The sequence below is a fragment of the Amycolatopsis sp. NPDC114484 genome (genome assembly GCF_055633755.1).
Genome location: NZ_JBVKDQ010000009.1, coordinates 56,113 through 250,913, shown reverse-complemented (window position 1 = coordinate 250,913; position 194,801 = coordinate 56,113). Strand labels below are relative to the sequence as shown.

Sequence of the window (194,801 nt, the reverse complement as noted above, 5' to 3'; positions counted from 1 at the left end):
GGGGTGGGAGCGGGGGGTGGGGGTTGTGAGAAGGGGGGAGAAGGGTCTCTAAAAAACCCCCCCCGCGCCGCGTTTTTGGCTTCGTATCGGGGTGCGGGGGCGGTGTGGGTGCACTGGTGAGTTGGGTGCGCTGGTTGCGGTTTAGCGGTGGGCTTGGGTGTTTGGTGGGTTGGTGCGGTTTGGGGTCGGTGCGCGTGGCTGGGTGCGTGGTTGCGTTGTGGTTGCGGGTGCCGGTTGGTCGGGTGGTCTGTGAAGGGTGGCCGCACGGACTGGCGCGGGACAAGGGACGAGGGTCACAGGTGAGTCGCGCGGAGGGCTGAACCCTGTATGTCCAACCAGCATCCCCGGTGCGGCCTGCGTATGGTGACCGCTCGTGAACGGCACCCTTTCCGCCACGCCGCCGGGTTCTGCGTCCACGTCATCTCGTTCGCGGCACATCACCGTGCTCCTTCCGGTGCTCGGGTTGATCGTCGTGGCGTTGTGCGGGCTTTTTCTTTTCGGGCTCGCGACCGCGCGGGTGGGGTGGCTGGCCGTCGCGATTGGCGTTGTCGCCGCGTTGCTGCCGGTCGGCGTGGTGGTCGCCGGGTTGCTCTGGGTTGATCGCTGGGAGCCTGAGCCGGCGAAGTTGCTCTTGATCACTTTTGCTTGGGGCGCTTGCATTGCCACGGTCACCGCGTTGCTGATCAATACCGGGGCGGAGGCGTTCGGCGACCTGCTTCTCGGTGGTGGCAATGGCAGCAAGGTCAGCGCGCTTGTCTCCGCTCCGCTGGTCGAGGAGGCCGCGAAGGGCGTCTTTGTCCTGTTGATCTTCTGGCGGCGGAACGAGGAATTCGACGGGATCGTCGACGGTGTCGTCTACGCGGGCTTCGCGGCCGCTGGGTTTGCCTTCACCGAGAACATCTATTACTTCGGCCGCGCCTTCGCTGACCACGGCTTCGGCAACGGCACCAGTTCCGGGGTGCTGGCCGCTTTCCTCGTGCGCGGCGTGCTTTCGCCGTTCACGCATCCGCTGTTCACCGCTATGACCGGCATCGGGTTCGGCATCGCCGCGCGGTACTCGCAGCGGTGGATCCGGATTCTCGCGCCGCTGGCCGGGTACCTCGCTGGCGTCTTCCTGCACGCGCTCTGGAACGCCGCGGCTACGCTGAACGGCGGAAAGTCCTTCCTCACCCTGTATTTCCTGGTGATTTTGCCGCTGCTGATCGCCGCGATCTACGTGATCGTGGTGCAGCGGCGGAGAGAACAGCGGATCGTGGCCGCCGCGTTGCCGAAGATGGCGGCCGCGCGGTGGATCGCTCCGTCGGAGATCGACTTGCTCGCCAGTCTGTCCGGGCGGCGGGAATGGCGTAAGCAGGCGCGGAAGCAATCCGGGCGGGCGGCGGCGCGGGCCGTCGGGCGGTATCAGGCGAGCGTGACGGAGCTCGCATTCCTTCGGCGGACCCGGTTGCGCACCGAGCAGGACCGGCGGCGGCAGGAAGAGTTGTTGCAGGCACTGCGGGACGCCCGGGCGGATGCCGTGCGATTGGCGAACAATCGCGACAGTCGGTGAACATTCCCCGTCCGGGGTAGCTCGACCGTGGCAAAAGTGGCGTTCCACCGGGGGATTCGAGCTCACGACAACCGTGCGAGGCCGACTGCCAATAAGGTATGGGCGCGATTGGCCGCCCCGGGTGAAGCTGGTCACCCGGGCACCGCGATCCGGCCGGGGCGGGGCTACTCTCGCGCCGTCGTCTGGTACCCGCGACGAAAGAGCGGGACTGGAACGAACATGAGGAGTTTCGAGCCATGAGCGTCCACAGGCGCACGCCATGAACCGCCCGGCCCGCCTTGCCGTGGGCGTCGTTTCCGCCGGCCGGGTGGGCAGTGTCCTCGGTGCGGCATTGGCCAGGGCGGGCCACACCGTCGTCGCCGCGTCGGGGCTGTCCGCCGCTTCGCTGAACCGCGCGGAACGGCTGCTGCCCGATGTCCCGTTGCTGCCGCCCGACGAGGTCGTGCGGAGAGCCGATCTCGTCCTGCTCGCGTTGCCGGACGACGCGCTCGCCGGCACCGTCCGTGGTCTGGTCGCTACGAATTCGGTACGCGCCGGGCAGATCGTGGTGCACACCTCGGGCGCGCACGGCATCGACGTGCTGGCCCCGGCCGCGGAAGCCGGTGCGCTGCCGCTCGCGCTGCACCCGGTGCTCACCTTCACCGGCCGCGAGGAAGACCTCGAACGTCTTGTCGCGGCAAGCATCGGCGTCACCGCGGCACCGGACGACGACGCCGCGTGGAACGTCGGGGAGGCGCTCGCCGTCGAGATGGGCGCCGAGCCGGTGCGGATCCCCGAATCCGCGCGGGCGCTGTACCACGCGGCACTGGCGCACGGTGCGAATCACCTGATGACGCTGGTCGCCGACTGCACCGAAACCCTGCGCGACGCCGGAATCGGGTATCCGGAACGACTCGTCGCACCGCTGCTTTCGGCGGCATTGGACAATGTCCTTCGCCACGGGGACCGCGCCCTCACCGGACCGGTCCCGCGTGGTGATCTCGGCACCGTCCGCAAGCACCTCGACGTGCTCACGGACCGGGCGCCGCAGATCGCCCCGGCCTACCGGGCGCTGGCCCGGCGCACGGCCGAACGGTCCCGCGCCGCCGGCCTGCTCGATCCCGCGGCCGCGGGCGAACTGACCGATCTTCTCGCCGACCCCGCTGAAGGACAGACCCCGTGACGACACCGAAATTCCAGCGCGGAACGCTCAACACGTTCCAGCCGCCCGAGCACATCAGCAAGGTGAGCTGGGGTCTGCGCAGCCTCGGCCGGAAGATCGCGCTCGTGCCCACCATGGGTGCGCTGCACGCGGGCCACCGCGAACTGCTGCGCCGTGCGAAGCGGCTGCCGAACACCGTTGTCGCCGCGTCGATCTTCGTGAACCCGTTGCAGTTCGGCGAGGGCGAGGACTTCGAGGCTTACCCGCGTCCGCTCGAAGCCGACTTGGCGACCTTGGCCGAGGCAGGCGTCGAGCTGGCTTTCACGCCGAAGGCTTCGGACCTGTACGCGGACAACGCGGCGGTCACCCTGAACCCCGGCCCGCTCGGCGACGAGCTTGAGGGGGCCGCCCGGCCCGGGCATTTCGCCGGGGTGCTGACGGTCGTCGCGAAGCTGTTCAACCTGCTGCGCCCGGATTACGCGTTCTTCGGGGAGAAGGACTACCAGCAGCTGGTGCTGATCAAGCGGATGGTGGAGGACCTGAACATCGGCACCCGCGTCATCGGGGTGCCGACGGTCCGGGAGCGGGACGGCCTCGCGCTGTCCTCGCGCAACGTCTACCTGACGCCGGAGCAAAGGGAAGACGCTGTGGTGCTGTCGGCCGCGCTGACGGCCGGCGCGTTCGTCGGGCGGGACGGAGCCGACGCCGTGCTGGACATGGCGCGGAAGACGCTCGCGGCCCGCCCCCAGGTGGAAGTGGATTACCTGGAATTGAGGGGAACCGATCTGGGGCCGGCGCCCGTCGACGGGGAGGCGCGGTTGCTGGTCGCCGCCCGGGTGGGGAGTACCCGGCTGATCGACAACGCGGGAGTGCTGCTCGGAAAAGCCGTGGAACATCCGAGCGGGGATCCGGACGCAGGGGAATAGGGAGAGTCCACGATGTATCGCACGATGCTGAAATCGAAGATCCACCGGGCCACGGTGACCCAGGCCGACCTGCACTACGTGGGTTCGGTCACGGTCGACGAGGACCTGATGGAGGCCGCCGATCTGCTCGAGGGCGAGCAGGTGTCCATTGTGGACGTCACGAACGGCGCGCGGCTGGAGACCTACGTCATCACCGGCGAGCGCGGCAGCGGCGTGCTCGGCATCAACGGAGCCGCCGCGCATCTGGTGCACCCGGGCGACCTGGTGATCCTGATCGCCTACGGGCAGATGGACGACGCCGAGTCGCGCGCCTACCGGCCGCGAGTGATCTTTGTGGACGATTACAACCGGATCGTCGAGCGCGGGGACGACCCGGCGCACGCGCCGGACGGATCGGGTCTGCTGAGCGGCACGGTCACGCTGCCCGAAGAGGACGCGATGACCTTCCCGGTGGCCGAAACCGCGGACGCGCGCCGTCTCGACGCGTTGCTGCACGCCGAAAACTGACCTGTCCGCCGCGGCGAAAGCGAGCCGCAGTAAGGAAGACCTCGTTGCTGCTCACTGTCGACGTCGGCAACACCAACATCGTGCTCGGTCTCTACGACGGTGCCGAGCTGGTCGGTGACTGGCGGATGCGCACCGACGCGCGGATGACCGCGGACGAACTCGCGCTCACCGTGCGCGGCCTGCTCGGCCCGCACGCCGACGCGGTCACCGGGATCAGCGCGCTGTCCACGGTTCCCGCGGTGCTGCGGGAATTGCGGGTGATGCTCGGCCGCTATTACGCGCGGGTGCCGAAGATCGTGGTCGAGCCCGGCGTGCGCACCGGGGTCGCGCTGCTGGTGGACAACCCGAAGGAAGTCGGCGCGGACCGGCTGGTGAACACCCTCGCCGCGCACCATTTGCACGCCACCGCGTGCGTGGTGGTCGATTTCGGCACGTCTACCAATGTCGACGCGATCTCGGCCCGGGGCGAATTCCTCGGCGGGGCGTTCGCCCCGGGCATCGAGATCTCGGTGGACGCGCTCGCCGCCCGCGCGGCGGCGCTGCGGAAGGTGGAACTGGTCCCGCCGCGTTCGGTGATCGGCAAGAACACCGTGGAATGCCTGCAGTCCGGCATTCTGTACGGCTTCGCCGGCCAGGTCGACGGGCTTGTCCGGCGGATCGTGCGGGAATTGCGCCACGACAGCTCGGATCCGGTCACGGTGATCGCCACCGGCGGGCTCGCCCCGTTGGTGCTGGGCGAATCCGAGACGATCAAGGAGCACGTGCCGGACCTGACGCTGCTCGGCCTGCGGCTGGTCTTCGAACGGAATATGCGTTAGCCGAACTGCTCGGCGAGGTAATCCTCGAAAGTGCGGGTGCCGGTGTCCGCGTCGAGGTTGAGGTTGCCGTCCGCGCGATAGACCTTTCCGGCCGCACCGGGAATCCGCATCGGCATTTTCACCCGCCGCCGCCCGCGAACCTGCAAATACTTGTCGACCAGTTCGCCCATGCCGTACACCTTGGGCCCAGCCAGATCCCGCACTCGCCCGGCCGGGTCGCCGAGCGCCAGCCGCGCGATCCGCTCGGCTACTTCCCGGGGGTCGACCGGCTGGAAATTGATCGCGGGCACCGGCACGATCGGCAGTTTCGCCGCCGCCTGCACGGCATTGAGACAGAACCCGTGGAACTGGGCCGCGCGCAGGACGGTCGACGGCACGTCCGCCGCGGCGACGAGTTTTTCGGCCTCGTGCTTGCGACGGAAATAACCAAGCGGCACCGCGTCGGCGGCGATCACCGAAATGAAAACCAGGTGGCCGACTCCGGCGCGTTCGGCGGCGCGGACGAGATTCGCCGTCGCCACGTCGTCGCCCTTCGGACCGCCTGCCAGGTGCACGACCACGTCCGCGCCGTCGACCGCGGGGGCCAGGCCCTCGCCGGTCATCAGGTCGCAGGCGAACCGGTCGGGGCCGTTGGCGTTCCGGCTGAGGACGCGCACCTTCGCGTCGCCGAGCGCGGGAACGACCAGCTTGCCGAGGGTTCCGGTGCCGCCGGTGACCAAGATCGTCGTCATGACAATTCCTTCCGGGTAAAGTGCCGCTGGTCGGGCACTGGGGGTGTCCTACTGGGATGAACCCGGCGAAGACAGGAATGTGACAGCGCGGCCCCGGCCGCTCCGTTGAGGGTGGCGGTGGGGCGGGGTGACAGTTGGACGGAAAGAACCTGCTTGCGGCTCAATTCGAGGAGCAGCGTCCACGGCTCCGTGGGGTCGCTTACCGGATGCTCGGCTCGCTCAGCGAGGCCGACGACGCGGTGCAGGAGGCCTGGCTGCGCGTCGACAGCGCGGACATTTCCGAAGTGCAGAATCTGCCCGCCTGGCTCACCACAGTGGTCGCGCGGGTCTGCCTGAACCTGTTGCGCACGCGCGAACGCCGCCGGGAGGACTCGCTGGACGCGTTCCCGCTCGACCGCGGGGACGACGGCGCGGACCTCGCCGAAGAAGCCCAGCTGGCCGATTCCGTCGGCCTGGCGATGCTGGTAGTGCTCGACGTCCTCGGCCCGGCCGAGCGGATCGCGTTCGTGCTGCACGACATGTTCGCCGTGCCGTTCGAGGACATCGCGCAGATCCTCGACCGCAGCCCGGCGGCGGTCCGGCAACTGGCCAGCCGGGCTCGTCGCCGGGTGCGTGGCGGAGAAGCCGGGCCAGCCGACGCGAGCAAGCGGCGCGGGGCTGTCGAGGCGTATCTGGCCGCTGCTCGCGAGGGAGACTTCGCGGGACTGTTGAAAGTGCTCGACCCAGACGTCGTGCTGCACTCGGACACCGGCGCGGCACCGATGGTGCTGCGCGGTGTCCGAGCGGTCAGCAAGGGCGCGCTGCTCGCTTCGGAAGTCGCGCGCAGCACGCAGGTCGCGTTGGTCGACGGCGGTCCCGGCCTGGTGCTCGCCCCGCGCGGCCGGCTGGCCGTGGTCCTGAAGTTCGTTTTCGACGGCGACCTGATTGCCGGGATCGACGTGATTTCCGCGCCGGAGCGGCTGCGCGGGCTGGAGATCGCGCTCGGGTGAAGATCAGTGGAACAGTTTCAGCCCGACGACCCCGGCGACAATCAGCACGAGGCAGGTGATCCGGCCGACGGTGAGCGGATCGTTCATCGCGACGATCCCGTACCCCGCGGTCCCCACCGCGCCGATGCCGACCCACACCGCGTATCCGGTGCCGAGCGGAATTTCGCGCAATGAATACGCGAGGCCGGACATGCTGAGCAGCAGCGCGCCGCCGAACAGCACGCTCGGCCAGAGCCTGCTGAAGCCTTTCGAGGCGCCGAGCGCCGCGGCCCACACGGTTTCGAGAAATCCGGAAACGACAAGAACGAGCCAGGCCATGATCGAGAACCTTTCGCAGTGACGGATGCGTTCACTGCGCCGTCTTGTCGTCACCGGGTACGACGCGCTCGTCCGGGGCGGGAGCACCGCCACTTCCGAAATTAGCACCAACCGGACGTTCCCCAGTGGTGATTTCGGTCGCCGTTCAGCTCCGGCGAGCCCGGACCACCGTGGTGACCAGCGGATAGTCGAATTCGCCCGTTCCAGCCTCCGGAACAGATTCCAGATACGTCCTGGCTCGCGCGAGCCGCTGGTCGCGGTCCCGCGCGGAGGCGATCAGCAGATGCGAATGCGTGGACACGGTCGCCAGCAGCGAATCGATCGAGCGCCGGTGCGTATGGGCGAACCGGTCCTGTTCGAACGGGTCGAAGCCGTCCGCGCGCAGCGTTTGCTCCTCGTCGGCGAGCCAGCGGCTGATGCCGGTGCGGATGAGCCGGGCGAATTCGAGCACCCACGGCACTGATTCGTCGTCGTGATTCCACAGCGCCACCACGGCCCCTCCCGGCCGCAGCACCCGGCGGATCTGCGCGAACGCCGGGGCCAAATCGAACCAGTGCAGGGCCTGGCCGACGAACACCGCGTCCACCGATTCGTCCGGCAGCGGGATGTCCTCGGCCTTGCCGAGCAGCGCGGGAACGTCCGGCAGCCGCCGGGACAGTTCGGCGAGCATGCCCGGATCGGGTTCCACCGCGGTCACCGCGCGGCCGAGATCGACCAGCCCCTCGGTGAGTTTTCCGGTGCCCGCCGCGAGGTCCAGCACGTCGCGTACCGGTCGGTTTGCTCCGGACATACCCCATTCGAGTGCGGCTCGGGGATAGTCCGGCCGGTGCCGGGCATAGGCGCCCGCCTGGTCGCCGAACGACGAAGCCCGCCGGGCACGCAGTTCCGCATCAGTGCCGGGATCGCTCACGAGTAACCACCCTAATACCGTGAGTGCCCCGGAAGGGGAATCCGGTTGACGCGGTTCACCAGCGGCTTCGTACGCTATGGCCATGACCGAATTCCCCGCGTCCGACGCACTGCCCGATGACGACCTGCCCGAACAGATGCGGGTGCGCCGGGACAAGCGCGACCGGATAATCGCGGAGGGCGCCGATCCTTACCCGGTAGAGGTTCCGCGGACGCACAGTCTCGCGCAGATCCGTGCCGAACATTCCGGTCTCGAAGCCGACACCAGCACCGGTCAGTCGGTCGGCGTCACCGGTCGCGTCATGTTTCTCCGCAATACGGGCAAACTGTGTTTCGCCACTCTTCGTGAGGGCGACGGCACAGAACTGCAGGCGATGCTGAGTCTCGCGCAGGTCGGGCCCGAGTCCCTCGCCTCGTGGAAGTCCGATGTCGATCTCGGTGACCACGTATTCGTGCACGGCGAGGTGATCACCTCGAAGCGCGGAGAGCTTTCCGTGCTGGCCGACAGCTGGCAGATCGCGGCGAAGTCGCTGCGCCCGTTGCCGGTGGCGTTCAAGGAGCTGGCCGAGGAAACGCGAATCCGGCAGCGTTATGTCGATCTGATTATGCGGCCGAAGGCGCGCGACGTGGTGCGCACCCGCTCCGGCGTGATGCGTTCGCTGCGGGAGTCGTTCCACCGCCGGGGATTCACCGAGGTCGAGACGCCGATGCTGCAGACGCTGCACGGCGGGGCCGCGGCCCGGCCGTTCGTCACCCATTCCAATGCCTTCGACCTCGAGCTGTTCCTGCGCATCGCGCCGGAGCTGTACCTCAAGCGGTGTGTGGTCGGCGGGATCGAGAAGGTTTTCGAGATCAACCGGAACTTCCGCAACGAGGGCAGCGACTCCTCGCACTCGCCGGAGTTCGCGATGCTCGAGTACTACGAGGCGTACGCCACTTACGACACGAATGCCGTGATGACCCGCGAACTCATCCAGGAGGCCGCGGAGAACGTGCTCGGCACCCAGGTCGTCACTCTCGCCGACGGAACCGAGTACGACCTTTCCGGCGAATGGACGACACTCGGCATGTACGAGTCGCTCTCGGAAGCGCTCGGCGAGGAAGTGACGCCGGATACTCCCGCCGAAGCACTGCACAAGATCGCCGCGGCGCGCGAGATCGAGGTGGATCCCAAGCTAGCGCACGGCAAACTCGTCGAAGAACTGTGGGAACATCTCGTCGGCGACGGACTGCACGCGCCGACATTTGTCCGGGATTTCCCGCTCGAGACCTCTCCGCTCACGCGCCAGCACCGCAGCCGCGCGGGCGTGGCCGAGAAGTGGGACCTGTACGTGCGCGGTTTCGAACTCGCGACCGGATACTCCGAGCTGGTGGATCCGGTGGTGGAACGGCAGCGGCTCACCGAACAGGCGCGGCTCGGCGCCGCCGGGGATAGCGAGGCGATGCGTCTCGACGAGGATTTCCTCCGTGCGCTCGAGTACGGAATGCCGCCGAGCGGCGGGGTCGGAATGGGGATCGACCGGCTGCTCATGGCACTGACCGGGCTCGGTATCCGGGAGACGATCCTCTTCCCGCTCGTACGGCCTGAATAGGACGCCGTTCGCCGCACCGGTCGAGATTTCCTCAATGCGGATTTGCCTACGGCCGGGCAAGCGGGTATTAATATGGGTGTCAAAGACTTCTGTAGCTCGGGGCTTGCCCCGAAACCAGATCAGGTAGCCAGATCATTCGGGTAAGCCCCGCAGGAGGAATCAGATGGCACAGAAGGTGCTTGTCTCTCTGGTCGACGACCTCGACGGCAGTGAGGCGGAAGAGACCGTTGAGTTCGGTTTGGACGGTGTGAGCTACCAGATCGACCTGTCGGGCGAAAACGCCGAGGAACTGCGGGACGCGCTCGCGCAGTATGTCGAGCACGCGCGCCGCGCGGGCGGCCGCAAGCGCGCGCCGCTGCGTCCGGTCGCGGGCGGCAAGTCCCCGGCCCGCCCGGCCGCGGTCGACCGCGAGCAGAACCAGGCGATTCGCGCGTGGGCCCGCAAGAACGGTTTCCAGGTTTCCGACCGCGGGCGCATCCCGTCGGAGGTCGTCGAGGCTTACCACAAGAAGAACTGACCGGGCATTTCCGGAACTCGCGGATGCGGTCCTCCGGTTAGCGAAGGCGGGAGAACGCACCGCAGCGGAGACGGGGGTCTTCGCACACTGCACGCCAAACGGCCGTCGGGAACATTCCCGGCGGCCGTTTGGCGTTCGGTATTAGTTTCCCGGCTTTGCGCCGTCCGGCGTGCCCGACATGAGCCGGCGGGCGGAACGGGAGTACTCCGCGGGAGGGGCTCCGGTCACTGCGCGGAAATCGCGGATGAAGTGAGGTTGGTCGCTATAGCCCAGCCGAGTCGCCAGATCCGCGTAATCCGGAGCGTCCGGTGCGGCGAGCAACCGGGCGGCTTCGTTGAGGCGGTAAATCCGGATCGCCCACTTCGGCGTTGTTCCGACGTGCTCGGCGAACAACCGCTGTACTGCCCGGATCGACAGCCCGAGTGCCGCCGCCAGTTCCGCGACCCTGGTGATCTCCGGATCCGCGGCGATTGTTTCCACCGCCTCGGCGGCCACCCGGGTCGCCCGGGGAATGGGGCGACGCCGTGCGATCAGCAAGTTGTCGATTGCAGTGATCATTTCCGCGTCGGTCTCCGCATTCCGGACGGATTTTTCAGCGACCGCGGCGGCGCGCCCGAAGATCGTGGTCACGTCCTCCGCGCGATCGGCGAGCGTGCGCACCGGGGCGTCGAGGAACGGTCGAAAACAGCCGGGCCGGATCCGGGCCCCGATCCCGTGCACGCGTCCGCTGAGCCGATGCGTGAAAAGCTGGTGCGCCGGACCGTAAACCCCGCACGCGCCGGGGAAGAACGTCACGTGCACCGACAGATTCGGTAGCACGTGCTGATCGTGGGGCTCGGTCAGGTCCCAGCGCAGTATCCAGTGGTGTTCTACGAAATCGCGCAGTTCCGGGGCGGGCGGATGCCGGGCGAGAGTGAACTTGGTGCGAGCCGTCCGCTCGTTCAGGATGCCGCTCGGGATCCGCCGCATGGCTGAAACGCTAGTGCGTCGCGTAATTTCAAGACGGCCGCCGCGCCAGCGTGGTTGGCTCCGGTGCATGTCGAATCACTCCGGACTGCTCGCCCCGGCCGCCGCGGAACTGCGGCGCGTCGCTGCTGCCGCCCCGTCGCTGAGCGCGCCCACCGCATGCGCGGAATACGACGTTCGCGGTCTTCTCAACCACCTTCTCTACTGGGGCCCGTGGCTCGCCGCCGCCATTCGGCACGAGCCGTACGAACCGCCCGCGCCGAGCGAAGCCGAGGCCTCGCTCGTCGGCGACGACTGGCCGAAGGCGCTCGAAGCATTGACCGACGACGTGGTCGCCGCGCTCACTCCGCCGGAAGCGTGGACCGGAACCGTCACCTTCGGCGGATCCGACCTGCCCGCCTCGGTCGTCGGAGACATGGTGCTCGGCGAATTCGTCGTGCACGCCTGGGATCTCACGCGGGCGAGCGGCACCGAGCTGAACTGTTCGGACGAAGCCGCCGAAGTGGTTCTCGCGTTCGCGGCGGGGATGGGCGAAGAGGCCCGTAAGGGCGGTGTCTTCGGTCCGGAAGTCGCGGTACCGGAAACCGCGCCGGCGCTGCATCGGGCGCTGGGCGCGACGGGTCGCGACCCGTACGCCTGATATTTCACTCGATGGAGGTCATCGGCGGCAGACGCGCGGACAGCTTTCGCACTCCGCTTCGCCGGGCAGGAGATAGGAGAAGCAGCAGCTCTCCCGACGTCGCTCCCAAACCCGGCGCCCGTCGTCGTTGATCGTCATCCGCAAGGTGGACGCCGAGGTCAGCGGGCTGTACTGCGCGTCGAGCACCAGTGCGGCGTCCGCGACGCCAGCACCTTCGGCCTCGGCTGTCCCGCCTTGTTTGCCGACCCGCCACAGCGCGCCGTCCAAGGCGTCTGTGGCGGCTGCCCAGAGCATGCGGCGGCCGAGCCGGGTGCCCGGGGCGTAGGCGCGGACGAAGCGGGCAGCGTGGCCGACGAACTGCGCGCGCAGCACCGCGGCCAGCGCGCGTTCGTCGCGCACGACGGTGGCCTCGGGGCGGACGCTGCCCGGGTCTGTCGGCAGGCAGTAGAAGGCGTCGCTGAGCACGGCCATGCCCTCGGGGTGCGGCCGATCAGGGCCTAGGCCGAATGCGAGCTGCTCCGGCTTCAGCGACGGCACCCGACGCTCGTGGTGCAGCAGCAACGCGCCCACGTACGCGGGGACGTACAGGTACCAAGACATCACGTAGCTGGCCGCTGTCCGCGCCGGTGCCGCGCCGTGCTGGTCAAGGAGCCAGTCGGTCAACCGGGACCGCCACTCGACGAACAGCGCGGGCTGTTCCAGGAGGTCAGCGCAGCGAAGCCAGCCCTCGGGGACGTCGCGGCGCAGGTCGTGCCGGGTGCCGGCGCGCAGCAGGGAGGACGCGAGCCCGTCGCCGATCTCGCGGGCACCGTCGCGCGAGCGCTGCGGATTCACCCGGTCGACCCCCGTCCTGTTCTTGATTAGGCGTGCCTAACCTTATATGCGGAACGGGATTGCGCCAATCGGGTGGCCACTGGGTGAGACCACCCGGACGCGCAGGGGTGTTCGCGCTGAGCGGACAGGGGGCCCGGGGCGGAATCCTGATCCGGTCCCGTACGTTCGAGAGGGAGTAAAGGTGCAGCGCAACCGGATGAACAGCGGTGACCGACCGGGTCGCCGTCCGGGTGCGAACGGGCCGCCGGAAGCCGTAGTGGTACGCAACCGCGACCGCTTGGCTACTAGAGTGGTCTCACGGTGCTGTCCGCCGTGGACGCGATCCACGGAGGTTACGGGCCGCCGACGCAGCAGTCGAGGGAGTGCGCATGTTTGAGAGGTTCACCGACCGCGCGAGGCGGGTGGTCGTCCTGGCCCAAGAAGAGGCCCGGATGCTCAACCACAACTACATCGGCACCGAGCACATCCTCCTGGGTCTGATCCACGAGGGTGAGGGTGTCGCCGCCAAGGCGCTGGAGTCGCTGGGCATCGCCCTCGAGGGCGTGCGCCAGCAGGTCGAGGAGATCATCGGCCAGGGTCAGCAGGCGCCGAGCGGGCACATCCCGTTCACGCCGCGGGCGAAGAAGGTGCTGGAGCTGTCGCTGCGCGAAGCGCTGCAGCTCGGCCACAACTACATCGGCACCGAGCACATCCTGCTCGGCCTGATCCGCGAGGGCGAGGGCGTCGCCGCCCAGGTGCTCGTGAAGCTGGGCGCGGACCTCAACCGGGTCCGCCAGCAGGTGCTGCAGCTCCTGTCGGGCTACCAGACCGGCGAGAAGTCCACCGAGAGCGGCTCCGGCCGCGGCGAGGGCACGCCGTCCTCCTCGCTGGTGCTCGACCAGTTCGGCCGCAACATGACCGTGCTCGCCCGCGAGGGCAAGCTCGACCCGGTCATCGGGCGCGGCAAGGAGATCGAGCGGGTCATGCAGGTGCTGTCCCGCCGGACCAAGAACAACCCGGTGCTCATCGGCGAGCCGGGCGTCGGCAAGACCGCCGTCGTCGAGGGGCTGGCGCAGAGCATCGTCAAGGGCGAGGTGCCCGAGACGCTCAAGGACAAGCAGCTCTACACGCTGGACCTTGGCTCGCTGGTCGCCGGTTCGCGCTACCGCGGTGACTTCGAAGAGCGCCTGAAGAAGGTGCTCAAGGAGATCAAGACCCGCGGCGACATCATCCTGTTCATCGACGAGCTGCACACGCTCGTCGGCGCGGGCGCGGCCGAGGGCGCGATCGACGCGGCGTCGATCCTGAAGCCGATGCTGGCCCGCGGCGAACTGCAGACGATCGGCGCGACCACGCTCGAGGAGTACCGCAAGTACATCGAGAAGGACGCCGCGCTGGAGCGCCGCTTCCAGCCGATCCAGGTGGGCGAGCCGTCGCTCGAGCACACGATCGAGATCCTGAAGGGCCTCCGCGACCGGTACGAGGCGCACCACCGCGTCTCGATCACCGACTCGGCGCTGGTCGCGGCCGCCACGCTGGCCGACCGCTACATCAACGACCGGTTCCTGCCGGACAAGGCGATCGACCTGATCGACGAGGCCGGGGCCCGGATGCGCATCCGCCGGATGACCGCGCCGCCGGACCTGCGCGAGTTCGACGAGAAGATCGCCGACGTCCGCCGGGACAAGGAGTCCGCGATCGACGCGCAGGACTTCGAGCGGGCCGCGCGCCTTCGCGACGAGGAGAAGCAGCTCCTCGGCCAGAAGGGCGAGCGCGAGAAGCAGTGGAAGGACGGCGACCTCGACGTCGTCGCCGAGGTGGACGACGAGCAGATCGCGGAGGTGCTGGCCAACTGGACCGGCATCCCGGTGTTCAAGCTCACCGAGGAGGAGACCACCCGGCTGCTGCGCATGGAGGACGAGCTCCACAAGCGCATCATCGGCCAGGAGGACGCGGTCAAGGCCGTCTCCCAGGCGATCCGCCGTACGCGTGCGGGTCTGAAGGACCCGAAGCGCCCGTCCGGTTCGTTCATCTTCGCCGGCCCGTCCGGTGTCGGTAAGACCGAGCTGTCGAAGGCGCTGGCGGCCTTCCTGTTCGGCGAGGACGACGCGCTCATCCAGATCGACATGGGCGAGTTCCACGACCGCTACACCGCTTCGCGGCTCTTCGGCGCCCCTCCGGGCTACGTCGGCTACGAAGAGGGCGGGCAGCTGACCGAGAAGGTGCGGCGCAAGCCGTTCTCGGTGGTTCTTTTCGACGAGATCGAGAAGGCGCACCAGGAGATCTACAACACCCTCCTGCAGGTGCTCGAAGACGGCCGCCTCACCGACGGCCAGGGCCGTACGGTCGACTTCAAGAACACCGTGCTGATCTTCACCTCGAACCTGGGCACCTCGGACATCTCGAAGTCCGTGAGCCTCGGCTTCTCCTCCGGGTCGGGCGCGACCGACCGCTACGAGAAGATGAAGCAGAAGGTCAACGAGGAAATGAAGAAGCATTTCCGCCCGGAGTTCCTGAACCGGATCGACGACATCATCGTCTTCCACCAGCTCAACCAGGAACAGATCATCCAGATGGTGGACCTGATGATCGGCCGGGTCGAGACGCAGCTCAAGGCCAAGGACATGGAGATCGAGCTGACCGAAAAGGCGAAGGCGCTGCTGGCCAAGCGCGGCTTCGACCCGGTGCTCGGCGCCCGTCCGCTGCGTCGCACGATCCAGCGCGAGATCGAGGACCAGCTGTCGGAGAAGATCCTCTTCGGCGAGGTCGAAGCGGGTCAGATCATCGTGGTCGACGTCGAGGGCTGGAGCGGCAACCCGGAGGACCGCGACGACGAGGCGCACTTCACCTTCCGCGGTGAGAAGCGTCCGTCCTCGGTGCCCGACGCCCCGCCGGTGAGCATCGGCGCCGCGGAAAACGGCGAGTCCGAGAACGAATGAAGTAGCTAGAGAAAAAGGGCGGCTCCCAGTTCGGGAGCCGCCCTTTTCTCTATTGTCGTGGTTATGGGGTCTTCTTCGAGAATCTCGCGGCACGCTGCGGCGAGCACCGCGCTTTCGCTGCTGAGCGACCGCCAGCTCACCGAGCGGCTGGAGTCCGCCGAGGTCTTGTCTCAAGGAATCGGCGGCACCGGCGCCCGGCTGGACGTCGACGGGGTGCCGGTGTTCGCGAAGCGGGTGCCGCTTACTTCGCTGGAGCGGCAGCACCCGCATTCCACCGCCAATCTGTATGGCCTGCCTGTCTTTTGCCATTACGGCCTTGGTTCGCCGGAGGGCTCGGCTTGGCGGGAGCTGGCGCTGCACGTGATGGCGAACGGCTGGGTCCTTAGTGGTCAGTGCGAGAACTTCCCGTTGCTGCACCACTGGCGAGTGCTGCCGGTCTCGTCGGGGCGTGTGCCGGACCGTCCGTTGGAAGAGGATGTCGAGTACTGGGGCGGTTCTGCTGCGGTCCGCCGACGGCTCACGGAGCTTCGGGATTCGTCGTCGAGCGTTGTTTTGTTCTGCGAGTATTTTCCGGCCAATGTGCACCGGTGGCTGCCAGAGAACTTGTCGCAGGCTGGACGCGTTGAGACGCAGGTCGGGGATACGCTCTCGTTCCTTCGCGCGCAGGGTGTCTTGCACTTCGACAACCACTTCGAGAACTTCCTGACCGACGGCGATCGGTTTGTGCTGACCGATTTCGGCCTAGCGTTCGCGCACCGGTTCGATCTGGCTGAGGCGGAGTTGGCGTTCGCCGAGCTGAATGCGGAGCATGACCGGGCTTATGGGTCGATGTATTTGGTGAACTGGCTGGTGACTGAGCTGTGCGGGACTTGGGACCGCGAGAGCCGCCTGGCTGCGGTGCGCCGGGCGGCTGCTGGGGAGTTGGCGTTGCCTTCACCGATCGCTGAGGTGGTGGCTCGGCATGCTTCGGTGGCGGTGGAGATGAATGACTTCTATGGGCGGCTTCAGGAGGACCGGGAGACGCGCTTTCCGGCGGAGGTTTTCGCGGGGTAGGTCGCGGCTACTGGTCGAACGCGATCTCGCGACAGCGCTCGGTGATTCGCTCAGCGAAGGCGGGACAGCCGGATTTAGCCAAGGCTCCAGCGAAGTCCAGATGCATGCGACCATGCCCGGAGAAGTGCTGGATTTGCCTGCGCAGCGTGGCGCGCACGAGCCTCGGCGACGAATCGTCAATGAGGAGGAAGAATTCGTCCGGGGTGTAGATCTCGTAATCGAGCGTGTCCCGTACTGTCGTCGGCAGGTCGGTGAACCCGTGGTCGAGACTGACGACGCAATCCATCGATCCGGCGATCGCGGCTGCGTGGATGTGCCGGTCGAACGGGTCAGTCAGCACGACGGCGTCCTGTCCGGACGGGTAGTCGTCGATGCGGCCGTCCATCGTCCCGACTATCGCGTCGCGGATCTTGGTGATCTCGGTTCCAGTGAGATCGGGATTGCGCCGCCGGATGCTCTGGATGGCCTCGGCAAGAATGTCTTCGGTGTAGAAGATGTGGAACATGCTTGCGTTTCCCGTGTCCTTCAGCAGAAGCAGTCAGTCTCGGAGCGTTCTGGCGTGCAGGACGTTGGCATCGGGAAGCACGCGAGTGGGCATCGCACCACGATACGAGGACGGAAGTTCCCCAGCGTGGCACCTCCTGTTCGATTCTGACTATTCGATGCCGAGCCGGTCTTCGATCGCGAGCAACTCGTTCAACGCGTCTCGTTGCTTGCGCAGTCGTTCCCGGCGGAAGGCGAGGACGTCGTCGCGGCGGAGCTTTGTGTGACTGCCGGTTCGGGTGCTTGGCAGGTCGCCGGCGCGGACGTGTTTCATCAGCGTGGTCCTGGAGATTCCGAGCAGTTCCGCCGCCACCGTGGTGGTGATGATCTCCGGCATCGCGCCGACGGTCACCGTTCCGCCTTCGGCGACGATCGCGAGGATCTGGCGTAATAGTTCGCGGATCTCGCCGCCCAGCTCAACGCCGTCTAGCGTGACCTGGCCGTCTGCTTCGGCGATCAGTTCCGCTGCGGCGTGGGCCTCTTGCTGTGCGCGCGGGGTCGCGAACAGCGACTCTCGCGCGGTGGTGGTCGGCGTCATGATCTCTCCGCTTCACGGCTGTTGACGTACTGAAGTGTGCCTCAGTTTCACTTAACTTGGCAAGTAGGTTTCAGTTATATCTGTCACCCATGCCCGTGAGACGATGCCGTGGGGTTTTGGGGAGGGGAACTGCGTGGACGTCCTGTCGATCGACTTCGGTACTTCCAGCACGGTCGGCGTTCTGGCGGCCTTTGGACGCGGCCCGCGGGCTATCGAGGTCGACGGGTCGGTCACCATGTCTTCCGCGGTTTACGCGGAGGAGGACGGGCGGCTCGTCGTCGGGCAGGACGCGGAGCGGCGGGCTCGGCTGGATCCCAGCCGGTTCGAGCCGAATCCCAAGCGGCGGATCGACGACGGCGAGCTTCTGCTCGGCGATCGGGCGGTGCCGGTGGTCGACGCCTTCGCCGCTGTGTTGCGGCGGATGGGCGAGGAGGCCGAGCGGCAGCTTTCCGGAGTTCCGGACGAGGTGCGGTTGTCACATCCCGCCGGGTGGGGCGCGCGGCGGCAGCAGACTCTTCGTACGGCGGCGGGGAAAGCCGGGTTCGGCCAGGTGCGGTTGGTGCCGGAGCCGGTCGCCGCGGCGGCGCATTACGCGACTCTGCGCGAGCAAGGGGCTCCTGGCGGGCCGATCGCGGTGTACGACCTTGGGGCGGGCACGTTCGACTGCGCGGTCGTCGGGGCGGGCACCGCGGTTTTGGCTGAGGACGGGTTGCCGGATCTCGGCAGCCTGGACATCGACCAAGCTCTCCTAGTCCATATTGGACGGTCGGTGTCGCACGCGGATCCGGCCCAGTGGCAACGGCTTCTCCGGCCGCAGACGACCAGCGATCGACGGTTGCGCCGGGTGCTGCTCCAAGACGTCCGCGACGCCAAGGAAAGTCTTTCCCGGCACGCGCACACCGAGGTGCCGATGCCGGATCCGTTCGGCGACGTCCTGGTCACCCGTGCCGAATTGGAAGCGCTGGTACGGCCGAATCTGTTGCGCAGCGCCGAAATGCTCGCGGCGACGATCGCGCGGGCCGGGCTTTCGCCGGATCGGCTCGGCGGTGTCTATCTGGTCGGCGGGCCCAGCCGGATGCCGTTGCTGGCCTCGCTGGTCGGGTCGACGCTGGGCGTGGTGCCGACTACCGAGGACCAGCCGGAGACGGCGGTCGCGTTCGGGTTGCATCACGTGCCCGTGGACGAGCGTCCAGTGGCAAAGCCAGCGCCGACACCAATGCAGGCACCGGCGTCCTGGCCGCCTGTCCAGCAACAGTCTGGCCCAAACCAGCAGCCCGGCTCAGGCCAACAGTCTGGCCCAGGCCAACAGTCCGGCCCAGCTCAGCAAGTCGGCCCGGTTCCACCGCTCGGCGTGGCCCAGCAAGCCAGCCCAATCCAGCGGCCCGGCCCGAACCAGCGGCCTCCCGCACCCATGCCCGGATGGCAGCAACCGCGGAAGAAGTCCCGCAAACCCCTCGTGATCGGCGCGATCGCCCTGACCGTGCTGGTCGTCGCGGGAATCGTGACCGCCGTCCTCGCCACCAACCGCGACGACAAACCTGCGGCGAATCAATCAGTCAGCCAGCCAAACACCACCACCTGCGCCGGTTCACAACCAGCGCTGCCCGGCGAAAACGGCCTCACCAAGTGCATGCGCCGCCTGACCGGCCCGACCATCCAAACCCGCGCCACCTGCTCAGACGACCCGGAACTGGCGAAAGCCCTGGGCGCACTGCGCACCGCACTGTGCCGCTTCCCGGACAAGACCACTGTGGCGTTCCACGAAGGACTCACCCTCGCCCAGGTCGAGCCGGGTGCGCGCAAGGACATGACCGGTCGCGTCGTGACCGATACCTGGCGCACCCGCACCGGGCTGAGTGGCCGCTACGTCGCGGGTGTCGGACCGAAGCTGGGCCTGCTGATCTACCAGGCCGACGGCATCCCCGTGGTCGGCACCGTGATGGACACCAGCGCGTCGCACACGAGCCGCCGGCCGCAGGATTTGGTGCAGTACTTCGAGCAGACCGTCCAGCCCGGCGAGTAAGGCTCAGTGCAGCGTGCCAGCCGAGGTCGTGACGTCCTCGTGCACGGTCAACGCGGTGTCCACCACGATCTCAAGCGCACGCGCGGTCGATTCCAGCGACAGCAGGGATTCCTCCGGCACGTGCACGAAGCCGCCGCGCAGCCCGGGAAACTCCGTCGCGATCAGGTGCAGCAGGCCGTAGAAGACCTGATTGCACACATACGTCCCGGCGGTGTACGACACGGCCGCGGGCAGTCCCGCCGACTCGATCGCCGCGACCGCCGCTTTCACCGGCAGCGTGGTGAAGTACGCGGAAGGCCCGCCCTCGACCACCGGCACGTCGACAGGTTGTGCGCCGGCGTTGTCCGGGATCCGGGCGTCGATCAGGTTGATCGCCACTCGTTCCGGCGTGACGTGCTCGCGTCCGCCGGCCAGCCCGGCGCACACGACCAGTTCCGGCCGGTGCGCCAAGATCGCGGCCCGCAGCGCCGGCAGCGACGCGTCGAACTCGCACGGCAGCTCTACCGCCACCGTGTCCGTCCGCCGCGCCGCTGCCAGCGAAGCAGCCTGCCAAGAAGGGTTCGTCGCCGCTCCGGCGAAGGGCGCGAACCCTGTCAGCAGAACTGTCACTTGGCGGCCGGTTTCAGGTCGCCCGGGTAAAGGAACTCATCCGACGGCTTGCCATTGCCGTAGATCCACGCGTCGAAGAAGCCCTGCAAGTCCATGCCGGACACCTTCTCACAGTACTTCTGGAACTCCTGCATGCTCGCGTTTCCGTTGTGGTGCACGGAGTTCCAGGTCTTCAGCATCTGGTCGAACGCGGCCTGTCCCATGTACTTGCTGAGCGCGTGCAGCATGACCGGGCCCTTGGAGTACACGTAGGTGAACTCGTGGCCGGGCCCCATGTCGTACAGCTTGCCGTCCCAGAACGCGTCGCTGGCCGACGCGACCTCGTTGAGGTAGGTGGCGTCGAGGTCCTCGCCGTTCTTCTGCGCCCACAGCCAGGTCGCGTAGGACGCGAAGCATTCGTTGAGGCAGACGTCCTTCCAGTGGTCGACGGCAACCGTGTCGCCCCACCACTGGTGCGCGTTCTCGTGCACGATCGTGTTGATGTTGCCCGCGCGACCGGAGTAGATCGGCCGGCTCATCGTCTCGAGCGAGAACCCGATCGGCTCGGTCAGGTAGATGCCGCCCGCGGCGTCCACCGGGTACTTGCCGAACTTCGATTCGAGGAAGTCGATGACCTCCGGCAGCTGGGCGTCGGCCTGCTTCGTGGCGTCCGAAGTGCCCGGCGCGTACGCGCTGACGATCGGGGTGCCGTCCTCGCGCTTGCGCTTGTTGAAGGTCCACTTGTCGATCGCGACCGTGGTCATGTACGACGCGGTCGGGGTGTCCTCCGCCCAGACGTGCGTGGTGCCCGCGCGCGTCCGGTAGGAGCCGACCTCGCGGCCGTTGGCGATCACGCCCCATTCGCTCGGGACGGTGATCGACAGCCGGAACCGGGCCTTGTTGCGCGGGGTGTCGTTGACTGGGTACCAGGTGGTGGCCGATTTCGGCTCGCCCGCCGCGAACGCGCCGCCGGACTTGGTGAACTGCCAGCCGTTCTTGCCGAGGTTCGGGTCGTTGATCGCCACCGGAACGCCGTGATAGGCGACCTCGGCGGTGAACGGCAGGCCTTTCCACAGCGGCGACTTCGGCGTGATCACGAGTTCGTGGTCGCCGGTGCGGGAGAACTTCGCGGGCACGCCGTTGACCCGGACCGAGTCGACGGTGAGGCCCCGCAGGTCCAGGTCGAACGAGCTGAGCGACTGGGTCGCCTTCGCGTGGACCGTCTGGACGCCGGCGAGCTGGTGGGTGTCCGGGGCGTAGTTGACCTTGAGGTCGTAGTCGGAGACCTCGTACCCGCCGTTGCCGTCCTGGGGGTAGTAGCTGTCTCCGGCGCCGTCCGAACCGGGGGTCGGCTGGTCCCAGCCGTCCTGTCCGGCCGACGCGATTCCAGTGCCGAGCGTCAATGCGGTGAGGGTGGCTGCGACGGTCACTGCCGGGCGACGCCAGCGGTGCAGTGCTCTCATGGGCGCTCCTGTGTCTGCGTGTGAATCCTCCGCAACGTAGCGCCGAGGAGCCGGGCAGTAACCGCAAGGTGAGCAGATTGTCCCGAAAGTCCACACTTACGTCGGGCCCCGACACGACCGGGCCGTCGTCTGGAAAGCTGGACCTCATGCGCGTCGCGCTGCTGGGCCCGCTGCGAGCGGAGGGGGAGGACGGCACGCCGATCGACATCGGCGGAGCCCGCCTTCGCATGCTCCTTTCGCGGCTCGCGCTCGACGCCGGGCGCGCGGTTCCCGCCGAGTCCCTGATCGACGGCCTGTGGGGCGCTGAACCCCCGGCCGACGCGCCCAACGCGCTCCAGTCGCTCGTCTCGCGGCTGCGTCGCGCGCTGCGGCCCGCGGAGGTCGAACTGGAGTCGGTCAACGGCGGTTACCGGCTCGCGGTGCCGCCGGAAGCGGTGGATCTCCACCGGTTCGAGCAGTTGTCCGCCGAAGGGCGCCGGGAGCTTGCCGCTGGCCGGGACGGTACCGCCGCCGAATCGCTCGCGGCCGCGCTGGCGTTGTGGCGCGGGGCGGCGCTCGCGGACGTCCTGGACGCGCCTTTCGCCGCCGCGCCCGCGACTCTGCTGGAGGAGCGGCGCACGGAGACCACTGAGGACTGGTTCGAAGCCGAGCTGAGGCTGGGCCGGCACGCGGACGTGCTCGCGGACCTCACCGCGGCCGCGCAGGCGCATCCGTTGCGGGAACGGTTGGCTGGCTTGCGAATCCGTGCGCTTTCCGCTGCCGGACGTCAGGCTGACGCGCTCGCCGCGTACTCCGCGATCCGGACGACGCTGGCCGACGAACTGGGCGTCGACCCGTCGGCGGAACTGCAGGAAGTGCATCTGCGTGCGCTGCGCGGCGAATACACGCCGGTCGCCGCGGTGGTCGACCGGTTGCCGCAGCGGCTGACCAGCTTCATCGGCCGCACCGACGAGTTGAAACTGCTGGCCGAGTTGCTCGAAGGATCCCGGCTGGTCACGCTCGTCGGCCCAGGCGGTGCCGGCAAGACCCGGCTCGCGACGGAAGCGGCTTCGCGGCACCCGGCGCACTCGCGCGGCTTGGTGTGGTTCGTGCCGCTGGCTGGCGTGCGGGACGCCGAAGACGTGTTGTCCGCGCTGCTCAACGCGTTGGAAGTCCGAGATCTCCGTACAACGGAGACCGAGGCGCGGCGTCGGCAGGTCGATCCGTTCGAGCACGCGGTGGAGGCGCTCGGCGGCGCGGAAGCGTTGCTGGTGCTGGACAACTGCGAACACGTCGTGGACACGGCCGCGGAGCTGGCCGAGAACCTGCTGCGCCGGCTGCCCGCGTTGCGCGTGCTCGCGACGAGCCGTGAACCGCTGGCGATCACCGGGGAAGCGCTGTGTCCGCTCGGCCCCCTGCCGGTGCCGGACGAGGCCGCGCCGCCCGCGGACGTCGGCACGCTCGATTCCGTCCGGCTTTTCCTCGACCGCGCGATGGCGGTGCGGCCGGGGTTCCGGCTCGACGAGTCCACAGTGGATGCTGTGCGGCAGATCTGCCGCCGGCTCGACGGAATGCCGCTGGCGCTCGAACTGGCCGCCGCGCGGTTGCGGTCGATGACCGCCGAGCAGATCGCCGAACGCCTCGACGACCGGTTCCGGCTGCTCACCTCCGGCAGCCGGACGGCGTTGCCGCGCCAGCGCACGCTGCGCGCGGTGGTGGAGTGGAGCTGGGATCTGCTGAGCGAAGCTGAGGTCCGGCTCGCGCGCAGGCTCGCGGTGTTCGCGGCGAGTTTCTCCGAGGAGGCAGTGGAAAACGTCTGCGCGGACGACGAACTTCCCGCTGGCGAAATCGTGTACGTACTGGGTTCGCTGGTGGAGAAGTCCATTGTGGACGTAGTGGGCATGCGGTACCGCCTGCTGGAGACCTTGCGCGCCTACGCGACCGAGCGGCTCGCCGAATCCGGCGAGCAGGAACGGATGCGGAGGGCGATGGTCGCCTACTACGCGGAACTGGCCCACCGCAACGAACCGTTGCTGCGCGGACGGGATCAGCTGCAGGCGATCGACGTTTACGAGCACGACAGCGACAACTTCACCTCCGCGCTGCGAGCGGCGATCGAATCGGGTGCCGCGGAATCGGCGGCCCGGCTGTTGTTCGGATTGTTCTGGTACCTCAACATCGTCGGCCTGAACGAGCGAGCCGCGCTGTTCGTCAACGAGGTGCTCGAGCTGGGCGAAAAACTGCCGCCGGACGTCGCGGCGAGCCTGCGGCTGAGCCAGGTGCTGATGCTGGCGATGGCCGGTCCGCATGAGAAGGTGAACGTCCCCGATCTGGTCGACGAATGCGTGAAGACCGGTGCGGCGGAACGGAATCCGTGGCTGTGGGTCGGGTTGCCGATAGTCGCTTACCTCAACGGTGAACGGGACCTGGCCAAGCGCGAGATCCGCCGGGCCGTCGAACGGGACGACGCCTGGAGCCGCGCCGCCGGGCGCTGGGCGGAGAGCTTCGTCCTCGGCGACATGGGAGACCTCGAAGGCGCGGACCGGGCGCGCGAGCTCGCGCACGAAGGCTTCGCCGAGGTCGGGGACCGCTGGGGCCTCGGCATGACGCACGGTTTCCGGGCCGCGGCGCAATCGCAGTCCGGCGACCACGAGGGAGCGATCGCCGGGTACACCGAGGGCCTGCGGCTGGTGATGGAGCTGCGGTCGCGGGACGACATCGTGCAGCAGTGGTGGCGGCTGGCGGTGGAACGTTCGCGCGCCGGCGACCAAGAAGGCGCGTGGCGGGACATGGAAGCCGCGGAACGCTACGCGTCTTCCGGCGGCAACAACGGATTGCACTTGATCGTGTTGCTTGGCCGCGCCGAGTTGCTGATTCGGGAGAACAACGTCGCCGAGGCGCGCGAGGTGTTCCGGGAAATGAAGTCGGCGCGCGCGGATTGGCCGACGCCGGAAGGTTTCGAGGCGGAATGGCTCGGTGCCATCGAAGCCGGTCTGCTGCTCGCCGAAGGCCGTCCAGGCGAAGCCGAACCCGCGGTGTTCGCGGTGATCGACCAGACGGCCGGGCGCTTCGACATGCCGGATCTGGCCGGCGTGGTCGAACTGCTCGCGCGGATCCGGTACGGGCAGGGCCGGCTGGAAGCGTCCGCGCGGATGCTGGCGTTGAGCGCGGTGGTGCGCGGGCGGTTCGACCTGGGGAGCCCGGAGGTCCGGGAGCTGATCGCCAGCCTGACCCGGGATCTGGGCGCGGAACGGTACGAGACGCTCGTGGCCGAGACCTCGCAACTGAACCGGGCCGAGGCGATCGAAGCGGTTCGGGCGGAACGCTCACCCGAGTAGCCCGTTATCGATGATAACTGAAACTTGCTTCCGCTGATGTTTCCAGTGATACGCTGAACTGGGTATCACTGGAAAAGCGGAGGAGTTGTCATGCGCATCGTCGCCCTGGAAGAACACGTGGTCCTGCCCGTCCTGCGCGACGCGTGGGCGAGGGCGGGGGTCCAGCCGCACGTGTACCCCGAGGACCACCCGGTCACGCGACGCTTGCGCGACGTCGGCGGCGGACGCCTCGCCGACATGGACGAGCAGGGCATCGACGTCGCGGTCCTGTCCCTGCCCACCCCTGGCGTGCAGAACCTTCCGGCGGCCGACGCCGTGCCCGTCGCACGCGAGGCCAACGACGCGCTCGCCGAGATCGTCGCCGCGAATCCCACGCGGTTTCAGGCCTTCGCCACGCTCCCGACGTCCTCGCCCGAAGCCGCCGCCGAGGAGCTGGAACGCGCGGTCACCCTCGGCTTCCGCGGCGCGATGCTGTACGGCCGCACCGGCGACAAACTGGCCGACGCGCCGGAATTCGACGACCTCTACCGAACCGCCGAACGGCTACGCGTCCCGCTGCACTTCCACCCGCAGGCCCCGGTGCGGGCGGTGCGGGAGGCGTACTACTCGGGCCTGCCCAACGGCGTCGGAGCGGCTTTGGCGACTGCCGGGCTCGGCTGGTACTACGACCTCGGCGTGCAATACCTGCGGATGATCTTCTCCGGAGTCTTCGACCGGCACCCTGAACTGCAGGTGATCGCCGGGCACTGGGGCGAGGTCGTGCTGTTCTATCTCGACCATGTCGGCTTCCTCGGGGAAATGGCCGGACTGCGGCAGCCGCTGGCCGACTACTTCCGCCGGAACTTCTGGATCGCGGGCAGCGGCACAGTGAGCGAACGGTATCTGCGCTGGGCGGCGGAGGTCGTCGGGACGGAGCGGATGCTCTATTCGACCGACTATCCGTACACGTTCGGCACGCGGCCGGGCGGGTTTCCTTATCTGGACACGAGTGGCGGGGTCGCCCGGTCGTTTCTGGAGAACGCGCCGTTCAGCGAGGAAGAGAAGGCCGCGATCGGATCCGGCAACTGGGAGCGGCTGACCGGTCATCTCGCGGGGACCTCACCCGCGTGATCCCGGCTGCGGATCGCGGGGGTGCTCAAGGGTCCGTTTGATCACCTCGAGAGCGGCCGACATCGTTTTGGTCATCGGCGCGGCCAGTTCGTCGGGGAGCACGTCGCGGATCCACACCAGCCGGCACCGCTGTTCGCCGTCGGCCAGGACCTGCATGGAGGCGTTGTCGTGTTCGGGCCGGACGTCGCCGCCGATGACCGCGTAGACGATCCGGCGGGTTTCGTGGTCAACGCCGACCCGCCGTTCCCGAACGACCGTGCCGTTGGCGAAGCTGACGACTCGGCAGTCTCCCTCGGCCCGGCTGTCCAGCACGAACCCCGGTGCCATCCGCCGGGGACCCGCGGCGAAGTCGCCGATCACCTCCCACACGTCGTCGGCACTGGATTCGAGCACTGCTTCTTCACGGATGGACGCCATGTCTCCTACTTCGTTTTTCGTGCTGTGACAAGGACAACGGGTGTGCTGGTGCCCCAGTCTGCCTGGCCCCGGTCCAAAGGTCTTGAAGATTCTTGCCGGGATTGTCGGACCCTCGCCGTAGCCTCCAGGGGTGCTCTCCTTCGTCGTCCTCGCTGCTCGTCCGGAGTTCGCCGTCGGGGCGGTGGACTGCCGGGACGATCACCGCGGCTGGTCGGCTGAGCAGCCGCGCGACGACGTGCGGCTCGTGCTCGTGCGCCGCGGCGGGTTCCGTCGCCGCGTCCGCGGTGCCTGTGCGGACCTCGACCGCACCGTCGGCTACCTCGGGATGCCCGGTGAGGAGGAGCACTTCTCCCATCCCGCCGGGGGCGACAGGTGCACCTCGATCACCCTGACCCCCGCGCTCTGGCGCACCGTCGCCGGCGACGCACCGCTGCTGGACCGTTCGTCGCTGTACGTGGACGGCACGCTCGACCTCGCCCACCGCCAGCTGCTCGCTGCCACCCGCGCCGCCGACCCCGAGTACGCGGCGGCCGAAGGGCTGATCGGCCTGGTGGCCACGGTGGTCCGACAGGTTGTGGCCACGACCGTCCCGGACAGCGACCAGGCGGGCGACCGGGCACTGACAGCCGAAGCCCGCGCCGCGATCGGCGACGATCACCCCGCGGCGGCTGGCCTGATTCCGCTCGCCGCCCTGCTGGGCGTCTCCCCTTACCGGCTCAGCCGCGCCTTCACCCGCGAACTGGGAGTGTCGCTGACCCGGTACCGCAACCGCGTGCGCGTAGCCCGCGCGCTGGACCGGCTGGAGGCAGGTGAACCCAGCTTGGCCGCCCTCGCCGCCGACCTCGGGTTCGCCGATCAGGCCCACCTGTGCCGAACTGTGCGCGCACACCTCGGACGCACCCCGAGCGCACTGCGCGAGCTGCTCGCCCGGCCATCGGCGCTGGAAAGCCAAGGGATAACAAAAAAGTGAGTGTCTGTGCCCGGCTGTGGAACCCGGACACAGACACTCACCACAGCGCCCACACCCCCGTGAAGGACGCCCTCAGACCCGCTTGCGGTAGGCCCACGTCGCAAGCGGGAAGAACACCACGACCGCGCCGGCCATCCACGCCAGCGAGCCCAGCAGGGAACCGCCGTACGCGCCGCCGTTGAGCAGGCCGCGCATCACGTCGGACAGCAGGCTCACCGGGCTGATGTCCGCCCAGGCCTTGAGCCAGCCCGGCATCGTGGCCGTCGAGACGAACACGTTGCTGCCGAACGTCAGCGGCATGATGAAGACGAACATCAGGCCCTGCGCCGCGCCAGGGGACTTCATCAGCATCCCGACGAACACCGAACCCCAGCAGAAGCACAGTCCGAACGCGATCGCCAGCAGGATCGCGAGGACGAACTCCCCTGGACCGGTCTGCACGCGGAAGCCCATCACGGTCGCCACGATCATCAGCACCACGAGGCACACCACGTACCGCACGAGGTCCGCCAGCACCGCGCCCACCAATGGAGCCGAACGAGCGATCGGCATGGAGCGGAAGCGGTCGAAGACGCCCTTGGTGATGTCGGTGTTGAGCTGGGTTCCGACGGTCAGCGACGCCTGCAGGATGTTCATCACGATCAGGCCCGGCACGAGCGCCTGCAGGTAGTTCTCGATCGAACCGCTCAGCGCGTTGCCGAAGAGGTAGGTGAACATCAGCAGGAAGATGACCGGCATCAGCGTGACGTCGGCCAGCTGTTCCGGGTTCTTGCGGATCTTCAGGATTCCCCGCCAGGCAAGGGATAACGCGTGCTTCGCGCCCTGGGCGGGACTGATGTGCCGGGGCGGGGCCGCGGCGGTGGCGGTCGTCATGACCGGCTCCCTTCGAGTTCGCGGCTCGGCTTCGGCTCGTCCGCCCCGTGCCCGGTCAGCGCCAGGAACACCTCGTCGAGGCTGGGCAGCCGCAGGGCCAGTTCGTCGGACGTGATGCCCGCCGAGTCGAGGCGGCGCACCAGTGTGGACAGCAGCACCGGGTCGGACACCGGCGCGGTCAGCAGTCCGGTCGCGTTGTCGCGGACCGGCCGGACGCCGGTGAGTTCGGCCAGGATGCGGTCGACCTCGTCGAGGTCGCTCAGCGACGTCGGCCGCACCTGCAGCGTCTGCCCGCCGACCCGCCGCTTCAGCTCGTCGGCGCGGCCGTCGGCGACTACGTGGCCGTGGTCGAACACGGTGATCCGGTCGGCCAGCTGGTCGGCCTCCTCCAGGTACTGCGTGGTGAGCAGCACCGTCGCGCCGTCGGCGACGAGGCTGCGGACCACCGCCCACACCTCGTTGCGGGCGTGCGGGTCGAGTCCGGTGGTCGGCTCGTCCAGGTACAGCACGGCGGGACGGCCGACGAGGCTCGCCGCCAGGTCGAGCCTGCGCCGCATGCCGCCGGAATACGTCCGGATCGGCCGCTTGGCCGCGTCGGTCAGCTCGAACCGCTCCAGCAGGTCGGCCGCCCGCGCCCGGGCGTCGGCCCGGGACAGGTTCAGCAGCTTGCCGATCAGCACCAGGTTCTCGGTGCCGCTCAGGTCCTCGTCCACCGACGCGTACTGCCCGGTGAGCCCGATCAGCCCGCGCACCCGGACCGGGTCGCGGACCACGTCGTAACCCCCGACCGTGGCGTGCCCCTTGTCCGGTCTCAGCAGGGTGGCCAGGATGCGGACCGCCGTCGTCTTGCCCGCGCCGTTCGGCCCGAGCACCCCGACCACCTTCCCGAACGGGACCTCCAGGTCGACCCCGTCCAGCGCCTTCGTCTCCCCGAAATGCTTGACCAGGCCCTCGGCCTGGATCGCGTGCGACATGGTCGCCTCCTCCTGTTGCTCCAGCACACAGTGGATCCAGGCGCTGGCAAGCCGCGCACACGGCGCTGACACGGACCTGTCAGCGGGTGCCCGGCATACTCGGGATCATGGTGATGGAGGCGCGGACGCGGACCCGGCTGGTCACGGGTCTGCTCGTGCTGGTCGGGCTGCCGCTGCTGGCGGTGGCCGTGCTGCGCACGATCGGCTGGGACGGCAGCGGCTGGTACCTGACCGCGCTGCTGGCGCTGACCCCGTACGTCGTCATCTACGGCGTCCTGCTCGCCGCGCTCGCGCTGTTGCTGCGGCGGTGGTGGGTCGGCGGTCTCGCGCTGGCGTTGTCTGTGTTGCTGGCGGTGTACGTCGCTCCGCGGGTGGCCTCCGACGACCAGCCCGCGGCGCACGGCAAGACGGTGCGCGTGCTGGCGGCGAACCTCTACCTTGGCCAGGCCGATCCGGCGGCGCTCGTGCGGCTGGTCCGGGAGCAGCGGATCGACGTGCTGAACCTGGTGGAGATGACGCCCGCCGCGATCTCCGGGCTGGAGAAAGCCGGGCTGTTCCAGACGCTGCCGTACCGCGTCCTGCACCCGGCGTCCGGTGTGGACGGTTCCGGAATCGTGTCGCGCTATCCGCTTGCCGAGGAGGATTACACTGGCGATTCAGTCCAGAATCAGCCCGGCGCGGCGGCGGATCTCGGCGGCGGGACGACGTTGGAGATCGTGGCGGCGCATCCGCGTTCGCCGGATTCCGGGTATTACCAGTGGGAGCAGCAGATGCGGGACCTGTCGCGCGCCATCGGCGAGCACGGGTTGCGCGTGGTGGCCGGCGATTTCAACGCGACCCTCGACCACGCCGCGCTGCGGACGGTGCTGTCCCGCGGATATGTCGACGCGGCGGAGGCGCGCGGCGACGGTTTGGTCCCGACGTGGTCGACGTTGGCGGTCCCGCTGGTTCCGCTGGATCACGTGCTGGTGGACCGCCGGGTGGCGATCCGGGATTACCAAGCTTTCGATGTGCCCGGGAGCGATCACCGGGCGGTTTACGCGGAGGTACAACTGCCATGACGGCTTTGCGGCCAAGCCGCGGGGAAGCCGAGTACCCGCGGCTGCTGGAGATCTGGCGCAGCGCCGTCGAGGCGACGCACGACTTTCTGGCGCCGGCGGACGTCGAGTACTACGCCGCGCGCGTCCCGCTCTACTTCCCGGAAGTCGACCTGACCGTGGCGGAGGTCGACGGAATCGCGGCGGGCTTCTCGGGAATCGCCGAGGGAAAGCTGGAAATGCTGTTCGTGCACGACGATTTCCGCGGTCGCGGCGTCGGCACGGCGTTGCTGCGGGCGGCGCTGGAACGCCACCCGGACCTCACGCTGGACGTGAACGAGCAGAACCCGCAGGCAGTCGGTTTCTATCTGCACCACGGATTCGAAGTGGCCGGCAGGCAGGAGACCGATCCGGACGGCCGCCCGTTCCCCTTGCTGGAACTCAAACGAGCTTGACCAACGTCCCCAGCGCACCGGCGGCGATCGAAATCCCGCGTCCGTGCCGGATCCGCGGTTCGCGCGGATTGATCCGGATCAACGCACCCGTCGCCGCGCTGGCGAGTTCGGAATACCGCCGTACCGTCGGAACCGCTTGTCCGGCACCGATTTCGACCACCACCACGTCGCGATGCGTACGACGCCACGCGGCCAGTTCGTCCAGCTGTTCCTGACTCCGGTCGGGAACCCAGTCGAAATCGCCGAACATCAGGATGTTCGGGCGGGCCAAGCCGCCGCAACGCGGACAGGACGGCAACGGCGGCCGGGCGCGCATCGTCGCCTCGTCGAGCTCGACCGCGATGTCCGCGGCCGACCAGATCTCCCGCGAACACCCGGCCAGGCACTGCAGATGATGGATCGACCCGTGCGCCTCGGCGACATGCGGAAATCCCGCCGCCTGAAACTGTCCGTCCACATTGGACGTAAACACCCGCGCGCCGCCCGGTTTCGCCAGCCCCCATTCGAGAAGCAGACCGAACCCGCGGTGCGGCGTCGTTTTCCGGTACAGCTCGAGCCGGTGCCCGTAGAAACCCCAGGCCAGCTCTGGATCCGAGGCGAAGTGCCGAGGGTCGGCCAGCTCCTCGAACCGCAGCCCGAGCCCGGCGTACGGCGGATACGCGCGCCAAAACCCTTCCCCGCCCCGGAAATCGGGCAGGCCGGAGTCGACGCCCATCCCGGCGCCGGCGCACACGAGCAGCGCGCCGGCACCGCGGATCAGCTCGGCGGCGCGGGCGAGTTCGTCACTCACCCGGCTTCGATGCCTGCACGACCTCGAATTCCAGCAGATTCGCGCCGGTCGACACCGGATTCTTGCGCTCGCCCGCGTGCGCCTCGCGCGCCGGACCGCCCGCCCAGGCCTGGTAGTGCTCCTCGGTTTCCCACTTCGTGTACACGAAGTAGCGCGTCTCGCCCGCGATCGGACGGAGCAGCTCGAAGCCGAGGAACCCCTCCTGGTTGTCGACGGAGTGCAGCCGCGCGGCGAAGCGCTTCTCCAGCTCCGGGCCGGCGCCTTCAGGGACTTCGATTGCGTTGATCTTGACCACTGCCATGCCCCCAGCGTACTAACGGCTGGCTCGTTTTCGCGGTTCGTGCCACTCTGCTCACATGGGGGACGAAGAAGTCTTTGGCACCGAATTGGCCCGCAACCTGCAGCGCCTCGTGAAAGCTGCGGCCGAGTCGGCCGGTTCGGGCAACAGGAATGAGCTGATCGACCGCGTCACCGGGCACCTCGGGGTGCCGCTCGCGCAGGCGCTGGTGGTCACGCGCAACTTCGAGGACTGGGAACACGCGACCATCCAGTCCGGGGTCGACGCGTATCTCACCGAGCACGGGATCGGCACCGACTGGTTCGGCATCGCCGGTGGTCTGCGCGGTCACGAGGACCTGGTCGGCATGCTGGTCACGGCCAAACAGCACGGCCACTACGAGCTGGGCGCGGTGGACTACGCGACGGTCGCGATCGGCCCGGACGAGGCGGCGGATGTCGTCCAGCTCGGGCTGGTCGGCACGGTCGCACCGGACGGCTCCCCGGTACTGGTCGGCGTGCGCGGTGCCGCTCCGCAGTACGGACAGGTGAACTGTCGGCTGGAAGTGATCGCTGAGGATCGGCGGGCGGCCACCGAGACCCGCGACCGGATCGAAGCACTGATGACCGAGCACGACGTGCTGCGCGGCCAGGTGATCGCGTTCGGCCTGAGCGAGCACCGGAACAACGAGCTGGTCACCTTCCTGCCGCGGCCGGAACTGGGCAAGGAAGACGTGGTGCTGCCGGACGGTGTTCTGGAAGCGATCGAGCGGCACACCATCGGCATCGCCGAACACGGTGCGCGCCTGGCGGCAGCGGGCCAGCATCTGAAGCGCGGTCTCCTGCTGCACGGCGCGCCGGGCACCGGGAAAACGCACACCGTGCGATACCTGATGGGCCAGCTCCCGGATTGCACTGTCGTGATCCTGACCGGCACTGCGATGCGGTTCATCTCGAAAGCCGCTTCGCTAGCGCGACGGTTGCAGCCGAGCCTCATAGTGCTGGAGGACGTCGACCTGATCGCCGAGGACCGCGACCTCGTGCACGGCCCGACGCCGCTGCTGTTCAGCCTGCTCGACGCGATGGACGGCGTCGGCGGCGACGCGGATGTCACCTTTCTGCTCACCACCAACCGGGCGAGCAGCTTGGAGAAAGCGCTGGCAGACCGTCCTGGCCGAGTCGACCTGGCGGTGGAGGTGCCGTTGCCGGACGCGACAGGCCGGGAAGCGTTGCTGCGCCTGTACTCCCGCGGCTTGGAACTGACGGCTGAGCTGGCCCCGGTGGTCGAGGCGACAGACGGCGTCACGGCGTCGTTCATGAAAGAACTGCTTCGCCGGGCGTCCCTGCTTGCGCTGACGCTGAGGCCTGACGAACCAGTCCGGGTCGGCGACCCCGAACTCGGTGAGGCTCTAACCGAGATGAACGACGCTCGCAGCAGCCTGACCAGGTCGTTGCTCGGCAGTCAGGGCCGCAACCCGCCCGGATAGAGATCGGCGTCCGACGGCACTTTCGTCCCGTGGAACCAGTCGTTGAGGAACCCGCTCAAATCGCGTCCGGCGACCTTCGACACTAGCTTCTCGAAATCCGCCCACGTCGCGTTGCTGTTGCGGTGCTGGCTTACCCATTCGTGCAGCACCTTCTCGAATCCCGGTTCGCCCAGCTCCCGGCGCAGCGCGTGCACGGCCAGAATCCCCTTGTCATACGCGCCCTCGAACAGGTGCTCCGGCCCCATGTCGACGAGCTTCTGTCCCCAGAAATCCGTGCTGCCCTTGGTGATTTCGACTGCCGCGCGGTAACGGTCGTCCAGGTTCTGGCCCTCGCGTTCGCCCCACATCCACTGCGCGTACGACGCGAAGCATTCGTTCAGGCAGATGTCCGCCCACGAGTTGAGCGACACCGAATCGCCGAACCACTGGTGCGCGTTCTCGTGCACCATGGTCAGGATTTCCGCCCATTTCGCATAAGTCGGACGGGTTTGCGTTTCCAGGGAGAAATGGATGTCCTCGTCGAGGTAAATCCCGCCGGCCGCGCTCTGCGGGTATTTGCCGAACTTGCTCTCCAAGAACGCGATCACTTCCGGCAGCCGGTCGCCGGTGGCCTCGCGGGGTTCGGCGCCGGGTGCGTAGCCGGAGACGATCGGCGTGCCGTCCGGCAGCGTGGAGCGCCGCACGGTGAACTTGTCGATCGCGATCGTGGTCAGGTAGCTGGCCACTGGGTTCGGATCGGCCCACGTCGTGGTGGTCTTGCCGTCCTTGGCGCTGGTGCCCTGCTCGCGGCCGTTGGACAGCACCGTCCAGCCGGTGGGCACGTGCGCGGTCAACGTGAAGGTCGCCTTGTCGCGCGGGGTTTCGTTGACCGGGTACCAGAACGACGCCGAATGCGGCTCGCCGACCAGGTACGCGCCGCCGTCGTCGGAGCGGGCCCAGCCGTTCTCCGATCCGCCGTCGTGCGGAGTTTTCGCCGGAACACCCGAATAATGCACGCGCGTCCGGAACGTCGAACCCGACCGCAGCGGCTCGGCCGGAGTCACGACCAGCTTGTTCTTCTCCCGGCTGTACTTCGCCGGTTTCCCGTCGATCTCCACCGCGGCGACGTCCAGCCCGCGCAGGTCGAGGTCGAAGCGGCTGAGGTCCTGGGTGGCTTTCGCGGAGACCGTGGTGTCGCCGTCGAGGCGGCCGCTCGGCGGGTCGTAGCTGACGTCGACGTGGTAGTCGAGGGCGTCGTATCCGCCGTTGCCGTCGTCGGGGAAGTACGGGTCGCCCGCGCTGTTCGCGCCCGGTGCCGGACGCATCGGCGGCGGTGGCGGAGCGGCGGGCTCGGCGGGGCTGCACACGGACAGCGCAAGCACGCCGATGAGGGCGAGGACGGCGGTCGGACGGCTGCGCATTCCTTCACCCTAGAGGCAGGTTTGTGATGAAGTAGCCGGGAAAACCCGGGAGGATTAATGCGACCAGGCCTGATCGACTTCGGCGGCGACGAACGCCCTGGCGTGTCGATCTTGCTGTTGCATGGGCTGATGGGCCGCGCCAGAACGTGGTGGCCGGTCGCACAATGGCTCAAGCGGTACGGCCGGGTGCGCGCCCTCGACGCCCGTGGGCACGGCCGCGCGCCGCACACCGGACCGTGGACCACCGAGCGGTTCGCCGAGGACGTCGCGGAAGTGCTGGCCGACCTCGGTCCGTCCGTGCTGATCGGGCATTCGATGGGCGGATTGCACGCGTGGGCCACCGCGGCGAAGTACCCGGAGCTGGTGCGTGCGGTCGTCAGCGAGGATTTCGCCCCGGACCAGCGCGGGCGCACCGTCGAGACCTGGCGTGGCTACTTCGAGAGCTGGCCGGTGCCGTTCGAATCGCTGGCGCACGTGCGCGAGTTCTTCGGCACCGCGGGCGACTACTTCACCGAATGCGTCGAGGAACGCGAAGACGGCTACCACCTGATCGCCGACCTGGAGAACCTGTACGAGATCGCCGCCGAATGGGGCCGCCGGGACTATTGGTCCATTGTGGACGGTATCCGCTGTCCGCTGCTGCTGGTCGAGGGCGAGCACACCGCGATGCCCGCTGGTCAGCAAGCCGAGGTCGCGGCGCGGGTGCCCGGCGCGAAGCACCTGATCGTGCCCGGTTCGGCGCATCTGCCGCACGCCGAGGCCCCGGAGACGTATCGCGGCGCGGTGGAGGCGTTCTTGTCCGGCCTGTGACGCCTCACGTGCGCCGCCCTCGCTGGCACACGTGAGGCGTCCCCGGTCAGCGGGCCAGCTCGGTGCGCCACGCGGCGGTCGAGCGGTCCGCCGGCACGATCAACGGCCAGACGTCCGAGCCGAGGTAGGCGGATTCGTCGCTGGCCCGGGCCGCGGTGCAGCTGTCGCGGGAAAGCCCGTGCTCGACGGCCAGTGCGGACACCGCGTTCGCGGTCGCCTTGCCGAACACGCCGTCAGTGGGCACGCCGAACCCGGCCGCGCGGAGGAACCGTTGCGCGGTCATCACCCGCGACCCGGTGTCACCCGGTTTGAGCAGCGGCCACTCCGGTGCCTCCAGGCTCGCGACGGACAGGCCGAGCTGCTGGCCGACCGCTTTGCGCAGCTCTGGGAGCCGGTTGTAGAGGACCTGGCCACAGCACTCGGTCGAGTTGAAATCGCGGTGGCCCTTGATGAACTCGGGCGTGATGCCGTATTGGTGCGCGATGTAGGCGATCAGCTGCACGAGTGAATTCCACAGCGCGACCGGCACGTCGACCGTGCTGTAGAGGCCTTCGTTCTCGATGCCGAGGCATTCGCTGTTGTGGTTGGCGACGTTCGCGCCCTGCACGTGCTGTTTCCCGCCGCGCAGGATTTCGAGGCTGCGGTGCCGCCCCTCGGTGACGAAGCCGCCACGGCTGTTCGTGAACTGCTGGCCGGTGTCGATCCAGCCGCGGGTGTCCATGTGGAAGTTCTGGATGTCCCGCGAGATCTGCAGGGCGTGCGCCAGCGAGTAGTCGGTGTTGTTGCCGGGGTCGACCGTGTGGTGCACCACGATGTACGTCGGCTTGTGGTTCTCCACCACGATCGCGCCCGAGGCGGGCCGGGCGTTCCACTCGGCCGTCGAATGGATGACTGGCGTGGTGACGGCGGCCGCGGATCTCGCCGTGGCGAAGCCCAAAGCACCCACGGCAGTGACGGTGAGGCCGCCCTTCAAGACGGCACGACGCGTTGCTTCCCCCATATGGAACTCCTCAGCCTGCAAGTGCGACGGGGGAAAGCTAACCCGGCGCCCCGGAGGGGACAACTTTTTGCCGACTTTCGTCGTAGTGCGTCAGTGTTCCCCGGGAAGCGCGAAGAGCCCGTCGTGGGTTTGCTCCAGCAGACCGTCCACGAGCAGCGAATCCAGGCATCGGTCGCGCTGGCCGGATTCGTGCCACACCAGATCCAGCCGCGCCTTCTCGACCGGCCCCTCGCTGCCGCGCAGGACGTCCAGCAGCAGTCCGCGCACCTGCCGGTCGGTCCCGGCGAACTTCTGCACCGGCTTGGCCGGACCCGCGTATTCGGGACGACCGTTGTGCTGCCACGCGCAATCGGCGTAAATCGGGCAGTCCGCGCACTTCGGCGACCGAGCCGTGCAGATCAGCGCGCCCAGCTCCATCAACGCCGCGGACAGCTTCGCCGCGGGCGCGTCCTCAGCGGGAAGCAACGCCTCGACGTCCGCCATATCGCGGGTATTCGACGCCGGACCAGCGTCCCCCGCGCCATGAACGGCCCGCGCGACCACTCGCCGGACGTTCGTGTCCACGACCGCCGCACGCTTGCCGTACGCGAACGCCGCCACCGCGCGCGCCGTGTACGCGCCGATGCCGGGCAGCGCGAGCAGTGTGTCCACATCGGACGGAACGACGTCGCCGTGCTCCTGAGCGATGACGGTGGCGGCGGCATGCAGCCGAAGCGCGCGACGCGGGTAGCCGAGCTTGCCCCATGCGCGCACGACCTCGCCGGTGGTCTCCGCGGCCAGCGCTGAGGGCACCGGCCAGCGGGCCATCCACTCCAGCCAGATCGGCTGCACGCGCGAGACCGGCGTCTGCTGCAGCATGATTTCGCTGACCAGTACGCCCCACGCCGAGCAGTCCGGTTCCCGCCACGGCAGGTCCCGGCCGACGTCGGCGAACCAATCGATCAGAACATCGGTGTCAACTGCCACCCCGCCATTGAATACGACGGCAGTTACTTGACTTCGGTCAGGCTCCCGGCCTTCACGTCGTAGACGAATCCGCGCACGTTGTCGTTGTGCAGGAGGAAGTCGCTGCGCCGGGCGCGCTCCATCGAGGTGCGCACGCTGTCCTCGACCTTGCGGAACGCCTCGACCGCCCAGGTCGGCCGCAGCCCGGTGGCGGACTCCAGCTCGTCTTTGAAGTCGTCCTCGGTGACCGTGGAGAGACCGCAGTCGGTGTGCTGGACGATCAGCACCTCGCGGGTGCCGAGTTTGCGCTGGCTGAGCGCCAGCGAGCGGATCATGTCGTCGGTGACCACGCCGCCCGCGTTGCGCAGCACGTGCGCCTCGCCCTGGAGCAGACCGAAGATCTCGAACACCCGGATCCGCGCGTCCATGCAGGTCAGGATCGACACCTGCAGCGACGGCTTGGGGGAGGACCGGTCGCCGGGAACGATGTCCCCGATTTCCTGATTACGCTTGAGCAGCACGTCGATGGAGGTCATCGGGCACCTTTCGGCCTGCGCTTCCCCGCGGGACGCGGGCGGTTCTTCCCATGGAACCGGCCCGGGCCCACGCGCACAATGCGGTGGGCCGGAAATCACGGCAAAGGCTGGGGTGAGCCGCTCAGCCGCCGAACCAGGGCTCCTCGACCGTCCGCGGCGGCGCCGACGTCCGCCCGATCCGCAGCTCAGTCGGCAAGGTGATCACCTTCGGCCCGACCCGCTCGGCCGAGCTGAGCAGCAGCCGTCCGGCCACCTTGCCCTTCTCCAGCACCGGCTGATGCACCGTCGTGAGCCCGGAGCGCTCCGCCTCGGCGATGCCGTCGAAACCGGTCACCGTGAGGTCGAGCGGCACCCGCAGCCCGCGTCGAGCGGCCTCGGCCAGCGCGCCGAGCGCGAGGATGTCTGAGGTGCAGACCAGAGCGGTGACCTGCGGATACGCGTCCAGCAGCTGACGCGCGGCAGAGGCGCCGTCGTCCACCGTGTGGTCGAAGCGCTCGACCACCGGGACGGTCGCCCAGTCGACCCCGGCTGAGGAGAACGCCGTCGCCAGGGCTTCCAGCCGGGTGCGCTGCACGTGGAAGTGCGCGCCGCTCTGGCGTTCGGAGGTCACGAAGTCGTCGTTGCGCTCGCGGCCGAGCCGCATGCAGAGAACGCCGATCTGCCGGTGGCCGAGCGCCACCAGATGGTCGGCGAGCTGGGTGACGGCGGCCGCGTCGTCCGGGCCGACGCGGTCCACGCCCTCGATGCGGGGCTGGTCGATGATCACCGTCGGCACGGGCCGTTCCAGGACGGCCGCGAGATGCGGGTCGTCGTCCGGCACGGAGTACACGACGAACCCGTCCACGCCCGCGCGGTGCACCGCGGCGAGGTCCTCGCGACCGGGGCTGGCCGGCACGAGATGCAGGCCGACGCCCGCGTCCTCGCAGGCCAGCGCGAGTCCTTCGAGCACGCCCACGGCGGCTGGGTCACGGAAGGCGTAGGAGAGGTTCTCGGTCAGCAGCAGCCCGACCGCGCCCGCCTTGCGGGTGCGCAGCGAACGAGCGACCGGGTCCGGGCCGGGGTAGCCGAGCCGCCGCGCGGTCTCGAGCACCCTGCGGCGCAGTTCCGGGGAGAGCTGATCCGGGCGGTTGTAGGCGTTGGACACGGTGGTCCTGGACACCCCGAGTTCCGCCGCGAGCGACGCCAATGTCGCCTGCCTCCGGGTGCGAATAGGACGGCCCATCCGCAAACCGTAACGGTTCAGATCGTTTTCCAGAAGCGACACCCCTGTGGTGAGCGTCTCGATCCTCTCGGTGATCAAGAGCCGGTACGGCCACCCGGTGGAGTGAGGCTCGCCGTTCGGATGGGGTAAAGTGAATCTGACAACGGTTTCCATTAGCAGTTCGACCCAGGAGTGCCCGATGACTTCCCGCCGCACCACGAGCGTTCTCGCCGCCGCGTCGGCTCTGGCTGTGTTCGCGCTCGGCGCGTGCTCCAGCACGTCCTCGACCGGTTCCGGGGCGGGAGGGGGAACGGGCGATCAGGTGAAGGTCGTCGCCTCCACCGATGTCTGGGGCAGCGTCGCGTCCGCCGTCGGGGGCGACAAAGTGCAGGTCACGTCGATCATTCACGACCCGTCGGCCGACCCGCACTCGTACGAGTCCACCGCCGACGACGCGCTCGCCGCCAAGAAAGCCCAGCTGACTCTGGCCAACGGCGGCGGCTACGACGAGTTTTTCACCAAGCTGTCCGGGGAGGCGGCTTCGGCGAAGAAACTGGTCGCCTACGACATCGCCAAGCCGGGCGAGGAGAACGAGCACGTCTGGTATGACCTGCCGGGCGTCGAGAAGGTCGCCGACCAGGTCGCGGCCGCGCTCGGCGAGATCCAGCCCGCGTCGAAGCAGAAGTTCGAGGACAACGCCAAGACCTTCAAGGGCCAGCTCGACGGCCTGATCAAGAAGGTGTCCGCGCTGGGCGCCGCGCACCCGGACACGAAGGTCGTCGTCACCGAACCGGTCGCGCACTACCTGCTGAAGACCGCGAAGATCGCCGACGCCACCCCGAAGGCGTTCTCCGACGCGATCGAGAACGAGACCGACGTGCCCGCCGCGGCGGTCTCCGAGTTCACCAAGCTGATCAAGGAAAAGCAGGTGAAGGCGCTGGTCAACAACGTGCAGACGGTCACCCCGCTGACCAAGCAGGCAGTCGCCGACGCGAAGGCGTCCGGGGTCGCGGTGGTCGACGTATCCGAGACGCTCCCGGCGAACGTCACGGGCTACATTGACTGGATGACCAAGGATGTGGACGCGCTGTCGGGGGCTCTGAACAGCTGATGTCCGTCCAGCTTCCGGAAGCCGGCCCCGCGGTCCGCGTGCGCGGGGCCGGGCTCGCCTTCGGCGACCGCACCCTCTGGTCCGGTTTGGACCTGGACGTCGAGCCGGGCGAATTCCTGGCCGTCCTCGGCCCGAACGGTTCCGGCAAAAGCAGCTTCCTCAAGGCGTTGCTGGGCATGCAGTCGCTGTCGGCGGGCACGGTGGAAATCGCCGGCGGCCGTCCCGGCGGCGCGAACCGCAAGGTCGGCTACATCCCGCAGCAGCGAGCGATCGACGATTCGCTCACGCTGCGCGGCGTCGACCTGGTCGGCCTCGGGCTGGACGGTCACCGCTGGGGACCGGGCCTGGCCGGAATGCGCGAACGGAAACGCCGCGTCGCGTCGGCGATCGAATCGGTCGGCGGCACGCGCTACGCGAAACAACCGGTCGGCCGGTTGTCCGGCGGCGAGCAGCAACGGCTCCGGGTGGCGCAGGCGCTGGTCGGCGACCCGACGGTGTTGCTGTGCGACGAACCGCTGCTGTCGCTGGACCTGGCGCACCAGCGCGCGGTCAGCGAACTGATCGACGCGCGACGCCGCGATGCCGGGTCCGCGGTGCTGTTCGTGACGCACGAGATCAACCCGGTGCTGCAGTTCGTCGACCGCGTGCTTTACCTGGTGAACGGCCAGTTCCGGATCGGCAAGCCGGACGAGGTGATGACCTCGGAGACGCTGTCGGAGCTGTACGGAACGAAGATCGAGGTGCTGCGCGTCGGCGGGCAGATCCACATCGCCGGTGCGCAAAGCGCGCTGTGCGAGGACCAACCGCATCACCACGAGCAGGAAGCAGTGGGCTGAGCCTTGGACGGCATGTTCGACTTCGCCAAGACGTGGGAGCTGATCGCGGAACTGGACAGCGTCCGCATCGCGCTGATCGCCGCTGCGGTGCTTGGCTTGCTGGCCGGCGTGCTCGGCCCGCTGATCGTGATGCGCCGCATGTCCTTCGCGGTGCACGGCACGTCCGAACTGGCCTTCACCGGCGCGGCGGCCGCACTGCTGCTTGGCGTCGGCGTGGAATACGGCGCACTGGCCGGTGCGGTGGCCGCCGCGCTGCTGCTGGGAATTCTGGGGATCCGCGACTCCGACCGCGATTCGGTCATCGGCGTGATCCTGTCCTTCGGGCTGGGCATGGGCGTCCTGCTGCTGTCGTTCTACAAAGGACGGTCGGCGAACAAATTCGGCATCCTGACCGGTCAGATCATCACCGTGGACAGCACGAACCTGACCGCCTTGGTGATCTCCGCGGCCGCGGTGCTGGCCGTGCTGTCGCTGATCTACCGGCCGCTGCTGTTCGCCAGCGTCGACCGCGCGGTCGCCGAGGCGCGCGGGGTTCCGGTCAAGACGCTGACGGTGCTGTTTTCCCTGCTGGTCGGTGTTGCGACGGCGCTGAGCGTGCAGGTGGTCGGGTCACTGCTGGTGGTCGCTTTGATGGTGACCCCTGCTGCGGCCGCCGCCCGGGTGACGGCGAGCCCGCTGCGCGCGACGGTGTTGTCGGTGGTGTTCGCGGAGATTTCCGCACTGGGCGGGATCGTGCTGTCGCTGGCCCCGGGGTTGCCGGTGAGCGCGTTCGTGACTTCGATTTCTTTCTTGATCTACTTGGTGTGCCGGGTGATCGCGTGGGTCCGCGACCGTCGGCGCGGGGTGCGGACGAGCCCGGTGGAAGTGGCCCCGGTTCCGGTCGGCTAGCTCGGGCGGCGGCGGGACGACCAGCCGATCCACCGAAGCGGGTTGTTCCCGCCAGGCGACCAGACTCTTCATCCGGGCTTCGGCGAACGGGCGCGAGAAAGCGGGAAAAGCTTCGGCGTCACCGCGTTCACCCACGCCGCGATCTCGCCAGGCAACACAGCCGCGACGCTGTCCGAGTCGGTCAGATCGCCCGCGACGACAGCGACACCAGGAGAGTTCGGGGTGCCGGGCGAGGCCGCGAGCCCGTCCGCCGGCACCGAAAACCACGATCGGACTGTTTCGCTCATCAGGCACCATGCGCGCGACGGTGGCTTCGGAAAACTGGTTACTTCAACGAAACCGGAGGTCACCGGAGATGTCCGCCGGTGCCCAGTTCAGCACCCGGATGGATCCGGTGTGCCCGATGGCCGCCTTCCCCTTCCACATCGGCGGGAAGTGGACCGGAGGCCAATCCGCCCTGCGTCACCTACGAGCTGACCGACCTGCTGGCCCACCGCGACAACGCACCGGCTACCGGATCGGGTGCTGCGCCAACGCCGTCTTCACCGCCGCGATGAACCCCTCGTCAGTGAACGGCACCAACCCGCCCGCGACATTCCGCTCCACCGCCTGCAACACCACCACGTGCGAGTTCACGAACTGGTCCACCGCCTGCGACTGCGGCGTCTTGTCCGTCGAATACGCGAGATACGTGAGATTCGTGAACGCCGCCTCCAGATACCGCGACGACGCGAGACTGAACGAGTCGCCGTAGACCAGGGTCGGCTGGTCGATCGTGCCGACGATCGGCGGGGCCGAGCGGTGCACCGGCTGGTCGATGCTCCCGACGAATTCTCCCGCGCGGTCGGTGACGCCGTCCGGGCGCAGGTTGTACCGCGTGTTCGTCTTGACGCCGGTTTGGCCGAGCAGCAGCGGCAGATCCGCGACCGCGTCGTACTGGCCGTCCGGGGCGCTCAGCCAGCTGTTCGTGGCACCCGGCTTGAGGGTGTCGGCGAGCGCGCGGGTCAGCACGAGGCCGCCTTCGTCGCGCCAGTGCGTGTCGTTGGGGGCGTAGATGGGGTGCCCGACCCGGGCCGCCTCGGCGGCGAGTTGCGGGCGCAGGTCGAGCGAGTGGCCTTCGGTGGTGATCTTGTACCAGTCGTTCGGCGAGGCGGCCTGCGAACATTCCTTGCCCGGGTAACTGGCGGGCAGGAACTGCGGCACCATCGTCGTCTTGTCCGGCGTCACCACGAACACGAACTTCCGGCCGGACGCCTCGACGGCCGAGCGCAGTTCGTCGATCCGCTTCATCGTGGTGTCGATGTCCTGGGTCGGCGTGCACTTCGCCTCGGAGTCGTAGCCGTAGTACAGCCAGCCGTCCGCGCCCTGGACCACCTTGCGGTACCCGGCCTGGCTGGAGCCCGGTCCGCTCGGCACCGCCGGACCCGTGTTCGGTGCGCCCGGCTGCTGCAGCGGCGGTGCCGGGATGGGGCCGTTGCTCGACGCCGAACCCTGGTCGAGCGGCGCGGCCTCGCCGAAGACGCCCTCGCTGATCCCGTTCGCCGCGTTGATCGCGCCCGCTCGGAACGACAGCTGATCCGTCGCCCATTTGGGCAGGTTGGTGAAGAACCCGAACCCTTCGCCGAGGTTGGGGAATCCGGCGAGCTTGTGGTTCTCGATCTCGCTCGGGCGGACCCCGACGACCCACAGCATGGTCGGCGTCACGAAGAACAACAGGGCGCTGACCAGCGCGGTCAGCTGCCGCTTGCCGTGCCGCGGGCGATGCAGCGCGTGCTCGCGGGGCAGATAGGCCTCGTGGACTGCGGGCAGCTGCGGTGGCTCGGACACGCCCTCACGTTAGTCATATCGAGTGAGCCCGGCGCGAACAACCGCCGAAAACTCAGCCGAGCATGAGGAGGACTTGCAGCTCGCCGACGAGGAACCCGATCACGCCGCCGACCGCGATCAGCTTCCACTCGTCCTGCCGGAACGCCGGCCGCAGCAGGCCTTCGAACTCCAGTGGCGTCAGCGCGAGCATCCGCTGCTCGACCATCTTCGCCACGTCCATCGCCTCGGTCAGGTACCCCTCGGCGTAGCGCGCGGTCAGCGGCATCTCGGCCAGCGCCCGCTGCGCCGCGGCGTGCTTCATCTCCTGCAGCCGCTGCGCCCCGACGGCAAGCGCGACCACCGGTTTCGCGGCGCTGACCTGCGCGTCCACCGCGTGGCCGACAGCGCGTTCGACCATCGCCACGAGCCGATCCGACTTCGGGCCGCGCAGCAGGGCGTCGAGCAGATTCGGGACGGTCAGCACTTCGTTGGCGACCAGTTCGCCGTACTGCCGGGCCACTTCGGCCCGCCGCCGCTGGAACTTGCCCTGCAGGATGACCCGGCCCAGCCGCACCGGTTCGCGCGGCAGGAAGATCATCTTGATCGCCAGCCAGTCGGTGAACAGCCCGATCGCGCCGCCGAAGATCGGCAGCACCAGCGGCTGCCGGGTGAACGCCCACACCAGGGCCTGGACCAGGCCGAGCATGAAGCCGAAGACGATCCCGGCGCGCGCGATGAACGTCATCTCCGGCCGGGACGTTTCGCGGATCAGCCGGACCAGCAGCGCGCGGTCTCGGGTGAGCCGTTCGACCGTCATGTGCCGGACGTCGAGTACCTCGTCGAGGTTGTCGCGGACCTCGTCCAGGAACTCCCGCACCAGCTGCGGAGTGCTGGCCTGCACCTGTTTGATCAGCAGTTCCTGCGCGATCGTGGGCATGACCTCCCACAGCCGCGGATGATGCTGTTCGAGCACGTCGCGGGCGATCCCGTCGACCGCGCGCAGCAGCGGTTGTTCGAGTTCGCGGGTGATGATCACCGGGTCGACGCGGGCGAAGACCTCTTCGATGTCGAGCAGGTTCGCGGTGAGCAGATCGGTGGCGATCGCGGCCATCCGGCCGCCGTGCTTCGGCACCACGCCCTGCCAGCCGAGGAACGGCCGGATGCCGATGAATTCGAGGGGGCGGAACATCATCTCGATCGCGACGCGCTTGGTGACGTAACCGATCAGCGCGGCGACGAACGGCATCGAGACGTACACCGGCCAGTGCCGCGCGAAATCGTCCAGCACCGCGTCCACCGGGTCTCCCTCCCCGCTCCGGAAGGAAACCGTATCGTGTGCGCACTCCTCCACGTCCTCCCCACCACCGCCCTCAACGGAGCGGCGAGGCCGCGCGATCATCCCAAAAGAAGCAACGCCTGCAGTTCGCCGACCAGCCCGCCGATCACCGCGCCGACCGCGATCAGCTTCCATTCGTCCTGCCGGAACGCGGGCCGCAGCAGCTGTTCGAACTCGAGCGGGCTGAGCCGGCGCATCCGGTCCACGATCGTGTTGCGGACGTCGAGCGCGTTGATCGCGTACGTCTCCGCGTGCCGGATGGTGTCCGGCACCCGCTCGGCGGCTTTCGCGGCGGCGACCTGCTTCATTTCCTGGAACCGTTTCGTGCCCACCGCGATCGCGACGAACGGTTTCACGACGCTCGCCTGCGCGTCGATCGTCTTCTGCACCTCACGGCTGATCAGCGAGAACAACCGGTCCGCTTTCGGCCCGCGCAGCACGGCTTCGAGCAGATTCGGGACGGTGATGATCTCGCGCGCGATCATGTCACCGTAGTCGGCGGCGACCTCGTCGCGGCGCTTCTGGAACACGCCCTGCCAGCTGTAGAAGCCGAAGAACCGTTTCGGCTCACGCGGCAGGAAGATCATTTTGAGCGCGAGCCAGTCGGTCAGCCAGCCGATCGCGAGGCCGAACAGCGGCAGCACGATCGGCGACTTCGTCAGCGCCCAGACGAGCAGCTGCACGCAGCCGAGAATGAACCCGAACCAGATGCCCGACCGCGCGATGAACCGCATTTCCGGCCGCGAGATGTCGCGGATCAACCGGTTGAGCAAAGCCTTGTCGCGCACCAGATTCGTGACGACCATGTGCTTGAGGTCGAGCACGTCCTCGATGTTCTGGGAAATCTCGCGCATGATCTTTGTGATCGCCCGCGGCGCTTCCGCCTGCACGCGTTTCAGCAGCAGCTGTTGCGCGCCGGACGGCAGCATTTCCCACAGCCGCGGCTGGTAGGTCTCCATCACCTCGCGGGTGACGTCCTCGACCACGCGCAGCAGCGGCTGTTCGATCTCCTTCGCGACCTGCTCCGGGTCGAGCCGGGCGAAGATCTCCCGCGGGTCGACGAGGTTGGTGGTGAGCATTTCGGTCGCGGTCGTCGCCATCCGCTCGGCGTTCGCGGGCAGCACGCCCTGCCAGCCGAGGAAGGGTCGCAGGCCGACGAATTCGAGCGGCTGGAACATCATCTCGATGGCGACGCGCTTGGTGACGTAGCCGATCAGCGCCGCGATGAACGGCATGGAGACGTACACCGGCCAGTGCTCGGCGAAAGTGTGCACGCGCGTCCCCTCCGTGTCGCTCACCGGAACGGTAACCCGCGCGCTCAGTGGAGCAGGAGCAGGACCTGCAGTTCGCCGACCAGCCCGCCGATCACCGCGCCGACCGCGATCAGCTTCCACTCGTCCTGTTTGAACGCCGGCCGGAGAATGCCCTCGAACTCCAAGGGCGTCAGCTGCTGCATCTTGTCGACGATGGTGTTGCGGACGTCGAGCGCGTCGGTCGCGTAACTCTCGACGTGCTTGACGGTCTCCGGCAGATACGCGATCGCCTTCTCCGCGGCGGCCTGCTTCATCTGCTGGTACTCGCGTCCGCCGACAGCCAGCGCGACCAGCGGTTTCGCCAGCCCGGCCTGCGCATCGACGGTCCGCTGCACTTCCCGCGTGACGAGCGCGAACAACTTGTCCGCACGCGGCCCGGTCAGCACGGCCTCCAGCACATTGCCCGCGGTGAGGACTTCTTCCGCGATCAACGCGCCGTAATCCGCGGCGACCTGCGCGCGGCGTTTCTGGAACATTCCCTGCCAGGTGAAGAACAGGAACCGGCGCGGCTGACGCGGGTAGAAGATCATTTTGAGCGCGAGCCAGTCCGTGACGAAGCCTGTGACGAAACCGAAGATCGGCATGATCACCGGTTGTTTCGTGAGTGCCCACGCGATGAGCTGCACGAGCCCGATCACGAATCCGAAGCCGATCCCGCTGCGCGCGATGAACCGGAATTCGGGTGCCGCGACCTCGCGGATCAACCGGCAGGTGAGCGATTTGTCCCGGACCATCGCGTTGATCAGCATGTCGTTGACGTCGAGAACTTCGTCCACATTGGCCGACACTTCCCGCATCAGCCGCTTCACGACGACGGGCGCCTGCGCGCGGACGCGGTCCACCAGGAGTTGCTGGGCGCGAGCGGGCAGCAACTCCCACAGTCGCGGCTGATAGGTCTCGAACACCTCGCGAGTGACCTCGTCGACCGCTTTCAGCAGCGGTTCTTCCAGCTGCGCGACCATTTCCTCCGGATCGAGCCGAGCGAAGACCTCGCGCGGGTCGAGGAGGTTCTTGGTCAACAGGTCGACCGCGGTGGTGGCCATCCGCCGCGAGTTGGCCGGGATGACGCCCTGCCAGCCGAGGAAGGGCCGGATGCCGCGGAACTCGAGCGGCCGGAACATCATCTCGATAGCGACGCGTTTGGTCAGGTAGCCGATGAGCGCCGCGATGAACGGCATGGTCGCGTACACGTGCCAGTGCGCGGCCAGGTCGGCGGCGATGGCTGAAAGGTCCATGCGTCTGCCCCGTTCGCCCGCGCGGTAGGTCGAGGGGACAGGATGCCATGCGTGACGTCGGGTTTCGCGCTTCGTAATACAGCCGTTTGGCGGTACTTGCCGCAGGTGCCCCGCTCACTAAGGTAGCCCGATGGTCGCGCCCGAAAAGCCGCAGCACCCCGCCTTTGCTGTTACCCGCAAGGGTTACGACCCGCACCAGGTCGACGCCCGCATCGCCCAGCTGACCAGCGAACTGAGCACGACCTCCCACGGCCGGGACGAGGCGGTGGCCACGGCGGGCGAGCTCACGAAGGCCCTGACCACGGCCCAGTCGGAGCTTTCCGAGGCCAAGGCCGCGCTAGTCCGGGTCACCTCAAGCCCGGCGGGCGCGGGCGCGATCTCCGAGCGCGTGCGGATGATGGTGCAGCTGGCCGAGGAGGAAATCGCCGACCTCCGCCGCTCAGCGGAAGCGGACGCGACCTCCACCCGCGGCGAAGCGGACCGCTACGCCCACGAAACCCAACGGGCAACGGACAAAGCGGCTAAAGAAGCGGAAGCCGAACGCCAGCGTCTGCTGACTGAGACCCACGCCGAACTGGCTGCGCGGTCGGAGGCTTTGGACGCCCGGGTCGCGGCAGCGGAGAAGGATTTGGCTTCGCGACAGGCGGATCTGGAATCCCGGATCGCTGCTGCGGAAGCGGATATCGCTACTCGCACGGCCGCCGCGGACGAGGAGATCGCGACCCGCCTGGCGGACCTGGAGGCGCGGCTTAAGGCGGGCAACGAAGATATCGCCACCCGCACTGCGGCGGCTGATGAAGATATCGCTACTCGGACCGCTGCGGCCGATTCGGATATCACCACCCGCCTGGCAGCGGCTGAGAAGGACATCGCCACGCGCACCGCTGCCGCCGATTCGGATATCGCTACTCGCACGGCTGCGGCTGATGCGGATATCGCCACGCGCACCGCCGCGGCCAATGAGGACATCGCCTCCCGCACCGCCGTGGCCGACGCGGAGATCGCGTCCCGCACCGAGGCCGCCGACCGCGCCCGCACCGAAGCCGACGAACTCTCCGCCACCGCCCGCGCCGAAGCAGATCGGGCGGCGCTGGCCGCTCGCACCCAGGCCGACGAAGCCGCGGCCGAAGCCCGAGCCAAGGCAGACGCCGAATCCCAACACGCCCGCCTGGCCGCGGACGCCGAAGCCCGCCGCATCCGCGACGAGAAGGACGCCGAAGCCCTCCGCGTCCGCACCGAAGCCGACGAAGCAGCCGCCCAGGCCCGCGCCGAGGCAGACGCCGCAGCCGAAGCCGCCCGCCTCGCAGCCGACGAAGAATCGGCCCGAGTCCGCGCCGAAACCGACGCCGCCGCCGAAGCCAAGGCCGCCAAGGCCCGAGCCGAAGCCGACCGTCGAGCGTCGGAAGAGATCGCCATCAAAAAGGCACAGGCCGAAACCGCCCTCGCCGACGCCCTCGAAAAGCAAACCGAAGCCACCGAATCGCGCACCCTGGCCCTGGACCTGCGCACGAAGGTCGCCGACCGGATCGCTGCCACCAACGAGGCCGTCCAAGAGGCATTGCGCTTTCTCGGTACGCAGGAAGAGGAAGCAACCCCTGCGGAGCCTCCGCAGGCTTCAGCCGACACGCCTTCGCCGACTGACTCGCCCGCGCCTGCCCTACCCCAGCCGACCCCGCGCCCAGCTGCATCCGCGTCTCCAGACGCCCCGGCTGCCGGAGACGGGCAGGCACCCGCCAAACCCGCGGACCCGCCTGCCCCGCGGACCGGCAACGGCAACGGCCGCCGTCCCGGTCGCCCTCGCGCAGGCCGTTCCTGACCTGCTTGCTTTCGCATTCAGTCGCATCGGCGGCTCCGGACGCGGCGCTGCCGCAGACGCGCAGGCAACCGCTAAGCCCGCGGACCCGCCTGCCCCGAGGACTGGCAACGGTCGCCGTCCTGGTCGCCCCTGCGCAGGCCGTTCCTGACCCTGCTCGCTCCCGCATCCAGTCGCATCCGCGGTTCCGGACGCACCGGCTGCCGCACACTCGCAGGCGAGTGGTCGGCCACGGGGTGGACGAACGTCGTGGCTGGCCTGATCTCCGCGATCGTCTCCGCGACGGTGCGGCCGCCGCGCCGCTGACTCCGGGTAACCCGGCTCGATCACCCCGGCGAATTCGTCCTTCGACCGCCGCCCTCCAGCCAAGATCGGCCGACCAAGCACCGAGCCCTAGCCTCGAAACGGGATGGCCCCCAGTCGCATCACCCCGCCGCCACCGTGAAAAGTTCCTCGTCGATCCAGCCCCGGTCCCGCAGTTCCCGGCAAAATCGTTGGTACGAAACCAACATCGCCGCTGCCTCACGAGCATCCGGCTCGACGAGCGACCCTGCCGGCATCTCCCTGCACACCGCGCTCAGCCCGCCCGGCGTGCACCCTGCCGCCGCGAGGAGTGCCGCGCCGTATCCCGTTTCTGCCTGCGATGCCACCTGCAACCCAAGCCCGCTCACGGTAGCCCGGATGTTAGTCCACAAAGGACTCTTGCTGCCGCCGCCCGCCGCGAGGAGCGGTTCGTGGACCGGAACGCCCAGTCGTCGCAGGTGGTCCAAGGCGAGTCGCTCCAGGAAGGCGACTCCTTCCAGCCGAGCACGGTGCAGTTCGACCTCGTCCGCTGGAGTGCCGAGGACGAAACCTTCCGCATCGCCGTGGGTAAAGGGAAACCGTTCTCCCTTGCGACGCAACGGGAACGCCACCACCTCGGCTGGGCCACGGGCAGCAGCAGCCGCATCCAGTACGGCCAGCCGTGGACTGTCCGAAACGGACTCACCGCCGGTGTTCGACGCGCCGCCTGGCAGCCACCAACCGTCTGGATGCCGATGGCTGTACATGACTCCCGTGGGATCCGGCACCAGGGATTCTGTGACGCCCTTCAGGACATACGTGGTCCCAAGAATCCCGACGAACCGCCCCGGTTCGACCGCGCCTGCGGCCAACTGCCCGGCGCATCCGTCCGTCATGCCCGCCACCACGAGACATCCGGCGGGCAATCCGGCCGTCGGCACCGGAATCTCGCCGAGCACACTCGTCGGCGCCACCACCGGCGGCAACATCCCGTCCGGCACGCCCAATCCGGCGAACACCTCGGACGGCCATTCCTCAGCGAGCGGGTCGTAGCCGCTTTTGAGCGCGTGCGACCAATCCGCCGCGACCGGATGTCCGGTCAGTTTCGCCGCGATCATCTCCGGCGTGTGCCGGATGGCCACCGCCTCGGTGCGCTCGGCCAGCCACGCGATCCGGCCGAGCGCTGCGGTCGGCGAGACTCCCGAACCCAGTGCCTGCCATCGGTTGGCACCGAGTTCCACGGCTTTCGCGTTGTAGTCCGCGCCGCGCCGGTCGTCGTACATCAACGCGGGCGTAACCGGTTCGCCTGCGGCATCGACTCCGACGATCGTTCCGGACGTCGCCGCGATCGCCACCGCCGAGACTTCCGCGCCGCGTCCGGGCAGTGCGGAAGTGACCTCGTTCAGCACCGAACCGACCGCGGGCCACCACGCCGACGGATCCTGTTCGCTGCGGCCACCGCCCGCGCGCACCGGCGCCGGCAGCGACGCCGATGCGGTGGCGAGGACCGAGCCGCCGCGCACCGCGAAGGCGCGAACCCCCGCGGTGGCGACGTCGATGCCGACCGAGACCTGCTCGTTCACGCCGTGCTGACCCTTTCTTCGACGTCCTGCAGGCTGCCGTCGCTCGCGAGTGCCTTCTCGGTTTCCTCAGGCAGTTTCAGGAATCGCACCAGCACCGCGGCCACCAGATACAGCGCGGCGAAGATGATGACCACCCCAGCGGCACCGGCAGGCCCGAGGAACAGCGACACAATCGCCGGCCCGACGAACGCCGCCGCGCCCGCGCCGAGGTTCAGCAGAGCCATCGCACCGCCCTTGTGCTCCGGGGCCAGCGACGGCAGCAGCGCGGAGATCGGCACGAACCCGGCGAGTGTCGCGCCGTAGAGCGCGCCGACGATCAGCGCGAGCCAGTAATACTGCGCGCCCATCGCGACCGGCACGAAGTACAGCAGCAGGATCGAGATCGCGCAGCCGATCGCGCCGAACCAGAAAATCGTGGTGCGCCAGCCGATCCGGTCGCTCAGCACGCCGAAGATCAGATTGAAGAAGATGTTCGTCCCGTAGATCACCGACACCAGCAGCAGCCAGCGGCTCTCCCCGAACCCGATCTGGGAGATGAAGATCGTGGGGAAGAACACCAGCATGCCGAATTCGGGCGCGGTGTTGATGACCCGCACGATCATGCCCACGCCGACCCGCGGTTTCTTCCACGCGATCGACACACTGGAAACCAGGCTCTGCACCGGTTTCACGTCCGGTGGCGCGAGCCTGCGATATCCCGTGCGCTGCCGGACTCCGAGCACCGCCACGAGTCCGCCGATCCCGAGCAGCACGACCGCGACCCACAACGTGCCGTAGTGGCCGAACAGCGGGTTGGTGAAGCTCGCGACGAGTGCGCCGAGGGTGGGCAGGCCGCCGGTGAAGGCGAAGTAGAACCAACCGACCGCCGCGCCGAGCCGGGCGACCGGAGCCACCGCGGTGATCCACACCAGGAAGCCGAACGCGAACATCGGATAGCCGAATCCGCGGATGCCGTAGCAGATCAGCATCGCCGCGTAGTTCCCGCTGGCCAGGCCGAGCGTCAGGAACAGCGCGTCGAACACCAGCCAGATGACCAGGCCGATGATCATCACCCGCCGCGGCCCCCACAGTTCGGACAGCGCGCCCGAGAGCCACGACGCCAGCATCACGGCGACGCCGTACACGGTGATCACGTACGACGCTTTGATTTCGGTGCCCGCGCCGTTGTCCGCCATGTACGGCGCGATGAAGCCGGACTCCACTCCGTCGCCGATCATGAACAGGAGCAGTCCGACATACCCGAGGAACAGGGGCGCGGGCAGCCCCCATTTCGTGAGCAAGCGCCCGAAGCCCGACTTGGGCAACTCCGCTGTTGCCGACTCGTTCATACACGCCTCCATGACGTCGAGATCGAACGTATCATGGACTGTGTGAACTTCGCACGCAAGAGTGTTATGAAGTCGATCAGTTGTCGGGATCTTCGGCGACCTGCACCTCGACCCGGCTGCGCAGCTCGTCGACGTAGTGCGGATCGGTGCCCTCGTCCACGATGAGCAGGTCGTAGTCGTCCAGCGGGGCCAGCCGGTGCAGGGCCGTGCGCTTCATCTTGCTGTGGTCCATCAGCAGCACCTTGTGCCGCGCGGCGGCCAGCATGGCCCGTTTGATCATCACGATCTCGGGCTCCTGGTGGAAGCTCATCGACGTGCTCATCGCCGAGGTCGACACGAACGCGATGTCCACCGAGAGCCGCTCGATCGACTCGATGCTCTGCATGCCGAGGAACGAGTCGTGGGTGGGCGAGTAGTCGCCGCCGATGCAGATCAGCCGCAGTTCGTGCACGTTCTTGAGCGCGTCGATCGCCGCGAGGTAGTTCGTGGCCACGGTCAGCGGCGTCACCTCGACCAGGAGCCTGGCCAGCGCGAGAGCGCTCGTGGAATCGTCGAGCAGAACCGACATGCCGGGCTCGACCTGCTCCACCGCGTGCATCGCGATCACCCGTTTGGCGTCGACGTGCGCGTTCATCCGGTATTCGGCATTGCTCTCGAACACCGTCGACGGCATCGCCGAGACCCCGCCGCGGTACTTCCGGACCAGGCCGCGCCGGGACAGTTCGTCGATGTCCCGGTGCACCGTCATCATGCTGACGCCGAGCAGGTCAACGAGCTCGCCGATGGTCGCCGAACCCTGCCGGAAGACGTGCTCGGTCAGCTTCTGCTGACGGTTCTCGCGGGGGTGGGCGGCAGGCTTTTCGCTCGACATGCCGTGATTATCGCGGTTCCACTGGGAGGTTGAAGCGCACCAGGGCTGTTCGGTCACCGCTCACCTCCAGTTCGGTGACGGCCGCGTTGTCCAATTGGGGAAACACGCTGCGGTAGCGGGACAACGGGATGCCGAGCAGCTGGCAGAGCGTGAGCCGCAGCAGCGTGTTGTGTGCGACCACCAGTGCGGTTCCGCTGGTCGCGGCGGCAATCGCCCTGATCGCGCGAGCCCCGCGCTCGGCCGCTTCGGCCGGATCGTCGGCACCGGGGAACGCGCCGGCGATCGGATCGGCGAGGAAGCGTTCGACCACCTCGGGATCGGTCTGGCGCACCTCGTCGCGGGTACGGCCCTCGGCGATGCCGAAATAGGTTTCCCGCAGGTCGGTGACGATTTCCGGGACCAGTTCAAGAGCCTCGGCCGCCGGTTCGATCGTGCGCCGGGCACGTCGTTGCGGCGAACAGAACAGCCCGTCCGGTTTCACCCGGCGGGCGTACGCGGCCAGCGCGCCGGCCTGGCGGATCCCCTCCTCGGTCAGCGCTACCTCGCTGGTGCCCGCGTAGCGGTTCTCCGCGTGCCATTCGGTCTGCCCGTGCCTGGCCAGCAGCAGCCGTGCGCCCACTCGTGCCCTCCTTGTGTGTGAACACCCTTGCGAACTTCTCAATCTCGCTGTTAACTTAACATTGCTCGTGTGAAACGGGCTCGCTATCTGAAGGGATCTGGTGGATGACGCTCGACGCGGTGGTGTTCGACCTCGACGGTGTCCTGGTGGAAAGTGAACACCTCTGGGAGGAGAACTGGGTCGCTTTCGCCGCTCGCCACCAGGTCGAGTGGACGGCGGAGGACACGGCCTCGGTACAAGGCATGAGCGCGCCCGAATGGGCTGGCTATCTCGCACGGCGGTGCGGGGTGCCGGACCAGGCGGACGAGGTGGAACGCGCGGTGGTCGACGGCATGATCGCCTCGATCGACGCGGGCGAAGCGCCACTGCTGCCCGGTGCGGGCGCGATGGTGCGCGAGGTCAGCGAACGGGTCCCGGTCGCGCTCGCGTCGTCGGCCGCCCGCCGGGTGATCGACGCGGTGCTGGAGAAACACCAGCTCACCGGTGAGTTCACCGCGACGGTGTCCAGCGCGGAGGTCGCGCGGGGCAAGCCGAATCCGGATGTGTACCTGGAGGCGGCGGCCCGGCTCGGCAAATCGGGCAGCGAATGCCTCGGGGTCGAGGACTCCAGCAACGGCATCCGGGCGGCGGCAGCGGCCGGGCTCACCGTGATCGCGCTGCCGAACCCGACGTACCCGCCGAAGCCGGACGCGCTGGAGCTGGCCAGCGCGGTGGCGGCGAGCAATGACGACGTCCGACTGAAGCTCCTGGCCTATCTGGCCGGTGAGCCGGTGGCTGCGAAGGACTGAACCATGACCACCTTGGGTTCCCCGGACACGTTCAAGCGGCAGTGGCTGGACGGGTTCGTCACCGCGTACGGCCGCACGGTCCAGAAGGTGCCGGATGCCTACGGCGTCGTTCGCCGCGAGACTCCGGCGCGTTCGAAGGTCGCGGTCGTGATCGGCGGCGGGTGCGGGCACTACCCGGCGTTCGCGGGTCTCGTCGGCCCTGGTCTGGCGGATGGCGCGGTGGTCGGAGATGTGTTCACGAGCCCGAGCGCGGAGCAGGTCTACCGCACGGCGAGGGCGGCGGACAACGGCGCCGGTGTCCTTTTCGGTTTCGGCAACTACCAAGGCGACGTGCTCCACTTCGGACTCGCCGCTCGCAGGCTGGCGGCGGAGGGCATCCCGAGCCGCACCATCCTGGTCACCGACGACATCGCGAGCGGTCCGGCGACCGAACCGGAGCGACGTCGCGGCGTGGCAGGCGATTTCCTGGTCTTCAAGATCGCGGGCGCGGCGGCGGAACGCGGCTACAGCCTCGACGCGGTGCACGAGGTCGCGGTGAAGGCGAACGCTCGCACGCGGACGTTCGGCGTCGCGTTCGGCGGTTGCACGCTGCCCGGTGCGGATGCGCCCCTGTTCACTGTCGCGGACCAGGAAATGGAGCTGGGCCTCGGAATTCACGGTGAACCGGGCGTGCGCACGGTGGGCCGGTTGTCCGCGGCGGAGCTGGCGGACGAACTGGTCGACGGCCTCCTGCCGGAGCTTCCGGCCGGCGACGGCCGGGTGGTCGTGCTGGTGAACGGGCTCGGCCGCACCAAGTACGAGGAAATGTTCGTCACCTACACCCGCGTGCACGAACGGCTCGCCCAGGCCGGGCTCAGCCCCGTGCACTCCGAGGTCGGGGAGTTCGTGACGTCGCTCGACATGGCCGGGGTTTCGCTGTCGATCCTGGTGCTGGACGACGAATTGGCCGAGTTGTACGCCGCGCCGTGCGACACCCCGGGCTATCGCACCAGCGGTGCCGAACTGGCCACGGTCGAGCTTGAGTCCACAGTGGACGAACTGCTGACCGCGGAGGCTCCGGGGACCAGCGTCGTCGACCGGGTGCTCACCGCGGCTTTGCGCGGCATCGAGGAGAACGAGGCCGAACTGGGCAGGCTCGACGCGGTGGCCGCGGACGGAGACCACGGGCTCGGCATGACCCGCGGAATGCGCGCCGCTGTCGCCGCCGCTCGGCGCGAGCCCGACACGGTTTCCGGTGCGTTGCTGGCCGCTGGCACGGCGTTCGCCGATGCGGCTGGTGGCGCCTCGGGCGCGTTGTACGGCGTGCTGCTGGCGGAAACCGGAGCTGGGCTGCGCGGCGTCGCTGCCAAGGACATCACCACCGCGATGCTCGCCGACGCGGTCGACGGCGCGGTTCGGGCGTTCTGCGAGCTGGGCAAGGCCGAACCGGGCGACAAGACGATGCTCGACGCGATCGAGCCGTTCCGGGCCACGCTGCGAGAGCAGGTGGGCTCGGAGGTAGTGCAGGCATGGCGGAAAGCCGCTGGAGCCGCGGTCGTGGCCGCGCAGGAGACCGCGCATTTGCGTCCGGCGAAGGGACGCGCGGCGCGGCTCGCGCAACGGAGCGAGGGGCATTCGGACCCAGGTGCGGTGTCGTTCTCGCTGCTGGTCACGGCAGTCGGCGAGGAGCTGGAAAGGAGCGCGGACTGATGCGCATCGTGGTGGCGGCGGACAACGCCGGGGTCGAACTGAAGAATCAGCTGCGCGACCTGCTGCAGGCCGACGAACGAGTCACCGAGGTGACCGACCTCGGCGTGCCGGACGCGGCGGACGACCGGGCGTACCCATTGCTGGGCTTGGCCGCGGCGGAAGCGATTGCCCGCGGCGAAGCAGACCGCGGCGTCCTGGTCTGCGGGACCGGCATCGGCATGGCGATTTCGGCGAACAAGGTTCCCGGCGTGCGGGCGACGGTCGCACACGATTCGTACTCCGCCGAGCGGTCGATCAAATCGAACGACTGCCAGGTGATCACCTTCGGAGCCCGCGCGATCGGCCCTGAGGTGGCGAAGAAGATCGTGGCCGAATGGGTCGGGTACCGCTTCGACCCGGCGTCGGCCAGTGCGACCAAGGTCGCGCACATCACCGAATACGAGAACACCCACTGACCAAGACGCCCGTCGTGGCGCACAATCGGCACAGAGCGAGTGAGGGAGCAGAGTTGCACATTCTCGCTGCGGGAGACCACTTCGTCAGCCCCGGCCTGCTGGCCGGAGCCGTCCGCGCGGAACTCGGCGGCGACCACGAGGTCGCCGAGCTGACGCTGCCGTGGCCGGTCGAGCCGTTCGGGCCGGTCGGCAACGTGCTGGAGGCCAGCGGTACCGAGGACCAGGTGATCGAGGCACTCGCCGGTGCCGAGGCCGTCGTCACGCAGATGGCACCCTTCACCAAGAAGGTCTTCGCCGCCGCGCCGGCGCTCAAGCTCGTGTCGGTGTGCCGGGGCGGGCCGGTGAACGTCGACCTCGCTGCCGCCACTGAGGCCGGCGTCGCGGTCACCTACGCGCCGGGACGCAACGCGGGCGCGGCGGCCGAGTTCGCGGTCGGCATGATCCTCGCCGCGATGCGGCGGATCTCGACGTCGTCGGCCGAACTGCTCGCCGGCACCTGGCGCGGCGACTACTACGCCTACGACCAGGCCGGGCTCGAGCTGGGCGGCACCACAGTCGGCCTCGTCGGATACGGCGCGATCGGGTCGCGGGTCACCAAGGTGCTGGTCGCCTTCGGGGCGAACGTCCTGGTGGCTGACCCCTATGCCGACGGTGCCGCGGTAGCGGCCGACGGCGCACAGCTTGTCGAACTTGACGACCTGCTCCGGCAGAGCCGCGTCGTGAGCCTGCACGCTCGGCTCACCGAGGAGACGCGGCACCTCATCAACGCGAGCAAACTCGCTCTCCTGCCAGAGGGCGCGGTCCTGGTGAACACCGCCCGCGGCGGCCTGCTCGACTACGCGCCGCTGCCCGAGGCTCTGCGTTCCGGTCGGCTCGGCGCGCTCGCCCTGGACGTCTACGACGTCGAGCCGCCGCCGGCGGACTGGGCGCTGCGCGATGCGCCCAACGTGATCGCGACCCCGCACCTCGCCGGCGCGAGCAGGCAGACCGCCGAGCGGGCGGCCGCGATCGTCGCGGCTGAGGTCGGCCGGTACGCGCGCGGCGAGCAGCTCGCCAACCTCGCGAATCCCGAGGTGCTGGAGCGACGGCCGTGATAGTCGGGGTCGACATCGGGACGTCGCTCACCAAGGCCGTGGTGTTCGACGAGGACGGCAGCTCCATCGCGAGCGCGTGCACGCCGTCCGAGGTGCGCCACCTTCCGGGCGGCCGGGTTGAGCAAGATCTCGACCAGGTCGTCGGCACGGTCGCGACGGTGGTGCGCGAGGTCGCGGCCGCGCTGCCCGAACCGGTGTCCGCGTTGGCGTTGACCGGACAGGGCGACGGGCTGTGGCTCCGCGACGAGGCGGGTGCCGCGGTGCACCCGGCCATCTCGTGGCTCGACGGCCGGGCGAACACGGTGCTCGCGAAATGGCAGGCGGACGGCGTGACCGCGGAAGTCTTCCGCCGCACCGGTTCCGGCATGTTCCCCGGCTGCACCGCGGCCATCATGTCCTATTTGGACACTCATGAGCCCGAGGTGCTGGACCGCGCGGCGGTGGCCGGATACTGCGTGGACGCGGTGTTGCAGCGGCTCACCGGCGAGATCACGGTCGACGTTTCGGATGCCTCCCTGCCGTTCCTGAACCCAGTCACCCGCAGCTACGACGACGGTGCGATCGAGGCCTGCGGTCTGGGACATCGCCGGTCCTTGCTCGCGAAACCCGCTCCAGCGAAATCGGTGTTCCGGCTCGACCGGCGCGGCGCCGCTTTGCTCGGGCTGCCAGTAGGACTGCCGGTCACCGCGGGGCCTTTCGACCTGCCGGCCAGTGCGATCGGTGCTGGCGTGCGGAAACCGGGAGACGGCATCCTCACCGCCGGGACCACCCTCGCCTGCCAGGTGCTCACCTCCGATCCCGCTTTCGACCCCGAAGCGGAACCGGCCGGCATGTTCCTGTGCACGCCCGACGAGCACGAGTACCTGCACGCGATGCCGGCGATGGTCGGTACCGCAGGCATCGATTGGGCCTGCGAGCTGCTGGGCATCAGCGTCGAGGAAATCGACCCGCTGCTGGCGAGCAGCAAACCAGGCGCTCAAGGGGTACGCGCCCTGCCGTTCCTTTCGGTATCCGGTGAACGCGCGCCGTTCGTCGACGCCGGAGCGCGCGCCCAATTCTCTGGGCTGAGCCTGGAAACCGGCCGAGCCGACCTAGTCCGGGCGCTCTGCGAGTCGATCGCTTACGCCGCACGGCATTGCTTTGACGCAGCCGGCCTGTCCGGACAGCTCTACGCCTGCGGCGGAGGAGTCCGTTCGCCCGAATGGCTGCAGATTTTCGCTGATGTGCTCGGCCGTCCGGTCGTGATCCCGAGTGATCCCGGCGTCGGTGCCCGCGGTGCCGTGCTCACCGCCGCGGACGCGCTGGGAAGGCCGTACGATCGGGATCGCTGGGCCGCGAACTCGCGAACGGTCGAGGCCCGGCCCGAAAATGTGGCTGACTACGAGCGCGGTTACGCCGACTACCAGGCTTCCCTGTCTGCCGCGCGCGGACTGTGGAGGCTGTGAATGATCCTGGAGAACGAGCGCGCCGCCGTGTGCGAGTACGCCCGCCGCCTGACCGCGGACGGCTTGGTCGTCGGCACGTCAGGCAACGTGTCGGCGCGGGCAGGCGACCTAGTTGCGGTGACCCCGACCGGCGTCGACTACGCCGCACTGACGCCCGCCGACATCCCCGTGGTTGACCTAGACGGCAACCTCGCCGACGGTGCCCTGAAGCCGACGAGCGAACTCCCGATGCACCTGGCCGTGTACACCCGGGCCAGCGATCCGGAATCCGCCCCGGTGAACGCGGTCGTGCACACGCATTCGGTACACGCGACCGCAGTGTCCACTTTGGTCACCGAGGTCCCGCCGATCCACTACATGCTCGCGGCAATCGGCCCCACCGCCCGAGTGGCCCCGTACGCGACCTACGGCACCACCGAGCTTGCCGACGCCATGCTGCAAGCCCTGGACGCCCGCCGAGGCTGCCTCCTGGCAAACCACGGCACTATCACCTATGGCGACTCGTTGTCGAGTGCGTACAGCCGGGCTCAGCAATTGGAATGGGTTTGCCAGGTGTGGCTGGTGGCTCGTTCCGCCGGTGCGCCGAATCTGTTGCCGCCAGCGGAAATCGAGCAGGTGGTGGAAAAACTGAAGGGATACGGCCAACGCTGATTGATCAACGCGAGGGCGGCGGGCCGCCTTGCTGGCCGCCCTGGCCTGGCGGGTATCCAGGTTGTTGCGGATACCTGGGCTGGGGCGGGTATCCAGGCTGTGGTGGGGCGGTCTGCGCCGGGTAACCGTTCTGCGGCAAGGGATTCCCCTGACCGGGCGGCATCGGGTCCCCAGTCTGGGCAGGAGTTCAGAGCTGACCAGGAACCCAGGGTTGCGGTGAAAATCCGGGCTGCGCAGGAACCCCTGGCTGACCCGGATACGCGGCACCCGGCTGAGGCGCGTACCCGGCTTGCGAGACCTGTCCGTCGTATCCCCGCGGCGTGAACTGCGCTGTCGTCCAAGCCGCTGGACCGTAGCCCGTTCCCACAGGCTGGGCGCCCGGAAGAACCTTGGAGACCGGAGGCAGCAGCATCGCGATCGCCGTCAGCCCGGCGACGATGGCCGTAATCCCCGTCTGAATTTCCACGACGGCAAGTGCGTGGCGCGAGAGCAAACGCGACAGCGAAACAATTGCCACCACCGCTTGCAGAACCGCAGGTACCACGAGAAAACGCGCCGGGCGCAGACCCCGCGTCGCGAGCAATGCCACTCCGGGCAGCACCGCGATACTCAGCACAGCCAACAGCGGATGTACGTAAGCCGCTGTCCCAACCATGGTTGATCATGGTCGCGGTTTCGGCCCGCAGCACGACAATCTCGCTGATACCGAGCGCTCCCGCGAGCACCAGAGCAAGGTTCCGCGCCTGTTTGGTCGGTCCGTGCGTACCGGGATAGCCTCGTCCGTTGTCCTGTCACGGCAGCGGGACGAGCGCTCCCATGCCCGCCCGTGCGAACTGGGTCGCCAACCGTTGCGGCAACGGATTCGGATACAAAATGATCGACGCGAACGGCGACGGAGTGTAACCGGCCCCACCGTTGCTCTGCAGGTGCACGCTGACGTGCACGTTGCGGTCAGCGGGAATCTCGAACGACACCGCACCCCAGGAAACGACGTACTGCCGGCCGTCGATCCCGGCGAACGGTATGTACGCACCGGCGTGGAAAATATGCGTGGAAATATCGATCGTGAGCAACCGTCGAGGCCCGTCATGCGGGTCGACGTACGGGATCACGTTCGGGGTGGAGGCCAAATCCGGTGGCTCGGGTGGGTCGGTCATCGTTCCGGGCCTTCCGTTAGGCAACGGACGAAGCTTACCCTCGGCCCGCTCCGGTAGAGGCTTATCGTCCTCGCAAGCGCCGATGCCACCACGGCCCGGGAGAGCCATGGGGATCCGGGAACGTCCTCCGGCGGAACTCGTCGTCAAGGCGCGCGACAATCTCGCGCAAGGCGCGGCCGCGGTTCGGGGGCAAGGTGCGGAGCACAAGCTCTAGCTCGTCGCGAGCGTCAGTCGGATCGCAGCAGGGGCAATCCGGCAACACGTACAGCCAACGGCCAGGCTGCCGAAGGAAGTCTTGATAGCGCTGCAGTGCTGACCCAGCGTCCCCGACTCCGAGCCGGGCAGCCTTTTTGGCCTGAATGAACTTCGGGGTTTTCGCGAACGTGCCCGAAGCAGTCGAGCGGCGCGTCCGTAATCCAGCGCGCACTGCGCCCGGCGGCTTACGCGACATTTCCTCTTGAGGTCGAAAGCATGTCCGCCATTCTGCCACAAGCATCCCGCGGCGAGGGGGAGATCAGAACTGGTAGTACAGGAACGGGCTGAAAGTCCCCGTAGCCACCAAGATCGCCGCGTAAATCAGGCCCACCGTCATGACCCCGATCCGCAGCGCCGTCGCTCCGCGGCTTCGGGACGATTCCAGCAGCGGACCGGTCACCGGGTGCGCCGGGAGGATGAACACGATCAGTGCCAGCAGCAGGATCACCAGTCGCTGGTTCGTCAGCGCGCTTTCCACGACGTCGCCGAGGCCGCCGAAGTCGGGGATCAGCATGTGGCCGATCATGGACAGTGCGTGGCCGAGGTCGGCGGAGCGGAAGAAAACCCAGCCGAACACCACGAGGATCAGCGTCAGCACTCGGCGGGCGATGCGGGCCGCCGGGCGGGCCGGGGAGTCGCCGAGGTTGAAGCGGCGTTCGATGACCAGGAGCGCGCCGTGGTAGCAGCCCCAGATCAGGAACGTCCATTGCGCGCCGTGCCAGAAACCCGTCAGCACGAAGACGATCGACAGGTTTCGGTACGTCTTTCCGGCACCGGAACGGTTCCCGCCCAGCGGGATGTAGACGTAGTCGCGGAACCAGCGGGACAGCGACATGTGCCAGCGGCGCCAGAACTCCGTGATCGTCACCGATGAGTACGGGCGGGCGAAGTTCTCCGGCAGCCGGAAGCCGAGCATGCGGCCGAGGCCGATCGCCATGTCCGAGTAGCCGGAGAAGTCGAAGAACAACTGCAGGGTGTAGCCGATCGCGCCGAGCCAGGCCGTCGTGAACGTCATCTGGTTCGCCGGGGTCGAGAAGCAGGCCTCGACCATCGGGCTGAGCGAGTCGGCGATGATCGACTTCTTGCACAGGCCCAGCGCGAACCGCGGGAAGCCCGCGGCGATGTCGTCCAGACGGTGCGAACGCCGCTGCGGAAGCTGGTCGGCGATCTCGCGGTAGCGCACGATGGGTCCCGCCACGAGCTGCGGGAACATCGCGATGTACGCGGCGAACGACACCGGGTTGCGCAGCGCGTGCCGCTCGCCGCGGTAGATGTCCACCACGTACGAGATGTGGTGGAAGGTGTAGAAGGAAATGCCGATCGGCACCACGATGTTCGCGACGCCCACATCGCCGCCGAACCAATGCGCGACGGCCGCGATCTGCTGCGTCGCGAAACCGGCGTACTTCCAGATGACCAGCACGAGCACGTCGAGCGTGATGACGCCGATCAGGATCCGCTTCCGGCGCTTGCCGCGGACGTCCCACGGACTGGGTTCCAGCGCTGGGCCGGCCAGGAAGTTCACCGCCATGCAGAGCAGCAGCAGGAACAGGTACGGGCCGGCGCCGATCGTGTAGAACAGCAGGCTCGCGACCGCGACGATGCCGTTGCGCCAGCTGCGCGGGCACACCAGGACCGCGATCAGCACCGCGGGCATGAAGTACCACAAGAACAGCGGCGAAACGAACGACATCGGTGACGGACCCCCTCGGTTCCGGAGGAGACCTTAGCCCGAGCGGGTGGCTTCGCGGAGCGATGCCCGACGGATCACAGCACGAATCACCGAGGGTGACGGATTTGGGGGGATTCCGCCGCTCGCGGTGGGGAAGCGGGCGGCCTGTGAAGGTGCGCCGCGGACGGGCCGAGGGAATCCCGTGGGGCGGGCGGCGACCAGGGGGCAGCGGTTGGGGCGGTTGGGTGGAAGGGCGGTGGGCACGGATATGGCAGTGCGCGGGGCAGCTGCGCGGGAAGGTGATGGGCGCGCGATATGGCAGTGCGCGGGGCGGCGATTGACACAGCGGAGCGGGAAAGTGAGGGGCGTGCGAGGCGTCAGCGCGAGGGGGCAGCGGTTGCGGCGGCTGAGCGAAAGGGTGGTGGCCGTGCAGATACGGCGGCGGTTGGTGCGGGGAGCGGGAAGGTGATGGGCGTCCGAGGCACCAGCGCGAGGCGCAGCGGTTGCGGCGGCTGAGCGATAGCAGCGAGAGTGCCGCCGGGGTGAGCCAGAAGAGACGCTCCGGCGGGCTCAGTCCGTGATCCGGCCCAACCACTCGCCCATCAGCGCCTTCTCCGCCTCGCTCAACCCCGAGACCTGCGGCAACACCGCCCGCAATGCCGTAGCCGCCGCGGCTGGGCCGGGCGTCCGGGACACCGGCCGATCCGTGCTGATCGCCGCGATTACCGCTTCCCGGGCCGCGACCGACACCGCGAGGTCGCGGGAATCCGGCGGCGTCGAGATCAGGCTCAGCGTCGCCCCCGAACCGGCGGCGTGGATCAAAGCCGCCGCGAGAGGCTCCGGCACCCGGAGTCGTCCGGCTGAGGCGATGCGGCTGACTCTCGCCGCGAGGATCTCCAGCGACTTCTCCAAAGCCGGGGAGGGGCCGCCGGGGCGGGTGGTCATCAGCAGGTACAGCGCGGGGTTGGCCAGGCCGAACTCCAGGTGCTGGTCCCAGCCCCGCCGCAGGTCCTCCAACGGGTCCTCGGCGGGGGGCTGGGCCGTTTTCGCCTCCAGGTAATCGGCGTAGCCCTGGACGGTGATGGCGTCGAGCAGCCCGTCCTTGTCGCCGAACAGTCGATAAATCGTCGGCGGCTGGACGCCTGCCGCGGAGCTCACCGCACGGGTCGACACCGCGTCCGGGCCGCCGCTGGCCAGCAGGTCCAGGGCGGCTGTGATGATGCGGGCGCGGGCGTCATCGGGCATGTTATCGACGATAACAGGCCGGTGATTCCAGCGAAATCAGACGCGTCCGGCGATCCGGCGGCGGCGGGCGACCTCGGCCAGCAGCACGCCGGCGGCGACCGAGGCGTTCAGCGATTCCACGCCGGCCGCCATCGGGATCGACACCGTCGCGTCGCAGGTCTCGCGGACCAGCCGGGAAAGGCCGCGGCCTTCCGAGCCGAGCACGATGACCAGCGGGTCCGCCGCCAGGTCGAGGGCGTCGATGTCGACCGTGCCGTCGGCATCGAGGCCGACGATCATCAGGCCCTTCGAAGCCCACGCGCGCAGCTGGCGCGTGAGGTTCGTGGCGACCGCGATCGGCAGCTTCGCCGCGGTGCCGGCGCTCGTGCGCCACGCGACCGCGGTCATTCCGGCGCTGCGGCGTTCCGGCAGCAGGACGCCCTGCGCGCCGAACGCCGCGGCGGACCGGATCACCGCGCCCAGGTTGCGGGGGTCGGTGACGCCGTCGAGCGCGACGAACAGCGGGGTGTTGCCCGAGTCGCGCGCGGCCTGCATCAGGTCGTCCGGGTGCGCGTACTCGAACGGCGGCACCTGCAGGCCGAGGCCCTGGTGCATCGCCCGGTTGGTCTTGCGGTCCAGCTCCTCGCGCGGGATCTCCAGGATCGAGATGCCCTTGTCGCCCGCGAGCCGGACGGCCTCATTGACCCGGTCGTCGATGTCGATGTTGAGCGCGACGTACAGCGCCGTGCCCGGCACGTCCGCGCGCAGCGCCTCGACGACCGGGTTGCGGCCGGCGATCAGTTCCGGCCGGTCGGCCTTCTTCTGCCGGGCCTGGTCGCGCTTGGTGGCGGCGTTGGCAGCGCGGTACGCCTTGTGCCCGGGCCGGTCCTCGGCCTTCGGCGTCGGGCCCTTGCCCTCGAGCGCCTTGCGCCGCTGCCCGCCCGAACCGACGACGGCGCCCTTCTTGGTGCCGGTCTTGCGGATGGCACCTTTGCGCTGTGAGTTGCCTGCCATGAATCCTCAATCTCTGCTGCCGCGAGGAGGTCAGGAGTTCCTGACCGTCCATTGCGGACCGTTCGGGGTGTCTTCCACCGCGATCCCCGCCGCCACGAGACGGTCGCGGGCGGCGTCCGCGCGGGCGAAGTCCTTCGCCGCACGGGCCTCCTGGCGTTCGGCCAGGAGGGCTTCCACGAGCGTGCCCAGCGCTTCGCGGACGGGAGTGTCCGAGCCGCCGTCCGCCCAGTCCGGCGACAGCGGGTCGATGCCGAGCACGCCGGTCATCCCGCGGACCGTGCCGGCCAATTCGAGTGCCTTCGTGGTGTCGCCGCCGTCGAGGGCGGCGTTACCGTCGCGGACCGTGTTGTGCACCACGGCGAACGCGGCCGGGGTCGCCAGGTCGTCGTCCATCGCCGCGGCGAATTCCGGCGCGACCGGGCCGACGTCCACCGCGCCGGCCGACTCCGCCCGGCGCAGGAACGCCTCGATCCGCCGGTAGCCCTGCGCGGCTTCGGAAACCGCGCCTTCGGAGTACTCGACAGTGGACCGATAGTGCGGCTGCACCAGGTAGGAGCGCAGTTCGGGCGCCCGGTAGCGCTCCAGCATCGCCGGGATCGCGACCGTGTTGCCCAGCGATTTCGACATCTTCTCGCCGGACATGGTCACCCACGCGTTGTGCAGCCAGTAGCGGGCGAACCCGTCGCCCGCCGCGTTCGACTGCGCGCGCTCGTTCTCGTGGTGCGGGAACACCAGGTCGACGCCGCCGCCGTGGATGTCGAACTCGGCACCGAGGTAGTTGGTCGCCATCGCCGAGCACTCCAGGTGCCAGCCCGGCCGCCCGTCGCCCCACGGCGTGGGCCACGACGGCTCGCCCGGCTTCGCGCTCTTCCACAGCGTGAAATCGCGCGAATCACGCTTGCCGCGGGTGGGCGTCTCGCCCTGCTGGACCTCGTCGAGCTGCTGCCCGGAGAGCGTGCCGTACTCCGGGAACGACTTCACCGAGAAGTACACGTCGCCGTCCACGGCGTACGCGTGCCCGGCCTCGATCAGCCGCTCCATCAGCCGGACCATCTGCGTGACGTGCCCGGTCGCGCGCGGCGTGACCGACGGCGGGAGGCAGCCGAGATCCTCGTACGCCTTCTCGAACGCCCGCTCGTGCGTCGCCGCCCATTCCCACCACGGCCGTCCGGCGTCGGCGGCCTTGGTGAGGATCTTGTCGTCGATGTCGGTGACGTTGCGGACCAGCAGCACGTCCAGTCCACTGTGGAGCAGCCAGCGGCGGAGCACGTCGTAGTTCAGCATGCCGCGGACGTGCCCGATATGCGGTACTCCCTGCACGGTGGCCCCACACACGTAGATCGACGCCGTTCCGCTGCGGACGGGAGAGAACTCCCGAGGGGCACGGGTCGCGGTGTCGTACAGGTGCAAAGCCACGAGGTAAAGGGTACCGGGAGCACTGTGGGAGACGTCGCAGGACGTCAGAGCACGCCGTGCTCCCGCAACACGCCTAGCAGCGCGTCCGGCCGTTCCGCCGTGGGCAGCGGGTCGACCAGGGCGAACTGGCAGCCCAGCGCGCGGGCGCCGCCGTCGGCCTCTTCGCTGTCGCCGACCATCAGCGTCTCCTCGGCGCGCACGCCGAGCCGCTCGATCGCCGTTTGGAAGATCTCCGGCTCCGGCTTCACGGCCCCGACCTCGAAGGACAGGGTGAACTCGGCGACGTGGGAGTCCCAGCCGCGCTGGCCGAACGCGGGCCGGATGTCGAACGCGATGTTACTCAGCACGCCCGCCTTGCGCCCGCTGCTCGCGACCGCCTTGAGCGCGGCCTCGGTGTCCGGGTACGGCGTCCACTGGTCAGGTGCGATGAGCTGCGCGTACAGCGCCTCGGCCTGGTCGCGCCGGGGCACGCCGGACAGCCGCAGGACCTCCAGGTACACCTTCCGGTGCAGCCGCGGGTCGCGGTCGCGGTTGTGCCAGGCGTGCAGGTGCTCCTCGTCCAGTTCGACGGACTGCTCGACCGGCGCGGTCATCCGCCGCATCAGCTCGGTCTGCGCTTCGACGTCGAGCGCTGAGCCGTCGTCGTCGCGAACGTCGTCGAGCCAGCCGTCCTGCTGCTCAAGCCGGAAAAGAGTGCCGGAGAAGTCGAACAACACCGCGTTGATGGCCACGCGCCAACCCTATCCGGCGTTCCGGGTGCGCCGCCGCCCGTTTGTGGTGCCCGGCTCACGCGGCACCCTTCCTGAATAAGGAGGTCGGCCGATGCGGCAGGTGCCAGCGTGGTCCGATGACTGAGGTGCGGCTGAACAATCTGGCGGGCGCGACCGAGACGGCGGTGATCGTGCCGGTACCGGCCGCGGACGCGGTCGTGGGCCGCTATCGGCAAGTCCGGATCGGATCACCGAGGCGGTGGTCGAAGACTTGCGAGAGGTGCTGACGACGGTCGGCTCCTTCGAGTGCGCGTTCTCGCGGGTCGGCTGGCGGCGCCCATCCCGAACTGATCCCACACCTCACCGTCGGGAGCACCCGCCTGGGCGATCGTTTCGCGCTGAGGCGGGCCGCTGCCGACGTGCGGTCGAAGCTGCCGATCCGGGATGAGATCGGCCGGGTGCGCTTGATCGCTGGCAACGCGGGGGCGGGGTCGTGGCGAACGGCGATCGAGTTCGCGTTGGCGGATGCGTAGGCGCGGGGCGCTTCGAGGTCGACGGTCACGCGGCCGGGACGTACAGCTCCACGAACTCCGGCGTCGCGTCGAGCCGGACCCGCAGGATCGGCACCGCCTTGTTCACCGGGTCGCCGCGGTCGTCGAACGAGATCATGCCGCTCGCTCCCGGGACCGCGGACTGTCCGTGCAGCCGGTTCCGCGCCTGCAGCACGTCCTGCGCGGTGACCTGCTCCGGAGACACCCGCGGGATGCCGCGGATGGCCCAGATCACGGTCAGCACCGCGTCGTGCGCCAGGATCGCGATGCCGTCGTCCAGCCGTTCCCGGGGGAAGACCGCGGTGAAACAGCCGTCGCACGCCGGTTCCTCGAAGCTCGCGACGGCCGCCTTGTTGAACGACTCCGGGTGGTCGCGCCAGGCCTGCGGGTGCGCGAGCCCTGGCGCGAGCACGGTGACGTTCGCCTGGAGACCGCGGCGCATCTCCGGGCCGGGCGGGCCGACTTGGGCGAGGTCGCCGGTCAGCACGGTCAGGTGCTTCTCGAGGCAGGGCCGCTGGGCGAGCTGCGCGACGAACGACTTCAGGTGGTCCTCGCGGCCGGCGAAGTAGACGACGTCCGGGTTGTCGCCGCAGATGTTGGGCATCATCTGCAGGAACGTGTTCTCGATCCCGGGCAGGCTGGAATCGTAGGACTCGGTGCGCCCGACGATCCGGTGCGTGGCGTCGGCGAACGTCTTGGTGAACGCCGTGGCCAGCGTCTTCGGGTACAGATCGCCGGGGTTCTGGTCCTGCACGACGGTGGCGCTGTGCGCGGTCGGTTTCACGTAGCCCGCCATCGAACTGCCGTAGGTCGAGCTGGTCGGGGACACCCGCAGGAACCCGGGGATCTGCGAGAACTCGTCGGCGGCCAGGTGCGAGGCGACGACCGGGACGCGGTGGTCGGACAGCTTCTGGATGGCTCTGCGCGCGGTGTCGAGGCTCAGCCCGATCCCGGTCACGCCCACGATCCGGTCGGCTCCGGTGCGACCGATCAGGTCGTCGACCACCGGCTCCCACTGTTTGAGCTGGCTGCCGGGGTTCGCGAGCAGCAGCCGGATGAGCGGCACGCTGCCCCATGACTGCGTTTTGTTGGCCCGGTGCTGGGCGACATACGCCCCTTCGAGCTGATGCCGCACCCATTCGGGGGAAAGAATGTCGTGGTCGGTGAGCGTCATCGGCAGCAGCACCGCGATGGTCACGTACGGTTTCCCGGAGCCGACGGTTTCGGTATTTTCCTGATGAATTCTGTTTTCCACATCCGTGAGGTCGGGCGAGAATACGAATTCGCCGTCAGTCGTGCCGATGCATTCGGAATTCTCACCGCGCTCCTCGACGCCGGTGCCGCACGTGCGATTCGCCTCGCTGATCGCCGGGACGACGACGAAAGCCGCGACGACGATGACCACGACCAGCAGCGCCGCGCCGCCGCCCCACAGCCACTTCGCCCAGGTCGGCCGCGGCGGCTTGATCCGTTGCGTCATCGGTAGCGCTCCGCTCGCTCGTGCAGCAGCATCGATCCTCGTCCCCGGCCTTGGGCCAGATGGTGGAATCCGCTCTCGATCGTGGCGTTGAGGGTGCCGCCCGGGTCACCGAGCGGATCGCGCGCCAGCCACAGCGAAACGACCAGCCACGCCACGGTGGTCTCCAGTTCGCCTTCCCATTCCCCGACGCGCTGCTGCACCTGCGTGTACGGGTCCGCGTTCTCCACCAGGCGGTTGGGGGCGGCGGTGATCGTGTCCAGTTCGGCGAGCCACGCTTCCGCGGTCGGTACGTCGAACTCGGCGTGCGCCGAGCTGAGCGGCTTGCACAGATGCGTCACCACCGCGTCGACGTTTTCGAGCGCCAGATCGTGGTAGCGGGCGGCGGCGACCCGGCCGTTCTTCTCGTAGAAATCGCGGCAGCGCGTGTGCACCTTCTCCCAGTTCAACGGGTGGTCGTCGGCACGCGTGGCCAGCTTCCGCAGCAGCAACCGGCGCAGCCACGGGTGCAGGATGTAGCGGGACGGATCGTCCGGATCCGCCCGCAGCCACAGCTGGTCGGCGAGCTGCTTGAACAGCGGCCCCTCGCCCATCGGATTGCGCAGATCGAGAATTTCCTTGTGGAACAGCATTTCCACGTCGACCGCGGCGCTCGCGGTGACGAGCTCCTGACGGCTCGCGGTCGAAAAGTCCTGCAGCAGGTAGTCGCACATCTCGGCGAGCAACGTGGTGTCGCTGCCGTCTTCCGCGATTACCTTGGTGTACAAGGCTTCCCGCAGCGTGTTCGGGTTGGCCGGCTCGTATCGCGCGGCGACGGTGTGCAGCACTTCCCGCACCGCGCCGGGATGTCCGTCGGTGAGCCGGGACAGGAACCGCGGCAGCCGCGACGTCGGATGCACGTCGTGCGCGGCGGCGACATCGACGACGTCGCCGCTGGAAAGCGTGCCGAGTTCCAGCAGATACCACGGGGACCAGCGGTTGTCCGGCTGGCCGGGGATCCAATCGGTTTCCACGTGCGCGGGCAGCCGCGGCACCGGCCATTCGAGACCGCTGGTCCGGTGCTCCGGGTTCCGGCGGATCTCCCGGTCGCTGCCGGGATGCGCGGTGACCATCGACCAGCTTTCGCCCCAGTCCGGGTTCCACGTCCGGCTCGTCGCGATCACCACCAGCGGATCGGCCTCGTCCGGCGTGTGCCTGCGCGACTCGGCGAGCGTGCGCAGGAAGTCCTGTCCGCCCTTCGTGTGCGCGTTGTCCAGCAATACCAGGCAATTCATCGTCCGCCGGGTGCCGGAGAGGCCGGAGTACGCGCGGCGCAGGTCGGCGAGGAACGCGTCGCAGATGATCGCGTCGACCGCCGCCCGGTCGTCCTCGTCGCCGTGGGCGTGCTTGGCGATCTCGATCAGGAAGTCCTGGTGATTGCCGTGTCCGGTCGGCATGGCCTTGACCTTGCCCATCAGCCGCCGCCGGTCGTACCAGCTGAGCCCGCGCAGCAGCAGCTCGGTCGCCTCGTTCCAGCCGGGAAGGCTGTTGCCGGACGTGACCCCGCCGACGAGCTTGACGACGTCCACGATCGTGTCGCGATTGCGTTCCAGCGGCTGGTTTTTCGCGATCAGCTCCCGGAGCTTGCGCAGCGCGGCCCTGCGGTCGCCGAGTTCGACCGGGGCGCTGAGCACGAGCATGCATAGCCACAGCCGGGGAAACGCGATACGGCCGAATTGCCGCCATTGCCTTCCGAGATCGAAAGCCAAGTGGCCCAGCAGTTCTCGTGGCTGAATCTGCTCCCAGTCCCGCCGCTCGAAATCCACGAGCGCGTGCGGGATGTCCTCGCATCGAGTGCGCAATTCCTCCAGCAGCGCCGACTTCCCCGAGCCGCGCACGCCGAGCGCGACCGCGATCGGCAGTGGTCTGCTCTGCCCTCCCGGACGGCTCAGCAGTTCTTCGACCAGCCTTCCGGTGATCGAACGTACTCCGGACAAGCGATGCGCATCGACGGGCATCGTCCCCCTTTGGCCCGGGCGGCCCCGCTCCCTGCCGCCGCAAACGTCGCGAAATAACTATAATGAGCCGCGGGTACCCGCGCAGAAGTTAGCGGAGATCTTTGCCGGATCGATGAAGATCGTTTTACCGGGCCATGTTGTTCTCGCTGGTCAAGTATCGGGAAAAATGGAATATCACGATTTCCCGCGCGAGCGAATTTCGCTCAGCCGCGCACCAGCAGCGCGGTCGCGACCGCCGCGACGCCCTCGCCCCGGCCGGTGAGCCCGAGCCCGTCGGACGTCGTTCCCGAGACGCTCACCGGTCCGCCGATCGCGTCGCTCAGCACCTGCTGCGCCTCGTCGCGCCGCTTCCCGATCCGCGGGTGGTTGCCGATGACCTGCACGGTCGCGTTGGCCACCTGCCAGCCTTCGGCCCGCAGCAACGCGCGCACCTCGACGAGCATGTCGGTGCCGTGCGCGCCGTCCATGCGCGGATCGCCAGTGCCGAAAACCGCGCCGAGATCGCCGAGGCCGGAGGCGGACAGCAGGGCGTCGCACAGCGCGTGTGCCGCGACGTCGCCGTCGGAGTGGCCCGCGCAGCCGTCGACTCCGGGCCACAGCAGGCCGGCCATCCAGCATTCCCGGCCTGGCTCGACCGGATGGACGTCGACGCCGTTGCCTACCCGCAGATCGGTCACAGGGGATCCTCTCGGTCCCCGCCTGCGACGAGCGCCTCTGCGAGGGTCAGTTCGAAGGCGCTCGCGACGCGCATCGCGTCCGGATCGCCGGGGACGGTGGCGGCGCCCGCGGTGTCGGCGAGACCGGGGTCCGCGGAATCGACGAGTGCGGAGCGGAATGCGGAAAGGGAAAAACCAACCGGAGTTTGTGCGCTGCGGAGTCCGTCGCGATCCACCGTGGCGGTGACAATTCCGTTCTCGTCAGTGGTTTTCACCGTGTCGGACATCGGCAGCACCGGCACCGCGACGGGTGCGCCCTCGCGGACCGCAGCCAGCACCTGCCGGACCGTCCGTTGTGGAGTGAACGCCCGCAGCGCGTCGTGCACCAGCACGACGGCGTCCGGGGAAAGAAGCGGCTCGACGGCGGCGAATGCCTGCCGGAGCGACGCGCCGGGAACGACCCGGCAGCCGAGGCCGCTCAAGGCCTCGGAAAACGACTTCGCACACCGCTCGGGGGCTGCGGCGACCACCAGATCGATCTCCGGTGTGCCGAGCAGCCCCCGCACGGTGTGCGTGAGTAGTGCTGCACCACCGACCGCCGCGAGCGCTGACTCGGGATCGGCCGGACGGTGCGCGACAGTCACGAACGCGACACTGAGCACCTGTGGGTTCATCAGGTCGTGATCGTAGGGAACCGGTTGCCTCGGCGGCGAACCGGAGGACCCGGGGTCAGACCGTCGCGGTCTCCAGAACCTCGTCGAGGAGCGTTTCCGCCTTGCCCTCGTCGGTGCCCTCCGCGAGCGCGAGCTCGCTGACCAGGATTTGCCGTGCCTTCGCCAGCATGCGTTTCTCGCCGGCTGAAAGTCCGCGGTCCTTTTCTCGCCGCCAGAGGTCGCGCACCACTTCGGCCACCTTGTTCACATCGCCGGAGGCGAGCTTCTCCAGGTTGGCCTTGTACCGACGAGACCAGTTCGTGGGCTCTTCGGTGTGCGGAGCACGCAGAACATCGAAGACCTTGTCCAGTCCTTCTTGCCCGACGACATCGCGCACGCCGACGATCTCGGCGTTGTCCGCGGGCACGCGAACCGTAAGATCCCCTTGCGCGACTTTGAGGACGAGGTACTTCTTTTCCTCGCCCTTGATCACGCGGGTCTCGATGGCTTCGATGAGTGCGGCACCGTGGTGCGGGTAGACGACGGTCTCTCCGACCTTGAAAACCATGTGTCCTCTGCCCCTTTCGCTGATTCCATCCTATCACGGCTGTTCGGCGGCCACCTAGCGACCCGGGATCGTCGTCGCAGGTCAGCGGCCTGAGCGGGGCTTGACAAACCGGTTTTCGCCGTGCTCATGCAGGTGAGCCGACAGCGCCCCGACCGGCACCGTGAGATCCTTTGTGGACAGTCGATCGGCCGGGAACGCACACCGGTTCCGCGCGCGGAGAACCGCCCGGCTAGTCTTCGGGAAGGACGAGGCCGTGAAAGGGAAGGACTCTGACGTGAGGCTGCAGAATCGCCGCGTGCTCGGCGCAGGCGTGTCGGCGCTCGGCGCCGCACTCGTGCTCGCCGGTTGCGGAGCCGGTCAGATCACCCAGACCGACACCCAGCAGCCCGCCGTCAACGGCACCTACGCCCAGGTGAAGACGATCGTGCTGCGCAACGTCGCGGTGCAGTACCCGGCGCAGGGCCCCGGCTACGCCGCCGGTTCGCCCGCCCCGCTCACGCTCACCGTCGTCAACCAGGGCCAGAAGGACGACAAGCTCGTCTCGGTGACCTCCGAGGGCACTTCCGGCCCCGCGCAGATCTCCGGGGACTCGGCGATCGTCGCCGGCCACTCGCTCGTGATCGGCCCGGCCGACGCGGTCGAGCAGGGCGCTCCGGCGCAGCCGGAATCGGCGAACAGCACGCCCGCCTCCGAGACCAACTCGGCGGCCAACGGCGCGCCCAGCTCCGCTCCGAACAGCTCGTCGAGCTCGGCCCCCAACTCGGCGTCGAACGCGCCGCAGGCGGGCGAGAACGGCGGCGCGGCGAGCCAGCTCGGCACCGGCAAGGTCGTGCTGCAGGGGCTCAAGCAGCCGCTGTGGCCGGGCGCGACGATCAAGGTCACCTTCACCTTCCAGAACGCAGGCCCGATCGTGGTCGAGCTGCCGGTCGCCGCGCCGGCGCACCCGCGGTCCTGATCGCCGCCGCGTTTCTGTCGGTGCCCGCCGATAGCCTCGCGGCGTGGTGAAGAAGACCAGCACCGTCCACCGGTGCGCGGAATGCGGGTACGAAACGGCGAAGTGGGTCGGTCGCTGCCCGGAATGCCAGGCGTGGGGCACGCTCGAGGAGCGCGGCTCCGCGAAACCGGCGATCGCGCGGGTTGCCGCCGGAGCGCCGAGTGCGCCCGCGCGGCCGATCGCCGAGGTCGACGTCGAGGCGGCACGGGCGAAGGCCACCGGCGTGCCGGAGCTGGACCGCGTGCTCGGCGGCGGGCTCGTGCCCGGCGCGGTGGTGCTGCTGGCGGGCGAACCCGGGGTCGGCAAATCCACGCTGCTGCTCGAAGTCGCCTATCAATGGGCGGCCACGGCCGGGCGTTCGCTGTATGTCACGGGCGAGGAATCCGCGGGACAGGTCCGGCTGCGCGCCGAGCGCACCGGCAACGTGCACGGTGAGATGTTCCTCGCGGCGGAGAGCGATCTGTCCGCGATCCTCGGGCACGTCGACGTGGTCAAACCCGGCGTGCTGATCGTCGATTCGGTCCAGACCATGGCGTCGCCGCAGGTCGAGGGCTCGCCGGGCGGGGTGACGCAGGTCCGCGCGGTCACCTCCGGGCTCGTCGCGCTCGCCAAGGAACGCGGGCTGCCGGTCCTGCTCGTGGGACATGTCACGAAGGACGGTTCGGTCGCCGGTCCGCGCGTGCTGGAGCACCTGGTGGACGTGGTGCTGCAATTCGAGGGCGACAAGCATTCGACGCTGCGGATGGTGCGCGGCATCAAGAACCGGTTCGGCGCGGCGGACGAGATCGGCTGTTTCGAGCTCACCGAGGAAGGCATCGTCGGGGTGCCGGACCCGTCCGGCCTGTTCCTGAGCCGGACGGCGGAAGCGGTGCCGGGCACCGCGGTCACGGTCGCGGTCGAAGGGAAACGGCCGCTGCTGGGCGAGGTGCAGGCGCTGGTGTCGAGCAGCGGCATGCCGCAGCCGCGGCGCGCGGTGAGCGGCCTCGATTCGGCACGGGTCGCCATGGTGCTCGCCGTGATGGAGAAACGCGGCCGGATGAAGCTGGGCGACAAGGACGTCTACGTCGCGACGGTGGGCGGCATGAAGATCACCGAGCCCGCCATCGACCTGGCGCTGGTGCTCGCGCTGACCTCGTCACTGCACGAGGTGGCGCTGTCGCCGCGGCTGGTGGCGGTGGGCGAGGTCGGGCTGGCCGGCGAGATCCGGCGGGTGCCGAACGTGGGCCGCCGGCTCGCCGAGGCGGCCCGGCTGGGCTTCACGCACGCGCTGGTGCCGCCGGATTCCGGCAAGCTCCCGGACGGCATCCGGGTGCTGGAGGTGCCCGACGTGGCGAGTGCGCTCAACGCGGCGAATCACGCGAAATGATCAGCCGCCCGTCCGGTCAGTGGTCTCGGACGAGAACTGGACGGAGCTGACCAAGCTGCCGGGCGAGAGCCCGACCGAGGGGGCCTTGGCGATCAACTGGATATCGGTCAGCTGAACCTGCGACCGGCTGACCGAGACGAGCACTTTGTACAGGCCGGTGGACGCCGAGTACTGGGAGATCTCCGGGCTGATCTGTACCAGGTGGAAGCCGAGCGCCGGATTTTCCATCACTTTCAGGAAGGCGCTCCGCAGATCTCTCGAGGCGTACCCGGAAACGAGCACGTTCAGGATCATCTCGGTCGCCGCCGGATAGTTGATGCCGCTGGGGAACTGCTTGGCGCCGCTGTAGGTCAGCGGCAGCGGCAGCGGCCCCTCGCCCTTGAGCGGCGATTGCGGAGGGGGCGGCGACTGCGGAGGGTCGAGGTCCGTGAGGAGGAGGGCGGTGAGCTTGCCGGGTGTGGTCGGCAGGCTCGCGACGAATTCCGGGGTCGGGCGATTCCATCCCGGCGGGATAGTGTCGGACCAGCGGTCCGGGTGGGGGAAGTCCTTGCTGAAGTGCCCGCCGGGCGCGGATTCCTCGAACTGCGCCGGTCCGGGCAGCTTCTCGCCGTCTTGTGCCTTTCCGCCCATCAGCTCCGGCGGCGAGGACCGGGTCCAGCGGCCTTTCCAGATCCCGGCCGGGTCGGCCGGGACCCAGAGGTCCAGCTGTTCCCGGATGGTGAACGCACTCCTGCCCTCCACCCACGCGGTGCGGCCGTACTTGGTCACGACGTGGTTGAACGGCGCGCCCGCTTCGCGGCCGTCCGTAGCGGAGCCCGGGCCCGCGGGCGCCAGCGTCGTCGGCGCGCTGGCGAGTTCCCGGACTACGACCACGCCGCCGGTCAGCAGCGCGACCGCGGCGGCCACGGCGATCCATCGCCACGCACCAGAGCGCTTTTTCCGTTGCGGGACAGCGAGTTCGTCCGATTCGCTCGCTGCCGCGGCGGCTCGCAGCATGCTCGCGCGGGCCCGGTCGAGTTCGGCGCGGTCGGTGGTCGCCTCGTGCGGGTGCAGCGCGGCGAGGGCCTCGTCGAGTTCGGCGTCGGACCACAGATGCCGCACGGTGTCGTCGTTCACTGTTCCTTCGCCTCCTCGCGGCTTGATGCGCCCGCGTTGGTGCGCAGCCATCTGCGGATCCGGTGCAGCCTCGAGCGCACGGTGCCCGGCGGGATGCCGAGCGCCTCGGCGACTTCGACCGGTTCCAGCCCGGCCCACGAGACCAGCAGCAGAGTGTCGCGGTCGGCGACGCTCAGCTTCGCCAGCGCGCCGGCCAGCTGTGCCGTGCGGGCCTGGGCGTCCACCTGCTCGGCGACCCGGGTGTCGTGCCCGCCGTGGCCGCGGTCGCTGGAATTCGCGAGCCGAGCGGTGGCTCGCAGCGCCCGGGTTTCGCTGCGGACGTGGTGACGCAGCAGGTTCGTCGCGATCCCGTACAGCCACGAGCGCGCGGTGCCCAGTTCCGGTCGATAAGACTCTCGCCGGCGCAGCGCGACGAGGAAGGTCTCGGCGACGAGATCGTGTGCGGTATCCGGGCCGACGCGGCGCGCGAGATAGCGGTGCATGGTCGCCGCGTGCGCGTCGAACAGCCGCCCGAAGGCCGGGGCGGGATCGGGTCCGCCCAGGTCGGGGCGGTCCTGCGGGCCGGTCGACACCGGCTCGGGACCGTCATGGGTCACCTGCATGCCTGTTCTTGCCCGCACCCGCGGCGAGCGTTCACGGCCGTCACCAGATGGGATGGTCGCTGAACTTCTCCAGCGTGCTCACCGACGGCCGGACGAACCAGAGCCCGGCGCTGTAGCCGATCAGGCCGATGGCGAAATTCGCGAACGTCGCGAGCAGTTCGGTGAAGCCGAGCTTGGCGTGGTTGCCCCAGAGATCCACCAGCGCGGACACCCCGAGCGCGATCAGGCAGCTGACCGAGAGCGCGGTGAAACAGGCGGTCAGCGCCGCGCGCGTGCCGCGAGCCCGGGCGATGACCAGGTAGTCGCCTTGCAGGCAGCGGCGCGCGGACAGCACCACCACCGCGATGGCGAGCACGGACAGCAGCGGCAGCAGCAAGGCGGTGAGACCGAGCAGGCCGCTCGGCAGGCTGTGCCCGTGCAGCGGACGGTTCACGAGCGCGGTGAGCCCGAAAACGAGCAGCGTGCCGATCGCCATCGAAACCCCGGTGACCACGGAGGCGAAGCGCACCCGGGCGGCGAAAAGCGGCGGCAACGGGGCATACTCCGCAGCCTGCTGCCCGTAGTACTGCTTCACCGCATCACCTCCGCGCCGGCAATCCGAACGAATGTGCAAATGCCCGTGAAGGCCACCTTAACGGAATGCGATTCCGGCAAGGCGGCCTTCACGGCACTTGTCACCGAGGCGTGCTAACCGGCTTGCCTGATCAAGCCTTCTCGGCCAGCAGATTCGCGCACCGGATCAGGCCGATGTGCGAGTACGCCTGCGGGTGGTTGCCGAGCGAGCGCTCCGCGACCGGGTCGAACTGCTCCGGCAGCAGCCCGGTCGGGCCCGCCGCGTCGACGATCTGCGCGAACAGCTCCTCCGCCTCGTTGCGCCGCCCGGTGCACAGGTACGCCTCGATCAGCCAGGCCGCGCAGATGTGGAAGCCGCCCTCGCCGCCGGGAAGGCCGTCGTCGCGCCGGTAGCGGTACACCGTGGAACCGCTGCGCAGCTCGGCCTCGATCGCCGTCACGGTCTTCTGGAACCGCTCGTCCGCCGGGTCGATGAGGCCGGTCAGGCCCACGAACAGGGACGCCGCGTCGAGGTCGGTGCCGTCGTAGGCGGTGGTGAACGCCTGCACCTCTTCGTTCCAGCCGTGCTCGAGCACGTCGGCCTTGATCCGGTCGCGCAGCTGGGGCCAGGCTCCCGGGACGTCGCGGCCGTACTCCTCGCCGAGGCGTACCGCGCGGTCGATGGTCACCCAGCACATCACCCGCGAGTACACCCGGTGCCGCGGCACGTGCCGCTCTTCCCAGATGCCGTGGTCCGGCTCGTCCCAGCGCCGCGTGACGGCCTCGGTCATCGCGCGCACCATCTGCCAGTCCTCGTCGCGCAGCTCGCCGCGGACCTTCGCCAGCGTGGCGACCAGCTCCACGACCGGGCCGAAGACGTCGAGCTGCACCTGGTGGTTGGCCAGGTTGCCGACGCGCACCGGCCGCGAACCGGCGTACCCGGGCAGCGATTCGATGACCGCCTCCGCGCCGATGACGCTTCCGGCCAGCGTGTACAGCGGGTGCAGCCGTTCCGGGCCGGCCAGCGTGGCGAGCACGCCGTGCAGCCACCTCAGGTAGCCCTCGGCCTCCTCGTGCGAACCGAGGTGCACCAGCTCGCGCACGGTCATCGCGGCGTCGCGGATCCAGCAATAGCGGTAGTCCCAGTTGCGGACCCCGCCGATCTCCTCCGGCAGCGACGACGTCGCGGCGGCCAGCACGCCGCCGGTGTCGGTGTTGACCAGCCCGCGCAGGGTCAGCGCGGAGCGGCGCACCAGTTCGGTCTGCACGGTCGGCAGCTTGAGCTTGGCCGCCCAGTCGCTCCAGTACCGGCCGGCCCGGTCCCGACGGTCCACTTCGGACAGTTCGTGCGCGGCGAAATCCGTGGTGCCGCAACGAAGTTCGAGCACGACCGGTTCTTCCGGCGTCGGCTGGACGAGCGCGGTCGCGGTGTCCTGCAGGCCGTCGGAGGTGATCGACCATTCGACGCCCGGCGAGCGCAGCACGAACGGCTCCGACGTGCCCAGCACGCGCAGGCCCTCGGCCTCGGCGACCAGCCGCACCGGCACGCCGCCGAATTCCGGCCGCGGTGCGAAGACGACCTGCGCCACCGCTTCGCCGGAGATCACGCGCACGAGGTCGGTGCGGTGCCCGGGGCTCTCCGGTTCGAGATAGTCCGTGACGAGCAGCCGCGACCAGCGCGTTTCGACCGTCATCGTGTTCGGCAGGTACCGCTGGCCGAGCGGGAGCCCGTTGCGGTGCGGTTTGATCGAGAAGTGGCCCGCCCCGGGACCGCCGAGCAGGTCGGCGAACACCGCGGGGGCGTCCGGACCGGGGTGGCACAGCCAGGTCAGCTTCGCGTCCGGCGTCACGAGCGCGACCGAGCGCTCGTTGGCCAGCAGCGACAGCCGCTCGATCGGCGTCGCGGACTCGCCGTAGAGCCAGTTGCGCCGCTCTTCCAGCAGGAACGCGAGCACCATCGCGACGTCGACGGTGTCGGGCACGTGGTACTCGGCGAGCGATTCGCCGTCGCCGACCTTGATGCCGAGGTCCGGCCCGGCCAGCCGGGCGAACGCCTTCTCGTCGGTGACGTCGTCGCCGAGGAACACCGCCGCGGTGGCCCCGACCTGGTGGCGAAGGGTGTCGAGGGCATTGCCCTTGTCGGTCTTCACGACCGCGAGCTCGACGACTTCCTTGCCGTCGGTGGTCGTGACGCCTTCCCACTTCGCCGGGCCTTCGTGCACGTCCGCGAGGACGCGCCGGCCGGCGTTGTGCTCGGCGCGGCGCACGTGCACCGCGATGCTCGCCGGCTTGACCTCGAGCGACACCCCGGGCACGTCGAGCACCAGCTGTTCCAGCTCGTGTTCGAGCCGCCGGTGCAGCGCCTTCGCGTCCTCGTCGAGCGCGTGGATGAATCCGATGTCGAACTCGGATCCGTGGCTGCCGACCAGGTTGACCTCCGACGGCAGCCGCGACAGCGTCGCGAGATCGCGCAGGGCCCGCCCGGAAATCACGGCGGTGGTCGTTTCGTGCAGGCCGGCGAGAGATCTCAACGCGCCCACGGACTCAGGCAGCGGCCGCGCCTCGTCCGGGTTCGCCGTGATGGGGGCCAATGTGCCGTCGTAGTCGCAGGCGACCAGCAGGCGCGGGGTACGGGCGATCTGCACGATCGCGCGCCGTAGCTCCGCGGGCAACGCCTCGGCGGTCAACACTCCTCCTCAGGAGGTCCAGCGCGGTACGGGGGAGGGGGTCAGTCGGCCGGTTCGGCACCCAGCGCCTGGAGGAACGAACGCGCCCACCGGTCGACGTCGTGGGTGAGGACCTGGCGACGCATGGCGCGCATCCTGCGTCGGCCCTCGGCGGGGTCGAGCGTAATGGCAGCCTCCAACGCGTTCTTCACCCCGTCCAGATCGTGCGGGTTGACGAGGAACGCGCTGGTCAGTTCGGCGGCCGCGCCGGCGAACTCGCTGAGCACCAGCGCGCCGCCCAGATCCGGCCGGCACGCGACGTACTCCTTGCAGACGAGATTCATCCCGTCGCGCAGCGGAGTCACCACCATGACGTCGGCCGCGGAGAAGAAGGCGGCCAGCTCGGTGCGGTTCACGGATTGGTGCAAATAGTGCACGACCGGGTGGCCGACGCGGGCGAACTCGCCGTTGATCCGGCCGACCATCTGCTCGATCTCGCCGCGCATCCGCTGGTAGTGCTCGACGCGTTCGCGGCTCGGGGTGGCCAGCTGCACGAACGTGACGTCGCCGGGTTCGAGACGGCCTTCGTGCAGCAGCTCGTGCAGCGCCTGCAGCCGCAGGTCGATGCCCTTGGTGTAGTCGAGCCGGTCGACGCCGAGCAACACCGCTTTGGGGTTGCCGAGGTCGCGCCGGATCTGCTTGGCGCGCTCGCCGACGCCCTTGCTGCGGGCGAGGGTGTCGAGGCCCGCCGCGTCGATGGAGATCGGGAACGCGCCGACGCGCACGGTGCGGTCGCCGACCTGCACCATGCCCGGCCGGGACCGGACGCCGACCGCGCCGCGGGTGGGTTCGAGGCCGACCAGCTGCCGGGCCAGCCACAGGAAGTTCTGCGCGCCGCCGGGCCGGTGGAAGCCGATCAGGTCCGCGCCGATCAGGCCGCGCACGATCTCCGCGCGCCACGGGAGCTGCATGAAGAGCTCGACCGGCGGGAACGGGATGTGCAGGAAGAACCCGATGCGCAGGTCGGGCCGCAGTTCGCGGAGCATCCGCGGCACGAGCTGCAGCTGGTAGTCCTGGATCCACACGGTCGCCCCGTGCGCGGCGACGGCGGCGCTGGCCTCGGCGAAGCGGCGGTTGACCCGCACGTAGCTGTCCCACCACGACCGGTCGAAGACCGGCCGTTCGACGACGTCGTGGTAGAGCGGCCACAGCGTGGCGTTGGAGAAACCCTCGTAGTAGTCGCTCACCTCGGCCGAGGTGAGCGACACCGGGTGCAGGACGAGCCCGTCGTCGTCGAACTCGTCCACCTCGACGTCCGGCACGCCCGGCCAGCCGACCCACGCGCCCTTGCGGGATCGCAGGAACGGTTCGAGCGCGGACACCAGTCCGCCGGGACTGGCCGTCCAGCGCTGCTGTCCGTCCGCGGTCCGTTCGAGGTCGACGGGCAGCCGGTTGGCCACCACGACGAAATCCGCGGACGGTGCGCTGTTCTCCTCGGCGATCGCGTCAGTCACTCCAGCTGCTCCCTCGTCATCGGCGGGTCGCGGCCCCACTGGAAACCCTAGCGCGCGCGGAGTGACCGGCCGGTGACCAACTGGTTACTCCAAACGCCGTTCGGTCGGCTCCATCGGCCCGGCCAGCCGGGGCCCGGAGAGCTTGCGCTCGAGCCTGCCGAGCCCGGTGCGGACCGGCTGGGCGAGGTATTCGCCCAGTACAACGCCCGCCGCGAGAGCGAGCCCGATGGCGACCGCGGTCATCAGGGTGGAGATGTTGCCGCCTGGCGACACCGCTAATTGGTATAGACCACGATAGGTCGAAAGACCGGGGAGCAGCGGAGTGATCCCGGACACGGCCACCACGAGTGGCGTAACTTTCAGCCGCCGCGCCATCACGCCGCCGCAGAACCCGACGAGCGTCGCCGCGATCGCCGACGCGCTCACCGCGTCGAGCGTCGCGAGGATCAGCGCGCCGTACACGAGCGCGCCGATCCCGCCCGCCGCCGCGGCGACGAGCATCGCGCGCAGTTTCGAGTACGAGGCGAGCGCGAAGCAGGCGGCCGCGCCGGTACCGCCGACGACGATGATCGGCAGGTGCTGCGCGGTCGAGACGGGGACGTCGGGCAACGGCGTGCGCGGCAGTTCGAGCATCACCGCGATCCGAAGGGCGAGCACGACCCCGGCGATCAGCCCGGCACTCATCAACGCGGTTTCCATCGTGCGGCCGGACGCGGTGACGTAGTACCCGGTGATCCCGTCCTGCACCGCGGAAACCGTGGACAGCCCGGAAAGCAGCACGGTGACCGCCGCGGCGACCACGAGCGTCGGCCGGTCGGTGGTGAGGATGTTGCTGCTGACTATCACCATCGCCGACAGCGTCGCGAACAACCCGCCGACGACCTGCTGGAAGAAGAACGGCAGGTTGAACTTGTTGAGCAGCCTGCCGATCCGGTCGACCGCGGCGGAGATGACCATCGCGACGAGCGCGATGTCGAGACCCCCGCCGAGCAGCAGCGTGATGAACCCGGCCAGCCCGCCCCAGGCGGCGGTCGCGGTCCAGCGCGCGTACGGGTGCGGCGCGGAGGTGATCCGGTCCAGCTCGGTGACGGCTTCCTCGGCCCCGGTGCGGCCGCGGACGATCTGGCGCACGAGCGCCTCGGTCTCGGTCAGCCGGGTGTAGTCGAGACTGCGCGAACGGACCACTCGCAACGCGGTGACCGGCGCGAGGTCGGTCCCGCGGTGACAGGTGACGGTGATCGACGTGAAGATGACGTCGACCTCGCAGTGCGGCAGCCCGAGCGCTGAGGTGAGCGCGAGAATGGTCGCGGTGACGTCGGACGCGCCGGCGCCGCTGGCCATCTGCACCTCGCCGATCCGCAGAGTGAGATCCAGGACGAAGTTGACGGTCGCGTCGTCGGGCGGCTTCGGCCCGATCGCCTCCTCGGACTCGACCGCGGGCTGTTCCGCCGTCGGGGCCTCGAGAATGTGCCAGGCGCGCCGGCGCAGCAAATTCGGCCGATGCCGCTGGCTGGACCGCGGGTGCGGAGGCTCGAGAATCGGCCACCGTCTGCGCGCGACCCCCTGGCCGGCACGCTCGTTGATCTTCATGATCGATCCCCACCTCCTCGTTCGTTCCCGGGGACCATCGGCCGTACCGCCCCAGCTGTTGCAGTGGCGTCCGCCACACCTGTCATCGATCGTGCCGCATGGGGTTGGATCGCGCCGCTTTTCGCTGCTGACCTGGGGGTTAGGGCGGGTTGTCCGGGTGCTTCGGGAGCGGCCCGATATACTTTGGGCGCGCCCGTCGCCGGGTGCGCGCCGGTATAGCTCAGTTGGTAGAGCATCTGTCTTGTAAACAGAAGGTCAGGGGTTCGAACCCCCTTGCCGGCTCCGTTTGGATCATGGTCCTGTCCGGCCTTAGATAACCGCGTTGGCTGGCACTCGAAACACGTTTCGGTCACCGGTGCCGTCGGCCTCGGGGAACTGGACCTCGACCCAGCCCGGGAACTCGTCGTCCGCCACTCGCGTGGCGATGCCGTTCAGGTAAGCCATCACGCGAGAATGCCGCATCCGGAACGACAAAGCGGGCCCGGCACGAATGCCGGGCCCACTCGTCAGCTGCTTGGCTCAGAACCCGTCGCAGGAGGCGGTCGCGAAGTTGCCCGACGCCTTCGCCGTCTTGGCTTCCTTGCCGTCCACGACGACCTTGCAGGCGACGTCTCCGCCCTCGGCTCCGGTGGTCACCGAGAGGGTGCCGCCCTTGAACAGGCCCTTCGTGGAGATGTCTTTCGACCACGGCAGGGACGTCGGCTTCTCCTGGTTGGTAGAGGCGTTGGCGTCGCCGATCGTGGTGTAGCTGATCGAGAAGTCTTTCGCGGTGCCGGTGACCTCGTAGTGGATCGTCACGACGCGGTTTGCTTCGTTGTTGACCTCGTTGACCACCTTGGCGGCCGTCACGGTCCACACGATGCAGATCGCCAGGCCGATCACCGACAGCACGAGACCGGCGATCGAGAGGCCCTTGTTCGTGGCCTTTCCGGACCGCGTCCGGACGAAGCCGAGTGCCGAGAAAATGATCCCGAGGATCACCAGCGGCCACGCCACGAGCCCGACGACCGGGACGAACGAGAAGATCAGGCCGATCAGTCCGAGTACGAACCCGGCGGTGCCGAGCCCGTTCTTCGGCTGGGCGGGCGGGGCCGGATAGGGCGCGGGCGGCGGAGGATAATCAGGGGCGGACATGTGAGCCTTTCGTGATCGAACGTGCACAACCAGGTCGCACGAATCGCCACGAGTGTTACGCCATGTCCGTAATCAGTTCGGGCGAGGTTCCACGTGCACTCGTTCCCCCTGAAGTCCGAAGAGGATCAGCAGCTCGACCGCGCCACCGTCGGCTGAGCCGAGCCAATGCGGTTCCGTCGTGTCGAATTCCGCCGCCTCGCCGGGCGGGACGGTCAGGTCCTTCGCGCCCACGATCAGGCGGAGACGGCCATTGAGGACGTACAGCCATTCGTAACCGCTGTGCGTTTTCAGCGCGGGTTCCTCGGTGCGGCCGGGGATCAGCATTTTGTACGCGTGCACCCCGCCCGGTCGCCGGGTGAGCGGCACGTAGGTCATCCCGTGCTGGTGGATCGGTCGCAGGTGGACGCGCGGGTCGCCGGCGCGGGGAGCGCCGACCAGGTCGTCGATCGGCACGTCGTAGGCGCGCGACAGCGGCAGGAGCAGTTCCAGGTTTGCCCGGCGCTGGCCGTTTTCCAGGCGGGACAGGGTGCTTTCCGAGATGCCGGTCTCCGCCGACAGGTCGGCCAGGGTGATGCCGCGCCGGGTGCGCAGGGCTCGCAATCGAGGGCCGACCGCGTCCAGGACTTCGTCGATCTCACGCATGAACCCCAGTCTCGCGGAAGTCGCGAGACCGGGGTGCGTTCAGGTCAGCTGACGAGCTCGGGAGCCGGTTTCGCGGCCCGGCGCGCAGGGGCGGTTTCCGGGAGGATCAGCAGGCAGACCAGGCTCAGCACGAGCAGCGCGGCCAGGTAGTAGCCGACCGCGATGGCGTCGCCGGTCGCGGCGACGATCCGGTTGGCGATCATCGGCGACAGACCGCCGCCCAGTACCGCGCCGACGTGGTAGCCCACGCCCAGGCCGGACTGGCGCTGCTCCCTCGGGAACAGCTCGGCGAACCAGGTGTACATCGGTCCAAAAAGGATTCCGGTGGCGGTGAAACCCAAGAGCAGCGCGACGAATACCGAGCTGATGGTGCCCGCCGACGCGATCGGGAACATCACGAGCGCGGCGGCGATCGACAGGATCGAGCCGGTCAGCATCACCGGTTTGCGGCCGATCCGGTCGGACAGCCAGGCGGAGCCGACGTTCGCGACGGCGTGGCACAGCAGGGTGATCGTCGAAATGGTGACGATCGGGGCGCGCGGGAGGCCGAGGCCTTCCGGAGCGGCGGCGGTCGCGTAGGACAGCATGAAGGTGACCAATGCGAAGGTGCAGGCGGTGAGGCCGAGGTTCGCCCCGGCGATCAGCAGCAGCCGTCGCCAATTCGAGCGAAGGACGTCGGCGAGCGGCTTTTTCGCCCGCGTTTCCGAGGCGGCCATCTTCTCGAATTCCGGGCTTTCCGAAACGCCGCGACGGATCCAGATCCCAATCGCCAGCACGATGCCGCCGGCGAGGAACGGAAGACGCCAGCCCCAGCTCATGATGTCGTCATTGGGCAGCAGGAGGACCAGTGCGAAAGCCAGGTTCGCGAGCACGACGCCGATCGGCGAACCGAGCGCGACGAAGGAACCGTAGAGGCCGCGTCGTTTTTCCGGCGCGTGCTCGACCGCGAACACGGCCGCGCCCGCGCTTTCCCCACCGCGGGCGGCGCCGTGCAGCAGGCGCAATCCGACCAGCAGCAGCGGTGCGGCGATGCCGATCACCGCGTACGGCGGGAGAACGCCCATGCCCAGCGTCGCGAAACCCATCAGCAGAAACGCGGCGTACAGCGCGGTGCGGCGGCCGCGACGGTCGCCGATCCAGCCGAAAAGCGCCGCGCCGAGCGGGGCCATCACGAAACCGATGGCGAAGGTCGCGAGGCTCATGAAGGTGCCGAACCAGGCGTTGCCGGTTTTGAAGAACACCGAGCCGAACACGAGCGCCGCCGCGGTGCCGTAGATCGAGAAGTCGTACATTTCCAGGGAAGTGCCGACGCCGGCGGCGAATCCGAGCCGCAGCACGCCGGGAGAGTGCGCTTCGTCGCGCTTGGCCATAGCAGGCCTTTCGTCGTCTCGCGCGAGAATGCGCGGGGTGTCCGGTGGTGGGGAAACGGTGGACACAGCTTAGGGAAAGCGTGACGAAGGAGGCAAAGTCCGATTTGCGGCGGATTGATAAATAAAATCGATCAATTAATAGACAAGACGGCCGGAATCGCGAGGATTCCGGCCGCCGGGTCAGTAGAGTTCGATCACCAGTTTTTCCGTGCGGGCGCGCGACACGCACAGCGCCATCTGGTCGCCGGAAGCCTTGTCGCTGGCCGAAAGACACTGGTCCCGGTGCTCCGGCGTGCCTTCCAGCACCCCGGAAACGCATGAGCCGCAGATGCCCTCCTCGCACGATTTGAACACCTCGATCCCGTTGTCGGTCAGCACCGACAGGATCGACTTCTCGGCCGGGATCTCGAACACCTCGCCGGTGTCGAGTTCGACGGTGAACGGCTGGTCGCCGCTCGTGTCGACCTCGGCCGCGGTGAAATGTTCGACGTGCACCTGCGCCTCGCCGACCACCGGGGCGAACACGCCGGTGACCTGCTCCATGAACCCTTCCGGGCCGCAGGTGTAGACGTGCCCGGCGGAATCGAGCCCGGCCGCCACTTCCTTCAGTACCGCGGGCTGTTCGTCGCGCGGCACGCCGAAATACAGCAGCACTCGATCCCGGAATTCCGCCTGTTCTTCAAGCAGCGAAACAAAAGCCGCCGACTCCCGGGTGCGCGCGAAGTAGTGCAGTTCGAATTCCGCACCGTCGGAGTGCAGCTGATAAGCCAGGCTCAGCAACGGAGTGATGCCGATGCCGCCCGCGATCAGCACGTGCCGGCCCGCGTCCGGAGCCAGCGAGAGCAGGTTCCGGGACTCGCCGACCTCGAGCTTGTCGTTCTCCGCGACCGCGTGCAGCGCCTCGGAACCGCCACGCGAATCCGGCTCCCGTTTCACCGCGATCAGCAGCGACGACGTGTCGTCCGGCCGCCCGCACAGCGAGTACTGGCGCAGGATCCCGGTCGGACCGGTGACGTCGACGTGCGCCCCGGCGGGGTGCGGGTCGAACGGCAGACCGTCGGCGCGGACGAGGCGAAGCGCCCGGATCCCAGGCGCTTCCTCGACGACCTCGGCCACGCGGACCACGGTGTTCGGCATCGGCTCTCCGTTTCAGGGCAAGCGGTTCAGCGCAGGTAAAGGCCGCCGTTGGCGTCCCAGCACGCCCCGGTGACCGAGGCCGCGCCGGGCGAGGCGAGCAGCGACACCATCCGCGCGATGAACGCCGGGTCGCCGAGCCGTCCGACGGGGATGTTCTTCGTGAAGGCTTCGAGGTTGTCTTCGCCGACGATCGAATGCACCATCGGGCTGTCCAGCGGCCCGGGCGACACGGAGTTCACCGTGACCCCGCGCGAGGCGAGTTCGCGCGCGAACACCTTCGTCGCGGACATGATCGCGCCCTTGGACGACGCGTAGTGCCCGCCGGTCGCCGTGCCGCCGTTCTGGCCGGCCAGCGACGCCATGTTCACGATCCGCCCGTAGCCCTGCTCGGCGAAGTACGCGCCGAAGATCTGACAGGTGGTGAACGTGCCGGTGAAGTTGACGGCGAGGACCGCGTCGAGGTCTTCCGGCGTGATCTCCATCAGCGGTGCAGCTTGCGTGCGGGCCGCGTTGTTGACCAGCACCTGGACGCTGCCGAACTCGCGGACGACGTCGTCCTTCAGCTGCGCGAGCGCCGCTCGATCCCGCACGTCGACCCGGTAGCCACGGCAGTTGCCAAGGGAGGCAGCCAATTTCTCGGCCGCTTCGCCGTTGACGTCCGCGATCGCGACGCGGTAACCCTCGGCGTGCAGCTGCCGCACGATCGCTTCTCCGAGACCGTTCGCGCCGCCGGTGACCACGGCGACGTGCGGCTCCGCTGGCGCGCTCACAGCAGAAATCCCGCGGCCGGAACGGCTTCGTCGCTGTTGACCAGCCGGACGACCTTCAACGCGATCCGGTCGCTTTCGGGACCTTCCGGCGACAACTGGATCCGGTGCACCAGATCCGCTGCCCACAGGTCGTGGTTGCCCCGTTTGTAGGCGACCAGGATCTGCGCCGAACGCAGCACAACTTCGTTGTCCGTGACGGATTCCGGCACGAATCGCGACACTGTGCGCACGGTGCGGGCGGAATCGACGGCGGCGAGCGCGTAGCCCTCGGTCATCCGCGCGATGCGCATCTGCCGCATCCGCGCGTCGTCGTAGACCATGTTCAGCGAGCCGGCGAAATCGTCGGTTTCCCGGTCGATCGGGATGACGTAGATGCCGTCTTCGGTGAACAGCTTCTCCCACACGTGGTATTCCGTGCGGTCCAGCAGTTCCGCCTCGCGGTTGACCAGGTCGACGGCGCGCGCGACGCGAGGGTCAGTGACGGGGATGGTCTCAGTCATCGCCCATCATCTCCTTCCACTGGGCGTACGCGGCGCGCATGCCGGTTTCGTCGGTGACGTGCGAGGTCGGCCAGCCTTCGGGGCTCGCCTTTTCCCGCGCCAGTCCGCGGTTGACGAGGATCGGCAGGTCCGGTCCGCCCTGCGAACCGCGCTGCACGCGGTCCCAGCCCTCGGCGTCGTCGGGCGTGCCGAATCCGAACGGGCCCTGGAAGTGCTCGTGGATGCGCAGGCGTTCGCGGTTCACCACGTCCAGCTCCGGCGGTCCGTCCGGGCCGATCGCGACGTGCTCGATCAGCGTCTCGTTGACCGAAATCGGCCGCAGCACCCGGAAAAACGCCGCGGACATCGAGACGTTCGGGAACAGGTTGAGGTTGAACCCGGTGCCGTGCATGGCCCGGACGACCTTGCGCACCTGCGCCTCGTCCAGCGTCTTCGACAGTTCGGCCACGACGTGGTCGAACCGGCCCTGCAGCGGTTCGGTGCCGTCGTCGATGTCCAGATCGGAGTGCTCCGGCACCATCTGCATGACGCTGTGGCCGTTGCCGAGCGAATGCGTGATCGCCGACGGATCGGTCATGAACGACATCATGTCGGCGGTTTCCGCGTCCACCGAAGCCATCCACGACCGGTGCACGATCGGGAAGTGGTAGCCGTCGGTGGTGTTCTCCAGCTGGATCTTCCAGTTGCCGCGGAATTTGAACTGGTGCTTGCCCAGCACTTTGATCGGGTAACCGCCGCCCTGCTTCATGAAGCGGTCGATCCACAGTTTCGCGTCGCCGAGGAAGTCCTCAAGGGACTCGCTGTCCTCGTCGAAGGTCGCGAAAACCATGCCACCGTACGACTCGGTGCGCAGTTTCTTCAGCGACAGTTCGCCCTTTTCCAGCACGCCTTCGTAGCCGTCCGGATAAGGGATGCCGCGCAGCTTGCCGTCGAGGCCGTAGCTCCAGGCGTGGTACGGACAGGTGAAGCCGTTGGCCTTGCCGCTCGGCTTCTCGCACAGGCTCGCTCCGCGGTGCCGGCAGCGGTTGAGCATCGTGTGCAGGGTGCCCTTGCGGTCCCGGGTCACGATTACCGGCTGGCGGCCGACGTAGGTGGATTTGAAGTTCCCCGGCTGGGCCAATTCGCTTTCGTGCGCGACCCACACCCACGAACGCTCGAAGATCTGCGTCATCTCGCGTTCGAAGATTTCCGGGTCGGTGTAAAGCCGGGCGGCGACGCGGTCGCTTTCGGCGAAATCTGCGGGAACGCTCGCGTTCTCAGTCATGAGGTCTCCGGTTCAGTCGGGCAGTTCGACGTCTTCGCGGACGGTCAGCGGACGGCCGATCCGGGCTTCGATCTTGGCGAAGCGCCACAGCTTGACGCCATTGCTGCCGACCTCGGTGGTGCGCAGCAGGTTGCAACCGGCCTTGACGGTTTCCTGGCTGTCTGCGTCGGCCAGGATGTAACAGGTCCACGGCCAGCCGTCGGACGGGCCGACCATGTGCGCGTCATCGTCGATGTCGCCGATGAAAGTGATGCCCGGCAACGCTTTCAGCTGGCCCATCATGGACACGAAGGACTGCCAGACGTCGCCGATGGTGATGCCGTCGGCGGGCAGGTCGAAGAAGTTCTGGTTGATGCCGATGCAGAAAAGCACCCGCAGGGGCTGCGTGCTCACAGTCGGAGACTCCTCGTCGTGGTGGTGGCTGGTCAGCGGAATCCGGGGCTGGTCGGCGGCTGTCCCATGAGAACCGCACCGGCGGCGTCGTGGATGGCCGGGCCCAGGAACGCATGCTGCTTGGGTACCAGTGCGTCGCCCTGAAGTCCACGCAACGGGTGCGTCGAGTAGATCGGCGCGGTGCCGGAGATCTCGACGAGCTTCGAAACGACCTCGGACGACGTCTTGGCCAGGTGCGCGGACGAAAGCCGCAGCTGGGCGTTCTGCTCGTCGCTGGCCTCGTCGCCGGAAGCGACGGTTTCCCAGACCTCGTGGCTGACCTCGTAGAACCAGGCGCGGGCGGACCGCAGCGCGGCCTCGGCGTCGGCGTACCCGGTGCGGTAGTAGCTACGGTCGGCGAGCTTCGGGGCACCGGTGACGCCGGTGTAACCAGCGCCGACCTCGCGAGCGTGGTCGAGCGCAGCACGCGCGACGCCTGCGCCGACGATGGCGAGAACCTGCGCGGCGTAAGCGATTGTGGGGTAGCGGTAGAGCGGTTCGTCCACAGTGGGCACCCCGCCGCGGATGAACGTCCATTCGCGCGGGACCTCGACGTCGCGCACGACCAGGTCGAACGAACCGGTGCCGCGCATGCCGACGACGTCCCATTCCTGCACGATCTCGACCTGCTCGGGCCGCAGCAACGCGGTGCGCGGTTTCCCGCCGGTCGATTCGTCGCCGGGGATGCCGACGCCGAGGATGTCCGCGCCCATGCAGCCGCTGGCGAACTTCCACCGGCCGTCCACGCGGAAGCCGGTTTCGGTCGCGGGGGCGGGCTGGACCGGGAACAGACCACCGGCGAACGCGACGTCCGGACCGTCCTTGTACAGCTCGGCCTGGGTGTCGAGCGGGAGCGCGGCGAGGTAGATCAGCGACGAGCCGAAGCTGGCGACCCAGCCGGTCGAACCGTCCACTGTGGAAATGCGCTCGATCAGGCGGAGGAATTCGGCGGGCGGGAGCGGGTTGCCGCCGAACTTCGCCGGAGTGCTGGCCCGGTAGACGCCGACCTGCTTGAGCCGGTCGATGAAGTCGCGCGACACGTAGCGCTGCTGCTGGAACTCGTCCTTGCGCTTGGCGAGCTCGGCGAGCACCTCCTCCATGGTGACTTCGCTCATCGCTGCTCCTCAGAATGCCGGTGCGGTCGCCTCCGACGGTACGAACCACGGCGTCGCGCGGGAATTGGTAGTGCCTGAGCGGGCGTAGGGGATTTCTTCAGTGCGAGCCGCCAGCCAGGGGCTTTACGCTGAGCCGATGGAAGCGGACCCGCGCGCGCCCGAGCTGACGACGCACGATTTCGTCGCGATGCTCAACGCCAGCCGCACGTGCGTGCTCGTGCACGACGGCGCGACGAAGAACATCCTGTGGGCCAACCCGGCCGCGTGCGAGATGCTCGAATGGAGCGTCACCGAGCTGCGGCCGTTGAAGGCGAACCACATGAGCAGCTCAGCGCAGCAATACGACCGGGTGATCGGGCGGGCGTGGCTGCAGGAGGCCGTCGACAAGGGCGTCAGCCGGATCGAATGGCACTACCGCACCAAATCCGGCCGGGTGATTCCGACGGACGCGGTGGCGACCCGAGTTGAACTGGCGCAAGGCCCGGCGGTGATGGTGCAGTTCCGCGACATCGAACGCGAGCAGGAAATCGAGCGTGAGCTGCGGTTGACCACCTCCTGGGTGGACGCGCTGGCCCGGCAGACGTCGGCGGTCGCGTTGATGCTCGACGGCTCGGGCGAGCTGCGGTTCGCCACGGATTCCGCGGTCGCGCTGTTCGGCGCGACGCCGGACGAACCGCTCGGCCGCCTGGCCGACTACGCCGGCCTGCGTCTCGACGACCGTCCGGCCACGTGGGACGAGGTCCGCGAACGCGCCGCGCCAGCCACTCAAGTCCGGCTGGAAATCCAGGGTCGCGTGTGGCTGGAGGGCAGCGTCGAACGGCTTCGCGAGCCTGGTGGAGACGCGTTTCTGCTGCTGCTCTACGACGTGTCCGAACGCGTGCGCGGCGAGGTCCGGCGCGAGCGGGAGCTGCATCGGGAGAACTACCTGGCGCGCTACACCGCGATGGGCGACATGGCGATGGCGATCGCGCACGAGCTGAGCCAGCCGCTCGCCGCCGCGGGCAATTTCCTGGCCGGGGTCCGGTCGCGGACGCTCGATGCCGCGCCCGTTGTGTACGGCATCGACAGCGCGGTCCGGCAGATCGAACGGGCGAGCCAGATCGTGTCGTCCGTGCGGGCGTTCGTCGGACATCTGGAGCACGTGGAGCAGGTGGCTGACCTCAACGAGATCGTCGAGGAATGCCTGTATTTCGTGCGGTTGCGCGCCGAACCGGCGGCGATCGAGGTGACCTTCGAAAGGTCCCCCGAGGCGGTGCCGGTGCACTGTGAACGCGTGTTGACCGGCCAGGTCGTGCTGAACCTGTGCTTCAACGCGATCGAGGAAATGGCCCAGTGCCCACAGCAACGGCGCAGCCTGGTGCTCACCACGCGCCGGGACGGCGACACCGGCGTGGTGACCGTGGACGATCGCGGTCGCGGCTTCCCGCGCAACCCGTTCGACGAGTCGTTCACCGCCAAGGAACGCGGCAGCGGCATCGGACTGGCGCTGAGCCACCGCATCATCACCCGCCAGCACGGGACGATCTGGGCGGAACACCGCGCCGGCGGCGGTTCGCGGTTCGGCTTCGCACTGCCCGCGACCGGCCCGGGTTAGGAATTCTTCAGCTACGCCGGGGAAGTTCTCGATATCCCGCGGCGGGTGCGGCTTTGTACGGTCGAGACAGTCCCGGCCCCAGTCCTAGGAGGCACCGTGTCCGAGCTGACCCGGACCCAGCGCGAATTCCGCACCGCGATGGCCAACCTCTCCGCGGCCGTCAACGTCGTGACCACCGCGGGCCCGTACGGCCTCGCCGGGATGACGGTGAGCGCCGCCTGCTCGGTCACCGACAGCCCGCCGACCGTGCTCGTGTGCGTCAACCGGTCGAGCCGGTCGCACGCGGTCCTGGTCGGCAACGGCCAGGTTTGCGTCAACGTCCTCGGCCCCGGCCAGGAGGACCTGGCCATGCACTTCGCCGGTGCGACGAAGGTGCCGACCGCCGAACGGTTCGAACAGGACTGCTGGGATCTCGACAGCGAGGACGCCCCGGTCCTGCGCGGCGCGGCGGCCTCGCTGGTCGGCCGGATCGTCGGCGAGCAGGAGCACGGGTCGCATTCGGTGCTGTTCGTCGAGATCGAAAAAGTGCTGACCGCGCCGGACAGCGGAGCTTTGGTGTACTTCCAGCGCCGCTTCCACCGGCTTGCCGCACTCAGCGCCTGATCGAGGAGATCCCGTGGACCGGATGACCCTGACCTGCTACAATGACACGCACGGCTACGGCTGGCGGCACGTTGACCTCTTCGTGCACGACGAGCACGGCCGTGAATTGGACTGGGTGCACTGGCAGGTCCCGGCCGACGGCCCGGACGCCGCCGACGAGGCGACCGCCCGCGTCGAACCGCTGCTGCGCCGGACGTCCGACTGGCGGCATTCGGTCAGCGCGAGCGGCATGGACTACTGGACCGCCGACGCCGCCTGGACCCAGCCGTGACCGCGCCGTGGTCGCTGCGCGCCCTGGCCGCCGACCTGGCCGCTGGCCGGACGACGCCGGAAGCTGCTGTCGCGGAGGCTCGCTCGCGGATCGCCGCGGCTTCTTTCGACGCCTGGGTTTCGTCGGCTTACGTGCCTGTCTCGACGGGACCGTTGGGCGGAGTTCCGTTGGGCGTCAAGGACATCATCGACCTGGCCGGACTCCCGACCCGCTGCGGCTCCGTACTGCGCGCGGACGCTCCACCGGCCACTGTGGACGCTTCGATCGTCCAGGAATGGCGTCGCGCCGGGGCAGTGCCGATCGGCAAGACGGTCACCACGGAATTCGCTTTCTTCGCTCCCGGGCCGACGGATAACCCCGCTGCGCCCGGCCACACGCCCGGCGGTTCCTCCAGCGGTTCCGCCGCTGCCGTCGCCGCTGGACACGTCCCGTTGGCGCTGGGGTCCCAAACCGCTGGCTCGGTCACGCGACCAGCGGCGTTCTGCGGAGTTGCCTCGCTGGTGATGAGCCGGGGCCGGTTCCCGGTCGACGGCGTCACCGGTCTGAGCCCGAGCCTCGACAGTCACGGCATGTTCACCGCGACGGTTTCCGACCTGGCATTGGCCTGGTCCGCGTTGTCGGGGGAGCCGGAGGCCGAGGTTTCTTCGGCGCCGCGATTGTTGGTGTGGTCTTCGTCCGAGGTAAGCCAAGCTATGGAAACCGCGGTTGGTACCGCGGTTTCTCGCCTGCGCGCTGCCGGTGGCGTGGTCGACGAATTCCCAGACCCGGCTTTGGTTCCCGCTTTGACTGCCGCGCACCCCGTGGTGATGGCTTACGAGGCGGCGCGGGAACGTTCCGTTGAACTTGCTTCCGCCGACCGGCTGAGTGCTCCGCTGGCGCAGTTGCTGCGTACCGGCGCGGAGATGGCCCGCTCGGAATACGAAGCTGCGCTGGACGTCGTCGCTTCCGGTGCTTCGCGACTCGCCGAGATCGTGACCGGCTACGACGCCGTCCTCACCCCCGCCGCGCTCGATTCGGCTCCGGTCGGCCTGGCCGCGACCGGCGATCCGGTGCTCAGCCGCCCTTGGCAGGCGCTGGGCCTGCCGGTCATCGCCGTGCCGGGCCTGCGCGACGACGCCGGGCTGCCGCTGGGGTTGCAGCTGGTCGGCAGTCCTTTGGCCGAGACTGCTTTGCTGGCCGCGGGCCGCTGGACGGAGACCGCGCTTAAACGGTGACGCGATGGGTGAGGATGTCGCGGACCAGCGTCCCCAGACTGTCCGCCGACGTCTTCGCCTTGATCCGCGCCCGATGCACGTCGACCGTCTTGACGCTGGTGCCCAGCCGGTGCGCGATCGCCTGGCTGGGCATCCCGTCGACCACCAGCCGCAGCACCTCGCGCTCGCGCTGAGTCAGCGTGTCGAGCCGAGCCCGGACCGCCTGCCGCTCCGCGTGCTCCGCGAACCGGCGGCGGGCCTCGATGAGCTGGGTCTGTACCACCTCGACCATGCGCTGGGCCTGGTAAGGCTTCTCCAGGAAATCGACCGCCCCCGCGGTGAGCGCACGGACGGACATGGGAATGTCGCCGTGCGCGGAACAGAAGATGAGCGGAGCCGGGCAGTCGATTTCCGCGAGCTTTTCCTGCAGCTGAAAGCCGCTGATCGCGGGCATTCGCACGTCGACGATCACGACCGCGGGCTCGGCCGGGTCGAACTCGTCGAGAAACGTTTGCGCGTCCGGATAGGTCAACGCCTGCACGCCGACGCTCTCCAGCAGGAAAACCAGGGACTGCCGGAGGTCCTCGTCGTCGTCCACCACGTGCACGACCGGGTCGTCGCTCATGGCTTCATCAGCACCGAGGCCGAGGGATAGTCGCTGGCCCAGCCTTCCGGCAACGGGGCGATGAAGACGTTTTCGGTGCGGGTGCGGGTGATCCGCCAGGTGTCGCCCACGCGGCGGAACGCGTTGTTCAACCGGCTGGACCGCAGGAGCGCCTTCCCGTCGGAGAACAGCCACGGTTGCATGTGGATCCACTGTCCGGTGGCCTCGTCGCCGTCGACGTGAATCTGCTCGGAGGTGAGATAATGCGCGTTCAGGAGAAGTTCGGGGTCTTTCTTCTCGCCCCAGAACCGCTGAAAATGCGCCCGGATAGCGGCGGCGCCTTCAGCGCGCCCGAACTGCCCGTCGTAGTACTCGCCGACGCCTTCCCAGACGGCGTCCTCGGTGTAGAGCGCCATGATGAGGTCGATCCGCTCGTCGTCATCGGCGACGCCGAACTCCGGGCAGGGAGTGTCGCAGAGGAACATGTACCGGGCCTGCACCCGACGGATCTCCGCCTCGGCCTCCAGCGTCCCGACCCTCCGCACCAGCCCCGCGACGGTCTCCTCCAGCGCGGCAACCCGCCGGTCCTGGCTGCCGGTGGCCGGGTCGGAGGTAGCGGGGTGCTCGAGAGACATCGTTTTCCTCACCAGAGAAGTTCGTGACGGATGGCGCTTCGGTGCCGGGTTGGCCTTTCGGTGCGGTTTTCGGCTAGTTGACAGGGTAACCGGACCGGACCGCTACGGGCGTTGGCAGCTTGTGACCAGCCTCTGCCCCGATCGGAAGGGTTGTCAATCGGATCGGGGAGTTATGCGAGGCGTGTTTCAACCAGGGGGTGACGGTTATCAATGGCGGGCTGTGGCGTGCTCGCCGGACAACGCTTTGGGGGAGTCGTTTCTCGCCGCCGCCGTACGGTCCGCATGCGCTCCTCGGCGGGTGGAGACGCGTTTGCTTGCTGGCTGACCTCTTCGCTTCTGGGGAGGCGAAGCTGCGGGAAGACCGGCCGGTGTGGACACAGCCGGGCGGGGAACGTCGCCGATTCTTGAGTCGGCCGCGTTGATCGCCCAGGCGGCCGCCAGCACCGTGTCGCCCGCGGATTATGCGGCACTCGGCTGGTCCGCGATATCGTTGCGGTATGTGCGTTTCCACTGGTGCCGGGCGTCGGCGATGAGTGCGGCTCAACGGGCTGACGCTCGGGAGAACCGGGAGCGGATCGTCGAGATCGCGCGCGAGGCGATCGCCGGTTCGGGGGAATTGCGGCTGAACGCGGTGGCCAAGTCCGCCAGCGTCGGGCAGGGGACGCTCTATCGGCACTTTCCCACGCGCGAGGACCTGCTCGCCGAGGTGTACCGGCAGGAGGTGGAGGAACTGGTCGCGCTGGCCCCGGAACTGCTGTCCGCGCATGGGCCGGTCGAGGCGTTGTCTCGCTGGTTCGACCGGATCGCCGAGTACGCGCGAGTCAAGCGAGGTGTCTTCGCGGCGCTGGAAACCGCGGTGTGGAAAGGCCTGTCCGAAGAAAGCCACGGTCCGCTCGGCGACGCCATCACTCTCCTGCTCGACGCCGGAAAGGCCGACGGAACCATCCGTCCCGACATCGACGCTCGCGACCTGTTCATCTTGTCGGGCTACCTGACCCGCTTGGACGAGGACGAGTGGGATTCCCGCGCTCGGCATCTGCTGGATGTGCTGTTGCAGGGAGTCCTTTCCCGCTGACCCGGACCGTCGCGGGGTTTGTCGCACTGGGCGGATGGCGGCAGCGGGCGGAGGGGAAGATCGGTGTGGATGAGATCTGCTTGCGAGACAACGGATTCACGCGCGCGACCGGCAGCGAATCGCCATGCGGCTGTCGAGGGGTGATGCGCGGGCCTGGTGCGGCAATTCGCTGCGCGACCGGGTGATGTGGGGGCGGTGTGGCGTGCTGCGGTGCGGGCAGCTGCGTGATGTGGCAGGCGCGGTCGTGGAATACGGCTGATCGCGGTGAATGCGGGGCGGCGGGCACCGGCGATTGCGTCCGGTGGAAGCGTGGTGGCGTGAAGCGGGTTGTCGGGTGACCGTCGTGGGGCGTGTGCGTGCGTGGTGGTGGCTCGGCGATTGCGTTCGGCGGAAGCGTTGCGGTGCGGAGCGGGTCGTCTGGTGACCGTCGCGGAGTGCGTGCGATGTGGTGGCTCGGCGATTGCGTTCGGCGGAAGCGTTGCGGTGCGGCGCAGGTCATCTGGTGACTGTCGTGGGGTGTCTGGTGGCGCGGCGATTGCGCTCGGTGGAAGCGTGGCGGGTGCGAAGCGCGTCATCTGGTGACCGTCGCGGAGTGCGTGCGCGGTGGTAGCGCGGCGATTGCGCTGGACAGAAACCTTGTGGCACGAGTGAAACGCGTCATCTCGCGACCGTTCTGGGGCGGGCGCGGTGTGGTGGGCGCACGGCGGCGAACGTCGCTGGAACGTTATGAAATTCAGTGCCGGGAGCAGGCCTCGGCGTTGGATGTGGTGTCCATATTGGACGGGCCGCTCGCGTGTGCGGCCGGCCCGATCCCCCAGATTTCCCCAGTGGTGCTGGTGGTGCTGGTGGTGCTGCGGTTCAGGAGGCGACGGCCAGGCGGACCCGGCGGTCGCGGGCGTACGAGACCAGTTCGCGGACCTCGTCGGTGGTGATGATGCGGACGGCGTCTTCCAGGATCTCGGCCGTGGCCACCTGCAGCGGCCAGGAACGCAGGCCGGGAGCGGGTTCGTGCCAGAACCACTGGCCTTGGGCGAGATCTTCGGCGGCGACGGTAGGTGCGTCGGTGTTCATGCCTGCAGCCTAACTGGCACCACCGACAGAAAATCGCTCTACCGGACATCCCGGGACGACCCCGGAGGAAGCGCAAGAAGTGAATGCGGGTTCGGCGATAGTTCCTGCTGGTCGGGAGGATGCGAACGGGCTGCTGGGTGGTGTGGGTCACGCGGTCTTTCCCGGTCAGCGGCGAATCCGGAGGTCGGGTTCGAAAACAAGAGCCGGGTGAACTGGTCCCTCGCCGCATCGGCTTCAGGTGGATTTTGCACGGCCGGGCGGCCTGCCCTAGGCTTCGCCGGTCACCGCGCACACACCGGGGGTTTCCGGGACGAGAGGAACGGTGCGAATGGCCTTGCGCGACCCCGAGGCGTACCGCGACATTGACCTGCCGACGATTCTTCGCATGGAGCGGCGGCTTCCCTGGTACGGCTGGCCGCACCTGCCGTTGGGGCTGCTGGTCTGCGTGGCCGCGATCCTCGCTGCCTACCGGGTTCCGGTTTCGTACCACCTGACTACCGCGCTGGTCGCGGGCAGCGGGGTGGTCGGCGGGTTTTCCGGTTACGGCTGCGGGCTTGTCATGGTCAGCACACCGGGTCTGGTCCAGACCGGGTATCTGAACTGGCGGCGCACCCGGGTGTTGCGGGTGTTGCTCATCGTGCTCGGCGGGTTGTCCGCGGCGTCGATGGCGGTCGTTGTCGTGTGCCACATTTCGTTGCTGTCCGGGTCTTCCGACCAGCATCCGTTCCGGCTTTCAGTGCAGGCCGGGTTGTACTTGGTGCTCGTGGTCGCCAACACCGTCCTCGCGGGGCTTGAGGCGTGGCAGTTGTCGAAGATCCTGCGCGCACCCGTCGCCGAGGCTGCCGCGGAACCGGCGGGGCCGGTGCGGGTTCGGCTTGGCTGACTGTCTACATCGGACTGAATCAGCGCCTGCGCAGCAGTACTTCTTGGGTCACTGAGGCGACGAGCCGTCCGTCGGTGGTGAAGAATTCGCCGTGGGTCAGGCCTCGGGTGTTCGCGTAGCTTGGGCTTTCCATGTCGAACAGCAGCCATTCGTCCGCGCGGAACGGGCGGTGGAACCACACGGCGTGGTCCAGCGAAGTAATTTGCGGCTCGCCCGGGTCGCCCCGGTGCGGCAGCAGGGCAGTGCCTGCCAGGCGGATGTCGGAGATGTAGGTGAGCGCGCAGACGTGCGCCAGCGGGGCGTCCGGCAGCGCGTCCTTCGCCCGCACCCAGATCCGCTGACGCGGGCCGCGGCCGGTGTCGGGCAGGCCGGTTTCCGGGTTGCTGACGAAGCGGACTTCGATGGCGGACAGGACGATCGGCGAGCGGTCCTGTTCGACGACGCCTGCCTCGTCCGGGGCCGGGACGTCCGGCATCCGCGCCTGGTGCGCGCTGCTTTCCGCCTCGGTCTGGAACGACGCGGACAGGCTGAAAATGCTCTCGCCGTTCTGGATCGCGACGACCCGGCGCGTGGTGAACGAACCGCCGTCGCGGGTGCGTTCGACCTCGTAGATGATCGGCATGTCGGTGCGCCCGCCGCGGATGAAATAGCCGTGCAGCGAGTGCACGTGCCGCGCGGTGGGCACGGTCGCGCCGGCCGCGGTGAGCGCCTGCGCCGCGACCTGACCGCCGAACGCCCGCTGCGGCGAACCCTGGTGGCACCAGCCGCGGAACAGGTTCAGCTCGAGCGGTTCGAGCTTCAGCAGCTGGTCTAGCCCGGTCCGGGTCGGATCGATCGTCGTCACCCGGCCAGTCTAAGCGCCTGCTCAGTCGCCTCGCGGCGTGAGCAGCGCCGCGACCGCGACTGGATCCTCGACGTGCGCGTTGTGCCCGAGCCCGGACAGGACCACTGCCTCGGGAACCAGGGCGCGCAGCTGCTCAGGACGGCACATCGGATCGTTTTCGCCGGTGGCGAGCACCACAGGGCAGCGCGCGGCCGCCAGCAGGCTTGGCAGGTCCGGCCTGCCGACGCCGAAGGCGGGCGGGTCCAGTGCCAGCCGCCAGCCGTCCGCGGTCTCGGTGACGCCGTCCGGGTCCGCCGGGGCCAGACCGGTCAGCCCGGCGATCTTCAGATAAGCGGTTTCGGCCTCCTCTCGGGTTTCGAACAGCCGGGGCGGACGGGCTGCCATCGCGGCCGCGCGGGCGAGGTCGTCTTCGCTCCATTCGACCTTGATGCCCACCGCCAGCACGCTGCTGACGTCGAGGCCGTAGCGGCCGCTCGCCAGTTCGAGGGCGACGACGCCGCCGAGCGAATGGCCAAGAACGGCGATCGGGCCAGGCTCGTCGAGAGCATCGGCGACTGCTTCCGCGAGCGTCTCGAACGTGTACTCGGGCAGCCGCGGCGAGCCGCCGTGGCCGGGCAGGTCCGGCGCGAGCAGCCGCCGGTCGAGCAGGCCGGTGAGCCCGTCCCAGACCGCGCCGGTGGCGCCGAGTCCGTGCAGGAGCAGGACCGGCGGTTCGCCATGCCCGGTGACGCGCAGCTTCAGCTTTTCCACCGGACGGATCTTTCCGCAGGCGGCGGTCTCGGGGCTAGGGTCGGAACGTGTCGAGTGCTGTCATCGCCGACCCGGACACTTACGTCACGGGCGTGCCCTACGACCTGCTTGCCCGTCTGCGCCGCGAAACGCCGGTGACGCGGATCGGCGACTTCTGGGCGGTGCTGCGCCACTCCGACGTGCGGCACGTGCTCCGCACCCCGGCGGTGTTTTCGTCGCAGCTCGGCGGAACCCAGATCCGTGACCCGGCCACCGCCGAGGACCTGCGGTACGTGCGCCGGATGATGCTCAACATGGACCCGCCCGAGCACGGCAGGCTGCGCGGGCTGCTCACGAAAGCGTTCACCCCGCGCGCGGTCGGCCGGATTGCCGAACGGATCGAAGGCTGGGCGCATGATCTCGTCGCGGCGGTGGCCGATCGCGGCGAATGCGATTTCGCCAAGGAGATCGCCGCCGATCTCCCGCTGCTCACACTCGCCGAGGTGTTCGGCGTGCCCGAGCGGGACCGCAGGCTGATGTTCGACTGGAGCAACCGCGTGATCGGCTTCCAGGACGCCGAATACGCGGTGAGCGCGACCGTCGAAGCCGGCGACGTCACCGACCTCGCCCGCACCGCGCTGGCCGTGCGCCCGGAACCCGGCCCGGACGGCCAGATGCCGGATCCGCGCAGCCGCGCCGGAATGCCGGATCTCTACGCCTACGCGCACGCGCTTGGCGAGCACAAACGCGCGCACCCCGGCGACGACGTGATGAGCAACCTGATGCGGCACGTGGACGACGACGGCGGCCGGGTGTCGATCGAGGAGTTCGAGAACCTTTTCTGGTTGTTTTCCGTAGCTGGCAACGAAACCCTGCGCAACGGCCTGCCCGGCGGGATGGCCGCGTTGCTCGTGCATCCCGAGCAGTACCGCAAACTGCTCGACGACCGGAGCCTGCTGCCCGGCGCGGTCGAAGAGATGTTGCGCTGGCACACGCCGGTGATGCACTTTCGCCGCACCGCGACGCAGGACACTCGACTGTCCGATGTGGACATCAAGGCGGGCGACAAGGTCGTGGTGTGGTTTTCCTCGGCCAATCGCGACGAGACGGTGTTTCCCGACCCGGACGTGTTCGACGTGACGCGCGCGCCGAGCGAACACCTGACGTTCGGCCACGGCCCGCACTTCTGCCTCGGCTCGCACCTCGCGCGGATGCAGATGCGCGCGTTGTTCGCGGCGGTGTTCGACCAGCTCGGCGAGGTCCGGCTCGCGGGCGAACCCCGCCGGCTGCGGTCGAACTTCCAGAACGGGCTCAAGAGCCTCCCGATCCGCTGGGACTGACCGGATCAGCCGAAACCGACGAGCGAAAGCCAGCGGTCCAGGTACACCCGGTCGCCGCTGCGGTGCGCGATCTCCGACGACAGCCTGCCGTAGACCATCAGCAGCAGGTCGCCCAGCGGCGCGGCCGCGGTGACCGCCGCGTTCGCCGGCGGACCCGGATGCCAGGCCAGCTGATCGCCGGTGAGATCGACCGTCCAGGACGCCGGGTGGTCGGTCGGCGCGAGGTGGATCGTGCGGTCCGGGCCGAGCAGTTCGCGGCGTTCGGGGACGAACTCCAGCAGCTGCGGCAGCGACCCGAGCTCCAGCCATTCCTCCATCGCGTCTTGCGCGACTTCCGGCGTGACGGTGAATTCCCCGTCCGCCGCCAGCGTCGCGTCGGCGCGGTGGATCAGTGTCTCGTTCATGAACCGGCGTGCGTAGAACGCTGCTCGCGGCGGTCCGTTCGGGACCGGCGTGAACACCTCGGCGTCCGGCCCTGCTTCGCGCAGCGTCGCCACCAAGGTCTTCGCGCCGTCCACGAGCCACGACGCCGGTCGCGGGGTGTCCACCGGATTCCGGAGTTCGTCGTCCGGCAGCCAATGGTCGGCCCGCGTGCGCACGGTTTCCTCCGCCCACCGGTGCCCGGTGCTGACGTGATCGAGCAGCTGTCCGAGGTTCCACTCCGGGCACGCCGCGACCCGCGCTGTCCGGTCCGCGCCCTCGACGGCCGCGGCGAGCAGCTCCGTCTGCCGCACGATCTCGGCGCAACGCTCGTGGAAGTCCATAGGGTGTCCTCTGCGGTTCGGATCCGCTGGTACGAGACAGTCGGAGCCGACGCGGCCAGCCGGACACCGCAGCCGGAGTAGCCGGGCTACTCCACGCTCCAGGTGTCTCCCCATTCCGCGTCGCGGGCGGCGCGGTAACGCACGCCGTGCCGCTTCGACACGACGGTGCCGGGCGCGAGCCCGTCGACCGTGCAGAGGTCGAGTTGCACGAACCCCTTGTGCTTGCGCGGATGCCGGATGATCCGGGCCGACGGACGGTCGGCAGGTGCGTACGTGGCCGCCACGTACGAGAACTTCTCGTCCTCGAATCCCAGAGTGCCGGACTTGATCCGCCGGTGCACCCCGCTTCGGGGCAGCCGGGCGGAGAAGTGGCACCAGTCCTCGCCCGGCTTGATCGGGCAGACGTCGTCGTGCGGGCAGGGGGCGACGATGGTGCGGTCCATTCCGCGCAGGACGTCGCGGGCCTCTCGGATCCGTTCGAATCCGGCTGGGGTGCCGGGCTCGACGAGTACGACGGTGCCCGCTTTCGCGGCCAGCCACTGCACGACGTCGGCGCGGCTGCGCTCGGGTAGTTCGCCGAGGACGTACGACAGGGTGACCAGGTCGGCTTCTGGGGCGGCGGACGCCGAATCGACCAGGCCGCGCTGCCAGGTCGCGGTGCGGACGGCTGGTTCGCCGGCGCTGGCGGCCAGCTTGCGTCCCAGCGCCAGCGCGGCCGCCACCTGCTCCAGGACAGTGCACTTCTCCAGCGACGGCCAGACGTCGGCCGCCGCCCACACTGCCGCTCCGGTGCCGCCGCCGATGTCGACGTGCGTCTTCGGGGCGAACCCGGGCGCGGCGGCAGCCACCTCGCCCAGTACCGCGCTGACCGCCGCGTACGTCGCTGGCATCCGGTACCCGGCGTACGCGGCGACATCCAGCTCCGAAGAGAGGATCGGCGACGTTGCCGCGTCGCCTTGTCGATAACGCTTGCTGAGCCGGTCCACGGCCTGCGCGAGCCGGGATTCGGGGAACCGGCCGAGCTCTTCGTCGAGGGCGGCGCGGAGAGGTTCGGGGAGTACTGCCACGGACAACGATTCTCCCATGCCCGTTTTGTCCACCGGAGTTCGCCTGACCTGCTAGTTTCGCGATCGGGAAAAAAGTTTGAGGACCTTGTCGATCCGGCCGCGGCCCGTTCGACGCAGGGGTGAAGGCAAGCCGAGAGCGAGAGGGAACCGAAGATGCGATTCATGGTGATCATGAAGGCCAGCGAAGAGAGCGAAGCGGGCCAGATGCCGAGCACCGAACTGCTCGCCGAGATGGGCAAGTTCAACGAGGAACTCGTGCGGGCCGGCGTGATGCTCGCGGGCGAGGGACTCGCTCCCAGCTCCCAGGGCGCCCGGGTGAAGTTCTCCGGCGACAGCGAGCCCAGCGTGGTCGACGGGCCGTTCGCCGAGACCAAGGAGCTGATCGCCGGGTTCTGGATCCTCCAGGTGCGCTCGCTCGAGGAAGCGGTGGAGTGGATCAAGCGCGTGCCCAACACCGACGGCGCGCACCACGAGATCGAGATCCGGCGGATCTTCGAGGCCGACGACTTCGGCGACAACCTCACCCCGGAACTGCGGGACGCCGAGGAGAAGCTGCGCGAGCAGGCTGCGCAGAACTGATGCGGTTCATGGTGCTGGTGAAAGCCAGCAAGGAATCCGAAGAGGGAGCCGCGCCCAGCCCCGAATTGATCGAGCAGATGGGCCGGTTCAACACCGAACTCGCCGAATCCGGCCACCTCGTGCAGGCCGCTGGGCTGACGCCGAGTTCGGACGGCGCCCGGCTGCTGTGGTTCGAAGGGGAGGCGGAGCCGAGCGTGGTCGACGGCCCGTTCGCCGAGACCAAGGAACTCGTCGCCGGCGTGTGGATTCTGGAGGGGGAGTCGGTCGCCGAGATCGTCGAGCTGATGAAGCGGGCGCCCAACCCGGACCGGCGGGCGGGCACCGTCGAGATCCGCCCGATGACGGGCGAACTCTGACTCCGCGCCCGCCCGAGGGTTGCCTCGGGCGGGCCGGGCCGGTCTGATGGGCCGGTGGACACGCGAAATGCGGTAGAGGCCGTTTGGCGGATCGAGTCGGCGCGGGTGATCGCCGGTCTCGCGCGGATGACCCGCGACGTGGGCCTCGCGGAGGAGCTGGCCCAGGACGCGCTCGTCGCCGCGCTCGAACAGTGGCCGGAGACCGGCGTGCCGCGCAACCCGGGCGCCTGGCTGATGACCATCGCGAAGCGGCGGGCCATCGACCTGTTCCGGCGCAACGAAACCTTCGGCCGCAAGCTCGACGAGATCGGCCGGGAGGCCGAACAGCTCGGCGAGGGCGTGCTGCCCGACTTCGACGCGGTGCTCGACGACGAGCAGATCGAGGACGACCTGCTGCGGCTGGTTTTCACCGCGTGCCACCCGGTGCTGTCCACCCAGGCGCGGGTGGCGCTCACGCTGCGCATGCTCGGCGGGCTCAGCACCGACGAGATCGCCCGCGCCTTCCTGGTAAAGGAATCCGCTGTCGCGCAACGCATTGTGCGGGCGAAGAAGACGCTCGCCGACGCCAAGGTGCCGTTTGAAACGCCGGTCGGCGACGAGCGCGTCGCACGGGTGCCCGCCGTCCTCGAAGTGATCTACCTGATCTTCAACGAGGGCTACTCCGCCACGCGCGGCGACGACTGGATGCGGCCCGCGCTGTGCGAGGACGCGTTGCGGCTCGGCCGGGTGCTGGCCGGCCTGATCCCGGGGGAACCGGAGGTGCACGGCCTGGTGGCGCTGATGGAGATCCAGGCGTCGCGCTCGGCGGCGCGCACCGGCCCGAACGGCGCACCGGTGCTGCTGATGGACCAGGACCGCAGCCGCTGGGACCGTCTGCTGATCCAGCGCGGCCTCACCGCGCTGGCCCGGTCCGAACGGCTGGCGGACGGCACGTACGGGCCGTATTCCGCGCAGGCCGCGATCGCCGCGTGCCACGCCGTGGCGGTCACGCCGGACGAGACCGACTGGGCGCGGATCGCGGCGCTGTACGCGGGTCTGGCGCAGCTCACGCCGTCTCCGGTGATCGAGCTGAACCGGGCCGTCGCGGTCTCGATGGCCGAGGGGCCGGAAGCCGGGCTGGTGCTGGTGGACAAATTGCTGGCTGAGCCCGCGTTGAAGAACTACCACCTGCTGCCGAGCGTGCGCGGCGATTTTCTGTACAAACTCGGCCGCCGGGACGAGGCGCGCGCCGAGTTCGAGCGCGCGGCGAAGATGACCGGCAACGAGCGGGAGCGCGCGCTGCTGCTGGAGCGGGCCGAGTCGTGCAGCAAGCTGGAAGCGGGAACGAGGTAGCGGGGCGCGAGTGATCGTCATGCCGGAAACGGTCCACCACCGGCCCGACAATTCCCGGACCAGCAGCCAGCCATCCCCAGGGTTGTCCACAAGTCGACACGGCTGTGGATAACCTGTTTCCGCTGGTAGAAGCCTCAAGACCGGGCCGGAAAACCCGATCCGGTGAAAGGGTCAGCGGTTCCGCACGTACCCCAGCCGCATCGACAACGCGGCCGCGGTTCCGGCGACCGTCGCGCCCAGTTCGTCCGCCCGGCGCATCACCCGGGGCGCGGGCCCGGCGACGCTGATCGCCGCTATCGGACGACCCGAGTGGTCCCGCACGGCCGCCGCGACGCAGCCGACGTCCGGCTCGTTCTCCAGGTCGTCCACGGCCCAGCCGCGCCGCCGGGTGCGCGCCAGTTCGTCCAGCAGCCGGACCGGGTCGTTGATGGTCTTGAGGGTGAGGCTGTCCAGCTTCATCCGGCGCACGCGCTCCACCCGATCGGCCTCCGGCAACGCGGCCAGCCAGGCCTTGCCCAGCGACGTCGCGTGCTGCGGCCGCCGGGTGCCGAGGCGGCAGGAAAGGGTGACCGCGCTGGCGCTGCGTTCGGTCGCGACGTAGACCATCGCGTCGTTGTCCGGCACCGCCAGGTACGTCGTCTCTCCGGAACGTTCGGCCAGCGCGGTGAGATACCGCGGCGCACAGCGGTGCAGGTCGGTCGCCGCCATCGCGCGGGCGCCCAGTTCGACCAGCCGGGTGCCGAGCCGTACGCGTCCGGTGACGGTGTCCGCCTCCAGGTACTCCAGCCGCTTCAGCGTGCCGACGATCCGGTACGCCGCGCTGCGCGACAAGCCCAGTTGGCGGGCGAGCGCGTTCGTGGAGATTTCCTGGTGCTGCCCGACGTGTTCGAGCACCGCGAGCCCACGCTCCAGGGTGCCGCTTTGATCCAGCCCGCGTGCTGCTGCGTCCACGTTCGCCCTCCGCCTGTCGCTCTGCGTTCCCGGTCACCGGTGCGTGGTGCCATCAAGCGGGGTTGGACGCTAACACCTCCGATGTATAGACGGAAGATCTTGACCGATCCCTGTCATTAGGCAGGTTCAAGGTTGCGCCGAATGGTTCAACCTCCGATCAGTAAGACTGCTTACAAAGGGTAACGGAGACTGGAGTCACCCTCTCAGGAAAATCACAGCGCCTGTGCCGCACGGTTTGGGTGATGTCCACACGTCTGCGCACCCGGGCGTCGGTCGCCGCCGGGCGGCTGACCGCGTGGTTTTCCCGTACCGCCCGGCTGGGCCGCGGCGGGGTGATCGGCGGCCGCGTCACGCTGCGCCTTGACCCCAAGGCGTTGCGCAGGCTCGGCCGCGATCGCACGGTCGTGATCGTCACCGGCACGAACGGCAAAACCACCACGTCGCTGATGCTGACCCGGGCGCTCGAAGCGCTCGCCGAGGTCGCGCACAACGGCGACGGCGCGAACATGCCTGACGGTTTGGTGGCCGCGCTCGCCGCTGCCCCGGAAGCGCCGTACGCGGTGCTGGAAGTGGACGAAACCTACGTTCCGTGGGTGGCCGAGCAGGTGCAGCCGGCGGCGCTCGTGCTGCTCAATCTCAGCCGTGACCAGCTCGACCGCGTCGGCGAGGTGCGGATGATGGAGCGCGACCTACGCGCCGCGTTCGCCGGGCTGTCGCGCACGGTCGTGGTCGCGAACTGCGACGACGTCCTGGTCACGTCCGCGGCTTCGGCGGCCGCGCGCCCGGTGTGGGTCGGCACCGGCCGGCGCTGGTCGGGCGATTCCGTCTCCTGTCCCCGCTGCGGCGGTGCGATCACGCACACCGATCGCGAATGGCGTTGCGCGGTTTGCGCTTTCGCTCGCCCGGAGCCGACCTGGACCCTCGACGGCGACTTGGTCCACACCCCCGGTGGCCGGCAAGTAGACCTCGACCTGCGGCTGCCCGGCGAGGCCAACCGGGCCAACGCCGCCCTCGCGCTCGCCGCCGCGCATTGTGTCGGCGTGCCGCCGCACACCGCAGCGGCCCGGCTGCGCACGATCACCGATATCGGCGGGCGCTACCGCACGATTCGCCGCACCCGGCATTCGGTGCGGCTCATGCTTGCGAAGAATCCGGCTGGGTGGGCTGAAACGTTGCGCGTGCTCGACGAGGACACCCCGGTCGTCGTCGCGGTCAATGCGCACGAGGCGGACGGCCGCGACCTGTCGTGGCTCTGGGACGTGCATTTCGAGCGCTTGCGCGGCCGTCAGGTCGTCGTCGCCGGGGAGCGATCGGCGGACCTCGCGGTGCGGCTTTGCTATGCCGAGGTGCCGCATTGGTCGGCCCCGGACCCGGTCAGCGCGATCGACACGCTGCCGCCGGGCGGGGTCGAACTCGTCGCGAACTACACCGCCTTCCGCGACCTGGTCGACCGGTTGCCTGATGTCTGATTCGACCGTCGGCATCGGCCTCTTGCTGCCCGAGGTGCTGGGGACGTACGGCGATTCCGGCAACGCACAGGTGCTCTGCAAACGCTTGCAGTGGCGTGGTTACGAAGCCGAGGTGGTGCCGGTCTCGCTCGACTCCGAGGTACCGTCCACTTTGGACCTCTACCTGCTCGGCGGCGGCGAGGACATGGCGCAGGTGTTGGCCGCGGACTTCCTGCGAGACTCGGCGGGGCTGCGGAGCGCGGCGAACGCGGGACGTCCGGTGTTCGGGGTGTGCGCGGGCCTGCAGATCCTTGGCACGCGCTTTCGCGGCGTCGACGGCGTCGAACACGCCGGGCTAGGGCTGCTCGACCTGGTCACCGAGCCCTCGCGGCAGCGCGCGGTGGCCGAGTTGATCGTCGAACCGAACCTGCTCGAAACGCCGCTGACCGGCTTCGAGAACCATCAGGGCGCGAGCGTGCTCGGTCCGGGCAGCGCGCCGCTCGGCCGCGTCGTCCGGGGTACTGGCAACGGCGACGGCACCGAAGGGGCAGTCACCGACCACGTCGTGGGCACCTACCTCCACGGCCCGGCGCTGGCGCGCAACCCAGAGCTGGCTGACCTGCTGTTGTCGTGGGTGCTGGGCCATGCGCTGAAGCCGTTGGACCTGTCTGAGGTCGACACGCTGCGCTCGGAACGGCTGGCCGCGCGCCGCGCCCGATGACGTCTCTCGCTGCTCGTTACGCTGCGTGCGTGAGACTTCTTGCTGCAGCAGGCGTCCGGATGCGGACAACCGGGGTTGCCGTGCTCGCGCTCGCGCTGGCCATCGCGACCGCGTGCGTCGTCGTGGTGCTCTTGCTGCAGCAGTCGCTCGACCGAAGCGTCACCGAAAGCGCGCGTAGTACCGCGCGGCAGGTTGCCGTCCAACTCGTGCGCGCGGGCGCGCGAGACTTGTCGCCAAGCGACGTCGCGAGCACTGGGGACACTGAAGCCGTCACGCAGGTCCTCGGGCCGCGAAGCACGCCGATCGCGAGCGATCCGGCGATTGTCGGCCGTCCGGCCATCACCGCCGCGCGCCCGGCCCCAGGGCAAGAAATCGTCGAGACGCTGCCACTCGGCCTAGACGGCGACGGCAGTGACTACCGCTTGGTCTCGGAAGGCGTCAACGGGCCGGGCGGACCGTTCACCGTCATCTCGGCACGGTCGCTTCAGCCAGTCACTGAAGCGTCTGCGCGGCTTACGCTGCTGCTAGGGCTGATTTCGCTGCCACTGCTCGGTATCGCCGGCTTCGCGGTGTACCGCTCGGTCGGGTCCGCACTGCGACCGGTAGAGCGGATGCGGCGCACTGTCGCCGAGATCTCGACACGCGACCTCGCATTGCGCGTATCGCTGCCGCCTGGCGGCGACGAGGTGCACCGCCTCGCTGTCACGCTCAACGAGATGCTCGAACGGCTTGGGTCGGCGCAGGCCGCGCAACGCCGCTTCGTCGCCGACGCGAGCCACGAACTGCGTTCGCCGCTGTCGACCATCAGTACCGCGCTCGACGTTTCGAACCAGCACCCGGAGACCACCAACGAACTCGTGCCTGTGATCACTCGCGAGACCGCGCGCCTGCGAGAGCTGGTTGACGACCTCCTGATGCTCGCGCGCACCGACGACGCCACGGACCGGCCCGCGCGCACTGAAGTCGATCTCGACGACATCGTCCGCGCCGAAGCCGAACGCGTACGCGGCGAAGCGGCTGTCGAGATTGAAGTGCGCGCGGGACCGGCGAAGGTGCGCGGCAGTGAGGCGCAGCTGCGTCGCGCCGTACGCAACCTCGTCGACAACGCGTGCGGGCACGCGCGTGAGCGGATCCGGATTGCGAGTTCGGTGCAAGATGAGATGGTCGTGGTGGAGGTGAGCGACGACGGCCCGGGAGTCGCCGAGGAGGACCGGGAGCGAGTGTTCGAGCGGTTTGTGCGGCTGGACGCGTCACGACGGCGCGGCGGCACCGGACTGGGCCTGTCGATCGTGGCCGGCATCGCGGCCCGGCACGGCGGCCGCGCGCGGTACGTCGACGTGGCCGACCCGAGCTACCCGGGTGCGCACTTCGTGATCGAACTGCCGAGCATCGAACTGCCCCGGATCGAGGAGGACTGAGCATGCGGTTGCTGATCGTGGAGGACGAGCTGGAGTTCGCCGAAACCCTTCGCCGCGGCCTGGTCGCCGAGGGGTTCACGGTGAACGTCGCGCACACCGGCCGGGACGGACTCTGGTCGGCGATGGAGCACGATTACGACGCCGTGGTGCTCGACATCATGCTGCCTGAGCTTTCTGGCTACGAAGTGCTGAAACGCTTGCGGGCAGCGGAGAATTGGACGCCGGTGCTGATGCTCACGGCGAAAGACGGCGAGTACGACGAGGCGGACGCCTTCGACCTCGGCGCGGACGATTATCTTTCGAAACCGTTCTCGTTCGTCGTGTTGCTGGCCCGGTTGCGTGCGCTGCTTCGCCGGGGTGCGCCAGCGCGTCCGGCGGTGCTGACGGCTGGGGATCTGCAGCTCGACCCGGCCGCCCGCACTGTCCACAGAGGAGAGACACGGATCGAATTGACCGCGCGCGAGTTCGGGTTGCTGGAATTCTTGCTACGCAGGCAGGGCGCGGCGTTGACCAAGAACGAGATCCTCGGCCACGTCTGGGACGCGCATTACGAGGGGGACGAGAACGTGGTCGAGGTTTACGTCGGGTATTTGCGGCGGAAGATCGACGCGCCGTTCGGGACGCGGACGATCGAGACGGTGCGCGGAGTGGGGTATCGGCTGGTCGGATGAGCGGCCACGTCGTTTTTCTCAATGGCACGTCCAGCTCCGGCAAATCGAGTATCGCGGCGGAGTTGCTGGATTTGCTGCCGGGGCCGTATTTCTCGGTCCCGAGGGACGCGATCAACAGCATGCGGTCGCGGAGGCGGACACCTGAATTCGGCACGCCGGAATTCGATGAGGTTTTCGAACGGACTGTGCGTGGCTACCATCGCATGCTGGCCGGGCTCGCTGCGGCTGGAAACGGTGTGATCGCCGACCACGTGCTTCGGCCGCATTGGCTCGCCGACTGCCTGGAAGTGTTGCGGGAACAGGAAGTCACGTTCGTGGGCGTGCATTGCCCGCTGCCGGAACTGCGGCGGCGCGAGCAGGCGCGAGGCGACCGTCCCGCCGGGCTAGCGGAACGGCAAAACTCATCGCGAAACCCGGGCATTCCCAAGCATTCGCCCGATTAAGCCAGTGAAATCCCCGCCACCGCACGCACCACAGCCGTGCACCGATCCTCGACATACTCCAGCCCGGCGGCAGAAGCGATCTGCCGAGCCTCCGCCGACACGATCCCCTGCTGCAACCACAACGCCTTAGCTCCGATCGCGACCGCGGAACGTGCGATGCCGGGCGCTTCCTCAGCCGGACGGAAGACGTCCACCAGATCCACCGGTTCCGGAATCTCCTCCAGTGACCGGTACGCCTTCTCCCCGAGCAGCTCAGTCGCCGACGGATGCACCGGAATGATCCGGAAACCGTGCGCCTGCAGGGAAGCCGGTACGCCGTGCGCGGCCTTGCCCGGGTCGCGGCTCAGACCGACGACAGCGATCGTGCGCGCGTTGGCAAGGATTTCTTCGGGCTTCATACTCACCTCAACAGCCCAACCCAGCCGGGGATTCCGCGACGTCACAGCCGCCACAACCGCAGGCCGCGCACGCGGTAAACCGGCCACAGCACATGCCACGGTGACCGTCGCAGGCAGGCGGAGGTGCACACCAGAACATTGCGCGAGACAGTGGACGCGACCTCGTGTCGGTCTGGCCAGGCTTCGCCGCGGGCACCGAGTGCGAGGCGGAAGACGGTCAGCAGACCGCGTCCCTGCACGTCATAGCGGGCACCGGTGTCGCCCGCGTCGGGGAGCAGGCGGGCGATTTCCTCGCGGAAGGCACCAGCGACCGGTGCACCCGCTGGTGCATCGAACACGCTGCCCACGATCGCCCGCCCATGCAGCCGACGCGCGAATCGCATGAGCAGCCGTCGTTCCCACCAGGGCAGCAAGCGGCGGTGAGTCAGCAGTGCGGCACACTCGCCGTGGCCGAGGGCGAAAACCTCGGCGAGGTCGTCGTACCGGCTCACCGCGGTCGGCTCCGCCAGGTGCAGCCGCACCTCGAAACGGGTCTGCGCGATCAGTTCGTCGATCGCTTCCCGCCGGTCGAGCCGTGCTTTCTGCCGCGAAGCCGCCCAGTCGCCCATGGGCACCCACTCTGATCCCGGCGGCGCGCCGAGTCCAGTGGTTCAGCCGATCTTCGACCCGTACATCTCGCCGAGGTCGTCGGCGATCAGTTCGATCCGGGCGCCGTCCGGGTCGGCGAAGTAGATCGACGTACCGCTTTCTTCCTGGTACTTCACGCCGGCGGCGTCGAGCCGGGAGCGCGCGCCCGCCCAGGCTTCCGGGGTGAGCGACAGGGCCAGGTGGTGCAGGCCGCCGAGCACCTCCGCGTACGGGCCGAGATCGAGACCGGGCAGGTCGAAGAACGCGACCGCGTTGCCGTTGCCGACGTCGAAGAAGAAGTGGCTCGACCCCGGGTAGTCGCGGTTTTCGATCAGCTCGGTGAGCGGGAAGCCGAGAATGTCCTGGTAGAAGGTGATCGTCTGCTCGACGTCGCTGGAGAGCAACGCCGTGTGGTGGATGCCGCGGCCCACGGTCGCCGGGCGTTCCGCCGCAGGGTGCAGGTGCTGGTCCCGCAGCCGGTCGCGGGCCTGCGCGAGCTGGGCGACTTCGGTCTCGGTGGGTGCCATTTCGGGTCATGTCCTCTCTGGGAGCCAACACGGAAACAGTACGCCGACAAATTCTCGCACGCAAGAGATTGGCGAGCGAGAGAAGCAGTTCGTACCGGTGAATGGAACGGACGGGTTGGCGCACGCGGCGCGGTCAGGCAGAGTTCGGCCCGTGGAACCCGCTGAGCTGCAGGACGCCGTCGCGCTGCTGACGAGCGCGTACGAGCGCCACGAGCCGATCGATCCGCTCGTGAAGACCTTCCCCGACGCGACCATCGAAGACGCCTACCGCGTGCAGCAGGAGCAAGTCCGCGCGTGGGTGGCGGCCGGCGACGTGGTGCGCGGCCACAAGGTCGGCCTCGCCTCCGCGGCGATGCAGCGCCAGATGGGCGTGAACCAGCCCGACTTCGGGCACCTCACCAGCTCGATGTTCCTGCTCGAACACCAGCCGATCCCGACGACGCGGTTCCTGCAGCCGCGGATCGAACCGGAGATCGCGTTCGTGCTCGGCGCGCCGCTGCGCGGTCCGGGCGTGACCGTCGCCGACGCTGTCCGTGCGGTCGACTTCGTGCTTCCCTCGCTGGAGATCGTCGATTCACGCGTCCGTGACTGGAAAATCTCGATCTTCGACACTGTCGCGGACAATGCGTCGTCCGGCGGTGTCATCCTCGGCAGCAGCCCGACCAATCTGCGCGACGTCGACCTGCGGCTCGCGGGCTGCACGCTGCACGTCAACGGCCAGCTCGCGGCCACCGGCGCGGGCGGCGCGGTGCTGGGTTCCCCGATCAACGCCTTGGTGTGGCTGGCCAACACTGTCGGCCCGCTCGGAGTGACGCTGGAGCCCGGCCACGTCGTACTGCCCGGTTCGATGACCGCCGCGCAGACCGTCCGCCCCGGCGACACCGTCGTGGCGACCATGGCCGGCCTGGGCAGCGTGACCGCGGTGTTCGCTCCGGAGGAGGAAAAGTGACCGCCGATATCGCTGCCGCAGCGCAGGAATTGCTTAACCGGACAGAGGAAAGCGCGCAGCTCACCGACACCTGGCCGGACCTCGACCTCGCCACCGCCTACGCGATCCAGGACGAAGCCCTGCGGCTGCGCCAGGAACGCGGCGAGACGCTGATCGGGGTGAAACTCGGGCTGACGTCCCGGGCGAAACAGCAGCGGATGGGCGTCGAAGAACCCCTCCTCGCCTGGCTGACCGACGCGATGGTGCTGCCCGCGGGTGCGCCGACGCCGCGGCTCATCCACCCGCGCGCGGAGCCGGAGCTGGTGTTCGTGCTCGGTGAGCGACTCGCCGGTCCGGGCGTCACCGCGGCTACCGCTCTTGCCGCGGTTTCCCAGGTATACGGCGGAATCGAGATCATCGACAGCCGGTATCGCGACTACCGGTTCACGCTGCCGGACGTCGTCGCGGACAACGGCTCGTCCGCGCTGTTCGGGCTCGGCTCGGTCGGCCGACCACCGTCCTCTTTGGATCTTTCATTGGAAGCCGCACTGCTCGAAGTGGACGGTCAGATCGTCGACACCGCCACCGGTGCCGCCGTGCAGGGCCACCCAGCCGAAGCGCTGGCATTGGCGGCGAATTCCTTGGCCGCACGCGGATTGGCGCTCGAACCGGGCTGGCTCGTGCTGACCGGCGGGATGACCGACGCCGTCGAACTGCGCCCGGGATCCCGCGTCGCCGCGCACTTCTCGAACCTGGGCTCGGTGACGATCAGCGGGTAGCGAGCCGCTTGATCCCGGCGATCACCCGCGGCCACACTTCGCGCGGCAGATCGTGTCCCATGCCGGGCACGAGGTCGAGGTCGGCACCCAGCGCACGGGCCGTCGCGCGACCGCCGGACACGTGCACCAGCGGGTCGGCCGTACCGTGAATCACCAAGGACGGCAAGGAAAGCCGGCGTAGATCGGCGGTCCGGTCGCGGGAGGACAGGATCGCGGCGAGCTGCCGGAACACGCCCGCCGGGTTGAGGCCGCGGTCGTACGTGCGTTCCGCGCGCTGGCGGAAATGGTCCTCGTCGAACGGGAATTCACGCGAGCCGATCAGTCTTGACGTGCGCACCAGTTGCGTCACGTAGTCCTCGCGCGTGCGCGGTCCCGGGGCCAGCATCGCGAGCGCGGCCCGCGGACTGGGCAGGCCGACATTGCGCGCACCGGTGGTCGACATGATCGACGTCAGCGTCCGCACCCGCCGCGGGTGCCTGATCGCGAACTCCTGCGCGATCATCCCGCCCATCGACGTGCCGACCACGTGCGCGCTTTCGATGCCGAGAGCGTCGAGCAGTTTGCCCGCGTCGTCGGCCAGATCGCCGAGCGAGTACGGCGCGGATCGCAGGAAGTACGCGAGCGGAAGGCTGGCCCGGCCGGTCCACCACTGCGAGCGCCCGACGTCGCGGTTGTCGAACCGGTGCACGTGGAAGCCCGCCTCGGCGAGCTGGGCGCAGAACTCGTCGTCCCACCAGATCATCGGCGCGGCGAGGCCCATCACCAGCAGCAACGGCGGCGCGGACGGATCGCCGAACGATTCGTGGCACAGGGTGATGCCGTCGGCTTCGAGGGTCTGCTCGGTCATGGCTCCAGTTTCGCTCACGGCTTGGCCGGGCGGAGTCGTCCGGGTACGCTCCCGCTAGAGCGATCTATCAAATCGCAAGGGGGCGAGCGGTATGGACGTTCTGCGCGACAAGGGGCTCGGCCCGCTACGGCTGATTCTGGCGTTCACCCTGGTCAGCACGGTCCTGCACTACACCCACAACGTCGTGCGCGCGGCGGACTACCCGCAGGTTCCGGGCCTCAGCGTGCCGGTCACGCAGATCGTGGTGGCTTTGAGCTGGGTCGTCTTCACTGTGTTCGGCGTGCTCGGCTATCGCGCTTACGTGCGCGGCCAGTACTGGCGCTCGCTGGCGTTCCTGCTGGTCTACTCGCTGTCCGGACTGGCGAGCGCGGGGCATTTCCTGGTCGGCGTGCCGCAGGTCCCGGCGTTCTGGTTCGCGACGATCTTCACCGACACGTTCGCGGCCATCGCGTTGTGGGTATTCGGGTGCTGGGCGGCGATGCGGCTCAACCGGGTGAGCGTCGCCGGGCAAATGTCTACACAACATTGACGTTCGTAGAAAGCATGTAGACAATCGAGGACGTGACCACCACCACACCTGTCACGTTCGAGCGGCATCCGGACACTTACCGGCACTGGCGGCTGACCGTCGACGGCGAGGTCGCCTGGCTGGAGATGGACGTCGACGAGCAGGGCGGCCTCGTGCCCGGGTACGAGCTGAAGCTGAACTCGTACGACCTCGGCGTCGACATCGAGTTCTACGACGCCACCCAGCGGCTTCGGTTCGAACATCCGCAGGTGCGCGCGGTGATCGTGACGAGCGCGAAGGACAAGGTGTTCTGCGCCGGGGCCAACATCCGGATGCTCGCCGCGTCGCCGCACGAGTGGAAGGTGAACTTCTGCAAGTTCACCAACGAGACCCGCAACGGCATCGAGGACGCCACCGAGTTCTCCGGACAGACCTACGTCGCGGCGGTGAACGGCAGCTGCGCCGGCGGTGGTTACGAGATCGCGCTGGCCTGCGAAAAGATCCTGCTGGTGGACGACAACTCGTCCACCGTCGCGTTGCCCGAGGTGCCGTTGCTCGGCGTGCTGCCCGGCACCGGCGGGCTCACCAGGGTGGTCGACAAACGGCGCGTCCGCCGCGACCTCGCCGACGTGTTCGCCACGCGGCCGGACGGGGTCAAAGGCCGGACCGCGGTCGACTGGCGGCTGGTGGACGAGCTGGTGCCGCGCGTCGGGTTCCGCGAGAAGGTGCTGTCGCGGGCGCACGAACTGGCCGCCGAATCCGACCGGCTGCCTGCCGAGCAGGGGATCGAACTCGCGCCGCTGGAGCCGTCGGTGACCGACGACGGAATCGAGTACCGGCACGTTCGCGTCGCGTACGACCGGCCGAACTCGCTGGTCACGCTCACCGTGCTCGGCCCTTCCGGAGAGCCGGAGCTGGACGGTTGGCTGTTGCGGCTGACCCGCGAGCTGGACGACGCGATCCTGCGGCTGCGCACGAACGAACCGGACCTCGGCACCTGGGTGCTGCGCACCGAGGGCGATCCGGAGGCGGTGCTCGCGCACGAGGAGGTCGTGCTCAGCGGGAAAGACTGGCTGAGCAACGAAATCCTGCACTACTACAAGCGCACGCTGAAGCGGCTGGACGTCACCAGCCGTACCTTGATCGCGTTGATCGAGCCGGGCAGTTGCTTCGCCGGGAGCCTGCTTGAGCTGGCCTTCGCGGCGGATCGGCAGTACCTGCTGGACGGGCCGCCGATCGACGACGAGGACTCGCCGGAACGGGCGTCAATCACCTTGTCCGAAGCCAATTTCGGCGTCTTCCCGATGGGTAACGGCCTGTCCCGGCTCGAGTCGCGGTTCTACGGCGACGACGATCACCTGACGTGGCTGGCCCGCGAACGCGACCGTCCGCTGAGCGCCGCCGAAGCGGTCGAACTCGGGCTGGTCACCGACGCGCCGGACGACCTCGACTGGGAGGACGAGATCCGGATCGCGTTGGAAGGGCGGGCCTCGCTGTCGCCGGACGCCCTCACCGGGATGGAGGCGAACCACCGGTTCGTCGGCCCGGAAACGATCGAAACCAAGATCTTCGGGCGGTTGACCGCCTGGCAGAACTGGATCTTCACCCGACCGAACGCCTCCGGGCCCGAGGGCGCGCTGCGTCGCTACGGCACCGGGCAGAAGGCGGTCTTCGACAGGAAGCGGGTCTGAACCGATGCCCGAAAAGATCGACTACGACGCCAAGATCCCGAACAACGTCCACCTCGCCGACGACCGAAGGCTGCAGCGCGCGCTGGAGGGCTGGCAGCCGAAATTCATGAACTGGTGGGGCGAAATGGGCCCGACGCTGGAAACCGAGGGCGTGTACCTGCGCACCGCGGTGAGCGTCGGCCGCGACGGCTGGGCGCACTTCGACCACGTCAACGTGCCGGATTACCGCTGGGGCATCTTCCTCGCCGAGCGGGAGCCGGACCGGCGGATCGCGTTCGGCGAGCACGCGGGCGAACCGGTGTGGCAGCAGGTGCCCGGCGAGTACCGCGCCGATCTGCAGCGGCTGATCGTGATCCAGGGCGACACCGAACCGGCGTCGGTCGAACAGCAGCGGCTGCTCGGGCTCACCGCGCCTTCGCTGTATGACCTGCGCAATCTCTTCCAGGTGAATGTGGAGGAGGGGCGGCACCTGTGGGCGATGGTGTACCTGCTGCACGCCTACTTCGGCCGCGAAGGCCGGGACGAGGCCGAAGGTCTGCTGCTGCGCAACTCCGGCAGCCCGGACGCGCCGCGCATCCTCGGCGCGTTCAACGAGGAGACTGCCGACTGGCTCGCGTTCTACATGTTCACCTACTTCACCGACCGCGATGGCAAATACCAGCTCGGCACGTTGAAGGAAAGCTCGTTCGACCCGTTGTCGCGCACCTGCGAGTTCATGCTCAAGGAGGAGGCGCACCACATGATGGTGGGCACCACCGGAGTCGACCGGGTGGTGCTGCGCAGCGCTGAGTTGATCCGCGAGCACGACACGTACGACATCGCGTCGCACGGCGGGATTCCGCTCGACCTGATCCAGCGGTACCTGAACTTCCACTACACGGTGTCGCTCGACCTGTTCGGCAGCGAGACGTCCACGAACGCGGCGAACTACTACACCGCCGGGCTCAAGGGCCGCTGGCAGGAGGGACGGCGCAAGGACGACCACAAACTCACCGACGACAGCCGTCTGCTCGACCGTCCGCGCGACGACGGGACCTGGACGTCCGAGGAACTGCAGGCCATCCTGCTGCTGAACCTCGACCTGCGCGGCGAGTACACCGCGGACTGCCAGACCGGCGTGAACCGGTGGAACAAGATCCTCGGCGACGCCGGCATCGACTTCCGGTTCGCGTTGCCGCACCCTGGTTTCAACCGCGAGGTGGGCATAAACTCCGGCCACCACGTTACTCCGGACGGCAGCATCGTCGACGAGGCGACGTGGGAGGCGGCCCGGCACAACTGGCTGCCGACCGCCGAGGACCTGACGTTCGTCCGGTCGCTCATGCACCCGGTGTACGAGCGCGGGAAGATCGCCAGCTGGGTAGCGCCGCCGAGGCAGGGCATCAACGGAAAACCTTTCGACTACGAGTACGTCTACCTCACCTGAGGGGGCACCGATGACGGTTCCCGCGAACTTCAACGCCGCGGAGTACCTGCTCGGACGCGGCCGTCCGGACGCGCTCGCGGTCGTCTCGCCGCGGCGCACGCTCAGCTACGGCGAACTCGCCGCCGAGACCCATCGGGTCGCTTCCGGACTGCGCGCGCTGGGCGTGCGACCGGAGGAGCGGGTGATGTTCTGCATGGTCGACGACGTCGAACTGCTGAGCGGGATTCTCGGCGCGATGCTCGTCGGCGCGATCGCGGTGCCAGTGTCCACTATGGTCACCGGGCTGGAGCTGGGCCAGGTGCTCGCCGATTCGCGGGCCCGGGTGCTGTGCGTGTCCGGGGAGTTTTCCGCGCAGGCGGCTGGCGCGCTGACCGGTGCGCCCGAGGTGACCGACGTGGTGCTCGACCGGGCCGATCCGGCGGAATTCCCCGCCGGGGTGCGGACGCATCGGTGGCCGCTGACCACTGCCGACGATGTCGTGGCCGCGCCGACCTGGGAGGATTCGCCCGCGCTGTGGCTCTACACCTCGGGCACGACCGGGCAGCCGAAGGGCGCGATGCACCGGCACGGGAGCATCCGCGCGGTGTGCTCGACCTACGCTTCGCAGGTGCTGGGAGTGTCCTCTTCGGACCGGTTCTTGTCCGTGCCCAAATTGTTCTTCGCTTACGGGCTGGGGAATTCCGCGTTCTTCCCGCTCTCTTGTGGAGGGACGACGCTGCTGGAACCGGCGCGTCCGACGCCGGGGATCATCGCCGCGCGGGCGCGGGCGGATCGGCCGACGTTGTTCTTCGGAGTGCCGACGTTCTACGCGGCGCTGTTGGCCAGCGATGTTCCGGACGACTCGTTTTCCTCGGTGCGGTACGCGGTTTCGGCCGGGGAGCCGTTGCCGTCGGCGCTGTTCACGCGGTTCCGCGCACGGTTCGGGGTGGAGATCCTGGACGGGATCGGGTCGACCGAGGCGTTGCATATCTTCCTGTCCAACCAGCCGGGTGCGGTGCGGCCGGGCAGCACCGGCGTGGCGGTGCCGGGGTACTCCGTCGAGATCCGGGACGAGCGGGGCGCGGTCATCTCGGAAGCGGACCGGGCAGGCGAGCTGTTCGTCTCCGGGCCGTCCATCGCGACCGGGTATTGGGCGCGATATGAGACTACGAAACAGGTTTTCCAGGGGCCGTGGCTGCGGACCGGGGACAGCTACGTGCGCAACCCGGACGGCACCTATACGTGTCTCGGCCGGTTCGGCGACATGTTGAAAGCGGGCGGGATCTGGGTCTCTCCGTCCGAAGTGGAGGAACGATTGCTGCAACATCCCGCTGTCGCCGAGGTGGCGGTGGTCGCCGCGCCGGACGAGGACGGGCTGGACAAGCCGGTGGCGTGCGTCGTCGCGGCGCCTTCGGCCACTGTGGACGCTGGCGAATTGATCGAGTTTTGCCGGGAGGGCCTGGCGGCGTTCAAGCGCCCGCGTGGCGTGGTCGAGATGGCCGAGCTGCCGAAGACCGCGACCGGGAAGATCCGGCGGAACGTGATCCGAGAAATGGTGCGCGAGTCGCTGCTCGTGCCGCAGCCGCAATCGTGATCGGCTGGCCGGCATGATCGACGAGCACTTCGTGGTGGACGCCCACGTGCACACTCCGCGGCTGCCCACACTCAAGCCCGCGTGGCTGGACTGGGCACGCGACTTCGCCGGCGAATACCCGTGGCGCACGGTGTACGACGCCGACGGCACGGTGATCCCCGCGGCGATGGACGACCTCATGGCGCACGAGGGTGTCGACCGGGTGCTGTTGTTCTGTGAATACAGTCCGCGGGCTACGGGCATTCAGTCGATTGAAGACAATCTTCCGTTGGTGGCCTACAACCCGGAGCGGTTCCGGCTGGTGGCCAACGTGAACCCGCATCTTCACCATCCGCTGGCCGGCGAGGTGGAACGCCAGCTCGCGCTGGGCGCGGTGGCGTTGAAGATCCACCCGGTGCACGGCGCGTTTTCCCCAGCGGACAAGGAGTTGTACCCGGTGTACGCCTTGTGCGCCGAACGCGGGGTTCCGGTGATCCTCCACTCTGGACTGTCGGTTTTCCCCGGCTCCCGCGCTAGTTACGGGGATCCGTCGCTGCTGTCCGATGTGGTCGAAGACTTCCCGTCGGTGAACTTCGTGTTCGCGCACGGCGGCCGGGGCTGGTGGTACGACGTGGCGGCGTTCATGGCCCAGTCGAGGCCGAACGTATGGCTCGACCTCGCCGGGCTCCCGCCGAAGAAACTGCCGGAGTACTACGCGCGCTTCGACCTCGTGCGGCTGGCTCGGAAGTGGATCTTCGGCACTGACTGGCCGGGCGTGCCGGGCACCGCGGTGAATGTCCGTGCGGTCGCCGATTTGGGGTTGCCCGCCGACGTACTGGACGGGGTGCTGTCCGGCAACGCGTTACGGCTGATGCCCGGCTTGCGCTGAGCTACTTCCGCCAGAGCAGATGATGCACGACCCCGCTGGAGCTCGGGATTTTCTCCAGGTGGTAGCGATCGGTCAGCTCGTCGGGAGTTTCCCAAAGCCGTTCCCCGGCACCGAGTTCGACGGGTGCGACGGCGATGTGCAGCGTGTCGATGAGACCGGCGTCGAGGAATTGCCGCACCGTTTTGACGCCGCCGCCGATCCGCACGTCCTTGTCTCCGGCGGCTTTCTTCGCCTGCGCGAGCGCTTCCTCCGGGGTGGTGTCGAGGAAGTGGAAAGTGGTCTGGCCCAAGGTGATCGACGGCCGTTCGTGGTGGGTGAGGACGAAGACCGGGGTGCGGAACGGGGGCTCGTCGCCCCACCAGCCCTGCCAGTCGTGGTTCTCCCACGGGCCGCGTTGCGGGCCGAACTTGTTGCGTCCCATGATTTCCGCGCCGATGCTGTCGCTGCGGTGCATGTCGCGGGTGAAGTAGTCGTCGAGCCCGCGGGTGCCGCCAGGTTCGCCGCGCATCGGCCAGCTGGCGGTTTCCCCGGCCCAGGCGAAGAGCGGTCCCGGATCGGGATGGCCGAACGGCTGCTCGAGAGTCTGGTCCGGGCCGGCACCGTAGCCGTCGGCGGAAACGTTGAAACACTGGACGCGCACCAGCACCGGGACCCCCTGGTTGTCTTTAGCAAGCACTATGCCGAAGGTGATGGTAAAGTGCAAGTGCTTGGAGGAGGTGTGCGATGCCGGACGGTCCGCGCTCGGGGTGCCCGATCAACGCCGCGATCGAGGTGATCGGCGACCGCTGGAGCCTGCTGGTCCTGCGCGACATCATGTTCGGCGACCGGCGGCATTTCCGGCAATTGCAATCGCAGTCCGAGGAGGGAATCGCGTCGAATATCCTCGCCGACCGATTGCGCACGCTGAGCGAAGCGGGATTGCTTACGCGTGACTCGGCCGGCCGCGGACAGCGCGCGACCTACAGCTTGACGGAAGCGGCGATTCAGCTGGTGCCGGTTTTGGTGCAGCTGGGAAGCTGGGGTTTGCGGCATCGGCCGACGACGCCGGAATTGCGCGTGCGGGCGGAACTGCTGGAAGCGGGCGGGCCGCCGCTGTGGGAGGAATTCATGGCGGAACTCCGGGAACGGCATTTGGGGATTCCCCGGCCCGGCGGCGACGGGCCGACGGCGACGGAACGGTTGGCGGCGGCTTACGCGGAGGCTGTCGCTCGGGGGTGACGCCGCTGTCTCGGGTCGGTTCGCCGACCTGCTGTGCCGAGGCGCTCGTCCGGCCCTGGATACCTCCCGAAGAAGTTGATCACTCGATTCGGCATTCGCCCCGTTGAGGAGGATCCTCCGGGATGCCCGGTTCGTCTGCCTTCCCGACTGAGGAAGGGAGCCGGGATGCCGGACGAGGACGAAGTGCGCCGGGCGTCGACGAAAATGTATCGGGTTGTCGGCTCGAATCCAGGCCTTCGCGGGGACACTGACGATGCTTGTCAAACGGCATGGCTGGAATTCCTGTGCCGTCAGCCGATTCTTCAGGATTCGAACGGCCTGACCGGTTGGTTGACCACTGTCGCGCGGAGACATGCGCTTCGGGCAGTCGAAAGTCGTTCGAAGGTGGCGTTTTTCGAAGACGCACAACTGGATGCGTATGCACCGACGGAGTCTCCGGAAAGGGAGGCCTTGGCCGGGGAATTGACGGCCGCGTTGTGGCGAGCGGTGGAGAAGTTCCCGGAACGCCACCGCCGGATGATGCTCCTGCTGGCGTACCGCCCGGAGCTTCGGCACGACCAGTTGGCCGCGGAGCTTGGCATCTCGCCGTCGAGCGTGAGCCGGATCCGGCGACGCTGTTTGACGGCGCTTCGGCGGAGGTTGGAGTCGGAGGGGTTCAGTTATCCATGACTATCCATGACCGGGGCGGCGGCGAGCCGAAAACCGCCGGTCGGGGCAGCGAACCACGGTACGATCCGGGCCGTGATCCGGACGGCGATCAGGGGGGCGCGGTGAGCGGTATCAACGTGTTGGTGGCGGGGGCGAGCATCGCGGGGCCCGCGCTGGCGCACTGGCTGCGCCGACGGGGAGCCGAGGTGACCGTCGTGGAGCGGGCCCCCGAGTTGCGCCCCGGCGGGCAGGCGGTGGACGCGCGCGGGGTGGCGAAGGAAGTCATCGCACGCATGGGACTGGACGTGGCGGTGCGCGCGGCGTGCACCGACACCGCGGGCGCGCACACCGTGGACGCGGACGGGCAAGTGCTGGAGACTTTCCGCGCTGACGACGACGGTGGCGACGGGTTCATCGCCGACATCGAGATCCTGCGCGGAGACCTCTCCCGGGTGCTCTACGACGACACCCGCGACGGCGTCGAGTACCTCTTCGGCGACCGGATCGCGGAACTCGCCCAGGACGCGGACGGGGTCGACGTGGTCTTCTCGGGCGGCGATCGGCGGCGCTTCGATCTGGTGGTCGGGGCCGACGGACTGCACTCGGCGCTGCGGGCGATGGTTTTCGGGCCGCATGAACGGTTTCTCCGCCACCTCGGGCACGTGCTGGCCTTCTACAGCGTGCCCAACGAGTTCGGGTTAGACCGCTGGCTGCTCGAATACCAGGATCAGGAATCCGGGCGCTCCGCCCTCCTGCGACCCATCCAGGACGCGACCCGCGCGATGGCGATGTTCTACTTCCCCTCGACCGATTTCGACGTCGACTACCGCGACGTCGCGGCACAGAAGGTTCTGCTGCGGGAGCGGATGGCCGGCCTCGGCTGGCGGACCGCGGACATCCTCGCGCACCTGGACGACACCCCGGACTTCTACCTCGACCAGGTCGCCCAAGTGGAGATGGACCGCTGGTCGAACGGGCGGGTAGGGCTGCTCGGGGACGCGGCGTTCAGCTCGTCGCCGATGTCCGGGCAGGGCACCGGGCTGGCCTTGGTGGGCGCCTATCTGCTGGCCGGTGAGCTGGCCGCCGCCGGATGGAACGCCGACACCGGGTTCGCTCGCTACGAGGCGCGGATGCGTTCGTTCGTCGAAGCCAACCAGGAGATCGGCCGGCTCAACGCCCGCAGCCGCGAGGTCCCCGGGCCAGACACCGGGCCGAGCCCCGATTTCGCCAGCGAATGGTTCATGGAGCTAGTCGGGCGCGCGATCAACGGCGTCGAACTGCCCGACTACGCGGGGGTTCCGGACTCGGGACCCTCCCCGGCCAAGCTGTAAGGGGGCTCAGCCGTTCACTGAGCGAAGAGTGCGCATAGCCTCCGCCAGCCCCGCGGCATCCGGGCCCAGCGGGGTAAGCACGATCCGCCGCAGGATCTCCGCACAAGCGGACCTCGCCTTGATCGCCACCTCGAGCCCGTGTTCGGTCAGCGCGGCGAACGTCACCCGGCGGTCCTCCGGGCTCGGGATCCGGCAGATCAGGTCCGCGGCGACCAACCGGTCCGCCACCTTCGTGAAACCCCCGCTCGACAGGGCGGCTTCGGTGGCGAGGCGGGTCATCGGCATCCGGTGTTCCGGGGACCGCACCAGGCGCAGCAGGATGTCGAACGACGCGGGGGCCAGGCCGAATCGTTCGGCGATCTCGCCCATCAGCGCGTTCTGCGTGGCCAGATAGCCCTCGATCACGAGGCCCCACCACGTCACGATCTCGTCGTCGTCCGTCTGCGGATCCGGGGTCATCTGCCGGAGTCTACCCCGAATACATCTTGCGCGCGAGAAGTTACCTGGACAACGAAGGCGCGGATCGGTGTTTCTTCTCAACGAAGCCATTTTGGCTCCGATGGCTGGCCGGGAGGGCATCAAGCGACCGTCGACGGAGTACGCGCGGCCAGGGCTTGGCTCGCTAGGGTCGAGGCATGACCGAGCTGACTCGCGCGCAAGACCTGCTCGCCACCACGATCCTCGCCGACGGACACAACGACCTGCCATGGGCGCTCCGCGACAAGGCCGGTCCGAATCCGGTCGAAGCGGTGGCCGGAGTGGATCTCACGGTGCCGCAGCCGACGCTGCACACCGACTTCCCCAAGCTCGCCGAAGGCAAGCTGGGCCTGCAGTTCTGGTCGGTGTACGTCCCGTGCGAGTTCAAGGGCGACAGCGCGGTCACCGCGGTACTGGAACAGATCGAGGTGGTTTACCAGCTCGCCGAGCGCTACCCCGAGCGGCTGCGGCTGGTGACCACGGCCGACGAGGCCGAGGCGGCGTTCGCGGATGGGCGGATCGCGTCGCTGCTCGGTGCCGAGGGCGGGCACAGCATCGCCGAATCCCTTGGGGTGCTGCGGATTCTGCGCCGGCTCGGCGTCCGGTACATGACGCTGACGCACAATTTCAACACCACCTGGGCGGACTCCGGAACCGACAAACCCGAGCACGACGGGCTGACCGAGTTCGGCCGCGAGGTCGTGCGCGAGATGAACCGGATCGGGATGCTGGTGGATCTTTCCCACGTCGCGCCGAGCACCATGCGCGCCGCGATCGAGGTGTCCAGTGCGCCGGTGATCTTCAGCCACTCGTCGTGCCGCGCGGTCAACGACCACCCGCGCAACATCCCGGACGACGTCCTCGCCCAGTTGCCCGGCAACGGCGGCGTCGCGATGATCACCTTCGTTCCCGCGTTCATCTCCGCCGCGGTCACCGAATGGGACAACCAGCTCAAGGACGCGATGACGGCGGCCGGGCAGGAGTTCCTCGACCTTGGCCAGCGCGGCCGGTTCGCCGAGACCTGGGACGCGCCGCCCAAGCCGAAGGCGACCGTCGAGGACGTCGTCGCGCACATCGAGCACGCGCGCGAGGTCGCCGGGATCGACCACATCGGGCTCGGCGGCGACTACGACGGTGTCGGCACTTTGCCCGAAGGCCTTGAGGACGTGTCGAAGTACCCGGTGCTCATCGCCGCGCTGATGGAGCGCGGCTGGAGCGACGAGGACTGCGCGAAACTCGCCGGCCGCAACACGCTGCGGGTGCTGCGCGAGGTCGACGGCAAAAACTGAATTAGCGCATCACGGCGAGTGGGCGGACAATCACGATATGTCCCACGCGCGAAACGACGACCCCACCGGGGCCGCGAAATCGGAAATTCCCGAGGCGCCGGGCACCGAGGTGCCCGGCGCGCTCGACCACGCCGCCCCCGGCACCGCACCGGGAGCCGAACCCGGACCACGACCGCCCGCCGCGAAACCGGCGAGCCGCCCCGGCCGGGGCAAGGTCAAGTCCACCCGCATCAGCGGCACCTGGGTCGCCGTGATCGTGGCGATCGTCGTGCTGGCGTTCCTGCTGGTGTTCATCCTGCAGAACCTGGACACGGCGACTGTGCACTTCCTCGGCGCGTCCGGCAGCATGCCGCTCGCGGTGGCCATGCTCTTCGCCGCTATCGCGGGTGCGGCTCTGGTCGCGCTGATCGGCGGCGCCCGCATCCTCCAGTTGCGGAAACAAGCTCGCCGACGACGCTGACTCAGCCGCACTCCTGAGCCCGCAAGCCCAGCAGGATCTCGCACACCGCGGGATCCCCGCTGAGCTGTACTCGCGCGCTCACTTCCGCCGCGGGCAATGTCCCGTTGCACAGCCGCCAGAACGAGTCCGCGTCAGTCGCCATCGAAGCCAGCGGAGACCGTGACGTTGCCGCACCCCGGTCGATCGTCCAACCCAGCGCTGTGGCGCGGGCGGTCCACCGTCCGGCTCCCTCCACCGAACAGGCCACCTGACGTCCGGCCCGCGCGGTCACCGCCCGCAACGTCTGCGGCAGCGAACGCAGAAACGTGTCGACCACCGGTGTCCGGAACTCCGGCTCGTCAAGCAGCGGAGCCTCGACGGCCTCCCGGATCTGCTGCTGATGCACCCACTGCTCCGCGTAATCGCGAGCGACCGTCAGCCACAACGGGGCCGCGGCAGGTTCGTCCAGATCCCGGTGCTTCCACAGTTCGGTCAGCTGCGTCGTGCTGTCCACGAACATCGCGAACAACACCTCCGGCGACAGCTGCCGGCAGGCGGAAACCCAAGACGTCCCGTCCGCGAAGTGGCCGTCGCGGTCCCGCGAGAGCCGCGTGAGCTTCAGCCCGAGGACGTGTGCGGTGAGGTCGTGCACCGTCCATTCGCCCAGTGCGGGCAAGCTCCACTCCGGCGTCCGAAGGTCGGAGAGAACTCCGATCAGCGCCTGTTCCTCGCGGACGAGCAGCGGCAGCACGTCGATCGGCGGTCCCCACGGCGCGGTCATGTGCGTCATCCAACACCCACCAGCCCGGCATCACAGGGCCGTTCGGCCTACTCGCAGGTAGCATCAGCGCGAACAGTGAGGGGAGCAGCCCGTGGACTACCAGCGACCGAACGGCCGGGGCACCGCCGAGGACGTGGCCAACCTGGCCCGCCGGGCCGGCCAGCTCGCCGGATGGGCGGCGCGCACCGGCTTCGACCTGACCCGCAAACTCCCCGGGATCGACACCGCCGAACGCGGCCTCAAGCAGGTCGAACGCGGGCTGCTGAGCGAGCTGCGCCGCCGCCTCGACGAGGTGGACGACCCCTATCACGCGGCGCTGACCGCGGCGTCGGCGATGAACCGGGCCGACATCGGCAGCCGCGCCGTCGAAACGACCGTGACGCTGGTGCCCGCCCGCGACCACGTCGAACCGCTGCGCGCGGCGATGGCCGAACTGCTCAACCATTCCATCGGCTTCGGCCGCGAGCGGGCCCGCGAATACCTGTACGCGATCATCCTCCGCCAGCTCACGCCCGACGAGGCGCGCATCCTCTCCGCGCTGTCCGACGGCTCCCCGTTCCCCGCGATCGACGTCGCCGAGCGCAGCGCCATCGGCGGCACCGGCCGGGTCGTGCTGCGCAACGCCTCGACGGTCGGCAAGGCCGCCGGGGTGTCCCTGCCGGACCAGGTGCCCGGCTACGTGACCCGGCTGATCGGTCTCGGACTGGTCGAACTGGACGAGGAGGTGCCCTCGCTCGAGACGCAGTACGAGATCCTGCTGACCGACGAGTCGGTCCGCGAGGTGGAGAAGCAGGTGAAGCGGATCAAGATCATCCGCCGCACTATCCACGTCTCGCGGCTCGGCGCGCAGTTCTGGCAGGCCTGCGACCCGAGCCTGGGCTGAACCCGATGGGCGAGTTCGTCTCGGGCGTCCTCGACGACTTCGTCCGGCACTGGCCGCTGTATGTCTCCATCCCGATCGTCGCCGCGCTGATCGGGTACGGCACGAAGCTGGTCGCGATCCGGATGATGTTCCAGCCGGTCGAGTTCATCGGCGTCAAACCGTTCCTCGGCTGGCAGGGCATCGTGCCCAAACGGGCCGCGCGGATGGCGAGCATCGCCTGCGACACGATGACCGAGCAGCTGATCAAACCGGCCGAGGTCGTCGCCCGGCTCGACGCCGACCGGATCGCGAAAGAGATCGAGAAACCGTTGCTCGCGGCGGTCGAGGACATCGTGCGCGAGGTGGCCGGGCACTACCAGCCGGGTCTGTGGGAATCGCTGCCGGTCGGCGTGCAGCGGCTGGTGATCCAGCGCGTGCAGGCCGAATCGCCGCACATGGTCAAGGCCGTGCTCGAACTCATTCAGTCCGATGTGGACAGTGTGTTCGACCTCAAGGGCATGGTGGTGACCAGCCTCGTCAAGGACAAGCGGCTGCTCAACCGGATCTTCCAGGAAGCGGGCGCGGAGGAGTTCAAGTTCATCGCGCGCTCCGGGCTGGTGTTCGGCGGCCTGATCGGCGTGATCCAGATGGTCGCGTGGGTGCTGTTCAAATTCCCGCCGATCATGCCGCTGTTCGGCCTCTTCACCGGCTGGTTCACCGACTGGCTCGCGCTGCGGATGATTTTCTACCCGCTGGAGCCGAAGAAATACTTCGGCGTCACCTGGCAGGGCCTGTTCCTCAAACGGCGCGCGGAGGTCGCCGAGGCCTACGGCGAGTTGATCGCGAAAGAAATCATCACGCCGCACAACGTCATCGAGGCGGTGCTGCAGGGCCCGCTTTCCGACCGCGTGCTCGCGCTCATTCAGCGGCAGCTAGACCGCGAGCTCGGCCGGGCGGCGAACGTGGCGAAACCGTTGCTGGTCTTCGCCATCGGCAGCCGCCGCTACCAGGACATGAAGCTGGCCATCTCGGAGCAGATCATGACCCGGCTGCCGGAGACGATGCGCTACATCGAGGATTACGCCACCGACGCGATGGACATCCGGAACGTCCTGGTCGGCAAGATGAAGGAATTGTCGCCCGAGGAGTTCGAACAACTGTTGCGGCCGGCTTTCCAGCAGGACGAATGGATTCTCATCGCGACCGGCGCGGTGCTCGGATTCGCGGTCGGCGAGGCGCAGGTGCTCGTGCTGGAGCATCTGGCCACCTAAAACCTCCCCCTTGTGGAGGAGCGGGCTGGGCCGGGAGACTGACCCTCATGGGTGAGACGGCGGTGCCGTGGCCGCAGGAAATCAGGATCGCGATGGCCATGGTGGGGGGATCCAGCCTGGCAGTGTGGATGGGGGGAGTCGCTACCGAGACGTCGGCGTTGCTGCACGCTTCGCGCACGCCGGACGAGAGTAACGGCTACCGGAAACTGCTCGACCTTTTGCACGCTTCGGTCCGCCTCGACGTGCTCACCGGCACGAGCGCGGGCGGCATCAACGCCGCGTGCCTCGGTTTGGCGGAGGCGTACCGGTCGACGCCCGCGATCTTGCGCGACACCTGGTTCTCCGCCGGGTCGCTGGAGAACCTGATCCGCGATCCGGGCGAGACGCGGCCGCGTTCGGTGCTCAACGGCGACAAGGTGCTGCTGAGCGGGCTGGTCCAGGCGATGCACGACATCACCGGGGCCGGCGTCGTGCCCACCGAGCCGCCGGACGTGACCGTGCTGCTCACCGGGACCATGATCGACGGCGAGACCACGCAGTACGACGACGCGCTCGGAAACCGCGTGCGGGACACCGAACATCGCATGCTGTTCCGCTTCGACGGTCCATTGTGGAATAACCAGGTGCACGGCCCGCTCGCACTCGCCGCGCGGTCGAGCGCGTCCTTCCCCGGCGCCTTCGAGCTGTCCCGAATGCCGATCGGTCCCGAGGCGGCGGACCGGCTGCATCCGGACATGACCGACTACACGGACCTGGTGCGTTCGCATTGGCTCGCCGACGGCGGCGTGCTGGTGAACAAACCGCTGCGGCCGGCGTTGCGGGAGATCTTCGAGCGCTCGTCCTCGACGGATGTGCGGCGGCTGCTGCTGTACGTCGTCCCGAAGGTCGACGGCGAAGCCAAGCCGATGGCCTGCGACGCGGCCGAGCCGCCGATGCTCGGCACCGCGCTGGGGAAGGTCGCGTCGACGATCATGAGCCAGACCATCAGTGTCGAGCTGGAGGAATTGAGCAGGCACAACTCTTCGGTCACGCGCACCCGGGACACGCGGGTCGCGCTCGCTTCGCTCGGGTTGCGCGGCGGGCAGCTGGTGGACGACCGGGTGCACCGGGCGTACCTCGACCGCCGGGTCGCTCTCGACGCGGCCGACCTGGTGCGAGCGGCCACCCGCCATTACGAGCTGTCCGATGAGGACGGTGGATGGGCGGCCGGGAATTCGGCACTGCTGCAAGACATCGCCGCTGACGGACTGCGCCGCGGGATACCGGACACGGTGCCCGGCGAGTCGGTCACCGTCGGCGAGATGGTCCGTTACCGCACCTCGACGCTGGAGGACGCGGTCGCCACCGGGATCCAGCTGATCAACGCGGGCTTCCGGATGGGCCCGGATCTCGAGCAGGCGACGCGGCTCAACGAGGCCCGCACAAGGATGCACGCCGCCCGCCGGAGCGCGGCTCGCGACACCCGGCTGCCCGCGTGGGTGGCGCGGCACGAGCCGCCGAAGCCGGGCATCGCGATGCCGGACTGGATCGGCCAGCTCGCCGTCGAATGGGCCGATCTCGGGGCGTCGGACGCGGTACGCGAGGCGTGGCCGGAGCTGGTCGGTGCGCTGCGGTCGGCGGCTCCGGTGCTGCAAGCGTTGTCGGGCAAGGAAAACCAGTGGTCGGCGGACGCGGCCGACACCGTGACGACGCTGCTGGACTGGTTCGGCCTGGACAACGCGGACGTCGCGGACGGGTTCGTGATGGCGCGTTTCCTGTTGCTGCACATGGCAACGCGCGGTCTGCTGGCCGAAGCGCCGGCGGTGGACCAGCGTGTCGATCTGGTGCAGATGAGCGCGGACAGCCGGACCCTGCTGGATCTGGCGAGGCCCCGCGGCCGGGACAAGCTGACCGGGACGCAGGCGAACAACTTCGGTGCGTTCTACAAAGCTTCCTGGCGCGCGAACGACTGGATGTGGGGCCGGATCGACGGCGCGGGCTGGCTGATGCAGTGCCTGCTCGACCCGAAACGCCTGCGGGTGCTGCGCGACATCGTGGGCCCCGAGGAATTCCGGGAGCAGGTAAGGACAACGTTCCTCGCGATTGGCTGGGAGCCTCCTTCCCCCGCGGACAACGGGATGCCCGCGGACCTGCCCGGGTTGCTCGCGCAGCTGAGCGACGAGCTGGCTTTCCTTGGCCTGGACGCGAATCTGTCGCCGGTCGACTTCGGGAAGGAAATGCCGACCAGCCTTCCGGTGACGTCGATGGTGCTGGCGAAGCCGCGGCAGCTGGCCATCGCGCGGGAGGAATTGCCGGTGCTCGCGCGCCAGGCCGAGGAGGACGCGAAGGAGGGCAACGGAAAAGCGTCGGAGAGTTTCCGGAAGCTGATGGTTTCCCGGCCGCTCGAACAAAAAGACCGGAAAACCGCCGCCCAGCCGGAAAACTCCGGTCAGCAGGACGCGGCTCAGCGCGCTTTCCAAGCCTGCCAGGTCTCCGCCGAACGCTTCGAGGGCGAACTCGGCAGCACTCTGCTCGCTAAAACCATTGTCAAAGCCGGGGCCGCCGGGCTCAACGCCGCGTCCACCGCCACCCGGGTCCCGAAAACGCTCCAGCCGCTGGCGAAATTCGCGCAGCTCAGCAGCCGCAGTTCGTGGTGGGTGACGCAGGGCGCGACGCGGCTGGGCCGTCCCTGGAACCTGCTCGCCGCCGCCATCACCGCGATCGCCGGATTCGTGCTCAGCGGCGAAGGCGGATCCGTCCTGCAGTGGCTCGGCCTGCCGGTCGCCGGCGGTGCGCTCGTGTTCCTCGTGGTGAGTCTGCTGACGCTGAGGCGCACGTGGCGAATGGTGCTCACGGTTCTGGGCGTGCTGGTGATAGCCGCGTTGCTGTTCGCGGCTTTCCTGCCGCCGATCGCGCAGCCGTTCTTCGGCTGGCTCGGTACCGTTGTGGACGGCTGGCGGCGCGGGCAGGCTCCACTGTGGTGGCTCGCCGTCGTCGCGCTGCTCCTGCTGCCCGCGGTCTGGACCCCGCTGTCCGGGCTGGGACGGCGCGGCCGGAAGAAGCGGCGGTCGCGTGCGGACAGTCCGCGCTCCAGCCCCAGGTAGAGCACGATTTTCGGCGCTGGAGTTGCGGTAGCGCCGACGAGGGCCCATGGTCTGGGGTCACAGGTCGCATACCGAAGGTGTGCGGCCCAGGCGGACGCGTGCCCAGAACCGCGCCCCGCTAAACATGTTTGTGGTCCTCCTCACCGGGGTATCCACGTCATCCCTGGTGAGGGCGGTGGGCGTGGCATGGATCGCTGGCGGCGCGAAAATTCTCTGTTACGTTTCCAAAGTATGTCCGGAAAGCACTTGATCGAATCCCCGACCAAGGCCGATGGTGCCGCTCTCTGGCGAATCGCGCGCGATTCGCAGAAGCTTGATCTCAACTCGCCGTATGCGTACCTGTTGTGGTGCAAGGATTTCGCGGAGACCTCGGTCGTCGCCCGCGTCGACGGTGAGCCAGTCGGATTCGTGATCGCTTACCGAAGGCCGGCCGCGCCCGACGTCGCGCTCGTGTGGCAGGTCGCCGTCGACGCTTCGCAGCGCGGAAAAGGCCTGGCCGGGCAGTTGCTGGACAGTCTGTACACGCGTCTGGTCGGCGAGGGCGTGCGATACCTGGAAACCACGATCACTCCGGACAACCAGGCCTCGATCCGGCTGTTCGAGTCGTTCGCGAAGCGCTGGAACGCGGATCTGGAACACCGCCGGTTGTTCGAAGTCGCTGATTTTCCGCAGGGGGAGGCACACGAACCCGAGGATCTTTACCGCATCGGGCCGTTGCGCCGCTAATAACCCGTCAATTTCGCCGAGTAGGAGCGAAAGAAATCGTCATGAGCATCTTCGAAGAGCTCGAATCAGAAGTCCGCAGTTACAGCCGGGGGTGGCCGGTCGTCTTCGACCGGGCGCAGGGCAGCAGGCTCTACAGCGAGGACGGCAAGCCCTACCTCGACTTCTTCGCCGGCGCCGGCGCGCTGAACTACGGGCACAACAACCCGCACCTGAAGAAGGCGCTGATCGACTACATCCAGCGCGACGGCGTCACGCACGCGCTCGACATGTACACGGTCGCGAAGCGGGACTTCCTGGAGACCTTCCGGGACAAGATCCTCGCGCCGCGCGAGCTGGACTACAAGATCGTCTTCCCCGGCCCCGGCGGGGCGAACGCCGTGGAGGCCGCGCTCAAGCTGGCGCGCAAGGTGACCGGCAAGGAATCGGTCATCAACTTCACCAACGCGTTCCACGGCATGACGCTCGGCGCGCTGTCGGTCACCGGCAACTCGATGAAGCGCGGCGCCGCGGGCATCCCGCTGGTGCACGCCACGCCGATGCCGTACGACAAGTACTTCGACGGCGCGATGCCGGACTTCATGTACTTCGAGAAGCTGCTCGAAGACTCCGGCAGCGGCCTGAACGAGCCCGCCGCGGTGATCGTGGAGGGCGTGCAGGGCGAGGGCGGCATCAACGCCGCGCGCCTGGAATGGCTCAAGGGCCTCGACGACCTGTGCAAGCGGCACAACATCCTGCTCATCCTCGACGACGTGCAGATGGGCTGCGGCCGCACCGGCCCGTTCTTCAGCTTCGAGGACGCCGGCATCTCGCCGGACATCGTCTGCCTGTCGAAGTCGATCGGCGGCTACGGCCTCCCGATGGCGCTCACGCTGATCAAGCCGGAGCTGGACGTCTGGGAGCCGGGCGAGCACAACGGCACCTTCCGCGGCATCAGCCCGGCGTTCGTCACCGCGACCGAGGCGCTGCGCGTCTACTGGAGCGACGACGAGCTGGAGAAGTCCACCAAGGCCAAGGGCGAGCGCATCGCGAGCACCTTCAAGGACCTCGTGGAGACCTACCCGGAGGCGAACCTCGTCGCGAAGGGCCGCGGTCTGGCGCGCGGTCTCGAGTTCGCGAACGGCGAGCTGGCCGGCGCGGTCTGCAAGGAGGCCTTCGAGCGCGGCCTGCTGATGGAGACCTCCGGCCCGGACGGCGAAGTGATGAAACTGCTGCCGCCGCTTACCCTCACCGACGAAGAACTGAGCGAAGGCCTCGCGATCATCACCGAGTCCGTCGCCGCCGTTCTCAAGTAACTGCCCCGAAGAACAAGAAGGAGCCCTTCACTTGCTGGTCCGCACACTCGACGAGATCACCGACACCGACGCTGACATCAAGACCGAGAACTGGCGCAGCAAGCGCATCATCCTCGCGAAGGAGGGCGTCGGCTTCTCGGTGCACGAGACGACGCTGTACGCGGGCACGGTGAACGACTTCTGGTACGCCAACCACATCGAGGCCGTTTTCATCACTTCCGGTGAAGGCGAGATCGAAGACCTCGCCACCGGCGAGGTGCACCCGCTCAAGCCGGGCACGCTGTACCTGCTGAACGACCACGACAAGCACCAGGTCCGGCCGAAGACCGAGATCAAGTGCGTGTGCGTGTTCAACCCGCCGGTCACCGGCCGCGAGGTGCACGACGAGAACGGGGTCTACCCGCTCGTCACCGAAGAGTCCTGACACTGAGCCGCTCCCACCACCACCCCGAGAAAGAAGAAACGCCAGAAGAACTGGAGGCGAGCCACTGTGACGATCATGGACACCCGGGTCGACGACGGTTACCCGACCCGGATCACCGGTACGCCGGAGCATCTTCCGCGCGTGCACCCCACGGTGTGGGGTACCGAGGCTGACGGCCCGATCGACGCCGCGACCCTGGCGAACCACGACGCCAAGGGCTACACGGTCGTGGACGGACTGCTCTCGCCCGGTGAGGTCCAGACGTACTGGCAGGAGGTCGTCCGGCTGTCGTCGGACGAGACGCTGCGCGACGACGAGCGCGTCATCACCGAGGCCCGGACCGGCGAGGTCCGCTCGATCTTCGACGTGCACGAGATCTCCGGCCTGATCGCCGAGCTGATCCGCGATCCGCGGGTGCTCGACCGGGCCCGGCAGATCCTCGGCTCCGAGGTCTACATCCACCAGAGCCGGATCAACTACATGCCGGGCTTCAAGGGCACCGGCTTCTACTGGCATTCCGATTTCGAGACGTGGCACGCGGAGGACGGCATGCCGTCGCCGCGTGCGGTGAGCTGCTCGATCGCGCTCACCGACAACTACCCGTACAACGGCGGGCTCATGGTCATGCCGGGCTCCCAGCGCACGTTCGTGCAGTGCGTCGGCGAGACCCCGGACGCCAACTACAAGAGCTCGCTCAAGGACCAGCGGGTGGGCGTGCCGTCGCCGGACGACATCACGAAGCTCGCCGCCGACTACAGCATCGACCAGTTCACCGGTTCGGCCGGTTCGGCGCTGTGGTTCGACTCGAACATCATGCACGGCTCGTCGAACAACATCACGCCGTATCCGCGCTCGAACATCTTCCTGGTGTTCAACAGCGTGGAGAACGCGCTGCAGGAGCCGTTCGCCGCGAGCCAGCGGCGGCCGTCGTTCATCGCCGGCCGCGACACCACGCCGATCACGCGGTGACCAGCGTTACCTTCGCCAACCGGCGGGTCGCTCGTAACGAAGAATGTGCGCCCTGTTACGTTGGCGCCACCTCGCAGCTCGTCTGCGGGGGCATGGTTGTCCGCGGCGGTCCGGGTTCTTGCTCGGGGTGAGCCCCCCCGAACCGCGGGCGGACGGCCGCGATGCACGGGTGGACCGCGCCCCCTGGCGGCCCGGCCGACGATCATTGAGTCCGGCCCCGCACCATCAGATCGGGACTGATGGAGCGGGGCCGGACTTGTCTTTTCCGGGTCGAAATTCACGAAAGAGCGGTGTCTGCGGGCTGCCGCTGACGGTAGGTTGACCTGTCTGGCTGGGGGTGAGCCTGGGAGGTGCGCGCGAGCATGGCCGACGCCGGCGCGCGGGTCGAACTGCTCGGCCCGGTGCGGCTGCTCGACGGCAGCCGTGCGGTTCCCGTCGGCGGTCCTGGGGTGAAGGGGCTGCTGGCGCTGCTCGCGCTGCGCGTGGGCAAGGTGGTGCCGCTCGAGGAGATCATCGACGCGCTGTGGGGCCACGATCCTCCCGCCACCGCCCGCACCATCGTGCACGGCAACGTGTCGCAGCTGCGGCGTCTGCTGCGGGAGATGGCCGAACCGGTCGCGGTGATCAACACCCGGCCGCCCGGCTACCAGCTTTCCCTCGCCCCGGAGCGGATCGACGCGCACCGCGCGCGGGCGCTGCTCGACCAGGCCGCGCTGGAACCGCCGGAGAGCGCCTCGAAGCTGCTCGCCGAAGCGCTCTCGCTGTGGCAGGGCCCGACGCTGTCCGGTGTGCCCGATTCGGTGCGGGCACCCGAATTGGACGAGCTGCGGCACGCGATCCGCTACGCCCGGGTCAACGCGGATCTCGACCTCGGCCGTTACGACGAGCTGATCGTGGAGCTGAGCCCGATCGTCCGCGCCGATCCGCTCGCCGAACGCATCGCCGGACAGCTGATGCGCGCGCTCTACCACGCCGGGCGGCGCGGGGAGGCGCTCGAGCTGTACCGCACCGTCTCGCGGGCCACGCTCGGCTCGCTCGGCGTCGAACCCGGCGCCGATCTGCGCTCGCTGCACGAGCGGGTGCTCAACGACGATCTCGCCGCGCACGAGGGCGCGGTGCCGGAGCAGGCCGTCGCGCCGTCTCAGCTGCCGCCTGCGCTGCCGACGCTGGCCGGGCGTGAGGCGGAGGTGGAATGGCTCGACGGGCTCGCCGAACGCGGCGACAGCACGGTGATCGTGTCCGGCACCGCCGGGGTCGGCAAGAGCGCGCTGGTCATCTGGTGGGCGCATCGCGCGGCCCGGTTGTTCCCGGACGGGGTGCTGTACGCGGCGCTGCAAGGGTTTGACCCGCACCACGCGCCGCTGGAGCCGGGCGATCTGCTGTCGCAGTTCCTGCTCGGCCTCGGCGTGCCCGCCGACGAGGTGCCGGAGCACGGGCACGAACGCGTCGCGCTGTACCGCTCGCTGATCGCCGGGCGGCGCATGCTCGTGCTGCTCGACGACGCGCGTTCGGCCGAACAGGTGCGTCCGTTGCTGCCGCCGGGCGCGCGGTCGATGACGGTGGTGACCAGCCGGTCGCGGTTGGAGGCGCTGGCGGTGTCCCACGCGGCGAAGCTGCGCGTGCTCGGCACGCTCGCGCCGGAAGCCGCGGTGAGCGTGATCGAGGAATTGGCCGGCCCCGCGGACTTCGACCTCAACCACGCGCTGGCCCGGCTGTGCGGTTATCTGCCGCTCGCGCTGCGGATCGCCGGGGCCCGGCTCGCCGCTAGTCCACAGTGGACACTCAAGGACCTCGTCGGAGAGCTGGGAAACGAACGCACCCGGCTGGCCGGCCTGGACGTGACCGGAGCCGACGACGGCGTGCGGGCCGCGTTCGACGTCTCGTTCCGCGGCCTGCCCGACGGCCTCGCCCGGACGCTGCTGCGGCTGGGCGCGGTGCCCGCGCGGCACACCGGACCGCATCTGACGGCGGCCATCGCGGAGATCCCGGTAGCGCAGGCTCGCCGCGAACTGCGCACGCTCGCCGCGCACAACCTGATCGCCGAAACCTCGCGCGACGCCTTCGCCCCGCACGACCTGGTCCGGCTCTATCTGCGCGAACTCGCGGAAACCGAACTGGACCCGGCGGAACGCGTGGCGGTGCTCGACCGGGCGATCCGCTATCACCAGGCCGCCTCGGACACCGCGCGCCGGAAGATGCTCCGCATCGTCGACCCACTCGACCTGACCGGCCTCGTGCCGCCGGACGCGCTGCCGCCGCTGGAGACCTTCGCCCAGGCCCAGGACTGGTTCGCCGCGGAATGGCCGAACCTGCTGGCCGTGCTGGACGCCGCGCACGCAGACGGCCGCTACGCCGACGTCTGGCGGCTCGCCCGCGTCGCGCACACCTACCGGGTCGTCTGCCCGCTGTACGAGGAATGGATCCGGCTGGTCGACCTCGGCTTGGCCGCGGCTGAGGCCGCGAACGAACCGCTCGGGCAGTGCTGGATGCTGATCTCCCGCTGCGCCATCGCGCTCACCTTCGAGCTGTCGCAGGGCAGCATCGCCGACGCCGAACGCGCGGTCGGCCTGGCCACCAGGCTCGACGGGCGTTCGCTCATCGTCGCCAAGATCCACCTCGGCAGCGTGCTGACCCTGCTCGGCCGCTACTCCGAGGCGATCGAACGGCTGCTGGAGGCGGTCGCGGAGACCGAACGCACCGGTGACCTCGAACTGCGCGGCCAGGCGCTCAACAACTGCGCCGAGACGGAGAAGCGCGCCGGTCGTCCGATCGAGGCGATCACGCATCAGCTGGCCTCGCTGGAGATAGACCGCGAGCTCGGCGACGACAGCTACGCCGTGGTGTCGCTGAACAACCTCGCCGAACTGCACCTGGACATCGGCGAACTGGAAGCGGCCGAAGGCTACGCGCGGGAGGCCGTCTCGCTGGCGGTGGCGCGGCAGTTCGAGCTGCAAGAGGGCATCCTGCGGGTGACTTTGGCGCGGATCCTGCGCGCGCAGGAGCGGTTGGATTCGGCGCGGGAGCAGTACCGGCGCGCGGTGGCGCTGTACGAGCGGATGAACCCGCGGCAGGTCGAGGACTTGCGCAAGGAAGCTGCCGACCTGGAGTGAGCGGCGATGCCGGGAGCTTAGGGCGGCGCCGCGGGTGAGGCCGGAAGGCGGGCTGGCGGTCCTTCACAGAGTTGAAGGCGACGCGCCTTAAGTTCTCGGCAGGGGAGTGAGCGGACAGTCGGCGAGCCCGGCTCTTGTACAACGTTCAGCTGTGTTTTCGCAGGTCTACGTGGTAATAATCGCGCCCGCTTAGCGGATTCTTAGCCATTGGGCGGTCAGCGCGCGTAGGGTCGGCCGCGACGCTGGCGGAGCCCTAGGGGAGGGGCAGGCTGTGAAGCCGGCGACGGGACCGCGGCAGTACCGCGCGGACCTGGAAGAGCCGCCAGGAGCGGCTCGGTGGCGGTTGGCCGGCCGAGATGGGGGTAGGCCGGCCGGCCGCCAGGCTCTACTCGACGTTCGCCGTGCAGAGCGCGATCGAACTGCCGCTGCTCTCGGCGACCTTCTTCCCGTCGACGAGGATCTGGCAGCTGATCTGGTTGGTCACGCCCGCGTTGGCGGTGTCCGCGGTGAGCGAGAGGATCGGCGTGCCGCCGTCGTAGGACGCGTGGCCGTGCCAGTCGTCGGTGCTCGGCGGGGTGGACGCGGTGCGCTGGTCGTTGAGCGTGCCGTAGCGGACGGTCGCGCCGCCCGCCGACGTCACCACGAAGTCGACCGAATGCTTCTCGCCCGGCTGCGGCGGGATGTGCAGTTCGCCCGCCCGCGCGGTGCCGAACATCGACGGGTACAGCGCCATCGCGCCGCACAGCAGGACGGCGAGTGCGGAAAGCGTGGTTCCGGTGAGGGCGACACCCAATCCGCGCATTGTCCCCTTGGAGGAAAGTACGATTCCCGCAATTCCGGCGACCAGGCCGACGCCGGCGAGCGGCCAGGCGAGGAAACCCCAATCCGGCAGGAAGGCGACCCCGGCCGCGGCGAGGCCGAGCGTGACCGCGAGGCCACCGGGCCAGTTCGCCCGCCTTCGGGACGGTGCCTGCCGGGGCGTCCGGGTCGTCACTTGCGGGGATGGACGGTGCGGACCAGGGCGAGTAGTGGTACGGCTGTGTCGTGCGGGTGCGGCCGGATACGGCTGCTCGGTCGTCATGCGTGCCTCTTCCGCTGTGTTGGCGAAGACGCTAACGCAGATAGCCGCGTAGTTGGAATAATCGTTATCGAGAGACAATGTCATTCATTTACCGCGTCCGGCCAATCGGGGTCATTTCCCGCCGGATTGCGCGAACCGGCGCCATTTGCTGGCCGAAAAAGACTTCCGGGTGATTCCGAAGAGCGACCGCGTGCTTACCCGAACGGCCCTGACCTGGCGACGCGGTCGTGCCCGCGCACCATTCACTGGTCGAAAAGGTTGACTTCCGGAGTGATCTCGAGAAGTTCGTGCACCGGCCTGCCGCGGCGTCCGTCGATGGTCGTCGTGCGCACTACGCGCAACCGCGCGGTCACCGGGCGATCGAGATTTTCCTTGATCTGGTCGAGCAGATCCGGGGCGACCGCGCCCTGAATGGTTCCGCCGGATTCCCGCTCCAGATAAAAAATCCGCCGCCGGGTGCGCACGCCGTCGAGGCGTCCGGTCACCGTCTCGTAGCCGACCGCCTCGCGCGATTCGCGCAGGCTGCCCTGCAGCACCCTGGCCTGTTCGGTGGTCATGCTCCGGGTCACCTGCTCGCCCGCGGTCGGCGTGAGCGCCATCCCGATGCCCGCGTGCTTGCTGACCGCGTTGACGACATCGCTGACCGCGTTGCGCACCGTGTCGCGCTGCAGCAGCACCGCGTCGAGCGCGCCGTCGTCGGAACCGTTGGCGGGCAGGAAATCGCAGAGTTCCTTCACCGCGCGCTCGGACAGCGTTTCGATGCCGTCGTGGATCAACGCGTCGTCGACCGCCGGTTCCGGGAAACCGAAGAAGATCGCGTTGCCCGCCTGTCCTTTTTGGATCAACGGGGCCTTGTCCCGGTCCGCCTGCTGAACGAAGGTGACCTCATTCGACGGATTGCGGATGATGTGGCCGATCTTCGCCGTGGCGTCCTGCAGCGCGCGGCTGATGTCGGAAAAGGTGTACGCGTCGATGTGCGTTTCGCCGATCACCGACACGTGCAGCAGCGGCGCGCGGCAGGTGCGTTCGAACTTCGCGTTCGCCGCCATCGCCGAGGCGCGCGCGAGGTCGTCGAGCCACGTGCCGCCGGGAATCTCGTCGGCGATCCGCCGGAACTCGTTCCTCACCACACCATCTCCGGGATGCCTCTGCCGCCGTCGGCCCACACCGATTCCCACACGTCCTCGTCGCCGGGACGGCACAGGAAGCCGTCGAGCATGCCGCCGACCGGCTGGATCTGGTCGAGGTACATCGCGGGCTGGCCGACGATGATGCCGCGCAGGGTCAGCAGGCCGTACAGCGCGGTGCGGCCGCTGTCGTCAAGCCGCTTCAGCGCGCCCCATTCGTCCGGCAGCAGCACCACGTCGAGCCCGCGCGGCGGATGCGCCGTGCGGGTGACGAACGCGCCGCCGAGCCAGGCCCGCCCGGAGGTGATCACCCGCTGGGCGACCCCGAGGTAGCTGTTGAGCGCGCTGAAGAGGATCTCGCGCTCGTTCTGGTGTGGCGCGTCGTACACCAGCCGCTCGTAGACGTCGGCGATGTCGGCGTGGTGGCGGCCCGGCGGCAACTGGTTCTGCGACGTCCAGTGCGGAAGCGCCATAGGACCTCCTGACGTCGCCCGGGGCCCTCAGCCCGCTTACCGTGCGTAGCCGAATCTACCAGGTGGGTGTCAGCCACTGCGTCCAGGTCGGCGGGGCGCGGGTTCGTCGTCGTGCGGCCAGTGCGGACTCCGCTGGTCGTTCTCGGGCCAGCTCAGTTCGCCCGACAGCCGCGGCTCGGGATCGGGCAGCGGATGCCCGGCCGGGCCGTGCGCCGGAGGGTGCCCGTGGTACGGCTCGTCCGGGTCGACGTCCGGGTAGTCGTTGTAGACGCGCTCAGGCGGGTCGTCGTAGTGCGGATGCGCCGGTTCCTGGTGGTCCTCGTAGTCCTCGTACGGGTTCGCCCGCGGGATGTGCCGGGTCTCTTCGACCGGATCCTCGACCGGCGCGACGGCGGGCCGGTAGGGCACTTCGTCAGCCTCGGCCTTCGGCCGGGACGCCCGCGTGAACAGCCACATGACCGCCGCCCCGAGCAGGAACGAGACGAGCAGCCACAGCCAGATCTGCCCGAAGAGCCAGAGCATCCGCCATCACCTCTGTTCCACTGTGATCTCGACCCGCCGGTCGCCGTCGTTCCCGCTGTCCGAGCCGCTGGTGCTGCCCACCGCGAGCAATCGGTCCGGCGGCACGTCCTCGCGGATCAGCAACCGGATCACGGCCAGCGCCCGGTTGCGGGAAAGCTTCAGCGCGGCACCGCGCCCGCCCGGACCGCCGGCGACCCGGCCGACGAAGCGGTAGCGCAGGTTGTCCGGTGCGTCGCGCAGCAACGGCGCGAGGTCGCGCGCGGCCTGCTCGCCTTGGTCGGTGAGACGGTCGGTGTCCGGTTCGAAAGTGAGCGGCGCGGCGGCGAGCTTGCGGTCCAGTTCGGCCTGGATTCCGTCGCGGTCGGTCGGCGGCGCGGCGGGCGGGGCGGCCGAGCTCGGCGGCGGGCTGGCCGGCGGCGTCGTGGACGGTTCGGGTGAGGGCGCGGGTCGCACCGGCCCGGTGCCGCCGGAGGCTTGCGCCGACTCGACCCCGTCGACTCCCTGCACGATGCCCAGCGCGCGGCCGGCGTCTTCGGCCGGGAATCCTTCGAGGGTCGCCTGCCGTCCGGAGAACTTCACGTCGCCGCCGCGGAGACCGGCCGCGTCGAGAGCGGAGCGTGATCGCGCGGCGAGATCGTCCTGGATTCCGCTGCCTTGCAGCCAAGTGACGATGCCCGCGAGCAGCGCCGTGACCACCACTGCCACGGGGATCAAGCGAAGCCACCCTCGTGCACCGGACATAAAGGGACCCTATGCCGGGCCGCTCCGCTTGGCGACCTGGTGACGGCCGCCGTTCGGGTGGCTCTCGCGACAGTGCCTGTACCGGTGGTCACCGGCACAGGCACTGTCGAGGGAACCGCGTTCAGGAGGCGGTCGCGTTGCCTCGCACGTCGATGCTGATGCTCGCCGGGTCGTCCGGCACAAGCGGTACGAGCGGAGCCAGCTCCGGCCGCTTCGGCTGCAGGCCGTCGCCCATGGACTCGCCGCGCAGCTGGCGGCGGATCCACGGCAGCAGGTGCATCTTGGTCCACGCGAGGTCCGAGCGCCGCGACGTCATCCAGGTGGCGGGCTCGCTGCTCGGCGGGTACGGCTCGCGCCAGTCCTCGTCGACCGGGACGCCGAGCACCTCGGCGGTGAGCAACGCGATCCGGCGGTGCGCGTCCGGCGTGAAGTGCAGTCGGTCGTCGCTCCAGGCGCGCCGGTCGTGCAGCGGCTCCATGTGCCACATGTCGACCATCTTCGCGCCGTGCCGGGCCGCGATCGCCCACAGATGCGTGTTGTAGATCGCGACCTTGCCGCGCAGCACGCTCATCACCGACAGCGATTTGGTGTCCGGCCCGTTGAAGATCACCACCGGGATCCCGGCCGCGCGCAGCTTCGCCACCCCCGCCTCGAAGCGCGCCGCGATGGCGTCGACGTCCACGCCCGGCACGATCACGTCGTTGCCGCCCGCGCACAGCGTGACCAGGTCGGGCTTCAGCTCCAGAGCGATCGGGACCTGCTCGTCCATGATCTCGTCGAGCATCTTGCCGCGCAGCGCCAGGTTCGCGTATTGGAAACCGGGCTCGTCTCCCGCCAGCATCTCGGCGAGCCGGTCGGCCCACCCCCGGAACGTCCCGTCCGGGTGGTCGTCGTTGAGCCCCTCGGTGAAGCTGTCCCCGATGGCTACGTAGCTGTTGATCCCGTACACGCTGGGTCCCCTTTCCCGCTGGTGCGCGCCTGTTCCCCGTGAAGTCCCGGCCCTAGTTGTACACCCCAACTAACAGTCGGATATCCCCGTATCCTTCCCGCCGGACCCGACGAGTTCAGCCAGACGTCACAGTCTCTTACCTTGTCGGGGTCTCGCGCCTCCTTATTACGGCAATTTCACCGGGACGAAGCTCACGATCGGGCCGGTACCGGGCGCCGTGTGGGGTAGGTCTCCCGACCTGGGGGTCCGCCGGGAGTTGCGGCAGGCTGGAAGCTGTGACAGACGAGACTGCGAAGGGGCCGGCGCGGCAGTCGCTCACGCAGATCCTCGGCGGGCGGCGCGGCGCGATCGACGCCAGCATCCCGCCCGCCGCGTTCGTCGTCGGCTGGCTGGCGTCCGGCCAGTCGATCGCGTGGGGAGCCGGGGTCGCGATCGGCGTCGCCGTGCTGCTGGGCGCGTACCGGCTGATCCGCGGCGACAAGGCGCGCGCGGTGGTGGTGAGCCTCGCCGCGGTCGTGATCGCGGCGCTGATCGCGATGCACACCGGCCGGGCCGAGGACTTCTTCCTGCTGCAGCTGTTCTCGAACGCGGCGAGCGCGCTGCTGTTCGCGGCGAGCATCGCGGTGCGCTGGCCGTTGCTCGGCGTGATCGTGGGACTGCTCCTCGGGCAGAAGACCCGCTGGCGGCGCGATCCGGCCCTGCTGCGCGCGTATTCGTGGGCGAGCGGCGTGTGGGTGCTGCAGTACTTGCTGCGCGTGGTCGTTTACGGCCTGTTGTGGTGGACCGGGCAGGTGGTGGCGCTCGGAGTGGCGCGCACGGTGCTGTCCTGGCCGCTGGTGGCGGCGACGGTGGCGGTGAGCGGCTGGGTCCTCTACCGGAGCCTTCCAGCAGAACACCCGGGCCTTCGCCTGGCGAAGGACCCGGGTGCGGGCGGGCCCGAAAACGGACCCGGAAGTTAAGGCGGCCCCCGGCGAGGGGGGAGGGTCCGGGGGCCGGTTCCTACGGTACCCGGACCGGAGGGGTTGAGTCGACGGTTTCGACTCTTCCACTCAAGTTTTGGTGGCATTCACCCGTCGGGATGGTCGTGGGGTGTCCTCGCCCCACGCTCCCACCGCCGCGAGCCACGCCGCGCCGAGCACTCCATCGGAGCTGGTCAGAACGTTGAGTCCGGCGAATTCGGCCCGCACGCGAGCCCCGGCCGGGCTGTTTTCGGCCAGCACGCTGCCCACGAGCACGATCGGAGTTTTTTCTCCCGGCTCGCGCGTGGCGCGAGCCACGCGCACGAGATGCCCGGCGCCCCGCGCGACGATTTCCTCCGCGACGGGCTCGCCGGCGGCCGCCGCGGCACTCACCAGCGGCGCGTACCGGGCGAGCCGGACCGGGGGTTCCGCATTGGCATGGGTCACCAGCGCCCACTTGAGCTTGGAGCGGTCGGACAAGTCCACTGCGGACGGTCCGAACGCTTCCGCGAGGACCGCCCCGGCCAATCCGTCGAGCGGGCCGTCGCCTTCGAGCGCGGCGAGCGTGGCACGCACGGCTTCGCGACCGAGCCAGAATCCGGAGCCTTCGTCCCCGAGCAGCCAGCCGTGGCCGCCCGCGGTGGCGACCATCCGGCGGCCGCGGATGCGCCCGGCGATCGAGCCGGTGCCCGCGACGAGCACGGTCCCGTCCGGCTCGGCGGTCGCGGAGGCGTAGGCCACCTCGGCGTCGCCGGTGACGCGGACCAGGCCGCCGAGACCGATCCGCTCCCACGCCGCGGTGAACTCCGCCGCGACGGCCGGGTCGGACAGCTTGCTCTCGCCTGCCATGCCGACCACGACGCCGAGTACGCCGGTCCGTCCGTCCACTGCGGATTCGATGGCTCCGGCGATCCGGGCCGCCGCTTCCGCGGGCGGATGTGAGTTGGGGTTCGCGCCGCCCGCGGCTCCGGTGCCCCGCACGACGCCGGCGGCGTCGATCGCGATCGCTCGCGTCGAGGTGCCGCCGGCGTCCACGCCTACTACGAGGCTCACCGGGTCTTGGTCACCTTCAGCAGACCGCGCGGGTTGTCCGGGTTGCCGCCGCGAGCGAGCGACAGCCCGAGCGCGATCCGCTGGATCGGCAGGATTTCCAGCACTGGAGCCAATTCCTCGACCGTCGGGGCGACCGGGATGCGCAGCGCGGCGGGCACGTCCTGCGCCGCCGAGCCGACCGCGAGCACGTCCGCGCCGCGCTCGCTGACTGCTTCGAGCACCTCGCGCATGGCTTCGCCGCCGCGGCCGAGGCTGGTGGCGGCGAGCACGGCGGTCTCGCCGTCGACCGCCGCGACCGGGCCGTGCAGCAGGTCCGCGCCGCTGTAGGCGCGGGCCGCGAGGTAGCTCGTCTCGGCGAGCTTCAGCGAAGCTTCGAGCGCGCTGGCGTAGGAGTAGCCGCGACCGGTGGTGAGAACGCGGTCGACAAAGCGATACCGGTCCACCGCGCGCTGCACGCCTTCGACGGAACCGTCGAGCGTCTGCTGGGCCAGTTCGCCGATCTTCTCGGCGTCCTCTCCCTTGCCGCCGCGGATCGCGTCGATGAAGAGATACAGCGCCATCAGCGTCGCGGAGTAGGTCTTGGTCGCCGCGACTGCCTTTTCGAGGCCGGCGCCGATGTCGACACCCAGTTCCGAAGCCGCGCGCAGCGGCGAGTCCGGGGTGTTGGTCACGGACACGGTCAGCGCGCCCTGGCGGCGGGCGGCCTCGGTGACCTCGATCAAGTCGGGCGAACCGCCGCTCTGGCTGACCGTGATGAAGAGCACGTCGCGCAGGTCCGGACGAGCGCCGTAGAGCGTCGCGGTAGACGGCGACACGAGCCCGGCCGGCAGGCCGAGGAGTACCTCGATCAGGTATTTCGCGTACAGCGCGCCGTGGTCGCTCGAACCGCGAGCGGCGAGCAGCGCGAACCGCGGCGGGTTCTGTGAAATCTTTTCCGCAACTTCCGCGATGCCGGACCGCCGCTCGACCAGCCCGGCAAGAATGCTGGGCTGCTCCGAGATTTCCGCGGCCATGTGCTCGCCGGGACGTTGTTGGGTCATCACTTTCCTCTCCGCCGGGACGGGTCCCGGTGTGCTGAGCGGCGTCCGGTCAGGTCTAGACCAATGCTAGCCGGGCGGAGCGGGTCGGGAGAAGGGTACGTTTCCTCACGGGGCAGTGGCGCGTTTAATGTGGGAAGACTGAGGGAGCCGGGCATGCTGGAGACACCCCCCGCGAGCGAGGCGGGGACTGCTGCGCGAGGGCAGCGCGAACCCAAGTACTGGGCGCTGAAGCAGCATCTGCTGGACCTGCTCGACGCACTGCCGCCGGGATCGCCGATCCCGACCGAGCGGGCGCTGGCGGGAGAATTCACCGTTTCGCGCACCACCGTGCGCCAGGCGCTGGCGGATCTCACCGCCGAGGGCAGACTGCACCGCGTCCAGGGCAAGGGCACGTTCGCCGCCGAGCCGAAGCTCGCGCAGCGGCTGCAGCTGTCCTCTTATACCGAGGACATGCGCAAGCAGGGCCTGAAGCCGTCGTCCCAGCTGCTGGAGCTCGAAGAGCTGCCGGTCGAGGGCGAGATGACGAAGCTGCTTCAGCTGCGCAACGGCGCGAAGATCCTGCGGCTGCGCCGGCTCCGGCTCGCCGACGGCCAGCCGATGGCGCTCGAGACCACGCACCTGCCGCTCGGCCGGTTCCGCGGGCTGCGCAAGCACATCACCGCGGGCGGTTCGCTGTACGCGGTGCTGCGCGAGCATTACGGAGTCGAGCTGGAGCGCGCGGAGGAGACCATCGAGACGTCGCTGGCCGGGCCGCAGGAAGCGGAGATCCTCGGCGCGGACGTCGGCATGCCGGTGATGATGCTGACCCGGCATTCGTTCGCCACCGACGGCAAGCCGGTCGAGTTCGCCCGCGCGGTCTATCGCGGCGACCGGTACAAGTTCGTCACCACGCTGCTTCCCTGACCGCGTGGGCGTCGCGGGGGACACCGGCATCCGCTGGGGCACGCCCGCGGCTCGCGGCGTGCTCTGGACGACCATCCTCGGCTCCGGGATGGCGATGCTCGACGGCACGATCGTGAACGTCGCGCTGCCCCGGATCGGCGAGGAGCTCGGCGCGTCGGTCGCCGGTCTGCAGTGGATTCTCGACGGCTACCTGCTGGCGCTGGCCGCGCTGATCCTGGTCGCCGGGTCGCTCGGCGACCGCTATGGCAGGCGGCGCGTGTACCTGGTCGGCGTGGTGTGGTTCGGGCTCGCGTCCGGGCTGTGCGCGGCGGCGACGTCGACTGAGCTGCTCGTGCTGTTCCGCGTGCTGCAGGGAATCGGCGGGGCGTTGCTGACGCCGGGTTCGCTGGCGATCTTGCAGTCGTCGTTCTCGCACGAGGACCGGGCGCGCGCGATCGGCTCGTGGTCCGGGCTCGGCGGGATCGCCGCGGCGGTCGGGCCGTTGCTCGGCGGACTGCTGGTGCAGGCGTGGTCGTGGCGGCTGGCGTTCCTGATCAACCTGCCGCTCGCGGTGGTCGTCGTGCTGATGGCACGGCGATTCGTGCCGGAGTCGCGGGATACCGCGGCGACCGGGCATCCGGACTACGTCGCCGCGGCGGTCGGCGCGCTCGGGCTGGCCGGGGTCACCGGTGCGCTGGTCGAGGCGCCGGTGCGCGGGATCGGCGATCCGGTCGTGCTGGTCGCGTTGGTGGCCGGGGTGGTCGGGTTGGGGTTGTTTCTCTGGCTCCAGCACCGTGCTGCCGAACCGCTGGTGCCGCCGTCGTTGTTCCGCGACCGGACGTTCACGCTGTCGAACGCGCTGACGTTCGTGGTTTACGCGGCGCTCGGCGGCGTGATGATGTTGCTGGTTCTGCAGCTTCAGGTGTCGCTGGGTTATTCGCCGACGCTGGCCGGACTGGCCGGATTGCCGATCACGGTGATCATGCTGCTGCTTTCCGGGCGGTCCGGCGCGCTCGCGCAGCGGATCGGGCCGCGGCTGCAGCTGGTGGTCGGGCCGATCGTGGTCGGCGTGGGGATGTTGCTGCTGACGCGGGTCGGGCCGGGGTCGTCGTACCTCGGGTCGGTGCTGCCCGCGGTGACGGTGTTCGGGCTGGGGCTGGCCACTGTGGTCGCTCCGGTAACCGCGACGGTGCTGGCCGCCGCGCCGGATCGGTACGCCGGGGTCGCGTCCGGGGTGAACAACGCGATCGCCCGATCGGGTGGACTTCTGGCGGTGGCGGTGCTGCCCGCCGCGGCTGGTTTGACTGGTTCGGCGTACCGGGATCCGGTCGCGCTGACCGCCGGATGGCAGACGGCGCTGGTGATCTGCGCGGTGCTGGCGATCGCCGGCGGGCTGATCGCGTTGGGAATTCACAACGGAGTGCTCGGCGCCGCCGAGCCGGACGATTCGCCGCATCCCGGGGATTGCTTGCATTGCGGGGTGGAAGGGCCGCCCACGCACGTCCATCCAGGCGGGCGTCGCTGAGTGTTCGGTGGGGGAAGCGTGCTGGGGTTTGTCGGTACCGGGGAGCTGACCGCGGCCATCGTGACCGGGCTCGACGGAAGCTTGCCGGTCGTGTTGTCGCCGCGCTCGCGGGAAATCGGCGCGGGGCTGGCTGCCCGGTATCCGGACGTGCGGGTGTGCGCGAGCAATCAGGAAGTGCTGGATCAGGCGGACACTGTGGTGCTGGCGGTGCGGCCGCCGGTGCTGCGCGAAGTGGTGGCTGAGCTGGCGTTCCGGCCGGAGCACGTGGTGCTCAGCGCGGTGGCCGGGGTGCGGGTGGAGCAGGTGCGGGAGTTGGTCGCACCGGCTTCGCGGGTGGTGCGGTCGATTCCGTTGCCGCAGGCGGCGCAGCGGCAGAGCCTGACTGCGATGTACCCGGAGGACGGCGTCGCGCGGGAGTTGTTCGAGCGCGTGGGCGGGGTAGTGGTGCCTCGCGACGAGCCGAGCTTGGAAGCGTTCAGTGCGGCGACGTCGACGTTCGCCGCGCACCTGGATTATCTGGCGACGATTGCCGGGTGGATGGTCGCGCAGGGCGTCGAGGACGAGGCGGCTTCGGCGTACGTGAGGCATGTGTTCGCGCAGGTCGGAAAGTCCCTGGCCGGGGGCGGCTCGTTGGCGGAGCTGACTTCCCGGCATATGACCCCGGGCGGGATCAACGAGCAGTTGCTGACCGATCTGCGCCGGGACGGCATGCCGGAGATGGTGCGGCAGGGCTTGGACGCGGTGCTGGCCCGGTTGCGCGGATCAGCCGCGGGATCGGGTGACTAGCCGGGTCTCGATGCTCTGCAGCGCCGTGATCAACGCCCCGGCCTCGGTCGGGGAAGTCCCGTCGAGCAGCGTGGACCAGGTGTCGCGCAGCCGCTGCAAGTTCTCGGCGGCCTTTTCGGTGGGGTAGAGGCGCACCCGCCGGGCGTCCTCGGGATCGGCGTCCCGGCGGAGCAGCCCCTTCTGCTCCAGGCCCCGGACGGCTCTGCTGACGTTGCTGGAGATCATCTGGGTGGCCTCGGCCGCGGCGTTGACCGTGGTTCCGGGATGCCGGTCGACGAACCGCATCACCGCTCCCTCCAGCGGCGTTCCCGACTCGGCGTCGGCTTCCTTGGCGGCGTTGATGTGCCGGGCCACCGCGAGGATCAGATCGGCTAGCTCGAAGAGCCGCGCGCTCTGTTCGTCTTCCATCCGGTCAGCTTACCTATCGTTTGACAGGTATCTGCCGGGCGGCGTAACTTAGCTATCAATTGATAGCTAAGGAGCAGTCATGACCGCAGGCAAGAGCGCATTGATCATCGGGGCGTCGCGTGGGCTGGGCTACGCGCTGGCCGCCGAGTTCCTCGGCCGTGGCTGGCGGGTCACCGCGACCGAGCGGACGCCCTCCGCGCTGCACGAGCTGGGCGGGCTCACGGTGGAGACCGTCGACATCGCAGTGCCCGAACAGGTCGCGGCGCTGCGCGAGCGGCTGGCCGGGTCGTCGTTCGACCTGCTGTTCGTCAACGCCGGAACCAACTACACGACCGACCCCGCGGCGACGTTCGCCGATGTGTCCACCGAGGACTTCGCCCAGGTCATGGTGACCAACGCGCTGAGCCCGATGCGCGTCGTCGAGACCCTGCAGGATCTGGTCCCCGCGACGGGCACCATCGGCGTGATGTCGTCGGGCCAGGGCAGCGTCACCGACAACACCAAGGGTGGCTTCGAGGTCTACCGGGCGAGCAAGTCCGCGCTGAACCAGCTCATGCGCAGCTTCGCCGCGCGGCACGCCGACGACCCGCGCACGCTGCTGCTCATGGCGCCCGGCTGGGTGAAGACAGACCTCGGCGGCCCGGGTGCCCGGCTGACCGTCGACGAGAGCATCCCCGGGGTCGCCGACACGATCGAAGCTTGGGCGGGCAAGGGTGGGTTGCACTACCTGGATCGCCAGGGGCAGACCGTTAACTGGTGACCGGCCTCAGAGGTCCGTGAGGGCCTCCCTGAGGGAATCAGATTCCCTCAGGGAGGCCCTCACGGACGTCCACCTCGCGAACCGAACCCGTTGGCCGAGGGCAACCCCTCGCAGCGTCGGGGCGGCCGTGCTAGGCGAGCAACTCGGCCAGCATCGCCGGGTCGATGTTGCCGCCGGAGACGATCGCCACCGTGCGTCCGCCGGGGAGCTCGTCGGCGTGGTGCAAGTAAGCGGCGGGGGCGGTGGCGCCACTGGGCTCCGTCACCAGGCGGCCTTGCCGGGCCAGCGCTCGGACGGTGTCGCGGATTTCGTCCTCGGTCACCGTGATCACGCCGTCCAGAACGTGCTGCAGGTGCGCGAACGTGAGCTCGGACGGTTGCGCGCGCAGGCCGTCGGCGATGGTGCGGGCGCGTTCGGCGATGGGCCAGTCCACGATCTCGCCCGCGGCGAGGCTGGCCGCGGTGTCGGCGGCCAGTTCCGGTTCGACGCCGTAGACCTTCGCGTTCGGGCACTTCGCCTTGATCGCGGTGCCGACGCCGGAGGCGAAGCCGCCGCCGCTGACCGGGACCAGCACGGTCTCGACATCCGGCAGGTCCTCGGCGATCTCCAGGCCGACGGTGCCCTGCCCGGCGATGATGTCCGGGTGGTCGAACGGCGGGATCAGCGTGAGACCGCGTTCCTCCGCGAGCGCGAGCGCCGCCGATTCCCGTTCCGCGATCGGCACTTCGCGGACTTCCGCACCCCAGCGAAGAGTGGCTTCGACCTTCAGCCGCGGAGTGACGTCCGGCACCACGATCACCGCGGGAATCCCGAATTCGCGGGCGGCGTAGGCGACCGCTTGCGCGTGGTTGCCGCTTGAATACGCGACCACGCCGCGTTTCCGTTCGACGTCGGTGAGTGCGGCGATCGCGTTGTACGCGCCGCGGATCTTGAACGCGCCGATCGGTTGCAGGCTCTCGGGTTTCACCCAGAACTCGCCGGGAACCCAGAGCTGACGCAGCAATGGAGTGTGCACCGCGGTGCCCTTCACCCGCTCGGCCGCGGTTTCGATGTCGGAGATCGTCACGAGGTGCATGGGGCGAGTATGTCAGGAATGTGTGAGCTTTAGTCTATCCATTTTGGACAGTCAACGTGGCGTCCCTCACGCCGGGGCAACGAAGGGAGCACCTCAGACGACTTAACCGTTGAAGAAACAGGGACAACGGCTGGGAAACGATCAGATCGGAATCATGAGCGAGGAGCAGAAGGAAACCGCGGAGGACAAGAAGAAACTCCGGACGACCTCGGTGCTCGCCGCCGCGCTGGCGGCGGTCACCGCCGCGTTGCTGGGTTCGACGCTGGGGGTCGCGGGAACAGTCATCGGCGCCGGAGTGGCCAGCGTGGTCAGCACCGTCGGCGGCGAGTTGTACCTGCGTTCTCTGCAGCGCACTCGTGATGCCGCGCGGAAGGCGATGGAAACCGCTGCGCGACGCGGTCGCGGCGGCTTGGCACCGGTGCGGGTGCCCAGCGACAAGCCAACCGCCCCCGGCGAGGCGCCAACGGCGTATCTCCCGGCTGACCTGGCGAACATGCCCACGGTCCGGTTGTCCGAGCTGAAGCCGACCGAGCCGGAGAAGTCGGACAGTCTGGGCGAAAAGCTGCGGAAGCTGCGGTGGCCGTTGATCATCGCTTCGAGCGTGGTGGCGTTCGTCGTCGCGTTGGTCGTTCTGCTGGGGCTTGACTGGACGACCAAGGGAAGCGTGTCTACCGGGCTGATCCCTCGGCAGCCGGATACCAGCCAGCAGCGGGATGACCACCCGGACAACGCGCCGAGTACTGCGCCGCAGACCCCTCCGCCAGGCGAGTCGAAGCAGAACAACCCGACGTCCACTCCCATGACTACGCCCAGCGCTCCGCCGCCTTCGGAGCAGACGCAGCAGAGCCGCCCGCCGTCAACGTCCTCGAAGCCGAGCACGAGCTCGCAGGCCCCCAGCACCAGCCAGACTCCGACGGCCCCCGCAGTCCCGTCAAACGCAGGCGAGTAGCCCTCCCTCCGCCGTTGTCCTCACAGACCACCACGAACCGCCACCGGTGCACCCACCGAACCACGCACCCACACCACCCCCGCACCCCGATACGAAGCCAAAATGCGGTCTGAGGGTGCTTGTCAAGGCATCTTTCCCGCCTTGACAAGCACCCTCAGACCGTCATCACAATCAAGCTTCGGGGTGCCCCCACGCAACACCGCAGCAATGTCGCCGCCAGGCGACGAGCCCCCCTAAGAAAGCCGAACCCTAAGCCCCTCCGCAGCAGCCTTAGGATCCTCAGCCTCAGTAATAGCCCGAACAACCACAACCCGAGAAGCCCCCGCCTCCAGCACCTCCGGCAACCGAGCCTCGTCAATCCCGCCGATCGCGAACCACGGCCGCTCAGTCCCGAGAGCCGCGGTAGACCGAACCAACCCCAACCCAGGCGCAAACCGCCCAGGCTTAGTCGGCGTGGGCCAACAGGGCCCAGTGCAGAAGTAATCCACCCCGTCCTCACCAGCCGCCGCCGCGGCCTGCTCCGCCGAATGGGTAGACCGCCCGATCACCACGTCGTCGCCCAGCACCCGCCGCGCAAGCGACACCGGAATATCGTCCTGCCCCAGATGCAGCACATCCGCCCCCACCGCCAGCGCCACATCCGCCCGGTCGTTCACCGACAGCAGCGCCCCGTGCCGCGCACAGGCCTCCGCCAGCACCTCCAGCGCCGCGATTTCCTGCTTGGCCTCCAGCGGCGCGCCCCCGGTCTTGTCCCGCAGCTGCACGATGTCGACGCCACCCGCCAACGCGGCGTCAGCGAACTCAGCAAGGTCTCCCCGCGAAGCACGGGCGTCAGTGCACAAGTACAGCCGGGCGTCGGCGAGACGGGTGCGAATTTGGTCTCCGGTCAAGGCAGGCATGGCGGTGACGTTACCCGCGCGCTACGGTGTTGGAGTCCGCACGGGAGCCCGAGGCACGGGCTGAGAGGGAGCTGCCGCTCCGACCGTGGAACCTGATCCGGGTCATGCCGGCGCAGGGAGCGTGATTCCACTGTGAACACCAGCACCACAACCGTCACTGTCGTCGGCGGCGGCGTCATCGGGCTGTCCGCGGCCTGGCGCGCGGCCGTCTCTGGATGGCGCGTCACGGTCATCGACCCGGATCCGGTGCGCGGCGGCGCGTCCTGGCTGGCCGGCGGGATGCTCGCCCCGGTCACCGAGGCGTGGCCGGGTGAGGAAGCCGTGCTCAGCCTGGGGGAAGCGTCATTGCGGCGCTGGCCCAGCTTCGCGCGGGAACTCGGTGCCGAAGGGACCGATCCCGGGCTGGCCGAGCACGGCACGATCGTCGTCGGGTTCGACAGCGCCGACGCCGGGCACCTCGACATCCTCGCCGGGTACCTGCGTTCGCTCGGCCGCGACGTCGAGACACTCACCGGCCGCGCGGCGAAGCGGCTCGCGCCGGGCCTTGGCGCGGTTCGCAGCGGCCTGCGTGTGCCGGGCGATTTAGCCGTGGACAACCGGAAACTGCTCACAGCGCTGAGCGAAGCGGCTACGAAGCGTGGGGTCGAGTTCCGTCGCGAACGGCTCGAGAGCCTCTCCGAAGTGTCCGGTCCGGTGATTCTCGCCGCGGGTGCGTGGACCGGTCAGCTGCATCCGTTGCTGGAGCACGCCGTACGCCCGCTCAAGGGGGAGATCCTGCGGCTGCGTCCGCGTCGGGGTTGCCTGCCGCCTCCGCCGTACACGGTGCGCGCGATGGTCGAAGGACGGCCGATCTATCTGGTACCGCGAGAAAACGGCGAACTGGTCCTTGGCGCGACGCAGTACGAAGCGGGTTTCGACCAGGCCGTCACCGCGCGCGGCGTACGCGAGCTGCTGGAGAACGCGGAACGGATTCTGCCCGGCATCACGGAGTACGAGCTGGTGGAAGTCGCCGCCGGACTGCGCGCCGCGAGCCGAGATGCGTTGCCGTACATCGGCGAAGTGAGCGAAGGCGTGTACGCGGCGACCGGGCATCACCGCAACGGTTTGCTGATGGCACCCGCGACTGCGGACGCTGTGGTCGCGTGGCTGGCCGGCGAAGCCCCGTCGCCGGAGGTCGCCGCGGCGACGCCCGCCCGGCTGGTCGAGAAGGAGCGAGTCTGATGGAGATCAAGGTCAACGGCGAGTGGCGGGAGTTTCCCGACGACAGCACCGTTTCCGCGGTCCTCGACGCGCTGGGCGCGGAACGCCGGGGCGTGGCCGTCGCGGTCAACGGCGAGGTCGTGCGGCGTGGCGAATGGGAAGAAGCGGTCGTGCCGAAGGGCGCGCACCTCGAAGTGCTGACCGCGGTTCAAGGAGGTTGAGCATGGACGACCTGATCATCGGCGAACACAAGCTGTCGTCGCGATTGATCATCGGCACCGGTGGCGCGGCGAATCTCGAGGTGCTGGAACGCGCGCTGGTCGCGTCGGGCACCCAGCTGACCACCGTGGCGATGCGCCGAGCCGACGCCGAGGGCGGCTCCGGGGTGCTGGAGTTGTTGCGGCGCTTGGACATCGAGCTGCTGCCCAACACCGCGGGCTGCCGGACGGCGGCGGAAGCCGTGCTCACCGCCCAGCTGGCCCGCGAGGCGCTCGAAACGAACCTGATCAAACTCGAGGTGCACGCCGACGACCGGACGCTGCTGCCCGATCCGCTGGAGACCCTCGAAGCGGCCGAACGCCTGGTGGCGGACGGGTTCACGGTGTTCGCCTACACCAACGACGACCCGGTTCTCGCCCTCCGCCTGGAGGAGGCGGGCTGCGCCGCGGTGATGCCGCTCGGCGCCCCGATCGGCACTGGGCTGGGCATCCGGAACCCGCACAACATCGAACTGATCGTCTCGCGCGCGTCGGTGCCGATCGTGCTGGACGCGGGAATCGGTACTGCGTCGGATGCCACGCTGGCGATGGAACTCGGCTGCTCGGCGGTGCTTCTGTCGACAGCGGTGACCCGGGCGGCGGATCCGGAACGGATGGCGCTGGCGATGCGGAGCGCGGTGGAGGCCGGGTATCTGGCGCGTGGCGCGGGACGGGTGCCGCAGCGGTTTTGGGCGCAGGCGTCGAGTCCGCGTCGCTGAGCTACACCTCGACGACGATTTTGCCGCGCACACCGCCGTTTTCGAGCGTGCGGTGTGCCTCGGCGAGATCGGCCAACGGAAACACCTTATCCACCAATGGTCGAACCAGCCCGGCATTGACCCACCGGCTCAGGTCAGCGAGCAGATCCGCCTTCGGATTCCCGCTGAAGGCCCGCACCCAGCGAGTCGGGCGCAGCGAGTTCGCCGCTATATAGCCAAGCGAGCGGACCGGATGGTCGAGGTCGAACGCGATCGCGACCATCCGTCCGCGCGGGGTCAGCAACCGCCGGAAAGTGTCGAGGTCGCGGCCGACGGTGTCGAGAATGACGTCAAACTTCCCGAGGTCGCCAGGATCGCGGTAGTCGAGAGCGATCTCCGCCCCGAGTTCCTTTGCCAGCTCTAGGTTTTTGGCGCTCGTCAGCCCGGTCACGTGCGCGCCCATCGCCTTGCCGAGTTGCGTCGCCACAAACCCGACTCCGCCGGTCGCGCCGCGGATCAGCAGGCGTTCGCCGGGCTTGAGATGGGCTTTGTCGCGCAGCGCGGTGATCGCGGTGATGCCCACCGCCAGCGACGCGGCTTGCGCGGGATCGAGTCCAGCAGGCACGTGGTCCAGGCGGTCGGCGGCCATCACGTAGTACTCGGCGGCGGTGCCCATCTTCCGCCCGCCGCCCCAGACGAGGTCGCCGACGGCGAAGCGGCTCGTCCCGGGTTCCGCCACCTCACCGACCAGGTCGATGCCGATCCGCTTGGGAAAACGCTTGCCGCTGAACGGAAGCAGCTTTCCGGACCGCATGGCGAGTTCGCCGCCGTTGACCGAGAGCGCACGTACCCGGACGAGGACTTCGCCGGGGCCGGGCACCGGTGTCGGAACAGTCGTCTCACGCAGGACTTCCGGCGGTCCGTAGCGGTCGTAGGCGATGGCTCGCATCGAAGTGGAAGGCATGTTCCACTTCTAGCACGGAAAGTGGAAGGGGTCTTCCGATTCGGGTAAAGTGAGAGAGTGCCGGAAAGATCGACTCGGTTGCGCACCGACGCCGCCCACAATCGCGCGCAGATCCTCGAGGTCGCGGAGCGCACCTTCGAGACCGAGGGCCTGGACGTGTCGATGAGCGAGCTGGCGCGCCGCGCCGGCCTCGGCGTCGCCACGGTGTACCGCCATTTCCCGACCAAGGCCGACCTCGTCGCCGAAGCCTTCGCCGAGCCGATGGCCGAATGCGCGGGCATGCTCGAAGAGGCGCTCGCCGACCTCGACCCGTGGCGCGGGTTCTGCCGGGTGATCGAGGAGATGTGCGAGATGCAGGCGCGCAACCACGGTTTCTCCGCCGCGATCGTGACCGCGCTGCCGGATCAGGCTGGTTTCGCGAAGCTGCGAGACCAGGCGCTGCGGGGGTTCACCGAGTTGATCCGCCGGGCGCAGGAAGCCGGTGCGCTGCGGGCCGACTTCGCGGTGTCCGACCTGTCGTTGATCTTGCTGGCGAACGGCGGGCTGCGGTCGGGCGCGGGAGCCGCGGCACCGGCGGCGTCGCGTCGGCTGGCGGGGTATCTGCTGCAGTCGTTCCGCGCGGAGACGGCGGTGCCATTGCCGCCGCCCGCGGAGCTTCCGCTCGACGTGTCGGTGCTCTAAATGGGCGGCCAAGTTGCACAAATGGCTGGGTAATGGTGATTTCGCCCGCGCTTGACGCGGATTGTGCACGGGCACGCCGTATGGTTGACGGCACCCTTTCCGGCGCACCCAGCGGCGGGCACCAGCGTCAGAAGGAGCCGATCGTGACTCTTTCCTCGGTCCAGGACGTAACGGGCCGGTTGTACCTAGCGGTGGGACGGCTTTCCCGCTCGCTGCGCCAGGCGGGCGCGCCCGGGCCTGGACACGGGTCGATCTCCGCGCTGGCCACGCTCGTGCACTTCGGCGAGCTGCGGCTGGGCGACCTTGCCGCGAAGGAGGGCGTCGCGGCGGCCACGATGTCGCGGATCGTGGCCACGCTGGTGGAAGCCGGTTACGTCACCCGCGAGTCCGATCCGGTCGACCGGCGCGCCTGGCTCGCCCGTGCCACCGAGGAAGGCGAACGCCTCGTCTCCGGCGTGCGCTCCACCCGCGTGCAGGAACTCAACCGCCGCCTCGACCGGCTCACACCCGAGGCCCGCGAGTCGATCATCGCCGCGCTGCCCGCGCTGGAAGCCCTGATCTCCGACGAGGTCTAGCGCTCCTCCGGAGCCAGCCGCCAGAACGCTGACACCGGGCCGACTTTCGCGCCCATCGGGTACGAGTGTTCGACGGCCTGCGAGACGAACCATTTGCCGTAGCGCGCCGCTTCGACCACCGGCATGCCCTTGGCCAGCCCAGCGGTCAGCGCGGACGCCATGGTGTCGCCGGCGCCGTGCGTGTGCGGGGTCTGCCAGCGCGGGCCGGGCAGCTCCACGAACGTCGAACCGTCGAAGAGCAGGTCGACGCACTCCGGGTCGGACTGCAGGTGGCCGCTCTTCACGAGCACGTACTTCGGGCCGAGCTGGTGCAGTACGACGGCCGCGGTGTGCATGCCTTCGCGGTCGGTCACGGTCATGCCGGTGAGCAGCCGCACCTCGTCCAGGTTCGGTGTCAGCACCGTGGCGCGCGGCAGGAGTTCGTCGCGCAGCGCGGCGAGGCCGTTGTCGTCGAACAGCGACTGGCCGGTCATCGCCGCGGCCACCGGGTCGACCACGAACGGAATCGCGCCGTCGCGCCCGATCCCGGCCTTGTCGCAGGCCGCCGCGACCGCGTGGATGATCTCCGCGGACGCGAGCATGCCGGTCTTCGCCGCGCCGACGCCCATGTCCGCGGCGACCGCCTCGATCTGCCCGGCGACGATGTGCGGCGGCAGATCGGCGCGGTCGTGCACGCCGAGCGTGTTCTGGACGGTGACCGCGGTGACCGCGACCAGGCCGTGCACCCCGCAGGTGAGGAAGGTCCGCAGGTCCGCCTGCAGCCCGGCGGCCCCGCCGGAATCGGATCCGGCGATGGTGAGCGCGGAGGGCGGGCTCGGGTTCTCAGTCATGTGCGCGTTCCGACTTCTGGTCTGGTCCATTGAGGCAACGGTGCTTCATTAACAGTCCATCACGATGGCACAGTAAACGTTCGTGCTGGTCCCCGTGACGAAGGAGACATCAGTGAAGCTCGCCGCGGCCGGTCTTCTCCTCCTGTCCGTGCTGGCCGTGCCGGGGGTGGCGCACGCGGACAGCCCGAAGCTTTCGCACGTGACCACGGTCGGCGTGCACAACACCTACGACCCGGCCGCGTATCCGTATCTCGCGCAGGCGCTGGACAACGGCTCGTCCCTGCTCGAACTCGACGTCTGGCCGGACTTCTTCACCCACGAGTGGAAGGTCAGCCATTCCAACCCGCTGGGCAACAGCAACAACTGCGTCGACGCGCAAACGGCGGCCGACCTTTACTCCGGCGGGACGAACAAGGACCTCGAATCGTGCCTGGACGACATCCGGATCTGGCTCGGCGCACATCCCGGCCGACCGCCGCTCACGCTGAAGATCGAAATGAAGACCGGCTTCTCGGCGAATACCGGCCTTGGTCCGGCCCAGCTCGATGCCGCGTTCCGCGATCACCTCGGCGCCGCGGTGTTCAAGCCCGCCGATCTGCTCGGCAGCCACGCCACGCTCGATGAAGCGTCCAAAGCGGACAATTGGCCAACGCTGGACGCGTTGCGGGGCAAGGTGCTCACCGAGATCATCCCCGGCACGGTCGAAGAGGGAAACCCGACCGACACGCTGCACACCGACGTCGAGTACGCCGGTTATCTGCTGAACCAGAAGGCGGCCGGGAAGCTGAATTCAGTGCAGATCTTCCCGACCGTGCACGGTGCCGCGAGCGGCGACCCGCGAGACAAATACTCCGCGGAGCAGAAACCGTGGTTTGTCGTTTTCGACGGGGACGCGAGCGAATGGCTCGCGAAGGCCGGAATGTCCTGGTACGACGAAAACCACTACTACGTGGTCATGACGGACGGGCAGAACGTCGCGCCGGCCATCGACGATCACAACCCGACCGTCGACCAGGCGACTCAACGCGTGGCCGACTTGGCCAAACAGCACGCGTCCGTGGTGACGTCCGACTGGACATGCCTCACGACTGTGCTGCCGACTGTGGATTCGCGCGGCTAAAACCGCGGCGGAGGCTTCAGCACCGACATCCGGTATTGGTACACCGCTTGCGCTTCGGCGATCCCCGGCCGCGGCGTGACGCCCGATTTGCGGATCGTTTTGACCGCCGAAGCGGTGCGGTGCTCGGTGACCAGGCCGTCGACCTCGTGCTGCACCTCAAGCGGCAGCCTCGCCCACAACGCTTCCGGTGTCTCGCTCATCCGGCCAGTGTCGCATTCACCGCGGGTTCGCGAGCCGCCAGAACGGGGAAACCGGGCCGACTCCCGCGCCGAGCGGATACGCCTCCAAGACGCAGCGTTCGATGAACCGTTTCGCCTCCGCGACCGCAGTGGGCACGTCGGCACCCTTCGCGAGCGACGAGGTGATCGCCGACGCCATGGTGTCGCCGCCGCCGTGGGTGTTTTCCGTGTCGATGCGCGGACCGCTCAGTTCGATCACTGCCGAGCCGTCGGTGAGCAGGTCGACGCAATCGACGGCGTCGTAGAGATGCCCACCCTTCACCAGCGCCCACTGGGAGCCGAACTCCAGCAACGCTTCCGCTGCTGCGTGCTGGCTCTTGGTGTCGGTAACGGTGACTCCGGTGAGCAGCCGAACCTCGTCGAGATTCGGTGTGATGAGCGTGGCGCGCGGGAACAGTTCTGTCCGGATCGCTTCCAGTGCTTCTTCGCGCAGCAGCGCGTGACCGGTCATCGACGCGGCCACCGGATCGACCACGAACGGCGTGTCCGTGGTTCGTCCGATGTGGACCTCGTCCAGCGTTTTCGCTACCGCCTGAATGATTTCCGCGGTGGCGAGCATGCCGGTCTTCGCCGCGTTGACGCCCATGTCCTCGGCGACCGCTTTGATCTGCGCGGTGACGACGTCGACCGGGATCTCGGAGAACCCTTGCACGCCAAGCGAATTCTGCACGGTGACCGCGGTGAGCGCGACCAGTCCGTGCACTCCGTTGGCGAAGAACGTGCGCAGGTCCGCCTGCACGCCCGCACCACCGCCGGAATCAGATCCGGCGATGGTGAGGGCGGTGCGTGGCGTGACTGTCACTGGTTGACCACGGGCAGGTAGACCTTGTTGCCCTGCTCGGAAAACTCCGCGGACTTCTCGGCCATGCCCGCCTCGATCGCCTCCACAGAGGACAGACCGTGCTCCTCGGCGTACTTGCGCACGTCCTGAGTGATCCGCATCGAGCAGAACTTCGGCCCGCACATCGAGCAGAAGTGCGCGGTCTTCGCCGGTTCCGCGGGAAGAGTCTCGTCGTGGAAGGCCCGCGCGGTGTCCGGGTCGAGCGACAGGTTGAACTGGTCGTTCCACCGGAATTCGAAGCGGGCCTTGGACAATTCGTCGTCCCAGTCCTGCGCGTACTGGTGGCCCTTGGCGAGGTCGGCGGCGTGCGCGGCGATCTTGTAGGTGATCACGCCGGTCTTCACGTCGTCGCGGTTGGGCAGGCCGAGGTGCTCCTTCGGCGTGACGTAGCACAGCATCGCCGTGCCGTACCAGCCGATCTGCGCCGCACCGATCGCCGAGGTGATGTGGTCGTACGCCGGGGCGATGTCCGTGGCCAGCGGGCCGAGCGTGTAGAACGGGGCCTCGCCGGTGAGCTTTTCCTCCAGCTCCACGTTTTCCTTGATCTTGTGCATCGGCACGTGGCCGGGGCCCTCGATCATCACCTGCACGTCGTGCTCGCGGGCGATGTGCGTCAGTTCGCCGAGGGTTTCCAGTTCGGCGAACTGCGCGCGGTCGTTGGCGTCCGCGATCGAGCCGGGACGGAGGCCGTCTCCGAGCGAGAACGTGACGTCGTACTCGCGCAGGATCTCGCACAGTTCGGAGAAATGCGTGTACAGGAAGGATTCCTGGTGGTGCGCGAGACACCAGGCGGCCATGATCGACCCGCCGCGGCTGACGATGCCGGTGACCCGGCGCGCGGTGAGCGGGATGTAGCGCAGCAGTACGCCGGCGTGCACCGTCACGTAGTCGACGCCCTGCTCGCACTGCTCGATGATGGTGTCGCGGTAGATCTCCCAGGTGAGCTTTTCCGGCTCCCCGTTGACCTTTTCCAGCGCCTGATAGATCGGCACGGTGCCGACCGGGACCGGCGAGTTGCGCACGATCCACTCGCGCGTCTCGTGGATCCGCTTGCCGGTGGAGAGGTCCATGATCGTGTCGGCGCCCCAGCGGGTGGCCCACACCATCTTGTCGACCTCTTCCTCCACAGAGGACCAGACGGCCGAGTTTCCCATGTTGGCGTTGATCTTCACCAGGAAGTTCTTGCCGATGATCATCGGCTCGGTCTCCGGATGCTTGCGGTTGACCGGAATCACCGCGCGACCGCGGGCGACCTCGTCCCGCACGAACTCCGGGGTACAGCGTTCGCGCGCGGCGATGAACTCCATTTCCCGGGTGATCACCCCGGCTTTCGCCCAGCCGAGCTGGGTGTTGTGCTCCCGTCCGTCAGCCCAGCCGGACCGAAGCGGGTGCAGTCCTTTGTGGACATCGATGTTCGCGTCCGGATCGGTATAGGGCCCCGACGTGTCGTACACGTCGAAGTGCTCCCCGTTCGACAGGTCGATCCGCCGCGCCGGAACCCGCAGTCCGGATTCGGTGCGGTGGTAGACCTTGTGCGAGCCGGTGATCGGCCCGGTGGTGACGGACGGGGCGATGGCACCCTGGTTTTCCAGCGTCGTCAACGACGTTCACTCCCTACGCCGGCATTACCCGGTCAGGTTCATGCGGTCGGTGACGCCGGGTGTCCGCGAGATGGACACCAGTCACCCTCTCAGCCCGCCAAGGCGCGAGCTCCCGCGTTGCATTCGGTTGAGGTTGCCCGCCCGACGATGCCATGCGGTGTCGGTTCGGCACAACCCTGCCGCCCGTCTGGCCGAAACAAAACGGACTCCTCACAGTGCGGGGACAGTGCCTGACGAGCGCTGCTGACGCACTTCAAAGTGCCTTTTGTAAGCCCTCTCTCACTCACTCATGATGGTGTTACGCACTACTAGTGAGGTGAACAAGATGATTGAGCGGCCAACTCGATCCGGGGGGTCGCGGGTTGATGCGGGCCCTCGCCCGCCAGGACGGCTTCTTCGCCGGCTTCCTCAACCCCCACGACCTGGACACCCTCGCCGGCGTCGCGGAAGCAATCGGCGTTCCGTTCGTCGTCCTCGATCGCCGGGCGGCAGCCCCGGGCGCTCAAACGGCCCTTGTCTACGGCCAACTGCTGGGGCAGGTGGCCAGGCCGGAGACCGTGAGCGCCGAGACGAACGACGAGGGGCCGGCACCTCCGACGCCACGGTGCGCTGAGCACCACCGACGGCTCAGCCTGCCGACCCGCTGACCGATGTCTTGCCTCGGCCGACTCCGGTCAGTTCCTTGGCGGCCCGGTTGCTGGCGATCTCACTGTGGTGGGCGGCGGCCCAGCCGGCCATCGCCGTCACCGCACTCAACAGGGACCGCCCCAGATCCGTCAGCTCGTACTCCACTCGCGGCGGGACCTCGGGGTACGCGGTCCGCGTAATCAGTCCGTCTCGCTCGAGGTGCTTGAGGGTCTGGGTCAGCATCCGCTGCGAGATTCCCGCGATGCTCGCCTGCAAGTCGGAGTAGCGCAGCGAGCCGGCGCTCAGGGTGCTGATGACCAGCACCGTCCACTTGTCGCCGATGCGATCGAGCACCTCGCGGATGAAAGCGTTGTCCTCCGGCCAGGTCTGGCACGGACCGCTGATCTGTCGTGCTGACGCCATCCCACTCGCCTCTCATCTGGTGCGCAACCGCACTACCAGTATGTAACACCCACTCGGGGACTACCCGCCACTTCCCGGCAACGACCCGCTCTGGTCGATCACTGGAGCGCGCTATCCCACCACTGCTGAAAGGGAACACCCAGCCATGTCCTACCTGCTTCACATCGATTCCTCCGCGCTCGGCGAGGCCTCGGTCTCCCGCCGGGTCGCACAGTCCTTCCTCGAAGGCTGGGACGGCAAGGTTGTCCACCGCGACCTCGCCGCGGCGCCTGTGCCCCATCTGACTGCCGCGGGCATCACCGCCCGCGTCACCGATCCCGCCCAGCGCACCGACGAGCAGACTGCCGCGGCCGCGTTGCAGGACCGGCTCATCGAGGAGTTCCTCGGCGCCAGGGCCTATCTGTTCACGGTGCCGATGTACAACCTGTCGATGCCTTCGGTGTTCAAGGCCTGGCTCGACCAGATCATGGTCTTCGGCCGCACATTCAAGCCGTCCCCGGCTGCCGGACGTCCGGCGGTGCTGATCTCCTCCCGGGGCGGCAGCTACGGTCCCGGCGCGCCCAACCACGGCCTCGACTACGTCGTGCCCACCACTGAGGCGGTGCTCGGACATGAGAATCAGCTGGCGCTCGATGTCGCCACCGTGGTCCCCGAGATGACCATGGCCCCCCACGCACCGTCCCTGGCGGAGTTTCTCCCGATGCACGAGGCGTCCATGGCCGACGCCCACGACCGTGCTCGTGAGCTCGCCGCGACGATCGCCACCGCGATCGCCGCCTGATGTCCCCTGGAAGGTCGCAGCCGATCCGGAACTTCACGACTTGAGCGAAGGTCTCCCCGGCGAAAACCGGGGAGACCTTCGGGAAAATCGGGAGGCGCGGGTCAGGCGTCCGCGGGTTCCTTCGGCGGCAGCCAGGTCAGGCCGGGCACGCCCCACTTGTTCTTCTTCAGCATCTTCTTCGCCGCGCGCGCGTGGCGGCCGACGAGCCGGTCCAGATAGATGAACCCGTCCAGGTGATCGGTCTCGTGCTGCAGGCAGCGCGCGAAGTAACCGGTGCCCTCGACCTCGATCGGGTTTCCCTCGACGTCGAAGCCGGTCACCTTCGCCCACGAGGCGCGTCCGGTCGGGTACGACTCGCCGGGGGCGGACAGGCAGCCCTCCCAGTCGTCGTCCGGGTCCGGCATGGTCTCCGGGATCTCGGAGGTCTCGAGCTTCGGGTTGACCACCACGCCGCGGTGTTCGGCGCCCTCGTCGTCCGGGCAGTCGTATACGAACACCCGCAGATCGAGCCCGATCTGGTTGGCCGCGAGGCCCACGCCCTCGGCCGCGTACATGGTCTCGAACATGTCCTCGACGAGGGTGGCCAGCTTGTCGTCGAACTCGGTGATCTCGCGCGTCGGCTGGTGCAGCACGGGTTCGCCGGCGATGCAGATGGGGTGGACGGTCACGGACGCCGAGTTTAGTCGGACCCTTCTGGTACACCTGGATCGGACCGTGACGCGCCGGGTCGGATGCCCATGTCGAGCATGGGTTCCGTGGTTCAATGACGCCCGCGGAAGGACTGCCGACACCGATTGCGAGGACCGCATGGACGCCGCGGAGTCGATGGCTGGAGACCAGCCGTCGCCGCCGGAAAATGTCGGTGGCCTGACCGAGCGCGAACTGGACATCCTCGCGTTCGAGCGGCAGTGGTGGCGCCACGCCGGGGCGAAGGAGAACGCCATCCGGGAGCGCTTCGGACTGTCCTCCACCCGTTACTACCAGTTGCTGAACACGCTGCTGGCCAAGCCGGAGGCCGTCGCGGCCGATCCGATGCTGGTCAAGCGGCTGCGCAAAACGCGCGCCGCCCGTCAGCGCAAACGCGGGGCCCGGCGGTTGGGGATCGAGCTGTCATGAGCGTCTTCTCGGGACTTTCCCGGCCGTTGAAGGCCGCGGGAGTCGCGCTGATCGGGATCGCGGTGGTCGCGGCCGTCATCGGCGGGGTCACCGTGCTCAACACGAGCGGCGACCAGAACGCCGGACCGAGCACGTCCGGCGAGCCCACCGCGCCCGGCGGATCGTCGTCCGCGCCGGAGCAGTCGTCCTCGGCAGCGCCCAGCTCCGCGCCGTCTTCGCCCGCTTCGTCGGCCCCGGCCTCGTCGTCCGCCGCGTCGTCGGCCCCGGCGTCGAGCCAGGCCGGGCAGCCCGGACAGCCCGGCGGCCAGCCAGGACAGCCGGGCCAGGCGGGTCCGGACCAGCAGGCCTCGAACAAATGGGTCACCCTGCGCGTCTACAACAACTCGCTGGTCAAGCACCTCGCCGAACAGGCCGCCGCCGATTTCCGCGGTTCGGGCTGGAACGTCGCCGAGGTCGGCAACTACTCGCAGGGCAACATCCCGACGACCACGGCCTACTTCCGGCCGGGCACCGACGAGGAAGCCGCCGCGAAGCAGCTGGCCAAGGAGTTCGGCTTCCAGTCCCAGCCCCGGTTCGACGGCATCCAGAACTCGAGCCCGGGCGTGATAGTGATCATCACGAAGGACTACCAGCCTGGTGGGCACGAGGGGAGCTGAGCTTCCCGAGACCGGTGACAGCCCGCGCTACGGCGCGGGCTTTGTCATGTCTGCGGTATCTGGCTGCGGTGCGGGTTTGTCCTGGGGCGCGGGCGGCATGGCGGGCGCTACGTCGGAGGGTTCGGCGCGGCAGGTGGTGCGGTCCGGCGCGATAGGTCTCGCAACGCGCGCGTGAGTTTCGAGTTCCCGCCTGCCCAGCGCGGGATCGAGAGATGGGCTTGGCGCTACTGAGCGCGGGCACCGGCTCTAACCGGCACCCGCACTCACGAGCAGCTCAACGCTCCTGCTGCGCCTGCGCGTAAGCCTCCAGCGTCGCCAACTGCGCCGCGTCCAGCGAAGGCCGCACCGCTTCGCGAGCCTTGTCCAGATGCGCCGCAGTCACCTCGCGTGCCTCCAGGGACTCGCGCATCGCCGTCAGCGCCGCCTCCCGGATCAGCGCGGCGCAGTCGGCGGCCGAGTAGCCCTCCAGCGCCTCCGCGATGGCCGCGAGGTCCACATCGGACGCCAGCGGGGTGTGCTTGGCCGTCGCGGTGAGGATCGCGGCGCGGGATTCGGCGTCCGGCGGCGGCACGTAGATCCGCCGCTCCAGCCGGCCGGGACGCAGCAAAGCCGGGTCGACCAGTTCGGGCCGGTTCGTCGCGCCCAGCACGACGACCTCGCGCATCGGTTCCACGCCGTCCAGTTCGGTGAGCAGCGCGGCGACCACGCGGTCGGCCACGCCGGAGTCGGACGACTGGCCGCGGCGCGGGGCGAGCGCGTCGATCTCGTCGAGGAAGATCAGCGAGGGGGCGGCGTCGGCGGCCCGGCGGAACAGGTCGCGGACCGCGCGTTCCGATTCGCCGACCCATTTGTCCAGCAGTTCCGCGCCCTTGATCGCGAACACATTCAGCGCGCCGGTGCCGGCGAGCGCCCGGACGAGGAACGTCTTGCCGCCGCCGGGCGGGCCGTACAGCAGCACGCCGCGCGGCGGTTCGACGCCGAGCCGGGCGAACGAGTCCGGGTAGCGCAGCGGCCACAGCACGGTTTCGGTGAGTGCTTCCTTGACCGACGTCATATTGCCGACGTCGTCCAGCGTCAGTCCGCCGGTGGCCAGGTTGTCCGAAGTGGACAGCGAAATCGGCCGGACGGTGGCCAGCGCGTCGAGCAGATCCTGCTGGGAGATCTTGGGTTCCTCGACCTCCCGCTGGCGCAGCGCGGCCCGCAACGCCGCGTCCCGGCGCAGGGCGAGCAGGTCGGCGGCGACGAAACCGGGGGTCCGTTCGGCGAGCACGCCCAGGTCGGCCCCGGATTCGACCGGCACGTCGCGGAGCAGGATCCGCAACAGTTCGACGCGCGTTTTGGCTTCCGGCAGCGGCAGGCCAAGCTCGCGGTCGAGGAGGTCGGCACCGCGCAGCCGCGGGTCCACCGATTCGGCCCGCGCGGTCGTCGCCACCACGGCCAGCCCGTCTCGGCGCAGCGCGGCGCGCAGTTCTTCCAGCACCACGGTGGCCACTGGCGGAGGCTGCGTGGCCGGGAGCAGCGCGTCGATGTCGTTGATCAACAGCACGCCTGGACCGTCGCCGTCCGCGGCCCGGTCGATGGCCTCGCGCAGCGACCGATGTGCCGCATTCGGTTCCAGCACCGCGATATTCGGCGCGGTCACCGACACCACGCGCACCTTCTCCGCCGCAGCCACCGACCGCACCAGCGTCGCCTTGCCGACGCCTTCCGGCCCGGACAGCAGCACGCCCAGATGCACCGAAGTGCCCAGCTTCGCCAGAAGCTCCGGCCGGTGGAACGCGAGATCGAACCATTCGGCCAGCTTGCGCGCCGCGCCCTCGGCTCCGACCAGATCAGCGACCGGCACCGGCGCGTCCAGCTCTTCCTCGCGAGCCTCGGTGACGACCTCTTCGACGATCTCCGCGTCGAGATAGTCCTCGGCCGCGGTGACGGCAGTGGTGCGGACGAGCGCGGTCGCGGTGCGCATCGGCGACTCGCCGGTCGGTGCTCCGGTGCGGGCGCCGTCGCGCCAGCTGACCACAGTGGACGGTCCAACAACGACAACGCCAGCCGGTTCGGTAGCCGTGACGGTCAGCAGTTCGTTGGTCCAGGTCGCCCCGATCACGCGGGACAACTGCCCGCGGACAGCGGCGACGTCCGATCCCGGCGCGGGCGCGAGGTCTTGCGGCAACAGGGAAACCGCGTCACCGCGGGTGAGGACCTTGCCCGTGAGCGCGAGCCGCAACGTCTGCGGCGACACCGAAACGGACGCCAGCCGGGACCCGGAAACGGTGACCGTGCGGGCAGCGGTGACCTCTGCCGGCGAGACCACGATCTCGCCGCCCTCGGCGACGCCGAGGTTCGACATGGTGACGTCATCGGTCAGCACGACACCCGGGGTCGCCTCCTCGTCGGCGGGCGCGGCCAACGCGGCACTGCGCCGCGCGCCGACGAGGTGCACGGCGTCCCAGGCCCGCAGGCCGAGCGCGTCGAGCACTTCCGGGTGCAGCCGGACAACCCCCCGCCGCGCGTCGAGCGCGGACGGCGTGTGCCGGACGGTCAGGGTGATCTGCGGATCGCTCACCCTGCTCACCCTAATGAACCGGCGGGCGGTTATGCGCGAACGAAAGGCCGCGCTTACGTCGTCGCTGACCAGTCGCGGATCGCGGCGACGCGCGTCGGACTCCACGTAAAGCACTGCGCCGTCGAGGGCCACGGTCTGGAAGTCCCGGCTGATCCGGCCGGGGAGCACGCTGGAGGCCTGACGTCGCTTTGAGCTGCCGACAGGATCCGAGACGCGACTGGACCCGCGGGGAACGCGGAAGGCCTGGAACTACCGGCGCCGAATGCCGATCCGACGCCAGCTGCGACGCCGCTGGGTCGGCCCGGACGTGGCCGAGCTGTGGTCCCGCTCGCGCAGGTTCCGGCTCCGCACCAGGTCCGAGTTCGTTCGCCGCACCGCGCGCATCGCCGCACCGGCGACTCGGCCCGAGGCCGGGCGCAACCGCAGCCGTCGGTGGCTGCGGGCACGGCGGATCGCACGGCGTTCGCGCGGCGGTACTTCCCAGGCCTCCGGGTGCGCGGCGAGCCAGCGGTGCCGGTAGACCGAATACGGGATGTGCAGCAGGTACAGCACCAGCGCGACCGCCAGCGCCGCCAGCGGGAACACGATGATCGCGGCGGCCAGCAGGCCGACGCCCACCAGCAGCGGCGCGATCGCCTTCGCCGGGGCCTTCACCGTCTTGAGCGAGAGCGTCGGGATGCGGCTGATCAGCAGCGCGGCGACCGCGATGGTCCACACGAGCACCACGTACTGCTCGGACCACCAGCCCTCGCCCCACTGCAGCGTGGCGATCAGCGGCAGCATCGCGACCAGGCCGCCGGCCGGCGCGGGGACGCCGACGAAGAACTCGGCGGCGTACGGCGGCTGGTCGGTGTCGTCGAGAAGGGTGTTGAAGCGGGCGAGCCGCAGGATCATGCAGACCGCGAAGATCAGCGACGCGACCCAGCCGATGCGGTCGCCGTGCGCCTGCCAGATGTAGAGCACCAGCGCGGGCGCGACGCCGAACGAAATGCCGTCCGACAGCGAGTCGAGTTCGGCTCCCATTTTCGACGTCGCGTCGAGCAGCCGGGCGATGCGGCCGTCGAGGCTGTCGAGGACGGCGGCGATGCCGATCGAGCCGATCGCCATCGCGTAGTTGCCGGTGAGGGCGAACTGCACCGAGGAAAGACCGGCGCAGAGCGCGAGCACGGTGATCGCGTTCGGCAGCAGCCGGACGCCCGGGGTGGTCACGCGGACCATGGTCAGCCTTCTCCCAGCGCAGGAAGTTCGGCGAGCACGGTTTCGCCGCCGACGGTGCGCTGGCCCTTGGCCACCACGACCCGGCTGCCCGGCGGCAGGTAGGTGTCGACGCGCGAGCCGAAGCGGATGATGCCGTAGGTCTCCCCAGCGGACACCTTGTCGCCCTCGCGGACGTCGCACCGGATGCGGCGCGCGACCAGCCCGGCGATCTGCACGACGACGAGCTCGTGGCCGTCGACCGTGTGCAGCACCAGCGAATTGCGCTCGTTGACCTCGCTCGCCTTGTCGAGGTCCGCGGAAAGGAATTTGCCCGGCTTGTACGCGACCTTCGAGATCACGCCCGTCGCCGGCGTGCGCTGGACGTGCACGTCGTAGACGGAGAGGAACACGCTCACCCGCATCCGCGGCTCGGCGGGCAGGCCGAGTTCGGCGGGCGGGACCGCTTCCTCGATGAGCGAGACGGTGCCGTCGGCGGCCGAGATCGCGACGTTGTCCCGCTGCGGGGGCACGCGCTTCGGCTCGCGGAAGAACGCCGTCATGCCCGCGGTGGCGAGCGCGCCGACCACGCCGAGGCGCTTGGAGAACCGGCGCAGCACGAACGTCGCGGCGAGGCCGCCGAGGAGGAACGGCCGTCCCGCCGGGTGCATCGGCGGGAACGTCTCGCGGGCCAGCTGGACAGCGTGCGCGAGGGGGTTACCGGTGGGCTGGCCGCTCATGGGTGGAGTTCCCCGCTGTTCGTCTCGGTCGGTGTAAGGGTCCGATTTGGGCCTCCCCACGCTACCGCCCGCCTGCGGCGGACCCGGCGGCCCCTGGTCGTAAGGGTTGCCCCGGCGCGGGTGGGCGCGACCACAAACCGGTAACGACGCGTCGAACAATCCGATAACACCGGGTAGTTGACGCCGCTCGGGACCGGTGCCCGGGCCGACCTGGCGAGGGAGACGATGGCGGTACCCGATCTGCTCGCGCGACTGTTGCTCGCCTGGCGCCGGGATGTCCTCTCGGCACCCGTTCCCCAGCTCGTCGACCCTGCGCACGCCGCTCGGCTCGTGCGGGACGCGGCCCGGGTGCGTGCGTCCCCCGACGAAGCACGCACCCGGGCGCGGAACGGGTGAGTTTAGTCCTTGAACGGGGTGTTCTGACGGATCGTCGGGAAACCGTTACCAACGGTCACGATCGCGGCGGCTCGCGGTCGCCGCGCTGACCAGTCGCAACACGAGCAGCAGCACGATCGCGCCGAGGATGGCGACGCCGAAGCTCGGGAAATCGAACTCGAAGTGTTGCTGCTCACCGGTCGCGAGCCGGTAGACGAAGCCGCCGAGCGCCGCCCCGACCACGCCGACCAGCACGCTGACGAGACAGCCCTGCCGCTGCCGCTCCCGGCCGCCGACCACGAGGTTCGCGATCCAGCCGACCAGCGCGCCGAAGACGATCCACAGGATGATGCCCATGCCCGCGAGGATACCCGCGGACTATTGCACAAGAGTTGTTGTGCAACTACTCTTGTGCGTCATGGAGGTCCGCGATTCCCAGGTACTGGCCGCGATGTCGCATCCGCTGCGCCGCCGCCTGCTGGACATGCTGAAGCTCGACGGCCCGGCCACCGCGTCGGTGCTCGCGGAGAAGACCGGGCAGGCGGTGGGCAATGTGAGCCACCACCTGAAGGTGCTTTCCGGGGCCGGGCTGGTGGTCGAAGCGCCGGAGTTGGCTCGGGATCGGCGGGAACGCTGGTGGCGGCGTCCTTCCGGCACGTTGTCGTGGGCCACTGCGGACTTTGCCGGGGATCCGGTGGCGGAGGTCGCGGAGACGGTGAGCCTCGATCGGCAGATGACGCTCTCCCGAGGCTGGCTTTCGGAGCTGGAGACGGCTCCTTCGGAGTGGCGTGAGGCGTGGTTCTCTTCCGATGCGTGGATGCGGTTGACGTCCGCGGAATTGGCGGAGCTGAACGAGCGGATGGCCGCGCTGTTCGCGGAATTCGGCGCGAAGGCGGCTTCTGATCCTTCGACGGAACGGGAGCCGGTTTTCGTGTTTGGCCGCGGTTTCAGAGCTGAGCCGTGAGGGGTGCCGCGTTCCGTCTCTTGCGGGCGGGGCAGACAGTCAGCACTGTCGGCAGCGCGGTGGCTAGTGCGTCGATTCCGTTGGTGGCCTTGCTCGTGCTGCGCGCGTCGACGTTCGAAGTGGCTTCGCTGACCGCTGCGGCGTGGATTCCTTGGCTCGCGATCGGTTTGCCTGCCGGGGCTTGGGTGGACCGTTGGCCGAAGCGCCGGGTGATGCTGGTCTGTGACGTTATCCAGATGGCGGCTTTTCTCGCTGTGCCTATTTCTTGGGCCGCTGGTTGGCTTTCTGTTGGAGTTCTCTTGGCTGCCGCCTTGGTCGGCGGGTTCGCCAAAGTCTTCTTTTCTCTTGCTTATCGGGCTTTCCTTCCGTCCGTTGTGGACGATGCGGATCTGTTGGGAGCCAACGTCCGGCTCCAAGGCGCGGAATCCGCGGCGCAAGTCGGCGGACCTGGCTTGGCTGGACTGCTGGCTTCGGTGTTCGGGCCGGTCAGCGGCGTGCTCGTGGATGCGTTGAGCTTTGGGTTTTCCGCGCTGTGCCTAGGTTTTCTGCGCGCGGACGAACCGCCCCCGTGTCCGCGGACCCGCTTGCGCACCGAAATCGCCGAGGGAATGCGGATCGTGGCCCAGGATTCGTACTTGCGGGTGCTGGTGCTTTCCGGCGCGGTCGCGAACCTGGCCCTGAACGGCTTTTATGCGGTGTCCGTGGTGTTCCTGGTCGACGAACTGGGACAGGGTCCGGGTGCTGTCGGACTTGTGCTCGCCCTTGGCGAAGTCGGCGGGGTGCTCGGCGCGACGTTGGTCAGCCGGATCGCGCGGCGGACCGGCACCGCGTGGGCATTCCTGTGGTGCGAGGCGCTGGTGGTACCGGCGATGCTGCTCGGCCCGTTGGCTAGACCGGGATGGGGTTTGACGCTGTTCGTCCTTGCCGGAGCGGGAATCGCGGCGGGCGTGGTCGGGTCGAACGTGCTGGGCGCGACGTTCCGGCAGCGGTATTGCCCGCGCCATCTTTATGGCCGGATCAGCGCGAGCTCGTCGATGGTCAACTTCGGCACCATCCCGCTGGGCGCCTTGCTGGGCGGGGCACTCGGCCAGGCGGCGGGGGTGCGGGTGGCGATGTTCGCGATGGTGGGCGTTCAGTTGGTGTCGCTGGTGGTGCTGCTGATGGGGCCGTTGCGACGGACGCGGGACTTTCCCCAAGTCGCGCTCGCTGTGGACAACCCGGCTGAAGTGGGCGGGGTTGTCGGTGGGGGCGGATAGACTGGGCAAAAGCTGCCGCCGGGCTACGAGCAAAGGCAGAGCGAGCGCCGAATTCGGCTATCCAGGAAGATCCGCCTCGGCTGCCGTGTGTGGCCGCGCCGCCGCGCTCGGGCCACGCAACGCGCGCCGACGGTTTCCCGACCGCTGAAGACGCACGTGACCCCACCGCGAACGGCCTGCTGCGCCAGTGTCTTCCCAAGCGCACCGCCGCTACGCCTGGCAGGCCTCGGCGACATTGCGGCCTAACTCAACTCGAGACCACGCAAAACGCTCGGCCGGGGAACCCAACCGAGCGTTCTGATCGAAGCCACCTGATGCTGCGCCGGGAAACGCGGCTGCCAGAGTCGCGAGCGGGATGGCGGTCGACGTGGGTTCGACGGGACCGCCAACGGACCCTCGCAAGCCTCGGACCTCGCACCGGTCGAACGGCCCGCCCGGCAAGCAAAACCCGCCGAACGGACGTCACCACTAAAGCAGCAGCACCTCGACCTCATCCCCCTCCGAAGCCTCCGAAACCTCCTCCGGCAACACGATCAAACAGTTAGCCTGCGTAAACGCCGCCAGCAAATGCGACCCCGGCCCGCCGCGCGGCCCGACAACCCCAGTCACCTCACCAAGAACCGGCGTATAGAACCCCCGCCGGAACTGCCGTCGGCCAGCAGGCGACGTCATGTCCTCAGTCAACCGAGCCCGCACCCGCCGCCGGTCCACGGCCGAATGGCCCATCGCGGACAGCACCGCCGGTCGCAGGAACGCCTCGAACGACACCAGCACACTCACCGGGTTCCCCGGCAGCGTCACCACCGGCACGCCGTTCCACCGACCGCACCCCTGCGGCCCGCCGGGCTGCATCGCGATCTTCTGGAATTCCACGCCCTGCCCGGTCAGCGCGTCCTTCACCACTTCATACGCACCGGCCGACACCCCGCCCGACGTGATCAGCAGATCCACCGACTCCAGCCGCGGTTCGATGATCTTGCGGAACTCCTCCACGTCGTCGACCACGCTGCGCACGACCCCGACCTGGCAGCCGAGCTCCCGCAGCGCCGCCGCCAGCATCACGCTGTTCGATTCGTAGATTTGCCCGTGCTGCAACGGGTTCGGGGCTTCCACCAGCTCCGTGCCGGTCGACACCACCAGCACCGACAGCGGCCGGTACACCTCCAGCTCCGCCAATCCGACCGCTGCGGCGAGGCCCAGGTGCGCATGGCTCAGCACGGTGCCCGCGTGCAGCGCGACAGTCCCCTTCGTGACGTCCTCGCCGCTCCGGCGGATGTGGTTGCCGACAGAGGCCGCGCGGGAGATCCGGACTTCCGAGGTGCCGCGGTCGGTGTCCTCCACCATCACGATCGCGTCCGCGCCAGGCGGCAGTGGCGCGCCGGTCATGATCCGCTGAGCGGTACCCGATTCGAGCGGTTTGACATCGACCCGGCCTGCCGGGATGTCGTCGGCCACCGGCAGCGTCACGGGGACCTCGGCGACGTCCGCCGCGCGCACGGCGTACCCGTCCATCGCGGAGTTGTCGAAGGGCGGCAGCGCCACGTCGGCGAGCACGTCGCGGGCCAGGACGAGCCCGGCGGCTTCAGCCACCGGAACAGTGCGGACAGGCGCGCGGCCGAGCAGTTCGGTCACGGTCTCGCGGTACGCGTCGACGGAGATCACGCGGACCATCCTCCCTCTTGCTGCCCGTCGTGCAACACTCTCCCGGCACAAGTCGGGGAGTACGGGGAGAGTTCTCATGCAGTTTCGGGTCCGCAACCAGCCCGGGCGCGCCGCGCTCGCGACCCCCCGCTGACATGCGCGTCCACACCAGGCACACGCCGGGGTTCGGCGTCGCCCGCGTGCTGCTCGCCCCCGGCGAAGCCGTGCAGGCCGCCGCGGAATCGTTGCTGGCCAGCAGCTTCAACGTGGCCGAGACGAACTCGAACCGCGGCCGTAAGGGCGGACCTTCGGTGTTCACCGCACCGCCGGAAGGCGGCTGGGTCGACCTGGCGCCGCTCGGCCCCGGCGACGTCTATCCGCTCGAATTGACCGGTTCCACCGGCTGGTCGGTGCACCGCGAAGGCGTGCTCGCCCGGCCGAGCACGGTCCGCGTCGACCAGAACTGGGCCCCGCTGCAGCAGTTGTTCGGCGCCGATTCCGGGTTCCTCGAGCATTACAGCGGCCGCGGCCCGCTCCTGCTCACCGCGCCCGGTCCGGTGGACTCGTTCGACCTCGGCCGCGGCGAGATCGTGACCGTGCGCCCGGACTATCTCCTCGCCTATCCCGACACCGTGCAATGCCGGTTGCGCGCTCTCGATCCAAGCGGTCCGCAGTCGCTGCGAACCGGCGAAGGACTCGTCCTCGATTTCGCCGGACCGGGAACTGTGCTCGTCCAATCGCGCAACCGGCGAGTGTCGCGGGCGTAAGGGGAATCTGCCGATTATCCCATTGCCGGGAGCGATGATTCCGGTAGCGTGAACTCCACTTCGCACGCTGATGGACAGCGGATTCTTGTCCCGAGGGAGGGCGCCGTGGCAGTCGGCACCGTCAAGTGGTTCAACTCGGAAAAGGGCTACGGGTTCATCGAATCCCCCGAGGGTCCGGACGTCTTCGTCCACTATTCGGCCATCCAGGCCGACGGATTCCGCACTCTCGACGAGGGCGATCGAGTGGAGTTCGAAGTCCAGTCCGGCCGCGACGGCCGAAGCCAGGCCGCGGACGTCCGCAAGGTCTAGCGAGGCAGGTCCGCTGACCGGTTGGGCGAACCGGCAGTGAGAGCGGATACCGGCGCGTTAAGCTGCGCTGCGTGACAGGCGACGTGTCGGGGGACCTCACCGGTCGCCAGCTGGGCCACTACCGCATCGACTCGGTGCTCGGCAAGGGCGGCATGAGCGTGACCTATCAGGCCACGGACACGCGGCTCGGCCGCAAGGTGGCGCTGAAGGTCATCGGTGACCACCTTGGCGCGGACGCCGAGTTCCGAGAACGGTTCGTCGACGAGGCACGCAACACCTCCGCGATCGACCACGCCAACGTCGTCCCGCTGTACGACTTCGGCGAACTCGACGGCATGCTCTACATCGCCATGCGGATGGTCGACGGCGGCGACCTCGCCGGCCTGATGTCCGCGGGCCCGATCAGCCCGTCGCGCGCGCTCAGCCTGCTCGACCAGGTCGCCGACGCCCTCGACACGCTGCACAACCACGGCCTCGTGCACCTCGACGTCAAACCGGCCAACGTGCTGGTCACCAGCCGCGAGACCTCCCGCGAGCACGTCTACGTCGCCGACTTCGGCCTCACCCGCCGCGGAGCCACCGGCCACCGCACGCGCGGTGGCGACTTCCTCGGCTCGCCCACGTATGCCGCCCCCGAACACCTGCGCGGCGAACCGCTCGACGGCCGCACCGACCAGTACGCCCTCACCTGTGTGCTGTTCGCCTGCCTGACCGGCAACCCGCCGTTCCGCGGCGACGTCCCCACCGTCATCAAGGGCCACCTCGGCGGAGAACCGCCGTCGGTGGCGAGCGTGGTCGCGCTCCCGGCCGCCGTGGACGACGTCATCCGCAAGGGCATGGCGAAGAGCCCGAACGACCGCTACCCCAACTGCGTCGCGATGATCGCCGCGGCCCGGGTCGCGCTCGGCCCCCTCGCGACCTCGGACAACCCGCCGGGCCCGGCCCGGCCGAACGGACTTCCGGAGGCGGGCATGCAGCAAGGACCTGGCGGCGCTGGCGGACCCGGAGCGGGTGGTCCCGGTGGTCCCGGTCCCGGTGGTCCCGGTGCCGGTGTTCCCGCCGGTTCTGGCGGGCCCGGTGCTGGCGGTGCCGCTGGACCCGGCGGTCCTGCTGGGCAGGGCGGACCGGGCACTCAGCCGGGAGGTCCCGGAACCGCAGGGCAGGGCATGCAGGCTGGTGCCCCCGGCGTCGGCGCGCCGGGTGCGGGCGCGCAGGGCGGCCAGGCCGTTCCCGGCGCATGGGCACAGCCCGGCCAACCCGGATACGCCGCACCGGGCGGCTACGGCGGCCCCGCCGGTTACGGCAACCAGCTCCCGCCCGGTTATCCAGCACAGCCCGGCCAGCCCCAGCCGGGTCAGCCGCAGCCTGGCCAACCCGGACAACCTGGTCAGCCCGGCCAACCCGGTCAACCCGGTCAGCCCGGCCAACCCGGTCAGCCGCAGGCAGGCCAGCCGCAGCCTGGTCAGGGCTACCCCGGCCAAAGCCCCGCGGGCCCCCCGCCCGGCTACGGCTACCTCGGTCAGCCCGGCCCCGGCCAACCCGGTCAGCCCGGCCAGCAACCTCAGCAAGGCCCCCCGCCCGGCTACGGCGGCTACCCGAACCAACCCGGCTACCCCGGTCAGCCGAGCCAGCAGAACCACCCGAACCAGCAGCAGGCCTTCGGCGACCCGATGCGGCTGCGCCCGCCGTCCCCGGCAGGCGGCGCGGGAGCGTTCGAAACGAAGCCCAAGAGCGGCGGCCTGAAGTGGCTGTGGATCGCGCTGGGGGTGCTCGTCGCGGCCGGACTGGTCGTCGGCGCGATCTTCCTCTTCGGCGGGGACGACAACGGCAACGGCGGCACCGCCCCGACGTCGTCGGCGCCCAACATCCCGGTCGGCCCCGGCGGCTCGAAGTCCGCCGGTCCGTCGTCGCTGCGCCCGCCGCCGTCGTCGATCCACATCCAGCCGAGCCACTGACGCGGCCGACCTGGTCTCCGAAGCGCACCGGCCCTGACCTGCGCTCCTTGCACTCGACCCCGGAGAGTGCTAAACACGGCATTGGCACTCGACGCCGTCGAGTGCTAGGCGAGCGGTCACCGACCGCCTGCCTGAAGGTCGGGACGGTGAGGCTGACCCACCGGTCAGTCGTCCGTCGCGGGCACCGAGCCTGGCCGAGGACGTGTCCTGCTGCCGCCGCTGGAGACAGCGCGGCGGTGGCGCCCAATACCGGAGGACCACACCGCAATGGCCAAACTGATCGCGTTCGACGAGGACGCCCGCCGCGGTCTTGAGCGCGGCTTGAACATCCTCGCCGAAGCCGTCAAGGTGACCCTCGGCCCGCGGGGCCGGAACGTCGTGCTCGAAAAGAAGTGGGGCGCGCCGACGATCACCAACGACGGTGTCTCCATCGCCAAGGAGATCGAGCTCGAGGACCCGTGGGAGAAGATCGGGGCCGAGCTCGTCAAGGAAGTTGCCAAGAAGACTGACGACGTAGCGGGCGACGGCACCACCACCGCCACCGTGCTCGCCCAGGCGCTCGTGCGCGAGGGCTTGCGCAACGTCGCGGCCGGCGCCGACCCGATCTCGCTCAAGCGCGGCATCGAGGCGGCCGTCGAGGCCATCACCGAGCAGCTGCACAAGATGGCCGTCCAGATCGAGACCAAGGAGCAGATCGCTGCTACCGCCTCGATCTCGGCCGCTGACCGCACCATCGGCGAGCTGATCGCCGAGGCGCTGGACAAGGTCGGCAAGGAAGGCGTCGTCACCGTCGAGGAGAGCAACACCTTCGGGCTCGAGCTGGAGCTCACCGAGGGCATGCGCTTCGACAAGGGCTACGTGTCCGGTTACTTCGTGACCGACCCGGAGCGTCAGGAAGCCGAGCTGGAGGACCCGTACGTCCTGCTCTTCGGTTCCAAGATCTCCAACGTCAAGGACGTCCTGCCGCTGCTGGAGAAGGTCATCCAGTCCGGCAAGCCGCTCCTGATCATCGCCGAGGACGTCGAGGGCGAAGCCCTGGCGACCCTGGTCGTCAACAAGATCCGCGGCACCTTCAAGTCCGTCGCCGTCAAGGCCCCGGGCTTCGGCGACCGCCGCAAGGCGATCCTGCAGGACATCGCGATCCTGACCGGCGGCCAGGTCATCTCCGAGGACGTCGGCCTCAAGCTGGAGAACGCGGACCTGTCGCTGCTGGGCCGCGCCCGCAAGGCCGTCATCACCCGTGACGAGACCACCATCGTCGAGGGTGCCGGCGACGCCGACCAGATCCAGGGTCGCGTCAACCAGATCCGCGCGGAGATCGAGAACTCCGACTCGGACTACGACCGCGAGAAGCTGCAGGAGCGGCTCGCGAAGCTGGCCGGCGGCGTGGCCGTCATCAAGGCCGGCGCCGCGACCGAGGTCGAGCTGAAGGAGCGCAAGCACCGCATCGAGGACGCGGTGCGCAACGCCAAGGCCGCCGTGGAAGAGGGCATCGTCGCCGGCGGTGGCGTGGCCCTGATCCAGGCCGCCGAGGCCGCTTTCGCGGGCCTGAAACTGACCGGTGACGAGGCCACTGGCGCGAACATCGTCAAGGTCGCCGTCGAGGCTCCGCTCAAGCAGATCGCGATCAACGCCGGTCTCGAGGGCGGCGTCGTGGCGGAGAAGGTCAAGTCCCTCCCGCAGGGCCACGGCCTGAACGCCGCCACCGGCGAGTACGAGGACCTTCTCGCGGCCGGCGTGCCGGACCCGACGAAGGTCACCCGCTCCGCGCTGCAGAACGCCGCTTCCATCGCGGCGCTGTTCCTGACCACCGAGGCTGTCGTCGCGGACAAGCCGGAGAAGGCTTCCGCCGCTCCGGCCGACCCGTCCGGCGGCATGGGTGGCATGGACTTCTGAGTTCGGCTGCTTTCCGGCGAAGCCCGGTTCACCCTCGCGGTGGGCCGGGCTTCGCCCATTTCCGCGCCAGCAACCGCTGGGCTCAGTCTTCGGGCGTCAGCACGGCCGCGGCGGCGTAGACCGGGAGGATCACCCCGGCCGAGAGCACGGCCCCGGCGACGGCGGCGATGCGCACCATCGAAGGGTCGACGTTGAGGTAGTTGGCCCATCCGCCGCACACGCCGGTGAGCATGCGGTCGGAGCGGCTGCGGAAGATCTTCTTGGCCGGTGCGGCCTGCACGTTGTCCGTCATGCCAGCAATACTCCGCGACCGGGGCGCACCGCACATCCGGGATCGCCCCGGACCGCGACCCTGAAGTCTCCCTTACCCGTTGATCCGGCGGACCCGCTCGAACCGGTCCAGCCACGCCGCTTCCACCTCGGGCGACGCGGCGAACTCGGCGTAGGCGTCCGGTTCCGGGGCTTGTCGCGGCACCGGCAGATAACCGTCCACAGGGGACAGTGTTTCGGTGCAGACATCCCCGCGCAGCAATGACATCGTGCCGAGCCCGCAGGCGAAGTCCAGCTCCGGCAACGCCCCGGCGAGCGCGAGCCCGGCGGCCAGCCCGACGCTCGTCTCCACCGCCGACGACACCACACACGGCAGTCCGCACGCCTCCGCGACCTCCAACGCGCGGCGCACTCCGCCAAGCGGAGCAACCTTGAGCACAGCGATGTCGGCGGCTCCAGCGACGGCGACCTTCAGCGGATCTTCCGCGCGGCGGATCGATTCGTCGGCCGCGATCCGCACCGACACCCGGCGGCGGACGGCGGCCAGGTCGTCGATCGTGGGGCACGGCTGCTCGGCGTACTCCAGTCCACCGGCCGCGCGGTCCAGTTCGCCGAGCGCGTGCACGGCGGTGTCGACATCCCACGCGGTATTGGCGTCGACCCGGATCGCGCCGGACGGACCCAGGGCGTCGCGCACCGCTTCGATGCGCGCACAGTCCTCAGCAAGCGTCGCGCGTTTGTCAGCGACCTTGACCTTCGCCGTGCGACAGCCGGAGGCGCGGACTAGTTCGTACGCGCGTTCCGGCGGCACGATCGGGACTGTCGTGTTCACCTCAATGCGGTCGCGGACCGGCTCGGGCCAGCCTTCTTCGCTCGCTTCGAGCGCGGCGGCGAGCCAGGGCGCGCTCTCGGTGTCCGAATAGTCAGCGAACGGGCAGAACTCGCCCCAGCCGGCGGGGCCGCGGAGCAACAGTCCTTCACGGACGGTGATGTCCCGGAACCGGGTGTGCAGCGGGAGCGCGTAAACCTGCATGACTGCCGATCATGCCATCGCGGCGGTGACGGGAACCGAGGTGCCGCGGGGGCCGTCTCAACGCCACAATGGAACGTGTGGACGGCCTCGACTTCCGGGTGCTCGGCCCGGCCGAGGTGCTGGCCGGGGACCAGGTGGTGCCGCTGGGCGGCAGCCGCCCGCTGATCGTGCTCGCCGGACTGCTGCTGCGGGCCAACCGGCTCGTGTCGGTCGACGTGCTCAGCCACTGGCTGTGGGGCGATGACCAGCGCCGGTCTAAGGGCGCGCTGCAGACGTATGTCCTGCGGCTGCGCCGGGCGCTCGGCGACGGCGCGGCGATCCGCACCGAACGCGGCGGCTATCTGTTGGAAGTCGACGAGAACGCGGTGGACCTCGGTCGTTTCCGGCAGTTCGCGGCGCGGGGCCGCAGCGCGGCGGAGCGAGGCGAGCACCGGCGGGCGGCCGGGTATTTCGAGGACGCGCTGGGGCAGTGGCGGGGTTCGGCGCTGCAGAACGTGGAATCGGACGCGCTGCATCGAGACGAGGTCGGACAGCTCGCCGAGGAACGCACGCGGGTGCGCGAGCAGTGGGCTGAGACGTTGGTGACCGTCGGCGAGTACGACACCGTTGTGCCTGAGCTGGAGCGTCTGACCCGCGAACATCCGCTGCGCGAACGGCCGCACGAGCAACTGATGTACGCGCTGCTTCGCTCCGGGCGACAGGCCGAGGCGCTGGACGTTTACCGGCGGATCAGCGGACTTCTCGCCGAGGAACTGGGCTTGGACCCCGGCGCCGGACTGCAGCGGGCGCATCGACTCGTACTGGGCGGCGACGAGGGCACGCGATTCCGTACGCCGCTGGAACCTCATGTGCCGCACCAGCTTCCGGCCGACCTCGGTGCTTTCGCCGGTCGAGCGGCGGACTTGAAGGCCTTGCGCGCGTTGTTGCCGGAAGCCCTCGACGACGGCACCTCCACGCCGATCGCCTCGGTGGAAGGCATGGGCGGACAAGGGAAAACGACCCTGTCTGTCCACTTCGCACACCAAATCGCCGATCGTTTCACCGGCGGCCAGGTATTCCTGGACCTGCGCGGCTACGGCCCGGGCGCGCCGGTGTCGCCGATCGCCGCGCTGGAGACGATGCTCATCGCACTGGGAGTGCCCGCGGATCGAATCCCGTCCGGTTTGGACGAACGCGCGGCGACCTGGCGCACGTACACCACCGGCCGGCGGTTGTTGGTGGTGCTGGACAACGCGAACAGCACCGAACAAGTGCGTTCGCTGCTGCCTGGGCCCGGATGCCTGGTCGTGGTGACGAGCCGCTGGCAACTGCGCGGACTGGTCGCGACGCACGGGGCTCGCCGGATCGCTCTGTCCGAATTGGACAGTGAGGAGGCGGTGGAGCTGCTCGCGTCGGCGATCGGCGTCGAACGGGTGCACGAGGACCCGGCCGCGGCCAGTCGCTTTGTGCAGTATTGCGGCGGACTTCCGCTGGCGATCCGGATCCTCGCCGTGCGCGCGGCTCAATTTCCTCGGCTGCCGCTGGACGAGTTCGTGGCAGCGTTGCCTTCGGACGCCGGCCGGTTGAGCACCTTCGATCTCGGCGACGGCGACGAGACCAATATCCGTACGGTTTTCTCCTACTCCTATCGAGTTTTGTGCCCAGCGGCGGCGCGACTGCTGCGGTTGCTGGCACTGTCGGCGGGTCCGGATTTGTCGCTGGGCATGGCAGTCGCGCTGAGCGGACGGTCCGAAAAGGAGACTCGCGGCGCTCTCGACACCCTCGTTTCGACGCACTTGCTCATCCAGCCGAAGCCGGGCCGGTACCAGTTCCACGACCTGATTCGCGCCTATGCGCACGAATTGTCGGAGCAGGAGGACGACGACGCCGAGCGCGCGGAGGCCAGCTCGCGGCTGCTCGACTGGTGCATCGCGTCGGCGCGGAACGCGGGTCTGGCGATGCGTCCGCACCAGCTGATGGACGAAATCGGCCCGGTTCCCGCGGATGGGGCACTGGAGTTCTCGGACTTCCACCGGGCGCTGGCGTGGTTCATCGAGGAACACGGGAACCTGATCTCGGTGATCCAATGGTCGTTCCGGATCGGCAGGCACGCGCAATGCTGGCGGCTGGCCTGGTCGCTGTTCACCTATTTCGCCGGACGCGCACGGGTGGACGAATGGCGGTACGTCTTCGAGATCGGCTTGCGAGCGGCGCGGAATTCCGGCGAACGGCACGGCGAAGCGGCGATCCTTAATGGACTAGGCGTGATCGAGGGAGTCGCCCGAAACTACGTGCTGGCGCGCGAATATTTGGAGCAGGCGCTGGCCGTGCAGCTGGAATTGGGCTCGCTGCCGGGGGAGGCGCGGGCGCGCTACAACCTGGCGATGACCGCACAGAGCATCGAGGATTTCCCGGAGGCTTACCGGCATGGCCTGCGGTCGCTGGAAATCACGCGGGAGCTGGGTTTCACCTCGGTGGAGGCGAACGTTTTGCGCGCTTTGGGCGACCTGTGCGCGATGATGGGGGACTACCCGCAAGCGCTGTCGCTCGCGGACGAGGCGTTGGCGTTGGTCCCGGCGGACGACCTGCCACAGGGCCGCTTCTCGCTGGCCGCGAGGGCACGCGCATTGCTGGGCTTGGGTCGGCACGTGGAGGGCATCGAGTGCCTGTCGGAAGCGGTCGACATGTTCTTCGCGATGGACGAGGAGTACGAGGCCGCGGACGTCCTGTCGGAACTGGGCACGGCGCACCTGCGCTACGGCCGAACTGCCGCCGCACGAGACTGCTGGCTACGCGCGGTCCGGCTGTTGACGAGGTTGGACCACCCGGACGCGGACCGGGTGCGGGCCCAGTTGGCCGGGTTGGTGCGGGGGTAGTTTCGGCTGTGGTGCCGGGGTTTTGGGCGGTTGTTGATGTGGATGGATTAGCCGGGTCGGGTTTGGGTGGAGTTGACTGGTTGTTTGCGGGCTGCCGTTGATGAGGTCGGATCAGCCGGATGAGGTTTGGGTGCGGTTGGCTGGTTGCTCGTGGGCTGTCGTTGACGAGGTTGGATCAGCCGGATCGGGTTCGGGTGGAATCGGCTGGTTGCTCGCAGGCTGCCATTAACGAGGTCAGATCAGCCGGGTGGGGTTGGCTGGTTGCTCGCGGGTTGCTATTAACGAGGTCAGATCAGCCGGGTGGGGTTGGCTGGTTGCTCGCGGGTTGCTATTAACGAGGTCAGATCAGCCGGACGTGGGTCGGGCGCGGTCGGCTGGTGATGCGGCGGGAGGCGCGGCGGCCCTGCGGTGGATCGGGGCTACTGGTCGCGAGTAGTTCGGCTGGATCATTCCGGCGCGAAACGGGTTCACGCGCAGTTGGCGGGCTTGGCGAGGGGGCGGCTTCGGCCGTGCTGCGGTGGGCGTAGGGCTGTTGATTGTGCGGTTTGGATCGGGTGCGGCGCGGTCGGCTGGCTTGGTGCGGGGTGAGCTTCGGTCACATTGTTGGGCGGGTCGGCTGGTCGCTCGCGGGCGGCCGTCGACGAGGCTGACGCGGTTCGGGTCGAGTTGGCTGGTTTGCCGCGTCGGCACCGCTGCGGCTTGGACTGCTGATCGCGAGCAGTCTGGCCGGATCATCCCGGCGCGCACAGAGTTCGGGCGCAGCTGGCGGGCTTTGGGCGGGGATGGGCTTCGGCCGCGTTGCCGTGACGCGGTCGGCTGCCCGGTGCGAATCGGGTGCAGTTGGCTGGAGTGGCAAGGCGTCAGCTTGGCCGCATTGCGATAGCGCGGGGCGGTGGCCGCGTGGTTCGGATCAGGTGTGAGCAGCTCAGTGGCGTGGTGCGAGCCGTGTCGTCGGAGCGTGGGGCTGGTTGAACCATCTCAACACGCGCAGATGGCCGATTTGGTGCGGGGATAGCTTCCGCCATTCGGCGGGACGGTTCCCCTGCCGGGCACCGGAGGGCAGCGGGGCGCGGTGGTCCGCGTGCCGACCCCCAGCGGCAGCACGTAGACCACCGGCGGCCCGTATCACTACCCAACCGAAGTGCGCTCACTGTCCGCTCACTGTGCCGGGTCGGTTTCGGTGGGGAGGCCGAGCAGACGGGTCAGCGTGACGGCATTGTGCGGGGCGGCGACTTTGCTGTCGTTGTCGAAGTAGACGTGCACGTCTCGGCGGCCGCCGTCGTGCCATTCGGTGATCTTCGCGGCCCAGGCGCGCAGGGCCGAGTCGGAGTAATTGCTGGTGTAGAGGTCTTCCGAGCCGTGCAGGCGGACGTAGCTGAAGTCAGTGGTCTGGTCCTCCCGGTACGGCCACGGCGCGGCGGCGTCGGCGGTCACCAGAGCGACTCGGTGTTTTTTGAGCAGGTCTGTTGCTTCGGTCGTGGTGAAGCTGGGGTGGCGCACTTCGAGCGCGTGCCGGACTGGCCGATCGGGTCCTGATTCGAGGAACGCTTCGGACTTGAGCTTGTCGTCGTGCTTCGCCCCGAGCGCGGCGGCTTCGCTGGTGGTGCGCGGGAGCTGGCCGAGGAACGTGGAGACTCGATCGGGGTCGAAGGCCAGTCGCGGCGGGAGCTGCCAGAGGAACGGCCCCAGTTTGTCGGCGAGCGCGAGGACGCCGGAGGCGTAGAAGTTGGCGAGCGCGGTTTCGACGTCGCGCAGCTGCTTGAGATGGGTGATGAACCGGCCGCCCTTGACCGCGAACAGGAATCCGGCCGGGGTTTCGGCGTGCCAGCCGCGGTATCGCTCGGGGCGCTGCAGTGAGTAGAAGGACCCGTTGATCTCGACGGCGTTCGTCCGGCGGGAAAGGTACTCGAGTTCGCGCCGCTGCGGCAGGCCGGCGGGGTAGAACGCGCCGCGCCACGGCGGGTATCGCCAGCCGGACGTGCCCACTCGGATTTGGCCGATCTTGCTCACCACCTTTCGCCGCCGAGGGTTCCCGTGCGGACGGTTGCGGTAAACCCGTCCGCGCGGCTGTTTTCCGGACAGATGGGCTAAGGATCGGGACAGGCGTCCTGGACGGAGGGACGTGGGTCTCATGGGGTTGACTCCGTTGCCTGGCCGTCGGGACGGGACATGGAGGAGGGGACGAGAAGGCGAATGGGCGGGCAGCGGCCATTGCCACGGCAGGGAAGGGAGAACGCGGGGCGGCCCGGGCCGGGGGAACGCGGGGGTGGCGCGGGCGGCCCGGGAAGGCGAAGTCCGAGGGACGGCGCGGAACTGCGACGCGAACGAGAGGTGTGGCCGCGGGGCAGGACGTGGGTGCCGACGGCGGTGCTGGAGCGGGGCGGAGCGAGGGTGCTGGCGCGGGGCGGGAGGAGTTGACGGGCGCGGCTTCCCTGGCTCGGAGAGTCGGGTTTTGCCTGCGCCGTGGCTCGTCGAACGTGCTGGACCGGCTGAGGCAAGTACACGCTCGTCCCAGCCGCCAGCCGCCAGCCGCCAGCCGCCAGCCGCCAGCCGCCAGCCGCCAGCCGCCAGCCGCCAGCCGCCAGCCGCCAGCCGCCCAGCCGGAGGCGAGTTCACGTTCGTTCCGGTTGGCCCCAGCCAGCCCAGCCGCTGTCGTGGTCCGGCAAACCCCATCCCGTCCGGAAGATCGCCCCGTCCAATTGCCCAGTCCGGTCCAGTCAGCCCAACCGGCTCGGCTAGCCCTGTCGCAACCCGGCGAAACCGGTCCGGCCCGGCGGAGCCACCTCACTTCCTCAAGCCCACGAGAACCTCCACCGGCGGCTCTGCACCAGAGAAGTCGCGTACTCCCGCAGGTTTCCGGGCTGGGCCAGGTACGTCGGGAGGCTGAAGGCCCGGTGCTCGGCGGCCACCGTCAGTGCTCGGGCGTGGGTGCGGGGCGGGGCGGAGACCGACAGTTCGAGCGTGTCGAAGCCGAGCGTCACCAGGGTTGCGCCGAAGCGGTCTTCCCAGCTGCGCAGGACTGCCGACAGTTCCGCGACCTGGTCCGTCGACTTGATCATGCCCGTCCAGCCGATCAGGGCCGGGACGTCCGCCGGGCGGTCGGCTTGCACCAGGCCTAGCCGGTGTGGTGTGCGGGCGGCCAGGATCGAGCCGGTGTTGCCTGCTTCGGCAAGTGGGTCCGAGCGGCGGTGCGAGCGTTTCGCCAACCCGGGGAAGCGGGTGCCGAACGGGCGCAGGCAGGCTCCGTCGCAGCAGGAACCGTCCCACCAGCGGGCCAGGACCTCGGCGGGGTCGGCGTTGCCGACGCGGTGCCCGGCGGGCGCGAGGCGGCCGCGGTCGTCCAGCCAGTCTTCGCCGCGGGCGGTGAAGCGCTGGTCGGGCGGGATCAGCACGGGCCACAGCCCGGAACGCTCGAACTCGGCGACACAGCTCAAGTACCGCTGCGGCCGCGTGAGCGGCTCCTCCGACACCCAGATGCGCCCGTGCCAGCGCCCGGGCGGCAAGGTCTGGACCGGCGGTGCCCCGACGCCGGGGCGGAACGGTGCGATCGTCATGAGCTTCCCCTCGAACTGGTGTTCGGTGCCTGCATATCGAACAGTAGTTCGAACCACCGACAATTTCCAGGGCGACGCTCGCTCATCCGTTCGAGTGAACCTGAAGAAAGCCCAGGTCGAGAGGTAGAAAGAGTCAGCGCCGGGAGACGCGGCGCACCCGGACCGCCACGAACAGGCCGATCGCGATCGCCACCGAGGCCAGCACGACGTACTGGAACACCGACGCGTACCGGTCCACCAGCGACCAGCTCTCCCCGAGCAGGTACCCGGCCACGACGAACGCCGTGTTCCACAGCAGGCTGCCCGCCGTCGTGAGCAGCAGGAACCGGCCGAACGGCATCCGTTCGACGCCCGCGGGCAGCGAGATCAGGCTGCGGAAGATCGGCACCATCCGGCCGAGGAACACCGCCTTGCCGCCGTGCCGGGTGAACCACGCTTCGGTCCGGTCGAAGTCGGCGGCGTTCATCAGCGGCAGGCGGCTGAGCAGGGCCCGGCAGCGGTCGCGGCCGAGCAGGGCGCCTAGCCAGTAGACGAGCACGGCACCGGCGAGCGAGCCCAGGGTCGTCCAGAAGAGGGCTCCGGCGAGGCTGAAGGTGCCGCGGCTCGCGGAGAAGCCGGCCAGCGGCAGGACGAGTTCGCTGGGGATCGGCGGGAACAGGTTGTCGAGGCCGACGACGATCGCGGCGCCGATGCCGCCGAGCGAATCCATCAGTCCGACGGCCCAGCCCGCGAGTCCGGTGAGGGGTTCGGCGGGGGCGGCGAGCAAGAGGTTCACGGGAGTCCTTTCACTTCGAATGCGACGTAGCTGAAGGTAGAAAGGCAAGGCGCGCAACACATTGCTGTCGGCCACCCGGAGAAATGCGGGAAACCGCAGTACTCCGTCCCCAGCACACTGGCTAGCCTGGCCAACGTGAACAGACCGCGAGTGCTGCGCCGGACGGCGGGCATCGGCCTAGGTGCCCTGACAGCGCTCATCGAGGTGCCGTACGTGGTCCTCGCCGCACCGCTCCTCGTCATTCCCAAAGCACGGCCGAAGGTGCTCCGCGGCGCCCGCAGCCTCGCCGAAGTCGAACGCGCCCGCCTGCAACGATTCCTCGACACCCGGAACGGCGACGACTACGACGGCCGCCGTGCCCTGCAATACCTCGTTCCGCGCTGTTTGACTGGGCTGCTCGCGTTGGGCGTATGGGTGTGCATCGGCGCGGGAGTCGTGACGGGCGCGCTCTATTTCGTCCAGTTGGTTACCGGACAGGCCCCCGGCGGAACCGCGGACGGGACTTTTCTGGACTGGCTCCCGGTCCTGGTTCTCGGCGCGATCGCGGTATTCCTTTGTGGACAGGGCCTGCTCGGCGTGGCCGCGCTTGACCGACGGCTGGCGCGGCGGTTCTTCGGGCCCGGCAGTCAGGAACTGTTGCGGCGCAGGGTATCCGAGCTGGCGACAACCCGGAGCGAAGTCGTCGAGGCGGTCAACGGCGAACGTCGTCGCATCGAGCGGGATTTGCACGACGGGGTGCAGCAAAGGCTGGTGGCGTTGGGGGTGCTGCTCGGCCGGGCGCGCCGGGCGGGCGACGCGGACCGGGCGGCTGAGCTGGTCCGGCAGGCGCACGAAGAATCGCAGGAAGCGTTGCGCGAACTCAGAGAGGTGAGCTGGCGCGTGTATCCGATCGCGCTCGACGAAAGCGGTCTTGAGGCTGCGCTGGAGTCGCTGGCCGAGCGCGCCACGATCCCGGTCGACCTTCGTTACGCGCTCGACGAGCCATCGCCGGAACTGGCGACTGTCGTGTACTTCGTGGCTTCCGAATCGGTCACCAATGCGGCCAAACATGCCAGCGCCAACAAGGTCACCATTGACGTCCACCGTGAAGAAACCATGGTCGTCGCTGAGATCACTGACGATGGCTGCGGCGGCGCAACCATGAGCGAGAGCGGCGGACTATCCGGGCTGGCAAGGCGAGTTGCGGCGATGGACGGCGAATTCTCCTTGCGGAGTCCGGAAAACGGGCCGACCACAGTGCGGGTGACGCTGCCGTGCGAGTGATTCTGGCCGAGGACGCGACCTTGCTCAGGGAAGGCCTCGTACGACTGCTGGCGGAGGAAGGACACGAGGTAGTCGCTGCAGTCGGCGATGGCGAGCAGCTCCTCGAAGCGACCGCCGAACACCAGCCCGACGTGGTCGTCACGGACGTCCGCATGCCGCCGACCCACACCGACGAAGGGCTGCGTGCCGCCCTCGAAATCCGCGAACGTTGGCCGGACACCGGGGTGCTCGTGCTGTCCCAATACGTCGAGAAACGCTACGCGGCCAAGCTCATCGGCGGCGACGGTGGCCGCGTCGGCTACCTGCTCAAGGACCGCGTGGCGCAGGTCGGCGACTTTCTCGACGCACTGGACCGGGTCGGTGCCGGTGGCGCGGCCTTCGACCCGGAGGTGGTGCGCAGGCTGGTCGCCCGCACCTCGCACGAGGACGCGCTCGCGCGGCTGACCCCGCGCGAGCGCGACGTGGTGGAGAAAATGGCGCAGGGCCACACGAACGCGAGCATCGCCACGCTGCTGTTCGTCTCGCAGAGCGCCGTGGAGAAGCACGCGAACGCGATCTTCGACAAGCTCGACCTGCCGCAAGCGAAGGGCTACAGCCGGCGCGTGCTGGCCGTTCTCCGTTACCTCGGTTCGTGAATCACAGCGGTCGACGCAAATCCTCCGCGTCGACGATGTGGTACGCGTACCCCTGTTCGGCGAGGAACCGCTGCCGGTGCGCCGCGTACTCAGTGTCCACTGTGTCCCGTGACACGATCGAATAGAAGTGCGCCTGCCGTCCGTCGCCCTTCGGACGCAGCAGCCGGCCGAGGCGTTGTGCCTCCTCCTGCCGGGAGCCGAACGTGCCCGACACCTGGATCGCCACCGACGCTTCCGGCAGGTCGATCGAGAAGTTCGCCACCTTCGACACCACCAGCGTGCGCAGTTCGCCGCGGCGGAACTTGTCGAACAGTTCCTCCCGCTCCTTGTTCCGCGTCGCGCCCTGGATGACCGGGGCCTCCAGTTCCGCGCCCAGCATCTCCAACTGGTCGAGGTACGCGCCGATCACCAGGGTCGGCTCCCCGGCATGTTTGTCCACAATGGACCGGATGACCGGGATCTTCGTCATGGCCGTGGCGGCGAGCTTGTACCGCTCGTCGGATTCCGCGGTGGCGTACTGCAGGCGTTCGGACTCGGTCAGCGTCACCCGCACCTCGGTGCATTCCGCGGGCGCGATCCAGCCCTGCGCCTCGATGTCGCGCCACGGCACGTCGTACCGCTTCGGGCCGATCAGCGAGAACACGTCGCCCTCACGGCCGTCCTCGCGCACCAGCGTTGCGGTCAGCCCGAGCCGCCGCCGCGACTGCAGGTCCGCCGTCATCCGGAACACCGGCGCGGGCAGCAGATGCACCTCGTCGTAGACGACCAGGCCCCAGTCGCGCGAATCGAACAGGTCGAGGTGCTTGTACTCGCCCTTGGTCTTGCGCGTGACCACCTGGTACGTCGCGATGGTGACCGGCCGGATCTCCTTCTTCTCCCCGGAGTACTCGCCGATCTCGTCCTCGGTGAGCGACGTGCGCGCGACCAGTTCGCGCTTCCACTGCCGTCCGGCGACGGTGTTGGTGACCAGGATCAGCGTGGTCGCCTTGGCGTGCGCCATCGCGGCCGCGCCGACCAGCGTCTTGCCCGCGCCGCACGGCAGCACGACGACGCCGGAACCGCCCGCCCAGAACGCTTCCGCGGCCTGCCGCTGGTAGTCGCGCAGATGCCAGTCGTCCTCGGCGAGGTCGATCGGATGCGCTTCGCCGTCCACGTACCCGGCGAGGTCCTCGGCTGGCCAGCCGACCTTCAGCAGCGCCTGCTTGAGCCGCCCGCGTTCGGACGGGTGCACGATCACCGTGTCGTCGTCGATCCGCGAGCCCAGCATCGGGCTGATCTTCTTGTGGCGCGAGACCTCTTCCAGCACCGCGCGGTCGGTCGTGGCCATGACCAGGCCGTGCGCGGGGTGGTTGGCGATCTGCAGCCGCCCGAACCGGCCCATCACGTCCACGACGTCGATCAGCAGCGGCTGCGGCACCGGGAACCGCGAATACGTGGTGAGCGCGTCCACCACCTGTTCCGCGTCGTGCCCGGCGGCGCGCGCGTTCCACAACGCGAGCGGCGTGATCCGGTAGGTGTGCACGTGCTCGGGCGCTCGTTCCAGCTCGGCGAACGGCGCGATGGCGATCCGCGCGTCGTTGGCACGCGGATTGTCGACCTCGAGCAGCACGGTTTTGTCGGACTGGACGATCAGGGGGCCATCAGTCACCTCTCCTTTATACGTTCCCTGCCGGACCGCGGCCCGGGGATGCCAAGATGACGGGACGAAGCCGCGGGAGGGGACCCCAGTGACCACACCACCGTTCGGCATGCCGCCGGCCGTGAACCCGTACCAGCCGCCCCCGCGGCAGCCGGTTCACGCCGGCCCGAAACGGGT

The 194,801-nt window shown here is 68.8% G+C and carries 193 protein-coding genes, 1 tRNA gene, 1 pseudogene and 2 riboswitches (1 of these 197 running past the window's edge); of the genes and pseudogenes, 95 read left to right on the top strand and 100 right to left on the bottom strand.

The genetic code is table 11. From position 1 onward, the window contains the following. Positions 1–442 precede the first annotated feature (442 nt). The 5 genes and pseudogenes from ACZ7SW_RS23480 (at position 443) to ACZ7SW_RS23460 (ending at position 4,941) form a co-directional block, all read left to right on the top strand. Positions 443–1,549: a PrsW family intramembrane metalloprotease gene (locus ACZ7SW_RS23480; protein ID WP_470232617.1), complete on the top strand. Its 1,107-nt coding sequence runs from the start codon at positions 443–445 to the stop codon at positions 1,547–1,549. 253 nt (positions 1,550–1,802) lie between these two features. Next, a pseudogene (locus tag ACZ7SW_RS23475) lies at positions 1,803–2,711 on the top strand (Rossmann-like and DUF2520 domain-containing protein); the annotation flags it as partial. Continuing rightward, on the top strand, positions 2,708–3,616 hold the full coding sequence (gene panC, locus ACZ7SW_RS23470; RefSeq protein WP_470232540.1) for a pantoate--beta-alanine ligase: 909 nt from the start codon (positions 2,708–2,710) through the stop codon (positions 3,614–3,616). The pseudogene ACZ7SW_RS23475 and the gene panC, both read left to right, overlap by 4 nt. 12 nt (positions 3,617–3,628) lie before the next feature. Beyond that, entirely contained in the window at positions 3,629–4,123 is a 495-nt protein-coding gene (gene panD / locus ACZ7SW_RS23465) for an aspartate 1-decarboxylase (RefSeq protein ID WP_470232539.1), read from the top strand. Between the two features lie 44 nt (positions 4,124–4,167). Next, positions 4,168–4,941 (top strand): type III pantothenate kinase, encoded by a 774-nt coding sequence (locus ACZ7SW_RS23460; protein WP_470232538.1) that lies wholly within the window; start codon positions 4,168–4,170, stop codon positions 4,939–4,941. Here the strand turns inward: ACZ7SW_RS23460 and ACZ7SW_RS23455 are convergent. Further along, positions 4,938–5,672, bottom strand: a complete 735-nt coding sequence (locus ACZ7SW_RS23455) for an SDR family oxidoreductase (RefSeq protein WP_470232537.1) — start codon at positions 5,670–5,672, stop codon at positions 4,938–4,940. The two genes, ACZ7SW_RS23460 and ACZ7SW_RS23455, sit on opposite strands and share 4 nt — an antisense overlap. Positions 5,673–5,806: 134 nt before the next feature. On the opposite strand from ACZ7SW_RS23455, the gene ACZ7SW_RS23450 reads away from it, so the two are divergent. Then, the gene (locus tag ACZ7SW_RS23450; RefSeq protein ID WP_470232536.1) at positions 5,807–6,661 is read left to right on the top strand and encodes a sigma-70 family RNA polymerase sigma factor; all 855 of its coding nucleotides are present in this window, start codon (positions 5,807–5,809) and stop codon (positions 6,659–6,661) included. Positions 6,662–6,664: 3 nt separating this feature from the next. Here ACZ7SW_RS23450 and ACZ7SW_RS23445 read toward each other — a convergent pair whose 3' ends face one another. After that, positions 6,665–6,979, bottom strand: a complete 315-nt coding sequence (locus ACZ7SW_RS23445) for a DMT family transporter (RefSeq protein ID WP_116200239.1) — start codon at positions 6,977–6,979, stop codon at positions 6,665–6,667. Between the two features lie 33 nt (positions 6,980–7,012). Then, positions 7,013–7,075: riboswitch (guanidine-III (ykkC-III) riboswitch) on the bottom strand. Positions 7,076–7,124: 49 nt separating this feature from the next. Beyond that, complete coding sequence (locus ACZ7SW_RS23440; protein ID WP_470232535.1) at positions 7,125–7,889, bottom strand: class I SAM-dependent methyltransferase; 765 nt, start codon at positions 7,887–7,889, stop codon at positions 7,125–7,127. Between the two features lie 82 nt (positions 7,890–7,971). Between ACZ7SW_RS23440 and lysS the strand changes: the two genes are divergently transcribed. Together lysS and ACZ7SW_RS23430 are read left to right on the top strand one after the other, a co-directional pair. Then, positions 7,972–9,480: a lysine--tRNA ligase gene (gene lysS, locus ACZ7SW_RS23435; protein ID WP_470232534.1), complete on the top strand. Its 1,509-nt coding sequence runs from the start codon at positions 7,972–7,974 to the stop codon at positions 9,478–9,480. 163 nt (positions 9,481–9,643) lie between these two features. Then, on the top strand, positions 9,644–9,997 hold the full coding sequence (locus ACZ7SW_RS23430) for a histone-like nucleoid-structuring protein Lsr2 (RefSeq protein WP_009084272.1): 354 nt from the start codon (positions 9,644–9,646) through the stop codon (positions 9,995–9,997). A 141-nt stretch (positions 9,998–10,138) separates the two neighbouring features. On the opposite strand, the gene ACZ7SW_RS23425 is transcribed toward ACZ7SW_RS23430, so the two are convergent. Beyond that, positions 10,139–10,966: a DUF6597 domain-containing transcriptional factor gene (locus tag ACZ7SW_RS23425; RefSeq protein WP_470232533.1), complete on the bottom strand. Its 828-nt coding sequence runs from the start codon at positions 10,964–10,966 to the stop codon at positions 10,139–10,141. Positions 10,967–11,033: 67 nt separating this feature from the next. Here ACZ7SW_RS23425 and ACZ7SW_RS23420 point away from each other — a divergent pair, with 67 nt between their 5' ends. After that, positions 11,034–11,603 carry a TIGR03086 family metal-binding protein gene (locus ACZ7SW_RS23420; protein ID WP_470232532.1) on the top strand — a complete coding sequence of 190 codons (570 nt, stop codon included), beginning with the start codon at positions 11,034–11,036 and terminating at the stop codon, positions 11,601–11,603. Between the two features lie 18 nt (positions 11,604–11,621). On the opposite strand, the gene ACZ7SW_RS23415 is transcribed toward ACZ7SW_RS23420, so the two are convergent. Beyond that, positions 11,622–12,437: a (2Fe-2S)-binding protein gene (locus ACZ7SW_RS23415; protein ID WP_470232531.1), complete on the bottom strand. Its 816-nt coding sequence runs from the start codon at positions 12,435–12,437 to the stop codon at positions 11,622–11,624. Between the two features lie 368 nt (positions 12,438–12,805). Here ACZ7SW_RS23415 and ACZ7SW_RS23410 point away from each other — a divergent pair, with 368 nt between their 5' ends. Beyond that, positions 12,806–15,355 (top strand): ATP-dependent Clp protease ATP-binding subunit, encoded by a 2,550-nt coding sequence (locus ACZ7SW_RS23410; RefSeq protein ID WP_470232530.1) that lies wholly within the window; start codon positions 12,806–12,808, stop codon positions 15,353–15,355. 63 nt (positions 15,356–15,418) lie between these two features. After that, positions 15,419–16,408, top strand: coding sequence for a BUD32 family EKC/KEOPS complex subunit (locus ACZ7SW_RS23405; protein WP_470232529.1), 990 nt, complete (start codon positions 15,419–15,421; stop codon positions 16,406–16,408). A 7-nt stretch (positions 16,409–16,415) separates the two neighbouring features. Here the strand turns inward: ACZ7SW_RS23405 and ACZ7SW_RS23400 are convergent, their stop codons facing one another. Together ACZ7SW_RS23400 and ACZ7SW_RS23395 are read right to left on the bottom strand one after the other, a co-directional pair. Continuing rightward, positions 16,416–16,913 carry a PIN domain-containing protein gene (locus tag ACZ7SW_RS23400; RefSeq protein WP_470232528.1) on the bottom strand — a complete coding sequence of 166 codons (498 nt, stop codon included), beginning with the start codon at positions 16,911–16,913 and terminating at the stop codon, positions 16,416–16,418. Positions 16,914–17,063: 150 nt separating this feature from the next. Beyond that, positions 17,064–17,489, bottom strand: coding sequence for a helix-turn-helix domain-containing protein (locus ACZ7SW_RS23395; RefSeq protein ID WP_470232527.1), 426 nt, complete (start codon positions 17,487–17,489; stop codon positions 17,064–17,066). Between the two features lie 133 nt (positions 17,490–17,622). On the opposite strand from ACZ7SW_RS23395, the gene ACZ7SW_RS23390 reads away from it, so the two are divergent. Beyond that, positions 17,623–19,512 (top strand): Hsp70 family protein, encoded by a 1,890-nt coding sequence (locus ACZ7SW_RS23390; protein WP_470232526.1) that lies wholly within the window; start codon positions 17,623–17,625, stop codon positions 19,510–19,512. Between the two features lie 3 nt (positions 19,513–19,515). Here the strand turns inward: ACZ7SW_RS23390 and pcp are convergent, their stop codons facing one another. Then, positions 19,516–20,121, bottom strand: a complete 606-nt coding sequence (gene pcp / locus ACZ7SW_RS23385) for a pyroglutamyl-peptidase I (RefSeq protein WP_470232525.1) — start codon at positions 20,119–20,121, stop codon at positions 19,516–19,518. Further along, positions 20,118–21,563 (bottom strand): M1 family metallopeptidase, encoded by a 1,446-nt coding sequence (locus tag ACZ7SW_RS23380; protein ID WP_470232524.1) that lies wholly within the window; start codon positions 21,561–21,563, stop codon positions 20,118–20,120. Before ACZ7SW_RS23380 ends, pcp begins: the two co-directional genes overlap by 4 nt. A 146-nt stretch (positions 21,564–21,709) precedes the next feature. Here ACZ7SW_RS23380 and ACZ7SW_RS23375 point away from each other — a divergent pair, with 146 nt between their 5' ends. Next, on the top strand, positions 21,710–24,880 hold the full coding sequence (locus tag ACZ7SW_RS23375; protein WP_470232523.1) for an AfsR/SARP family transcriptional regulator: 3,171 nt from the start codon (positions 21,710–21,712) through the stop codon (positions 24,878–24,880). A 90-nt stretch (positions 24,881–24,970) separates the two neighbouring features. Then, positions 24,971–25,990 carry an amidohydrolase family protein gene (locus tag ACZ7SW_RS23370; protein WP_470232522.1) on the top strand — a complete coding sequence of 340 codons (1,020 nt, stop codon included), beginning with the start codon at positions 24,971–24,973 and terminating at the stop codon, positions 25,988–25,990. On the opposite strand, the gene ACZ7SW_RS23365 is transcribed toward ACZ7SW_RS23370, so the two are convergent. Next, complete coding sequence (locus ACZ7SW_RS23365; protein ID WP_470232521.1) at positions 25,979–26,407, bottom strand: SRPBCC family protein; 429 nt, start codon at positions 26,405–26,407, stop codon at positions 25,979–25,981. The two genes, ACZ7SW_RS23370 and ACZ7SW_RS23365, sit on opposite strands and share 12 nt — an antisense overlap. A 130-nt stretch (positions 26,408–26,537) precedes the next feature. Here ACZ7SW_RS23365 and ACZ7SW_RS23360 point away from each other — a divergent pair, with 130 nt between their 5' ends. Then, positions 26,538–27,377, top strand: coding sequence for a helix-turn-helix transcriptional regulator (locus ACZ7SW_RS23360; protein ID WP_470232520.1), 840 nt, complete (start codon positions 26,538–26,540; stop codon positions 27,375–27,377). 72 nt (positions 27,378–27,449) lie between these two features. Here ACZ7SW_RS23360 and ACZ7SW_RS23355 read toward each other — a convergent pair whose 3' ends face one another. Together ACZ7SW_RS23355 and ACZ7SW_RS23350 are read right to left on the bottom strand one after the other, a co-directional pair. Further along, positions 27,450–28,250, bottom strand: coding sequence for an ABC transporter permease (locus ACZ7SW_RS23355; protein ID WP_470232519.1), 801 nt, complete (start codon positions 28,248–28,250; stop codon positions 27,450–27,452). Further along, complete coding sequence (locus ACZ7SW_RS23350; protein WP_470232518.1) at positions 28,247–29,224, bottom strand: ATP-binding cassette domain-containing protein; 978 nt, start codon at positions 29,222–29,224, stop codon at positions 28,247–28,249. Before ACZ7SW_RS23350 ends, ACZ7SW_RS23355 begins: the two co-directional genes overlap by 4 nt. A 107-nt stretch (positions 29,225–29,331) precedes the next feature. Here ACZ7SW_RS23350 and ACZ7SW_RS23345 point away from each other — a divergent pair, with 107 nt between their 5' ends. Then, positions 29,332–30,285, top strand: coding sequence for an endonuclease/exonuclease/phosphatase family protein (locus tag ACZ7SW_RS23345; protein ID WP_470232517.1), 954 nt, complete (start codon positions 29,332–29,334; stop codon positions 30,283–30,285). After that, positions 30,282–30,716: an acetyltransferase gene (locus tag ACZ7SW_RS23340; protein WP_470232516.1), complete on the top strand. Its 435-nt coding sequence runs from the start codon at positions 30,282–30,284 to the stop codon at positions 30,714–30,716. The genes ACZ7SW_RS23345 and ACZ7SW_RS23340 overlap by 4 nt, the downstream gene beginning before the upstream one ends. On the opposite strand, the gene ACZ7SW_RS23335 is transcribed toward ACZ7SW_RS23340, so the two are convergent. Both ACZ7SW_RS23335 and ACZ7SW_RS23330 read right to left on the bottom strand, forming a co-directional pair. Next, positions 30,703–31,506 (bottom strand): SIR2 family NAD-dependent protein deacylase, encoded by an 804-nt coding sequence (locus tag ACZ7SW_RS23335; RefSeq protein WP_470232515.1) that lies wholly within the window; start codon positions 31,504–31,506, stop codon positions 30,703–30,705. The two genes, ACZ7SW_RS23340 and ACZ7SW_RS23335, sit on opposite strands and share 14 nt — an antisense overlap. Continuing rightward, a complete protein-coding gene (locus ACZ7SW_RS23330) occupies positions 31,499–31,807 on the bottom strand; it encodes an antibiotic biosynthesis monooxygenase family protein (RefSeq protein WP_067576852.1) in 309 nt (102 codons plus the stop codon). The genes ACZ7SW_RS23335 and ACZ7SW_RS23330 overlap by 8 nt, the downstream gene beginning before the upstream one ends. Positions 31,808–31,862: 55 nt before the next feature. Between ACZ7SW_RS23330 and ACZ7SW_RS23325 the strand changes: the two genes are divergently transcribed. Continuing rightward, complete coding sequence (locus tag ACZ7SW_RS23325) at positions 31,863–33,269, top strand: AAA family ATPase (protein ID WP_470232514.1); 1,407 nt, start codon at positions 31,863–31,865, stop codon at positions 33,267–33,269. Here the strand turns inward: ACZ7SW_RS23325 and ACZ7SW_RS23320 are convergent. Beyond that, positions 33,245–34,669 carry a M1 family metallopeptidase gene (locus tag ACZ7SW_RS23320; protein WP_470232513.1) on the bottom strand — a complete coding sequence of 475 codons (1,425 nt, stop codon included), beginning with the start codon at positions 34,667–34,669 and terminating at the stop codon, positions 33,245–33,247. The two genes, ACZ7SW_RS23325 and ACZ7SW_RS23320, sit on opposite strands and share 25 nt — an antisense overlap. Before the next feature lie 57 nt (positions 34,670–34,726). On the opposite strand from ACZ7SW_RS23320, the gene ACZ7SW_RS23315 reads away from it, so the two are divergent. Next, positions 34,727–35,479 (top strand): alpha/beta fold hydrolase, encoded by a 753-nt coding sequence (locus ACZ7SW_RS23315; RefSeq protein WP_470232512.1) that lies wholly within the window; start codon positions 34,727–34,729, stop codon positions 35,477–35,479. Positions 35,480–35,525: 46 nt separating this feature from the next. Here ACZ7SW_RS23315 and ACZ7SW_RS23310 read toward each other — a convergent pair whose 3' ends face one another. From ACZ7SW_RS23310 to ACZ7SW_RS23295, 4 genes are all read right to left on the bottom strand, one after another. Next, positions 35,526–36,479, bottom strand: a complete 954-nt coding sequence (locus ACZ7SW_RS23310; protein ID WP_470232511.1) for a peptidoglycan recognition protein family protein — start codon at positions 36,477–36,479, stop codon at positions 35,526–35,528. 90 nt (positions 36,480–36,569) lie between these two features. Next, positions 36,570–37,445 (bottom strand): HhH-GPD family protein, encoded by an 876-nt coding sequence (locus tag ACZ7SW_RS23305; protein WP_470232510.1) that lies wholly within the window; start codon positions 37,443–37,445, stop codon positions 36,570–36,572. 23 nt (positions 37,446–37,468) lie between these two features. Further along, complete coding sequence (locus ACZ7SW_RS23300; protein WP_470232509.1) at positions 37,469–37,960, bottom strand: beta-class carbonic anhydrase; 492 nt, start codon at positions 37,958–37,960, stop codon at positions 37,469–37,471. Between the two features lie 121 nt (positions 37,961–38,081). Beyond that, the gene (locus tag ACZ7SW_RS23295; protein WP_470232508.1) at positions 38,082–39,182 is read right to left on the bottom strand and encodes a LacI family DNA-binding transcriptional regulator; all 1,101 of its coding nucleotides are present in this window, start codon (positions 39,180–39,182) and stop codon (positions 38,082–38,084) included. Between the two features lie 178 nt (positions 39,183–39,360). On the opposite strand from ACZ7SW_RS23295, the gene ACZ7SW_RS23290 reads away from it, so the two are divergent. Genes ACZ7SW_RS23290 through ACZ7SW_RS23280 form a run of 3 tightly spaced genes read left to right on the top strand, consistent with a single transcriptional unit; the run spans position 39,361 to position 41,996 of the window. Then, a complete protein-coding gene (locus tag ACZ7SW_RS23290) occupies positions 39,361–40,272 on the top strand; it encodes a metal ABC transporter solute-binding protein, Zn/Mn family (protein ID WP_470232507.1) in 912 nt (303 codons plus the stop codon). Next, entirely contained in the window at positions 40,272–41,108 is an 837-nt protein-coding gene (locus ACZ7SW_RS23285; RefSeq protein WP_470232506.1) for a metal ABC transporter ATP-binding protein, read from the top strand. Before ACZ7SW_RS23290 ends, ACZ7SW_RS23285 begins: the two co-directional genes overlap by 1 nt. Before the next feature lie 3 nt (positions 41,109–41,111). Beyond that, positions 41,112–41,996: a metal ABC transporter permease gene (locus ACZ7SW_RS23280; RefSeq protein WP_470232505.1), complete on the top strand. Its 885-nt coding sequence runs from the start codon at positions 41,112–41,114 to the stop codon at positions 41,994–41,996. 68 nt (positions 41,997–42,064) lie between these two features. Here ACZ7SW_RS23280 and ACZ7SW_RS23275 read toward each other — a convergent pair whose 3' ends face one another. The 5 genes from ACZ7SW_RS23275 to ACZ7SW_RS23255 all read right to left on the bottom strand — a co-directional run bounded on the left by ACZ7SW_RS23275 (position 42,065) and on the right by ACZ7SW_RS23255 (position 47,686). Further along, on the bottom strand, positions 42,065–42,283 hold the full coding sequence (locus ACZ7SW_RS23275) for a hypothetical protein (protein WP_470232504.1): 219 nt from the start codon (positions 42,281–42,283) through the stop codon (positions 42,065–42,067). 223 nt (positions 42,284–42,506) lie between these two features. Then, entirely contained in the window at positions 42,507–43,823 is a 1,317-nt protein-coding gene (locus ACZ7SW_RS23270) for an alginate O-acetyltransferase AlgX-related protein (protein WP_470232503.1), read from the bottom strand. A 52-nt stretch (positions 43,824–43,875) separates the two neighbouring features. Continuing rightward, positions 43,876–45,099, bottom strand: coding sequence for a DUF445 domain-containing protein (locus ACZ7SW_RS23265; protein WP_470232502.1), 1,224 nt, complete (start codon positions 45,097–45,099; stop codon positions 43,876–43,878). Positions 45,100–45,197: 98 nt separating this feature from the next. Next, on the bottom strand, positions 45,198–46,373 hold the full coding sequence (locus ACZ7SW_RS23260; protein WP_470232616.1) for a DUF445 family protein: 1,176 nt from the start codon (positions 46,371–46,373) through the stop codon (positions 45,198–45,200). Between the two features lie 83 nt (positions 46,374–46,456). Then, positions 46,457–47,686, bottom strand: coding sequence for a DUF445 family protein (locus ACZ7SW_RS23255; protein ID WP_470232501.1), 1,230 nt, complete (start codon positions 47,684–47,686; stop codon positions 46,457–46,459). A 130-nt stretch (positions 47,687–47,816) separates the two neighbouring features. On the opposite strand from ACZ7SW_RS23255, the gene ACZ7SW_RS23250 reads away from it, so the two are divergent. After that, positions 47,817–49,502: a coiled-coil domain-containing protein gene (locus ACZ7SW_RS23250; protein WP_470232500.1), complete on the top strand. Its 1,686-nt coding sequence runs from the start codon at positions 47,817–47,819 to the stop codon at positions 49,500–49,502. 422 nt (positions 49,503–49,924) lie between these two features. Here ACZ7SW_RS23250 and ACZ7SW_RS23245 read toward each other — a convergent pair whose 3' ends face one another. From ACZ7SW_RS23245 to ACZ7SW_RS23230, 4 genes are all read right to left on the bottom strand, one after another. Beyond that, on the bottom strand, positions 49,925–51,364 hold the full coding sequence (locus tag ACZ7SW_RS23245) for an FGGY-family carbohydrate kinase (protein ID WP_470232499.1): 1,440 nt from the start codon (positions 51,362–51,364) through the stop codon (positions 49,925–49,927). Continuing rightward, positions 51,361–52,692 carry an MFS transporter gene (locus ACZ7SW_RS23240; RefSeq protein ID WP_470232498.1) on the bottom strand — a complete coding sequence of 444 codons (1,332 nt, stop codon included), beginning with the start codon at positions 52,690–52,692 and terminating at the stop codon, positions 51,361–51,363. The genes ACZ7SW_RS23245 and ACZ7SW_RS23240 overlap by 4 nt, the downstream gene beginning before the upstream one ends. A 76-nt stretch (positions 52,693–52,768) precedes the next feature. Further along, complete coding sequence (locus ACZ7SW_RS23235) at positions 52,769–53,563, bottom strand: DeoR/GlpR family DNA-binding transcription regulator (protein ID WP_470232497.1); 795 nt, start codon at positions 53,561–53,563, stop codon at positions 52,769–52,771. Positions 53,564–53,570: 7 nt separating this feature from the next. Further along, positions 53,571–54,182, bottom strand: coding sequence for a histidine phosphatase family protein (locus tag ACZ7SW_RS23230; protein WP_470232496.1), 612 nt, complete (start codon positions 54,180–54,182; stop codon positions 53,571–53,573). Between the two features lie 104 nt (positions 54,183–54,286). On the opposite strand from ACZ7SW_RS23230, the gene ACZ7SW_RS23225 reads away from it, so the two are divergent. From ACZ7SW_RS23225 to ACZ7SW_RS23200, 6 genes are read left to right on the top strand one after another with little or no spacing between them, the layout of a single operon-like run. Further along, positions 54,287–54,970 (top strand): HAD family hydrolase, encoded by a 684-nt coding sequence (locus tag ACZ7SW_RS23225; protein ID WP_470232495.1) that lies wholly within the window; start codon positions 54,287–54,289, stop codon positions 54,968–54,970. 3 nt (positions 54,971–54,973) lie between these two features. Further along, positions 54,974–56,659, top strand: a complete 1,686-nt coding sequence (locus ACZ7SW_RS23220; protein ID WP_470232494.1) for a dihydroxyacetone kinase family protein — start codon at positions 54,974–54,976, stop codon at positions 56,657–56,659. Next, positions 56,659–57,114, top strand: coding sequence for a ribose-5-phosphate isomerase (locus ACZ7SW_RS23215; RefSeq protein WP_470232493.1), 456 nt, complete (start codon positions 56,659–56,661; stop codon positions 57,112–57,114). Before ACZ7SW_RS23220 ends, ACZ7SW_RS23215 begins: the two co-directional genes overlap by 1 nt. Before the next feature lie 53 nt (positions 57,115–57,167). Continuing rightward, on the top strand, positions 57,168–58,208 hold the full coding sequence (locus ACZ7SW_RS23210; protein WP_470232492.1) for a 2-hydroxyacid dehydrogenase: 1,041 nt from the start codon (positions 57,168–57,170) through the stop codon (positions 58,206–58,208). Continuing rightward, complete coding sequence (locus tag ACZ7SW_RS23205) at positions 58,205–59,653, top strand: FGGY family carbohydrate kinase (protein ID WP_470232491.1); 1,449 nt, start codon at positions 58,205–58,207, stop codon at positions 59,651–59,653. Before ACZ7SW_RS23210 ends, ACZ7SW_RS23205 begins: the two co-directional genes overlap by 4 nt. Continuing rightward, complete coding sequence (locus ACZ7SW_RS23200) at positions 59,654–60,304, top strand: class II aldolase/adducin family protein (protein ID WP_470232490.1); 651 nt, start codon at positions 59,654–59,656, stop codon at positions 60,302–60,304. A gap of 187 nt (positions 60,305–60,491) precedes the next feature. Here ACZ7SW_RS23200 and ACZ7SW_RS23195 read toward each other — a convergent pair whose 3' ends face one another. The 7 genes from ACZ7SW_RS23195 to ACZ7SW_RS23165 form a co-directional block, all read right to left on the bottom strand. Beyond that, positions 60,492–60,920, bottom strand: coding sequence for a hypothetical protein (locus ACZ7SW_RS23195; RefSeq protein WP_470232489.1), 429 nt, complete (start codon positions 60,918–60,920; stop codon positions 60,492–60,494). A 175-nt stretch (positions 60,921–61,095) separates the two neighbouring features. Then, a complete protein-coding gene (locus ACZ7SW_RS23190; RefSeq protein WP_470232488.1) occupies positions 61,096–61,461 on the bottom strand; it encodes a hypothetical protein in 366 nt (121 codons plus the stop codon). A gap of 514 nt (positions 61,462–61,975) precedes the next feature. After that, a complete protein-coding gene (locus tag ACZ7SW_RS23185; protein ID WP_470232487.1) occupies positions 61,976–63,409 on the bottom strand; it encodes an MBOAT family O-acyltransferase in 1,434 nt (477 codons plus the stop codon). Between the two features lie 549 nt (positions 63,410–63,958). Beyond that, on the bottom strand, positions 63,959–64,633 hold the full coding sequence (locus tag ACZ7SW_RS23180; RefSeq protein ID WP_470232486.1) for a TetR/AcrR family transcriptional regulator: 675 nt from the start codon (positions 64,631–64,633) through the stop codon (positions 63,959–63,961). A 36-nt stretch (positions 64,634–64,669) separates the two neighbouring features. Continuing rightward, positions 64,670–65,626 carry a 23S rRNA (guanosine(2251)-2'-O)-methyltransferase RlmB gene (gene rlmB, locus ACZ7SW_RS23175; protein ID WP_354739809.1) on the bottom strand — a complete coding sequence of 319 codons (957 nt, stop codon included), beginning with the start codon at positions 65,624–65,626 and terminating at the stop codon, positions 64,670–64,672. A gap of 30 nt (positions 65,627–65,656) precedes the next feature. Beyond that, positions 65,657–67,042, bottom strand: coding sequence for a cysteine--tRNA ligase (gene cysS, locus ACZ7SW_RS23170; protein ID WP_470232485.1), 1,386 nt, complete (start codon positions 67,040–67,042; stop codon positions 65,657–65,659). A 44-nt stretch (positions 67,043–67,086) separates the two neighbouring features. Continuing rightward, entirely contained in the window at positions 67,087–67,773 is a 687-nt protein-coding gene (locus ACZ7SW_RS23165) for an HAD family hydrolase (RefSeq protein WP_470232484.1), read from the bottom strand. A 116-nt stretch (positions 67,774–67,889) separates the two neighbouring features. On the opposite strand from ACZ7SW_RS23165, the gene ACZ7SW_RS23160 reads away from it, so the two are divergent. After that, the gene (locus ACZ7SW_RS23160; RefSeq protein WP_470232483.1) at positions 67,890–68,039 is read left to right on the top strand and encodes a hypothetical protein; all 150 of its coding nucleotides are present in this window, start codon (positions 67,890–67,892) and stop codon (positions 68,037–68,039) included. A gap of 271 nt (positions 68,040–68,310) precedes the next feature. Here the strand turns inward: ACZ7SW_RS23160 and ACZ7SW_RS23155 are convergent, their stop codons facing one another. The 5 genes from ACZ7SW_RS23155 to ACZ7SW_RS23135 all read right to left on the bottom strand — a co-directional run bounded on the left by ACZ7SW_RS23155 (position 68,311) and on the right by ACZ7SW_RS23135 (position 73,654). Continuing rightward, positions 68,311–69,783 (bottom strand): type 1 periplasmic-binding domain-containing protein, encoded by a 1,473-nt coding sequence (locus ACZ7SW_RS23155; protein WP_470232482.1) that lies wholly within the window; start codon positions 69,781–69,783, stop codon positions 68,311–68,313. Continuing rightward, the gene (locus tag ACZ7SW_RS23150; protein WP_470232481.1) at positions 69,780–71,777 is read right to left on the bottom strand and encodes a hypothetical protein; all 1,998 of its coding nucleotides are present in this window, start codon (positions 71,775–71,777) and stop codon (positions 69,780–69,782) included. Before ACZ7SW_RS23150 ends, ACZ7SW_RS23155 begins: the two co-directional genes overlap by 4 nt. Positions 71,778–71,980: 203 nt before the next feature. Then, positions 71,981–72,445, bottom strand: coding sequence for a 2-C-methyl-D-erythritol 2,4-cyclodiphosphate synthase (ispF, locus tag ACZ7SW_RS23145; protein WP_470232615.1), 465 nt, complete (start codon positions 72,443–72,445; stop codon positions 71,981–71,983). Positions 72,446–72,450: 5 nt separating this feature from the next. After that, a complete protein-coding gene (locus ACZ7SW_RS23140; RefSeq protein ID WP_470232480.1) occupies positions 72,451–73,107 on the bottom strand; it encodes an IspD/TarI family cytidylyltransferase in 657 nt (218 codons plus the stop codon). A gap of 55 nt (positions 73,108–73,162) precedes the next feature. Then, positions 73,163–73,654, bottom strand: a complete 492-nt coding sequence (locus ACZ7SW_RS23135; RefSeq protein ID WP_009084200.1) for a CarD family transcriptional regulator — start codon at positions 73,652–73,654, stop codon at positions 73,163–73,165. A 274-nt stretch (positions 73,655–73,928) separates the two neighbouring features. Between ACZ7SW_RS23135 and ACZ7SW_RS23130 the strand changes: the two genes are divergently transcribed. Then, positions 73,929–74,609, top strand: a complete 681-nt coding sequence (locus ACZ7SW_RS23130) for a copper chaperone PCu(A)C domain-containing protein (protein WP_470232479.1) — start codon at positions 73,929–73,931, stop codon at positions 74,607–74,609. Positions 74,610–74,652: 43 nt separating this feature from the next. After that, on the top strand, positions 74,653–76,014 hold the full coding sequence (radA, locus tag ACZ7SW_RS23125) for a DNA repair protein RadA (RefSeq protein ID WP_470232478.1): 1,362 nt from the start codon (positions 74,653–74,655) through the stop codon (positions 76,012–76,014). Here the strand turns inward: radA and ACZ7SW_RS23120 are convergent, their stop codons facing one another. The 6 genes from ACZ7SW_RS23120 to ACZ7SW_RS23095 all read right to left on the bottom strand — a co-directional run bounded on the left by ACZ7SW_RS23120 (position 76,015) and on the right by ACZ7SW_RS23095 (position 84,054). After that, a complete protein-coding gene (locus ACZ7SW_RS23120) occupies positions 76,015–77,130 on the bottom strand; it encodes a hypothetical protein (RefSeq protein ID WP_470232477.1) in 1,116 nt (371 codons plus the stop codon). It abuts the gene before it with no gap. Next, positions 77,127–77,732 (bottom strand): RNA polymerase sigma factor, encoded by a 606-nt coding sequence (locus tag ACZ7SW_RS23115; RefSeq protein ID WP_470232476.1) that lies wholly within the window; start codon positions 77,730–77,732, stop codon positions 77,127–77,129. The genes ACZ7SW_RS23120 and ACZ7SW_RS23115 overlap by 4 nt, the downstream gene beginning before the upstream one ends. Positions 77,733–77,772: 40 nt before the next feature. Continuing rightward, the gene (locus ACZ7SW_RS23110) at positions 77,773–78,306 is read right to left on the bottom strand and encodes a hypothetical protein (RefSeq protein ID WP_470232475.1); all 534 of its coding nucleotides are present in this window, start codon (positions 78,304–78,306) and stop codon (positions 77,773–77,775) included. 130 nt (positions 78,307–78,436) lie between these two features. Further along, complete coding sequence (otsB, locus tag ACZ7SW_RS23105) at positions 78,437–80,971, bottom strand: trehalose-phosphatase (protein WP_470232474.1); 2,535 nt, start codon at positions 80,969–80,971, stop codon at positions 78,437–78,439. A gap of 41 nt (positions 80,972–81,012) precedes the next feature. Then, the gene (locus tag ACZ7SW_RS23100; protein ID WP_470232473.1) at positions 81,013–82,464 is read right to left on the bottom strand and encodes an alpha,alpha-trehalose-phosphate synthase (UDP-forming); all 1,452 of its coding nucleotides are present in this window, start codon (positions 82,462–82,464) and stop codon (positions 81,013–81,015) included. A gap of 84 nt (positions 82,465–82,548) precedes the next feature. Continuing rightward, entirely contained in the window at positions 82,549–84,054 is a 1,506-nt protein-coding gene (locus ACZ7SW_RS23095) for a threonine/serine exporter family protein (RefSeq protein WP_470232472.1), read from the bottom strand. Positions 84,055–84,263: 209 nt separating this feature from the next. Here ACZ7SW_RS23095 and ACZ7SW_RS23090 point away from each other — a divergent pair. Beyond that, positions 84,264–84,336 (top strand) — tRNA-Thr (locus ACZ7SW_RS23090). A 27-nt stretch (positions 84,337–84,363) separates the two neighbouring features. Here the strand turns inward: ACZ7SW_RS23090 and ACZ7SW_RS23085 are convergent. The 10 genes from ACZ7SW_RS23085 to ACZ7SW_RS23040 all read right to left on the bottom strand — a co-directional run bounded on the left by ACZ7SW_RS23085 (position 84,364) and on the right by ACZ7SW_RS23040 (position 92,418). Continuing rightward, complete coding sequence (locus ACZ7SW_RS23085; protein ID WP_470232471.1) at positions 84,364–84,498, bottom strand: hypothetical protein; 135 nt, start codon at positions 84,496–84,498, stop codon at positions 84,364–84,366. A 75-nt stretch (positions 84,499–84,573) separates the two neighbouring features. Continuing rightward, positions 84,574–85,188, bottom strand: coding sequence for a DUF4190 domain-containing protein (locus ACZ7SW_RS23080; RefSeq protein WP_470232470.1), 615 nt, complete (start codon positions 85,186–85,188; stop codon positions 84,574–84,576). A gap of 72 nt (positions 85,189–85,260) precedes the next feature. Further along, positions 85,261–85,830, bottom strand: a complete 570-nt coding sequence (locus ACZ7SW_RS23075; RefSeq protein ID WP_470232469.1) for a helix-turn-helix domain-containing protein — start codon at positions 85,828–85,830, stop codon at positions 85,261–85,263. Positions 85,831–85,874: 44 nt separating this feature from the next. Beyond that, positions 85,875–87,200 carry an MFS transporter gene (locus tag ACZ7SW_RS23070; RefSeq protein WP_470232468.1) on the bottom strand — a complete coding sequence of 442 codons (1,326 nt, stop codon included), beginning with the start codon at positions 87,198–87,200 and terminating at the stop codon, positions 85,875–85,877. A gap of 180 nt (positions 87,201–87,380) precedes the next feature. Then, positions 87,381–88,337, bottom strand: coding sequence for a PDR/VanB family oxidoreductase (locus ACZ7SW_RS23065; protein WP_470232467.1), 957 nt, complete (start codon positions 88,335–88,337; stop codon positions 87,381–87,383). 26 nt (positions 88,338–88,363) lie between these two features. After that, the gene (locus ACZ7SW_RS23060; RefSeq protein ID WP_470232466.1) at positions 88,364–89,107 is read right to left on the bottom strand and encodes an SDR family NAD(P)-dependent oxidoreductase; all 744 of its coding nucleotides are present in this window, start codon (positions 89,105–89,107) and stop codon (positions 88,364–88,366) included. Then, positions 89,104–89,607: an aromatic-ring-hydroxylating dioxygenase subunit beta gene (locus tag ACZ7SW_RS23055; RefSeq protein WP_470232465.1), complete on the bottom strand. Its 504-nt coding sequence runs from the start codon at positions 89,605–89,607 to the stop codon at positions 89,104–89,106. Before ACZ7SW_RS23055 ends, ACZ7SW_RS23060 begins: the two co-directional genes overlap by 4 nt. Beyond that, entirely contained in the window at positions 89,600–90,871 is a 1,272-nt protein-coding gene (locus ACZ7SW_RS23050) for an aromatic ring-hydroxylating oxygenase subunit alpha (RefSeq protein WP_470232464.1), read from the bottom strand. Before ACZ7SW_RS23050 ends, ACZ7SW_RS23055 begins: the two co-directional genes overlap by 8 nt. 12 nt (positions 90,872–90,883) lie before the next feature. Then, complete coding sequence (locus ACZ7SW_RS23045; RefSeq protein WP_470232463.1) at positions 90,884–91,264, bottom strand: hypothetical protein; 381 nt, start codon at positions 91,262–91,264, stop codon at positions 90,884–90,886. A 32-nt stretch (positions 91,265–91,296) separates the two neighbouring features. Next, positions 91,297–92,418 (bottom strand): acyl-CoA dehydrogenase family protein, encoded by a 1,122-nt coding sequence (locus ACZ7SW_RS23040; protein WP_470232462.1) that lies wholly within the window; start codon positions 92,416–92,418, stop codon positions 91,297–91,299. A gap of 136 nt (positions 92,419–92,554) precedes the next feature. On the opposite strand from ACZ7SW_RS23040, the gene ACZ7SW_RS23035 reads away from it, so the two are divergent. The 4 genes from ACZ7SW_RS23035 (at position 92,555) to ACZ7SW_RS23020 (ending at position 96,100) form a co-directional block, all read left to right on the top strand. Beyond that, on the top strand, positions 92,555–94,012 hold the full coding sequence (locus ACZ7SW_RS23035; protein ID WP_470232461.1) for a PAS domain-containing sensor histidine kinase: 1,458 nt from the start codon (positions 92,555–92,557) through the stop codon (positions 94,010–94,012). A 96-nt stretch (positions 94,013–94,108) separates the two neighbouring features. Continuing rightward, positions 94,109–94,615 (top strand): flavin reductase, encoded by a 507-nt coding sequence (locus tag ACZ7SW_RS23030; protein ID WP_470232460.1) that lies wholly within the window; start codon positions 94,109–94,111, stop codon positions 94,613–94,615. Between the two features lie 22 nt (positions 94,616–94,637). Beyond that, complete coding sequence (locus tag ACZ7SW_RS23025; protein ID WP_344266668.1) at positions 94,638–94,886, top strand: hypothetical protein; 249 nt, start codon at positions 94,638–94,640, stop codon at positions 94,884–94,886. Continuing rightward, positions 94,883–96,100: an amidase gene (locus ACZ7SW_RS23020; protein WP_470232459.1), complete on the top strand. Its 1,218-nt coding sequence runs from the start codon at positions 94,883–94,885 to the stop codon at positions 96,098–96,100. Before ACZ7SW_RS23025 ends, ACZ7SW_RS23020 begins: the two co-directional genes overlap by 4 nt. Here ACZ7SW_RS23020 and ACZ7SW_RS23015 read toward each other — a convergent pair. Next, a complete protein-coding gene (locus tag ACZ7SW_RS23015) occupies positions 96,090–96,704 on the bottom strand; it encodes a response regulator transcription factor (RefSeq protein WP_009084166.1) in 615 nt (204 codons plus the stop codon). The two genes, ACZ7SW_RS23020 and ACZ7SW_RS23015, sit on opposite strands and share 11 nt — an antisense overlap. Further along, positions 96,701–97,318 carry a nuclear transport factor 2 family protein gene (locus ACZ7SW_RS23010; RefSeq protein ID WP_470232458.1) on the bottom strand — a complete coding sequence of 206 codons (618 nt, stop codon included), beginning with the start codon at positions 97,316–97,318 and terminating at the stop codon, positions 96,701–96,703. The genes ACZ7SW_RS23015 and ACZ7SW_RS23010 overlap by 4 nt, the downstream gene beginning before the upstream one ends. A gap of 370 nt (positions 97,319–97,688) precedes the next feature. Here ACZ7SW_RS23010 and ACZ7SW_RS23005 point away from each other — a divergent pair, with 370 nt between their 5' ends. Next, a complete protein-coding gene (locus tag ACZ7SW_RS23005; protein ID WP_470232457.1) occupies positions 97,689–98,393 on the top strand; it encodes a TetR/AcrR family transcriptional regulator in 705 nt (234 codons plus the stop codon). 858 nt (positions 98,394–99,251) lie between these two features. On the opposite strand, the gene ACZ7SW_RS23000 is transcribed toward ACZ7SW_RS23005, so the two are convergent. Further along, on the bottom strand, positions 99,252–99,464 hold the full coding sequence (locus tag ACZ7SW_RS23000; protein WP_009084161.1) for a hypothetical protein: 213 nt from the start codon (positions 99,462–99,464) through the stop codon (positions 99,252–99,254). A gap of 328 nt (positions 99,465–99,792) precedes the next feature. On the opposite strand from ACZ7SW_RS23000, the gene ACZ7SW_RS22995 reads away from it, so the two are divergent. After that, positions 99,793–100,347 carry a hypothetical protein gene (locus ACZ7SW_RS22995; protein WP_470232456.1) on the top strand — a complete coding sequence of 185 codons (555 nt, stop codon included), beginning with the start codon at positions 99,793–99,795 and terminating at the stop codon, positions 100,345–100,347. Positions 100,348–100,366: 19 nt separating this feature from the next. Here ACZ7SW_RS22995 and ACZ7SW_RS22990 read toward each other — a convergent pair whose 3' ends face one another. Next, a complete protein-coding gene (locus ACZ7SW_RS22990; RefSeq protein WP_470232455.1) occupies positions 100,367–101,191 on the bottom strand; it encodes an acyl-CoA thioesterase in 825 nt (274 codons plus the stop codon). A 21-nt stretch (positions 101,192–101,212) separates the two neighbouring features. Continuing rightward, positions 101,213–101,941: an alpha/beta fold hydrolase gene (locus ACZ7SW_RS22985; RefSeq protein ID WP_470232454.1), complete on the bottom strand. Its 729-nt coding sequence runs from the start codon at positions 101,939–101,941 to the stop codon at positions 101,213–101,215. 47 nt (positions 101,942–101,988) lie between these two features. Here ACZ7SW_RS22985 and ACZ7SW_RS22980 point away from each other — a divergent pair, with 47 nt between their 5' ends. Continuing rightward, entirely contained in the window at positions 101,989–103,260 is a 1,272-nt protein-coding gene (locus tag ACZ7SW_RS22980) for a cytochrome P450 (RefSeq protein ID WP_470232453.1), read from the top strand. A 5-nt stretch (positions 103,261–103,265) separates the two neighbouring features. On the opposite strand, the gene ACZ7SW_RS22975 is transcribed toward ACZ7SW_RS22980, so the two are convergent. Continuing rightward, positions 103,266–104,024 (bottom strand): maleylpyruvate isomerase family mycothiol-dependent enzyme, encoded by a 759-nt coding sequence (locus ACZ7SW_RS22975; RefSeq protein ID WP_470232452.1) that lies wholly within the window; start codon positions 104,022–104,024, stop codon positions 103,266–103,268. Between the two features lie 86 nt (positions 104,025–104,110). Beyond that, complete coding sequence (locus tag ACZ7SW_RS22970; RefSeq protein WP_470232451.1) at positions 104,111–105,109, bottom strand: small ribosomal subunit Rsm22 family protein; 999 nt, start codon at positions 105,107–105,109, stop codon at positions 104,111–104,113. A 135-nt stretch (positions 105,110–105,244) separates the two neighbouring features. Here ACZ7SW_RS22970 and ACZ7SW_RS22965 point away from each other — a divergent pair, with 135 nt between their 5' ends. From ACZ7SW_RS22965 to ACZ7SW_RS22955, 3 genes are read left to right on the top strand one after another with little or no spacing between them, the layout of a single operon-like run. Beyond that, entirely contained in the window at positions 105,245–105,670 is a 426-nt protein-coding gene (locus ACZ7SW_RS22965; protein ID WP_470232450.1) for a YciI family protein, read from the top strand. Further along, positions 105,670–106,026 (top strand): YciI family protein, encoded by a 357-nt coding sequence (locus ACZ7SW_RS22960; protein WP_470232449.1) that lies wholly within the window; start codon positions 105,670–105,672, stop codon positions 106,024–106,026. The genes ACZ7SW_RS22965 and ACZ7SW_RS22960 overlap by 1 nt, the downstream gene beginning before the upstream one ends. Positions 106,027–106,080: 54 nt before the next feature. After that, positions 106,081–107,358 (top strand): RNA polymerase sigma factor, encoded by a 1,278-nt coding sequence (locus ACZ7SW_RS22955; protein WP_470232448.1) that lies wholly within the window; start codon positions 106,081–106,083, stop codon positions 107,356–107,358. Positions 107,359–107,529: 171 nt separating this feature from the next. On the opposite strand, the gene ACZ7SW_RS22950 is transcribed toward ACZ7SW_RS22955, so the two are convergent. Then, a complete protein-coding gene (locus ACZ7SW_RS22950; protein ID WP_081684630.1) occupies positions 107,530–108,309 on the bottom strand; it encodes an IclR family transcriptional regulator in 780 nt (259 codons plus the stop codon). Positions 108,310–108,551: 242 nt separating this feature from the next. Here ACZ7SW_RS22950 and ACZ7SW_RS22945 point away from each other — a divergent pair, with 242 nt between their 5' ends. Genes ACZ7SW_RS22945 through ACZ7SW_RS22925 form a run of 5 tightly spaced genes read left to right on the top strand, consistent with a single transcriptional unit; the run spans position 108,552 to position 113,010 of the window. Continuing rightward, on the top strand, positions 108,552–109,778 hold the full coding sequence (locus tag ACZ7SW_RS22945) for a DUF1727 domain-containing protein (protein ID WP_470232447.1): 1,227 nt from the start codon (positions 108,552–108,554) through the stop codon (positions 109,776–109,778). Then, complete coding sequence (locus ACZ7SW_RS22940) at positions 109,771–110,478, top strand: type 1 glutamine amidotransferase (protein ID WP_470232446.1); 708 nt, start codon at positions 109,771–109,773, stop codon at positions 110,476–110,478. Before ACZ7SW_RS22945 ends, ACZ7SW_RS22940 begins: the two co-directional genes overlap by 8 nt. A 29-nt stretch (positions 110,479–110,507) precedes the next feature. After that, a complete protein-coding gene (locus ACZ7SW_RS22935) occupies positions 110,508–111,896 on the top strand; it encodes a HAMP domain-containing sensor histidine kinase (RefSeq protein WP_470232445.1) in 1,389 nt (462 codons plus the stop codon). 2 nt (positions 111,897–111,898) lie between these two features. After that, a complete protein-coding gene (locus tag ACZ7SW_RS22930; protein WP_009084133.1) occupies positions 111,899–112,567 on the top strand; it encodes a response regulator transcription factor in 669 nt (222 codons plus the stop codon). After that, a complete protein-coding gene (locus ACZ7SW_RS22925) occupies positions 112,564–113,010 on the top strand; it encodes a chloramphenicol phosphotransferase CPT family protein (RefSeq protein ID WP_470232444.1) in 447 nt (148 codons plus the stop codon). The genes ACZ7SW_RS22930 and ACZ7SW_RS22925 overlap by 4 nt, the downstream gene beginning before the upstream one ends. Here the strand turns inward: ACZ7SW_RS22925 and ACZ7SW_RS22920 are convergent. Genes ACZ7SW_RS22920 through ACZ7SW_RS22910 form a run of 3 tightly spaced genes read right to left on the bottom strand, consistent with a single transcriptional unit; the run spans position 113,007 to position 114,562 of the window. Then, positions 113,007–113,408 (bottom strand): CoA-binding protein, encoded by a 402-nt coding sequence (locus tag ACZ7SW_RS22920; protein WP_470232614.1) that lies wholly within the window; start codon positions 113,406–113,408, stop codon positions 113,007–113,009. The two genes, ACZ7SW_RS22925 and ACZ7SW_RS22920, sit on opposite strands and share 4 nt — an antisense overlap. A 41-nt stretch (positions 113,409–113,449) precedes the next feature. After that, positions 113,450–114,016 (bottom strand): hypothetical protein, encoded by a 567-nt coding sequence (locus ACZ7SW_RS22915; protein WP_470232443.1) that lies wholly within the window; start codon positions 114,014–114,016, stop codon positions 113,450–113,452. A 42-nt stretch (positions 114,017–114,058) separates the two neighbouring features. Next, positions 114,059–114,562 carry a VOC family protein gene (locus ACZ7SW_RS22910; RefSeq protein WP_470232442.1) on the bottom strand — a complete coding sequence of 168 codons (504 nt, stop codon included), beginning with the start codon at positions 114,560–114,562 and terminating at the stop codon, positions 114,059–114,061. Positions 114,563–114,713: 151 nt separating this feature from the next. On the opposite strand from ACZ7SW_RS22910, the gene ACZ7SW_RS22905 reads away from it, so the two are divergent. Further along, positions 114,714–115,511, top strand: coding sequence for a 2-keto-4-pentenoate hydratase (locus tag ACZ7SW_RS22905; RefSeq protein WP_470232441.1), 798 nt, complete (start codon positions 114,714–114,716; stop codon positions 115,509–115,511). Further along, positions 115,508–116,269 (top strand): 2-keto-4-pentenoate hydratase, encoded by a 762-nt coding sequence (locus tag ACZ7SW_RS22900; protein WP_470232440.1) that lies wholly within the window; start codon positions 115,508–115,510, stop codon positions 116,267–116,269. The genes ACZ7SW_RS22905 and ACZ7SW_RS22900 overlap by 4 nt, the downstream gene beginning before the upstream one ends. On the opposite strand, the gene ACZ7SW_RS22895 is transcribed toward ACZ7SW_RS22900, so the two are convergent. Further along, positions 116,259–117,116 (bottom strand): alpha/beta fold hydrolase, encoded by an 858-nt coding sequence (locus ACZ7SW_RS22895; protein WP_470232439.1) that lies wholly within the window; start codon positions 117,114–117,116, stop codon positions 116,259–116,261. The genes ACZ7SW_RS22900 and ACZ7SW_RS22895 overlap by 11 nt on opposite strands. Before the next feature lie 91 nt (positions 117,117–117,207). Here ACZ7SW_RS22895 and ACZ7SW_RS22890 point away from each other — a divergent pair, with 91 nt between their 5' ends. From ACZ7SW_RS22890 to ACZ7SW_RS22870, 5 genes are read left to right on the top strand one after another with little or no spacing between them, the layout of a single operon-like run. Continuing rightward, the gene (locus ACZ7SW_RS22890) at positions 117,208–117,645 is read left to right on the top strand and encodes a hypothetical protein (protein ID WP_470232438.1); all 438 of its coding nucleotides are present in this window, start codon (positions 117,208–117,210) and stop codon (positions 117,643–117,645) included. A gap of 32 nt (positions 117,646–117,677) precedes the next feature. After that, on the top strand, positions 117,678–119,315 hold the full coding sequence (boxC, locus tag ACZ7SW_RS22885) for a 2,3-epoxybenzoyl-CoA dihydrolase (RefSeq protein WP_470232437.1): 1,638 nt from the start codon (positions 117,678–117,680) through the stop codon (positions 119,313–119,315). Between the two features lie 4 nt (positions 119,316–119,319). After that, a complete protein-coding gene (gene boxB / locus ACZ7SW_RS22880) occupies positions 119,320–120,741 on the top strand; it encodes a benzoyl-CoA 2,3-epoxidase subunit BoxB (protein ID WP_470232436.1) in 1,422 nt (473 codons plus the stop codon). Positions 120,742–120,751: 10 nt separating this feature from the next. Then, positions 120,752–122,314: a benzoate-CoA ligase family protein gene (locus ACZ7SW_RS22875; RefSeq protein WP_470232435.1), complete on the top strand. Its 1,563-nt coding sequence runs from the start codon at positions 120,752–120,754 to the stop codon at positions 122,312–122,314. 13 nt (positions 122,315–122,327) lie between these two features. Beyond that, complete coding sequence (locus ACZ7SW_RS22870) at positions 122,328–123,182, top strand: amidohydrolase family protein (protein WP_470232434.1); 855 nt, start codon at positions 122,328–122,330, stop codon at positions 123,180–123,182. Between the two features lies 1 nt (position 123,183). On the opposite strand, the gene ACZ7SW_RS22865 is transcribed toward ACZ7SW_RS22870, so the two are convergent. After that, on the bottom strand, positions 123,184–123,858 hold the full coding sequence (locus ACZ7SW_RS22865; protein ID WP_470232433.1) for a dihydrofolate reductase family protein: 675 nt from the start codon (positions 123,856–123,858) through the stop codon (positions 123,184–123,186). Between the two features lie 47 nt (positions 123,859–123,905). On the opposite strand from ACZ7SW_RS22865, the gene ACZ7SW_RS22860 reads away from it, so the two are divergent. The 3 genes from ACZ7SW_RS22860 (at position 123,906) to ACZ7SW_RS22850 (ending at position 126,379) form a co-directional block, all read left to right on the top strand. After that, positions 123,906–124,400, top strand: a complete 495-nt coding sequence (locus ACZ7SW_RS22860; protein ID WP_470232432.1) for a winged helix-turn-helix transcriptional regulator — start codon at positions 123,906–123,908, stop codon at positions 124,398–124,400. Between the two features lie 165 nt (positions 124,401–124,565). After that, entirely contained in the window at positions 124,566–125,069 is a 504-nt protein-coding gene (locus ACZ7SW_RS22855; protein ID WP_470232431.1) for an RNA polymerase sigma factor, read from the top strand. 101 nt (positions 125,070–125,170) lie between these two features. Beyond that, positions 125,171–126,379 carry an FAD-dependent monooxygenase gene (locus tag ACZ7SW_RS22850; RefSeq protein ID WP_470232430.1) on the top strand — a complete coding sequence of 403 codons (1,209 nt, stop codon included), beginning with the start codon at positions 125,171–125,173 and terminating at the stop codon, positions 126,377–126,379. Between the two features lie 6 nt (positions 126,380–126,385). Here ACZ7SW_RS22850 and ACZ7SW_RS22845 read toward each other — a convergent pair whose 3' ends face one another. After that, the gene (locus tag ACZ7SW_RS22845) at positions 126,386–126,838 is read right to left on the bottom strand and encodes a MarR family winged helix-turn-helix transcriptional regulator (protein ID WP_470232429.1); all 453 of its coding nucleotides are present in this window, start codon (positions 126,836–126,838) and stop codon (positions 126,386–126,388) included. 176 nt (positions 126,839–127,014) lie between these two features. On the opposite strand from ACZ7SW_RS22845, the gene ACZ7SW_RS22840 reads away from it, so the two are divergent. Both ACZ7SW_RS22840 and ACZ7SW_RS22835 read left to right on the top strand, forming a co-directional pair. Beyond that, complete coding sequence (locus ACZ7SW_RS22840; RefSeq protein ID WP_470232428.1) at positions 127,015–128,145, top strand: dipeptidase; 1,131 nt, start codon at positions 127,015–127,017, stop codon at positions 128,143–128,145. Between the two features lie 37 nt (positions 128,146–128,182). Continuing rightward, positions 128,183–128,605 carry a LapA family protein gene (locus ACZ7SW_RS22835; RefSeq protein ID WP_470232427.1) on the top strand — a complete coding sequence of 141 codons (423 nt, stop codon included), beginning with the start codon at positions 128,183–128,185 and terminating at the stop codon, positions 128,603–128,605. Position 128,606: 1 nt separating this feature from the next. On the opposite strand, the gene ACZ7SW_RS22830 is transcribed toward ACZ7SW_RS22835, so the two are convergent. After that, a complete protein-coding gene (locus tag ACZ7SW_RS22830; RefSeq protein WP_470232426.1) occupies positions 128,607–129,365 on the bottom strand; it encodes a maleylpyruvate isomerase mycothiol-dependent enzyme family protein in 759 nt (252 codons plus the stop codon). A gap of 91 nt (positions 129,366–129,456) precedes the next feature. Between ACZ7SW_RS22830 and ACZ7SW_RS22825 the strand changes: the two genes are divergently transcribed. The 8 genes from ACZ7SW_RS22825 (at position 129,457) to ACZ7SW_RS22790 (ending at position 141,102) form a co-directional block, all read left to right on the top strand. Then, positions 129,457–130,248: an Abi-alpha family protein gene (locus ACZ7SW_RS22825; protein WP_470232425.1), complete on the top strand. Its 792-nt coding sequence runs from the start codon at positions 129,457–129,459 to the stop codon at positions 130,246–130,248. A 5-nt stretch (positions 130,249–130,253) separates the two neighbouring features. Next, a complete protein-coding gene (locus ACZ7SW_RS22820; protein ID WP_470232424.1) occupies positions 130,254–131,498 on the top strand; it encodes a DUF445 domain-containing protein in 1,245 nt (414 codons plus the stop codon). A gap of 47 nt (positions 131,499–131,545) precedes the next feature. Continuing rightward, complete coding sequence (locus tag ACZ7SW_RS22815; protein WP_470232423.1) at positions 131,546–134,581, top strand: patatin-like protein; 3,036 nt, start codon at positions 131,546–131,548, stop codon at positions 134,579–134,581. 231 nt (positions 134,582–134,812) lie between these two features. After that, positions 134,813–135,307: a diaminobutyrate acetyltransferase gene (gene ectA, locus ACZ7SW_RS22810; RefSeq protein ID WP_470232422.1), complete on the top strand. Its 495-nt coding sequence runs from the start codon at positions 134,813–134,815 to the stop codon at positions 135,305–135,307. 41 nt (positions 135,308–135,348) lie between these two features. Then, positions 135,349–136,599 carry a diaminobutyrate--2-oxoglutarate transaminase gene (gene ectB, locus ACZ7SW_RS22805; protein ID WP_470232421.1) on the top strand — a complete coding sequence of 417 codons (1,251 nt, stop codon included), beginning with the start codon at positions 135,349–135,351 and terminating at the stop codon, positions 136,597–136,599. Between the two features lie 31 nt (positions 136,600–136,630). Beyond that, entirely contained in the window at positions 136,631–137,023 is a 393-nt protein-coding gene (locus tag ACZ7SW_RS22800) for an ectoine synthase (RefSeq protein WP_470232420.1), read from the top strand. Between the two features lie 66 nt (positions 137,024–137,089). Then, positions 137,090–137,992 carry an ectoine hydroxylase gene (gene thpD / locus ACZ7SW_RS22795; RefSeq protein WP_470232419.1) on the top strand — a complete coding sequence of 301 codons (903 nt, stop codon included), beginning with the start codon at positions 137,090–137,092 and terminating at the stop codon, positions 137,990–137,992. Positions 137,993–138,354: 362 nt separating this feature from the next. Then, positions 138,355–141,102 carry an AfsR/SARP family transcriptional regulator gene (locus ACZ7SW_RS22790; protein ID WP_470232418.1) on the top strand — a complete coding sequence of 916 codons (2,748 nt, stop codon included), beginning with the start codon at positions 138,355–138,357 and terminating at the stop codon, positions 141,100–141,102. 385 nt (positions 141,103–141,487) lie between these two features. On the opposite strand, the gene ACZ7SW_RS22785 is transcribed toward ACZ7SW_RS22790, so the two are convergent. From ACZ7SW_RS22785 to ACZ7SW_RS22760, 6 genes are all read right to left on the bottom strand, one after another. Further along, entirely contained in the window at positions 141,488–142,096 is a 609-nt protein-coding gene (locus ACZ7SW_RS22785; protein ID WP_470232417.1) for a hypothetical protein, read from the bottom strand. A 329-nt stretch (positions 142,097–142,425) separates the two neighbouring features. Then, positions 142,426–143,310 (bottom strand): hypothetical protein, encoded by an 885-nt coding sequence (locus tag ACZ7SW_RS22780; RefSeq protein ID WP_037809292.1) that lies wholly within the window; start codon positions 143,308–143,310, stop codon positions 142,426–142,428. After that, complete coding sequence (locus ACZ7SW_RS22775; RefSeq protein WP_470232416.1) at positions 143,307–143,783, bottom strand: DUF6932 family protein; 477 nt, start codon at positions 143,781–143,783, stop codon at positions 143,307–143,309. Before ACZ7SW_RS22775 ends, ACZ7SW_RS22780 begins: the two co-directional genes overlap by 4 nt. 69 nt (positions 143,784–143,852) lie before the next feature. Then, positions 143,853–144,305: a LapA family protein gene (locus ACZ7SW_RS22770; protein ID WP_470232415.1), complete on the bottom strand. Its 453-nt coding sequence runs from the start codon at positions 144,303–144,305 to the stop codon at positions 143,853–143,855. Positions 144,306–144,311: 6 nt separating this feature from the next. After that, entirely contained in the window at positions 144,312–145,010 is a 699-nt protein-coding gene (locus ACZ7SW_RS22765; RefSeq protein ID WP_470232613.1) for an OmpA family protein, read from the bottom strand. A gap of 157 nt (positions 145,011–145,167) precedes the next feature. Next, a complete protein-coding gene (locus tag ACZ7SW_RS22760) occupies positions 145,168–145,995 on the bottom strand; it encodes an SGNH/GDSL hydrolase family protein (protein WP_470232414.1) in 828 nt (275 codons plus the stop codon). Between the two features lie 275 nt (positions 145,996–146,270). Here ACZ7SW_RS22760 and ACZ7SW_RS22755 point away from each other — a divergent pair, with 275 nt between their 5' ends. Further along, positions 146,271–146,954 carry a DUF3159 domain-containing protein gene (locus ACZ7SW_RS22755; protein ID WP_470232413.1) on the top strand — a complete coding sequence of 228 codons (684 nt, stop codon included), beginning with the start codon at positions 146,271–146,273 and terminating at the stop codon, positions 146,952–146,954. A gap of 90 nt (positions 146,955–147,044) precedes the next feature. On the opposite strand, the gene ACZ7SW_RS22750 is transcribed toward ACZ7SW_RS22755, so the two are convergent. Beyond that, entirely contained in the window at positions 147,045–148,007 is a 963-nt protein-coding gene (locus tag ACZ7SW_RS22750; RefSeq protein WP_470232412.1) for an N-acetylglucosamine kinase, read from the bottom strand. After that, on the bottom strand, positions 148,004–149,047 hold the full coding sequence (locus ACZ7SW_RS22745) for an SIS domain-containing protein (protein WP_470232411.1): 1,044 nt from the start codon (positions 149,045–149,047) through the stop codon (positions 148,004–148,006). Before ACZ7SW_RS22745 ends, ACZ7SW_RS22750 begins: the two co-directional genes overlap by 4 nt. Positions 149,048–149,200: 153 nt before the next feature. Here ACZ7SW_RS22745 and ACZ7SW_RS22740 point away from each other — a divergent pair, with 153 nt between their 5' ends. Genes ACZ7SW_RS22740 through ACZ7SW_RS22730 form a run of 3 tightly spaced genes read left to right on the top strand, consistent with a single transcriptional unit; the run spans position 149,201 to position 152,240 of the window. After that, positions 149,201–149,950, top strand: a complete 750-nt coding sequence (locus tag ACZ7SW_RS22740) for a GntR family transcriptional regulator (protein ID WP_009084055.1) — start codon at positions 149,201–149,203, stop codon at positions 149,948–149,950. A gap of 4 nt (positions 149,951–149,954) precedes the next feature. Then, entirely contained in the window at positions 149,955–151,454 is a 1,500-nt protein-coding gene (locus ACZ7SW_RS22735) for an MFS transporter (RefSeq protein ID WP_470232410.1), read from the top strand. Positions 151,455–151,472: 18 nt separating this feature from the next. After that, positions 151,473–152,240, top strand: a complete 768-nt coding sequence (locus ACZ7SW_RS22730; RefSeq protein ID WP_470232409.1) for an NAD(P)-binding domain-containing protein — start codon at positions 151,473–151,475, stop codon at positions 152,238–152,240. Here ACZ7SW_RS22730 and ACZ7SW_RS22725 read toward each other — a convergent pair. After that, complete coding sequence (locus ACZ7SW_RS22725) at positions 152,217–152,648, bottom strand: MarR family winged helix-turn-helix transcriptional regulator (protein ID WP_470232408.1); 432 nt, start codon at positions 152,646–152,648, stop codon at positions 152,217–152,219. The genes ACZ7SW_RS22730 and ACZ7SW_RS22725 overlap by 24 nt on opposite strands. Before the next feature lie 79 nt (positions 152,649–152,727). Between ACZ7SW_RS22725 and ACZ7SW_RS22720 the strand changes: the two genes are divergently transcribed. Beyond that, positions 152,728–153,408, top strand: a complete 681-nt coding sequence (locus ACZ7SW_RS22720; RefSeq protein WP_470232407.1) for an SDR family NAD(P)-dependent oxidoreductase — start codon at positions 152,728–152,730, stop codon at positions 153,406–153,408. Between the two features lie 130 nt (positions 153,409–153,538). On the opposite strand, the gene ACZ7SW_RS22715 is transcribed toward ACZ7SW_RS22720, so the two are convergent. Then, a complete protein-coding gene (locus ACZ7SW_RS22715; protein WP_470232406.1) occupies positions 153,539–154,483 on the bottom strand; it encodes a threonine ammonia-lyase in 945 nt (314 codons plus the stop codon). 154 nt (positions 154,484–154,637) lie between these two features. Here ACZ7SW_RS22715 and ACZ7SW_RS22710 point away from each other — a divergent pair, with 154 nt between their 5' ends. Continuing rightward, complete coding sequence (locus tag ACZ7SW_RS22710; protein WP_470232405.1) at positions 154,638–155,432, top strand: hypothetical protein; 795 nt, start codon at positions 154,638–154,640, stop codon at positions 155,430–155,432. Between the two features lie 233 nt (positions 155,433–155,665). Here ACZ7SW_RS22710 and thiE read toward each other — a convergent pair whose 3' ends face one another. Continuing rightward, on the bottom strand, positions 155,666–156,331 hold the full coding sequence (gene thiE, locus ACZ7SW_RS22705) for a thiamine phosphate synthase (protein ID WP_470232404.1): 666 nt from the start codon (positions 156,329–156,331) through the stop codon (positions 155,666–155,668). Positions 156,332–156,361: 30 nt separating this feature from the next. Continuing rightward, positions 156,362–156,467, top strand: a riboswitch (TPP riboswitch). On the opposite strand from thiE, the gene thiO reads away from it, so the two are divergent. From thiO to thiG, 3 genes are all read left to right on the top strand, one after another. Beyond that, positions 156,464–157,552 carry a glycine oxidase ThiO gene (thiO, locus tag ACZ7SW_RS22700; RefSeq protein ID WP_470232403.1) on the top strand — a complete coding sequence of 363 codons (1,089 nt, stop codon included), beginning with the start codon at positions 156,464–156,466 and terminating at the stop codon, positions 157,550–157,552. It overlaps the preceding riboswitch by 4 nt. After that, on the top strand, positions 157,552–157,752 hold the full coding sequence (gene thiS / locus ACZ7SW_RS22695; RefSeq protein ID WP_116200378.1) for a sulfur carrier protein ThiS: 201 nt from the start codon (positions 157,552–157,554) through the stop codon (positions 157,750–157,752). The genes thiO and thiS overlap by 1 nt, the downstream gene beginning before the upstream one ends. A 2-nt stretch (positions 157,753–157,754) precedes the next feature. Then, positions 157,755–158,507 (top strand): thiazole synthase, encoded by a 753-nt coding sequence (thiG, locus tag ACZ7SW_RS22690; RefSeq protein ID WP_470232402.1) that lies wholly within the window; start codon positions 157,755–157,757, stop codon positions 158,505–158,507. 1 nt (position 158,508) lies between these two features. Here thiG and ACZ7SW_RS22685 read toward each other — a convergent pair whose 3' ends face one another. Next, a complete protein-coding gene (locus tag ACZ7SW_RS22685; RefSeq protein WP_470232401.1) occupies positions 158,509–159,450 on the bottom strand; it encodes an NAD(P)-dependent alcohol dehydrogenase in 942 nt (313 codons plus the stop codon). A 57-nt stretch (positions 159,451–159,507) separates the two neighbouring features. On the opposite strand from ACZ7SW_RS22685, the gene ACZ7SW_RS22680 reads away from it, so the two are divergent. Further along, positions 159,508–160,131, top strand: coding sequence for a TetR/AcrR family transcriptional regulator (locus tag ACZ7SW_RS22680; RefSeq protein WP_470232400.1), 624 nt, complete (start codon positions 159,508–159,510; stop codon positions 160,129–160,131). A 143-nt stretch (positions 160,132–160,274) separates the two neighbouring features. Then, positions 160,275–160,706 carry a MarR family winged helix-turn-helix transcriptional regulator gene (locus tag ACZ7SW_RS22675; protein ID WP_470232399.1) on the top strand — a complete coding sequence of 144 codons (432 nt, stop codon included), beginning with the start codon at positions 160,275–160,277 and terminating at the stop codon, positions 160,704–160,706. Here ACZ7SW_RS22675 and thiD (ACZ7SW_RS22670) read toward each other — a convergent pair. After that, positions 160,703–161,536, bottom strand: coding sequence for a bifunctional hydroxymethylpyrimidine kinase/phosphomethylpyrimidine kinase (thiD, locus tag ACZ7SW_RS22670; RefSeq protein WP_470232398.1), 834 nt, complete (start codon positions 161,534–161,536; stop codon positions 160,703–160,705). The genes ACZ7SW_RS22675 and thiD (ACZ7SW_RS22670) overlap by 4 nt on opposite strands. Positions 161,537–161,648: 112 nt before the next feature. Between thiD (ACZ7SW_RS22670) and ACZ7SW_RS22665 the strand changes: the two genes are divergently transcribed. Then, complete coding sequence (locus ACZ7SW_RS22665; protein WP_470232397.1) at positions 161,649–162,656, top strand: phosphatidylinositol-specific phospholipase C domain-containing protein; 1,008 nt, start codon at positions 161,649–161,651, stop codon at positions 162,654–162,656. Here the strand turns inward: ACZ7SW_RS22665 and ACZ7SW_RS22660 are convergent. From ACZ7SW_RS22660 to thiC, 3 genes are read right to left on the bottom strand one after another with little or no spacing between them, the layout of a single operon-like run. Further along, a complete protein-coding gene (locus tag ACZ7SW_RS22660) occupies positions 162,653–162,856 on the bottom strand; it encodes a hypothetical protein (protein ID WP_116200384.1) in 204 nt (67 codons plus the stop codon). The two genes, ACZ7SW_RS22665 and ACZ7SW_RS22660, sit on opposite strands and share 4 nt — an antisense overlap. Positions 162,857–162,872: 16 nt before the next feature. After that, entirely contained in the window at positions 162,873–163,697 is an 825-nt protein-coding gene (gene thiD, locus ACZ7SW_RS22655; protein ID WP_470232396.1) for a bifunctional hydroxymethylpyrimidine kinase/phosphomethylpyrimidine kinase, read from the bottom strand. Next, positions 163,694–165,337 carry a phosphomethylpyrimidine synthase ThiC gene (gene thiC, locus ACZ7SW_RS22650; RefSeq protein WP_378314575.1) on the bottom strand — a complete coding sequence of 548 codons (1,644 nt, stop codon included), beginning with the start codon at positions 165,335–165,337 and terminating at the stop codon, positions 163,694–163,696. The genes thiD (ACZ7SW_RS22655) and thiC overlap by 4 nt, the downstream gene beginning before the upstream one ends. A gap of 329 nt (positions 165,338–165,666) precedes the next feature. Here thiC and ACZ7SW_RS22645 point away from each other — a divergent pair, with 329 nt between their 5' ends. Beyond that, entirely contained in the window at positions 165,667–165,984 is a 318-nt protein-coding gene (locus tag ACZ7SW_RS22645) for a hypothetical protein (RefSeq protein ID WP_470232395.1), read from the top strand. Here the strand turns inward: ACZ7SW_RS22645 and ACZ7SW_RS22640 are convergent. Continuing rightward, positions 165,965–166,387: a winged helix-turn-helix transcriptional regulator gene (locus ACZ7SW_RS22640; RefSeq protein WP_470232394.1), complete on the bottom strand. Its 423-nt coding sequence runs from the start codon at positions 166,385–166,387 to the stop codon at positions 165,965–165,967. The two genes, ACZ7SW_RS22645 and ACZ7SW_RS22640, sit on opposite strands and share 20 nt — an antisense overlap. A gap of 145 nt (positions 166,388–166,532) precedes the next feature. Here ACZ7SW_RS22640 and ACZ7SW_RS22635 point away from each other — a divergent pair, with 145 nt between their 5' ends. Further along, complete coding sequence (locus ACZ7SW_RS22635; protein WP_470232393.1) at positions 166,533–167,168, top strand: FMN-dependent NADH-azoreductase; 636 nt, start codon at positions 166,533–166,535, stop codon at positions 167,166–167,168. A 101-nt stretch (positions 167,169–167,269) separates the two neighbouring features. Here ACZ7SW_RS22635 and ACZ7SW_RS22630 read toward each other — a convergent pair whose 3' ends face one another. Next, positions 167,270–167,836: a peptide deformylase gene (locus ACZ7SW_RS22630; RefSeq protein ID WP_470232392.1), complete on the bottom strand. Its 567-nt coding sequence runs from the start codon at positions 167,834–167,836 to the stop codon at positions 167,270–167,272. 139 nt (positions 167,837–167,975) lie between these two features. Here ACZ7SW_RS22630 and ACZ7SW_RS22625 point away from each other — a divergent pair, with 139 nt between their 5' ends. Next, positions 167,976–168,284: a DUF3263 domain-containing protein gene (locus ACZ7SW_RS22625; RefSeq protein WP_067579729.1), complete on the top strand. Its 309-nt coding sequence runs from the start codon at positions 167,976–167,978 to the stop codon at positions 168,282–168,284. Further along, positions 168,281–168,940: a LytR C-terminal domain-containing protein gene (locus ACZ7SW_RS22620; RefSeq protein WP_470232391.1), complete on the top strand. Its 660-nt coding sequence runs from the start codon at positions 168,281–168,283 to the stop codon at positions 168,938–168,940. The genes ACZ7SW_RS22625 and ACZ7SW_RS22620 overlap by 4 nt, the downstream gene beginning before the upstream one ends. A gap of 274 nt (positions 168,941–169,214) precedes the next feature. Here the strand turns inward: ACZ7SW_RS22620 and ACZ7SW_RS22615 are convergent, their stop codons facing one another. The 3 genes from ACZ7SW_RS22615 to ACZ7SW_RS22605 form a co-directional block, all read right to left on the bottom strand. Next, the gene (locus ACZ7SW_RS22615) at positions 169,215–171,503 is read right to left on the bottom strand and encodes an AAA family ATPase (protein WP_470232390.1); all 2,289 of its coding nucleotides are present in this window, start codon (positions 171,501–171,503) and stop codon (positions 169,215–169,217) included. Between the two features lie 249 nt (positions 171,504–171,752). Next, positions 171,753–172,721: a CDP-diacylglycerol--serine O-phosphatidyltransferase gene (gene pssA / locus ACZ7SW_RS22610; protein ID WP_470232389.1), complete on the bottom strand. Its 969-nt coding sequence runs from the start codon at positions 172,719–172,721 to the stop codon at positions 171,753–171,755. A 2-nt stretch (positions 172,722–172,723) separates the two neighbouring features. Next, on the bottom strand, positions 172,724–173,437 hold the full coding sequence (locus tag ACZ7SW_RS22605) for a phosphatidylserine decarboxylase (protein ID WP_470232388.1): 714 nt from the start codon (positions 173,435–173,437) through the stop codon (positions 172,724–172,726). Positions 173,438–173,614: 177 nt separating this feature from the next. On the opposite strand from ACZ7SW_RS22605, the gene ACZ7SW_RS22600 reads away from it, so the two are divergent. Beyond that, a complete protein-coding gene (locus tag ACZ7SW_RS22600; RefSeq protein ID WP_470232387.1) occupies positions 173,615–173,833 on the top strand; it encodes a hypothetical protein in 219 nt (72 codons plus the stop codon). Between the two features lie 45 nt (positions 173,834–173,878). Here ACZ7SW_RS22600 and ACZ7SW_RS22595 read toward each other — a convergent pair whose 3' ends face one another. Further along, positions 173,879–174,169 carry a GlsB/YeaQ/YmgE family stress response membrane protein gene (locus ACZ7SW_RS22595; RefSeq protein ID WP_116200394.1) on the bottom strand — a complete coding sequence of 97 codons (291 nt, stop codon included), beginning with the start codon at positions 174,167–174,169 and terminating at the stop codon, positions 173,879–173,881. 61 nt (positions 174,170–174,230) lie between these two features. Between ACZ7SW_RS22595 and ACZ7SW_RS22590 the strand changes: the two genes are divergently transcribed. Both ACZ7SW_RS22590 and ACZ7SW_RS22585 read left to right on the top strand, forming a co-directional pair. Next, a complete protein-coding gene (locus tag ACZ7SW_RS22590; RefSeq protein WP_470232386.1) occupies positions 174,231–174,776 on the top strand; it encodes an ArsR/SmtB family transcription factor in 546 nt (181 codons plus the stop codon). Further along, positions 174,773–176,032, top strand: coding sequence for an MFS transporter (locus ACZ7SW_RS22585; protein WP_470232385.1), 1,260 nt, complete (start codon positions 174,773–174,775; stop codon positions 176,030–176,032). The genes ACZ7SW_RS22590 and ACZ7SW_RS22585 overlap by 4 nt, the downstream gene beginning before the upstream one ends. 468 nt (positions 176,033–176,500) lie before the next feature. Here ACZ7SW_RS22585 and moeA read toward each other — a convergent pair whose 3' ends face one another. Next, positions 176,501–177,694 (bottom strand): molybdopterin molybdotransferase MoeA, encoded by a 1,194-nt coding sequence (gene moeA, locus ACZ7SW_RS22580; protein WP_470232384.1) that lies wholly within the window; start codon positions 177,692–177,694, stop codon positions 176,501–176,503. A gap of 134 nt (positions 177,695–177,828) precedes the next feature. Here moeA and ACZ7SW_RS22575 point away from each other — a divergent pair, with 134 nt between their 5' ends. The 4 genes from ACZ7SW_RS22575 (at position 177,829) to groL (ending at position 182,600) form a co-directional block, all read left to right on the top strand. Then, a complete protein-coding gene (locus ACZ7SW_RS22575; protein WP_470232383.1) occupies positions 177,829–178,440 on the top strand; it encodes an AIM24 family protein in 612 nt (203 codons plus the stop codon). Positions 178,441–178,545: 105 nt separating this feature from the next. Beyond that, a complete protein-coding gene (locus tag ACZ7SW_RS22570) occupies positions 178,546–178,749 on the top strand; it encodes a cold-shock protein (RefSeq protein WP_009083993.1) in 204 nt (67 codons plus the stop codon). 71 nt (positions 178,750–178,820) lie between these two features. Continuing rightward, entirely contained in the window at positions 178,821–180,704 is a 1,884-nt protein-coding gene (locus ACZ7SW_RS22565) for a serine/threonine-protein kinase (RefSeq protein WP_470232382.1), read from the top strand. 267 nt (positions 180,705–180,971) lie between these two features. Beyond that, complete coding sequence (gene groL / locus ACZ7SW_RS22560; protein ID WP_470232381.1) at positions 180,972–182,600, top strand: chaperonin GroEL; 1,629 nt, start codon at positions 180,972–180,974, stop codon at positions 182,598–182,600. 82 nt (positions 182,601–182,682) lie between these two features. On the opposite strand, the gene ACZ7SW_RS22555 is transcribed toward groL, so the two are convergent. Both ACZ7SW_RS22555 and ACZ7SW_RS22550 read right to left on the bottom strand, forming a co-directional pair. Next, positions 182,683–182,892, bottom strand: coding sequence for a PspC domain-containing protein (locus ACZ7SW_RS22555; RefSeq protein WP_037807882.1), 210 nt, complete (start codon positions 182,890–182,892; stop codon positions 182,683–182,685). 72 nt (positions 182,893–182,964) lie between these two features. Continuing rightward, entirely contained in the window at positions 182,965–183,903 is a 939-nt protein-coding gene (locus ACZ7SW_RS22550; protein WP_470232380.1) for an o-succinylbenzoate synthase, read from the bottom strand. 68 nt (positions 183,904–183,971) lie between these two features. On the opposite strand from ACZ7SW_RS22550, the gene ACZ7SW_RS22545 reads away from it, so the two are divergent. Next, the gene (locus tag ACZ7SW_RS22545) at positions 183,972–186,758 is read left to right on the top strand and encodes an AfsR/SARP family transcriptional regulator (RefSeq protein WP_470232379.1); all 2,787 of its coding nucleotides are present in this window, start codon (positions 183,972–183,974) and stop codon (positions 186,756–186,758) included. A gap of 1,158 nt (positions 186,759–187,916) precedes the next feature. On the opposite strand, the gene ACZ7SW_RS22540 is transcribed toward ACZ7SW_RS22545, so the two are convergent. The 3 genes from ACZ7SW_RS22540 to ACZ7SW_RS22530 form a co-directional block, all read right to left on the bottom strand. Beyond that, positions 187,917–188,768, bottom strand: coding sequence for a DUF72 domain-containing protein (locus tag ACZ7SW_RS22540; protein ID WP_470232378.1), 852 nt, complete (start codon positions 188,766–188,768; stop codon positions 187,917–187,919). Between the two features lie 782 nt (positions 188,769–189,550). Beyond that, complete coding sequence (locus ACZ7SW_RS22535; protein ID WP_354740021.1) at positions 189,551–190,312, bottom strand: DUF4253 domain-containing protein; 762 nt, start codon at positions 190,310–190,312, stop codon at positions 189,551–189,553. A 133-nt stretch (positions 190,313–190,445) separates the two neighbouring features. Continuing rightward, positions 190,446–191,087, bottom strand: coding sequence for a DedA family protein (locus tag ACZ7SW_RS22530; RefSeq protein ID WP_470232377.1), 642 nt, complete (start codon positions 191,085–191,087; stop codon positions 190,446–190,448). Positions 191,088–191,222: 135 nt separating this feature from the next. Here ACZ7SW_RS22530 and ACZ7SW_RS22525 point away from each other — a divergent pair, with 135 nt between their 5' ends. Together ACZ7SW_RS22525 and ACZ7SW_RS22520 are read left to right on the top strand one after the other, a co-directional pair. Beyond that, positions 191,223–192,350, top strand: coding sequence for a sensor histidine kinase (locus ACZ7SW_RS22525; RefSeq protein ID WP_470232376.1), 1,128 nt, complete (start codon positions 191,223–191,225; stop codon positions 192,348–192,350). After that, positions 192,341–192,985 (top strand): response regulator transcription factor, encoded by a 645-nt coding sequence (locus ACZ7SW_RS22520; RefSeq protein ID WP_470232375.1) that lies wholly within the window; start codon positions 192,341–192,343, stop codon positions 192,983–192,985. Before ACZ7SW_RS22525 ends, ACZ7SW_RS22520 begins: the two co-directional genes overlap by 10 nt. Position 192,986: 1 nt before the next feature. On the opposite strand, the gene ACZ7SW_RS22515 is transcribed toward ACZ7SW_RS22520, so the two are convergent. After that, the gene (locus ACZ7SW_RS22515) at positions 192,987–194,633 is read right to left on the bottom strand and encodes a DNA repair helicase XPB (RefSeq protein WP_470232374.1); all 1,647 of its coding nucleotides are present in this window, start codon (positions 194,631–194,633) and stop codon (positions 192,987–192,989) included. Between the two features lie 79 nt (positions 194,634–194,712). On the opposite strand from ACZ7SW_RS22515, the gene ACZ7SW_RS22510 reads away from it, so the two are divergent. Next, positions 194,713–194,801, top strand: partial view of an LppU/SCO3897 family protein gene (locus tag ACZ7SW_RS22510; RefSeq protein ID WP_470232373.1) — the 5' portion only. Its footprint extends 532 nt past the window's final position; only the first 89 of its 621 coding nucleotides appear in the window; its start codon is at positions 194,713–194,715; its stop codon lies beyond the right edge, outside the window.

What these genes read in the sequence shown, in the direction of transcription:
- ectB (WP_470232421.1), top strand. Translation starts at nt 135,349, where the DNA reads ATGAGCATCTTCGAAGAGCTCGAATCAGAAGTCCGCAGTTACAGCCGG.
- lysS (WP_470232534.1), top strand. Translation starts at nt 7,972, where the DNA reads ATGACCGAATTCCCCGCGTCCGACGCACTGCCCGATGACGACCTGCCC.
- ACZ7SW_RS23150 (WP_470232481.1), bottom strand. Translation starts at nt 71,777, where the DNA reads ATGCCCGTCGATGCGCATCGCTTGTCCGGAGTACGTTCGATCACCGGA.
- ACZ7SW_RS23240 (WP_470232498.1), bottom strand. Translation starts at nt 52,692, where the DNA reads ATGAACGAGTCGGCAACAGCGGAGTTGCCCAAGTCGGGCTTCGGGCGC.
- ACZ7SW_RS23330 (WP_067576852.1), bottom strand. Translation starts at nt 31,807, where the DNA reads ATGGCAGTGGTCAAGATCAACGCAATCGAAGTCCCTGAAGGCGCCGGC.
- ACZ7SW_RS22590 (WP_470232386.1), top strand. Translation starts at nt 174,231, where the DNA reads ATGGAGGTCCGCGATTCCCAGGTACTGGCCGCGATGTCGCATCCGCTG.
- ACZ7SW_RS23035 (WP_470232461.1), top strand. Translation starts at nt 92,555, where the DNA reads ATGGAAGCGGACCCGCGCGCGCCCGAGCTGACGACGCACGATTTCGTC.
- thiG (WP_470232402.1), top strand. Translation starts at nt 157,755, where the DNA reads ATGGACGACCTGATCATCGGCGAACACAAGCTGTCGTCGCGATTGATC.
- ACZ7SW_RS22620 (WP_470232391.1), top strand. Translation starts at nt 168,281, where the DNA reads ATGAGCGTCTTCTCGGGACTTTCCCGGCCGTTGAAGGCCGCGGGAGTC.
- ACZ7SW_RS22910 (WP_470232442.1), bottom strand. Translation starts at nt 114,562, where the DNA reads ATGGCACCCACCGAGACCGAAGTCGCCCAGCTCGCGCAGGCCCGCGAC.
- ACZ7SW_RS23400 (WP_470232528.1), bottom strand. Translation starts at nt 16,913, where the DNA reads ATGTTCCACATCTTCTACACCGAAGACATTCTTGCCGAGGCCATCCAG.
- ACZ7SW_RS23215 (WP_470232493.1), top strand. Translation starts at nt 56,659, where the DNA reads ATGCGCATCGTGGTGGCGGCGGACAACGCCGGGGTCGAACTGAAGAAT.
- ACZ7SW_RS23080 (WP_470232470.1), bottom strand. Translation starts at nt 85,188, where the DNA reads ATGTCCGCCCCTGATTATCCTCCGCCGCCCGCGCCCTATCCGGCCCCG.
- ACZ7SW_RS23380 (WP_470232524.1), bottom strand. Translation starts at nt 21,563, where the DNA reads ATGAGAGCACTGCACCGCTGGCGTCGCCCGGCAGTGACCGTCGCAGCC.
- ACZ7SW_RS22640 (WP_470232394.1), bottom strand. Translation starts at nt 166,387, where the DNA reads ATGGCGTCAGCACGACAGATCAGCGGTCCGTGCCAGACCTGGCCGGAG.
- ACZ7SW_RS23340 (WP_470232516.1), top strand. Translation starts at nt 30,282, where the DNA reads ATGACGGCTTTGCGGCCAAGCCGCGGGGAAGCCGAGTACCCGCGGCTG.
- ACZ7SW_RS23325 (WP_470232514.1), top strand. Translation starts at nt 31,863, where the DNA reads ATGGGGGACGAAGAAGTCTTTGGCACCGAATTGGCCCGCAACCTGCAG.
- thiE (WP_470232404.1), bottom strand. Translation starts at nt 156,331, where the DNA reads ATGCCTGCCTTGACCGGAGACCAAATTCGCACCCGTCTCGCCGACGCC.
- ACZ7SW_RS22855 (WP_470232431.1), top strand. Translation starts at nt 124,566, where the DNA reads ATGCCGGACGAGGACGAAGTGCGCCGGGCGTCGACGAAAATGTATCGG.
- ACZ7SW_RS23025 (WP_344266668.1), top strand. Translation starts at nt 94,638, where the DNA reads ATGACCCTGACCTGCTACAATGACACGCACGGCTACGGCTGGCGGCAC.
- ACZ7SW_RS23405 (WP_470232529.1), top strand. Translation starts at nt 15,419, where the DNA reads ATGGGGTCTTCTTCGAGAATCTCGCGGCACGCTGCGGCGAGCACCGCG.
- ACZ7SW_RS22660 (WP_116200384.1), bottom strand. Translation starts at nt 162,856, where the DNA reads ATGAGCGAGACACCGGAAGCGTTGTGGGCGAGGCTGCCGCTTGAGGTG.
- ACZ7SW_RS22550 (WP_470232380.1), bottom strand. Translation starts at nt 183,903, where the DNA reads ATGCAGGTTTACGCGCTCCCGCTGCACACCCGGTTCCGGGACATCACC.
- ACZ7SW_RS23085 (WP_470232471.1), bottom strand. Translation starts at nt 84,498, where the DNA reads ATGGCTTACCTGAACGGCATCGCCACGCGAGTGGCGGACGACGAGTTC.
- ACZ7SW_RS23255 (WP_470232501.1), bottom strand. Translation starts at nt 47,686, where the DNA reads ATGGACCTTTCAGCCATCGCCGCCGACCTGGCCGCGCACTGGCACGTG.
- ACZ7SW_RS22815 (WP_470232423.1), top strand. Translation starts at nt 131,546, where the DNA reads ATGGGTGAGACGGCGGTGCCGTGGCCGCAGGAAATCAGGATCGCGATG.
- ACZ7SW_RS22685 (WP_470232401.1), bottom strand. Translation starts at nt 159,450, where the DNA reads ATGCCTTCCACTTCGATGCGAGCCATCGCCTACGACCGCTACGGACCG.
- thiS (WP_116200378.1), top strand. Translation starts at nt 157,552, where the DNA reads ATGGAGATCAAGGTCAACGGCGAGTGGCGGGAGTTTCCCGACGACAGC.
- ACZ7SW_RS23425 (WP_470232533.1), bottom strand. Translation starts at nt 10,966, where the DNA reads ATGCGGCGGATCCCGAGCGGCATCCTGAACGAGCGGACGGCTCGCACC.
- ACZ7SW_RS23050 (WP_470232464.1), bottom strand. Translation starts at nt 90,871, where the DNA reads ATGACTGAGAACGCGAGCGTTCCCGCAGATTTCGCCGAAAGCGACCGC.
- ACZ7SW_RS22845 (WP_470232429.1), bottom strand. Translation starts at nt 126,838, where the DNA reads ATGACCCCGGATCCGCAGACGGACGACGACGAGATCGTGACGTGGTGG.
- ACZ7SW_RS23065 (WP_470232467.1), bottom strand. Translation starts at nt 88,337, where the DNA reads ATGCCGAACACCGTGGTCCGCGTGGCCGAGGTCGTCGAGGAAGCGCCT.
- ACZ7SW_RS23275 (WP_470232504.1), bottom strand. Translation starts at nt 42,283, where the DNA reads ATGAGCGAAACAGTCCGATCGTGGTTTTCGGTGCCGGCGGACGGGCTC.
- ACZ7SW_RS23375 (WP_470232523.1), top strand. Translation starts at nt 21,710, where the DNA reads ATGCGCGTCGCGCTGCTGGGCCCGCTGCGAGCGGAGGGGGAGGACGGC.
- ACZ7SW_RS22860 (WP_470232432.1), top strand. Translation starts at nt 123,906, where the DNA reads ATGCCGGACGGTCCGCGCTCGGGGTGCCCGATCAACGCCGCGATCGAG.
- pssA (WP_470232389.1), bottom strand. Translation starts at nt 172,721, where the DNA reads ATGGTCCGCGTGACCACCCCGGGCGTCCGGCTGCTGCCGAACGCGATC.
- ACZ7SW_RS22915 (WP_470232443.1), bottom strand. Translation starts at nt 114,016, where the DNA reads ATGGGCGACTGGGCGGCTTCGCGGCAGAAAGCACGGCTCGACCGGCGG.
- ACZ7SW_RS22725 (WP_470232408.1), bottom strand. Translation starts at nt 152,648, where the DNA reads ATGGAAGACGAACAGAGCGCGCGGCTCTTCGAGCTAGCCGATCTGATC.
- ACZ7SW_RS22710 (WP_470232405.1), top strand. Translation starts at nt 154,638, where the DNA reads ATGAGCGAGGAGCAGAAGGAAACCGCGGAGGACAAGAAGAAACTCCGG.
- ACZ7SW_RS23235 (WP_470232497.1), bottom strand. Translation starts at nt 53,563, where the DNA reads ATGTCGAGCGAAAAGCCTGCCGCCCACCCCCGCGAGAACCGTCAGCAG.
- ACZ7SW_RS23040 (WP_470232462.1), bottom strand. Translation starts at nt 92,418, where the DNA reads ATGAGCGAAGTCACCATGGAGGAGGTGCTCGCCGAGCTCGCCAAGCGC.
- ACZ7SW_RS22575 (WP_470232383.1), top strand. Translation starts at nt 177,829, where the DNA reads ATGCGCGTCCACACCAGGCACACGCCGGGGTTCGGCGTCGCCCGCGTG.
- ACZ7SW_RS22740 (WP_009084055.1), top strand. Translation starts at nt 149,201, where the DNA reads ATGCTGGAGACACCCCCCGCGAGCGAGGCGGGGACTGCTGCGCGAGGG.
- ACZ7SW_RS23225 (WP_470232495.1), top strand. Translation starts at nt 54,287, where the DNA reads ATGACGCTCGACGCGGTGGTGTTCGACCTCGACGGTGTCCTGGTGGAA.
- ACZ7SW_RS22820 (WP_470232424.1), top strand. Translation starts at nt 130,254, where the DNA reads ATGGGCGAGTTCGTCTCGGGCGTCCTCGACGACTTCGTCCGGCACTGG.
- ACZ7SW_RS22930 (WP_009084133.1), top strand. Translation starts at nt 111,899, where the DNA reads ATGCGGTTGCTGATCGTGGAGGACGAGCTGGAGTTCGCCGAAACCCTT.
- ACZ7SW_RS23220 (WP_470232494.1), top strand. Translation starts at nt 54,974, where the DNA reads ATGACCACCTTGGGTTCCCCGGACACGTTCAAGCGGCAGTGGCTGGAC.
- ACZ7SW_RS23395 (WP_470232527.1), bottom strand. Translation starts at nt 17,489, where the DNA reads ATGACGCCGACCACCACCGCGCGAGAGTCGCTGTTCGCGACCCCGCGC.
- ACZ7SW_RS22605 (WP_470232388.1), bottom strand. Translation starts at nt 173,437, where the DNA reads ATGAGCGGCCAGCCCACCGGTAACCCCCTCGCGCACGCTGTCCAGCTG.
- ACZ7SW_RS23300 (WP_470232509.1), bottom strand. Translation starts at nt 37,960, where the DNA reads ATGACCTCCATCGACGTGCTGCTCAAGCGTAATCAGGAAATCGGGGAC.
- ACZ7SW_RS22555 (WP_037807882.1), bottom strand. Translation starts at nt 182,892, where the DNA reads ATGACGGACAACGTGCAGGCCGCACCGGCCAAGAAGATCTTCCGCAGC.
- ACZ7SW_RS22870 (WP_470232434.1), top strand. Translation starts at nt 122,328, where the DNA reads ATGATCGACGAGCACTTCGTGGTGGACGCCCACGTGCACACTCCGCGG.
- ACZ7SW_RS22945 (WP_470232447.1), top strand. Translation starts at nt 108,552, where the DNA reads ATGTCCACACGTCTGCGCACCCGGGCGTCGGTCGCCGCCGGGCGGCTG.
- ACZ7SW_RS22715 (WP_470232406.1), bottom strand. Translation starts at nt 154,483, where the DNA reads ATGCACCTCGTGACGATCTCCGACATCGAAACCGCGGCCGAGCGGGTG.
- ACZ7SW_RS23365 (WP_470232521.1), bottom strand. Translation starts at nt 26,407, where the DNA reads ATGGCGTCCATCCGTGAAGAAGCAGTGCTCGAATCCAGTGCCGACGAC.
- ACZ7SW_RS22745 (WP_470232411.1), bottom strand. Translation starts at nt 149,047, where the DNA reads ATGACCCAACAACGTCCCGGCGAGCACATGGCCGCGGAAATCTCGGAG.
- ACZ7SW_RS22895 (WP_470232439.1), bottom strand. Translation starts at nt 117,116, where the DNA reads ATGACCGAGCAGACCCTCGAAGCCGACGGCATCACCCTGTGCCACGAA.
- ACZ7SW_RS22925 (WP_470232444.1), top strand. Translation starts at nt 112,564, where the DNA reads ATGAGCGGCCACGTCGTTTTTCTCAATGGCACGTCCAGCTCCGGCAAA.
- ACZ7SW_RS23370 (WP_470232522.1), top strand. Translation starts at nt 24,971, where the DNA reads ATGCGCATCGTCGCCCTGGAAGAACACGTGGTCCTGCCCGTCCTGCGC.
- ACZ7SW_RS23180 (WP_470232486.1), bottom strand. Translation starts at nt 64,633, where the DNA reads ATGCCCGATGACGCCCGCGCCCGCATCATCACAGCCGCCCTGGACCTG.
- ACZ7SW_RS22775 (WP_470232416.1), bottom strand. Translation starts at nt 143,783, where the DNA reads ATGGCGCTTCCGCACTGGACGTCGCAGAACCAGTTGCCGCCGGGCCGC.
- ACZ7SW_RS23155 (WP_470232482.1), bottom strand. Translation starts at nt 69,783, where the DNA reads ATGACGCAACGGATCAAGCCGCCGCGGCCGACCTGGGCGAAGTGGCTG.
- ACZ7SW_RS23115 (WP_470232476.1), bottom strand. Translation starts at nt 77,732, where the DNA reads ATGCAGGTGACCCATGACGGTCCCGAGCCGGTGTCGACCGGCCCGCAG.
- ACZ7SW_RS23445 (WP_116200239.1), bottom strand. Translation starts at nt 6,979, where the DNA reads ATGGCCTGGCTCGTTCTTGTCGTTTCCGGATTTCTCGAAACCGTGTGG.
- ACZ7SW_RS23095 (WP_470232472.1), bottom strand. Translation starts at nt 84,054, where the DNA reads ATGAAGATCAACGAGCGTGCCGGCCAGGGGGTCGCGCGCAGACGGTGG.
- ACZ7SW_RS23295 (WP_470232508.1), bottom strand. Translation starts at nt 39,182, where the DNA reads ATGGGCCGTCCTATTCGCACCCGGAGGCAGGCGACATTGGCGTCGCTC.
- ACZ7SW_RS23260 (WP_470232616.1), bottom strand. Translation starts at nt 46,373, where the DNA reads ATGCCGTTCATCGCGGCGCTGATCGGCTACGTCACCAAGCGCGTCGCC.
- ectA (WP_470232422.1), top strand. Translation starts at nt 134,813, where the DNA reads ATGTCCGGAAAGCACTTGATCGAATCCCCGACCAAGGCCGATGGTGCC.
- ACZ7SW_RS23010 (WP_470232458.1), bottom strand. Translation starts at nt 97,318, where the DNA reads ATGTCTCTCGAGCACCCCGCTACCTCCGACCCGGCCACCGGCAGCCAG.
- ACZ7SW_RS23320 (WP_470232513.1), bottom strand. Translation starts at nt 34,669, where the DNA reads ATGCGCAGCCGTCCGACCGCCGTCCTCGCCCTCATCGGCGTGCTTGCG.
- ACZ7SW_RS23015 (WP_009084166.1), bottom strand. Translation starts at nt 96,704, where the DNA reads ATGAGCGACGACCCGGTCGTGCACGTGGTGGACGACGACGAGGACCTC.
- ACZ7SW_RS22770 (WP_470232415.1), bottom strand. Translation starts at nt 144,305, where the DNA reads ATGCTCTGGCTCTTCGGGCAGATCTGGCTGTGGCTGCTCGTCTCGTTC.
- ACZ7SW_RS22830 (WP_470232426.1), bottom strand. Translation starts at nt 129,365, where the DNA reads ATGACCGCGCCGTGGGGACCGCCGATCGACGTGCTGCCGCTGCTCGTC.
- rlmB (WP_354739809.1), bottom strand. Translation starts at nt 65,626, where the DNA reads ATGGCAGGCAACTCACAGCGCAAAGGTGCCATCCGCAAGACCGGCACC.
- ACZ7SW_RS22720 (WP_470232407.1), top strand. Translation starts at nt 152,728, where the DNA reads ATGACCGCAGGCAAGAGCGCATTGATCATCGGGGCGTCGCGTGGGCTG.
- ACZ7SW_RS23350 (WP_470232518.1), bottom strand. Translation starts at nt 29,224, where the DNA reads ATGTCGCACGCGATCCAGGCCGAGGGCCTGGTCAAGCATTTCGGGGAG.
- thiD (WP_470232398.1), bottom strand. Translation starts at nt 161,536, where the DNA reads ATGACTGAGAACCCGAGCCCGCCCTCCGCGCTCACCATCGCCGGATCC.
- ACZ7SW_RS23075 (WP_470232469.1), bottom strand. Translation starts at nt 85,830, where the DNA reads ATGCGTGAGATCGACGAAGTCCTGGACGCGGTCGGCCCTCGATTGCGA.
- ACZ7SW_RS23190 (WP_470232488.1), bottom strand. Translation starts at nt 61,461, where the DNA reads ATGACCGACCCACCCGAGCCACCGGATTTGGCCTCCACCCCGAACGTG.
- ACZ7SW_RS23430 (WP_009084272.1), top strand. Translation starts at nt 9,644, where the DNA reads ATGGCACAGAAGGTGCTTGTCTCTCTGGTCGACGACCTCGACGGCAGT.
- ACZ7SW_RS23055 (WP_470232465.1), bottom strand. Translation starts at nt 89,607, where the DNA reads ATGACTGAGACCATCCCCGTCACTGACCCTCGCGTCGCGCGCGCCGTC.
- ACZ7SW_RS23185 (WP_470232487.1), bottom strand. Translation starts at nt 63,409, where the DNA reads ATGTCGTTCGTTTCGCCGCTGTTCTTGTGGTACTTCATGCCCGCGGTG.
- ACZ7SW_RS22960 (WP_470232449.1), top strand. Translation starts at nt 105,670, where the DNA reads ATGCGGTTCATGGTGCTGGTGAAAGCCAGCAAGGAATCCGAAGAGGGA.
- ACZ7SW_RS22595 (WP_116200394.1), bottom strand. Translation starts at nt 174,169, where the DNA reads ATGGGCATCATCCTGTGGATCGTCTTCGGCGCGCTGGTCGGCTGGATC.
- panD (WP_470232539.1), top strand. Translation starts at nt 3,629, where the DNA reads ATGTATCGCACGATGCTGAAATCGAAGATCCACCGGGCCACGGTGACC.
- ACZ7SW_RS23140 (WP_470232480.1), bottom strand. Translation starts at nt 73,107, where the DNA reads ATGAACCCACAGGTGCTCAGTGTCGCGTTCGTGACTGTCGCGCACCGT.
- ACZ7SW_RS22625 (WP_067579729.1), top strand. Translation starts at nt 167,976, where the DNA reads ATGGACGCCGCGGAGTCGATGGCTGGAGACCAGCCGTCGCCGCCGGAA.
- ACZ7SW_RS22835 (WP_470232427.1), top strand. Translation starts at nt 128,183, where the DNA reads ATGTCCCACGCGCGAAACGACGACCCCACCGGGGCCGCGAAATCGGAA.
- boxB (WP_470232436.1), top strand. Translation starts at nt 119,320, where the DNA reads ATGCCCGAAAAGATCGACTACGACGCCAAGATCCCGAACAACGTCCAC.
- ACZ7SW_RS23345 (WP_470232517.1), top strand. Translation starts at nt 29,332, where the DNA reads ATGGTGATGGAGGCGCGGACGCGGACCCGGCTGGTCACGGGTCTGCTC.
- ACZ7SW_RS23420 (WP_470232532.1), top strand. Translation starts at nt 11,034, where the DNA reads ATGTCGAATCACTCCGGACTGCTCGCCCCGGCCGCCGCGGAACTGCGG.
- ACZ7SW_RS22890 (WP_470232438.1), top strand. Translation starts at nt 117,208, where the DNA reads ATGGACGTTCTGCGCGACAAGGGGCTCGGCCCGCTACGGCTGATTCTG.
- ACZ7SW_RS23315 (WP_470232512.1), top strand. Translation starts at nt 34,727, where the DNA reads ATGCGACCAGGCCTGATCGACTTCGGCGGCGACGAACGCCCTGGCGTG.
- ACZ7SW_RS22920 (WP_470232614.1), bottom strand. Translation starts at nt 113,408, where the DNA reads ATGAAGCCCGAAGAAATCCTTGCCAACGCGCGCACGATCGCTGTCGTC.
- ACZ7SW_RS22975 (WP_470232452.1), bottom strand. Translation starts at nt 104,024, where the DNA reads ATGGACTTCCACGAGCGTTGCGCCGAGATCGTGCGGCAGACGGAGCTG.
- ACZ7SW_RS22545 (WP_470232379.1), top strand. Translation starts at nt 183,972, where the DNA reads ATGGAACGTGTGGACGGCCTCGACTTCCGGGTGCTCGGCCCGGCCGAG.
- groL (WP_470232381.1), top strand. Translation starts at nt 180,972, where the DNA reads ATGGCCAAACTGATCGCGTTCGACGAGGACGCCCGCCGCGGTCTTGAG.
- ACZ7SW_RS23070 (WP_470232468.1), bottom strand. Translation starts at nt 87,200, where the DNA reads ATGGCCAAGCGCGACGAAGCGCACTCTCCCGGCGTGCTGCGGCTCGGA.
- ACZ7SW_RS22790 (WP_470232418.1), top strand. Translation starts at nt 138,355, where the DNA reads ATGGCCGACGCCGGCGCGCGGGTCGAACTGCTCGGCCCGGTGCGGCTG.
- ACZ7SW_RS23250 (WP_470232500.1), top strand. Translation starts at nt 47,817, where the DNA reads ATGGTCGCGCCCGAAAAGCCGCAGCACCCCGCCTTTGCTGTTACCCGC.
- ACZ7SW_RS22940 (WP_470232446.1), top strand. Translation starts at nt 109,771, where the DNA reads ATGTCTGATTCGACCGTCGGCATCGGCCTCTTGCTGCCCGAGGTGCTG.
- ACZ7SW_RS23290 (WP_470232507.1), top strand. Translation starts at nt 39,361, where the DNA reads ATGACTTCCCGCCGCACCACGAGCGTTCTCGCCGCCGCGTCGGCTCTG.
- ACZ7SW_RS23355 (WP_470232519.1), bottom strand. Translation starts at nt 28,250, where the DNA reads ATGACGACCGCCACCGCCGCGGCCCCGCCCCGGCACATCAGTCCCGCC.
- ACZ7SW_RS23135 (WP_009084200.1), bottom strand. Translation starts at nt 73,654, where the DNA reads ATGGTTTTCAAGGTCGGAGAGACCGTCGTCTACCCGCACCACGGTGCC.
- ACZ7SW_RS22875 (WP_470232435.1), top strand. Translation starts at nt 120,752, where the DNA reads ATGACGGTTCCCGCGAACTTCAACGCCGCGGAGTACCTGCTCGGACGC.
- ACZ7SW_RS23285 (WP_470232506.1), top strand. Translation starts at nt 40,272, where the DNA reads ATGTCCGTCCAGCTTCCGGAAGCCGGCCCCGCGGTCCGCGTGCGCGGG.
- ACZ7SW_RS22635 (WP_470232393.1), top strand. Translation starts at nt 166,533, where the DNA reads ATGTCCTACCTGCTTCACATCGATTCCTCCGCGCTCGGCGAGGCCTCG.
- ACZ7SW_RS23160 (WP_470232483.1), top strand. Translation starts at nt 67,890, where the DNA reads ATGACTGAGGTGCGGCTGAACAATCTGGCGGGCGCGACCGAGACGGCG.
- ACZ7SW_RS23310 (WP_470232511.1), bottom strand. Translation starts at nt 36,479, where the DNA reads ATGGGGGAAGCAACGCGTCGTGCCGTCTTGAAGGGCGGCCTCACCGTC.
- ACZ7SW_RS22840 (WP_470232428.1), top strand. Translation starts at nt 127,015, where the DNA reads ATGACCGAGCTGACTCGCGCGCAAGACCTGCTCGCCACCACGATCCTC.
- ACZ7SW_RS22535 (WP_354740021.1), bottom strand. Translation starts at nt 190,312, where the DNA reads ATGACGATCGCACCGTTCCGCCCCGGCGTCGGGGCACCGCCGGTCCAG.
- ACZ7SW_RS23455 (WP_470232537.1), bottom strand. Translation starts at nt 5,672, where the DNA reads ATGACGACGATCTTGGTCACCGGCGGCACCGGAACCCTCGGCAAGCTG.
- ACZ7SW_RS23200 (WP_470232490.1), top strand. Translation starts at nt 59,654, where the DNA reads ATGATCCTGGAGAACGAGCGCGCCGCCGTGTGCGAGTACGCCCGCCGC.
- ACZ7SW_RS22965 (WP_470232450.1), top strand. Translation starts at nt 105,245, where the DNA reads ATGCGATTCATGGTGATCATGAAGGCCAGCGAAGAGAGCGAAGCGGGC.
- ACZ7SW_RS23000 (WP_009084161.1), bottom strand. Translation starts at nt 99,464, where the DNA reads ATGAACACCGACGCACCTACCGTCGCCGCCGAAGATCTCGCCCAAGGC.
- ACZ7SW_RS22995 (WP_470232456.1), top strand. Translation starts at nt 99,793, where the DNA reads ATGGCCTTGCGCGACCCCGAGGCGTACCGCGACATTGACCTGCCGACG.
- ACZ7SW_RS22970 (WP_470232451.1), bottom strand. Translation starts at nt 105,109, where the DNA reads ATGGGAGAATCGTTGTCCGTGGCAGTACTCCCCGAACCTCTCCGCGCC.
- ACZ7SW_RS23410 (WP_470232530.1), top strand. Translation starts at nt 12,806, where the DNA reads ATGTTTGAGAGGTTCACCGACCGCGCGAGGCGGGTGGTCGTCCTGGCC.